Source organism: Roseinatronobacter monicus (genome assembly GCF_006716865.1).
Lineage (GTDB): Bacteria > Pseudomonadota > Alphaproteobacteria > Rhodobacterales > Rhodobacteraceae > Roseinatronobacter > Roseinatronobacter monicus.
This window is the reverse complement of record NZ_VFPT01000001.1, coordinates 2,205,828-2,430,626: the sequence shown is the minus strand read 5'-3', so window position 1 is coordinate 2,430,626 and position 224,799 is coordinate 2,205,828. Positions and strand designations below refer to the sequence as shown.

The 224,799-nt window shown below is 58.7% G+C and carries 223 protein-coding genes, 2 tRNA genes and 3 pseudogenes; 102 read left to right on the top strand and 126 right to left on the bottom strand.

All coding sequences use genetic code 11. The features are described 5' to 3' along the window. Window positions 1–35 precede the first annotated feature (35 nt). Together BD293_RS11625 and BD293_RS11620 are read left to right on the top strand one after the other, a co-directional pair. Window positions 36–554 carry a F0F1 ATP synthase subunit B' gene (locus BD293_RS11625; protein ID WP_142081920.1) on the top strand — a complete coding sequence of 173 codons (519 nt, stop codon included), beginning with the start codon at window positions 36–38 and terminating at the stop codon, window positions 552–554. Continuing rightward, window positions 551–1,114, top strand: a complete 564-nt coding sequence (locus BD293_RS11620; RefSeq protein WP_142081918.1) for a F0F1 ATP synthase subunit B family protein — start codon at window positions 551–553, stop codon at window positions 1,112–1,114. The genes BD293_RS11625 and BD293_RS11620 overlap by 4 nt, the downstream gene beginning before the upstream one ends. Window positions 1,115–1,177: 63 nt before the next feature. Here the strand turns inward: BD293_RS11620 and BD293_RS11615 are convergent, their stop codons facing one another. From BD293_RS11615 to BD293_RS11605, 3 genes are all read right to left on the bottom strand, one after another. Further along, the gene (locus BD293_RS11615; protein ID WP_142081916.1) at window positions 1,178–1,945 is read right to left on the bottom strand and encodes a FadR/GntR family transcriptional regulator; all 768 of its coding nucleotides are present in this window, start codon (window positions 1,943–1,945) and stop codon (window positions 1,178–1,180) included. A 147-nt stretch (window positions 1,946–2,092) separates the two neighbouring features. Next, the gene (locus tag BD293_RS11610) at window positions 2,093–2,740 is read right to left on the bottom strand and encodes a YiaD family glycine zipper/OmpA-like lipoprotein (RefSeq protein ID WP_142081914.1); all 648 of its coding nucleotides are present in this window, start codon (window positions 2,738–2,740) and stop codon (window positions 2,093–2,095) included. A gap of 104 nt (window positions 2,741–2,844) precedes the next feature. Next, the gene (locus BD293_RS11605; protein ID WP_246086278.1) at window positions 2,845–3,711 is read right to left on the bottom strand and encodes a methylated-DNA--[protein]-cysteine S-methyltransferase; all 867 of its coding nucleotides are present in this window, start codon (window positions 3,709–3,711) and stop codon (window positions 2,845–2,847) included. 141 nt (window positions 3,712–3,852) lie between these two features. Between BD293_RS11605 and BD293_RS11600 the strand changes: the two genes are divergently transcribed. From BD293_RS11600 to folD, 5 genes are all read left to right on the top strand, one after another. After that, entirely contained in the window at window positions 3,853–5,031 is a 1,179-nt protein-coding gene (locus BD293_RS11600) for an MFS transporter (protein ID WP_142081912.1), read from the top strand. Window positions 5,032–5,095: 64 nt separating this feature from the next. Beyond that, entirely contained in the window at window positions 5,096–6,118 is a 1,023-nt protein-coding gene (locus BD293_RS11595; protein ID WP_142081910.1) for an aspartate-semialdehyde dehydrogenase, read from the top strand. A 209-nt stretch (window positions 6,119–6,327) separates the two neighbouring features. Then, complete coding sequence (locus BD293_RS11590) at window positions 6,328–8,004, top strand: formate--tetrahydrofolate ligase (RefSeq protein WP_142081908.1); 1,677 nt, start codon at window positions 6,328–6,330, stop codon at window positions 8,002–8,004. 132 nt (window positions 8,005–8,136) lie between these two features. Next, the gene (locus BD293_RS11585; protein WP_142081906.1) at window positions 8,137–8,442 is read left to right on the top strand and encodes a chorismate mutase; all 306 of its coding nucleotides are present in this window, start codon (window positions 8,137–8,139) and stop codon (window positions 8,440–8,442) included. A 5-nt stretch (window positions 8,443–8,447) separates the two neighbouring features. Then, complete coding sequence (gene folD / locus BD293_RS11580) at window positions 8,448–9,338, top strand: bifunctional methylenetetrahydrofolate dehydrogenase/methenyltetrahydrofolate cyclohydrolase FolD (RefSeq protein WP_142081904.1); 891 nt, start codon at window positions 8,448–8,450, stop codon at window positions 9,336–9,338. A 40-nt stretch (window positions 9,339–9,378) separates the two neighbouring features. On the opposite strand, the gene BD293_RS11575 is transcribed toward folD, so the two are convergent. The 4 genes from BD293_RS11575 to cysD all read right to left on the bottom strand — a co-directional run bounded on the left by BD293_RS11575 (window position 9,379) and on the right by cysD (window position 15,848). Next, entirely contained in the window at window positions 9,379–12,042 is a 2,664-nt protein-coding gene (locus BD293_RS11575; protein ID WP_142081902.1) for a cation-translocating P-type ATPase, read from the bottom strand. Between the two features lie 18 nt (window positions 12,043–12,060). Beyond that, window positions 12,061–12,813, bottom strand: coding sequence for an SDR family NAD(P)-dependent oxidoreductase (locus BD293_RS11570; protein ID WP_142081900.1), 753 nt, complete (start codon window positions 12,811–12,813; stop codon window positions 12,061–12,063). A gap of 192 nt (window positions 12,814–13,005) precedes the next feature. Further along, entirely contained in the window at window positions 13,006–14,904 is a 1,899-nt protein-coding gene (gene cysN / locus BD293_RS11565; protein ID WP_142081898.1) for a sulfate adenylyltransferase subunit CysN, read from the bottom strand. Next, window positions 14,904–15,848 (bottom strand): sulfate adenylyltransferase subunit CysD, encoded by a 945-nt coding sequence (gene cysD, locus BD293_RS11560; RefSeq protein ID WP_281286653.1) that lies wholly within the window; start codon window positions 15,846–15,848, stop codon window positions 14,904–14,906. The genes cysN and cysD overlap by 1 nt, the downstream gene beginning before the upstream one ends. A 53-nt stretch (window positions 15,849–15,901) precedes the next feature. Here cysD and BD293_RS11555 point away from each other — a divergent pair, with 53 nt between their 5' ends. Further along, window positions 15,902–16,819, top strand: coding sequence for a helix-turn-helix transcriptional regulator (locus tag BD293_RS11555; protein WP_142081894.1), 918 nt, complete (start codon window positions 15,902–15,904; stop codon window positions 16,817–16,819). Window positions 16,820–16,882: 63 nt separating this feature from the next. Next, window positions 16,883–17,320 carry an NUDIX hydrolase gene (locus BD293_RS11550; RefSeq protein ID WP_142081892.1) on the top strand — a complete coding sequence of 146 codons (438 nt, stop codon included), beginning with the start codon at window positions 16,883–16,885 and terminating at the stop codon, window positions 17,318–17,320. A 40-nt stretch (window positions 17,321–17,360) separates the two neighbouring features. Here BD293_RS11550 and plsY read toward each other — a convergent pair whose 3' ends face one another. From plsY to BD293_RS11530, 4 genes are read right to left on the bottom strand one after another with little or no spacing between them, the layout of a single operon-like run. Continuing rightward, on the bottom strand, window positions 17,361–17,972 hold the full coding sequence (plsY, locus tag BD293_RS11545) for a glycerol-3-phosphate 1-O-acyltransferase PlsY (RefSeq protein ID WP_142081890.1): 612 nt from the start codon (window positions 17,970–17,972) through the stop codon (window positions 17,361–17,363). A 3-nt stretch (window positions 17,973–17,975) separates the two neighbouring features. Then, window positions 17,976–19,286 carry a dihydroorotase gene (pyrC, locus tag BD293_RS11540; RefSeq protein ID WP_142081887.1) on the bottom strand — a complete coding sequence of 437 codons (1,311 nt, stop codon included), beginning with the start codon at window positions 19,284–19,286 and terminating at the stop codon, window positions 17,976–17,978. Continuing rightward, entirely contained in the window at window positions 19,286–19,756 is a 471-nt protein-coding gene (locus BD293_RS11535) for a hypothetical protein (RefSeq protein ID WP_142081885.1), read from the bottom strand. The genes pyrC and BD293_RS11535 overlap by 1 nt, the downstream gene beginning before the upstream one ends. Then, window positions 19,749–20,717, bottom strand: coding sequence for an aspartate carbamoyltransferase catalytic subunit (locus tag BD293_RS11530; RefSeq protein WP_142081883.1), 969 nt, complete (start codon window positions 20,715–20,717; stop codon window positions 19,749–19,751). Before BD293_RS11530 ends, BD293_RS11535 begins: the two co-directional genes overlap by 8 nt. A 98-nt stretch (window positions 20,718–20,815) precedes the next feature. On the opposite strand from BD293_RS11530, the gene BD293_RS11525 reads away from it, so the two are divergent. The 4 genes from BD293_RS11525 (at window position 20,816) to BD293_RS11510 (ending at window position 27,156) form a co-directional block, all read left to right on the top strand. Continuing rightward, complete coding sequence (locus BD293_RS11525; RefSeq protein WP_142081880.1) at window positions 20,816–21,628, top strand: uracil-DNA glycosylase; 813 nt, start codon at window positions 20,816–20,818, stop codon at window positions 21,626–21,628. Beyond that, window positions 21,625–22,167, top strand: a complete 543-nt coding sequence (moaB, locus tag BD293_RS11520) for a molybdenum cofactor biosynthesis protein B (RefSeq protein WP_142081878.1) — start codon at window positions 21,625–21,627, stop codon at window positions 22,165–22,167. Before BD293_RS11525 ends, moaB begins: the two co-directional genes overlap by 4 nt. An 87-nt stretch (window positions 22,168–22,254) precedes the next feature. Beyond that, entirely contained in the window at window positions 22,255–23,739 is a 1,485-nt protein-coding gene (locus BD293_RS11515) for an efflux RND transporter periplasmic adaptor subunit (protein WP_142081877.1), read from the top strand. A 3-nt stretch (window positions 23,740–23,742) separates the two neighbouring features. Further along, complete coding sequence (locus BD293_RS11510) at window positions 23,743–27,156, top strand: efflux RND transporter permease subunit (protein ID WP_142081875.1); 3,414 nt, start codon at window positions 23,743–23,745, stop codon at window positions 27,154–27,156. On the opposite strand, the gene BD293_RS11505 is transcribed toward BD293_RS11510, so the two are convergent. After that, window positions 27,148–27,948, bottom strand: a complete 801-nt coding sequence (locus BD293_RS11505; RefSeq protein ID WP_170207119.1) for a protein-disulfide reductase DsbD domain-containing protein — start codon at window positions 27,946–27,948, stop codon at window positions 27,148–27,150. The two genes, BD293_RS11510 and BD293_RS11505, sit on opposite strands and share 9 nt — an antisense overlap. A 163-nt stretch (window positions 27,949–28,111) precedes the next feature. Here BD293_RS11505 and BD293_RS11500 point away from each other — a divergent pair, with 163 nt between their 5' ends. After that, entirely contained in the window at window positions 28,112–28,690 is a 579-nt protein-coding gene (locus tag BD293_RS11500; protein ID WP_142081871.1) for a YqgE/AlgH family protein, read from the top strand. On the opposite strand, the gene ftsY is transcribed toward BD293_RS11500, so the two are convergent. After that, window positions 28,681–29,748, bottom strand: a complete 1,068-nt coding sequence (ftsY, locus tag BD293_RS11495; protein WP_142081868.1) for a signal recognition particle-docking protein FtsY — start codon at window positions 29,746–29,748, stop codon at window positions 28,681–28,683. The genes BD293_RS11500 and ftsY overlap by 10 nt on opposite strands. Before the next feature lie 153 nt (window positions 29,749–29,901). Between ftsY and BD293_RS11490 the strand changes: the two genes are divergently transcribed. Together BD293_RS11490 and BD293_RS11485 are read left to right on the top strand one after the other, a co-directional pair. Beyond that, complete coding sequence (locus BD293_RS11490; RefSeq protein ID WP_246086277.1) at window positions 29,902–30,936, top strand: alkane 1-monooxygenase; 1,035 nt, start codon at window positions 29,902–29,904, stop codon at window positions 30,934–30,936. Next, on the top strand, window positions 30,933–31,343 hold the full coding sequence (locus BD293_RS11485) for a hypothetical protein (RefSeq protein ID WP_246086276.1): 411 nt from the start codon (window positions 30,933–30,935) through the stop codon (window positions 31,341–31,343). The genes BD293_RS11490 and BD293_RS11485 overlap by 4 nt, the downstream gene beginning before the upstream one ends. Before the next feature lie 385 nt (window positions 31,344–31,728). Here the strand turns inward: BD293_RS11485 and purD are convergent, their stop codons facing one another. After that, entirely contained in the window at window positions 31,729–32,991 is a 1,263-nt protein-coding gene (purD, locus tag BD293_RS11480; protein ID WP_142081863.1) for a phosphoribosylamine--glycine ligase, read from the bottom strand. Between the two features lie 75 nt (window positions 32,992–33,066). Here purD and xseA point away from each other — a divergent pair, with 75 nt between their 5' ends. Beyond that, window positions 33,067–34,482 carry an exodeoxyribonuclease VII large subunit gene (gene xseA / locus BD293_RS11475; protein ID WP_142081852.1) on the top strand — a complete coding sequence of 472 codons (1,416 nt, stop codon included), beginning with the start codon at window positions 33,067–33,069 and terminating at the stop codon, window positions 34,480–34,482. A 55-nt stretch (window positions 34,483–34,537) separates the two neighbouring features. Here the strand turns inward: xseA and BD293_RS11470 are convergent, their stop codons facing one another. Genes BD293_RS11470 through sseA form a run of 3 tightly spaced genes read right to left on the bottom strand, consistent with a single transcriptional unit; the run spans window position 34,538 to window position 37,133 of the window. Next, the gene (locus BD293_RS11470) at window positions 34,538–35,719 is read right to left on the bottom strand and encodes an amino acid aminotransferase (protein ID WP_142081850.1); all 1,182 of its coding nucleotides are present in this window, start codon (window positions 35,717–35,719) and stop codon (window positions 34,538–34,540) included. 11 nt (window positions 35,720–35,730) lie between these two features. Continuing rightward, the gene (locus BD293_RS11465; protein WP_142081848.1) at window positions 35,731–36,291 is read right to left on the bottom strand and encodes a GNAT family N-acetyltransferase; all 561 of its coding nucleotides are present in this window, start codon (window positions 36,289–36,291) and stop codon (window positions 35,731–35,733) included. Continuing rightward, window positions 36,288–37,133 (bottom strand): 3-mercaptopyruvate sulfurtransferase, encoded by an 846-nt coding sequence (gene sseA, locus BD293_RS11460; protein WP_142081845.1) that lies wholly within the window; start codon window positions 37,131–37,133, stop codon window positions 36,288–36,290. The genes BD293_RS11465 and sseA overlap by 4 nt, the downstream gene beginning before the upstream one ends. Before the next feature lie 124 nt (window positions 37,134–37,257). On the opposite strand from sseA, the gene zapE reads away from it, so the two are divergent. Continuing rightward, window positions 37,258–38,343 carry a cell division protein ZapE gene (gene zapE / locus BD293_RS11455; RefSeq protein WP_142081842.1) on the top strand — a complete coding sequence of 362 codons (1,086 nt, stop codon included), beginning with the start codon at window positions 37,258–37,260 and terminating at the stop codon, window positions 38,341–38,343. 40 nt (window positions 38,344–38,383) lie between these two features. Here the strand turns inward: zapE and queG are convergent, their stop codons facing one another. The 8 genes from queG to fsa all read right to left on the bottom strand — a co-directional run bounded on the left by queG (window position 38,384) and on the right by fsa (window position 45,119). Then, window positions 38,384–39,460: a tRNA epoxyqueuosine(34) reductase QueG gene (gene queG / locus BD293_RS11450; protein ID WP_142081840.1), complete on the bottom strand. Its 1,077-nt coding sequence runs from the start codon at window positions 39,458–39,460 to the stop codon at window positions 38,384–38,386. A gap of 24 nt (window positions 39,461–39,484) precedes the next feature. Then, a complete protein-coding gene (fzlA, locus tag BD293_RS11445; RefSeq protein ID WP_142081838.1) occupies window positions 39,485–40,150 on the bottom strand; it encodes an FtsZ-binding protein FzlA in 666 nt (221 codons plus the stop codon). A gap of 61 nt (window positions 40,151–40,211) precedes the next feature. After that, window positions 40,212–40,964, bottom strand: a complete 753-nt coding sequence (mtgA, locus tag BD293_RS11440; protein ID WP_142081835.1) for a monofunctional biosynthetic peptidoglycan transglycosylase — start codon at window positions 40,962–40,964, stop codon at window positions 40,212–40,214. A gap of 90 nt (window positions 40,965–41,054) precedes the next feature. Beyond that, a complete protein-coding gene (locus BD293_RS11435) occupies window positions 41,055–41,930 on the bottom strand; it encodes a 3-hydroxybutyryl-CoA dehydrogenase (protein WP_142081833.1) in 876 nt (291 codons plus the stop codon). A gap of 72 nt (window positions 41,931–42,002) precedes the next feature. Then, window positions 42,003–42,695 (bottom strand): CDP-alcohol phosphatidyltransferase family protein, encoded by a 693-nt coding sequence (locus BD293_RS11430; protein ID WP_142081831.1) that lies wholly within the window; start codon window positions 42,693–42,695, stop codon window positions 42,003–42,005. Window positions 42,696–42,755: 60 nt separating this feature from the next. After that, window positions 42,756–43,694 carry a tyrosine recombinase XerC gene (locus BD293_RS11425; RefSeq protein ID WP_142081829.1) on the bottom strand — a complete coding sequence of 313 codons (939 nt, stop codon included), beginning with the start codon at window positions 43,692–43,694 and terminating at the stop codon, window positions 42,756–42,758. Then, window positions 43,691–44,407 carry a DUF484 family protein gene (locus BD293_RS11420; RefSeq protein ID WP_142081827.1) on the bottom strand — a complete coding sequence of 239 codons (717 nt, stop codon included), beginning with the start codon at window positions 44,405–44,407 and terminating at the stop codon, window positions 43,691–43,693. Before BD293_RS11420 ends, BD293_RS11425 begins: the two co-directional genes overlap by 4 nt. A gap of 58 nt (window positions 44,408–44,465) precedes the next feature. Next, entirely contained in the window at window positions 44,466–45,119 is a 654-nt protein-coding gene (gene fsa, locus BD293_RS11415) for a fructose-6-phosphate aldolase (protein ID WP_142081825.1), read from the bottom strand. A 79-nt stretch (window positions 45,120–45,198) separates the two neighbouring features. On the opposite strand from fsa, the gene BD293_RS11410 reads away from it, so the two are divergent. The 4 genes from BD293_RS11410 to BD293_RS11395 all read left to right on the top strand — a co-directional run bounded on the left by BD293_RS11410 (window position 45,199) and on the right by BD293_RS11395 (window position 49,614). Beyond that, a complete protein-coding gene (locus BD293_RS11410) occupies window positions 45,199–47,403 on the top strand; it encodes a primosomal protein N' (RefSeq protein ID WP_142084532.1) in 2,205 nt (734 codons plus the stop codon). Between the two features lie 59 nt (window positions 47,404–47,462). Beyond that, window positions 47,463–48,113, top strand: a complete 651-nt coding sequence (msrA, locus tag BD293_RS11405; protein WP_142081823.1) for a peptide-methionine (S)-S-oxide reductase MsrA — start codon at window positions 47,463–47,465, stop codon at window positions 48,111–48,113. Window positions 48,114–48,198: 85 nt separating this feature from the next. After that, the gene (locus BD293_RS11400; protein ID WP_142081821.1) at window positions 48,199–49,065 is read left to right on the top strand and encodes a 50S ribosomal protein L11 methyltransferase; all 867 of its coding nucleotides are present in this window, start codon (window positions 48,199–48,201) and stop codon (window positions 49,063–49,065) included. A gap of 126 nt (window positions 49,066–49,191) precedes the next feature. Next, window positions 49,192–49,614, top strand: coding sequence for a hypothetical protein (locus BD293_RS11395; RefSeq protein ID WP_142081817.1), 423 nt, complete (start codon window positions 49,192–49,194; stop codon window positions 49,612–49,614). A 96-nt stretch (window positions 49,615–49,710) separates the two neighbouring features. On the opposite strand, the gene BD293_RS11390 is transcribed toward BD293_RS11395, so the two are convergent. Next, window positions 49,711–49,920, bottom strand: coding sequence for a DUF1127 domain-containing protein (locus BD293_RS11390; protein ID WP_142081815.1), 210 nt, complete (start codon window positions 49,918–49,920; stop codon window positions 49,711–49,713). 233 nt (window positions 49,921–50,153) lie between these two features. Between BD293_RS11390 and ruvC the strand changes: the two genes are divergently transcribed. Genes ruvC through ruvB form a run of 3 tightly spaced genes read left to right on the top strand, consistent with a single transcriptional unit; the run spans window position 50,154 to window position 52,372 of the window. Beyond that, the gene (ruvC, locus tag BD293_RS11385; protein ID WP_142081813.1) at window positions 50,154–50,657 is read left to right on the top strand and encodes a crossover junction endodeoxyribonuclease RuvC; all 504 of its coding nucleotides are present in this window, start codon (window positions 50,154–50,156) and stop codon (window positions 50,655–50,657) included. Then, window positions 50,654–51,331: a Holliday junction branch migration protein RuvA gene (ruvA, locus tag BD293_RS11380; RefSeq protein ID WP_142081811.1), complete on the top strand. Its 678-nt coding sequence runs from the start codon at window positions 50,654–50,656 to the stop codon at window positions 51,329–51,331. The genes ruvC and ruvA overlap by 4 nt, the downstream gene beginning before the upstream one ends. 3 nt (window positions 51,332–51,334) lie before the next feature. Next, entirely contained in the window at window positions 51,335–52,372 is a 1,038-nt protein-coding gene (gene ruvB / locus BD293_RS11375; protein ID WP_142081809.1) for a Holliday junction branch migration DNA helicase RuvB, read from the top strand. Between the two features lie 15 nt (window positions 52,373–52,387). On the opposite strand, the gene BD293_RS11370 is transcribed toward ruvB, so the two are convergent. Further along, window positions 52,388–53,098, bottom strand: coding sequence for an alpha/beta hydrolase (locus tag BD293_RS11370; protein WP_342781401.1), 711 nt, complete (start codon window positions 53,096–53,098; stop codon window positions 52,388–52,390). A 64-nt stretch (window positions 53,099–53,162) separates the two neighbouring features. Here BD293_RS11370 and BD293_RS11365 point away from each other — a divergent pair, with 64 nt between their 5' ends. Further along, the gene (locus tag BD293_RS11365) at window positions 53,163–53,633 is read left to right on the top strand and encodes an NUDIX domain-containing protein (protein WP_170207118.1); all 471 of its coding nucleotides are present in this window, start codon (window positions 53,163–53,165) and stop codon (window positions 53,631–53,633) included. Here BD293_RS11365 and trxB read toward each other — a convergent pair. After that, complete coding sequence (gene trxB / locus BD293_RS11360) at window positions 53,630–54,571, bottom strand: thioredoxin-disulfide reductase (RefSeq protein ID WP_142081807.1); 942 nt, start codon at window positions 54,569–54,571, stop codon at window positions 53,630–53,632. The two genes, BD293_RS11365 and trxB, sit on opposite strands and share 4 nt — an antisense overlap. A gap of 170 nt (window positions 54,572–54,741) precedes the next feature. Here trxB and BD293_RS11355 point away from each other — a divergent pair, with 170 nt between their 5' ends. Beyond that, the gene (locus tag BD293_RS11355; protein ID WP_142081804.1) at window positions 54,742–55,242 is read left to right on the top strand and encodes an Lrp/AsnC family transcriptional regulator; all 501 of its coding nucleotides are present in this window, start codon (window positions 54,742–54,744) and stop codon (window positions 55,240–55,242) included. Window positions 55,243–55,245: 3 nt separating this feature from the next. Here BD293_RS11355 and BD293_RS11350 read toward each other — a convergent pair whose 3' ends face one another. From BD293_RS11350 to BD293_RS11325, 6 genes are all read right to left on the bottom strand, one after another. Continuing rightward, window positions 55,246–56,556, bottom strand: coding sequence for a P-loop NTPase family protein (locus BD293_RS11350; RefSeq protein WP_142081802.1), 1,311 nt, complete (start codon window positions 56,554–56,556; stop codon window positions 55,246–55,248). A 56-nt stretch (window positions 56,557–56,612) separates the two neighbouring features. Further along, window positions 56,613–57,116: a prepilin peptidase gene (locus BD293_RS11345; protein ID WP_142081800.1), complete on the bottom strand. Its 504-nt coding sequence runs from the start codon at window positions 57,114–57,116 to the stop codon at window positions 56,613–56,615. Continuing rightward, entirely contained in the window at window positions 57,116–57,973 is an 858-nt protein-coding gene (locus BD293_RS11340; protein WP_142081798.1) for a tetratricopeptide repeat protein, read from the bottom strand. Before BD293_RS11340 ends, BD293_RS11345 begins: the two co-directional genes overlap by 1 nt. Window positions 57,974–57,993: 20 nt before the next feature. After that, window positions 57,994–58,473 carry a tetratricopeptide repeat protein gene (locus tag BD293_RS11335; RefSeq protein ID WP_170207117.1) on the bottom strand — a complete coding sequence of 160 codons (480 nt, stop codon included), beginning with the start codon at window positions 58,471–58,473 and terminating at the stop codon, window positions 57,994–57,996. 107 nt (window positions 58,474–58,580) lie between these two features. After that, window positions 58,581–59,561, bottom strand: coding sequence for a type II secretion system F family protein (locus tag BD293_RS11330; RefSeq protein ID WP_246086275.1), 981 nt, complete (start codon window positions 59,559–59,561; stop codon window positions 58,581–58,583). A gap of 47 nt (window positions 59,562–59,608) precedes the next feature. Further along, window positions 59,609–60,577 (bottom strand): type II secretion system F family protein, encoded by a 969-nt coding sequence (locus BD293_RS11325; RefSeq protein WP_342781400.1) that lies wholly within the window; start codon window positions 60,575–60,577, stop codon window positions 59,609–59,611. 209 nt (window positions 60,578–60,786) lie between these two features. Here BD293_RS11325 and BD293_RS11320 point away from each other — a divergent pair. After that, a protein-coding gene (locus BD293_RS11320; RefSeq protein ID WP_142081793.1) for an IS630 family transposase occupies window positions 60,787–61,934 on the top strand; the annotation gives its coding sequence in 2 pieces (ribosomal slippage) (window positions 60,787–61,234 and window positions 61,234–61,934; 1,149 coding nt in all). Window positions 61,935–61,938: 4 nt separating this feature from the next. Here BD293_RS11320 and BD293_RS11315 read toward each other — a convergent pair. The 7 genes and pseudogenes from BD293_RS11315 to BD293_RS11285 all read right to left on the bottom strand — a co-directional run. Then, a pseudogene (locus BD293_RS11315) lies at window positions 61,939–63,270 on the bottom strand (TadA family conjugal transfer-associated ATPase); the annotation flags it as partial. A 100-nt stretch (window positions 63,271–63,370) separates the two neighbouring features. Next, a complete protein-coding gene (locus BD293_RS11310) occupies window positions 63,371–64,330 on the bottom strand; it encodes an IS1595 family transposase (RefSeq protein ID WP_142079320.1) in 960 nt (319 codons plus the stop codon). A 35-nt stretch (window positions 64,331–64,365) separates the two neighbouring features. After that, window positions 64,366–65,571, bottom strand: a complete 1,206-nt coding sequence (locus tag BD293_RS11305; protein WP_142081790.1) for a CpaE/TadZ family protein — start codon at window positions 65,569–65,571, stop codon at window positions 64,366–64,368. 303 nt (window positions 65,572–65,874) lie between these two features. Continuing rightward, entirely contained in the window at window positions 65,875–66,498 is a 624-nt protein-coding gene (locus BD293_RS11300) for an OmpA family protein (protein ID WP_142081788.1), read from the bottom strand. A gap of 36 nt (window positions 66,499–66,534) precedes the next feature. Further along, window positions 66,535–67,896: a type II and III secretion system protein family protein gene (locus BD293_RS11295; RefSeq protein WP_142081786.1), complete on the bottom strand. Its 1,362-nt coding sequence runs from the start codon at window positions 67,894–67,896 to the stop codon at window positions 66,535–66,537. Window positions 67,897–68,203: 307 nt separating this feature from the next. Then, a complete protein-coding gene (cpaB, locus tag BD293_RS11290) occupies window positions 68,204–69,037 on the bottom strand; it encodes a Flp pilus assembly protein CpaB (protein WP_142081784.1) in 834 nt (277 codons plus the stop codon). 289 nt (window positions 69,038–69,326) lie between these two features. After that, on the bottom strand, window positions 69,327–69,527 hold the full coding sequence (locus BD293_RS11285) for a Flp family type IVb pilin (protein WP_142081782.1): 201 nt from the start codon (window positions 69,525–69,527) through the stop codon (window positions 69,327–69,329). Between the two features lie 393 nt (window positions 69,528–69,920). Here BD293_RS11285 and BD293_RS11280 point away from each other — a divergent pair, with 393 nt between their 5' ends. Further along, window positions 69,921–70,739, top strand: a complete 819-nt coding sequence (locus BD293_RS11280; protein ID WP_142081780.1) for a lytic transglycosylase domain-containing protein — start codon at window positions 69,921–69,923, stop codon at window positions 70,737–70,739. 18 nt (window positions 70,740–70,757) lie between these two features. Here the strand turns inward: BD293_RS11280 and BD293_RS11275 are convergent, their stop codons facing one another. The 5 genes from BD293_RS11275 to tldD all read right to left on the bottom strand — a co-directional run bounded on the left by BD293_RS11275 (window position 70,758) and on the right by tldD (window position 77,635). Beyond that, complete coding sequence (locus tag BD293_RS11275; RefSeq protein WP_142081778.1) at window positions 70,758–71,387, bottom strand: CoA transferase subunit B; 630 nt, start codon at window positions 71,385–71,387, stop codon at window positions 70,758–70,760. 13 nt (window positions 71,388–71,400) lie between these two features. Continuing rightward, window positions 71,401–72,096 (bottom strand): CoA transferase subunit A, encoded by a 696-nt coding sequence (locus BD293_RS11270; RefSeq protein ID WP_142081777.1) that lies wholly within the window; start codon window positions 72,094–72,096, stop codon window positions 71,401–71,403. An 80-nt stretch (window positions 72,097–72,176) separates the two neighbouring features. Continuing rightward, the gene (gene topA, locus BD293_RS11265) at window positions 72,177–74,750 is read right to left on the bottom strand and encodes a type I DNA topoisomerase (protein ID WP_142081775.1); all 2,574 of its coding nucleotides are present in this window, start codon (window positions 74,748–74,750) and stop codon (window positions 72,177–72,179) included. A 168-nt stretch (window positions 74,751–74,918) separates the two neighbouring features. After that, window positions 74,919–76,058 (bottom strand): DNA-processing protein DprA, encoded by a 1,140-nt coding sequence (gene dprA / locus BD293_RS11260; RefSeq protein WP_142081773.1) that lies wholly within the window; start codon window positions 76,056–76,058, stop codon window positions 74,919–74,921. 155 nt (window positions 76,059–76,213) lie between these two features. After that, window positions 76,214–77,635: a metalloprotease TldD gene (gene tldD / locus BD293_RS11255; protein ID WP_142081771.1), complete on the bottom strand. Its 1,422-nt coding sequence runs from the start codon at window positions 77,633–77,635 to the stop codon at window positions 76,214–76,216. A gap of 228 nt (window positions 77,636–77,863) precedes the next feature. On the opposite strand from tldD, the gene coxB reads away from it, so the two are divergent. From coxB to BD293_RS11205, 10 genes are all read left to right on the top strand, one after another. Next, window positions 77,864–78,739: a cytochrome c oxidase subunit II gene (gene coxB, locus BD293_RS11250; protein WP_142081768.1), complete on the top strand. Its 876-nt coding sequence runs from the start codon at window positions 77,864–77,866 to the stop codon at window positions 78,737–78,739. Between the two features lie 45 nt (window positions 78,740–78,784). After that, the gene (gene cyoE, locus BD293_RS11245; RefSeq protein ID WP_142081765.1) at window positions 78,785–79,759 is read left to right on the top strand and encodes a heme o synthase; all 975 of its coding nucleotides are present in this window, start codon (window positions 78,785–78,787) and stop codon (window positions 79,757–79,759) included. Next, window positions 79,759–79,959: a hypothetical protein gene (locus BD293_RS11240; RefSeq protein ID WP_142081762.1), complete on the top strand. Its 201-nt coding sequence runs from the start codon at window positions 79,759–79,761 to the stop codon at window positions 79,957–79,959. The genes cyoE and BD293_RS11240 overlap by 1 nt, the downstream gene beginning before the upstream one ends. Continuing rightward, a complete protein-coding gene (locus BD293_RS11235) occupies window positions 79,956–80,537 on the top strand; it encodes a cytochrome c oxidase assembly protein (RefSeq protein ID WP_142081760.1) in 582 nt (193 codons plus the stop codon). The genes BD293_RS11240 and BD293_RS11235 overlap by 4 nt, the downstream gene beginning before the upstream one ends. Before the next feature lie 43 nt (window positions 80,538–80,580). Next, the gene (locus tag BD293_RS11230; protein WP_142081757.1) at window positions 80,581–81,384 is read left to right on the top strand and encodes a cytochrome c oxidase subunit 3; all 804 of its coding nucleotides are present in this window, start codon (window positions 80,581–80,583) and stop codon (window positions 81,382–81,384) included. A gap of 90 nt (window positions 81,385–81,474) precedes the next feature. Continuing rightward, a complete protein-coding gene (locus tag BD293_RS11225) occupies window positions 81,475–82,146 on the top strand; it encodes an SURF1 family protein (RefSeq protein ID WP_170207116.1) in 672 nt (223 codons plus the stop codon). Between the two features lie 14 nt (window positions 82,147–82,160). Then, window positions 82,161–83,549 (top strand): threonine synthase, encoded by a 1,389-nt coding sequence (gene thrC / locus BD293_RS11220; RefSeq protein WP_142081752.1) that lies wholly within the window; start codon window positions 82,161–82,163, stop codon window positions 83,547–83,549. Continuing rightward, window positions 83,546–84,808: a M16 family metallopeptidase gene (locus BD293_RS11215; RefSeq protein ID WP_142081750.1), complete on the top strand. Its 1,263-nt coding sequence runs from the start codon at window positions 83,546–83,548 to the stop codon at window positions 84,806–84,808. The genes thrC and BD293_RS11215 overlap by 4 nt, the downstream gene beginning before the upstream one ends. After that, entirely contained in the window at window positions 84,808–85,395 is a 588-nt protein-coding gene (locus BD293_RS11210; RefSeq protein ID WP_142081747.1) for a GNAT family N-acetyltransferase, read from the top strand. Before BD293_RS11215 ends, BD293_RS11210 begins: the two co-directional genes overlap by 1 nt. A 108-nt stretch (window positions 85,396–85,503) precedes the next feature. Continuing rightward, window positions 85,504–86,925: an FAD-binding oxidoreductase gene (locus tag BD293_RS11205; RefSeq protein WP_142081745.1), complete on the top strand. Its 1,422-nt coding sequence runs from the start codon at window positions 85,504–85,506 to the stop codon at window positions 86,923–86,925. Here the strand turns inward: BD293_RS11205 and BD293_RS11200 are convergent. From BD293_RS11200 to greA, 4 genes are all read right to left on the bottom strand, one after another. Continuing rightward, on the bottom strand, window positions 86,905–87,234 hold the full coding sequence (locus tag BD293_RS11200; RefSeq protein WP_142081742.1) for an AzlD domain-containing protein: 330 nt from the start codon (window positions 87,232–87,234) through the stop codon (window positions 86,905–86,907). The two genes, BD293_RS11205 and BD293_RS11200, sit on opposite strands and share 21 nt — an antisense overlap. Beyond that, on the bottom strand, window positions 87,231–87,935 hold the full coding sequence (locus tag BD293_RS11195) for an AzlC family ABC transporter permease (protein ID WP_142081740.1): 705 nt from the start codon (window positions 87,933–87,935) through the stop codon (window positions 87,231–87,233). Before BD293_RS11195 ends, BD293_RS11200 begins: the two co-directional genes overlap by 4 nt. 164 nt (window positions 87,936–88,099) lie before the next feature. Continuing rightward, entirely contained in the window at window positions 88,100–89,095 is a 996-nt protein-coding gene (locus BD293_RS11190; RefSeq protein ID WP_142081737.1) for a hypothetical protein, read from the bottom strand. A gap of 1 nt (window position 89,096) precedes the next feature. Then, complete coding sequence (greA, locus tag BD293_RS11185) at window positions 89,097–89,567, bottom strand: transcription elongation factor GreA (RefSeq protein ID WP_142081734.1); 471 nt, start codon at window positions 89,565–89,567, stop codon at window positions 89,097–89,099. A gap of 261 nt (window positions 89,568–89,828) precedes the next feature. Here greA and BD293_RS11180 point away from each other — a divergent pair, with 261 nt between their 5' ends. The 3 genes from BD293_RS11180 to BD293_RS11170 all read left to right on the top strand — a co-directional run bounded on the left by BD293_RS11180 (window position 89,829) and on the right by BD293_RS11170 (window position 94,150). Beyond that, on the top strand, window positions 89,829–91,475 hold the full coding sequence (locus BD293_RS11180; protein ID WP_142081732.1) for an electron transfer flavoprotein-ubiquinone oxidoreductase: 1,647 nt from the start codon (window positions 89,829–89,831) through the stop codon (window positions 91,473–91,475). Window positions 91,476–91,598: 123 nt separating this feature from the next. Further along, complete coding sequence (locus tag BD293_RS11175) at window positions 91,599–93,311, top strand: tetratricopeptide repeat protein (protein WP_142081729.1); 1,713 nt, start codon at window positions 91,599–91,601, stop codon at window positions 93,309–93,311. Next, window positions 93,308–94,150 carry a 4-(cytidine 5'-diphospho)-2-C-methyl-D-erythritol kinase gene (locus BD293_RS11170; RefSeq protein WP_142081726.1) on the top strand — a complete coding sequence of 281 codons (843 nt, stop codon included), beginning with the start codon at window positions 93,308–93,310 and terminating at the stop codon, window positions 94,148–94,150. Before BD293_RS11175 ends, BD293_RS11170 begins: the two co-directional genes overlap by 4 nt. Here the strand turns inward: BD293_RS11170 and BD293_RS11165 are convergent. After that, complete coding sequence (locus BD293_RS11165) at window positions 94,144–95,145, bottom strand: polyprenyl synthetase family protein (RefSeq protein ID WP_142081723.1); 1,002 nt, start codon at window positions 95,143–95,145, stop codon at window positions 94,144–94,146. The genes BD293_RS11170 and BD293_RS11165 overlap by 7 nt on opposite strands. Window positions 95,146–95,199: 54 nt before the next feature. Here BD293_RS11165 and BD293_RS11160 point away from each other — a divergent pair, with 54 nt between their 5' ends. The 6 genes from BD293_RS11160 (at window position 95,200) to htpX (ending at window position 99,461) form a co-directional block, all read left to right on the top strand. Continuing rightward, entirely contained in the window at window positions 95,200–95,415 is a 216-nt protein-coding gene (locus BD293_RS11160; protein ID WP_071481273.1) for a putative signal transducing protein, read from the top strand. Next, window positions 95,408–96,172 carry a tRNA1(Val) (adenine(37)-N6)-methyltransferase gene (locus tag BD293_RS11155; RefSeq protein WP_142081721.1) on the top strand — a complete coding sequence of 255 codons (765 nt, stop codon included), beginning with the start codon at window positions 95,408–95,410 and terminating at the stop codon, window positions 96,170–96,172. Before BD293_RS11160 ends, BD293_RS11155 begins: the two co-directional genes overlap by 8 nt. A gap of 39 nt (window positions 96,173–96,211) precedes the next feature. Further along, window positions 96,212–96,856: an endonuclease III gene (nth, locus tag BD293_RS11150; protein WP_142081718.1), complete on the top strand. Its 645-nt coding sequence runs from the start codon at window positions 96,212–96,214 to the stop codon at window positions 96,854–96,856. Continuing rightward, a complete protein-coding gene (locus BD293_RS11145) occupies window positions 96,853–97,839 on the top strand; it encodes an adenosine kinase (protein WP_142081715.1) in 987 nt (328 codons plus the stop codon). The genes nth and BD293_RS11145 overlap by 4 nt, the downstream gene beginning before the upstream one ends. Before the next feature lie 61 nt (window positions 97,840–97,900). Beyond that, on the top strand, window positions 97,901–98,458 hold the full coding sequence (locus tag BD293_RS11140) for a hypothetical protein (protein ID WP_142081713.1): 558 nt from the start codon (window positions 97,901–97,903) through the stop codon (window positions 98,456–98,458). A 115-nt stretch (window positions 98,459–98,573) separates the two neighbouring features. Then, a complete protein-coding gene (htpX, locus tag BD293_RS11135; protein WP_142081710.1) occupies window positions 98,574–99,461 on the top strand; it encodes a zinc metalloprotease HtpX in 888 nt (295 codons plus the stop codon). On the opposite strand, the gene BD293_RS11130 is transcribed toward htpX, so the two are convergent. The 3 genes from BD293_RS11130 to BD293_RS11120 all read right to left on the bottom strand — a co-directional run bounded on the left by BD293_RS11130 (window position 99,458) and on the right by BD293_RS11120 (window position 103,098). Beyond that, on the bottom strand, window positions 99,458–100,195 hold the full coding sequence (locus BD293_RS11130; RefSeq protein ID WP_142081707.1) for a metallophosphoesterase family protein: 738 nt from the start codon (window positions 100,193–100,195) through the stop codon (window positions 99,458–99,460). The two genes, htpX and BD293_RS11130, sit on opposite strands and share 4 nt — an antisense overlap. An 82-nt stretch (window positions 100,196–100,277) precedes the next feature. Further along, a complete protein-coding gene (gene serA, locus BD293_RS11125) occupies window positions 100,278–101,873 on the bottom strand; it encodes a phosphoglycerate dehydrogenase (protein ID WP_142081705.1) in 1,596 nt (531 codons plus the stop codon). Window positions 101,874–101,940: 67 nt separating this feature from the next. Further along, entirely contained in the window at window positions 101,941–103,098 is a 1,158-nt protein-coding gene (locus BD293_RS11120) for a phosphoserine transaminase (RefSeq protein ID WP_142081702.1), read from the bottom strand. Between the two features lie 363 nt (window positions 103,099–103,461). Between BD293_RS11120 and BD293_RS11115 the strand changes: the two genes are divergently transcribed. The 3 genes from BD293_RS11115 to BD293_RS11105 all read left to right on the top strand — a co-directional run bounded on the left by BD293_RS11115 (window position 103,462) and on the right by BD293_RS11105 (window position 106,703). After that, window positions 103,462–104,550, top strand: coding sequence for a helix-turn-helix domain-containing protein (locus BD293_RS11115; RefSeq protein WP_170207115.1), 1,089 nt, complete (start codon window positions 103,462–103,464; stop codon window positions 104,548–104,550). Window positions 104,551–104,679: 129 nt separating this feature from the next. Then, window positions 104,680–105,033 (top strand): plasmid mobilization relaxosome protein MobC, encoded by a 354-nt coding sequence (gene mobC / locus BD293_RS11110; RefSeq protein WP_142081697.1) that lies wholly within the window; start codon window positions 104,680–104,682, stop codon window positions 105,031–105,033. Next, the gene (locus BD293_RS11105; RefSeq protein ID WP_142081695.1) at window positions 105,030–106,703 is read left to right on the top strand and encodes a relaxase/mobilization nuclease domain-containing protein; all 1,674 of its coding nucleotides are present in this window, start codon (window positions 105,030–105,032) and stop codon (window positions 106,701–106,703) included. Before mobC ends, BD293_RS11105 begins: the two co-directional genes overlap by 4 nt. A gap of 47 nt (window positions 106,704–106,750) precedes the next feature. On the opposite strand, the gene BD293_RS22935 is transcribed toward BD293_RS11105, so the two are convergent. Next, a complete protein-coding gene (locus tag BD293_RS22935) occupies window positions 106,751–107,170 on the bottom strand; it encodes a Mu transposase C-terminal domain-containing protein (RefSeq protein ID WP_211841016.1) in 420 nt (139 codons plus the stop codon). Beyond that, entirely contained in the window at window positions 107,134–108,132 is a 999-nt protein-coding gene (locus BD293_RS11100) for a helix-turn-helix domain-containing protein (protein WP_211841015.1), read from the bottom strand. Before BD293_RS11100 ends, BD293_RS22935 begins: the two co-directional genes overlap by 37 nt. Before the next feature lie 196 nt (window positions 108,133–108,328). Between BD293_RS11100 and BD293_RS11095 the strand changes: the two genes are divergently transcribed. After that, window positions 108,329–108,928 (top strand): recombinase family protein, encoded by a 600-nt coding sequence (locus BD293_RS11095; RefSeq protein WP_142081692.1) that lies wholly within the window; start codon window positions 108,329–108,331, stop codon window positions 108,926–108,928. Between the two features lie 135 nt (window positions 108,929–109,063). Here BD293_RS11095 and BD293_RS11090 read toward each other — a convergent pair whose 3' ends face one another. After that, window positions 109,064–109,651: a hypothetical protein gene (locus BD293_RS11090; protein WP_142081690.1), complete on the bottom strand. Its 588-nt coding sequence runs from the start codon at window positions 109,649–109,651 to the stop codon at window positions 109,064–109,066. Window positions 109,652–110,132: 481 nt separating this feature from the next. On the opposite strand from BD293_RS11090, the gene BD293_RS11085 reads away from it, so the two are divergent. Beyond that, entirely contained in the window at window positions 110,133–111,173 is a 1,041-nt protein-coding gene (locus BD293_RS11085; protein WP_142081688.1) for an IS110 family RNA-guided transposase, read from the top strand. 327 nt (window positions 111,174–111,500) lie between these two features. Here the strand turns inward: BD293_RS11085 and BD293_RS11080 are convergent, their stop codons facing one another. From BD293_RS11080 to BD293_RS11070, 3 genes are all read right to left on the bottom strand, one after another. Beyond that, on the bottom strand, window positions 111,501–113,144 hold the full coding sequence (locus tag BD293_RS11080; RefSeq protein WP_142081685.1) for a hypothetical protein: 1,644 nt from the start codon (window positions 113,142–113,144) through the stop codon (window positions 111,501–111,503). 153 nt (window positions 113,145–113,297) lie between these two features. Next, the gene (locus tag BD293_RS11075; protein WP_142081683.1) at window positions 113,298–114,011 is read right to left on the bottom strand and encodes a hypothetical protein; all 714 of its coding nucleotides are present in this window, start codon (window positions 114,009–114,011) and stop codon (window positions 113,298–113,300) included. Between the two features lie 954 nt (window positions 114,012–114,965). Then, entirely contained in the window at window positions 114,966–116,222 is a 1,257-nt protein-coding gene (locus BD293_RS11070) for an ISL3 family transposase (RefSeq protein ID WP_142079999.1), read from the bottom strand. A gap of 323 nt (window positions 116,223–116,545) precedes the next feature. On the opposite strand from BD293_RS11070, the gene BD293_RS11065 reads away from it, so the two are divergent. Continuing rightward, window positions 116,546–116,806: a hypothetical protein gene (locus BD293_RS11065; protein WP_142081681.1), complete on the top strand. Its 261-nt coding sequence runs from the start codon at window positions 116,546–116,548 to the stop codon at window positions 116,804–116,806. 235 nt (window positions 116,807–117,041) lie between these two features. On the opposite strand, the gene BD293_RS11060 is transcribed toward BD293_RS11065, so the two are convergent. From BD293_RS11060 to BD293_RS11040, 5 genes are read right to left on the bottom strand one after another with little or no spacing between them, the layout of a single operon-like run. Beyond that, a complete protein-coding gene (locus tag BD293_RS11060) occupies window positions 117,042–120,143 on the bottom strand; it encodes a type I restriction endonuclease subunit R (protein WP_142081678.1) in 3,102 nt (1,033 codons plus the stop codon). Continuing rightward, window positions 120,136–121,305 carry an AAA family ATPase gene (locus tag BD293_RS11055; protein ID WP_142081676.1) on the bottom strand — a complete coding sequence of 390 codons (1,170 nt, stop codon included), beginning with the start codon at window positions 121,303–121,305 and terminating at the stop codon, window positions 120,136–120,138. Before BD293_RS11055 ends, BD293_RS11060 begins: the two co-directional genes overlap by 8 nt. Further along, window positions 121,302–122,444: a restriction endonuclease subunit S gene (locus BD293_RS11050; protein ID WP_142081673.1), complete on the bottom strand. Its 1,143-nt coding sequence runs from the start codon at window positions 122,442–122,444 to the stop codon at window positions 121,302–121,304. The genes BD293_RS11055 and BD293_RS11050 overlap by 4 nt, the downstream gene beginning before the upstream one ends. After that, window positions 122,441–123,985: a type I restriction-modification system subunit M gene (locus tag BD293_RS11045; protein WP_142081671.1), complete on the bottom strand. Its 1,545-nt coding sequence runs from the start codon at window positions 123,983–123,985 to the stop codon at window positions 122,441–122,443. Before BD293_RS11045 ends, BD293_RS11050 begins: the two co-directional genes overlap by 4 nt. After that, window positions 123,982–124,170, bottom strand: coding sequence for a helix-turn-helix domain-containing protein (locus BD293_RS11040; protein ID WP_074556260.1), 189 nt, complete (start codon window positions 124,168–124,170; stop codon window positions 123,982–123,984). Before BD293_RS11040 ends, BD293_RS11045 begins: the two co-directional genes overlap by 4 nt. Window positions 124,171–124,612: 442 nt before the next feature. Between BD293_RS11040 and BD293_RS11035 the strand changes: the two genes are divergently transcribed. Together BD293_RS11035 and BD293_RS11030 are read left to right on the top strand one after the other, a co-directional pair. After that, window positions 124,613–125,806, top strand: coding sequence for a hypothetical protein (locus BD293_RS11035; RefSeq protein ID WP_211841014.1), 1,194 nt, complete (start codon window positions 124,613–124,615; stop codon window positions 125,804–125,806). A gap of 206 nt (window positions 125,807–126,012) precedes the next feature. After that, entirely contained in the window at window positions 126,013–126,564 is a 552-nt protein-coding gene (locus tag BD293_RS11030; protein WP_170207114.1) for a TetR/AcrR family transcriptional regulator, read from the top strand. Window positions 126,565–126,568: 4 nt separating this feature from the next. On the opposite strand, the gene BD293_RS11025 is transcribed toward BD293_RS11030, so the two are convergent. Continuing rightward, window positions 126,569–126,820, bottom strand: a complete 252-nt coding sequence (locus BD293_RS11025) for a helix-turn-helix domain-containing protein (protein ID WP_142081665.1) — start codon at window positions 126,818–126,820, stop codon at window positions 126,569–126,571. Between the two features lie 110 nt (window positions 126,821–126,930). Here BD293_RS11025 and BD293_RS11020 point away from each other — a divergent pair, with 110 nt between their 5' ends. The 3 genes from BD293_RS11020 to BD293_RS11010 all read left to right on the top strand — a co-directional run bounded on the left by BD293_RS11020 (window position 126,931) and on the right by BD293_RS11010 (window position 128,980). Continuing rightward, window positions 126,931–127,716: a division plane positioning ATPase MipZ gene (locus tag BD293_RS11020; protein WP_142081663.1), complete on the top strand. Its 786-nt coding sequence runs from the start codon at window positions 126,931–126,933 to the stop codon at window positions 127,714–127,716. Continuing rightward, window positions 127,716–128,585: a hypothetical protein gene (locus tag BD293_RS11015; RefSeq protein ID WP_142081661.1), complete on the top strand. Its 870-nt coding sequence runs from the start codon at window positions 127,716–127,718 to the stop codon at window positions 128,583–128,585. The genes BD293_RS11020 and BD293_RS11015 overlap by 1 nt, the downstream gene beginning before the upstream one ends. A gap of 62 nt (window positions 128,586–128,647) precedes the next feature. Continuing rightward, window positions 128,648–128,980, top strand: a complete 333-nt coding sequence (locus BD293_RS11010) for a hypothetical protein (protein ID WP_142081660.1) — start codon at window positions 128,648–128,650, stop codon at window positions 128,978–128,980. Between the two features lie 91 nt (window positions 128,981–129,071). Here BD293_RS11010 and BD293_RS11005 read toward each other — a convergent pair whose 3' ends face one another. Beyond that, the gene (locus BD293_RS11005) at window positions 129,072–129,740 is read right to left on the bottom strand and encodes a helix-turn-helix domain-containing protein (RefSeq protein ID WP_142081658.1); all 669 of its coding nucleotides are present in this window, start codon (window positions 129,738–129,740) and stop codon (window positions 129,072–129,074) included. A 127-nt stretch (window positions 129,741–129,867) separates the two neighbouring features. Here BD293_RS11005 and BD293_RS11000 point away from each other — a divergent pair, with 127 nt between their 5' ends. The 4 genes from BD293_RS11000 (at window position 129,868) to BD293_RS10985 (ending at window position 133,594) form a co-directional block, all read left to right on the top strand. Further along, complete coding sequence (locus tag BD293_RS11000) at window positions 129,868–130,098, top strand: hypothetical protein (protein WP_142081657.1); 231 nt, start codon at window positions 129,868–129,870, stop codon at window positions 130,096–130,098. 162 nt (window positions 130,099–130,260) lie between these two features. Beyond that, entirely contained in the window at window positions 130,261–131,226 is a 966-nt protein-coding gene (locus BD293_RS10995; RefSeq protein WP_142081655.1) for a tyrosine-type recombinase/integrase, read from the top strand. Between the two features lie 213 nt (window positions 131,227–131,439). Then, window positions 131,440–132,315 carry a phosphoserine phosphatase SerB gene (gene serB / locus BD293_RS10990; protein ID WP_142081653.1) on the top strand — a complete coding sequence of 292 codons (876 nt, stop codon included), beginning with the start codon at window positions 131,440–131,442 and terminating at the stop codon, window positions 132,313–132,315. Between the two features lie 115 nt (window positions 132,316–132,430). Then, a complete protein-coding gene (locus BD293_RS10985; RefSeq protein ID WP_142081651.1) occupies window positions 132,431–133,594 on the top strand; it encodes a M20 aminoacylase family protein in 1,164 nt (387 codons plus the stop codon). Window positions 133,595–133,662: 68 nt separating this feature from the next. Here the strand turns inward: BD293_RS10985 and BD293_RS10980 are convergent, their stop codons facing one another. From BD293_RS10980 to BD293_RS10970, 3 genes are all read right to left on the bottom strand, one after another. Further along, a complete protein-coding gene (locus tag BD293_RS10980; RefSeq protein WP_142081648.1) occupies window positions 133,663–133,932 on the bottom strand; it encodes a glycine zipper 2TM domain-containing protein in 270 nt (89 codons plus the stop codon). Window positions 133,933–134,159: 227 nt separating this feature from the next. Continuing rightward, on the bottom strand, window positions 134,160–134,702 hold the full coding sequence (locus BD293_RS10975; RefSeq protein WP_142081646.1) for a histidine phosphotransferase family protein: 543 nt from the start codon (window positions 134,700–134,702) through the stop codon (window positions 134,160–134,162). A gap of 55 nt (window positions 134,703–134,757) precedes the next feature. Continuing rightward, a protein-coding gene (locus BD293_RS10970; RefSeq protein ID WP_142079576.1) for an IS630 family transposase occupies window positions 134,758–135,821 on the bottom strand; the annotation gives its coding sequence in 2 pieces (ribosomal slippage) (window positions 134,758–135,333 and window positions 135,336–135,821; 1,062 coding nt in all). Window positions 135,822–135,991: 170 nt separating this feature from the next. Here BD293_RS10970 and BD293_RS10965 point away from each other — a divergent pair. From BD293_RS10965 to olsA, 3 genes are all read left to right on the top strand, one after another. Then, the gene (locus BD293_RS10965) at window positions 135,992–136,174 is read left to right on the top strand and encodes a DUF3553 domain-containing protein (RefSeq protein WP_142081644.1); all 183 of its coding nucleotides are present in this window, start codon (window positions 135,992–135,994) and stop codon (window positions 136,172–136,174) included. A gap of 123 nt (window positions 136,175–136,297) precedes the next feature. Beyond that, window positions 136,298–137,101 carry an L-ornithine N(alpha)-acyltransferase gene (gene olsB / locus BD293_RS10960; RefSeq protein WP_246086274.1) on the top strand — a complete coding sequence of 268 codons (804 nt, stop codon included), beginning with the start codon at window positions 136,298–136,300 and terminating at the stop codon, window positions 137,099–137,101. Beyond that, window positions 137,098–137,916 (top strand): lyso-ornithine lipid O-acyltransferase, encoded by an 819-nt coding sequence (olsA, locus tag BD293_RS10955; RefSeq protein WP_142081643.1) that lies wholly within the window; start codon window positions 137,098–137,100, stop codon window positions 137,914–137,916. Before olsB ends, olsA begins: the two co-directional genes overlap by 4 nt. Here the strand turns inward: olsA and BD293_RS10950 are convergent. Beyond that, entirely contained in the window at window positions 137,913–138,530 is a 618-nt protein-coding gene (locus BD293_RS10950) for a thiamine phosphate synthase (RefSeq protein ID WP_142081640.1), read from the bottom strand. The genes olsA and BD293_RS10950 overlap by 4 nt on opposite strands. Window positions 138,531–138,657: 127 nt before the next feature. On the opposite strand from BD293_RS10950, the gene BD293_RS10945 reads away from it, so the two are divergent. The 3 genes from BD293_RS10945 (at window position 138,658) to BD293_RS10935 (ending at window position 142,131) form a co-directional block, all read left to right on the top strand. Next, window positions 138,658–139,419 carry an RNA methyltransferase gene (locus BD293_RS10945; protein WP_142081637.1) on the top strand — a complete coding sequence of 254 codons (762 nt, stop codon included), beginning with the start codon at window positions 138,658–138,660 and terminating at the stop codon, window positions 139,417–139,419. Window positions 139,420–139,510: 91 nt separating this feature from the next. Then, window positions 139,511–140,665, top strand: a complete 1,155-nt coding sequence (gene ctaA, locus BD293_RS10940; protein WP_142081635.1) for a heme A synthase — start codon at window positions 139,511–139,513, stop codon at window positions 140,663–140,665. After that, entirely contained in the window at window positions 140,662–142,131 is a 1,470-nt protein-coding gene (locus tag BD293_RS10935) for a carboxypeptidase M32 (RefSeq protein WP_142081632.1), read from the top strand. Before ctaA ends, BD293_RS10935 begins: the two co-directional genes overlap by 4 nt. On the opposite strand, the gene BD293_RS10930 is transcribed toward BD293_RS10935, so the two are convergent. From BD293_RS10930 to BD293_RS10900, 7 genes are all read right to left on the bottom strand, one after another. Next, window positions 142,119–143,459 carry an ATP-binding protein gene (locus tag BD293_RS10930; protein ID WP_170207113.1) on the bottom strand — a complete coding sequence of 447 codons (1,341 nt, stop codon included), beginning with the start codon at window positions 143,457–143,459 and terminating at the stop codon, window positions 142,119–142,121. The two genes, BD293_RS10935 and BD293_RS10930, sit on opposite strands and share 13 nt — an antisense overlap. Before the next feature lie 247 nt (window positions 143,460–143,706). Continuing rightward, a protein-coding gene (locus BD293_RS10925) for an IS630 family transposase (RefSeq protein WP_142084373.1) occupies window positions 143,707–144,854 on the bottom strand; the annotation gives its coding sequence in 2 pieces (ribosomal slippage) (window positions 143,707–144,407 and window positions 144,407–144,854; 1,149 coding nt in all). Window positions 144,855–145,044: 190 nt separating this feature from the next. Further along, window positions 145,045–147,384, bottom strand: coding sequence for a hypothetical protein (locus BD293_RS10920; RefSeq protein ID WP_142081628.1), 2,340 nt, complete (start codon window positions 147,382–147,384; stop codon window positions 145,045–145,047). Between the two features lie 3 nt (window positions 147,385–147,387). After that, window positions 147,388–148,257, bottom strand: coding sequence for a flagellar motor stator protein MotA (gene motA, locus BD293_RS10915; protein ID WP_142081625.1), 870 nt, complete (start codon window positions 148,255–148,257; stop codon window positions 147,388–147,390). A 124-nt stretch (window positions 148,258–148,381) separates the two neighbouring features. Further along, window positions 148,382–148,960: a MotE family protein gene (locus tag BD293_RS10910; RefSeq protein WP_142081623.1), complete on the bottom strand. Its 579-nt coding sequence runs from the start codon at window positions 148,958–148,960 to the stop codon at window positions 148,382–148,384. Further along, window positions 148,957–149,409, bottom strand: a complete 453-nt coding sequence (locus BD293_RS10905; protein ID WP_142081621.1) for a hypothetical protein — start codon at window positions 149,407–149,409, stop codon at window positions 148,957–148,959. The genes BD293_RS10910 and BD293_RS10905 overlap by 4 nt, the downstream gene beginning before the upstream one ends. A gap of 8 nt (window positions 149,410–149,417) precedes the next feature. After that, entirely contained in the window at window positions 149,418–149,894 is a 477-nt protein-coding gene (locus BD293_RS10900) for a flagellar basal body-associated FliL family protein (protein WP_142081619.1), read from the bottom strand. Between the two features lie 116 nt (window positions 149,895–150,010). Here BD293_RS10900 and BD293_RS10895 point away from each other — a divergent pair, with 116 nt between their 5' ends. The 11 genes from BD293_RS10895 to fliP all read left to right on the top strand — a co-directional run bounded on the left by BD293_RS10895 (window position 150,011) and on the right by fliP (window position 160,228). Continuing rightward, on the top strand, window positions 150,011–150,316 hold the full coding sequence (locus tag BD293_RS10895; protein WP_142081617.1) for a hypothetical protein: 306 nt from the start codon (window positions 150,011–150,013) through the stop codon (window positions 150,314–150,316). 66 nt (window positions 150,317–150,382) lie between these two features. Further along, window positions 150,383–150,841 carry an IS66-like element accessory protein TnpA gene (tnpA, locus tag BD293_RS10890; protein ID WP_142079748.1) on the top strand — a complete coding sequence of 153 codons (459 nt, stop codon included), beginning with the start codon at window positions 150,383–150,385 and terminating at the stop codon, window positions 150,839–150,841. Further along, a complete protein-coding gene (gene tnpB / locus BD293_RS10885) occupies window positions 150,838–151,191 on the top strand; it encodes an IS66 family insertion sequence element accessory protein TnpB (RefSeq protein WP_142079749.1) in 354 nt (117 codons plus the stop codon). The genes tnpA and tnpB overlap by 4 nt, the downstream gene beginning before the upstream one ends. A gap of 63 nt (window positions 151,192–151,254) precedes the next feature. Then, window positions 151,255–152,937 carry an IS66 family transposase gene (gene tnpC / locus BD293_RS10880; protein WP_142079750.1) on the top strand — a complete coding sequence of 561 codons (1,683 nt, stop codon included), beginning with the start codon at window positions 151,255–151,257 and terminating at the stop codon, window positions 152,935–152,937. Beyond that, window positions 152,897–154,354 (top strand): flagellar M-ring protein FliF C-terminal domain-containing protein, encoded by a 1,458-nt coding sequence (locus BD293_RS10875; protein ID WP_142081615.1) that lies wholly within the window; start codon window positions 152,897–152,899, stop codon window positions 154,352–154,354. The genes tnpC and BD293_RS10875 overlap by 41 nt, the downstream gene beginning before the upstream one ends. A 108-nt stretch (window positions 154,355–154,462) precedes the next feature. Further along, entirely contained in the window at window positions 154,463–155,503 is a 1,041-nt protein-coding gene (locus BD293_RS10870; protein WP_142081613.1) for an IS110 family RNA-guided transposase, read from the top strand. A gap of 462 nt (window positions 155,504–155,965) precedes the next feature. Further along, window positions 155,966–157,474, top strand: a complete 1,509-nt coding sequence (gene istA, locus BD293_RS10865; RefSeq protein ID WP_425467927.1) for an IS21 family transposase — start codon at window positions 155,966–155,968, stop codon at window positions 157,472–157,474. 35 nt (window positions 157,475–157,509) lie between these two features. Continuing rightward, the gene (istB, locus tag BD293_RS10860; RefSeq protein WP_246086342.1) at window positions 157,510–158,292 is read left to right on the top strand and encodes an IS21-like element helper ATPase IstB; all 783 of its coding nucleotides are present in this window, start codon (window positions 157,510–157,512) and stop codon (window positions 158,290–158,292) included. A gap of 326 nt (window positions 158,293–158,618) precedes the next feature. Continuing rightward, complete coding sequence (locus BD293_RS10855) at window positions 158,619–159,227, top strand: hypothetical protein (protein ID WP_142081611.1); 609 nt, start codon at window positions 158,619–158,621, stop codon at window positions 159,225–159,227. Continuing rightward, a complete protein-coding gene (locus tag BD293_RS10850) occupies window positions 159,214–159,486 on the top strand; it encodes a FliM/FliN family flagellar motor switch protein (RefSeq protein WP_142081609.1) in 273 nt (90 codons plus the stop codon). Before BD293_RS10855 ends, BD293_RS10850 begins: the two co-directional genes overlap by 14 nt. Before the next feature lie 16 nt (window positions 159,487–159,502). Next, entirely contained in the window at window positions 159,503–160,228 is a 726-nt protein-coding gene (fliP, locus tag BD293_RS10845; RefSeq protein ID WP_142081607.1) for a flagellar type III secretion system pore protein FliP, read from the top strand. Window positions 160,229–160,298: 70 nt separating this feature from the next. On the opposite strand, the gene BD293_RS10840 is transcribed toward fliP, so the two are convergent. Together BD293_RS10840 and BD293_RS10835 are read right to left on the bottom strand one after the other, a co-directional pair. Next, a complete protein-coding gene (locus BD293_RS10840; RefSeq protein WP_142081605.1) occupies window positions 160,299–163,742 on the bottom strand; it encodes a pyruvate carboxylase in 3,444 nt (1,147 codons plus the stop codon). 86 nt (window positions 163,743–163,828) lie between these two features. After that, on the bottom strand, window positions 163,829–164,989 hold the full coding sequence (locus BD293_RS10835; RefSeq protein ID WP_142081603.1) for an alpha-hydroxy acid oxidase: 1,161 nt from the start codon (window positions 164,987–164,989) through the stop codon (window positions 163,829–163,831). Window positions 164,990–165,103: 114 nt separating this feature from the next. Here BD293_RS10835 and BD293_RS10830 point away from each other — a divergent pair, with 114 nt between their 5' ends. Further along, window positions 165,104–167,485: an ATP-dependent helicase gene (locus BD293_RS10830; RefSeq protein WP_142081601.1), complete on the top strand. Its 2,382-nt coding sequence runs from the start codon at window positions 165,104–165,106 to the stop codon at window positions 167,483–167,485. A 334-nt stretch (window positions 167,486–167,819) separates the two neighbouring features. Here the strand turns inward: BD293_RS10830 and BD293_RS10825 are convergent, their stop codons facing one another. After that, window positions 167,820–168,032, bottom strand: coding sequence for a DUF1127 domain-containing protein (locus BD293_RS10825; RefSeq protein WP_142081599.1), 213 nt, complete (start codon window positions 168,030–168,032; stop codon window positions 167,820–167,822). A gap of 220 nt (window positions 168,033–168,252) precedes the next feature. Next, entirely contained in the window at window positions 168,253–168,780 is a 528-nt protein-coding gene (locus tag BD293_RS10820) for an HIT family protein (protein ID WP_246086272.1), read from the bottom strand. 32 nt (window positions 168,781–168,812) lie between these two features. On the opposite strand from BD293_RS10820, the gene BD293_RS10815 reads away from it, so the two are divergent. From BD293_RS10815 to BD293_RS10775, 9 genes are all read left to right on the top strand, one after another. After that, window positions 168,813–169,883, top strand: a complete 1,071-nt coding sequence (locus BD293_RS10815; protein WP_142081597.1) for an Mrp/NBP35 family ATP-binding protein — start codon at window positions 168,813–168,815, stop codon at window positions 169,881–169,883. A gap of 808 nt (window positions 169,884–170,691) precedes the next feature. Further along, window positions 170,692–171,162, top strand: coding sequence for a division/cell wall cluster transcriptional repressor MraZ (locus tag BD293_RS10810; protein ID WP_170207111.1), 471 nt, complete (start codon window positions 170,692–170,694; stop codon window positions 171,160–171,162). Further along, a complete protein-coding gene (gene rsmH, locus BD293_RS10805; protein WP_425467926.1) occupies window positions 171,162–172,151 on the top strand; it encodes a 16S rRNA (cytosine(1402)-N(4))-methyltransferase RsmH in 990 nt (329 codons plus the stop codon). Before BD293_RS10810 ends, rsmH begins: the two co-directional genes overlap by 1 nt. Window positions 172,152–172,158: 7 nt before the next feature. After that, window positions 172,159–172,533: a cell division protein FtsL gene (ftsL, locus tag BD293_RS10800; protein WP_142081589.1), complete on the top strand. Its 375-nt coding sequence runs from the start codon at window positions 172,159–172,161 to the stop codon at window positions 172,531–172,533. After that, window positions 172,530–174,311, top strand: coding sequence for a peptidoglycan D,D-transpeptidase FtsI family protein (locus BD293_RS10795; RefSeq protein WP_142081587.1), 1,782 nt, complete (start codon window positions 172,530–172,532; stop codon window positions 174,309–174,311). Before ftsL ends, BD293_RS10795 begins: the two co-directional genes overlap by 4 nt. A gap of 86 nt (window positions 174,312–174,397) precedes the next feature. Then, entirely contained in the window at window positions 174,398–175,873 is a 1,476-nt protein-coding gene (locus BD293_RS10790; RefSeq protein WP_142084518.1) for a UDP-N-acetylmuramoyl-L-alanyl-D-glutamate--2,6-diaminopimelate ligase, read from the top strand. After that, on the top strand, window positions 175,870–177,300 hold the full coding sequence (locus tag BD293_RS10785; protein ID WP_142081584.1) for a UDP-N-acetylmuramoyl-tripeptide--D-alanyl-D-alanine ligase: 1,431 nt from the start codon (window positions 175,870–175,872) through the stop codon (window positions 177,298–177,300). Before BD293_RS10790 ends, BD293_RS10785 begins: the two co-directional genes overlap by 4 nt. A 3-nt stretch (window positions 177,301–177,303) precedes the next feature. Beyond that, window positions 177,304–178,389: a phospho-N-acetylmuramoyl-pentapeptide-transferase gene (mraY, locus tag BD293_RS10780; RefSeq protein WP_142081582.1), complete on the top strand. Its 1,086-nt coding sequence runs from the start codon at window positions 177,304–177,306 to the stop codon at window positions 178,387–178,389. A gap of 163 nt (window positions 178,390–178,552) precedes the next feature. Beyond that, window positions 178,553–179,616, top strand: a protein-coding gene (locus BD293_RS10775) for an IS630 family transposase (protein ID WP_142079576.1) whose coding sequence is annotated in 2 segments (ribosomal slippage) — window positions 178,553–179,038 and window positions 179,041–179,616 — 1,062 coding nt in all. Because the reading frame shifts where the segments join, the coding sequence is not laid out codon by codon here. Between the two features lie 16 nt (window positions 179,617–179,632). Here BD293_RS10775 and BD293_RS10770 read toward each other — a convergent pair. Continuing rightward, window positions 179,633–180,835, bottom strand: coding sequence for a pyridoxal phosphate-dependent aminotransferase (locus BD293_RS10770; RefSeq protein ID WP_142081580.1), 1,203 nt, complete (start codon window positions 180,833–180,835; stop codon window positions 179,633–179,635). A gap of 90 nt (window positions 180,836–180,925) precedes the next feature. Between BD293_RS10770 and BD293_RS10765 the strand changes: the two genes are divergently transcribed. Both BD293_RS10765 and BD293_RS10760 read left to right on the top strand, forming a co-directional pair. Beyond that, window positions 180,926–181,345, top strand: a complete 420-nt coding sequence (locus BD293_RS10765) for a helix-turn-helix domain-containing protein (protein ID WP_142081577.1) — start codon at window positions 180,926–180,928, stop codon at window positions 181,343–181,345. A 2-nt stretch (window positions 181,346–181,347) separates the two neighbouring features. Next, window positions 181,348–181,614, top strand: coding sequence for an FAD assembly factor SdhE (locus BD293_RS10760; RefSeq protein ID WP_142081573.1), 267 nt, complete (start codon window positions 181,348–181,350; stop codon window positions 181,612–181,614). A gap of 24 nt (window positions 181,615–181,638) precedes the next feature. On the opposite strand, the gene BD293_RS10755 is transcribed toward BD293_RS10760, so the two are convergent. From BD293_RS10755 to BD293_RS10720, 8 genes and pseudogenes are all read right to left on the bottom strand, one after another. After that, on the bottom strand, window positions 181,639–182,442 hold the full coding sequence (locus tag BD293_RS10755) for an amino acid ABC transporter ATP-binding protein (RefSeq protein WP_142081571.1): 804 nt from the start codon (window positions 182,440–182,442) through the stop codon (window positions 181,639–181,641). A gap of 10 nt (window positions 182,443–182,452) precedes the next feature. Beyond that, window positions 182,453–183,751, bottom strand: a complete 1,299-nt coding sequence (locus BD293_RS10750) for an amino acid ABC transporter permease (protein ID WP_142081569.1) — start codon at window positions 183,749–183,751, stop codon at window positions 182,453–182,455. A 1-nt stretch (window position 183,752) separates the two neighbouring features. Further along, complete coding sequence (locus BD293_RS10745) at window positions 183,753–185,024, bottom strand: amino acid ABC transporter permease (RefSeq protein ID WP_246086271.1); 1,272 nt, start codon at window positions 185,022–185,024, stop codon at window positions 183,753–183,755. Between the two features lie 105 nt (window positions 185,025–185,129). Continuing rightward, complete coding sequence (locus BD293_RS10740; protein WP_142081567.1) at window positions 185,130–186,149, bottom strand: amino acid ABC transporter substrate-binding protein; 1,020 nt, start codon at window positions 186,147–186,149, stop codon at window positions 185,130–185,132. Between the two features lie 622 nt (window positions 186,150–186,771). After that, a pseudogene (locus BD293_RS23440) lies at window positions 186,772–187,038 on the bottom strand (MlrC C-terminal domain-containing protein). A 130-nt stretch (window positions 187,039–187,168) separates the two neighbouring features. After that, the gene (locus BD293_RS23355; RefSeq protein ID WP_142081565.1) at window positions 187,169–187,459 is read right to left on the bottom strand and encodes an ATP-binding cassette domain-containing protein; all 291 of its coding nucleotides are present in this window, start codon (window positions 187,457–187,459) and stop codon (window positions 187,169–187,171) included. Between the two features lie 104 nt (window positions 187,460–187,563). Further along, window positions 187,564–187,851, bottom strand: a complete 288-nt coding sequence (locus BD293_RS23350) for an ATP-binding cassette domain-containing protein (RefSeq protein ID WP_170207110.1) — start codon at window positions 187,849–187,851, stop codon at window positions 187,564–187,566. A 57-nt stretch (window positions 187,852–187,908) separates the two neighbouring features. Beyond that, a tRNA-Ile gene (locus BD293_RS10720) sits at window positions 187,909–187,985 on the bottom strand. A gap of 137 nt (window positions 187,986–188,122) precedes the next feature. Between BD293_RS10720 and purM the strand changes: the two genes are divergently transcribed. Together purM and purN are read left to right on the top strand one after the other, a co-directional pair. Beyond that, window positions 188,123–189,169, top strand: a complete 1,047-nt coding sequence (gene purM, locus BD293_RS10715; protein ID WP_142081561.1) for a phosphoribosylformylglycinamidine cyclo-ligase — start codon at window positions 188,123–188,125, stop codon at window positions 189,167–189,169. Continuing rightward, the gene (purN, locus tag BD293_RS10710) at window positions 189,166–189,759 is read left to right on the top strand and encodes a phosphoribosylglycinamide formyltransferase (RefSeq protein WP_142081559.1); all 594 of its coding nucleotides are present in this window, start codon (window positions 189,166–189,168) and stop codon (window positions 189,757–189,759) included. Before purM ends, purN begins: the two co-directional genes overlap by 4 nt. On the opposite strand, the gene BD293_RS10705 is transcribed toward purN, so the two are convergent. Genes BD293_RS10705 through rlmB form a run of 3 tightly spaced genes read right to left on the bottom strand, consistent with a single transcriptional unit; the run spans window position 189,743 to window position 192,098 of the window. Then, window positions 189,743–190,315 (bottom strand): DUF2799 domain-containing protein, encoded by a 573-nt coding sequence (locus tag BD293_RS10705; protein ID WP_142081557.1) that lies wholly within the window; start codon window positions 190,313–190,315, stop codon window positions 189,743–189,745. The genes purN and BD293_RS10705 overlap by 17 nt on opposite strands. After that, the gene (locus BD293_RS10700; RefSeq protein ID WP_142081555.1) at window positions 190,312–191,304 is read right to left on the bottom strand and encodes an aldose epimerase family protein; all 993 of its coding nucleotides are present in this window, start codon (window positions 191,302–191,304) and stop codon (window positions 190,312–190,314) included. Before BD293_RS10700 ends, BD293_RS10705 begins: the two co-directional genes overlap by 4 nt. 5 nt (window positions 191,305–191,309) lie before the next feature. After that, window positions 191,310–192,098 (bottom strand): 23S rRNA (guanosine(2251)-2'-O)-methyltransferase RlmB, encoded by a 789-nt coding sequence (rlmB, locus tag BD293_RS10695; protein WP_142081553.1) that lies wholly within the window; start codon window positions 192,096–192,098, stop codon window positions 191,310–191,312. Window positions 192,099–192,272: 174 nt separating this feature from the next. On the opposite strand from rlmB, the gene BD293_RS22695 reads away from it, so the two are divergent. Continuing rightward, window positions 192,273–192,356, top strand: a tRNA-Tyr gene (locus BD293_RS22695). Between the two features lie 367 nt (window positions 192,357–192,723). Next, complete coding sequence (locus BD293_RS10690; protein ID WP_142081551.1) at window positions 192,724–193,038, top strand: hypothetical protein; 315 nt, start codon at window positions 192,724–192,726, stop codon at window positions 193,036–193,038. 473 nt (window positions 193,039–193,511) lie between these two features. Here BD293_RS10690 and BD293_RS10685 read toward each other — a convergent pair whose 3' ends face one another. The 14 genes and pseudogenes from BD293_RS10685 to BD293_RS10625 all read right to left on the bottom strand — a co-directional run bounded on the left by BD293_RS10685 (window position 193,512) and on the right by BD293_RS10625 (window position 204,296). Beyond that, window positions 193,512–194,498, bottom strand: coding sequence for a major capsid protein (locus BD293_RS10685; RefSeq protein WP_142081549.1), 987 nt, complete (start codon window positions 194,496–194,498; stop codon window positions 193,512–193,514). 122 nt (window positions 194,499–194,620) lie between these two features. Beyond that, entirely contained in the window at window positions 194,621–195,103 is a 483-nt protein-coding gene (locus BD293_RS10680) for a hypothetical protein (protein ID WP_142081547.1), read from the bottom strand. 16 nt (window positions 195,104–195,119) lie between these two features. After that, window positions 195,120–196,514 (bottom strand): hypothetical protein, encoded by a 1,395-nt coding sequence (locus BD293_RS10675; RefSeq protein ID WP_142081545.1) that lies wholly within the window; start codon window positions 196,512–196,514, stop codon window positions 195,120–195,122. Beyond that, window positions 196,511–196,651, bottom strand: a complete 141-nt coding sequence (locus BD293_RS22690; RefSeq protein WP_170207109.1) for a hypothetical protein — start codon at window positions 196,649–196,651, stop codon at window positions 196,511–196,513. Before BD293_RS22690 ends, BD293_RS10675 begins: the two co-directional genes overlap by 4 nt. Further along, window positions 196,648–197,010, bottom strand: coding sequence for a hypothetical protein (locus BD293_RS10670; RefSeq protein ID WP_142081543.1), 363 nt, complete (start codon window positions 197,008–197,010; stop codon window positions 196,648–196,650). The genes BD293_RS22690 and BD293_RS10670 overlap by 4 nt, the downstream gene beginning before the upstream one ends. Window positions 197,011–197,282: 272 nt before the next feature. After that, window positions 197,283–198,437, bottom strand: a complete 1,155-nt coding sequence (locus BD293_RS10665) for a helicase RepA family protein (protein ID WP_142081540.1) — start codon at window positions 198,435–198,437, stop codon at window positions 197,283–197,285. Next, entirely contained in the window at window positions 198,434–199,318 is an 885-nt protein-coding gene (locus BD293_RS10660; RefSeq protein WP_142081538.1) for a DUF7146 domain-containing protein, read from the bottom strand. Before BD293_RS10660 ends, BD293_RS10665 begins: the two co-directional genes overlap by 4 nt. Before the next feature lie 110 nt (window positions 199,319–199,428). Beyond that, complete coding sequence (locus tag BD293_RS10655) at window positions 199,429–199,629, bottom strand: hypothetical protein (RefSeq protein WP_142081536.1); 201 nt, start codon at window positions 199,627–199,629, stop codon at window positions 199,429–199,431. Continuing rightward, a complete protein-coding gene (locus tag BD293_RS10650; protein ID WP_142081534.1) occupies window positions 199,626–199,841 on the bottom strand; it encodes a hypothetical protein in 216 nt (71 codons plus the stop codon). The genes BD293_RS10655 and BD293_RS10650 overlap by 4 nt, the downstream gene beginning before the upstream one ends. Then, window positions 199,841–200,080: a helix-turn-helix domain-containing protein gene (locus BD293_RS10645; RefSeq protein WP_211841013.1), complete on the bottom strand. Its 240-nt coding sequence runs from the start codon at window positions 200,078–200,080 to the stop codon at window positions 199,841–199,843. Before BD293_RS10645 ends, BD293_RS10650 begins: the two co-directional genes overlap by 1 nt. Window positions 200,081–200,162: 82 nt before the next feature. Beyond that, window positions 200,163–201,420, bottom strand: a pseudogene (locus BD293_RS10640) (ISL3 family transposase). Between the two features lie 33 nt (window positions 201,421–201,453). Further along, the gene (locus BD293_RS10635) at window positions 201,454–201,825 is read right to left on the bottom strand and encodes a hypothetical protein (protein WP_142081532.1); all 372 of its coding nucleotides are present in this window, start codon (window positions 201,823–201,825) and stop codon (window positions 201,454–201,456) included. After that, a complete protein-coding gene (locus BD293_RS10630) occupies window positions 201,822–203,102 on the bottom strand; it encodes a tyrosine-type recombinase/integrase (protein WP_142081530.1) in 1,281 nt (426 codons plus the stop codon). Before BD293_RS10630 ends, BD293_RS10635 begins: the two co-directional genes overlap by 4 nt. 648 nt (window positions 203,103–203,750) lie before the next feature. Beyond that, entirely contained in the window at window positions 203,751–204,296 is a 546-nt protein-coding gene (locus BD293_RS10625) for a hypothetical protein (protein ID WP_142081528.1), read from the bottom strand. 31 nt (window positions 204,297–204,327) lie between these two features. Between BD293_RS10625 and BD293_RS10620 the strand changes: the two genes are divergently transcribed. Further along, window positions 204,328–205,391, top strand: a protein-coding gene (locus tag BD293_RS10620; RefSeq protein ID WP_142079576.1) for an IS630 family transposase whose coding sequence is annotated in 2 segments (ribosomal slippage) — window positions 204,328–204,813 and window positions 204,816–205,391 — 1,062 coding nt in all. Because the reading frame shifts where the segments join, the coding sequence is not laid out codon by codon here. 203 nt (window positions 205,392–205,594) lie between these two features. Here the strand turns inward: BD293_RS10620 and lepA are convergent. The 13 genes from lepA to BD293_RS10555 form a co-directional block, all read right to left on the bottom strand. Next, window positions 205,595–207,394, bottom strand: a complete 1,800-nt coding sequence (gene lepA, locus BD293_RS10615) for a translation elongation factor 4 (protein WP_142081526.1) — start codon at window positions 207,392–207,394, stop codon at window positions 205,595–205,597. 54 nt (window positions 207,395–207,448) lie between these two features. Then, on the bottom strand, window positions 207,449–208,297 hold the full coding sequence (locus BD293_RS10610) for an urea carboxylase-associated family protein (RefSeq protein WP_142081524.1): 849 nt from the start codon (window positions 208,295–208,297) through the stop codon (window positions 207,449–207,451). Next, complete coding sequence (locus tag BD293_RS10605) at window positions 208,297–208,497, bottom strand: hypothetical protein (protein WP_170207108.1); 201 nt, start codon at window positions 208,495–208,497, stop codon at window positions 208,297–208,299. Before BD293_RS10605 ends, BD293_RS10610 begins: the two co-directional genes overlap by 1 nt. A 31-nt stretch (window positions 208,498–208,528) precedes the next feature. Further along, on the bottom strand, window positions 208,529–209,149 hold the full coding sequence (locus tag BD293_RS10600; protein ID WP_142081520.1) for a hypothetical protein: 621 nt from the start codon (window positions 209,147–209,149) through the stop codon (window positions 208,529–208,531). Between the two features lie 531 nt (window positions 209,150–209,680). After that, window positions 209,681–210,460, bottom strand: coding sequence for a succinate dehydrogenase iron-sulfur subunit (locus tag BD293_RS10595; RefSeq protein WP_142081519.1), 780 nt, complete (start codon window positions 210,458–210,460; stop codon window positions 209,681–209,683). Window positions 210,461–210,470: 10 nt separating this feature from the next. Further along, on the bottom strand, window positions 210,471–210,785 hold the full coding sequence (locus BD293_RS10590; protein ID WP_142081517.1) for a hypothetical protein: 315 nt from the start codon (window positions 210,783–210,785) through the stop codon (window positions 210,471–210,473). Further along, window positions 210,782–212,587: a succinate dehydrogenase flavoprotein subunit gene (gene sdhA, locus BD293_RS10585; RefSeq protein WP_142081515.1), complete on the bottom strand. Its 1,806-nt coding sequence runs from the start codon at window positions 212,585–212,587 to the stop codon at window positions 210,782–210,784. The genes BD293_RS10590 and sdhA overlap by 4 nt, the downstream gene beginning before the upstream one ends. 9 nt (window positions 212,588–212,596) lie before the next feature. Further along, window positions 212,597–212,977 carry a succinate dehydrogenase, hydrophobic membrane anchor protein gene (gene sdhD, locus BD293_RS10580; protein WP_142081513.1) on the bottom strand — a complete coding sequence of 127 codons (381 nt, stop codon included), beginning with the start codon at window positions 212,975–212,977 and terminating at the stop codon, window positions 212,597–212,599. A 13-nt stretch (window positions 212,978–212,990) separates the two neighbouring features. Further along, window positions 212,991–213,374, bottom strand: a complete 384-nt coding sequence (gene sdhC, locus BD293_RS10575) for a succinate dehydrogenase, cytochrome b556 subunit (RefSeq protein ID WP_142081511.1) — start codon at window positions 213,372–213,374, stop codon at window positions 212,991–212,993. Window positions 213,375–213,661: 287 nt separating this feature from the next. Continuing rightward, window positions 213,662–214,690, bottom strand: a complete 1,029-nt coding sequence (locus BD293_RS10570; RefSeq protein WP_142081509.1) for a MaoC family dehydratase — start codon at window positions 214,688–214,690, stop codon at window positions 213,662–213,664. An 84-nt stretch (window positions 214,691–214,774) separates the two neighbouring features. Further along, entirely contained in the window at window positions 214,775–214,981 is a 207-nt protein-coding gene (locus BD293_RS10565) for a DUF1737 domain-containing protein (protein ID WP_170207107.1), read from the bottom strand. Continuing rightward, window positions 214,978–215,535, bottom strand: a complete 558-nt coding sequence (locus BD293_RS10560; protein WP_142081506.1) for an NnrU family protein — start codon at window positions 215,533–215,535, stop codon at window positions 214,978–214,980. Before BD293_RS10560 ends, BD293_RS10565 begins: the two co-directional genes overlap by 4 nt. Window positions 215,536–215,540: 5 nt before the next feature. After that, window positions 215,541–216,407 (bottom strand): HpcH/HpaI aldolase/citrate lyase family protein, encoded by an 867-nt coding sequence (locus BD293_RS10555; protein ID WP_142081504.1) that lies wholly within the window; start codon window positions 216,405–216,407, stop codon window positions 215,541–215,543. 193 nt (window positions 216,408–216,600) lie between these two features. Between BD293_RS10555 and BD293_RS10550 the strand changes: the two genes are divergently transcribed. The 4 genes from BD293_RS10550 (at window position 216,601) to BD293_RS10535 (ending at window position 219,728) form a co-directional block, all read left to right on the top strand. Further along, a complete protein-coding gene (locus tag BD293_RS10550; protein WP_142081502.1) occupies window positions 216,601–216,900 on the top strand; it encodes a hypothetical protein in 300 nt (99 codons plus the stop codon). A gap of 73 nt (window positions 216,901–216,973) precedes the next feature. Beyond that, window positions 216,974–217,849 (top strand): MurR/RpiR family transcriptional regulator, encoded by an 876-nt coding sequence (locus BD293_RS10545; protein WP_142081501.1) that lies wholly within the window; start codon window positions 216,974–216,976, stop codon window positions 217,847–217,849. A gap of 2 nt (window positions 217,850–217,851) precedes the next feature. Further along, entirely contained in the window at window positions 217,852–219,177 is a 1,326-nt protein-coding gene (locus tag BD293_RS10540; RefSeq protein WP_142081499.1) for an aspartate aminotransferase family protein, read from the top strand. After that, window positions 219,174–219,728: a carboxymuconolactone decarboxylase family protein gene (locus BD293_RS10535; RefSeq protein ID WP_142081497.1), complete on the top strand. Its 555-nt coding sequence runs from the start codon at window positions 219,174–219,176 to the stop codon at window positions 219,726–219,728. The genes BD293_RS10540 and BD293_RS10535 overlap by 4 nt, the downstream gene beginning before the upstream one ends. Before the next feature lie 65 nt (window positions 219,729–219,793). On the opposite strand, the gene infC is transcribed toward BD293_RS10535, so the two are convergent. After that, window positions 219,794–220,357 (bottom strand): translation initiation factor IF-3, encoded by a 564-nt coding sequence (gene infC / locus BD293_RS10530; protein WP_246086269.1) that lies wholly within the window; start codon window positions 220,355–220,357, stop codon window positions 219,794–219,796. A 168-nt stretch (window positions 220,358–220,525) separates the two neighbouring features. Here infC and BD293_RS10525 point away from each other — a divergent pair, with 168 nt between their 5' ends. After that, the gene (locus BD293_RS10525) at window positions 220,526–221,167 is read left to right on the top strand and encodes a hypothetical protein (RefSeq protein WP_142081495.1); all 642 of its coding nucleotides are present in this window, start codon (window positions 220,526–220,528) and stop codon (window positions 221,165–221,167) included. A 77-nt stretch (window positions 221,168–221,244) separates the two neighbouring features. Here BD293_RS10525 and BD293_RS10520 read toward each other — a convergent pair whose 3' ends face one another. The 4 genes from BD293_RS10520 to BD293_RS10505 all read right to left on the bottom strand — a co-directional run bounded on the left by BD293_RS10520 (window position 221,245) and on the right by BD293_RS10505 (window position 224,782). Further along, complete coding sequence (locus tag BD293_RS10520) at window positions 221,245–223,284, bottom strand: ASKHA domain-containing protein (protein WP_142081493.1); 2,040 nt, start codon at window positions 223,282–223,284, stop codon at window positions 221,245–221,247. A gap of 85 nt (window positions 223,285–223,369) precedes the next feature. After that, a complete protein-coding gene (locus BD293_RS10515) occupies window positions 223,370–223,786 on the bottom strand; it encodes a universal stress protein (RefSeq protein WP_142081491.1) in 417 nt (138 codons plus the stop codon). A gap of 141 nt (window positions 223,787–223,927) precedes the next feature. Further along, entirely contained in the window at window positions 223,928–224,344 is a 417-nt protein-coding gene (locus BD293_RS10510; RefSeq protein WP_170207106.1) for a universal stress protein, read from the bottom strand. Between the two features lie 24 nt (window positions 224,345–224,368). Beyond that, the gene (locus BD293_RS10505) at window positions 224,369–224,782 is read right to left on the bottom strand and encodes a universal stress protein (RefSeq protein ID WP_142081487.1); all 414 of its coding nucleotides are present in this window, start codon (window positions 224,780–224,782) and stop codon (window positions 224,369–224,371) included. Between the last annotated feature and the right edge of the window lie 17 nt (window positions 224,783–224,799).

Here is a 224,799-nt window from a genome sequence, read left to right as displayed (position 1 = left end):
GCCCCTTCGGTGAATTCAGGGCTTAGGGGGACGACATGGCAGAGACTGCCGCTTCGGGGCCAGGTATGCCCCAACTAGACGTATACACCTTCTCGAACCAGATTTTCTGGCTTATCGTCACTTTGGTGGTTTTGTATTTCATTATGTCGCGCGTGGCCCTGCCACGTGTTGCGGCTGTGTTGGCTGATCGTCGCGGGACAATCACCAGCGACATCGCAGCGGCAGAAGAATACAAGTTGAAGGCGCAGCAAGCAGAAGAAGCCTATAACAAGGCTTTGGCTGATGCGCGCGCGGAAGCAGGTCGTATCGTAGATGCGGCCAAGGCCGAAATGCAGGCGGAACTTGATGTTCAACTTGCCAAGGCCGATGCCGAGATTGCTGCCAAAGCGGCAGAGTCAGAGCGCCGCATTCGCGAAATCCGCGACAGTGCGATGGATATGGTGTCTGATGTGTCGAAAGACGTGACCTCGGACATTCTGAATGTCTTTGGTGCTAAAGCGGATTCACGCAGTGTGACCGCTGCCGTAGATGCGCGCCTGAAAGGGGATGCATGATGTTGCGATTGTCTATTCTCGCGGCAACTATTGCCAGCCCCGCACTTGCGGCCCCAGCGGGAAAGCCTTTCTTCTCGCTGTATAACACCGACCTGATCGTCTTGATGGCGTTTGTCATTTTTGTCGGCATCCTGATTTACTTCAAGGTGCCCGCGAAGGTGACAGGTCTGCTGGATAGCCGCGCAGTTGGCATTCAGTCCGAACTGGACGAAGCCCGCCGCCTGCGTGAAGAAGCGCTGGCACTGCACGCGTCGTTCGAGCGCAGACATGCCGAGGTCAAGGGCGATGCCGCGCGCATTGTCGAAAAGGCCAAGGCAGATGCACAGATGGCAGCAGAGCAGGCCAAGGCAGATATCGAAGCCTCGATCATCCGCCGCCTGAGGGGTGCCGAGGATCAGATCGCCTCTGCTGAGGCGGCCGCGATCCGTGATGTGCGCAACAAGGCGGTTGCAGTTGCGATTGCCGCGGCTGGCGATGTGTTGGCAAAGCAGATGGATGCAGAGCGTAGCGATGCGTTGTTCCAGAAAGCGGTTTCTGCGGCGCAAGAACATTTGCACTAAGCGGCTTGTCACAAAGCATAGCAAGATTGAAAAACCCGGCATCTCGCCGGGTTTTTCTATGTGCTACATGGCCCGCGCATGTTCAAAGCGCAGCCGCGCGATTTCCTCGTTCTTTTCACTGCGCTGAAGGTCGCTCATCAGCTCTTTCACATAGTCCAGATGCGCTTGCGCCGCATCGCGTGCGCCTGTTGGGTCACGCTGTTGCAGGGCATTGTTGATTGCGCGGTGCTGGTTCAGCAACTCATCGCGCGTTCCGCGCTGCCGAAAGATCATCTGGCGATTATAGAACACACCCTGATGCAGCAGGTTGAACATGGCGCGCATCATGTGCAGCATGATGATGTTATGCGATGCCTCGACGATTGACAGGTGAAATTCAGCATCAAGCCGTGCTTCCTCGGTGGGATCGCGGCTGAGATGCGCTTCTTCCATTTTCTGAAAAATGGTGTCGATAACCTTCAAATCCATGCCCGACCCAAGGCGCGCAGCGCGTTCGGCAGACATCCCCTCCAGATCACGGCGAAAGCTGATATAATCGAACAGCGCGGCATCATGGCTCGCGAACAGACTGACCAGCGATTCCGAAAAGGCAGAATCCAGCAGCTCCGCCACATAAATTCCGGCCCCCGCCTTGGTTGTCAGCAGCCCACGCGCCTGCATTTCCGCAACCGCATCGCGCAACGAGGGGCGCGACACACCCATCTTCTCTGCAAGTTCGCGTTCTGACGGCAGGCGCTCGCCGGGCCGTAAAATGCCACGCAGGATCAACAACTCAATCTGCCGAACGACACTATGAGACAGTTTCTCGGGTTGAATACGCTGAAACGGCATTTGGGTTTGCGCCTTGGGACTGCATCGGACATTCGCGGTTTGCCCGAAAATTACACAGGTATTGGTAAAAAGATATGACCGCTTTGGCCGATTAGCAATAAAAAAAGGCCAGTCCTAAGACTGGCCTTTCGTATCATGTTCCCAAACTCAGGCGGGCTGATGTGGCCGGATGAAGATTTCAACACGGCGGTTCTGCGCTCTGCCAGCGGGTGTGTTGTTGTTGGCAACCGGTTGCGTCAGGCCCCGTCCTTGGGTCTGGATGCGGTTTGATGCAACGCCTTGGCTGCGCAAGACCTGCGCAACAGACCCTGCACGCCGCTCAGACAGGCTTTGGTTATATGCCGCAGAGCCGGTATTGTCTGTGTGGCCAACCACGATCACATCGCTGCGCGGGAAGTTCACAAGATTGGTCGAAATCGCACGCAGGTCATTTTGCAGATCGGGCCGCAGGGTCGCACTGTCTGTTGCGAACAGAAGGTCTTGCGGCAATGTCAGGATCAGTTCCTGTCCGGTATTGCGGATATCGACATTGTCGCCCAACTGACGACGAAGCTCGGCTGCTTGACGGTCAAGTTGCTGACCAATCAGTGCGCCGGCTGTCCCGCCGATGACGGCCCCAGCAGCAGCGCGGCGCGCGCTTCCGTCGCCTGTGGCTGCGCCAATTACACCGCCCACAGCCGCGCCCGTCAGAGCGCCGCCCATTGTACGGTTCTGCATGTTGTTCGGGTCTGGCTCGCACGCTGCCAACACCATCACAGCTGCACCAAGCGACATGGCTGCTACAGATACCTTCATCAAACTATCCTCCAAAAAGTTCAGAACTGCGTATACACGCTCATAACGCAAAAGGTCATGTCACGTTCCCTTTATTTCTTGTTTTTCTTTTTGACCTGCAAGGGTCACGCAACGATCGGGTGCGTCGTGTCGCGCCGCGCTGCCTCCCAAGCCAGCATCGCGCGCTTGCGTGGCAGCCCCCAGTGATACCCGCCAAGCCCGCCACCGCTGGCGCGCAGGCACCGATGGCAGGGCAGCAAAAACCCGATTGGGTTGCGCCCGACTGCAGTCCCAACCGCTCGGGCCGCACTGTCCGAGCCGATGGCCTTGCCGATATCGCCATAGGTGGTCACTTCGCCAGAGGGCACTTGCAGCAGCGCTTCCCACACCTTGATCTGAAAGGGGGTGCCGATAAGGTGCAGGTGCGCCTGACCAGATTGCGCGAAGGCCGCCATCACATGCGGTTCGGCGGCCTGAGTATCTTCAACATACTGCGCTTTGGGCCAGCGCTGCATCATGTCGGCCAAGATATCAGCTTGCTGGCCCGCATCGGCAAAGGCCAACCCACATAGACCCCGCGCCGCCGCCATGCCAAGGGCTTGGCCAAAGGGGGTCTCGAACCATCCATAGTGAATGCTCAACCCCGCGCCACGGCGGGCATACTCTCCCGGTGTCATGGCTTCCCAACGCAAAAACAGATCATGCAACCGCGCCTGACCTGACAGGCCCACCGAATGCGCCGCCTGCATCGTGGTCATGTGTTGCGACAGCAGTTTTCTTGCGTGGTCCAATGTCAGGTATTGTTGGTACCGCTTGGGCGAGACACCTGCCCATTGGCTGAAAACCCGCTGAAAATGCGCTGGACTCATGCCCATCTGCTGCGCAAGCTCGGCCAAGCTGCGCTGTGCGCCGCCCGGCGCGTCGATCAGTGCGATCGCGCGTTCGATCACGTGGTAATGATAACGGGCATCCTGCATGCTGGCGTCATCCATGGCGATCCTCCTGACAGCTTTAGGTTCAAGCTAAACCAGCAACGCCGCTTGCGCGACCCGAAAGCTGCGCAAACGTGCCATTGCAACCGCTTCACAAGTGAAATACGACTTTCCAAATTGCTGAAAATATGGGCGCGCGAGATGAAGCTGGGGCTATTCTTTTTGGTGATCGGCTATCTGCTGAGCCAGTTCTACCGCTCATTTCTGGCGGTGTTGTCAGGGCTTTTGCAGGTCGATATCGGTGTCAGCGCGGACGATATGGCGCTGTCCTCAGGGCTGTGGTTTCTGGTTTTTGCGGCCATGCAATTGCCGGTAGGCTGGGCGCTGGACCATTTCGGGCCACGGCGGACGACAGCGATCTTGCTGGGCTTTGGGGGCACTGCGGGGGCAATCCTGTTTGCCGCTGCACAGAATGCACTGCATCTGCATCTGGCGATGGCGTTGCTGGGGATTGGCTGCGCGCCTGTGCTGATGGCCTCTTACTACATTTTCGCGCGCAGCTTCCCGCCCGCGATATTTGCGACCCTTGCTGGGGCCGTCATCGGCTTTGGCTCTCTGGGCAATATTCTGGGGGCGCTTCCTATGGCATGGGCGGCCGAGATGTTCGGCTGGCGCACCTCGATCCTTGCGATTGCCGCTGTGACAGCGCTGGTCTCTGCGGTCTTGTGGGTGGTCATCCAAGACCCCCCCAAAGCCGAGACGCCACAGGGTGCTACCGGCAGTGTGTTCGACCTGCTGCGCATTCCCGCGCTTTGGTTTCTGATCCCGCTGCTGATTGTCAACTATGCCCCGGCTGCCGGGTTGCGTGGGCTTTGGGTCGGCCCATACTATGCCGATCTGCACGCGGCGAGTGCGACGGGTATCGGCAATGTCACCTTGCTGATGGCCTTGGCTATGATCGCGGGCAATTTCGCTTACGGCCCGCTTGACCGGTTGCTGGGCACGCGCAAGGGGGTGATCCTTGCGGGTAATTTGGCCGGTGCGGTTTGCCTTGGCCTGCTGTGGCTGTTTCCGCTGGCCGGATTCTGGCAAGCGGCAATTCTGTTTGCGGCGGTCGGGTTTTTCGGGGCATCTTTCCCGATGATGATGGCTCATGGCCGCAGCTTCATTCCAGCACATATGACTGGGCGGGGCGTGACGCTGCTGAATCTGTTCTCCATCGGTGGGGTCGGGGTCTTGCAGGTGATCAGCGGGCGCGTGCATGCGCTGGCCCCAGAACAGCCGCCAGAAGCTGCCTATCAGGCATTGTTCCTGTTCTTCGGACTGCTGCTGTTGATCGGGTGCATAATATACGCCTTCTCGACCGACCGAACCGATTAGCGCCCTTCACCTTTCGCTGTATTTGCGATATGCCGCCCGCGACGTGTGAAAAGGAGAAGCCAACATGGGCTACAAGATCGTCGTCGTAGGTGCCACAGGCAATGTGGGCCGCGAAATGCTGAATATCCTGGCCGAGCGGGAATTCCCGGTCGACGAGATCGCGGCGCTGGCGTCGCGCCGCTCGATGGGGACCGAGGTCAGCTTTGGCGACAAAACGCTTAAATGCCAGGATCTTGACCAGTTCGATTTTACCGGATGGGACATCGCCTTGTTCGCCATCGGGTCCGATGCGACCAAGAAATATGCCCCCATCGCGGCCAAGACAGGCTGTGTGGTGATCGACAATTCGTCGCTCTATCGCTATGACCCCGATGTGCCGCTGGTCGTGCCGGAAGTGAACGCCGAGGCTGTTGATGGCTACACCAAGAAAAACATCATCGCCAACCCGAATTGCTCGACCGCGCAAATGGTGGTGGCGCTCAAGCCCCTGCACGACCGCGCTAGGATCAAGCGGGTGGTGGTTAGCACTTATCAATCCGTGTCCGGCTCTGGCAAGGAAGCGATTGACGAGCTGTGGAACCAGACCAAAGGCATTTATGTGCCCGGTCAGGAAGTGGCCCCTTCGGTCTATCCCAAGCAGATTGCGTTCAACGTGATCCCGCATATCGACGTTTTCCTTGACGATGGATCGACCAAGGAAGAATGGAAGATGGTGGCGGAAACCAAGAAGATCATGGACAAGTCGATCAAAGTGACAGCGACTTGCGTGCGTGTTCCTGTTTTCGTGGGCCATTCGGAATCCATCAATATCGAGTTCGAGGATTTTCTGGACGAGGAAGAGGCCCGCGATATTCTGCGCGAAGCACCCGGTATTCTGGTGATCGACAAGCGCGAAGACGGTGGCTACATGACGCCGGTGGAATGCGTGGGCGAGTATGCGACTTATATCAGCCGCATCCGTCAGGATTCGACCATCGATAACGGTCTGAATATCTGGTGTGTCTCGGACAACCTGCGCAAGGGTGCCGCGCTGAATGCGGTCCAGATTGCTGAAGTGTTGGGGAATCGCTGCCTGAAGAAAGGCTGAGCCTCTCGGTCATGACACGAAGAAAGGCGCGGGCAATCAGCCCGCGCCTTTTGCGGTTTGAGGTCATCATGTCTCGAATTGGTGCTGGCGTTTCCGATCGGAAAACCGCGCGGCGCATCCGACGCGCGAAATGTCGCAATCGCAGCTGTCTGGTGGTTTGCAGCCAGATATAGCGGACTTGAGCGACACAAAGCCGCAGGGAATTAGACATGACATTCAAGACCGACATCGAAATCGCACGCGAAGCGACGAAACTGCCAATTCAGGAAATTGGCGCGAAACTGGGTATTCCAAGCGAACACCTGCTGCCCTTTGGCCATGACAAGGCCAAGGTCAGCCAAGAGTTCGTGGCTGATGCGCGCGAGCGCAAGCGCGGCAAGCTGATCCTTGTCACCGCGATAAACCCGACGCCTGCGGGCGAGGGCAAGACCACAACAACCGTGGGCTTGGGCGACGGGCTGAATGCCATTGGCAAGCGCGCGGCGATCTGTATTCGTGAAGCCTCTCTTGGTCCGAATTTCGGCATGAAGGGCGGCGCTGCGGGCGGGGGCTATTCGCAAGTGGTGCCGATGGAGGATATGAACCTTCATTTCACCGGTGACTTTCATGCGATCACTTCGGCGCATAATCTGCTGTCTGCCATGATCGACAACCACATCTATTGGGGCAACGAGCTGGAGATTGACGAGCGCCGCATCACATGGCGTCGTGTAATGGACATGAACGACCGCGCGCTGCGCGACATGGTTGTCTCGCTTGGGGGGGTGTCCAACGGGTTCGCGCGCCAGACAGGGTTCGACATTACGGTCGCATCCGAAGTCATGGCGATCTTGTGCCTTGCCGCCGATCTGGAAGACCTGCAACGCCGCCTTGGTGATATTGTGATCGCATACCGGCGCGACAAGACCCCGATCTATTGCCGTGATATTTCCGCAGAGGGTGCGATGACCGTGCTGCTGAAAGACGCGATGCAGCCCAATCTGGTGCAGACACTCGAAAACAACCCCGCCTTTGTGCATGGCGGCCCGTTTGCAAATATCGCGCATGGCTGCAATTCGGTTGTGGCAACACAGACTGCGCTTGGGCTGGCGGATTATGTGGTGACTGAGGCCGGTTTTGGCGCGGATCTTGGGGCCGAGAAGTTCTTCAACATCAAATGCCGCAAGGCTGGGCTGAAACCTGCGGTGGCGGTGATCGTGGCCACTGTGCGTGCGATGAAGATGAATGGTGACGTGGCAAAAGCCGACCTTGGTTCGGAAAATGTCAGTGCAGTGCAAAAAGGCTGCCCAAATCTGGGTCGCCATATTGAGAATGTGAAATCTTTTGGGGTGCCGGTGGTGGTGGCTATCAACCATTTCCACTCGGATACTGACGCCGAAGTTGAGGCGGTGAAAGACTATGTCGCTTCGCTTGGGTCAGAGGCGATCCTGTGTCGCCATTGGGCCGAAGGGTCCAAGGGGATCAGCGAGCTGGCAACCCGCGTGGCCGAGTTGGCCGATGGCGACTGGTCACAATTCGCGCCCCTGTATGGCGACGACATGCCGCTGTTCGAGAAGATCGAGACGGTCGCACGGCGCATTTACCGCGCAGACGAGGTTCTGGCGGACGCGAAGATCCGCAACCAGCTGAAGGAATGGGAGGCTGCGGGCTATGGGTCTTTGCCAGTGTGCATGGCCAAGACGCAATATTCCTTCTCGACTGATCCGAGCTTGCGCGGGGCGCCGACCAACCATTCGGTGCCTGTACGCGAAGTGCGGCTTGCGGCCGGGGCAGGGTTCATCGTGGTGATCTGCGGTGAAATCATGACCATGCCGGGCCTGCCGCGCAAGCCTGCTGCGCAAACGATCCGCTTTAACGAGGAAGGGCTGATTGAAGGGCTGTTCTGACAAGCCGGGATGGTAGACGGCGCTCGCGCGCTGAGCGCGCATCGCCCCGCCCACCATCCCGCAAAAGCGTCGCATTGCAACCCGAGCGGAGGGAAGTTAGGACGCAAGCACATAACAAGATATGGTGTGCTGATGCGTCCCCCTTCTGAATGCCGCAACATGGCTGAGCTTCGTGATCAGATCGACAGGTTGGATCGCAAGCTGGTTGGGCTTTTCTCCGAGCGTGCGGCGTATATTGACCGCGCAGCCGAGTTAAAACCGGCAGAGGGTTTGCCGGCGCGGATCAACGCGCGTGTGACCGAGGTGCGCAACAACGTTCGCGCAGAGGCACTTGCGCAGGGATGGGACCCGGAGTTGGCGGACAGTTTGTGGTCGCAGCTGATCGACTGGTCAATCGCGCGTGAAGAGAAAATTCTGGGACAAGATGAACAGGAATAGACACCATGACAGCTACTATACTTGACGGAAAAGAATTCGCTGCGCGCGTCCGCGCGAAAGTCGCAGATCATGTCACGCTGCTGAAAGAGAAACATTCTGTCACGCCGGGTCTGGCTGTTGTTCTGGTGGGCGAAGATCCGGCGAGTCAGGTCTATGTCCGCTCAAAGGGGAAGCTGACCGTCGAAGTCGGAATGGCATCTTTCGAACATAAGCTGGACGCAGACACATCCGAAGCGGATCTTCTGGCGTTGATCGCCAGATTGAATGCTGATCCTGAAGTTCATGGCATTCTGGTACAGTTGCCACTGCCCTCTCATCTGGATTCGGACCTTGTCATCAATTCGATTGACCCGTCCAAGGATGTTGACGGCTTTCACATTTCCAATGTCGGGCTGTTGGGGACAGGTCAGAAATCGATGGTGCCCTGCACGCCTTTGGGGTGCCTGATGCTGCTGCGCGATCATCATGGCAATTTGTCGGGGCTGAATGCTGTGGTGGTGGGCCGCTCGAATATCGTTGGCAAGCCAATGGCCCAGTTGTTGCTGGGGGACAGCTGCACTGTGACGATTGCGCATTCGCGCAGCAAGGATTTGCCCGCAATTTGCCAAGGGGCGGATATTCTAGTCGCCGCCGTGGGCCGCGCCGCGATGGTTCGGGGCGACTGGATCAAGCCCGGGGCCACTGTGATCGATGTGGGCATCAACCGGATTGAGCGCGATGGCAAGACCAAGCTGGTCGGGGACGTTCATTTTGACAGCGCAGCACAGGTTGCAGGGGCGATCACCCCGGTTCCGGGCGGGGTAGGGCCGATGACCATTGCCTGCCTGCTGGCCAATACGGTCACTGCCACCTGCCGCGCGCATGGACTGGCCGAGCCTGAGGGGCTGACCGTCTGACGAGACGATGCGCGACGCCTGAAGTCTGTGCAGCGCGGGGTCACTCCCGCGCTGATGTCATTTCTGACCCCAACCGCTTCCAAAGGTTGGCCGCATGTTTGTCGATCTCCAGCACCACCAGCAAGAGAACACCGGCGGCCGCACATTGCGCCACTTGCCAAACACTGAGCGCGACTGTGTCAAACAGGGTCTGCATGAAGGGCAGATAGGTGAAACCTGCTTGCAGCACGATCACAATGGCGATGGCGATCAGCACTGCGGGCGTGCCTTTCACGCCTTGCCAGCTGATCGACCACCCATGCCGGTAGCGCACGGAGAACAGGTAGAACACTTCCATCGCCACCAGCGTGTTCAATGCCATGGTGCGCGCCTCATCCAGACCTGCGCCTTGCATCTGTGCAAGGGCGAATTGGCCGAAAATTCCCATCGCAAACAGGATTGAAACCAGAAACACCCGCCACAGGATGAAGCGTGACAGGATTGGCGCATTGGCGCGGCGGGGGGGCTGGCGCATGATAGCGGCCTCGGGGCGCTCGAAGGCCAGCGACATGGCCAGCGCCACGGAACTGACCATATTGATCCAGAGAATCTGCAAGGGCGTGATCGGCAGCATCAACCCGAACAGAACCGCAATGATCAGTGAGATCGACTCGCCGCCATTTACCGGCAGCAGAAAGGTGATGACCTTTTTGAGGTTGGCATAGACTGTGCGGCCTTGTTTGACTGCCTCGGCGATGGAAGCGAAATTGTCATCGGCCAAGACGAAATCGGACGCCTCGCGCGCGGCCTCGGACCCTTTTAACCCCATTGCAATCCCAGCATCGGCGCGTTTGAGGGCAGGGGCGTCGTTGACCCCGTCGCCCGTCATGGCCACGACCTGCCCGCGTGCCTGCAACGCCTGCACCAGCCGCAGCTTATGTTCGGGCGAGGTGCGGGCAAAAACATCGGTGCGCCGGATTGCCGCTTCAAGCGCGGGGTCATCCATCTGGTCAATCTCAGCCCCGGTCAGGGGCTGGTCGGTCTGGTGCAACCCGATCTGGCGACCGATGGCAGCAGCCGTGCCCGCGTGATCGCCGGTGATCATCTTCACCGAAATCCCCGCGCTGTGGCACTCGGCGACCGCGGCGATCACCTCTTCTCGGGGTGGGTCGATCAGGCCGACAAGGCCCAACAGCGTCAGCCCGCCTGCGACAGTGTCATGGGTCAGGTCACTGCCCTCATGCGTCATCTGTGCAAGTGCCAGAACGCGCTGGCCGTCATTGGCGATCTGCGCGCTGGCGCTGTCCCAATAGGCCTTGTCCACCGGTTCTGGCCCGTCTGCGCCCAGTTGCGTGTCGCATTGCGCGAGCACGCGCTCTGGCGCGCCTTTCAGCAGCACAAGCCCGTCATGCAGGACCGCCATGTAGCGATAGCGCGCATCGAAGGGAATGCTGGCTTGCGCGCGGGGGCGTTTTGCAGGCTCGATACCCAGTTTGCCAGCAAAGGCCAGAAGCGCCCCTTCCATCGGGTCGCCTTCAACCCGCCAGCCCTTGTCGCTTTGTACGAGTGCGGCGGTGTTGCACAGGGCTGCGACCTGCGCCATGGACGAGAGGATGTTTTCGTCGCCGCCCGCGACCTCGCCTTCGGGGGCATAGCCTTGGCCAGACACTTTGACGACATCTTGGGCCGTGACCGCGCTGGCGACCATCATTTCGTTGCGCGTCAAGGTGCCTGTCTTGTCCGAGCAGATGGTCGAAACTGCGCCCAATGTCTCGATGATGGGCAGGCGGCGGATGATCGCATTGCGGCGCGCCATGGATTGCACGCCAATGGCCAAAGTCACTGTCAAAACGGCAGGCAACCCTTCGGGGATGGCCGCGACGAACAGGCCGACAACAATCATGAACGCCTCGGCAAAAGGCATGTCGCGCAGCACAAGCGTAAAGGCCAGAATCCCGGATGCCAACACAAGGATGAATCCGGTCAGGTATTTGGCGAAAACCTCCATCTGGCGGATCAGCGGTGTCTTGAGGGTCTGCACATTGGACATCATGGTGCTGATGCGCCCAATTTCGGTTTTGTCGCCTGTCGCTGTAACCACACCCATCCCTGTGCCTTCGGCGACCATTGTGCCGCTGAACGCCATGGGGGTGCGATCGCCCAAGTCGGCCTCTGCGGCGACTGGGGCAGTGGCTTTGCGCACCGGAACAGATTCGCCTGTCAGGATCGCTTCTTCCACTGTCATGCCTGATATTTCGATCAGGCGCAGGTCAGCGGGCACTTTGTCGCCTGCCTCTAACAAGACAATATCGCCGGGCACCAGATCGGCACCCGCAACCGACATGCGCTGCCCGGCGCGCAGTATATTGGCCTTGGGTGCGAGCATGTCGCGCAGGGCGTCCAGCGCCGCTTCGGCCTTGCCTTCTTGCACAAAGCCTATGACGGCATTGATGACGACCACAGCCAATATAACGCCTGTGTCGATCCAGTGGCCCAGAAGTGCTGTGATGACAGCCGCCCCGATCAGTACAAGGGTCAGCAGGTTGTTGAACTGGCGCGCAAGTCGCGCCAATGGGCCGGGGCGCGGTGCGTCGGGCAGCTTGTTCAGGCCATATTCCGCACGGCGTGCGCTGGCCTGTTCAGGGTCAAGCCCATCGGCACTTGTATCAAGATCGGCCAGAACTTTTTCGGCCGGAATCGTCCAGAAAGCAGTATTTTCCGTCATGAAGATTGTATTCCGTCTTTATGGCGCAGTGTATCCACCATCCACCAGATGGTAGCTGCCAGTGATAAAACTTGCACGTTCTGAGAGCAGGAAACAGGTCAGCGCTGAAACTTCTTCCGCGGTGCCGATGCGGCCCATCGGGTGAAGCCCGGCCAAGCCGTCCAGCATGTCCTTGCTCAGATTATCGGTCAAAAGTGGGGTCTGGATGAAGGCGGGGCCAACGGAATTGATGCGAATGCCCTTTTGCGCGTATTCCATCGCGGCGGTTTTGGTGAGGCCCAGCAGCGCGTGTTTGGACGCCACATAGCCCGAAGAATTCGCAAAGCCCACTGACCCAAGGATCGAGGCCATATTGACAATGGCACCGCCGCCCGCGCGCTCCATCGCCGGGATCTGGTAGCGCATCCCGTAGAACACGCCATTGAGGTTGACGTTAATCACCTGTTGCCACGCGTCAATCGGATATTCGCCTGTCGGGGCCTGAGCGCCGCCGATCCCTGCATTGTTTACGGCAAGGTGCAGGGCGCCGGTCTGCGCTTCGGCAAAAGCCACCAGCGCTTCCATCGCCTTCGGGTCCGAAACATCGGCGGCAAAAGGGGCTGCCTTTCCGCCCCGGTCAAGGATGGTTGCAACAGGGCGCGCGCAGCTTTCCTCGGTCAGGTCCGAGACGATGACAAAGGCACCGCTTGCTGCAAGTTCCAGCGCAATTGCCTCGCCTATGCCAGAAGCGGCCCCTGTGACAATGGCGGTTTTTCCAGTGAAATCATACATCTGTTCATCCCCTTGCTGCATGTGTTCTGGCCCGGTGGTTGGGCTTCGCGGCCTGCTGCGGGCAGGCGGCATCAACGACACTATGTCAGACGGGGGCGGGCCTGTCCTTGCGCTGGCGCAATCAGATGGCGGGTTGAACAAATTTTCTCAAAAAGCAGTGGTGCCTGCGATTTGCGCAGGCACCACGCGCGCTCAGGGGATCAGTCTGTCGATAATCAGATCGGCGGCCTGCTCGGCACTCATCATCGTCGTATCAATGCGGATTTGCGGGGCCTCGGGCGCCTCATAGGGCGAATCGATCCCTGTGAAGTTCTTGAGTTGACCCGCGCGCGCTTTGGCATACAGCCCTTTCACATCGCGCGCTTCGGCTTCCTCTAGTGGTGTGTCGATGAAAATCTCCATAAACTCGCCCGGTTGCATCATGCCGCGCACCATCTCGCGCTCTGACCGGAAGGGCGAGATGAAAGCGGTAATCACGATCAGCCCGGCATCGGTCATCAGCTTTGCCACCTCACCGACACGGCGGACATTCTCGACGCGGTCGGCATCGGTAAAGCCCAGATCCTTGTTCAGACCGTGGCGCACATTGTCGCCATCCAGAAGGAAGGTGTGGCGATTCATGCGCGCGAGCTTGCGCTCTACGATATTGGCGATTGTGGATTTGCCCGACCCCGAAAGCCCAGTCATCCAAAGCACCATTGGTTTTTGGTTCTTCAGGCTGGCGTGATGGGTGCGGCTGATATCTGTCGCTTGCCAATGGATATTCTGGGCCCGCCGCAATGCGAAATGGATCAACCCTGCGCCCACTGTGCGGTTCGTCATCTTGTCAATCAGGATGAAGCCCCCCAGATCGCGGCTTTCGCTGTAGGGGGTGAAGGGGATGTCGCGATCGGTGGTGATATTGGCCACGCCAATCGCATTCAGGTCCAGCGACTTGGCGGCCAGATGTTCCATCGTGTTGACATTGACCTGATACTTCGGCTGCGCCACGGTCGCGCTGACAGTTTGCGGGCCGATTTTCAGCCAATAGGCGCGCCCCGGCACCATTTCTTCCTCATCCATCCAGATCACAGTCGCCTCGAACTGGTCTGCCACTTCAACCGGGCTTTTCGCGGTGGTAATCACCTGTCCGCGTGAACAGTCGATTTCATCGGCAAAGCACAGGGTGACGGCTTGTCCGGCAACGGCCATGTCCAGATCGCCGCCCATGGTGACGATGCGCGAAATGGTCGATGTCTTGCCAGAGGGCAGGACGCGGATGTCATCGCCCTTACTCACCTGACCCGCAGCAATCGTGCCTGAAAAGCCGCGGAAATCCAGATTGGGGCGGTTGACCCATTGCACCGGCATACGAAAGGCATTGCGCTGGTTGGCACTCTGGTCCAACTCGACCGTTTCCAGATGATCCAACAGCACTGGGCCTTCAAACCAAGGTGTCTGATCGCTGCGGGTGGTGATATTGTCGCCCGCAAGGCCTGAAATCGGGATGGGTGTAAACTCGACAATCCCGATACTGTCGGCGAATGCGCGGTAGTCGGCCACGATCCGGTCAAACACCGCGCGGTCATAGCCGACAAGGTCCATCTTGTTTACGGCCAGCACAAGGTGCCGAATGCCGATCAGATGCGCCAGATAGCTGTGGCGCCGTGTCTGTGTCAGCACACCCTTGCGCGCATCAATCAGGATCACGGCCAGATCGGCGGTTGACGCGCCAGTGACCATGTTGCGGGTATATTGTTCATGTCCCGGTGTGTCAGCGACGATGAACTTGCGCTTTTCAGTCGCAAAGAAGCGGTAGGCCACATCAATGGTGATGCCCTGCTCGCGCTCGGCGGCCAGCCCGTCTACCAGCAATGCGAAATCAATCGCTTCGCCTTGGGTGCCGACGCGCTTCGAATCCGCTTCCAGCGTGGCAAGCTGGTCTTCAAAGATCATCTTGCTGTCATAGAGCAGACGCCCGATCAGGGTGGATTTTCCGTCATCGACGGACCCGCAGGTGATAAAGCGCAGCATGGTCTTGTGCTGGTGGGTTTCCAGATATGCGTCAATATCTTCCGCAATCAGTGCGTCGGTTTTGTAAATCTCGTTCATCAAAAATACCCTTCCTGCTTCTTCTTCTCCATGGACGCGGATTGATCATGGTCAATCGCGCGGCCCTGCCGTTCCGAAGTGGTGGTCAGCAGCATTTCCTGAATGATCTGGGGCAAGGTTTGCGCGTGGCTTTCCACTGCACCGGTAAGCGGGTAGCAGCCCAATGTGCGAAACCGGATCGAGCGCATGACAGGTTGCTCGCCATTCAATGGAAAGCGGTCATCATCGACCATCAGCATCAACCCGTCGCGGATGACGGTCGGGCGTTCAGCGGCATAGTAGAGCGGCACAATATCTATGCTTTCCAGATGGATATATTGCCAGATGTCCAGCTCGGTCCAGTTTGACAGGGGAAAGACGCGCATCGACTCGCCCTTGTTCTTGCGCGCATTGTAGGTGCGCCACAGCTCTGGTCGCTGGTTCTTGGGGTCCCAGCGGTGGCTGGCGGTGCGGAAGCTGAAAATGCGCTCTTTCGCGCGGCTCTTCTCTTCATCGCGGCGTGCGCCCCCGAAGGCGGCGTCAAAGCCGTGCAGGTCCAGCGCCTGTTTCAGCCCTTCGGTTTTCCACATGTCGGTGTGCAGCCCGCCATGATCGAACGGGTTGATCCCTTGGCGCACCGCGTCGGGGTTTTGATGGACCAACAACTGCATGCCCGCCTTGCGCGCGGCACGGTCGCGCATTTCATACATGGCGCGGAATTTCCACGTTGTGTCCACATGCAGCAGCGGAAAGGGCGGCGGTGCCGGGTAAAATGCTTTCTTCGCCAGATGCAGCATGACAGCGCTGTCCTTGCCGACGGAATACAGCATCACCGGCTTGTCCGCCTGCGTGACAACCTCGCGCATGATGTGGATCGCTTCGGCCTCAAGGCGCTGCAAATGGGTTAAAGTATGGATGGACATGTGAATGCTCGTCCCTTTCTTGAATGATGTTGGCAAGGGCATATCGCTGCTGTAATCTGCCCGCACCTCCCATATGGGAGGGGGTGGGGGTTCTGATGATAACAGCGCCAGAGTCTGCGATATTGCTGTCACTTCAGCAGGTCGGTGTATCGGCCGGAGGCTGGCCAGAGGTGTTGCGCCTATTGGCCAGTTATGTGCAGGCCGATCAGGTTCAGCTTTTCACCCCGTCGCGGGGGTGGGATCAAACCGGACCGCTGGCTGTGCCAATGCCCGCAATCCTGACAGGGTTGCGGTTGCGCCGCGTCTATACGGGCGAAGAGCTGATGGATCGCGCCCCGGCACTCGGGGGTGTCGCAGAGGCGGCAGATCACCGCGCCATTGGATTGCGTTTGTCTGACGGGGTCGGCTGGCTGATGGCCCTGCGCCAGCGCGGAATGTTTCGCGCGGTGGACAGTGCCATTCTAACAGCGCTGGTCCCGCATCTGGAACAGGCGTGGCAGATCGCGGCGCACATTGCGGATTTGTCCGACCAAGCGGCGCGCTCGGATGCTGTGGCGCGGCGGATTGGCGTAGGATATGTTGAGTTCGACGCGCGCGGCCTGCCTGTCGCGCGCGACGGCGTGGCGCGGGATTTACTGGCGCGGATGCATCAGGTTCCGGTCTTGCCACGCAAAATGGGGCAGACGGCGCTATTGTCCATTCCCCCCGATCTGGACATGCTGTGCCAACGCAGGCCGGATGGTCGCGTTGAGGGGGTTTTGCGCGCCAGCGCGCACGCCTTGCCCACAGCAGAGGCACTGGCCGAAGCACTGCACCTGACCGTATCAGAAGCGCGGCTGGTGCGCGCGCTGGCCCAAGGTGCCAGCCTGTCTGACGCCGCGCAAGCGCTGGGGCTGACACTGGAAACCGCGCGCTATTATTCCAAACAGGTCTATGCGAAGACGGGTTTGCGTGGCCAACCCGACCTGATGCGCCGCATTTGGACAAGCGCACTTGCCTTTGGCCGCGCATGAAACTGCCTTGCGCGCGCTCTGGCTCTCTTGCGGTTTACCTTGCGCATTTGCTATCACCGCCACATGCCGCATAATCCCCCATCCCCGCCTGTGCGCCCCATCGTGGCCGTTCTTGCTGTCGTCATTCACGACGGCAAACTGCTTTTGGTACAGCGTGCCAACCCGCCCGATGCCGGGCTTTGGGGGTTTCCGGGCGGCAAGGTCGAATTTGGCGAGACCCTGTTGGCCGCCGCCGAACGGGAATTATTCGAGGAAACGGGCATAACCGCTGTCGCAGAGCGGATCTTCACGGCAGTTGATGCGTATGACCGATCTGATGAGGGTCAGCTTCGGCAACATTTTGTGCTTGTTGCAGTCCGGTGCCAATGGCGCGCAGGCGCTCCAGTCGCCGCAGATGACGCGCTGGATGCGAAGTGGATCGCGTTGCAGGACTTGGAAACGTCCCGCGACTTGAGCCAAGATGTCGCAATGGTTGCACGGCAAGCCGCACAGACTGCATGACGCACTGGTTCAGGGCGCACCCACAGGGGTTTCTTTTGCCCTATGGGCGCTTACGCTCGAATTTTGGTTCGGTTCCGGCCAGAAAGCGGCGGATATTGCCGCTGTGTTTGTAAAATATCATCAAGGTCAGCGCCGCAAACAGCGCGGCCATGCTGCCATGACCAAAGGCCAACGCCAGTGCGGGGCTGAGGGCGCTTGCGATCAGCGCCGACAGCGAGGAATAGCGCGACAGTTTGAACACCACCGCCCAGATGGCGCAGATGGCCAGCGCCACAGGCCATGCCAGCGCAAATGCAGTGCCGATAAAGGTTGCAACCCCCTTGCCCCCCTTGAAGCCCAGATAGACCGGGTAAAGATGGCCCAGAAACGCGGCCAAAGCTGCCGCTTGCGCGGCGTCTTCACCAATAGCCACCCAAGCGATCAGGGCCGCAACCGCGCCCTTGCCCGCGTCGAGGGCCAATGTCAGCGCCCCCGCCAGCTTGTTGCCGGTTCGCATGACATTGGTTGCGCCGATATTGCCAGACCCGATGGCGCGCAGATCGCCAAGGCCCATCACCCGTGCGACCACCACCCCGAAAGGGACCGATCCAAGCATATAGGCCGCCAGCCCGACCAGACCCAAAAGCCAGAATGGTGTCAGCAATTCAGGCATGGTTTACCCCTTGTTGTCATAGACGCAGGTGCCTGCGACATAAGTGGCAAGAACCCGCCCTTCCATGCGTGCCCCGTCAAAGGGTGTGTTCTTGGATTTTGACCGCAGTGCGAAACGGTCCAGCACGAAAGGGGCGTCGGGGTCGAACAGCACCAGATCGGCAGGCGCACCAACCGACAGCCGCCCCCCGTCCAGTCCCAGAAGCTGTGCAGGGTTATAGGACAGTGCGCGCCAGATTTGCGACAGGCTCAGGCCTTCGGAATGATACAGCCGCATCGCCGCCGGAAGCAGGGTTTCCAGCCCGACAGCCCCCGATGCTGCTTCCTCGAATGGCAGGCGCTTGGACTCCTCATCCTGCGGCGTGTGCATCGAGCAGATCACGTCAATCAGTCCCTCGGCCACGGCGCGCACCATCGCATTGCGGTCGGTTTCGCTGCGCAGTGGCGGGGTGAATTTGAAAAAGGTGCGGTAATCGCCGACATCCAACTCGTTCAATGTCAGGTGATGGATGGAAATGCCCGCTGTTACCGGCAACCCGTTGCGCTTGGCGCGCTCCAAGGCGGGCAGGGTGCGTGCGCTGGTGATCTGGTCGGCGTGGTAGCGCACGCCCGTCATCTCGACCAGCCCCATATCGCGGTCAAAGCCCATCCGCTCGGCCATGGCAGACACAGCGGGCAGGCCACGCAGGGATGCGAATTTGCCGCTGGTGGCGCAGGCGCCGGTGGACAGGCCTGCATCTTGTGGGTGCCCTATAATCAGCGCGCCTAAACCTTTGGCATAGGTCATGCAGCGGGCCAGAACCTTGGTGTCGGTCAGAACCCTGTCCCCATCGGTGAACGCCACTGCGCCAGTGTCGAGCAGAAAGGCAATCTCGGACATCTCGCGCCCGTCGCGCGCGCGGGTCAGGGTGGCCATTGCACGGATATTTACGGGGGTGCGCGCCTCGGCGCGGCGGGTGACATATTCCAGCACTTCGGGCGTGTCGATGGCAGGCGTGGTGTCCGGGCGCATGATGATGGTTGTAACCCCGCCCTTGGCCGCTGCCAGACCGGCTGTGCGCAAGGATTCCTTATGTTGCGCGCCCGGCTCGCCGACCTGCACGCCCATATCCACAATGCCGGGGGCAAGGCATTTGCCATCGCAGTCCACATGCACAGCGCCATCAGGGCAGGGCGCGTCGATTTCGGTGATTGTGCCGCCCTGCACCAGCAGAGTGCCAATACGCTCTTCGCCGCGCTCGGGGTCGATCAGGCGGGCGTTGTGAAACCAGATCACGCGGTTTGCCTCCTCAGGGGTTGGGACATATTCGGCCATCAGCCACCCTTGCGCTTGGTGCGCTTTTCGCGCGCCGCTTCAATCTCGGCCACCAGCCCGTCGGACTGGCGGATGTGCTTGATCAGATGCTTGTCGCCCGATTTGGTGATTAACTGGATATCGCCGAAAAACCGCCGCGCGCGCTCAAGTTCCAGCAGATACACCTGCCGCCCCCCCGGACCGACAAGGCGCATATTGCTGAGCACCCAGCGAAATTTCATCTGCTCGGAATACAGCCACAGCCCGCGCACAGCCAGCGCAAGCACTGCGCCCAAGCTGCCGATCGCCACATGGTCCGAGCCGATAAGCGACAGCACCATGCCCACCACGCCCATGCCCAGCACTGCCATTACCCCGTGGTCGCGCCAGTAGGTCGCCTTGTCGGACCGGATCTCGCGCAGTATTTTCTCGCCGGGTTCGGGTTCGAACACCGTATCGCCAAGGCTGCTTTCGCGGATTTCCTCACCCATTTGCGGCCTCTCTCAGTCTTTCGCGCTCGCGTGCGCGGCGCAGGTTGCGCGCCAGCAGGTCCATCGCCGCCATGCGCACGGCGACCCCCATTTCAACCTGTTCCTGAATGACCGAGCGGTTGATGTCATCTGCAATCGCGCCGTCAATCTCGATCCCGCGGTTCATCGGGCCGGGATGCATGACAATCGCATCTTCCTTGGCATAGGCCAGTTTCTCGGCATCCAGCCCATAGCGGTGGAAATATTCGCGCTCTGACGGCACAAAGCCGCCATCCATGCGTTCCCGCTGTAGCCGCAGCATCATCACCACATCCGCCCCTTCCAGCCCCGCGCGCATGTCGTCGAACACTTCAACGCCGAACTCCTCAACGCCCTTGGGCATAAGTGTGGGCGGGCCGACAAGGCGCACGCGGTTTTCCATTTTGCCCAGCAGGATCAGGTTTGAGCGGGCGACGCGGCTATGGGCGATATCGCCGCAAATCGCGATGCTGAGCCGGTGCAACCGGCCTTTCTTGCGCCGTATCGTCAGCGCATCCAGCAGCGCTTGTGTGGGGTGTTCGTGTTTGCCGTCGCCCGCGTTGAGCACGGCGCAATTTACCTTTTCGGCCAGCAGGTTCACCGCCCCCGAACTGCCATGACGCACCACCAGCAAATCGGGGTGCATGGCGTTCAGCGTCAGCGCGGTGTCGATCAGTGTCTCGCCCTTTTTCAGGCTGGATTGCGCCATGGACATGTTCATGACATCCGCGCCCAAGCGTTTTCCCGCCAACTCAAAACTGGCCTGCGTGCGGGTGGACGCCTCGAAAAACATGTTGATTTGCGTCATGCCGGACAGGGCGGTGCCGTGTTTCTCGCTTGATCGGTTCAGCGCGACATATTCGTCAGCCAGATCAAGAATCGACGTAATCTCGGTGGGGTGCAGCGGTTCGATCCCCAGAAGGTGATTCTGTTTGAAAGTCATGCGTCCCCCGCCTTCAGCGCCTGCGCCGTTATAGAAACCGCGTCCCGCGACGACAAGGCCGCTTTACCCTTCGCCGCTGGCAGACTACCTATGACCCCATGAACGCACCGGCAACTTGGGAGACAGATTGGCACGTTGCACGTGCCTGCCTCGACTGGCAGGTCGAGATGGGTGTGGTTGAAGGCATTTGCGACGCGCCTGTCAACCGCTACGCCCTGGACCCCGCCCCTGTCGTGGCCCCGAAGGCCGAAGCGCCCAAATCTGCGAAACTCCCGCCTGCATCCCCGCCCGTCCAGAAGGCGGACCCGGTTGGCGAAGCGCAGGCCATGGCCGAGGCCGCGCCTGATCTGGAAGCGCTGCAAGCAGCCCTTGCCGATTTCCCGCATAGCGAGTTGAAGCGCGGCGCGCGCAATCTGGTGTTCTGCGATGGCCAGCCCGAGGCCCGTGTCATGATCGTGGGAGAGGCACCGGGCCGCGAGGAAGACAGGCAAGGCAAGCCATTCATCGGTGAGGCAGGGCAGTTGCTGGACCGAATGCTGGCCGCAATCAACATGCGCCGCGATCACCCCGACCCAGCGTCGTCAGTCTATATCACCAATATTCTGCCATGGCGCCCGCCGCAAAACCGCGACCCCAGCCCGGATGAACGCGCCATGTTCCGCCCCTTTGTTATGCGGCATATCGAATTGATTAACCCCGACATCCTGATCCTGATGGGGCGCATTTCGGCCATAACGCTGCTGCACAGCAACGAGGCAATTACCCGCATTCGTGGCCAGTGGCGCGAGGTTGCGGGGCGGCCCGCCCTGCCCATGCTGCACCCCGCCTATCTGCTGCGCAACCTCGCCGCCAAGCGCGAAGCATGGGCCGACCTGCTGGACCTGCAAGCCCGCTTAAGGACATTGCCATGAGCCGAATTGACGAAACCAAACCCTTTATGCCGGTGCGCTTCGCAGTGCTTACCGTGTCTGACACCCGCGATCCCGGCACCGACAAATCCGGTGACACTCTTGTCGCGCGGATCGAGGGGGCGGGCCATGTTCTGGCCGCGCGCGACATTGTGCGCGATGAACGCGCACAGATTGCAGCACAGTTGCGCGCATGGTGTGCAGACCCAGAAATTGACGCGATCCTGACCACCGGCGGCACCGGCTTGACCGGCCGCGACGTCACGGTCGAGGCGCACCGCGATGTGTACGAGAAAGAAATCGAGGCGTTTGGCACTGTGTTTACCATCGTCTCGATGCAGAAGATCGGCACATCGGCCGTGCAGTCGCGGGCCTGTGCGGGCGTGGCGCAGGGGACATATCTGTTTGCGCTGCCCGGCTCGCCCGGCGCATGCAAGGATGCGTGGGATGAAATTCTGTCATTTCAATTCGACTTTCGCCACCGGCCTTGCAATTTTGTAGAAATATTTCCCCGTCTCGATGAACATCTGCGACGGAAGTAACGCCTTGTTGCGTTGAAGTTTATTGAACTGATGCAGCTTTTGCGGCGTAGTTTCTTTTGTGTGCCGTCATCCTGAACTGGAATAGCCATGCGATTTCTGACCCGCAGCCTGCTTGGGCTTTTTCTTGCGACCATGTCCATCGCTGCGCTGGGCTATGCGGGCTATACGCTTGTCACCGCGATCCAAAGTCGCGCAGACGTTCCCGGTGGGCCGGGGCAGGGCGCGCGCGAGCGCGTGTTCACGGTCCGGGCATTGCCTGTCACAGCAAGCGAGGTGACGCCAACCCTCTCGGCCTTTGGCGAAGTGCGCACGCGCCGCTCATTGGAATTGCGCGCGCCTGTTGGCGGGCGTGTGCTGGAAGTGGCGCAGGGCTTTGAAGACGGGGCAGAGGTGCGCGAGGGGCAGTTGCTGTTCCGCATAGACCCCGCCGACGCCGAGGCTGCCCTGGCGTTGGAGCGCTCAGACCTTGCCCGCGCCGAGTCAGAGTTGCGTGACGCAACCCGCGCGCTGGACCTTGCTGGCGAAGATGTGGCCGCCGCGCAGGCGCAGTTTGACCTGCGTGTCCGCGCGCTGGACCGCCGTCAGGAATTGGCAGAACGCGGCGTCTCGACTGAAGCCGCGCTGGAGGAGGCAGAGCTTGCGCTGTCATCCGCACGACAGGCAACTGTCGGACGCAGGCAGGCCGAAGCACAAGCCATCGCCCGCCGCGATCAGGCCGAAAGCGCGCTGGAGCGTCAGCGCATCTCATTGGCCGAGGCCGAGCGCCGCCTGTCCGATACGCGGGTCTATGCAAATTTTGGCGGAACACTGGCCGATGTCAGCATCGTGCAAGGCGGGCTGGTAAGTTCGAATGAACAGCTTGGCCGCATCATCGACCCCGACTCGCTTGAGGTCGCAGTTCGCGTCTCGACGGCGCAATATTTGCGCCTGATTGATGATGACGGGCGCCTGCAAAGCAGCGAGGCCGAGGTCGCGCTGGAAGTCGCCGGGTTCGAGATTACCTCGCCCGCGCGGTTGGTCCGGGCCTCTGCCACTGTGGAGCAGGGGCAAAGCGGGCGGCAATTGTTTGTCGAACTGGTCGCGCCGCGCGGCTTTCGCCCCGGCGATTTCGTGACGGTACGCCTACAGGAACCTGCATTACAAGATGTGGCGCTTTTGCCTGCAACGGCAGTGAATGCCGCGGGCAATGTGCTGGTCATCAATGATGACAATCGCCTAAGCGCGCGGCCTGTCACAATCGTGCGGCGTCAGGGCGACAGCGTTCTGGTTGAAGCGGGCGCGCTTGCCGGACTGGAGATTGTTCGCGAGATCGGCCCAAGCCTTGGGACGGGCATTCTGGTGCGCCCGCAGCGCGAAACTGCCACGGGTGAAGTGGTGCTTGACGCGCCGGAAATGGTGACGCTCGACCCGGAACGCCGTGCCCGCCTGATTGCGCAGGTCGAAGGCAACACAGGTATGCCCGAAACGGTGCGTGCGCGCATGATTGCGCAACTGTCGGAAGATACGGTGCCAGCCAGTATGTTGGAACGGCTGGAAACTGACAATGCCGGTCGCCCGCAACGTGGGGGATAAGGCATGATCGTGCGCAGCACCAAGGACCGATTGGCCGTGCAGGCACTGGGCATATTCCGGTATTTCACGCGCCACAAAACTGCCGCCAACCTGTTGCTTGTCATCATGATCGTGTCGGGTCTGGCGGCTATTCCCCAGATGCGCGCCCAGTTCTTTCCGGATGTTGTTGTCGACACTGTCTCGGTCGATATTCGCTGGCCGGGGGCAGGGGCGGAAGATCTGGATCGCGGTGTCGCCCAACTGGTTGGGCCCGCGCTGCAAGCCGTGGACGGTGTGACCAGCGTTACCGCCCAATCGCGCGAGGGGCGCGCCAGCTTCAGTCTGGAATTTGAAACCGGTTGGGACATGTCGCGCGCCAATTCTGATGTGCAAGACGCGCTGGATGCGGTCGGAAATCTGCCTGAGGATGTGGAAGCCCCTGTCACCCGTCGTTCAAGCTGGGCGGATCGGGTGACAAATGTGGTTGTGACTGGCCCTGTCGCGGTGGAGCAACTGGCGCGCTTTGCCGATGAATTTGCGGCAAGGCTGTATAATGCAGGTATTACCCGCACCAGCATTCGGGGGGTGGCCAGCGCCGAAGTGCTGGTCGAGGTGCAGACGCGCAACCTGATCGAACAAGATCTGAGCATGGCCGACATTGCGCAGGCCATACGCAGCACTGTCAGCACAGACCCCTCAGGCGAGGTGTCGTCTGGCATGTCGCGTGTCCGCACAGGGGCAGAGCGCCGTACCGCCGAGCAGATGGCGGAAATCGCATTGCGCACCCGCGCCGATGGCACAGTGCTTCGGCTGGGCGATGTCGCGGTCCTGAGCGAGGGCGGCATCGACCGTGACCGCGCTTTCTGGGTCGATGACAACCCTGCAATCACCCTGCGCGTGGACCGATCAGAGCGTGGCGATGCTATTGATATTCAGGCGCGCGTGCAGGCAATGGCAGAAGTGATGAACCGCGATCTGCCCGAGGGCGTCAAGTTCGAGCTGGTCTCGACGCGGGCGGAATTCATCTCTGGCCGGATCATGATACTGGTCAAGAACGCGACGTTGGGCTTGGGCCTTGTGGTGGTCTTGTTGTTCTTGTTCCTGAATGCGCGCACGGCGTTTTGGGTGTCGGCAGGTATCCCGGCGGCGATGCTGGCCGCGATTGCGGTGATGTATCTGATGGGGCTAAGCTTCAACATGATCTCGCTGTTTGCGCTGATCATCACGCTGGGGATCGTGGTCGATGATGCGATTGTGGTGGGCGAACACGCCGACTACCGGGCGCGGGAACTGGGCGAGTCGCCCGCAGAAGCGGCCGAGAATGCGGCCACCCGTATGGCGCAGCCAGTCTTTGCGGCCACGATCACGACAGTTCTCGCCTTTGGCGCGCTTATTCTTGTGGGGGGGCGCTTTGGCAGTCTGATTGCCGATATTCCGCTGACCGTGATTGCGGTCTTGATTGCGTCACTGGTCGAGTGTTTTCTGATCCTGCCCAACCACATGTATCACGCGATTGCCAGCGGTCTGAAAGAGCGGTGGTATGACTGGCCCTCGCGGCAGGTCAATCGCGGTTTCAAATGGGTGCGTGAACGCGCGTTCCGGCCCTTTATGGCGTTTGTCATCGCGGCGCGCTATCCGGTTGTGGCGGGCCTGATCGCGCTGCTGACAATTCAGATGTCGCATCTGGTGCGGGGTGATTTGCCGTTCAGGTTCTTCAACCCGCCGGAGCAAGGCTCGATCTCCGGCAACATTGTTATGACGGACGGTGCGACCCGCGCCGATACGCTGGAAATGTTGCGCGAATTGCAGCGCGCAACTGCCGCACTCGCCGCCCGCACCGAGGAAGAGACCGGCACCAACCCCGTGCTGTTCGTCATGGCCGAGCTTGGTGGCCATGCGGGACGGGCGCTTGCCTCTGCTGAGAACAAAGAGGGTGACCTTCTTGGGGCCATCTCCATCGACCTTGTGGATGCGGATTTTCGCAGCATGTCTTCCGCAGCTTTTGCATCAGCCTTGCAAGATGAAGTCCAGCCCTTGCCCCGGCTTGAAGAATTCAGTTTCCGCTCATGGGGCACCGGGCCGGGAGGGGATTCAATCTCGGTCGATCTGAGCGGGGGGGATGCCGAGACGCTGAAAGCGGCCTCTGAGGCATTGCGCGCGGCACTTGTGCCCTTTCCCGAAATCACAGGGCTGGAAGACAATCTGCCCTATGACAAGCAAGAATTGCTGTTGCAACTGACCCCGCAAGGGCAGGCGCTGGGCTTCACCATTGAGGGGCTTTCGCGCGATCTGCGCAACCGGCTGTCGGGCATAGAGGCAGCGACCTTCCCCGATGGGTTGCGTACAGGTCGCATTCGCGTGGAAGTCCCACAATCCGAACGCGCGGCTGATTTTCTGGACAGCATGATGATGCGTGCCGAATCCGGCAGCCATGTGCCGCTGGGCGACATTGTTTCGGTGTCCGAGCGGCAGGGCTTTTCAACGGTGCGGCGCGAGAATGGTGTGCGTGTGGTCACTGTCTCGGGCGATCTGTCCGAGGATGATCCCGCCCGTGCGCGCGAGATCACGCGCCTGCTGACCGAGCGTATTCTCCCCGATCTGGAGTCCGATTTCGGCATCGTGACGCGGCTGTCGGGGCAAGCCGAGCAGGAACGCGAATTCCTGACCGATGCGGCTATCGGCATCGGGTTATGCCTGATCCTGATCTATCTGACGCTGGCTTGGGTGTTTTCCAGTTGGCTGCGTCCCTTGGTCGTGATGGCGGTTATTCCTTTTGGGCTGATCGGGGTGATTTACGGGCATCTGAGCTGGAACATGGCCATGTCCATGTTCTCGGTTGTCGGGGTCATGGGGATGGCAGGGATTATCATAAACGATTCCATTGTGTTGGTGACCACGGTCGATCAATACGCCCGCGACCGGGGGCTGATCCCGTCGATCATTGATGCAACCTGCGACCGCTTGCGCCCTGTGCTGCTGACGACACTGACCACTGTGCTGGGCCTGACGCCTTTGCTGTTCGAGAACTCGACTCAGGCGGCGTTCCTGAAGCCAACAGTCATTACGCTGGTATACGGGCTGGGGTTTGGCATGTTCATCGTGTTGCTGTTGGTGCCTGCGGTACTGGCCATTGGGCACGACATGCGCCGTCAGGTCATATCGCTGCGCCGGTCACTGACGCAGCCTGCGCGTGGCGTGGCGCTGGTGCCGATGATTGCAGCGCTGGTTTTGGGGGTCTGGTTTGCGGCAACGATGGGCAGTGTGATGGTGTCGGGCACGATGCCTTTGCCCCACTTCCTGACCGCACTGGCAGAGGCGCCGATGCGCGCGGCCATGATCCTGTTTATGGGCGGTGCGGCGCTGGGCTTGGCGGTGGCGTGGATATTGGGCGCTATGGGGCTGTGGATGGGGGCGCGCCGCAAGGTCGCGTCAGTCTGACAGCGCGCAGCCCTGATGCACAGTTGTTCCGTGTTCGCTGACCACGCTGATCCGCACGGCCGATCGGTCAATGGACCCGCCGGTCTTGGTGCGAAACAATGTCTGTCCGGTCAACGTGTCGCCCTGACGCTGCGTCGGCATTACCCGCGCCGGCATCGTCGTGCCCAGCATTTCAACCAATACAAATTCGTCAGTGCCTTGTGGCGGCATTTGCAGGCTGGCACTCAGCCGCAATCCGCGCTTGTCGGGGCTGATGGCGCAACTGATCCCGTTCAATCCTGCGGTGCTCGCATCGCGTGGGCGGTGGGTCAATGCGGCTGCGATCACACCGTCTGGCGCGCCTTTGCCATTTACCGCTGCATTCAGCGACAGATCGACCGGAATGCAAATGTCAGCGCAGACCCCGACAGACAGGGTGGCATTCAACTCTACCGGCAGGCTTGGGTCGATGGGGGTCAGCTCGATGGGCAGAACGATGTCATCGGCGTAGCCGATGCTGGCAAAGCCTGCCATTATAAACAGTCGGGGTTCCGGCCACAGAATGCGCGCGCCCGCCAGATTTCGGGATGCGGAAATATCCAGCTTGGGCGCGATCCCGCTTTCGCCCGGATGGCGCCAATAGGTGATCCAGTCTTGGGCCAGTTGCAAATGCAGCGCGGCCATATAGGTGCCCGCATCGGTTTTCCAACCGGGACGCATATTGGCCTCGATAATCTCGGAGGGATGCGGTGCCTGTGCATGGCCCGCAAACGGGGCCGCCAAAGCGCAAAGGGTAGCGAGGGTGCGAAACATATTCATCGTCTCCTAGATTCCCTGAGCAGGCCGGGAAGGGAAGTCACAAGGGCGCGACTTGGCACGGCTGTGACCATAAAAGCATGTCTGTCTGACATTTGCCCCCCTTGGCAAGGCGTGAGAACACATGCATGCTAACGTGCGTGCCACAACCCGGACAGATATGACACAACTTATCGGAAAACTGCTGATCGCCATGCCGTCAATGCCGGACCCCCGATTCGCGCATTCAGTGGTGTTTTTATGCGCCCATTCCGAGAGCGGCGCTATGGGCGTAATCATCAACAAACCGTTGCCAGATCTGAACCTGATCAAACTGATGGAACATCTGAACATTGAGGCCACCGAGGCAGGCAGAGGGCTTGGCTCGGATGCGGTTGATGGCCCTGTGCATTTCGGCGGTCCGGTCGAAACCTCGCGCGGGTTCGTGCTGCATTCGCCGGATTTCTTCAATGCAGAAGGCAGTTTGCAAGTGTCTGACGGAATCGTTCTGAGTACATCTGTGGAAGTGCTGGCCGAGATGGCGCGCGGGCAGGGGCCAGCGCAGTCGATCGTGGCCCTTGGCTATGCCGGATGGGGGCCTGAGCAACTGGACGGTGAAATTCAGGCAGGTGGCTGGCTGATTGCTGACGGTGTGCCAGATATGCTGTTTGGCACAGAGGATGCGGGCAAGTGGAGCGCCGCGCTTGGGCAGATCGGGGTTGATCCGCGGCTTTTATCCGGGGCGTCGGGTCACGCCTGAAGGTCGGTGCCGATCAGCGCGGCCGCAAATTCTTCGGGATCAAACGCCTGCAAATCGTCGATCTGCTCGCCCACACCGATGGCATGGATCGGCAGGCCGAACCGGTCTGCCAACGCCACCAGAACACCACCGCGCGCCGTGCCATCAAGCTTGGTCATGACCAGCCCTGTGACATCTGCCAGCTTGCGGAATATCTCGACCTGATTAAGGGCGTTCTGCCCTGTCGTCGCATCCAGCACCAGCAATGTGTTGTGGGGCGCATCTGGGTCCAGCTTGCGCAGCACGCGCAGGATTTTGGCCAGCTCCTCCATCAGATCGGCGCGGTTTTGCAGCCGTCCGGCGGTGTCAATCATCAGCAAATCCACGCCTTCCGCTTTGGCCCGCGCCAGCGCGTCATAGGCAAGGCTTGCCGGGTCTGATCCCTCTGGCGCGGTCATCACTGGCACACCAGCGCGGGTGCCCCAGATTTGCAACTGCTCGACTGCGGCGGCGCGGAATGTATCGCCTGCCGCGATCATCACCGATTTTCCGGCCTCGCGGAACTGGCTGGCCAATTTGCCGATTGTCGTAGTCTTGCCCGCGCCATTTACCCCCACCACCAGCACGACTTGCGGGCGCGCGGCATAGAGGGGCATGGGCTTGGCCACAGGGTCCATGATGCGGGTGATTTCATCAGCCAGCGCTGACTTGATCTCGTTCACCGACATTTTGCGCCCAAAGCGCCCCTCGGCCAGATTGGCACTGACGCGCATGGCGGTTTCCACACCCATGTCAGACTGGATCAGCAACTCTTCCAGCCGTTCCAGCATGTCGTCATCCAGCACCCGGCGCGGTGCATCATCGCGGCTGAGCATCCGGTCAATCAGTCCGGGTTTCGCGGGCTGGGGCTGTGCGGGGTCGGGTGCAGGTCGCGGCTCTGGCACGACATCGGGGTTGTCCGGGGCTTGCGGGGGCGGCGGCAGGTCTTCGCCCGTGTCGTCCACAAGCGCTTCCAGCCCCTCGTCGAGTTTCGAGGAGGAGCGGAACATCCGCTCTTTCAGCTTCTTGAAAAACGACATGCGCTGATCCTTGTCTTGCCTCGCTCAGAGCTACCTGATGAATGGCGCTTTGGAAAGCACCCGAAACCTGCAAACAGTGGCAAAATGCGCGGCTGTGCAGGACGTGTGTGCGTGCTATGGCTGTTTCACGTCGTGATTACCGGAAAAATGAATATGCCCCTTTTCCCTTTTGCGCTTGCTGCGCTTACCCCCGTCATTTTGCTGGGCCTTGGCGCGGTGCAGGGTGGCATATGGATATGGCTGGCACTGGGCTATATTTCAATCATGGCCTTTGCGCTGGATGAGATTGTTCATCTGCTCACCCCCCCATCTGACCCGGACGGCAGCGCAGCCTCGGCCAATGCGCTGTCCGTGGCGCTGGCGGTCAGCCATTTCGGGCTTCTGGCCTTGGGTGTGATGGCTGTAAGCGGCGCAACTGGACTGAGCATGGCCGAACGTATCGCTGCCTTTCTTGGCTTTGGCTTATTCTTCGGGCAGATCAGCATCGCCAATGCGCATGAGTTGATCCACCGCACCGGTCGCGGTTTGTTTAGCTTGGGCAAGTGGGTGTTCATTTCCATGCTCTACGGCCATGTCACCACCTCGCACCGGCTGTTGCACCATCCGCATGTCGCAACCCCAAAAGACCCGAATTTTCCGCCCAAGGGCACCAGTTTCTACCGCTACCTGCCCCGCAGCCTATGGCGCAATTTCACTGAGGGGTACCGCGTGGAACAGGTCCGCGCCGCGCGCTCCGGGCGGATGAACCCTTATGCGACATATCTGGGCGGGGCCTTTGCGGTGCTGGCGCTTGGCTGGCTTGCGCTGGGGTGGGCGGGTGTCGCGGCCTTGGTGGGGTTCGGGGGCTATGCGCAATTCCAGCACGCAATGGTCGATTACCTCCAGCATTATGGCCTTGCTCGCCGCGAATTGCCCGATGGCAGCTACGCGCCGCAGCAAACACATCACAGCTGGAACAGTCCGCATTGGTTTTCAGCGCTGATGACTGTCAATGTCACCCGCCACTCTGACCACCACGCACATCCGGGGCGAATCTATCCGGCCTTGCGTCTGACGCCGGATATGCCGATGCTGCCCTATAGCTTGCCCGCGATGGGTGTGATTGCGTTGCTGCCGTCGCTATGGTTCAAGATGATGGACCGGCGCGTTGACCGTGTTCTGGCCAAGGCACAAGGAGAGCTCGAATGAAGCAGATCAGGAATATCGCCATTCTGGCCCTGATGGCCTGTCTTGGCACCCCGCTTGTGGCACAGACCCCCATGAGCGCAGCTGAGTTTGAGGCCTATGTCACAGGCCGGACCCTGACCTTCGGATTGGATGGCGTGCCCTACGGAATAGAAGAATTCCGTCCGGGTCGGCGCACCACATGGGCCTTCATGGGCGATGAATGCCGCGAGGGGCATTGGTTCGACCGGGACGAGCAGATTTGCTTTGTCTATGATGACATGCCCCAGCAGGAACATTGCTGGATATTCTGGCGCGGCGATGAGGGGCTGAACGCCCGCTTCATCGGGGATGGCGAGCAAACCGAGCTATACGAGGTTCAGCGCAGCAGCCGCCCGCTGATCTGTCCGGGGCCAGAGGTCGGGGTTTAGCGCCACTGCACGCTTGCGCTTTGTCCTCGGCCATCTGTCGCGTAGATTTGAGCGCTTTGCGGACTGTCCCCAAGCGCGGAATCAAGGGCGTCAGCCCGCCGCGCATCGCCGGGCCGCCCACGGGCACGGCGATTTGGCTGCCACCAGCACAACGCTCTGATCTTGCTCGGATGTGGCTGGCATAAAGTGCTTTAACTTCAATTGCGGATCGCCGCACCGCGGCCCGACGCTGCGCGGCTTTGCACCCGGAAACGCAATGCCTGCAAAGTCCCGCAAAGCCGCCACCCAAACGCAGGCCATCGCTTTCGCTGAGGGCTATCAGGCCAACCGGCAGGGCGCATACATGCCCGGCGCAGTGCATATCACGCGTGTCACGCTCAGAGTGTTACAGCGCGCGCCAGCCGATATCGCGGCGACAAAACCCTTCGGGCCAGTCGATCTGATCCACCATGTCATAGGCGTGCGCATGTGCCTCGGCCAATGTGGACCCGCGCGCGGTTACATTCAGCACTCGCCCGCCATTGGCCACCACCCGCGCCCCGTCTGCCTGCGTGCCTGCGTGAAACACCATATGCGCGCTGTCTGACGGGCAATTTTCCAGCCCCCTGATCTCGCTGCCCTTGGCATAGGCACCCGGATAACCCTGTGCGGCCATAACCACCGTCAAGGCATGGTCATCCGCCCAGTTGACCGCAACCTCATCCAACCGCCCTTCGGCGCAGGCCAGCATCAGGTCCAGTGCCTGCGCGCCCAACCGCATCATCAGCACTTGCGCTTCTGGGTCGCCAAATCGCGCGTTATATTCCACCAGCCGCGGCTTGCCGTCTCTGATCATCAGACCTGCATAGAGCACACCCTGATACGGCGTGCCACGCCGCGCCATCTCGGCCATTGTGGGGCGGATGATCTGCTCGAGTGCAGCCTGCGCAATCGCATCACTCAGAACCGGAGCGGGGGAGTACGCCCCCATCCCGCCTGTATTTGGCCCGGTGTCGCCCTCGCCCACACGCTTGTGATCCTGCGCGGTGCCGATGGGCAGGCAGGTTTCACCATCCACCAGCACAAAGAAACTGGCCTCCTCGCCGTCCATGAATTCCTCGATCACCACTTCTGCCCCAGCGGCCCCGAACTCGCCGTCAAACATGGTGTCGACGGCGTCCAGTGCTTCGGCCTCAGTCATGGCAACGATCACGCCTTTGCCTGCGGCCAGACCATCGGCCTTGACAACAATCGGCGCGCCTTGCGCGCGGATATAGTCACGCGCGGGCGGGGCTTGGGTGAAATGGGCGTAACGCGCGGTCGGGGCCCCAACTGCGGCGCAAATCTCTTTGGTAAAGGCCTTTGAGGCTTCCAGTCGTGCGGCCGCCGACGAGGGGCCAAAGCGACTAAGACCCACGGCGCGCAACCGGTCGGCCACCCCTGCCGCCAAGGGCGCTTCCGGCCCGATGACAACAAAATCAATCGCGTTCTCTTCGCAGAACGTGATCACGGCGCTGCCATCGCAGATATCCAGATCAGCGCATTCCGCGATCATCGCCATGCCCGCATTGCCCGGCGCACAGATCAGCCGGTCACATTTGGGGTTTTGCAAAATGGCCCATGCCAGCGCATGTTCACGCCCGCCACTGCCCAGAACCAGAATATTCATGACCCGCCCTCTCTTGGCACCTTCGCGCTCGCGTTCTAGGGTGGCTTTGCGCCCGTGACAAGCAAAGGCCACAGAATGGATCTGATCGACGAACCCGTCAGCAACACCCCTGAATTTTCAGTCTCGGAAATATCCGGGGCGGTCAAGCGCGTGCTGGAGGGGGAATTCGGGCGCGTACGCGTGCGCGGCGAAGTCGGGCGCGTGGTCGTGGCGCGCACAGGGCATATGTATTTCGACCTCAAGGATGACCGCGCGGTGATCGCCAGTGTCAGCTGGAAGGGGCAGGTCGCGCGCATGACCGTCAAACCGGAAGAGGGGATGGAGGTTATCGCAACCGGTCGGCTGACCACCTTTGCCCCGCAATCAAAATACCAGCTTCAGGTCGAAAGCGTCGAGCCTGCGGGCGCAGGCGCGCTGATGGCTATGCTGGAAAAACGCAAGGCCGCATTGGCCGCCGAGGGGCTGTTCGCGCCCGAGCGGAAAAAACGCCTGCCCTATCTGCCGCGCGTGATCGGTGTTGTCACCTCGCCGCAGGGGGCGGTGATTCGGGACATTCTGCACCGGTTGCAGGACCGGTTTGGCGTGTATGTGCTGCTCTGGCCTGTTGCGGTGCAGGGGCAAGGTTGCGCCCCAGAGGTTGCGCGCGCAATTGCAGGTTTCAATGCATTGCCGCAAGGCGGGGACATCCTGCGCCCCGATGTGGTGATCGTCGCGCGCGGCGGTGGCTCGATCGAGGATCTCTGGGGGTTTAATGAGGAAATCGTCGTGCGCGCCGTTGCCGCAAGCGACATACCGCTAATTTCTGCGGTGGGCCATGAAACCGATACAACGCTGATTGACCATGCCGCAGATCAACGCGCCCCCACCCCGAGTGCTGCGGCGGAAATCGCGGTTCCGGTCCATGCTGATCTTCTGGCCCATGTCGCGGGCCTTGATGCGCGGCTGATCCGGGCGGCAGCCCAGTCCGTCAGCCAGCGTCGGCAGCGATTGTCAGATATGGCGCGCGCGCTGCCCCGCGCAGACACCCTTCTGGCGCCTGCAACCCAGCGCTTCGATCAATGGGCCGAGCGCTTTCCCGGCTCGCTGCGGGCGCTGATGGCAACCAAATCACAAGAGTTGCGCAGCACTGCCGCCGGTTTGCGGGCCACTACAATCCGGTTCCAGATCGACAAATCCCGCGAACAACTTGAAACCCGCAGCACCCGCGCAGCGCGCGCGATCACGGCGCAGCTTGACCAACAGTCCACCCGCCTTGCCGCACTCGAACGCCTGCGCCAGTCGCTGGGCTATCCGGCCACATTGCAGCGCGGCTATGCTGTGGTGCGCGACGCGCAAGGCACTGTGCTGACCAAGGCCGCCGACGCTGCCAAGGCGCAGATGCTTGAAATAGAGTTCGCCGATGCAAGCCTTGCTGCCATCCCCCAAAAGACCAGCAAGCCGCAGAAGCCGAAATCCACGCCACCACCGCCCCAGCAAGGCAGCTTGTTCTGATCATTTTCTTGCGCCAAATACTCCGGGGTGCGGGGCAGAGCCCCGCGTCATCCCCTCAACGCAGCACTTTGGCAATCGCCTGTGCGCATACCGGAATGCTGAAGTCATTCAGTCCGGCCAGATTCGCCCGCCCGTCCCCCAGCATATAGATCCCGTGTTCCGCGCGCAGCTGCGCCACCTGATCGCTCGAGAGTGGCAGCAGCGAGAACATCCCGCGTTGTGTTGCAACACTTGCAAACCGGTCCGAGTTTGTTTCCGCCTGCAAGGCTTGCGCCAGCGCCTGTCGGTTTTGCGCAACGCGCAGGCGCATCTCCTCCAGCTCGTTTTGCCAAAGGGTGCGCAGGGCCGTGTCGCCCAGAATTGTGCTCACAACCCGCCCGCCGTGATCGGGTGGAAAGGCAAAAACCTTGCGGTTCAATCCGGCCAGCGCACCGGCCAGATTGGCCCGTACGGCTTCGGGCACGATCGCCATCGCAAGGCCGACCCGTTCGCGGTAAAGCCCGAAATTCTTGGAACAACTGGCGGCGACCAGCACTTCGGGCAGGCGCGCGGCCAGATGGCGCAATCCGCCTGCATCTGCGTCCAGCCCCTCGCCGAACCCCTGATAGGCCATGTCGATGAAGGGTACCGCCCCGCGCCGCTCCAGCAGGGCCGCAATTTCCGCCCAATCCTGCGCACTCAGATCGACGCCCGTGGGGTTATGGCAGCAGCCATGCAGCAACACGACATCGCCCGCTGCGACCTGTTCAAGATCGGCAAACAGGCCCATATGATCCAGCCCGCCCTTGTCACTGTCCAGATAGCGGTAGGGGCGCATCTCCAGCCCCGACGCCGCAATCAGGGGCGCATGGTTGGGCCATGTCTGGGCGCTGACCCAGACAACCGCCTCGGGTCGCGCGCTGCGGATCAACTCGCAAATCTGGCGCACGGCCGATGTCCCGCCGGGCGTGCCCACAGCGGCGACGCGCGCAGAGGGGACCGCCCCGCCCAGAAGCAGGGTTTCCATCGTGTCCAGAAACGCCTGATCGCCTGCCAGTGACAGATAGCTTTTGCTCTCCTGCGTCTCGACGCATCGACGCTCGGCTGCCTTGACCGCTTGCAGCACCGGCGTGCGGCCTGCCTCGTCGCGGTAAACGCCCACGCCAAGGTCAATCTTGCCCATGCGCGGGTCTTCGGCAAAGGCCTGCATCATGGCGATGATTCCATCCAGTTTGGGCTGGGGGAGTGTCTCAAACATTGCGCCTGCTTTCAGCTTGGTTTGGGTGTCCATTCGCGGGTCAGGCGGCGTTCCCGCTCTTCCTGCCTGACAGGTGTGAACCCGTGTTTCTGGTATTGGATCAATGCGCGGGGGTGGTCCAATGTGCAGGTATTGACGGTTAGCAGATTGACCCCGTCGCGCGCCCAAGCTGTCAGAATCGCAGTGCGCAGCATCCAACCGCCCAAGCCCCGCCCAACAGATGTCGGCACCAGCCCGAAATAGGACAATTCGCACGTGCCCGCCTGCCGCCAGTCGAGCAGGAAAAACCCCTGCGGCCAACCGTGATCTATCAGCGAATAAAGCGCGACATCAGGGTCGGCCAGCCAGATGGCGATCTCGTCATCCTCGCTGGTATGCAGATCGGTCCACGCATAGTCGCGCCCGACAGCATCATAAAGTGCACGAAAATACCAGACTGGCGGCTTCTCGGCCTTTAACAAGGCGCCCGTCATGCCGTTGGGGGTGTGCGGCCAGTCATAGCGGGGCCGCTCGGTCATTTCCAGAAAGGTGACAGTGTAGGAAACTGTTTCGCCTGCGTGTCGTGTCGTCATCCGGTTTCGACCTTCAGATCAGGGAACTGGCCCCATTCCGACCATGACCCGTCATAAAGCGCATGTGCGCGGTGCCCGAGCATTTCCAGCCCAAGACTCAGGACGGCGGCTGTCACGCCGGAACCGCAGGTGGTAATGACCTGACGCTCCAGATCAACGCCCGCACTTTCGAATGCCGCGCGCAACGCATCGCCGCGTTTCATGGTGCTATCGGGGTTCAGCAGGGCTGTGAACGGCAGGTTCAGCGCACCGGGCATATGGCCTGCGCGCAGGCCCTCGCGCGGCTCTGGCGCATCGCCACGAAAACGCTCTGGGGCGCGGGCGTCCAGGATCTGCCAGTCGCGCAGTTTTACCGCTGCGGCAACCTGACTGACATCCTTCACCATATGCGCCTGTCGCTGCACCGTGATGTGGCGGTCGCGCAGCATGGGGGCCATGTCTTCGGTCGGGCGCCCCTCGGACTGCCATTTGGGCAGGCCGCCATCCAGCACTGCCACATCGGTCTTGCCCATCAGGCGAAACAGCCACCAGACGCGCGCGGCGGAAAACAGGCCCATCCCATCATAGACCACGATCTGGTGGCCATCGCCCACGCCCATCGCGCGCATGCGCGACATGAACTTCTCGACCGGCGGGGCCATATGCGGCAGGCTGGAACGGTGGTCACTGATGTCATCTATGTCAAAGAACCGCGCGCCCGGAATATGCCCAGTCTCGTATTCCGCGCGGGCATCCCGGCCCATCTGCGGCAGATACCAACTGGCATCGAGTATGCGCAGATCCGGGTCATTCAGATGCGCGGCCAACCATTCGGTTGAAACCAGTGTTTTCGGATCATCCATCTCAGGCTCCCATATGACACGTACGTCCTGCAACTTTCCTATACCCCTAACGGCGCAAGGTGAAGCTGGCAAGATCACAGCTAAGGCTTTCCCCTGTCGCAGCTTTGGCGTATCGATCTGCGCCATGACAGATATGCTGACACAAATTTATGACCAGTTGGTCGAAACAGGCGAGATCAGGCCAGATGCGGCCCAGCGCGCGGCCTTGCCGCTTTTTGCACCGATCATGGCTCATCTGGCCCGGCCTACGCCCAAAACCGGCGGGTTGCGCGCGCTTTTGGGGCGCGGCACTCCCGCACCTGCGCCGGGGCTGTATTTATGGGGCGGGGTCGGGCGTGGAAAATCTATGCTGATGGACCTGTTTTACGCACATGCGGGCGACATACCTAAGCGGCGCGTGCATTTTCATGCCTTCATGCAGGAAATTCACGCAGGGCTGCATATAGAGCGCAAGCGCGGCGTGAGTGACGCTTTGGCACCTGTGGCAGATGGCGTGGCCGCACAGGTGCGGCTGCTGGCCTTTGACGAGATGCAGATCACGGATATCACGGACGCAATGATCGTGGGGCGGTTGTTCGAGCGGTTGATGGCCGCAGGCGTGGCGATTGTGACCACCTCGAACCGGGTGCCGGATGATCTGTACAAGGACGGGCTGAACCGCGCGCTGTTTTTGCCTTTCATCGAATTGATCAAGACGCGCATGGTGGTGCATGAACTGGTGTCGGAAACCGATTACCGCCAGCACCGTCTGGCAGGTGCAGACGTCTATTTCAGCCCTGCAGACGCTGCATCGCGGGCCGAAATGGCGCGGATCTGGGACGAGTTGACAGGCCATGATCCGGGAGCGCCCCTGCGCTTGCAGTTGAAAGGGCGCGAGGTGGTGGTTCCCAAGGCACATAATGGCGTAGGCCGTGCGGGGTTTTGGGACTTATGCGGCAAACCGCTTGGCCCTGCGGATTTTCTGGCAATCGCACAAGCTTTGCGGGTGCTGATGCTGGAGGATATTCCGTATCTTTCGGCCACGAATTACAATGAGGCCAAGCGCTTCGTGACCCTGATTGATGCGCTGTATGAAGCCAAGGTGCGGCTGATCGCTTCTGCGGCGGCGGTGCCGGAGCAGCTTTATACCGAAGGCGCAGGGACATTCGAGTTCGAGCGCACGGCCAGCCGGTTGCGCGAGATGCAGGGCGCGGAATGGGGGCAAGGCTAGGGCGGTGGAGGGGGCACGATCCTTCCCCCCATCGAGGGGGTCAGGATCGTGGGCGCGCAGGCGCGCCCGGCCCGGCCTCGGGCGTGGCATCAAGCCTTTGGACGGCCCAGGATGCGGCCTCGGCCACGGTCGGGTCAGGGTCATCGGTCAGCCCGCGTGCTACGGGCAGCAGCCGTGTGGCCCCTGAATTTCCAATCGCGTACAGCACATTGCGCACGAAGCGGTTGCGCCCGATGCGTTTGACCGGAGAGCCTGAGAAGCGGGCTCGAAAACCCGCATCATCCAATGTGGCCAGCTCGGCCAGATCGGGTGCCACCATGCCGTCGCGCGCGGCATATTTCACCTCGGAGGCGTCGCGTGCAAATTTGTTCCAGGGGCACACGGCAAGACAATCATCGCAGCCATAAATGCGGTTGCCCATCTTCGCGCGCAACTCCAGCGGCACTGGCCCGTGATGCTCGATTGTCAGATATGAGATGCAGCGCCGCGCATCCAGCTGGAACGGCGCTGGAAAGGCATCAGTTGGGCAGATGTCGAGGCACGCAGTACAGGAGCCGCAGTTTTCTTGCGCGGGGGCATCGGGGGGCAGGTCCAGCGTGGTGAAGATGGAGCCAAGAAACATCCAGTTCCCCAAATCGCGCGACAGAAGATTGGTGTGCTTTCCTTGCCAGCCAAGCCCCGCCGCCGCCGCCAGCGGCTTTTCCATCACCGGAGCGGTATCGACAAAGACCTTGATCTCGCCGCCCGCATGGTCGATCAGCCAGCGCCCCAGCCGTTTGAGGCGCTTCTTGACCACATCGTGATAATCGCGCCCCAGCGCATAGGCCGAAATCACGCCATTCTCGCGCTGTGCGAGCAGATCAAGCGGGTTGTAATCGGGGGTGTAGCTTTCGGCCAACATGATGATGCTGCGTGCCTGAGGCCAAAGCGCGGCGGGGTTGGCGCGCCAATGCATCCGCTCGGCCATCCAGCCCATCTGACCATGCCGCCCCTGATCGACAAAGGCGCGCAGCCGTTCGGGCGCCTGCGCAATGGCATCGGGGCGCGTGATGGCACAGGCGTCAAACCCCATCTCGCGCGCTTGGCGAATAAGTTCTGATTTCAGATCAGCGGTCATGCCCTTCACATGGGCCAAAGCGCGCTAGAAATCCAGATCAGTGTAATGGGCGGGCGGCGGCAGGCCCGGCAACTGGTCGGCCAGCAGGGTGCGGAATGCAGGGCGCGATTTGATCTTGGAATACCATTCATGCACCAGCGCAGAGCGCGTCCAGTCGACATCATTGATATAATCCAGACAGGACAGATGCGCGGCAGCTGTAAAATCTGCAAGGGTCATGTCGTTGCCCGCCAGCCACCGGCGCTGCCCCAGCAACCAATCCATGTAATCCAGATGAAACTTGATGCGCGCGGACCCCATCTTGATACGTCCCGAATCAGGGTAGCCGGCATTCATGATCTTTTTGTTCACACGCTCGTAAAGCAGGTTTGAGGTCACCTCGACATGGAATTTATCATCAAACCATGTGCAGATGCGGCGCATTTCATAGCGGGCGTCAGGGGATTTCGGCACCAGTGGCGGGGTGGGGATGGTTTCGTCCAGATACTCGCAAATGGCCTGACTCTCGCTCAGCATCTTGCCGTCATGGCGCAGTACCGGCACTTTACCGGCCGGGTTGCGGCGCATGAAATCCTGACTGGGTTCCCAGTATTTTTCTTCCAGAAGTTCTACCTCGATGCGTTTTTCGGCAAGCGTCAGGCGAACCTTGCGGCAGAAGGGCGAGAGGGGGACATGATAAAGACGGGCCATGACTGCGACAGAACTTTCATTTACAACAGGTGCCCCCTCTTGCCGTGCAGCGGACAAAAGTTCAACCGCCGATACAATCGGCCCGTCCGTCGCGGGCAATGGTCGCCGCACCATCCATGATCGAGGATGTCCGGTTGCGCAAAAACTGCGTCGGGTTGGCTGCATCGCGGCTTTTGGGGGCGGGCAATACCGCCGCCAGCCGGGCGGCCTGCAAAGCGGTTAGATCGGCCGCCGACACGCGGAAATAGCGCTGCGCTGCGGCCTCGACACCAAAGACACCATCGTCAAATTCGGCAATATTGAGATAGACTTCTAATATGCGCCGCTTGGGCCAAAATGCCTCTATCATCAGGGTGAAACCGGATTCCAGCACTTTGCGAGTCCAGTCGCGGCCATGCCACAGATATACGTTTTTCACTGTCTGCTGGCTGAGGGTCGAGGCACCGCGCGCGCTGCCTGTCTCGATGACCTTGCGGATTTCGGTCATGTCAAACCCCCAGTGCAGGCAGAAATTTGCGTCTTCCGCAGCAATGACCGACCGGGCCATAACCGGGGCGATCTGGTCCATCGGTACCCATTGGCGCTGAATTTCGCCGATGCGCCGGTATTCCTGTAGCATATAAATGCCACCCGGCGGAGCGACAAAGCGATACAGCAAAACCCATGCCAGCAGCACCAGAAAGATAACCGCCAGCACACGCCAGAACTTGCGCCGCAACCAGCGAAAGCCGTCGGCAACACGCTCCAGCACATTCTTGCGCCGGGAAGCTTTGGCGCTTTTGCTCGATTTCTTCTTTGTGGACGCGCGGCTCATGGCGTGCTCATAGCGATTGCGGCTCTCAAGTCTACACGCGATGCTGAGTGGCGCGGGGGAACTGGCGCAAACTCTGGCGCGCGTGTGGGATTATCTTGTCGGCACGGGTTCTTCGCCCCGATAGTCATAGAAGCCGCGATCCGTCTTGCGGCCCAGCCAGCCGGCTTCGACATATTTGGTCAGCAGCGGGCAGGGGCGATACTTTGTGTCGGCAAGCCCGTCATGCAGCACATTCATGATGGCCAGACAGGTGTCCAGCCCGATGAAATCTGCCAACTCCAGCGGCCCCATCGGGTGATTTGCGCCCAGTTTCAACGATTCGTCGATGGATTTGACCGACCCAACCCCTTCGTACAGGGTATAAACCGCCTCATTAATCATCGGCATCAGGATACGGTTGACGATGAAGGCGGGGAAATCCTCGGCGCTGGCGGCAGTCTTGCCCAGTTTTTTGACCACTTTATGCAGCGCGGTATAGGTCGGCTCGTCCGTGGCGATGCCGCGGATCAATTCGACCAGTTGCATGACCGGCACAGGGTTCATGAAATGAAACCCCATGAAGCGTTCGGGCCGGTCGGTGCGGCTGGCCAACCGCGTGATCGAGATGGAGGAGGTGTTGGATGTCAGGATCGTGTGCGGCTGGATATGCGGCAACAAATCCTCGAAGATTGCCTGTTTTACAGTCTCGCGCTCGGTCGCGGCTTCGATAATCAGGTCCGAGGGGCCCAGATCGGACAGTTTCGTTGTGGTGCGGATGCGGGCCATAGCGGCGGCCTTATCCTCGGCGGGCACTTTGCCTTTTGAGACCTGCCGCTCGATATTGCGGTCGATCAGGTCAATTCCCTTGTTCAGCGCATCTTCTGAAATGTCATTGAGCAAGACCTCATAGCCCGCCAGCGCAAAGACATGGGCAATGCCGGTGCCCATCTGGCCCGCACCCACAACACCGACAGTCTTGATGTCCATGATCCCGCTCTCCTGTCCTGTTATCGGCTGACCATAAGTCCGGGCACAGCCTATGCGCAAGGGCGAAAGCCCTTAGCGCTTCATTGGGATGATCTGCTGCGCAAGTCCCACAGCAATAAGATAGATGCTGGTTACGATCAGGCCCAGCGTGACGATCTGGGGCTGGTCGAAATTCAGCCATGCGGCCCATCCGGCAAGCCCTGTCCAGAGCAAGGCAATGGGCAAGGACAGGCTGCGCCAGCGCTCGGTCCTGACGGGGTGAATGAACTTTAAGGGTGTGAACATGGCAATCGCCAGAAAGGCCACGATCGCCAGGATCAACCAGAAATCGGGCTGCGTGGCGAATATGACGACCGCCGCCATATTCCAGCAGGCCGGAAAGCCCTGAAACGAATTATCTGCGGTTTTCATGCGGCTGTCTGCGAAATACAGCACGCTGGTGAATGTGATGACGATAATCGCAATCCAACCGGTCCAGCCCGGCAACAGCCCGCTTTGGAACAACGCGAAAGCGGGGATAAATACATAGGTCAGATAGTCGATAATCAGGTCCAGCAGCACTCCATCAATGGTTTTCGCGTTCTGCTTCACGTTGTAGCGGCGTGCCAATGGCCCGTCGATGCCATCGACGATAAAGGCCACGACCAGCCACAAAAACATCATGGCCCAATCGCCCTTTGCAGCATCGAGCAGGGCCAGCATGGCGAAGACCGCACCCGTGGCCGTGAAAAGATGAACCGAATAGGCTTTCAGACTGGGGGACACGCACGCTTTCCTTTCTGGCAGTTCCACGCTCTCTTTCGCAAAGCAGCGCGCGGGTTTCAATCACCCATGCGCGCGCGGGTGCGATGCGTGATAAATCTCCATCAGTCGTCCGGCATCGACCGCAGTGTAGACTTGTGTGGATTGCAACGACGCATGGCCAAGCAATTCCTGAATGGCCCGCAAATCACCGCCTGCACCCAAAAGATGCGTTGCGAAGGAATGGCGCAGCGCATGTGGGGTGGCCGTGGCGGGCAGGCCAAGTTGCATCCGTGCCTGTTCCATCACCTTGGCAATATGGCGGCGGTTCAACGCCCCCCCCCTGCTGCCGCGAAACAAGGGCGCGTCCGGGGTCTGGGGGTGTGGGCAGGCTCGGACATAGGCCGACACGGCCTGTTGCGCGACAGGCAGGACAGGCACCAGCCGTTCTTTGCCGCCCTTGCCCTGAATGCGTAACGCCTCGCGCAGCGGCGCGTCACGGCCCGTCAGCCCAAGCGCTTCGGACACACGCAAGCCACATCCGTAAAGAAGTGTCAGAACGGCTGTATCGCGCAACCCTGTCCAGTCTTCGCCGGTTTGCAGGCCAACAATATCCAGCACATCGCGCGCCGCCCCTTTGCTGAGGGGGCGGGGCAGTTTGCGGCTGTAGCGCGGCGCTCGGCTGGCCAGAATGGCCGAAATGTCGAAGGCCTCTCGCTCGGCCAGCCAGCGCGCGAAGCTCTTGATGCTGGACAATTTGCGCGCAAGGCTGCGACTGCCAAGCCCAGCCGCGCGTTCCCACGCCATCCATGCGCGCATGTCGGACTGGGTTACATCGGCCAATTGTCGGACACCTGCGCTGCCCCCCAAATGGCCTGCCAGAAAGCCCAGAAACTGCCCGACATCATGGCCATAAGCGGCGACAGTATGGTCCGACGCGCCATCTAGCGCGTGCAATCCCGTCAGCCACAGGTGCAGCGCGTCGCGCTGGCCAGCACTCAGGTGCAGGCTGACGTCTGTCATGCCAGCCAGCGCCGCATTGACCTTTCAAAAATACCAGTGAAAAATGCCAGCAAATCGGTGCCTTGACCGGGTTTGAACATATGCGGGTTCTCTGTCGCCATAACCAACATGCCCCCCATGCGCTGTGCGCCCAGATCCAGCCGCATACAGGCCTCGGACCGCAGATCGGGTGCTTTTGCGCCATATAAGGTATCGGTTTGCGGAATCGACTGGCGCAACAGAACCTGCCGTGTGGTGGGGCCGCGATCCGAACTCATATACGTCTCGATAAAGCCGACCGGCACCACGCACAGAACATCCGAGATCCGCTCAAGTGCTGGATCGGGGCCAGCCTCGGGGCTTTCCAGCACCAGCTTGATCGCATCGACATTCAGGATTTGCGCCACATCGCTGCCCAGATTGCGCAGAAACTCCTCAAACTGGTCGGGGTCCAGCATGCGAAGAATCGCACGATGAATCTGGTTCGCCCCGGACAAGTTCTCATAGGCGGCGGCAATCACGGCGCGGTGGGTTTCTTCCAGCCTGTCAAGGCGGGCTTCCAGCCGTTCCATAGCCAAACCGCGCAAATCAACGATATTGTCGCCCATGCCGCGCTCGCTGGCCGAAACCAGCGTGCGCATAAGATCCTTGTCATCCAGAATTAGCGACGGATCTGCGATGATCCGGTCGCGGATATTCTCAACCGCTTCGGGCCTGAGAGCTGTGCCTGTCATATGCTTGCCTGTCCGTTAACTGCTTTTATTGGTGTTGTTGGGCGGACTATAGCAAAGGTTACAGGATTTTCTGACCTGTTTTTTCCCAATCCTTCATGAATTGTGCCAGTCCTGCATCGGTCAGCGGGTGAGATGCCAGTTTGCGGATCACTTCGGGCGGTGCAGTCATGACATCCGCGCCGATGCGCGCCACGTCCAGAACATGGTTCACAGAGCGGATAGACGCCGCAAGAATTTGCGTCTCAAACCCGTAATTGTCATAGATCGTGCGGATATCTGCAATCACTTCGCAGCCATCCAGTGCAATATCATCCAGACGACCAATGAAAGGCGAGATGAAGGTTGCACCAGCCTTGGCGGCCAGAAGTGCCTGATTGGCGCTGAAGCACAGCGTCACATTGACCATCTTCCCTTCGCCCGACAGGACTTTGCAGGCTTTCAGCCCGTCCCATGTCAGTGGCAGCTTCACGGTGATGTTCGGCGCGATCTCGGCCAGCTTGCGGCCTTCGGCGATCATGGCATCTGCTTCCAGTGCGACGACTTCGGCGGAAACAGGCCCGTCCACAATCGCGCAAATCTCGCGCGTGACTTCGATAATGTCGCGGCCTGATTTCAGGATCAGCGAGGGGTTGGTGGTGACGCCATCCACCATGCCCAAATCATTCAGTTCGCGGATTGCGTCTACATCTGCGGTATCGACAAAGAATTTCATGTCATGCCCCTTCGGGTTGCAGCCAGAGTTCGCCCGCGTCATACCTGATGAGACGCCCAGCCGGAACCCCCCTTTGCCCATGCAAGACACCCAAGCCCCCGAATTCTTCGACGAAGGCACGCCTTGCGGGGTGCTGACGGCTGAACCATTGGGGCGCGTGCTGGACTATCTGGCACCCGAGGGCGGCGCGTGGATCGGCGCTTTTGTCGAGGTGCCACTGGGCCCGCGCCGCGTTGTGGGGGTGATTTGGGGCGCGTCCGAAGGCAGCTTTCCGATTGTAAAATTACGCGCCATCATCCGCGTGCTGGATGCTGTGCCAATGGGCGCGGAATTGCGCGCCTTTCTGGCGCGGGTGGCAGAGTATACGCTCACCCCTCTGCCGGCGATGTTGCGGCTGGCCACGCGCGTGCCGGATTTGGGCAGCGGCCCTGCCACGCGCAAGCTGTTGTTTCGCAGCGACACGCCGCCCGCGCGCATGACCGAGGCGCGCGAAAAAGTGCTGGCTGTGTTTGACGGATTTGGCGGCGCAGGGCTGACACCGGGCGAAGTGGCGCAGGCAGCGGGGGTCAGTTCGGGTGTGGTGCGCGCGCTGGTGAAATCCGGCGCGCTGCTGGAGCGCGAGGCATTGCGCGATCAGCCCTACCCACGGCTGGACCCGGCGCGCGAGGGGCCAAACCTGACGCCGGATCAGGCGCGCGCAGCGGCGGTGTTGGCGACCGGGGTGCAATCGGGCGCATATGGCACCACCCTGCTGAAGGGGGTGACAGGCTCTGGCAAGACCGAAGTGTATCTGGAAGCCATCGCCGCCTGTCTGACGCAGGGGCGGCAAGCACTGGTGCTGTTGCCGGAAATCGCGCTTACTTCGGAATTTCTGACACGGGTCGAGGAACGCTTTGGCGCGCGGCCTGCGGAATGGCATTCAGGCGTCACTCTCAGCGAGCGGCGGCGCTGCTGGCATATGGTGGGGCAGGGCGAAGCACAGCTTGTGGTTGGCGCGCGCTCTGCACTGTTCTTGCCGTTCCGCGATCTTGGCCTGATCGTCGTGGATGAAGAGCATGACAGTTCCTACAAGCAAGAAGAGGGCGTTTTGTATAATGCGCGCGACATGGCGGTGCTGCGCGCGGCGATGTCGGGCGCGCAAGTGATTCTGGCCTCTGCCACCCCGTCACTGGAAACATGGGCCAATGCGCGCGCAGGCAAATACGCGCGGCTTGATCTGACAGCGCGCTTTGGCCCTAATACCCTGCCCGAAATGCGCGCGATTGATCTGCGCGCCGAAGAACTGCCCTCGGGGCGCTGGGTGTCGCCCACGTTGCAAAGGGCGGTCACTGCGCGGCTGGCGGCGGGAGAGCAGGCGCTTTTGTTCCTGAACCGGCGCGGCTATGCGCCGCTCACGATCTGCCGCGCCTGCGGGCATCAGGTGGAATGCAGCGATTGTGATGCGCGCATGGTCGAGCATCGTTTCCTCAAGCGGCTTGTGTGCCATCAATGCGGGGCCACAGCGCCCATCCCCGCGACCTGTCCCGCCTGTGGGGCCGAGGACCGTCTTGCCCCTGTTGGCCCTGGGGTCGAGCGGCTGGAGGAGGAGGCCCGCGCGCTGTGGCCGGATGCGCGCGTGGCGGTGCTGTCCTCGGACCTGTTCGGCTCTGCCCGCGCGCTGAAAGATCAGATTGCTGTGATCGCGGGCGGCGAGGCTGATATCATCATCGGCACGCAGATCGTGGCAAAGGGCCATAACTTTCCCAACCTGACACTGGTGGGCGTGATCGACGCCGATCTGGGGCTTTCGGGGTCCGATCTGCGCGCGGCAGAGCGGGTGTTTCAACTGGTGCGGCAGGTGTCTGGTCGGGCAGGGCGGGCCGATAAGCCGGGGCGCGCGCTGGTCCAGACCTGCCAGCCCGAACACCCTGTGATCCGCGCCATTCTGTCGGGCGAGGAAGAGGCGTTCTGGCAAAGCGAATCCGCCCAGCGAGAAGCGCTGCGTATGCCCCCGCATGGGCGCTTGGCAGGGATTGTGATTGCCGCGCCAACTTTGGAACCTGCGTTTGAATTGGGCACGCGGCTTGCGCGGGCGGATGCACCCTTGCGCGCGATTGGCGCACAGGTTTTCGGCCCCGCCCCCGCGCCGATTGCCCGGATTCGGGGTATGCACAGGGTGCGGTTGTTGGTGAAAGCCCCCAAGGGCGCGCCCCTGCAAGGCGCGATCAAGACTTGGTTAAAGCCGCATAAATTGCCGCGCGGTCTGCGGCTGAGTGTCGATATCGACCCCCAAAGCTTTTACTGAGCCGTTGCAAAACAGCAATTTGAGGCTATCTGCCCCATATACAAAAACGGAGTGCAGAGATGTTCGGATTTGGCCTTGAGAAAACACGCATGATCACACCGGAGCAAGCCTTGCCCGGTCGCGCGACCCCGATTGCAACTGCCGACACACATGCGATCACAGGCCGCCCGCTAAAGGCATCTGTGCCCGAAGGGATGCAAGAAGCGCTGTTCGGCATGGGGTGTTTCTGGGGCGTGGAGCGGATTTTCTGGCAGACCCCCGGAGTGTGGCAGACGATGGTCGGCTATGCGGGCGGATATACCCCCAACCCCACCTATGAGGAGGTTTGCTCAGGCAAAACCGGCCACAATGAAGTTGTGCGCGTTATCTTTGATCCGACGCAAATCAGCTATGAGGGTTTGTTGCAGCGCTTCTGGGAAGGGCACAACCCAACCCAAGGCATGCAGCAAGGCAATGATCGTGGCACACAATACCGATCCGGCATCTACACCTATTCGGACGCGCAAAAATCCGCAGCCGAGGCAAGTCGCAAAGTATATGCCGACCGGCTTCTGGCCGCTGGGCACGACGCTGTCACAACTGAAGTTCTTGACGCGCCCGAGTTCTATTTTGCCGAGGATTATCATCAGCAATATCTGCACAAAAACCCCGCTGGTTATTGCGGGATTGGCGGAACGGGTGTGACCTGTCCCATCGGTCTGACGGCCTGAAGGCGTTTGCGCCGGGGTTTCGCTTGACCGGGACAGGGCAGGCCGGTATCGCGGCGCGTGTTCTCTGTTCAACAAAGGCTGCCCCATGCCCACTTTCACTGCCATCACCAAACTGACCTCGTCCGAGGCGGCCTATTCCCTGTCCGAGGCGATGGAAAATATGACGCCCGAACCGACAGGTGTCGGGGTGTTCGAGATGGAAGACGGGTCCAACATGTGGGAAGTGGGTGGTTATTTCACCGAAAGCCCCGATGACATCGAATTGACGCTCTTGGCGCAAGCCTTTGGCGCGACACCTTTTCTGGTGTCGGAATTGCCTGAAATAGATTGGGTTGCCAAAGTGCGCCGCGACTTGTCACCGGTCGAGGCGGGGCGGTTCTTTGTCTATGGCAGCCACGATGCCGAGAAGCTGCCAGAAGGCCGCGTTGGGTTGCTGATAGAGGCGTCTATGGCCTTTGGCACGGGCCATCACGGCACGACTCTCGGATGCCTGCGCGCCCTTGACCGGCTTGATCTGGCTGGGTTTCGGGGCCGGAATGTCGTTGATATTGGCTGTGGCACGGCCGTTCTGGCAATGGCGGCGGCAAAGATCTGGCCCGAGCCTGTTCTGGCCAGCGATATCGACGCCATCGCGGTTGAGGTCGCACAAGTGAATATGGACGCAAACGGACTCACCGAGCGTGTGCGCTGTTTGGAAGCGACGGGCTTTGACCATCCGGAATTGCAGGCAGCGGCCCCCTTTGATCTGGTCTTCGCCAATATCCTGATGGGTCCGCTGATTGATCTGGCCCCCGAGATGGGCCGTGTCACAGGCAGTGGTGGCTATGCAATCTTGTCAGGCTTGTTGGTAGAGCAGGCAGAGCAGGTGCTTGCAGCTTATGTTGACGCTGGGTTCGTGTTACATCACCGCGAAGATATTGGCGAATGGGCAACCCTGACGCTGCGGCGCTGATCGAAGGCTAACTCGGCCCGAAATCCCCCTGAATGTGCCCCAGTTTTGCCGGATTTTCTGTGTATCACATAAGGACATAAGTGAGTTTATGCGCTTGTGCCAGCAAATGTGTTCCGGGGCGAGATCATGACGAGTGAGCAAAAAATAGAATTTGAACAACGTCGGCTTGCTGTGATGCGCGCCCATGTCCAGAGTGATCCTGCGCTGCGCCGCTTCCGCCGCAAGCGCAGACTATCGGTCGCGCGTTCGGTTCTGGGCAGTTTCATCGTCTTTGGCGTGGCGCTGCTGTTGATAAAAAGCTTTATAATTGCCTTCGAGGGGCCAGAGGCTTACGCATCTATGGTGTCCCCTCTGCTCGAAGGGCAGGCGAACGATGCCGTGCTTACGCGCGCACTCGGGCCAGACCCGCTCTCGACAGGGATCGCCGCTGCTGTCAGCCCACTTTTCCCGGATAGACCCGTCGCGGGTGCAACGCAGGCTGTGCAGGTTCCGTTGACCTTGTCGCTGCCTGATGAGGAGCCCGCGTTGCAAAGCCTGACCCGGCCCTGAAATCTCGGCGCAATAGCTTTGAAATGACAAAAGCCGCCCTCTTCGGACGGCTTTGATCTATGACTGGCGATTGGCGTTTAAACCGGCGCAGGTGCGTCAGCGAAAGCCGCGTGCAACGCTGTCAATATCAGCGCGCGACAGGCCGACATCGGCCAGCTCACGATCTGAAAGCGCGTTAAGTTCGCGCCGTGTGATGCGTTCGTCGTTCCAGGTCTTGAGGGTGGCGAATAATGTGCCAAGCGACAGGCCCTGGAAACCAGCAAGCACTTGTTCCGTGTGAATACGGCTTTGTGCATAATAGGCCATTTTGGTCTCCATAGGGTAAGGTTTATTAACCGCACAGCGTTTATGCGGATACCAGCCACTTATGCTCAAACACTGGGCGCGACTAGAATGGAAAATCGCAACCCTATTATGCAAAGGAAGCATGGCTGGTGGGCGTTTGTCCGGATCATCTGTCATGAAAGCCTTGGCAGATGTTCGCCTTTCGTGCTATCTCTGCCCCAGAGCAGGACAGAACAAGAAAACAAGAGGCCGCGATGCGTGTGATCGGCATTGACCCAGGGCTGCGCAACCTCGGCTGGGGTGTTATTGATGTAGACGGGGTCCATCTGCGGCATGTGGCGAACGGTGTCTGCCGGTCTGATCCGACAGGAACGCTGGCGGCACGTCTGCTGGACCTGTATCAGCAACTGACAGTTGTGATGGTGCGCTACGCACCGGCTGCGGCTGCGGTTGAGCAGACATTCGTCAACAAGGATGCAGTGGCAACACTGAAACTTGGCAGCGCGCGGGGCATTGCGTTGCTGGTGCCTGCCCAAGCCGGGCTGGATGTCGGGGAGTACGCCCCCAACGCCGTCAAGAAGGCAGTGGTCGGGGTTGGCAAGGCCGCGAAGGAGCAGGTCGCGCATATGGTGCGCATGCAACTGCCCGGTGTGCAGATTGACGGGCCGGACGCCGCCGATGCTTTGGCCATTGCCATCTGCCATGCATTCCATGCCCAATCGGCGCGCGCGCTGTCAATCGCGGAGCGGGTGCGATGATCGGAAAACTGACAGGCGTCATTGACCAGCGCGGCGCAGATCACGTGCTGTTGGACGTGCGGGGGGTGGGCTATATCGTATATGTGTCAGACCGCACATTGATGGCCCTTCCGGGCCGGGGCGAGGTTGCGGCGCTTTATACCGAACTGGTGGTCCGCGAAGACCTGATGCAGCTTTTCGGCTTTCCAACCCTGCTGGAGAAAGAATGGCACCGTGTGCTGACTTCGGTGCAGGGCGTGGGGGCGAAGGCGTCACTTGCAATTCTGGGGGCGTTGGGCCCAGAGGGGGTGTCGCGTGCAATTGCGCTGGGCGACAGCTCTGCGCTGCGCAAAGCCCCCGGTGTGGGGCCAAAACTGGCCCTGCGTATCGCCAATGAATTGAAAGACAAGGCACCGGCGTTGATGGCAGTGCTGGAAGACAGCTCTGCGGTACCCCTGCGCGTAGATGCGGCGGATATTGATCCCGCCCCGCTGCCGACAGCCCCTGCGGCTGCGGCTGCGGCACCCGCGCCGCGTATGAATGCGGTGTCTGAGGCCATGTCGGCGTTGGGCAATCTGGGCTATGGTCCGGCCGATGCCGCGCGTGCTGTGGCCGAAGCGCAGGCCAACGCGCCCGACGCCGACACGCCCACCCTGATCCACGCAGCGCTGCGCCTGCTTGCTCCGAAAGGCTGATGCATGACCACGCCTGACCCCAGCCTGCGCGGCGCGGACCTGCCTGAAGATGCCCCCGAACTCGACAAGGCGTTGCGCCCGCAATCGCTGGATGAATTCATTGGCCAGCGCGAGGCGCGTGCCAATCTGAAAGTGTTTATCCAATCCGCCCGGATGCGCGGTGAGGCGATGGATCACACCTTGTTCTATGGCCCGCCCGGTCTGGGCAAAACCACGCTGGCGCAGATCATGGCGCGAGAATTGGGCGTGGGGTTTCGCATGACGTCCGGGCCTGTGCTGGCCAAGGCGGGCGATCTGGCCGCGATCCTGACCAATCTGGAAAAGCGCGATGTTTTGTTTATTGACGAAATCCACCGCCTGAACCCGGCCGTGGAAGAGGTGCTGTATCCCGCGCTGGAGGATTTCCAGCTTGATCTGGTCATTGGCGAAGGGCCAGCCGCGCGCACTGTCCGCATTGAATTGCAGCCCTTTACGCTGGTGGGGGCGACCACGCGACTGGGGTTGTTGACCACCCCGCTGCGCGACCGGTTCGGGATTCCGACACGGCTGCAATTCTACACCGAAGACGAGTTGTGCCTGATCGTTGCGCGCGGGGCGCGATTGCTGGGCGTTCCGGCAGAAGATGCGGGCGTGCGCGAAGTGGCGCGCCGCGCGCGCGGCACACCGCGCATTGCGGGCCGGTTGTTGCGGCGGGTGGTCGATTTCGCACTGGTCGAGGGGGATGGGCGTCTGACACAAGCGCTGGCGGACAATGCGCTGACGCGGCTGGGGGTGGATCATCTGGGCCTTGATGGCGCAGACCGGCGGTACCTGACATTGCTGGCCGAGAATTATGGCGGCGGCCCCGTGGGCGTTGAAACAATCGCCGCCGCATTGTCAGAATCGCGCGATGCCATCGAGGAAGTGATTGAGCCATTCTTGTTGCAGCAGGGGCTGATCGCGCGCACGCCGCGTGGCCGGATGCTGGCGGCCAAAGCATGGTCGCATCTGGGGCTGGCAGCGCCCGCACCCACCCCGCAAGGGCGGCTGTTTGAAGAATGACGCAGGGTCACACGATCAGGGGTTGGCCAGCTTGCGCAGGGCGTTCCCGAAACTGATGCCATGATCGAAGGCCCCATTGCGCAGAAATTCAAGCGTTTCGGCAATGACCATCGGGTTGTTCATCATGAATGTATGCGTCACCGGCAATGTGATGTGATCTGCCATGCCCGCCAGCTTCGTGCTTTCGACCGAGACCTTGCCATCATCATCGCCGTCAATCAGCGCCGAGGTCAGCGGGTTCAGTGAAACATCACCAGCGATAATGCCGAGTTGGTAATCTGGAAATTCGGGCAAGGTATTTGGCGCCGCTTCCTGATGGGTGCCAAGCTCTAGCCCGGCGGGGCCATTCATCCATGAGAACGCCTCGATATCAGAAAAGAAGTCGACCAATTCCGAGCCATGGTTGGGCGGTGCCATCATGACGACGCGCCCCATGCTTTCAGGCCGGTTTCGTGCCAGCCATCCGCGCGCCAGAATGCCGCCCATGGAATGGGTCACGAAATGAACAGTAGAGTCGCCGCAATTTCCGACTGCGATGCCGACATGCTCCATCAACTCTGAAATCGGGCCTGCGCGCGACGGGTATCCGTGGTTAACCACTTGATAGCCATGAAGCACCAACGACTCCTCCATGACGCGCATGGAGTGCTCGGATCGGGCTAGGCCGTGCAAAAGCACGACACAATCAGCGATTGCGGGGGCCGGTGCCAAAATAAGTGCTGTCAACAATACTCTCATAGCGCAAATATAGGATGTGATCGAATAATGCACCAGTGCTACGCTACGAGACATGACGACTCCAGAGATAACAAAACCACGATTGGCCGTTCGCGCAATAATGTTGCATCAAAACCGCTTATTGTTGGTTAATGCATGGCCCGATGGGGTCAGCGATCTGTGGTGTGCGCCCGGCGGCGGGGTCGAGCGTGGGCAATCCTTGCCGGACAATTTGCACCGCGAAGTGCATGAGGAATGCGGCTTGCAGATTGCGATTGGCGCACCCTGTCTGATTAATGAATTTCACGACCCGCAAAGCCGGTTTCATCAGGTCGATATCTATTTTCGGGCGGTGATTATTGGGGGCAGCATTGACCCTGCATGGATCGATCCGGCAGGTGTGGTCACGACCCGCCGGTTTGTATCGGAAACCGAATTGCGGGGCTTGCGCTACAAGCCCGACAGCTTGCCAGAAGTTGCATGGGGCGCACCCGCGTGGGACGGGCGCGCCCTGTATGACGCCTTGGAGCCGATTGTGCGTTAACCCTGTTCGGCCAAGAACTTTTCGGCATCCAGCGCCGCCATGCAGCCCATTCCCGCGCTGGTCACGGCCTGCCGATAGGTGTGATCGGTCAGATCACCTGCTGCGAACACTCCGGGAATAGATGTGCGCGTACTGCCCGGATCAACCCATACATACCCGCCCTCTTGCATTTTTAACTGGTCTTTGACCAATTCGCTGGCCGGGCTGTGACCGATGGCGATGAAAACCCCTGCACATTCAATGTCTTTCGTGCTTCCATTCTCGACATGGCGCAGGCGCACGGCCTCGACGCCGGGGGCGGCACCGTCGCCAAGAACCTGATCCAGCGTATGATCCCACAGCACTTCGACCTTGGGGTGGTTGAACAGGCGGTGTTGCAGGATCTTCTCGGCCCTCAGGCTGTCACGACGGTGAACAAGCGTGACCTTGGAGGCGAAATTGGTCAGAAACAGCGCCTCTTCGACTGCGGTATTGCCGCCGCCAATGACCACGACATCCTTGCCGCGATAGAAGAACCCGTCGCAGGTGGCACAGGCCGACACGCCCATGCCCTTGTATTTCTCTTCCGAAGGCAGGCCCAACCAGCGCGCCTGTGCACCGGTGGCCAGCACAATGGCATCGGCTGTATATGTCGCGCCTGTATCGCCCTTGGCGGTGAAGGGGCGCTGTGACAGGTCAAGCGTGGAAATATGGTCCGAGATGATCTCGGTGCCCATTTCCTTGGCGTGGGCCTCCATGCGCACCATCAATTCCGGCCCCGTGACCATAGTGTCCCCCGGCCAGTTTTCGACCTCGGTGGTGATGGTCAGCTGCCCGCCCGGCTGAATGCCTTGCACCAGAACCGGCTGCAACATGGCGCGGGCGCCATAAACGGCGGCAGTGTACCCGGCAGGCCCGGAACCGATGATCAGGAGCCGTGTGTGGCGCGAGTCAGTCATACGTGTATTTCCTCAAATCAGTGTGCGAGGCGCAATCTAAGCCCTGTAGCGCCCAGCACAAGGGGGCGGCGTTGTCGCAGCGCCGGATTAAAATTATTGCGCAACATTGAAATATTATTGCGCAATCTTCGTATGATGCGTAAAGAAGTGCAAAATATGGGAGTGAAAGCATGTCAGGCGGAAAGCTCGATCCGATTGACCGGAAGATCTTGGCAGAGTTGCAGGCAGATGGACGAATGACCAATGTGGAATTGGCCAAACGTGTGGGAATATCCGCGCCCCCTTGTCTTCGCCGTGTGCGCGCGTTGGAAGAACAGGGCTTTATTCGCGGGTATCACGCGCAGGTCAATGCGCGCGATCTTGGGTTTGAGGTGCAGGTCTTTGCAATGGTCGGGCTGAATTCGCAGGCCGAAGCGGATCTGGCACGGTTCGAGCAGCGCTGCCGTGAATGGCCGCTTGTGCGCGAGTGTCATATGCTGAACGGCGAGATTGATTTCATCCTCAAATGCGTCACCCCGGACTTGTCGAGCTTCCAGAGCTTTCTGACCGAGGAATTGCTGGCCGCCGAGAATGTGATCACGGTCAAAACATCGCTTGTGATCCGCTGCGCCAAGGCCGAACCGGGGGTGCCCTTCGATGTGCTAGAGGCGCGCGCTGCTGATATCGACTGACGCTTAGCGCACAATCGTTTCAGACTGCACGAACATGTTTTTCCATGCCCGCTCGATCAGGGCAGGGGACATGTGGCGCGGCTGCCCCTCAAAGTCGCAAATGGCGATCATCTGATCGATCAGGAAAACAGGCTGATAATTGGCATAGATATTGTCGATTGTCGGGTACTTCTTCTGGATCAGGTAAATGATCGTCTCTTCATCCAGCGGAATCTGGCGCTTCTGCGCAACCATCGCAAAGATTTTCAGAAAGTCGGATTGGTTGGGGCCATCAATCTTGATCTTGTAGAAAATACGCCGCAATGCCGCCTGATCGAAAATGTCATTGGGGTGGAAGTTGGTTGAGAAAATGACCAGCGTGTCAAAGGGCACGATGAATTTCTCGCCTGATTGCAGTGCGAGAATGTCATAGTTCATTTCCAGCGGAACGATCCAGCGGTTGACGATGGATTGCGGCGGCTCTTCCTGTCGGCCAAGATCGTCGATGATGAAAACGCCGCCTGTCGCCTTGAATTGCAAGGGTGCCTGATAGGTGCGCGACACCGGATTAAACTTGAGGTCCAGCATTTCCAGCGTCAATTCGCCACCGGTGATGACCGTCGGGCGTTCGCAGCAGACATAGCGATTGTCGAAACGATTGCCTGTCTGGCGCAGCATCGAGGGGTTGTCGTCAGAGCTTTCGACAAGCGTGTGCACGATCGGGTCATAGACGTTGATGACCTGTCCTGCATGAACAACTGCGCGCGGCACATAGATCCTGTCGCCCATCGCCGCGCGGATACCGTTCGAGATAGAAGATTTGCCGTTGCCCGGTGGGCCATACATCAGGATTGACCGACCAGAGCTGACTGCTGGGCCAAGGTCGTCAATCAAACCGGGTGGCAAGATCAGATCACCCATGGCAATCTTGATCTGGCGTCGTGTGATCTGGATGTCGCGGATGGATTGGCGCTTCATCTGTTTTTCATACTGCGCAAGCGGTATGGGCATCGCCCCGTAATATTCAGATTGGGTAAGCGCATCCAAGGCGCGGCCCTTGCCTGCCTCTGTCAGCTGAAACCGCGCCTCGGAAGAGGTGCTGGTTGCGGCCGAAGCAACTGCTTCGATCAACTGCTCGGAGCGGGCGATATCAATCAACTCGATTGTCTGCGGAATGGGCAGGCACAGCGCTTTCGAGATTTTGGTGACATTCGACAAGGACATCCTGAACATCGTCTTGAGCAGGATATCTCGCATCAACACATCGTCCAGCCCCGTCGCCTCGAGGCTGCGGATCGCGGGTGGCGCCATAATATGACTGTGCTGTATATTCATGATCGCGTAATTACCAAATTGGTCTTTCGAAACGTACAATGTTTTTGGAAACAGCGTTAAAGCGTGCCATTCCCAAAAATCGTTGCCAGACACAGATAGAATAACAGGCTTGGCCCCAAAGCCAGCCCCATCGGAAATTCAGAGCGGTGCAAACTCTCCCACCCTGGCACCAAGTCTTGGACAAGGCTGGTGCGCCGCGCCACACGATGTGCCACAAAGCTGACCAGCGTCACACATGCCAGCAGCATCAGAAACAGGCTAAGATCACCCAAGGCGATGAAGGGGGCCATCGCGGCTGCGAATTTTGCGTCCCCCGCCCCGACCAGCCCGACAGAGCTGAGCGCGAAGCCGACAATCAAAACGACAAGCAGGCTTGCCCAACCCCAAGCCCAAGAGGTGATCGGCAAGGCAATAAGCCCGACTATCAGATAAACAGCCACCAAAGCGAGGACAGCGTAGTTATGGATTTTCATCCATTTCATGTCGCTCCATGCGACCCAAAGCGCGATTGGCGCGACGAACGGCAAAAACCAAAGTGCTGTCTGTGCACTCAGCAGCATCAGCCGGCCCCTCCGCCTTCCAGCGCGCGCATGGCGCGCACGGCTTCGTCATAGTGTTGGGGGTGGGTGTCAATCGCTTCTTGCAGCAATGTCCGGCCGATGGTGACATCGCCTTTGCGAATGGCGGCAATCGACATTGTATATAGCAGCATCGCACGTTCTTGCTGGGTCATGCGCACAATCGGCAAGTTGTAATTTCCCTGCCCTGCACGCGCCAGCGCGAGGTTGTTCTTGGCGGTGAACAGGTCTGGGTCATGTTGCAGCGCTTGGGTGAACAACCCTTCCGCTTCACGCGCATTGCCGCGCGTCAGTTTGGAAAACCCCCAATTGTTGAATACCCCGGATGGGCGGGTGGTCAGACCGGCGGCTGTCTCGTAAAAATGGTCTGCGCGCGCCCATTGCTGATTGGAATCAGCGATCATGGCTTCAAGTCGATACCGATCAAAGGTCTCGTGTGTGGGGGGCACAAAATTCAACGTCTGCTCGGCGCGTTCCCAGTCATTTGCACGGATGAACGTGTCGGCCAGCATCACGCGGTCGTCATTCGTGGCTTCTGGATGTGCTATGACGTTCTGCCAGACGGGCACGGCCTCTGCTGTGCGGCCAGCGCGCACCTTGGATCTGGCAAGGCCGCGAATGTTGCGTATGTTTGAAGGGTCTGCTTCAACCTGCCCGGAGAAATAGGCAACAGCCTCGTTCGCATCGCCCGCCGCGAGCATCAGGTCTGCCATATTTTCCTGATCAATCGCGTTTACACTGTCGATTGCGCGCGAAACGCTGGATTTTTTGCTGTCCTCGCACGCGACAAGCACAAGGGCACTGCTCGCCAGCAGCGCAAGTAACATAGGGTGGCGCATTTTTGCGTCCTCACTGCTCGTTATAGTGGCGTAGACAGCAACAGATACCTGCCACTCCCCCGCCGCATCAGCAAAAGCTGAAATGCCTCATCTGCATCATAGCCTGTTTGTTGTGAGTTTTCGATGGCTAAACGCAAATTGTCACGAATTTCGCCCGAGCGCCCCGAATCATAGGCGAAAGCGTTGCGAAAATGTAAGCTGGCCTCGCCCCATTTGCCTTGTTCGGCCAGTGTCACACCCAGATTGTTGTGCGCAGGGACGAATGTTTCGTCTTTCTCCAAGGCGCGGCGCAGGTCTTGCTCGGCCTGTTGCAAGCGGCCAAGGCGCAGGTTGGCCGACCCGATTGCAGACAGAACATCGACAGTCGCGCCTTCAGTCGCGGCTGCGCGGTGATAGGCGCGCAACGCGATCTCATACTCGCCTGCGGCCATGGCCCTGTGGCCGACAATCAGGCCATCGACCGCCTCCACGACGTCTGTACGCCCCGAAGCTGGCGCCATTTGATCGGGACCAGCGCCTGACGTTGCTGCATCGAACCGGTCTTGCGGGGCGGAGGTGCAGCCAGCCGCCAGACATATTCCAAGAAGAAGACCACCAAATCGCAAGTTTACATTCCAGTCGCCAAGCCACCGCCGGCAAGGTCGCTCATGATCCCGATTACCGAAGGGCCAACCAGAATGATCAGCAGCGGCGGGACAGTGAACATCATTGTGCCCAAAGTCATCTTGGTGGGCAAGGTGTTTGCTTTCTCTTCGGCCCGCATGATGCGTTTGTCGCGCATCTCGGCGGCGAAAACCCGCAGCGCATCGGTGATCGACGTGCCATATGTTGAAGCCTGCACCATCACGCCGACGAAAGACGTAATATCGGTGACATCGCAACGCTTCGCCATGTCGCGCAAAACTTCGCTGCGCTCGCGCCCGGCCTTGACCTGCTCGCCCACCGCAGTCAGTTCTTCGCCCAAAGCAGGATAGGCAAACTCGATCTCCTTCGAGACGCGCCGAATGCTTTGGTCCAGCGATTGGCCCGCTTCAACGCAGATCAGCATCATGTCCAATGCATCGGGGAACCCTGACAGGATTTCTTCTTTTCGGGCCTCTACCCGCCGCTCCAGCCAGCGGCGGGGGCCGAAATAGCCAATGATCATGGGCGTAATCAACGCTACGGCCATCATGACGGGGGTGTCAAAGCTGTCGGGGGCAATGACGAACACCAACAACAGCGATGCAATCATGCCTGTGATGGCCAGAATGAACTGCAAGGCCGCAAAGTCGCGCACAGCGGTCTTGCTTAGATAGCCGGCGCGGATCATTTTTTGCCGGGCATCCGAAAGCTCGTTTTCGTTCTCTGGTTCCAGAAATCGTGCATACTTTTCTAGCGACTTGAACTCGCGTCCCACCTTGCGGCGCAATTTCGCAGCTTCGGGGGCAGAGTGCTTTTCTTTCGAATTGGCTTGTTCGGAAAACCGCTTCATAGGGTCCGCGCGCCCACCTGCCATCATGACCATCACGGCCAGAACCAACAGCAGCGTGCCGCCCACCCCCGTCAGCGCGATCAGTCCCAACGGGCTATTGAAGATTTCAAACATTGTTGACAGGCCTTTCATCGAAAATCACAAGCTGCGCGCGTTTTGGGCTACACCTTGATGTCGGTCATCTTGCGCATGTACAGCACGTTCACCACCAGAAAGACGCAAACCACAACGGCCAGCGGCAAGTACAAAGGCGTTTCTTTGACGTCATCATAATAGTCGGGTTGGTTCGTCTGGATCATGATCATCGCCGCAAGTGGGAACCCCGACAGGAACATGCCCGACCATTTTGCCTCGGCGGTAATTGCGCGGACACGCCGAAACAGTTTGAACCGAGAGCGCACGACCTTGGACAGTCCGTCCAGAATCTCTGCAAGGTTGCCGCCAGATTTCTGTTGGATCGCCACGGCGACCGCGAAGAAGCGAATATCTTGCAAGTCGACGCGCGTCCCGAATTCCGTCAAGGCTTCGCCTGCGTCACGGCCATAAGAAATCTCGTCTGAGATCAGCCCCAATTCACTTCCCAGCGGGTCGGCCACTTCGGTGGCTGCCATGGCAAGTGCGGCCCCGAACGGGTGGCCCACACGCAAGCTGCGGACGATCAGATCAATTGCTTCTGGCAACTGCTCTTCAATCGCGCTGACCCGTTTCTTGGCCTTGCTGGAGACCCAGAAAAACACGCCGCCAAACCCCATGAACAGTGCCAGTCCGGACCTCATGGCGATCTCTGTATCGGTCGCCACGGACAGCAGCACAAAGCTGAACACGCTCAGTCCGATCATCAGCAGTAGCAGCATTTTGGCGGAAAACGCGATATTCCCTTTGCGCGCCAGATCTTCGATCAGCCCATATATCGGGATGGAATACTTTTTGGAATGCCCAGAGCGTTCCCGGCGCAACTGCTCCATGACATCTTTCTTACCACGACCCTTTTCAATCAGGTCCAGACGCCGGTTGAGCTTTGAGCTGTGCTCGATGCTTTTGCCGAATGCAAACAGATAGATACCTTGGATCAACAGCAGAACGGCACCAAAAATCGCAAGGTAAATCAGGGGGCTGATCGTCATTTCCATTGCTTATCTCCGCGCCGTGACTTCGTCATATATGCTGCTTGGTAGGTCATATCCCCAGCGCTTGAACCGATCTGCAAAAGCAGAGCGCAATCCAGTGCCGGTGAAATGACCAAGGATCGTTCCGTCTGGCTCTAGTCCCATGTGTCACGGTATTTGACTTCGTTGAGGTTTTCTGAATCACTCTGGGATAACTTTCAGAGGAGGCTGAAATGGGCAAATGTGGACCCGCTGTGAAATATGTTGTTCGTCTGGATGCTGAAGAGCGCCAACAACTGGAAGGTATAATCCGCACGGGTCGTGGCGCGGCGTATCGGCTGCTCAAGGCGCGAATATTGTTGAAGGCGGATGTGTCCACGGAAAATTGCGGCTGGGATGACGCGCAGATATCTGAGGCGTTGGAGACCAGCCTTTCGACCGTCTATCGCACCCGTCGTCAACTTGTGGAAGAAGGGCTTGAGGCTGCTCTTGCACGCAAGACACAGTCAACACCGCCACCGAGGATCTTTGATGGGGAGAAAGAAGCAAAGCTGATCGCTCTGGCTTGCTCCGAACCTCCCAAAGGCTATGCGCGCTGGTCGTTGCGGCTCTTGGAAAAGCGCGTGGTTGAGTTGGGTATCGTAGATCAGGCCAGTGACAGCACGATCGGGCGCACGCTCAAAAAAACGCTCTCAAACCGCACAAGAGCCGCTATTGGGTGATCCCCCCCAAAGCCAGCGCTGCTTTTGTCGCGGCCATGGAAGATGTGCTCACCGTCTACACACGCCCATACGACCCTGCGCGTCCGCTGGTCTGCCTGGACGAGACTTCCAAACAATTGACCAAAGAAACCCGCGCCCCCATCCCGATGCGACCGGGTCAGCCCGCGCGGTCTGACTATGAATACGAACGCAACGGCGTCGCCAGCTTGTTCATGGTATTCGCTCCGCATGAGGGCTGGCGCCATGTCGCCGTTCGGGCCAGACGCACCGCCGTCGACTATGCTCATGTTCTCAAAGAGCTGGCTGACATCCACTTTGCGAAGGCTGACAAGATTGATCTGGTTCAAGACAACTTGAACACCCATAGGCGCGCGTCTCTTTACGAAGCCTTTCCCCCGGCCGAAGCTAAACGCATCGCTGATCGCTTCGACTGGCATTACACGCCCAAACACGGGTCTTGGTTAAACATCGCGGAGTGCGAACTTAGTGTTCTGGCGCGCCAATGCCTCGATCGGCGCATTCCAGATCACGCTACTCTGGAAACAGAGGTTGCTGCTTGGACCCAAAATCGGAACAACGCACAAGCCAAAACCAACTGGCACTTCACCACCAAAGACGCCAGAACCAAACTCCTTTACCTTTACCCGCAAATCGCCTGAATCAGGGGACTAGGCCAGTGCGCTCGAACCGGAAAATTTCCTGCATTGTTATAATTTCGCCTTCCATGCCGGTAATCTCGGTGATCGACATCATCCGGCGAGAGCCGTCTTGCAGGCGCGACACCTGAACAATCAGGTTAACAGCCGAGCCGATCTGGCTGCGCACGGCCCGCAGCGGCATGTCGATGCCCGCCATTGCGACCATGTTTTCCAACCGGCTGACGCCATCGCGCGCACTGTTGGCGTGGATCGTGGTCATTGACCCGTCATGACCCGTATTCATGGCTTGCAGCATGTCGATAACTTCTTCGCCGCGCGTTTCGCCGACGATGATACGGTCAGGCCGCATCCGCAACGCATTGCGAAGGCAGTCGCGTTGGGTGACAGCGCCTTTGCCTTCCATGTTGGCCGGACGGCTTTCCATGCGTCCGACATGAATCTGCTGCAATTGCAATTCTGCCGTATCTTCGATCGTCAGAACACGCTCCTCATCGCCAATAAAGCTGGACAATGCGTTCAGCGTCGTGGTCTTGCCCGAGCCGGTTCCGCCAGAAACAATGATGTTCAGGCGTGTTGATACTGCCGCTTCGAGATAGAGCGCCATTTCCTGAGAGAAGGCACCGAAATTTGCCAATTCCTGAATGCTGAGCTTTTCTTTTTTGAACTTCCGGATCGACACGAGCGAGCCATCCACAGCGACCGGCGAAACCATCGCGTTGAAGCGTGACCCATCGGCAAGCCGCGCATCCACATAAGGCGTGGATTCGTCCACCCGACGCCCGACAGCCGAGACAATCTTGTCGATGATGCGCAGAAGATGGCGTTCATCACGAAACGTGACATCGCTGAGTTCCAGCTTGCCGTTACGCTCGATGAAAACCTGTTTCGGGCCGTTGACCAGAATGTCATTTATGCTGTCATCTTGCAGCAAGGGTTCCAACGGGCCAAGGCCCATGACCTCATAATACAATTCCCGGTTCAGCGTCGCGCGCTCTTCGCTGGTGAGCACGACCTCCATTTCGCCAAGTGTTTCTGCAACGATTGTGCTGATTTCAGAACGAAGCTCGGCCTCGCTTGCATGCTCCAGCGCGGCAAGGTTCAGGTTCTCCAACAACCGTTTGTGCATGTCGGACTTGATGCCGTTCATGCGCTGTTTGCGCTGCTCGGCGCGGTCCGTTGCGATTGTCCTGCCTTGGGGGGCGGGTGCCTTTTGCGGTTGCTTCTGGGGTGCGCGTTCGGGCACGGATTTCGCCACATTGGGCTTGTTCCGGTCTGGTGCCGCTTCGACCGATTTGATCGGCTGTGATCCCGTTGTCTTGCGATATCGTGCAAACATTTTGGTTTACCTGTTCATTCTGCTGCGATTGCGGCTGTCTCAGACGCTTCGAACAGCGCGCGCGCGAATTTGTTGATTTCTTTGGCTCAATTGGCGTTAATTATGCGTGCCTTGAGATAGGCAGGATTCCTGCGGCGGCGGCGAGTATCGCGCGGGGAGTTTGGTGTTTTGGAATGACTGCAAGTTGAAACCAGCGCAGGTAGCTGTCCAAGTACTTGGTTGCGATGCCGCGATGGCGCCGCAGGAATGTCTTGAGCCGCTCATGTCGACTGTTCACGGTTTGAATGTGCAACTCCCCGCGAACACGTTGTCCTGCAGTCTGGTTGAGGCTTTCATGGCTGATGCCCATTGCTGCTGCGCAAGGCGGGTAACTGGTGCAGCCATCAGTGACCAAGAGCGCATCAGGATCGAGAAGCGGCTGCAAAACCGCCTGCAGATGTGCGGCCGTCACTGCTGGCAAGACAGCACTTATGGTGGTGCCGGATCGGTCGGCTGCGACCAAGACCGGAACCTGCTCCTCCGACAAGCCGCGTTTGGCGGCCTTGCCGCCACGTTTACGGGCCTTACGATCAAGGTTTCGTTCACCTTTTCGGCTGCTCAGAAAGAAGGTCTCGTCGGCTTCGACGATGCCGCGCAACTTGATCGCCCCAGCCGTCACCGCCCGAAGAAAACGATGACGCCAACGAAAAGCGGTCGTGCGCGCCACCATGCAACGCTCAGCGGATACCTTTACCGTTTCGCCGTCACGTAACGAAGCAGCGAACTCTGCCCAACGGCCCTTGTGGCGCAGGCGCGCCAGCGGAGTACCGGTCAACGCGTTGAAGGTTTTGCCGCAGCCTTTGCAAAAGAACCGGGAAAGGCCACTTGCATGACCCCTGATGATAGCTCCTTCTGAAGCGCAGTGCGGGCAGATACGGTCCTCACGAACCTTTGCCTCAAGGAGATCGACCACCGCCTGCAATGACGGAGACCCAGAAAGGATCCGACTCGCCTCGGCGCGCTGGTCCGGCGAGAGGTTATCCGTCTCATTGAGCCAAACCAGAAAGATGTCGTGGTCCATATATACCCCTCCACACAGTATGTTCACTATATGTTCTATCGCACATGGGCACGCATAACAAACGCTAATTGAGCCATTTCTTTATACAGTGGGTTCTTGGCCGCATATTCAGACAGGGGCAGGCCGTGGTCATTGGCATCACGAATCTGCGTGCCCCCGTCGGGCAGGTTCACTGCAAAGCTGATCCCAAGGCTTTCGCCCATCCGCTTTGCGCGTGCCTTGCCAGAAAGATCGGTGAATTTAGGCGCGCGGCTAAGGATGAAGCGATATTTCTCCATCGAGATACCGTCAGCTTTCATTGCCCGGATCATGCGCAAGGCGTTCTGCGCCGACCGAAGGTCAAGTTCGAGCATGGCAAAATACAGATCTGCCATGTTCAGGACCGTTTCTGTCCAATGAACAACGGTGCGCGGCATATCGATTATGACAAAATCAAACTGGTCACGGGCCATTGCAATGACGCGCTCAATCTCATCCGGGGTCAGCAAATCCAGCGGCAGCATGTCAGAAGGGGCTGTCAGAACATGCAGTTTGTCCCTGAATTTCTGTAGGGCTGCGAAAAATGCGTCCTCATCCATATTGCTGGTCTGTGACAGCAATTCATACACTTTTTCGGTGCGTGCCAGATCGAGATAGGTCGAGACTGCGCCACACTGGAAATCAAAATCCAGAATGCACACTGTCTTCTTTGTGGCCTCGGCCAATCCGCACAGTTCCCACGCCAGATTGACCGCGAAATTGGTGCCACCCACACCGCCTGCAAGCGCATGAACCGCAAAAACCGTGCCCTGTTTTCCGCTTGGGGTTTGAGAAGGCACCGCAATTTCTGGCGCAGCATCCGTTTTCTGAAGCTTGATCACAGCGTCCTGAAGTGCCGCTTCAGGCAGGGGGTAGGGCACAAAGTCATCCGCCCCCGAGCGCAGAAGCTGGTGTAACAGGATTGGTGACAATGCCTCGGCAATCAGAATCATGCGAATGTCGCGTGCACTGGCTTTCTCAATGACAGTGCGGATCAGTGCCAGGTTCGATTCGGCCGTGTCGTCCAGAGCGATCGCAAGAAATTCCAAAGACTTGGACTCTTCCGAGTCAAGAAAAGTGGCGGCTTCGTGAAATGTCAGATTGCCCCAGCTTTCATGGAAGATGGCATCCATATCCTCGATCAAAAGATCGAAGTTGTGGATTTCTCGGGCGATTGTGCAGGCGTAGATTTCCTGTGGCTCATCTTCACCGATACTGGACATTTCGCATTCCTCAAGAAAGATATGTAACGTTGGTGGCGCGCTGTGATTTTCTGAAAGATCAAACTTTCACAGCACAACACCCGAGTATGAGGAATGATTGTTCATAAATCTGGCAAGATTTGGGCCAAATTGCTCTCTTTGTGCAGAGCTTCTGCCTTGTTTGGCATTTTCGACGCAAAATGTCAGGATAGTGATGTGGGCCAAGCCGGTCGCGCGAAATGCGTGGGCTGGAACAGAAAACCCGGCACGTGGTAAATGCCGGGTTTTCCAGAGTAAGTTGACCGAAACATTGCCGTTTCTGGGTCACTCAGGTCGGTGCTGCTCGGTCGCGCTGGCAACATATTCCCGGTGGATGATCCGCGCATATTGCCCGTCCATCAGGGTTTGCCGCCGCACCAGCCCTGAAATTTCGGTAACAGTTCTGCGGTTCGCGGGCTCATAGCCTGAGCTTGCAATCAAGGGCTGTGTCTCGCCGCGCGAAACCACTGCAATAATGCTGCTGCGCGGGACTTTCTGGGTCACCAGATAACTCATGACCGCATTCGCGCGCCGTTGCCCAAGGCCGACATTATAGGCGGCACTGCCAACCGCGTCGGTATGCCCGTAAATTGTGTAGCGCAATTCGGGGAACTGCCGCATCCAATGGGCTTGCATCCGTAGAATGGACCGCGCCTCTTGATCCAGTCTTGCGCTGTCGAATGCGAAATTTACCATCGAGGGAACTTCCGCATGGAAGCGGTGGGTCATCACCTCTGCAAGGCTGATCTGCCCCGATTGCAGCATGGTGTTGTGCATGGTGGCGTTGCCAAAGCTGCCCCCGTCAATGCCGATGCCCGCTTCGCGGTTGAATTGATGATTTGGATCGCTGCACGCTGTCAGCCCAAGACTGGCAGCACCCATCAGGAAAAAACGTCTGTCAAATGCCATAATCGGCTCCTGTGTTAAGCGCCTGAACTGATCGAGTCAGTCCAGAACATAGCCGTAAGAGCCGCCAAAATCCTGACGCGCGATTTCACCCACGGCACCCGAACCCGGCGCGGCCAATCTGCCACTCAGGAACAGGTCACGCTCGCTTGGGGGGCGGACACGATCTGTTGGCAACATCAGCGCTTCACCCCGTGTGGGCGAGACAAGATGCGCTGTAATGACGATCACCAGTTCCGTCTGGTCGCGCTGGTAGTTCGCACTGCGGAACAACGCACCAAGAACAGGAAGTTCAGACAACCATGGAACACTGCGCGAGCTTGCGCGGAAGTCATCTTCCAATAGGCCCGCAATGGCGAAGCTTTCCCCATCGCGCAACTCTACAGTGGTCTGAGTCTCGCGGCGGCGGAAGGCGACAGACCCTTCGGGCAAAGTTGCCCCCGATACACTGGAGTCGATCGAGCTGACAGCCGCATCCAGGCGCAAGTTGATTACATTGTCATCCAGCACACGCGGCGTGAACGAGAGTTCTACGCCGAAGGGGCGATACTCAATTGTGACATCGCCGTCAGACCGGACCGGCACAGGATATTCCCCACCGGCCAGAAATGAAGCTTGCTGACCGGACAAGGCCGTCAGGTTCGGTTCTGCGAGCGTGCGCGAAAGCCCTTGCGTTTCAAGTGCTTCAAGCAACACTTGCGTGGTCAGCCTGCCCCCGCCAATGCGAAGTGCAAGCGCCCCAGCGTTGTCAGCCGAGCCACCGATCGTTCCGGTATCGCCCGTTGAAAAGGAATTGCTGGAGCCAGCATTTACCGACAACGTGGACCCCAAGCTTTTGCCAACTCCGCGCTGCATTTCAGCAAAGCGCACCTTCAGCATCACCTGCTGGGTGCCCCCGACGCTCATCAGGTTCGAGATCCGGTCGGGCGCATAACGCTGTGCCAGTTCCATCGCCGCATCCAGCCGCGCAGCGGTTGAAACGATTCCCGACAGGACAATCCCGTCATTGGCGGTGCGGACTTCGATTTTCTCATTGGGCAGAATCTGCCGCAGTCTTTCGCGGAATTCGGCGATGTCTGGTGTGACCTGAACCTCGATATTTGACACCAGTCGTCCGTCAGTTCCCAAAATCGTCAGTGTGGTGCGCCCCGGCGTTTTGCCGAGCACATAAATTGACCTGTCGGACAGGGTGGAAATGTCTGCAATGCCTGGGTTGGCAATGGATAGTTCTGCAAAAGGGTTGTCTGTCTCGACCACGACCGCGCGATTCATGGAAACGCGCAGGGTCGATTCTGCGGTGCCATTGGCCACACGAAACGTATCGGCGCGCGCGTTCGGGGCGACAGTTGCGACCAGACTTGCTGATAACAGCACGGCTGCCGCCATTTGAATAATTTTCATACTTGCCTGCCTTCTGAAACTGCTCTGCATCTTATTTGTCCGGCGGCTGAAACTGCGTTAAGGACATCTTTGAATGCGGGTTATCCTCCCGCTTTTGCCAGAACTATGCGCTAAACGAGATTTATTTTCAATAATCTTGTGCTTAGCTGGCGAAGTTGATGTGCTTTTCGCAACAAATGCCACAGGCGCTGCTACATTTGGGCACGAAATCCTTTGCAACCACGCTATCTAGAAACGCGCAACGGTGGATACGCGCCGCCCAAGCGGCACGATACGCCATAGGACGGCCCAGCCTTGGCCGTCATGCTCAGTTTGTGCAGGGAATTTCGATCAACACCATGTCATTGCCGCGACGGGTGCGGATGTGACATTTTTCAGCCGCTTCCACGCGCTGCTCTTCGCGGACAATACCCAGCAGGCGGTCTTGGGTCATTTCGATGGCGCCAGAAGCGACAGTGTCCTCTGCGCCGACCAGCGCAAGCGACAATCGCCCGGAATTCTGTGCCTGCGCCAGTGCGGCGACTTGCTCGCCTGTGGCTTCGACCGTGACCGTGCGCGTCTCTGTCGTGGCCGAGGCGCGATCCATGTCGGCGCTTTGGTTGACTGCGATGATACGGACCTGTGTATCGATCAGCTGCGTGATTTCGCCAGAGTTGCTGGTGCGACCAGTCCAGAAAATATCGACATTATCCCCCGGCCGCAGGAACCCTGCAACACCGCTTGTCTGGTTGACGGCAATGGTAAAGGCACGCTTGCCGGGGCCGAGATGCGAGGTGATGCCCGCCTCTTTTCCTGGTTCTGTTAGTTTGGAAACGAGAATAGGTTCTTTCGGATCCATAGTTCGTAAAACGATCCGATGCGTTGCGCCGTTCGGGAAGAGTTGCTCAACCTCTGAATAGCTGCCCTCGGGCACGGCATATCGCGGAAAGGGTGCGACTAGCAGATCTTCGCGTGACAACCGTTCTCCGTGACGCATGGCGCGACCTGCCACGAACACATCAACCATTTCCACCGTGTTCGCATTGGCGCGGGCATGTGCCAACTCACTTTGCATGGTGCTGACATATTTGTGGGTCTGCATGGCCGCGAAGCCAGCAAGGCCAAGGCCGACAAGAAGAACTAGGGCAAAGACGCTACGCATGACGGGTTCCTTTTCGTGCTGCGCGTGGCGCGCAGAAACAATTCATATGGTGTCGCATAGATAGCAGTGGATAAGGGCAACAAGAGGCTGTCATTGTGGCGCGATTGTGGCGGGTGTAACTTGACGCCGATGCTCTCAATAAATCCAGAGCTCAGCATTCGGTTACTTTCTTGACAATTGTTCCTTTAGAAATTCCAAACAATCACTTCCAAGTAGCGGTGTGGCAGCAAAAAAGGAAAGGCCGCAAACTTGCGGCCTTTCCTGTATCTGAATTCTGGTTCTGTGCTCGTTAATCGATAGTAAGCGGAGTAATTACGACGTCTTCCATAGATTGTTGAATTTGTTCGGCCATGTTTTCAACACCCCCGCGCACAGATACCACAACCGCAATGCCCAGACCAACGATTGCGGCGGTCAGAACAACCCAGTCAACGGTCACAGCACCAGATTCGTCTGCGGCGAAGTTTTTGATGTTTGCAATAAAAGTCATTTGTATTCTCCAGTTTTGAACGTTTCTACTCAGCCTCGGGCTACTCGGTTACAGTGTTGTTCACCGCTTGGCTGATACCGATATAGCCCTTGAACAATGTTCAGAATGGGGCGGGATTCGGACGAAACTGGGATTTGTTTTCGCCCAATTCGGGGCATTGTTTCAGTTTGGGGGGAAGTGGGCGGTATGCGGCGCACTGTTTCGTCAACCGTTGCAATCCACCAAATTGCGGGGGCGCAACACCATGACGCTGTTTACCAAGCTGATGCGCGAAACTTGTAGTCAGACCTGCTTCAACCCTGCATACTGCCGCAAAAGAATAAACGAGTAGTGAATTCAATGTCGTTATTGTGGCTCTGTCGCACGCTTTTTGTGCCATGCTTGGCTTTGGGCATGGTTGTCACCAGTGCCCCGCCGGTCTGGGCCGAAAGCCCTGCGCCTGCAACGCGCGGCGCGACAAATGATTTCTCGTTTCGGCGCGTGCCTGTTGCGCCCGCGCAGACGGGGCCCCGGATAACTGTGCAGATCGACCCGGAAGAGCAGGCCAGATTACTGGCCGTCACCCCAAGGGTCGCACCGATCATCACCCCCAGAGCGCCGGGCCAGCAGGCGCCTGCGTCAGGCTATGCGTGGTTCTGGGACAAGGTCTCGCCCAAGCTGGAAGATTCGTCGGGTCGTTTTCTGTCAGCCGTCGCGGCGCTGAACTCTCCGGTGGAGGGGCGCAGCGTGCGCGTCCCGCGCATGCAGTTTTTGCAAGACATCGCCAGCGCGCATGGCGCACATATTCTGCGGGCCTCGGTCGGGACAAATGTGTCGCCTGCCTTGGCGCTGGCGGTGATTGCGGTCGAATCGGCAGGGCAGGTCAGCGCGGTCAGTTCGGCGGGCGCACAAGGCCTGATGCAGCTTATCCCCGCCACGGCAGAGCGATTCGGTGTCTCGGATGCATTTGACACAAGCCAGAATATTCGCGGCGGCATCCAGTATCTGGACTGGTTGCTGAAGCATTTTGACAATGATGTGGTGTTAGCGCTTGCGGGCTATAACGCGGGCGAAGGGGCTGTGCGGCGCAATAACGGCGTGCCGCCTTTCGCGGAAACACGCGATTATGTGCCCAAGGTGCTGGCCGCGTGGCTGGTTGCGCGGGGGCTGTGCGCAACGGTGCCCGAATTGCCGACAGATGGCTGTGTGTTCAAGATCGGGCAGGCGGGCTGAGCGCCCGCCCTACCGGTTTCAGTTCACAATCGCAGCCTCGGTCGCGGCGCGAATCTCGTCTTCGGTGACGCCCTCGGCAGTCTCGATGATCTTCAGACCACCCTCGACCACATCCAGCACGCCCAGATTGGTGATGATGCGTTTGACCACGCCTTGTGCCGTCAGCGGCAGGGTACAGGCTTTGAGCAGCTTTGATTCGCCTGCCTTGTTGGTGTGGTCCATCACCACGATCACGCGCTTGACGCCCGCGACCAGATCCATCGCGCCGCCCATGCCCTTGACCAGCTTGCCGGGGATCATCCAGTTGGCGATATCGCCATTCTCGGCCACTTCCATCGCGCCCAAGATCGCCATGTTGATCTTGCCGCCGCGAATCATCGCAAAGCTCTCGGCGCTGTCAAAATAGGCGGTGTGCGCCAGTTCGGTGACGGTCTGCTTGCCTGCGTTGATCAGATCGGCATCGACCTCATTCTCGGTGGGGAAGGGGCCAATGCCCAGCATCCCGTTTTCCGATTGCAGCGTGACCTGCACGCCTTCGGGAATGTAATTGGCCACCAGCGTCGGAATCCCGATGCCAAGGTTCACATACATCCCGTCCTGCAATTCCTGCGCCGCCCGTGCGGCCATCTGGTTGCGGTCCCAAGCCATGTGTCGTTCCCCCTTAAGCCGTGCGCACAGTGCGCTGTTCGATGCGTTTCTCGTGCTGCCCTTGGATCAGCCGGTTCACATAGATGCCGGGCAGATGGATGTTGTCGGGGTCCAGCGTGCCGGGTTCGACGATTTCCTCAACTTCCAGAACACAAACCTTGCCGCATTTGGCAGCAGGCGGGTTGAAGTTGCGCGCGGTCTTGCGGAAGATTGCATTTCCGGTGGTGTCGGCCTTCCATGCCTTGACGATAGACAGGTCCGCAAAGATGCCGCGTTCCAGAATAAATGTCTCGCCGCCGAATTCCTTGTGTTCCTTGCCATCGGCAATGACAGTGCCCACGCCGGTACGGGTGTAGAACCCTGCAATTCCAGCACCCCCAGCGCGCATACGTTCGGCCAGCGTGCCTTGCGGGTTGAATTCCAGCTCCAACTCGCCACTCAGATACTGGCGCATGAATTCGCCATTCTCGCCCACATAAGAGGACATCATCTTCTTGATCTGGCGCGTTTTCAGCAGCACACCCAGCCCGAAATCATCCACCCCGCAATTGTTCGAGGCGATGGTGATGTCTTTCGTGCCCGCCGCGCGGATCGCGTCGATCAGCAGTTCGGGTATGCCGCACAGGCCAAACCCGCCCGCAGCAATCGTCATCCCGTCGAATAACAGCCCGTCAAGGGCCTCATTCGCAGAGCCGTAGACCTTTTTCATCGCGCAACTCCCTCATGTCACATGGTTGCGAAATAAGTGACGCGGCGTTGCAGCGAAGTCAACCTGTCGCCTGCATCCGCTTATTTTGCAGCCTTTGTTGCCGGTTTCTTTTTGGCTGCGGGCTTTTTTGCCGCAGGCTTTTTTGCAGCCGGTTTCTTGGCCGCTGCCTTCTTCTTTGGCTTGGCACCAGCCTTGGCATTCACCAGTTCAATCGCTTGCTCTAGTGTCAGATCTTCGGGTGCCACGTCCTTGGGAAGGGTCGCGTTAACCTTTTCCCACTTCACATACGGACCATAGCGCCCCTTCATAACCGCCAGCGCGCCGCCATCGGGGTGATCGCCCAGTGTTTTGATCGGCTCTGCGGCGGCAGCGCGGCCGCGTTCGGGTTTTGATGCCAGCACCTCCACGGCGCGGTTCATGCCGATGGTGAAGACTTCGTCCACCTCGGGCAAATTGGCATATTTCTTGCCGTGTTTGACAAACGGGCCGTAGCGCCCGATGCCTGCCTCAATCAACTCGCCATCATCGGGATGGGGGCCGACAGGGCGGGGCAGCGCCAGCAGCATCAGCGCGCGTTCCAGATCAATGCTGTCAACCTCCCACCCTTTAGGGAGTGAGGCGCGCGGGGGCTTGGGTTCTTCCTTGGTCGCTTCACCGCGCTGCACATACGGGCCGAACCGGCCAGTGCGCAGGCTGATCGGATCGCCGTTGTCATGGCCCAGCAATTTGCCATCGCCAGACAATTCCGCATTGCCTTCGTCCTCGCCGGCAAGCGGGCGGGTATAGCGGCAGTCGGGGTAATTGTTGCACCCGATAAAGGCCCCGCCAGAGCGTGCCGTCTTCAGGTTCAGCCGCCCTTCGCCGCATTTGGGGCAAATGCGCGGGTCGGTGCCATCTTCGCGCGGCGGATAGAGATGCGGGGCCAGAACCTCGTCGATCTTCTCCAGCACTTCGGTGATGCGCAATTCGGATGTTTCGGCAATCGCCGCAGAGAAATCGCGCCAGAACCGGGCCAGCACATCCTTGTAGTCACGGTCGCCCGCCGAAACGTCATCGAGTTGCGCTTCAAGGTCGGCGGTGAAATCGTATTCCAGATAGCGACGGAAGTAATTGACCAGAAAGATCGTGACCAACCGCCCCTTATCCTGCGCGATCAGGCGGTTTTTGTCCTTGGTGACATAGCCGCGATCCTGAATGGTGGTGACGATGCTGGCATAGGTGGACGGGCGCCCAATGCCCAGTTCTTCCATGCGCTTGACCAGCGTGGCCTCGGTATAGCGGGGTGGGGGCTGGGTGAAATGCTGTTCCGGCGTGACCCCATGTTTGGTCATCGCGTCGCCTTGCGCCATCTGTGGCAGGCGCTTGTCATCGTCGTCGATGACATCGTCGCGCCCTTCTTCATAGACTTTCAGGAACCCGTCAAACAGCACCACCTGACCCGTGGCGCGCAATCCGACTTGACCGTCTTTGCTGCCGATCTCGACGGTTGTGCGTTCCAGTCGCGCCGCCTCCATCTGGCCTGCGATGGTACGTTTCCAGATCAGGTCATATAGTTTGCGTTGGTCACTATCCGCGATTTTCAGCTTGTCCGGGCTGACCGCCATATCTGTGGGCCGGATACATTCATGCGCTTCCTGCGCATTCTTGGCCTTGTTTTTATACATGCGCGGACTTTTGGGCACATAGTCTGCGCCGTAGCGGTCCTTGATGACATCGCGCGCGGCCATCACCGCCTCCGGCGCCATATCAATACCATCTGTCCGCATGTACGTAATATAGCCTGCTTCGTACAAGCGCTGCGCTGTGGACATGCAATGTTTCGCACCCATGCCGAATTTGCGGCTGGCCTCTTGTTGCAGGGTCGAGGTCATGAAGGGCGCGGAAGGGTTGCGATTTGCGGGATTTGCTTCGACCGAGGTGACGGTCAGATCGCGCGAGGTGACAGCCTGCACGGCCAGCTCCGCAGCTTCTCCGGTGGCAATGTCGAATTTATCCAGCTTTTTGCCTGCAAGACTGACCAGTTTGGCCGTGACATCCTGTCCGCGTGGGGTGGCCAATGCGGCGCTCACGCTCCAGTATTCTTGTGCGCGAAAAGCCTCAATTTCCATTTCGCGCTCGACAATCAAGCGCAGGCAGACGGATTGCACGCGCCCCGCCGATTTTGAACCGGGCAGTTTGCGCCACAACACGGGGCTAAGGTTAAACCCCACCAGATAGTCCAGCGCGCGGCGCGCGAGATACGCATGAACCAACGGCATATTCACATCGCGCGGGTTTTTCATCGCTTCTGTGACCGCGGATTTTGTGATCGCGTTGAACACCACGCGTTTGACGGGCGTGTCTTTCTTCAGTGCGCGTGATTTGGCAAGTGCCTCGGTCAGGTGCCACGAGATCGCCTCGCCCTCCCGGTCAGGATCGGTTGCGAGGATCAGTTCATTGTCCGCTTTCAAGGCGTCGGAAATCGCCTTGAGGTGCTTGCGCGAGTCGCTTGCGACTTCCCACAGCATCTCGAATTCATGCTCGGTATCGACCGAGCCGTCCTTGGGGGGCAGATCGCGCACATGGCCGTAAGAGGCCAGAACTGTGTAACCAGGACCAAGATATTTATTGATTGTCTTGGCCTTGGCGGGCGATTCGACGACGACAACTGCCATGAAATTCCTCTGGTAAATGCAGGCTGTTCCAGCCCGTTCAACTGGCCTTACATGTGTGAGGCAGGGGTCGAATGTCAATGCGCTGCTTTTTTACCGCGCCATATGGGCGCTGTTTCGACAAGCGATTTGCGTGCTCTGTCCCGCGTTGGCGCGTGGCAGGTGTCGCACCTAGCTGCGGCTGACCAGCCCGCCGGGATGGCGGCGCACAATGCCCTGCATCTCCATCATCACCAAAGCGGGTGAGATTGCAGCAGCAGACAGGGACAGGTCGCGGATAAGCTGGTCTTCGGCGACCGGACTGGGGCCAAGCAGGTCCAGAATGCGCTGGTGCAATTGCGGCGCGTCGGGCGCAACTTGCGGGGCAGGGCGCGCGTCATCCGGGCCGGGCTTGTCAGGGTGTTTCTGTTCTGCCTGCAATCTGCGGAGCACTTCAAGGACATCTTCGACATGGCGCACGAGGGTCGCACCTTCGCGGATCAGCCGGTTGCAACCGCCTGCGCGCCCATCGACGGGGTGGCCCGGCACGGCCATAATCTCGCGCCCCTGATCGAGTGCATCGCGTACGGTTATCAGCGTGCCCGATTTCTCGGCGGCCTCGACCACCACGACGGCCAGAGCAAGCCCTGCTATGATTCGGTTGCGCGGCGGGAAATGGCGGGCTTGCGGGTGCAGGCTCATGGGTTGTTCGGACAGGCGCAGCCCCTGATCGGCGATGGCTGCGGCGAGAACACTGTTCTCGGTCGGATAAATGACATCGACACCGCCGCCCATCACCGCGATTGTTCCGGTTTTCAGGCTGGCATGATGCGCTGCTGCATCGACCCCGCGCGCAAGGCCGGAAACGATGGTATACCCTTCGTGCCCCAGCCCTTCGGCCAGCGCGCGCGCCATCCTTGTACCAAGGCTAGAGGCGTTGCGCGCTCCGACAAGTGCAACCATCGGGCGCAGGATGGGCGCGCGTTTGCCGATGCACCACAACACCGGGGGCGCATCGGAAATACTGGCGAGGGTGTGCGGATAGGCGTCGGTTCCCAGACACAACATGCGCGCACCCTTGGCACGGGCAAGGTCAATCTCGGCTTCCGCCGCGGCGTGCGAACAGCGCTGATAGGTGTCGACGCCTGCGGATTTGGCGAGCGTCGGCAACACCTCCAGTGCTGTGGCGGCGCACCCATGTTCCGTCATCAACCTATGAAAGGTTGCAGGCCCCACACGGGGGGAGCGAATGAGGCGAAGCCAGGATAGCCTGTCTTCTTCCGACGTGGGTGGGGTGAAGGGTGGGTGAGAAGAAAACAAATCTTTCGCCATTCCATCAACCTCGCCTCATTCTTCCGCCAAATTGCCCCATGATAGTTAAGACGAAGTAAATTTTCCCAGCGCACCGGAATTAATTTGCGTCCCGCTGGCTTCTTCCACCGCGCGCGCGGAAGCTGCCCCCCCCCCGCACTTGCGCGATTACTCCCTCAGGTCGCACTGCCCCCAACCGTCAGCCCGCCGATCATAAGTGTCGGCTGACCGACCCCGACAGGCACCCATTGTCCGGCCTTGCCGCAGGTGCCCATGCCCGGATCAAGCGCCATGTCATTGCCAAGCGCGCGGATTTTCGTCAGCGCTGTTGCCCCATCACCGATCAGCGTGGCCCCTTTGACCGGTGCGACGATCTTGCCGTTCCGGACACGGTAAGCCTCGGTGCAGGAAAAGACGAACTTGCCATTGGTGATATCAACCTGCCCCCCCCCAAAGCCTACGGCGTGAATGCCATCCTTCAGGTCTGCCACAATCGCTTCGGGGGCCGTGTCGCCGCCCAACATATAAGTGTTGGTCATACGTGGCATGGGCGCATGAGCATAGGATTCGCGCCGCCCGTTGCCTGTCGCCGCAACCCCCATCAGGCGCGCGTTCTGGCGGTCCTGCATATATCCAGTCAGCACGCCGTCCTCGATCAGCACATTGCGTGCCGAGGGCGTGCCTTCGTCATCGATACTGATAGATCCGCGCCGGTCAGGAATGGTGCCATCATCCAGCACTGTCACACCTTTTGATGCGACCTGCTTGCCCAGAAGCCCCGCAAAGGCAGAGCTGCCCTTGCGGTTGAAATCCCCCTCCAGCCCGTGGCCGACCGCTTCGTGCAGCAAAATGCCCGGCCAGCCGGGGCCAAGCACCACATCCATGATCCCCGCAGGGGCAGGTTCTGCCTCCAGATTGACAAGGGCGATGCGCAGCGCCTCTCGGGCCATGCCCTGCCATGCGTCGCGCGCCATCACCCCTTCAAGCCCGGTGCGCCCGCCACCGCCAGCGGAACCTGATTCGCGCCGGCCATTATGTTCGGCAATCACCGAGATGTTCAGCCTGCTCATCGGGCGGTTGTCCCGCAGGTGCAGGCCTTCGGGGCGCAGGATTTCGATCTGTTGCACCGAGGCTGCCATCGACACGGACACCTGCACGACTCGTGGGTCCAGCGCGCGCAGAAAATCGTCAATCTCGCGCATCAGGTCCAGCTTGATCGCAAACGCCGCCCCCGCAATCGGATCAACGTCCGTATAGAGGCGCTGATTCGTGCGCATCGGGGCCTCGGCCAATGTGCCGCCCCCGTCGGCGACCGCCAGCCGCGCGGTTTCTGCCGCGCGCCGCAAGGCATTGATATTCATATGTGTCGAATGGGCATAGCCAGTGACCTCGCCACGCACCGCGCGCACGCCAAACCCCTCCGAGGCGTTGTAACTTGCGGATTCGATGCGCTGGTCATCCAGCAGAATGGATTCCGAGACGCGCTTCTCGGCAAATATCTCGCCATCATCTGCGCCATCCGTGGCGGCACGCAGAACGGCGAGGGCATCATCCTTGTCGAAGGCTGTCTCAAAGGGTCGAAAATCGCTGTCGCTCATGTCTGTGGCCTTTTCTGGTTTTGCTGCGCTGCGGCGCGTTTGGATATGCCTGTCATTGATCCACATCAACAAATGGCAATCTGTCGCATCGGTTTTGCTTGTTCTGACACTTCTAATATGGTTTTACGAATACAAAGCTCAACGGGATTCCATTGCATGCCGCAGCAGAGGTGGAATCGCGCTGCAATTCGCGGCCTTGTGCTGCAGTAAAAAGAACGGGAACCGAAGATGCGACTTTCAAAAGCCCTTTCGTCACTGGCGGCAACCGCCACGGTTGGTCTGACTGCGTTTCAGGCGGCTGCAGACGACATGTTGCCGGAACTGCCTGTACTGGGCGCGCCTGTGCCGGATGGTACGTCCTTGCAGACGCCCTACACGGCGCTCGCACGCGAGGTTGTGTTTCTCGACAGCCTGTTGAACTGGATAATCATACCAATCACGATCTTTGTGACGGCCCTGCTGATCTGGGTGATCGTGTTCCACAATCGCCGTGCCAATCCCGAACCGTCGAAGTTCACGCATAACACGTCCATCGAAGTGGCGTGGACAGTCGTGCCTGCGCTGATCTTGCTGTTCATCGCGCTGTTCACATTTCCCGCACTGCGCCACCAGCAGATCATGCCAGAGGCTGACGTGACCATCAAGGTGACAGGCCTGCAATGGTATTGGGATTACGAGTATGTCGATCATGATGTGCAATTCTCACAGTTCATGCTGGAGCGGGATGAACTGGCTGACTACGGCTACACAGATGACCTCTATCTTCTGGCGACAGACACCGCGATGGTTGTTCCTGTCGGCAAGAATGTCGTGTTGCAAGTCACAGCGGGTGACGTGATCCATTCATGGACAATCCCGGCCTTCGGCGTCAAGCAGGACGGCGTACCGGGGCGTCTGGCCGAATTGTGGTTCAATGCTGATGAAGAAGGGATTTTCTTCGGGCAGTGTTCAGAACTGTGCGGCATCAACCACGCCTATATGCCCATCACGGTCAAAGTGGTCAGCGAAGCTGAATACATTGCGTGGCTGGAGCGTCAGGGCGCGGAATTTGCGGGCGCACCTGCATGGATGGAGCGGCATATCGAGGTTGCCGCGTCGAACTGAGCAGGGGATCTTCCCTTACCAAGCTACTCCTGACTGGATCGCTAAATGTCCGATATCCGAACTGACATAACCTATGTGTCGACAGGCGACGCAGAATTTGGCGACTATATCGCCCTTCTGAAGCCGCGTGTTATGTCCTTGGTTGTGTTCACAGCCCTTGTTGGCTTGCTGGTCGCTCCGGGCGGGCTGCACCCGATCGAGGGTTTGGCCGCAATCATCTTCATCGCGCTGGGGGCTGGTGCCTCTGGTGCGCTGAACATGTGGTGGGACGCTGATATCGACCGGGTCATGCAGCGCACCGCCAAGCGCCCTATTCCGGCGGGCAAAGTTGGCGCGCAGGAAGCGATGTCACTGGGCGTCGCGCTGTCGGGCATATCGGTGATCATGCTGTGGCTGGCAACGAATGCGCTGGCAGGGTTCCTGCTGGCGTTCACGATCTTTTTCTACGCTGTGATCTATTCGATGTGGCTCAAGCGGGCCACGCCACAGAATATCGTGATCGGTGGTGCGGCGGGTGCGTTCCCCCCCATGATTGGCTGGGTCGCGGTGACAGGCAGCATCAGCCTTGAAGCCTGCCTAATGTTCATGCTGATCTTTATGTGGACCCCTCCGCATTTCTGGGCTTTGGCGCTGTTCATGAAAAGCGACTACCACAAGGCCAAGGTTCCCATGCTAACCGTCACGCATGGGCGCAAGGCCACGCGCACGCATATTCTGATCTATACCATCGCCTTGATACCCTTTGCCTTGGCGGCGGGGTTTACCTCGATTGGCGGGCCAGTCTATCTGGCGCTTGCGCTGGGCTTGAACCTGATGTTCCTGCATGGGGCGTGGTCGATCTGGCGTCGGGACGAGGGAACAGCTGAAGCAGACGGATACAAAGTTGAAAAGCGCGTATTCCGGTTCTCGCTCTACTATCTCTTCGTGCATTTCGGTGCGATTCTGGCAGAGACAGCGCTCGCGCGGCTGCCGATCTACGCCGAATTTGCGATGCAATTCAAATTTCTGGAGGTGTTCTGATGGCGATTACCCGCGAACACGACCTGCACAAACGGCGCTCAGGGCGTAACATCGGGCTGGCTGTTGTGCTGCTTGCCTTCATTGCGCTGGTCTTTGGGCTGACAATCGCCAAAGTGTCGGGCGGCAATACGCTACAGGCCTTTGACCATTCCTACCGCCCTGTTCTCGATCCTGACAATGTGAGGTTTCAGCAAAGATGATCGCAACCTGGAACAAATTGACCGGTATCCAAAAAACCACAGTGCAAACCGTGAGTGTTGTGCTGTTCATGGGGGCAATGGGTTGGGCGGCAGTGCCACTTTATGATCTGTTTTGCCGCGTGACAGGCTATGGCGGGACCACCAACACCGCCAGCGCCTCGTCCGGTGTGGTGCTGGACCAGACCATGCGCATCCGCTTCGACGCCTCTGTCGCACGTGACTTTCCGTGGTCGTTCAAACCAGTCGACCGCGTAACCGAGATCAAGATCGGTGAGGTTGGTCTGTCTTTCTATGAAGCTCATAACCCCACGGATGAGCCGATTGCCGGCACCGCCAGCTACAATGTCTCGCCTTATGAGGCTGGGCGCTTTTTCACCAAGATCGACTGTTTCTGCTTCGAGTTGCAGGTTCTGCAACCCGGCGAAACTGTGCTGATGCCGGTCACCTATTTTGTTGATCCGGATATTCTGGACGACCGCGATGGGGGCGGCACTCACACGATCACGCTGTCCTACACTTTCCATCCCACGGATATTCCTGCGGACTATGTCGCGCCGGAATCCGCAATGACAAACTGAACTCGGGCATTACAGACCTGAGCGAATCGAGGGAATACCTTCCATGGCGCAAGCAAAGAACCACGATTACCACGTTCTCCCGCCTTCTATCTGGCCCTTCGTGGCTGCTGTTTCTGCGTTTGTCATGCTGTTTGGCGCAGTATTGTGGATGCATGACAGCGGACCATGGATGTTCCTGATCGGTCTGACCGGTGTTCTGTATGTGATGTTCGAGTGGTGGAAGGATGTGATCGTTGAATCCCACGCGGGGGATCACACGCCTGTGGTCGTGCTTGGGCTTCGCTATGGCTTCATCCTGTTCATCATGTCCGAAGTCATGTTCTTCGCAGCTTGGTTCTGGAGCTTTTTCAAGCACGCCATGTATCCGATGTATACTTACGCCGGAACAGAATACGTGCAGCCAGCCATCTACGCGGTGAACGCGTTTGAACTGCCCATCATCAACACGCTGGTGTTGCTGCTGTCGGGCTGTGCCGTCACATGGGCGCACCACGAGTTGGTGCATAATGGCAGCCGCAAGAATGTCGAATACGGGCTATTGCTCGGGGTGCTGCTGGGCATCGCCTTCACCTTCCTGCAAGGCTATGAGTATATCTATCTGATCACAGAGCGCGGCTACAGTTTCGGCGGTGACGTGTTTTTTGCAAACTTCTTCATGGCAACAGGCTTCCACGGGGTGCATGTGATCATCGGCACAATCTTTCTGGCTGTGTGCTATTTCCGCGTGCGGGCAGGGCATTTTACGGCAGAACGCCATGTCGGGTTTGAAGCCGCTGCATGGTATTGGCACTTTGTCGATGTTGTGTGGTTGTTCCTGTTCTTCGCGGTCTATATCTGGGGCATGTAACCCCGTTTGATCGCCCAAGACAGAAAGGCGCGCACCAACGGGTGCGCGTTTTTTCATTCGAGGGATGAAAGGAAGCTGATGCTGCGCCGGATGATAATTCCAGCCCTGTTCGGATTGGTCGGCACGGCTATGCTCGTCGCCTTGGGCCTGTGGCAACTGGACCGCGCCGATCAGAAAGCCGCGCTGATCGCAGAGTTGGAAACCCGCATATTCGATTCCCCGGTAGACCTGCCGCAGCAGCTTGACCCGGACCAGCACCGCTATCTGCCAGTCGAGGTGGAGGGCAGGTTCTTGCCGCAGCATGTGTTCGTGCTGTCGGCACAAAAAGCCGCTGGCCCCGGCTTTCATCTGGTGCAGGCTTTTGAAACGGCAGAGGGGCGGCGCATTCTGGTGGAACGCGGCTATCTGCCCGAAAGCGCGCGCGCGGGTCTGAGCATCCCATCAGATGACACCACACGCCTTGCGGGCAATCTGCACTGGCCCCGCGACATAAATCAGCACACACCCGACTATGACGCAGGGCGCAATCTGTTGTTCGGGCGGGACGTGGCCGAGATGGCTTCTTTGCTGGACACGGAAGAAGTGCATCTGGTGCTGCGCGCGGCCCAGCCCTCGGACCCTGCCATTACCCCTGTCCCTGTCTATGATGTCACCATCCCCGACCCGCATCTGGGTTACGCAGTGCAATGGTTTTTGATGGCAGTTGCATGGGTGGGGATGACAGTTTTCTTTCTGTGGCGTATCAGAACGCAACGCGACTGAGGATCAGGCCAAAGATGCAATATATATCGACGCGGGGCGCGGCCCCTGTTCTGGAATTTGAAGCGACCATGCTGACAGGTCTGGCCCGCGATGGCGGGCTGTATCTGCCCGAGCATGTGCCGCCCATGACGCAGGTAGAGATCGCGGCGCTGGCAGGGCTGACCTATGAAGAGCAGGCCTATCTGGTGATGCGCCCCTTCATCGGCGACACGTTTAGCGATGATGAATTTCGGGACCTGATCGCCAAGGCCTATGCCGGGTTCGGCCAGCCTGCGCGCGCGCCGCTCAAGCAACTGGCACCCAATCATTTCCTGCTGGAGTTGTTTCACGGCCCGACACTGGCCTTCAAGGACTTCGCCATGCAACTGATCGGCCAGTTGTTTCAGGCCGCGCTGACACGCTCGGGCGAGCGGGTGACGATTGTGGGGGCCACATCGGGCGACACCGGCTCTGCCGCGATTGAGGCGTTTCGCGGGCTGGAAAATGTCGATGTATTTATCATGTATCCGCATGGCCGTGTGTCCGAAGTGCAGCGCCGCCAGATGACAACACCTGCCGATGCCAATGTTCATGCACTGGCGATTGACGGGGATTTCGACACCTGTCAGGCGCTGGTCAAGGACATGTTCAACGATTTCGCCTTTCGTGACGGGGTCCGGCTGGCAGGGGTCAATTCCATCAACTGGGCGCGGGTGCTCGCACAGGTGGTCTATTACTTCTCGGCGGCGGTCAGTCTTGGTGCGCCACACCGTCCTGTCAGCTTTACTGTGCCGACCGGCAATTTCGGCGACATCTTCGCAGGCTATATCGCCCGCGCGATGGGGCTGCCGATTGAGCGGCTGATCGTGGCCACCAACCACAACGACATTCTGCACCGCGCGCTGACATCTGGTGGCTATGTGACCGATGGGGTCAAACCCTCGATCAGCCCTTCGATGGATATTCAGGTCAGTTCCAATTTCGAGCGTGCGTTGTTCGACGCTTACGGCCGCGACGGGGCAGCAGTTGCGCAGTTGATGGATGAGTTAAAGGCGACGGGCGGGTTTCACATCTCTCAGGGCGCTTTGGAATTTCTGCGCGAGGCGTTCTCCTCTGGTCGCGCATCAGAGGATGAGACCACCGCCACCATCACTCGCATTGCGCAGGAAACCGGCGAAGTTCTTTGTCCGCATTCGGCAGTGGGCGTGCATGTTGCTGAGCAAAACCTGTCGGCAACCCCGATGGTCACACTGGCCACAGCCCACCCCGCCAAATTCCCCGATGCGGTCGAGGCCGCGACCGGCCAGCGCCCGGCCTTGCCCGCGCGCATGGCCGATCTGTTTGACCGCCCCGAGCGTGTGACCCGTCTGCCCAATGATCTGGGCGCGGTGCAGGCCTTTATTCGAGAACGGATCAGCGCATGAGTGTTCAGATCACGACCCTGCCCAACGGGTTTCGCATCGTCACCGAGTTCATGCCGGGGTTGGAATCTGCGGCTGTCGGCCTGTGGATCGAGGCGGGCGCGCGCCATGAATTGGCCGAGCAGAACGGTGTTGCGCATTTTCTGGAGCATATGGCCTTCAAGGGCACAGCCCGGCGCAGCGCGTTGCAGATTGCCGAGGAAATCGAAGATGTCGGCGGCTATATCAACGCCTATACCTCGCGCGAGATGACAGCCTATTATGCGCGCATCCTCAAGGCGGATGTGCCCCTTGCTGTCGATGTGCTGGCCGATATCGTACTGAACCCTGCATTCGAGGCCCGCGAGATCGAGGTGGAACGCGGTGTGATCTTGCAAGAAATCGGGCAGGCACTGGACACGCCCGATGACATCATCTTCGACTGGTTGCAGGAAACGGCCTATCCCAGCCAGCCCATCGGCCGCTCGATCCTTGGGCCAAGCGCGCAAGTCTCGGGCTTTTCCGAAGGCGATCTGCGCCGCTTTGTGGCCGATCACTACGGGCCGGGGCAGATGATCCTGTCTGCGGCGGGCGCTGTCGATCACGACGCCTTGGTGCGTCTGGCAGAGCCGCTTTTCGGGCACATGACCCCAAAGCCACCGCAGCAAGCCGCACCTGCAAAGTTTCACAGTGGCGAGCGCCGCGAGACGCGGACGCTTGAGCAGGCGCATTTTGCGCTGGCAATCGAGGCACCGGATTACCGCTCTGAGGCATTCTATACCTCGCAGGTGTTCACGGGCGCATTGGGGGGGGGCATGTCCTCGCGCCTGTTCCAGCGCCTGCGCGAGGATCGGGGGCTGTGCTACACGGTTTTTGCGCAATCGGGGGCCTATTTCGACACAGGAATGGTCACGATCTACGCAGGCACCGGCGCGTCAGAGATTGGCGAATTGGCAGAACTTACCATCGACGAGATCAAGCGCGCCGCCCAAGACATGACCGAGGCCGAGGTGGCGCGCGCACGTGCACAGATGAAAGCGGGGCTGTTGATGGGGCTGGAAAGCCCGTCTGCGCGCGCAGAACGCTTGGCGAAACTCTTGTCGATTTGGGGGCGTGTGCCCGATATTTCCGAAGCGATTGCCCGCATTGACGCGGTCACGATGCAGGGCACACGGATGCACGCGCAGGAGTTGCTGAACCGCAGCGGCATGGCCCTTGCCCTTTATGGCCCGATCGAGCGCGCGCCGCGCCTGTATGAACTGAGTGAGAGGCTGGCCGCCTGATGTTGGGTCTGCGCGGCAAGCTGCGTATCGAGACAGAACGGCTGGTCTTGCGCTTGCCAGCGCATGGCGATTTCCGGCAATGGTCCGAATTGCGCCGCCAGTCCGAGGGGTTTCTGACCCCGTGGGAACCGACATGGTCGGACGACCATCTGACGCGGCGCGCCTTCAGCTACCGTGTTGCATGGGCGCAGCGCTGTTCCAAGGCGGACACCGCCTTGCCGTTGTTTCTGGTGCGCCGCGATGATGACAGCCTGCTGGGCGCGATTACGCTGGACAATATCCGGCGCGGGCCAGCGCAGGCGGGCACATTGGGGTATTGGGTGGGCGCGCCGTTCCTGCGCCAAGGCTATATGCGCGAAGCCATCGCCGCAGTCGTGCATCATGCGTTCAAGGTCATGGACCTGTCGCGCATTGAGGCGGCCTGCCTGCCAGAGAACACCGCCTCGCGTGGGGTGCTGGAGCGGGCGGGGTTCAAATATGAAGGTGTGGCGCAAAGCTATTTGCAGATCAATGGACGTTGGCGCAATCATGTCCTTTATGCCAATCTGCGCCATGACCGGCGCGGGCGCACGGATGCTGGGCTGTGACAGGCGCAGTCAGAGCGCCCACCCACCCACCCCCGGCGCTGTGGCTTGCGCCACAGCCCCTCGCGCTCTGACTGCGCCTGTCACAGCCCTGCTGAGAAGGGAGTACCCATGTTGACCTCTTGTGATGCCGGATTCCTGTCGCAGCTCTCCGGGCTGTTGCCGCCGGGTACGCTGGCCGCACCCGAGCCGCGCTATCTGGAAGAGCCGCGCGGGCGGCTTGCGGGGCAGGCGGGGGCCGTGGCCCTGCCACGCAATGTGGACGAGGTGTCGGTGATCCTGCGGGCCTGTCACGCGGCGCATGTGCCGGTGGTGCCTTACGGTGGTGGGACGGGGCTGGTCGGGGGGCAGGTGGCCACGACGGGGGCCGTGCCGCTGGTGCTATCGCTGGAACGGATGCAGGCGATACGCGACATCTACCCGTCAGAAAATGTGCTGATTGCCGAAGCGGGTGCGGTATTGGCCGATGTACAGAACGCTGCTGCCTCTGCTGCGCGGTTGTTTCCGTTGTCGCTGGCCTCGGAAGGGTCGGCGCGCATTGGCGGGCTGCTGGCCTGTAATGCGGGCGGGGTAAATGTGCTGCGCTACGGCAATGCGCGCGATCTGGTGCTGGGGCTGGAGGTGGTTCTGGCGGATGGGCGTATCTGGAACGGGCTGAAGCGGTTGCGCAAGGACAACACCGGCTATGACCTGCGCCATCTGATGATCGGCTCTGAGGGGACACTTGGGGTGATCACTGCGGCCAGCCTGCGCCTGTCGCCGCGCCCTGCCAAGCAAGGTGCCGCGCTGATGGTGGTGACGGGGCCGGACGCCGCGCTTGAGTTGCTGGCTTTGGCGCAGGACAGGATCGGCGGGGGTATTTCGGCCTTTGAGCTGATCGCGGGGATGGGCCTGTCGTTTCTGGCCGAGACGATGCCACAGGTGCGCCAGCCCTTTGCACAAGCGCCCGACTGGATGGTGCTGATTGATCTGGGATTGCCTGAAGCGCTGGACCCGACAGACGCCTTGGAGGGGCTGTTCTCAGAAGCCCATGAGAAGGGGCTGGTCAGCGATGGTGTCATCGCTGCAAGCCTTGCACAGCGCAAGGATTTCTGGAATTTGCGCGAATCCATTCCCGAGGCCAACCGCCATATCGGCGCGATTTCCAGTCACGACATTTCGCTGCCACTGTCCGAAATCAGCACCTTTATCAGCCGGGCCGGGCCGGAACTGGCGCGGATCAATACCTACCGGATCAATTGTTTCGGGCATTTGGGCGATGGCAATCTGCATTACAATATCTTTCCGGTAGCGGGCGTTGATCGCCGTGCGCATGAGCAGGAACGCGCGTGTATCAAGACATGCGTGCATGATCTGGTGCATGAGATGGGCGGCTCGGTCAGTGCCGAGCATGGTATCGGCCGCCTGAAAGCCCGCGATCTGGTGACCTATGGCGACCCGGTCAAACTTGCGGCCATGCGCGCGATCAAGCACGCACTGGACCCGCACGGGATTATGAACCCCGGCGCTGTGCTAGTGGATGGCGAAATGTAGCGCGAACAGCACCGCAGCGCCCCCGAAGATCGTCAGTGTCGCATTGCGCGTCAGGAAGCTGATGGCAATGGTCGCCGCAGCGGCCCCCAGCCGTACAGGATCAAGCGTGCCATCTGTGGCTTGTGGAAACAGGATCAGTGGCGTGATCATGCCCGGCATAACCGCGACCGCTGTGTAGCGCAGATGCCGCAAGACCCATTCGGGCAGATCACGATTGCCGATGATGCCCAAGAACGACAGGCGCAACAGGTATGACCCCAGCCCAAGGCCTATGATGATCGTCCAGATCTGTGCGGTGGAAAAACTCATGCCTGCCTCCGCAAGGCGAGGCGTCGTTCAACCTCGGCCCCGGCCATCATGGCCAGAAGCGCCGCCAGCAACAGGCCCAGATTGAAAGGCAGGAACGCAAAGACCAGAACCCCCAAAATCGAGGCCATCGCCGCAGCGACATGGGCCAGTGTGCGCAGCATGGGCACGATCAGCGCAAGAAAGGTGATCGGCACCGCAAAATCAATGGGCAGGCCCGCAGGCACAGCGGTCCCAAGCGCGGCACCCGCCCAGGTGGCCAGATACCAGACAGGGCAGATCGGGGTGATGACGCCAAAATAATAGGACATTTTGCGCTGCGGCGTCATGTCGGGTGTTTGTTCATATTTCAGGATCGAGGCGGCATAGGCCTGATCCACCATGAAATAGGACACAACCCCGCGTTGCCACCATGATATTTTGCCAAGATGGGGCGCAAGCGAGGCAGAATACATCGCCATGCGCAGGTTTACGGCCAGCGAGGCGGCAAGAACGATCAGCACAGGCGCGTTGTCGACCATCATTTGCACGGCCACGAATTGGGCCGCACCCGCGATGACCAGCACGGAAAACCCCATGACCTGTGCAACATTAAGCCCGGCTTCGGTGGCAACAACCCCGAACACCGCCCCAAAGGGCAGGATTACCAGAATAAACGGAGTGCCGTCGCGCACGCCTTGCCAGAAGTCCTTGGAAAAAGCCATGCCTGCCCTTCTCTGTGTGGCCCCTTGCCCTTTTGGAGTTTCCCTGCCCTTCATGTGGCGCTGCGGTCAAGGATTTGAGTATTTAGAGCAAGAAAATGCCGAAGATTTACTTCATCTGTTCAGCATGTCTACTTCCGCAACATGGGGGCTGCAAGCAGGTGTTTTCAGCGCGAAAACACACCTGTAACGCGCCCCACAAGCATGAAGGCGCGGGCTGAGCGGGTCTCGGCGATGGCGGTGATCTGGCTGTCATCTGCCCCTTGGCTGAAGATCGAGAATACCCGGTCGAATTCACGCAAGAACAGATGGGCGCTGGCGCGGAATTCTGGGTCCGAGCGCATCCGGCCCGAGGTTATGGCAAGGCAAGAGCGGTCGCGGATGCCGCCCAGTGGGGCGATCATGGCCCCGCGTGTGCCTTGTGCGAAGGCGCGCCAGAATTCGGGGCGGGCGCGATCCGGGTTGAGGTCATCCATATAGATGCCTTCTTGTGCCAGCCGTGTCAGCACGTCTTGTGCCGCGCGGATCAGGGGCGCGACACGCGGATCGGACAGCGCAAGGCGCAAGGAGTGAAACCCGTCGGCATCATCCTCGTTTTCAGGGAAGTTCAAGGCGCGGATCAGGTCTGCGGGTGGGAGTGGCGCATCAGTGAGCGGCGCATCTGTCCCCAGCGAGAATGTGGCCTGCTGCTCATGCGTGGGGGGCATATCCGACTGGGGCACGTGCGCAAGGGCGGGATTGCGCGCGCGTTGCGAGAAAAACATCGTCAAGCGGGTGTCGGTTTCTGCCTGCGCGGAGGTGAGGTCTTCAAGCCGACTTTGCGCTACAGGTGACAGTGCACCCGCGTCCGCCTCGCGTTGCAGAACAGCACGGCGGAGTTCATCGACAGCCCCTTGAAGATGATGGGTCTCTCGGCTGAGGGACCATGCCGCTGCCGCCACCAGCAGGCCGAAAGAGATGATTGTCGCTGGCATAAAGGCCGCAAGCGCCACGGCGCCAAGGGTCAAGGGGTCCATCTGGCCAAAATCGGCCATCAGAAGAAACCCTGCACCCGCAACCAGCCAGACCGCCACCGAAAGGTTGCGCGCTAGGCGTGGGTCCAGCCCATGCGCCTTGCCTGTTCCTTTGGGGTGTTGTGCGGGGTCTGGCCGGTCGGCGCTCATGTCATTTGTATACGATGGACAAAATCTCGTAGTTGCGCGCGCCACCGGGGCTGCGCACTTCCACGCTATCGCCTTCTTCCTTGCCGATAAATGCGCGCGCGAGAGGGGATTTGATGTTCAACAGACCCTTCTCCAGATCGGCCTCTGCCTCGCCGACGATTTGATAGGTGCGTCGCTCGTCGGTGTCCTCATCCACGAAGGTCACGGTCGCGCCGAATTTGACAGAGCCGGTGAATTTCGCCGGATCAATGACTTCGGCACGCGCAAGGATGGACTCGAGTTCCTTGATCCGGCCTTCGGTGAAGCTTTGTTTTTCGCGCGCGGCGTGGTACTCGGCATTCTCGGACAGGTCGCCATGTTCGCGCGCCTCTGCAATGGCGCGGATGATCGCGGGCCGGTCTTCGGACTTGAGCTTTCGCAACTCTGCGTCAAGCATTTGCTGACCTGCGCGGGTCAGGGGCAGTTTTTCCATCGTGTGTCCCCTCATATTATAAAAAAGACCGCCCGCAGCATGGCCGGGGCTGTCCTCTCAAGTTGTCATATCTGAGCGCACCCGTGGTCAGATTGCAAGAGGAATGCGCATGCAGGTGCAGTCGGTGGCGATTGCGGCGCGATGTCGCGCGTGATTGCTGCGACGCCGCGTTTGCATTGACCAGGGTTGTGGCTGTGCGCTAGTGGTGGCGCGAAAGATTATGTCCAGCAAACCCTGCCACGCGCAAGAACAGGAGTCCCCATGTCCGGCATTGAACGCGAAGCGATGGAATATGATGTTGTTATCGTGGGGGCGGGGCCTGCGGGTTTGTCAGCCGCGATCCGGCTGAAACAGCTTGATGCCGATCTGTCGGTTGTGGTTCTGGAAAAAGGCTCGGAAGTGGGCGCGCATATCCTGTCAGGTGCTGTGCTGGACCCGTGCGGGCTGGATGCGCTGATGCCCGACTGGAAAGAGCGGGGCGCGCCGATCAAGGTGCCGGTGCGCAAGGATAATTTCTACATGCTGGGGCAGGCGGGACAAATCCGTGTGCCTAACTGGCCGATGCCGCCCCTGATGAACAATCATGGCAATTACATCGTCTCGATGGCCAATGTCTGTCGCTGGATGGCCGAACAGGCCGAAGCGCTAGGGGTCGAGATTTTCCCCGGCATGGCGTGCTCGGAACTGGTTTACGACGGTGACCGCGTCAAGGGCGTGGTGGCGGGCGAGTTTGGCAAGAATGCCGATGGCACACCGGGGGACGGATACGAGCCGGGCATGGAGTTGCATGGCAAATATGTGTTCCTGTCAGAAGGCGTGCGCGGGTCGCTGTCCAAGGAAGTGATCGCAAAATACGAGCTGTCGAAAGGCAAGGAGCCGCAGAAATACGGCCTTGGGATGAAAGAAATCTGGGAAATCGACCCGGAGAAGCACCGCGAGGGCACTGTCACCCATACGATGGGCTGGCCATTGGGCAAGAATGCGGGCGGCGGCAGCTTCATTTACCATATCGACAACAATCAGGTTTATGTCGGGTTTGTGGTCCATCTGAATTACGAAAACCCCTATCTGGCACCTTATCAGGAATTCCAGCGCTTCAAGCATCATCCGATGGTGGCAGAGTTGCTCAGGGGCGGCAAGCGGGTGGCATATGGGGCGCGCGCAATTTCGGAAGGGGGCTATCAGTCGATCCCGAAACTGACATTCCCCGGTGGCGCGCTGCTGGGTTGTTCGGCCGGGTTGGTGAATGTGCCGCGCATCAAGGGCAATCACAACGCCATGCTGTCGGGCAAGGCCGCAGCAGAGGCCGCGCATGAAGCGATCAAGGCCGGACGGATGGGCGATGAGCTGGACGCCTATGAGGCGGATGTGCGGACAGGTGCCATTGGCAAAGACTTGCGAAAAGTGCGCAACGTCAAGCCGATGTGGTCAAAATGGGGGCTTGTGCCGTCGCTTGGCCTTGGCGGTCTGGATATGTGGACAAATACGCTCGGGTTCTCGCTGTTTGGCACGATGGGGCATGGCAAAACAGATGCCGCTGCGACGGGCGAGGCGAAGAACCATCAGCCGTTGGAGTATACCAAGCCCGATGGGGTGCTGTCCTTTGACCGGCTGACGAATGTGGCCTATTCCTTCACCAATCATGAAGAAAGCCAGCCCGCGCATCTGACCCTGAAAGACCCGTCTGTGCCTATATCCGTCAACCTGCCCAAATATGCAGAGCCTGCGCAGCGCTATTGCCCTGCCGGTGTGTATGAAGTGGTCGAGGAAGAGGGCAAAGACCCGCGCTTTGTCATCAATTTTCAGAACTGCGTGCATTGCAAGACCTGCGATATCAAAGACCCCAGCCAGAATATCCACTGGGTGACACCACAGGGCGGTGACGGGCCGAACTACCCCAATATGTGATACGCAACGTGACGATTCAGTGAGATTGCGCGATTGGGCAATGTTTCGTGGCCATAGCGATTGCCTATGAGCAGTGTGCGGCCTAGTGTTAAGCGCAACCCTTTATGACGGAGCTGCCGCCTCGTGAACCTCCCAATCCCATTCGTCCGTATAGCTGCCATCGCCGCGATGTGCCTTCCGACATTCCTGCAACCGGTCGCAGCGCAGGAAGGCTCGCTTATCCAGCCGGGCTTTGCGTCGGCTTTTCTGACAGGGCGGATCGCTGTTGCAAGCGATGATTTTGCGCGCATGGCCCAAAGCTATGATGCCGCGTTGGAAGCTGATCCGGGGAACGAGACATTTCGTGAATTGGCGATGCAGGGCTGGGTTCTGAGCGGCGAGTTCGAGCGCGCAGCAGCATTGGCCGCCGAGGCCGCCGCACAAGGCGAGATGACGCAGATCGCCGCGGTTATCCTTCAAGCCGATGAATTTAAGCGCGACGCCTATGCCTCGGTCATCGCAGGCTTGCAGGAGGGGCGTCTGTCTGGCCCCCTGACAGATGCAATGGGTGTGGCTTGGGCTGAACTTGGCAAGGGCAGCATGTCCGACGCGATTGCGGCGTTTGAAGCAGCAATATCGGAACGGGTCGAGCTGGCACCCTTCGCGCTGTACCACCAAGCTTTGGCGCATGCGTTCGTCGGAGATATGGAGCGCGCTGCCGACATTCTGGCTGGCGAGAGTGACACTACGGTCAATCTGTCGCGGCGCGGCGTGCTGACGCATATGACGATCCTGTCGCAGCTTGGCCGCTTTGATGAGGCATTGGAGCTGGGCGAAACCATCTTCGGCGGCACCCCTGATGATGATGCCGCACTGCTGATGGATGCGCTGCGCGAGGAACAACCCGTTCCATTCACAACCGTGACCTCTGCCCGCGACGGGATGGCCGAGGTCTATTTTTCATTGGCTGGCGCGCTTATCGGGGAACCCGGCGATTGGTTGCCCATCATCTATGGTCAACTGACACTTGCGCTGCGTCCCGATCATGGCGATGCAATCCTGTTGACAGGGCAATTGCTGGAACGCGTCGAGCAATATGATCTTGCCGACCAGATCTATGGCATGATGCCGCAGGACAACCCGCAATATCTGGGCGCGCAGCTTGGGCGAGCGAATGCGCTGTATCAGTCGGGGCAGGTAGAGGATGCTGTCGAAAGCTTGGTATCGTTAAGCGAGCTGCGCCCGGATTCCGTTCTGGTTTTCAGTTCGCTTGGGGACATGCTGCGCCGCGAAGAACGCTATGAAGAGGCCGCAGAGGCCTATACCAGCGCCATCGATCTGATCGACGAGATCGAGGCGCGGCATTGGGTTTTGCTCTATACGCGCGCAATTTCCTACGAGCGCATGGGTGAATGGGAACTGGCCGAGCCTGAGTTCCGCCGCACGCTGGAATTTGTCCCGGACGAGCCGCAAGTGCTGAATTATCTCGGCTACTCGCTGATCGAAAAGCGGACCAATCTGGACGAAGCCCTCGACATGATCGAGCGCGCCGTCGAAGGGGAACCCGATAGCGGCTATATCACCGACTCGCTCGGGTGGGCCTATTACCGGCTAGGTCGATATGAAGAAGCCGTGCCGGTGATGGAGCGCGCGGTTGAACTGTTGCCGCGCGATCCGATCCTGAACGACCATCTGGGCGATGTGTATTGGGCTGTCGGGCGCACGCGCGAGGCGCGCTTTCAGTGGCGGCGGGCATTGTCCTTTGCGCCACACCCCGATCTGGATGTCGATCTGGTGCGCCGCAAACTGGAAATCGGCAAAGAGCCCGCACTTGAAGAGTTTGACGCGGAGCCATGACTGCCGCGGAACTTGCCCCGGCCAAGATAAATCTGACGCTTCACGTCACGGGCCAGCGGGCCGATGGCTACCATTTACTTGATTCGCTTGTGGTCTTTGCCGAGGTTGGCGATTTGATCACGGCGCGTCGGCTAAGGGGGCTGTCTTTGTCGATCACCGGGCCGGAGGCGGCGGGCCTTGGCGCTGGCGCAGATAATCTGGTGTTGCGCGCCGCACGGTTGATGGGCGCGCGCGACCTTGCGCTGACTTTGCACAAAGCTTTGCCCCTATCCTCTGGCATTGGTGGCGGGTCGTCAGATGCGGCTGCCTGCCTGCGGCTTGTCGCGCGCCTTGAGGGCACGACCCTGCCCTCCATGCGCGCCGCCCTTGGGTTGGGGGCGGATGTGCCTGTCTGCCTGACACCACGCACCAGCCGGATGCAAGGCATAGGAGAGGCGATTACCCCGCTAGCGCCGCTGCCAGCATTCTGGATGGTGCTCGCCAACCCGCGTGTCGAAGTCCCAACCCCGCAAGTGTTCCGTGCCTTGGAACAGCGCGAGAATGCCCCAATGCCCGCATCCTTGCCCTTGTGGGGCGACGCGGCTGCGCTGTTTGCGTTTCTGGCAGATCAGCGCAACGACCTGCAAGCTGCGGCTTGTCAGATCGCCCCTGAAATCGGTCAGGTTCTGACTGCGTTGGGCGCAACACCGGGCTGCGCGCTGGCGCGCATGTCAGGATCGGGCGCGACGTGTTTCGGACTGTATGCAAGTCAGGATGACGCAGAGCGCGCAGCGCGCGAGTTGCAAGCCGCGCATCCCGAATGGTGGGTTGTCACGACTGGTTTGCTGGCGCATCAATAAAGCCGCGCCACCACGTAATCGGCCAGATCAGACAGCATATCGCGGATGTCATGCTCTGGCAGCTTGGCGATTGACGATTTTGCGCGCTGCGCCCAGTCCAGCGCTTCGAGACGCGTGCTTTCCAATGTGCCATGCTGCGTCATCAGGGCGCGCGCATGCTCGAAATCGCCGTCATTCTGCGCACCAACACCGATCACGCGCGTCCAGAACGCCCGCTCTTCGCTGTCAGCTTTTGCGATGGCGCGGATGACGGGCAGGGTGACTTTGCGCTCTCGGAAATCATCGCCGATATTTTTGCCGATGCCGTCGCCCGCACCGCCATAATCCAGATAATCATCAACAATCTGAAAGCTGATGCCCAGTGCATCGCCATAGTCGAACAAGGCCTGAACATGGTCTTCGGGCGCGTCCGCCAGAACCGCACCCGCCTCGGTTGCGGCGGAGAAAAGCGCCGCCGTCTTGCCCCGGATGACGCGCAGATACTGGTCTTCTGTGGTTGCAGTGTTTTGCGCCGTACTCAGTTGCAGAACCTCGCCTTCGGCAATCGTTGCCGAGGCATTGGACAAAATGTCCAACACCCGAAGCGAGCCACATTCCACCATCAACTGAAACGCACGCGCGAACAGGTAATCGCCAACCAGCACAGATGATTTGTTGTCCCAAAGCAGATTTGCGGTGGCCCGCCCGCGCCGCTGATGGCTTTCATCGACCACATCATCATGCAGCAGGGTCGCGGTATGGATGAACTCTACCGTGGCGGCCAGATGGTGGTGGCGCGCGCCCTTATAGTTGCACAGATGCGTTGCCGCCAGCACCAGCATCGGACGAATGCGCTTGCCACCGGCCTCGATCAGATGGGCGGTCACTTCGGGGATGCGCGGCGCGTTCTCGGACGCCATGCGCGCGCGGATCAGGGCATTGACCTGCACCAGATCATCGCGCAAGAACGCTGCAAGGCGATCATGGGGCGCTTGGGTCAATTGCTGTGTGTCCATGTTGTGTTGCGTCCTGTCTCGACAAACCATTCCATGACGACATAGGGTGAGTGCATGAAAGAACTACTCCGCACAACCGACCCGACAATCATCCCTTTCGCCACGGCCATTCTTCAAGGCGAGGGTATAGAGGTGTTTGATATAGACGTCCATATGCACACACTCGAGTCCACCTTGGGCATGATGCCGCGGCGCTTGCTGGTGCGGCGCGAAGATCACTTCATGGCCGTCTCGATCCTGCGCGACAATGGCATCCCTTTGCATGACTGAACCAGAGCTGACGCGCGATGCCTTCCTCGATGGCAGGGTTCTCGCGTGGCAGCCGCGCCATGGCTACCGGGCCGCGACTGATCCGGTGTTTCTGGCGGCATCTGTGCCTGCGCAAGCGGGCCAGAACGTTCTGGAACTGGGCTGCGGGGTGGGGGTGGCGTCGTTATGTCTGGCCGCGCGTGTGCCCGGTCTGGTGCTGACGGGGATAGAGTTGCAGGCTGATTATGCCGCACTCGCGCGCCGCAATGGCGCTGAAAATGGCGTCGCCTTCGATGTGGTCGAGGGCGATCTGCAAGCCTTGCCACCGGCACTGCGGGCGCGACGATTTGACCATGTCATCGCCAACCCGCCCTATTACGCCCCCCAAGGCCCAGCCGCGCAAAATGCGGGCCGCGACCGTGCATTGCGCGAAGACACGCCCTTGGCAATCTGGATCGACACTGCCTTGCGCCGCACGCGCGACGGGGGCTACATCACCCTGATCCATCTGGCCGAGCGGTTGCCTGATCTGCTGGCGGGCTTTGCGGGTCGTGCCTCTTGTTATGTGCTGCCATTGGCGGCGCGGGCGCATCGTCCAGCACGGCGGGTCATTGTTCAGGCCCGCAAGGGCGCACGCGCGCCGTTCAAGCTGCTGCCGCCCTTGGTCATTCACCAAGGCGAAGCGCATCTTGGCGATGGGGATTTCTTTACCGACACCGCACGTGCGCTGCTGCGTGATGGCGCGGCACTGGACCTGCGCGAAATGGCGCAGGCATAGGCTCTTGCCCCTGATTGATCTGCATTGCATAGAAAGCGCATGGCCCAGCAACTCGATTATTCCACGATCCGCGAGATATTCCGCCGCTTTCACGCGGCCGATCCGGCCCCGGAGGGCGAGCTGGAGCATGTCAATGTCTACACTTTGGTCGTGGCTGTGGCCCTCTCGGCGCAGGCGACCGATGTGGGGGTGAACAAAGCCACGCGCGCGTTGTTCCAGATTGCAGATACGCCCGAGAAAATGCTGGCCCTTGGCGAAGAGGGGCTGATCGAACATATCAAGACAATCGGCCTGTTTCGCAACAAGGCCAAGAATGTCATCAAACTCAGCCGGATTCTGGTGGAACAATATGGCGGCGAGGTTCCGTCGAGCCGCGCCGCGCTGCAATCGCTGCCCGGTGTGGGGCGCAAAACGGCCAATGTCGTGCTGAACATGTGGTGGCGTATGCCCGCGCAGGCTGTCGACACGCATATCTTTCGCGTGGGCAACCGCACCGGCATTTGTCCGGGGCGCGATGTGAATGCGGTTGAGCGCGCGATCGAAGACCACATTCCCGCCGAATACCAGCTTCATGCCCATCACTGGCTGATCCTGCATGGCCGCTATATCTGCAAGGCGCGCAAGCCGCTATGCAGTGCCTGCCTGATCCGCGACCTATGCCAATTCGAGGAAAAAACCCTATGAAAACCTATGATATCGCAGGTATCGGCAATGCGATTGTCGACGTAATCACAACCGTGGATGACCGGTTTCTGGACCGGATGGACATACACAAGGGCATCATGCAGCTTGTCGAGCGCGAGCGCGCGGAGGCGCTGTATGGCGCGATGAAGGACCGCGCGCAGGCGTCGGGCGGATCAGTTGCCAACACTCTGGCAGGCGTGGGCAAACTGGGGCTGAAAGCGGCCTTTGTGGGCCGCGTCAATGATGATGCGCTGGGTCAGTTCTATGCCGCTGATACGGGCGCGGATTTTGTCAATCCGCCGGTACAGGGCGGCGAATTGCCCACCTCGCGCAGTATGATCTTTGTCACCCCGGATGGGGAGCGCTCGATGAACACCTATCTTGGCATTTCCGCAGAGGTCGGCCCGGATGATGTGGACGAGGGCGTGATGGCCGATAGCAAGATTGTCTTTCTTGAGGGGTATTTGTTCGACAAGGACAAGGGCAAGGACGCGTTTCTGAAAGCGGCGCGCGCCTGTCGCGGGGCCGGGGGCAAGGTCGGGATCGCGCTGTCCGACCCGTTTTGCGTCGACCGTCACCGCGCTGACTTTCGTGATCTGGTTGCCAATCACATGGATTACGTCATTGGCAATGAACAGGAATGGGTGTCGCTGTATCAGGCCAATGATTTGGACGATGCCTTGGCGCAAGCGGTGCAGGACTGCGCGCTGGTAATCTGCACCCGCTCGGGCGATCCGGTCTGGATATTCGAGCAGGGCCGCAAGCTGGAAGTTCCGGTCACGCGCACTGTCCCTGTCGATGCAACGGGTGCGGGCGACCAGTTTGCCGCCGGGTTCCTCTATGGGCTTGCCACGGCGCGTGATCTGGAAACGGCGGGGCGCATGGGCGTGATCGCGGCGTCCGAGGTGATCAGCCATATCGGCGCACGCCCGAAAACCGATCTGCGCGTGGCTTTTGAGAGAGCGGGGCTGACAGTCGCATAAATTTCTTGTGCGATTGCGCGGAGTGCGGCAGGCTTGCGTCATCATTGCCGGAGGTAGGACCATGACCAAGATATTTCCCGCTATTGCTGCTGCGTTTCTGATGACCGCACCCGCCCATGCCGACCCGTTCATCGAGGCTATGGAAACCGCCCTTGAGGCGTATCAGGACGGCGACCTTCAGTTTGCCGAGGACGAACTGGCGCAGGCACAGCGCGTGCTGGCAGATATGAAGGCCCAAGGGCTGGCGAATTTTCTGCCCCCCGCGCCAGAGGGCTGGACGCGCGAAATTGACACAGAAGGCGGCCAGATGATGGGCTTTATGGGCGGTGGCACCATGGCCAAGGCCGTTTATTCGGGTGATGCGGGCCGGTTTGAGTTAAGCCTGATGGCCGATAATCCGATGGTCGCGCAGCTTGGAATGATGCTGGGCAATTCGGCGATGATCGCCCAGATGGGCGGGCAGGTCGAGCGGATCAACCGCGTACGCTTTCTGCGCGAGGATCAAAGCCTGAAAGCCATTGTCGCCAACCGTATACTGGTTCAGGCCGAGGGCGCGGACACCGATGTCATGATCCCGCTGCTGGAACAGATTGATTTTCGCGCGATGGAAAATTTCTGAGGCGTCAGCCGTTATGTGTTGTGCTGCGATGTTCGCGGTCAAACGCTTGCAATAGGTGGCTTGGCCGCCCATATCTGCCACGAAACCGCGCAACAATACCGGATGGAGAGCCTTGATGGGGTATATGAAGACAGCCATGCTGATGGCCGCAATGACCGCCTTATTTATGGGGGTCGGCTACTTGCTGGGCGGTGGCGCAGGGCTGTTGATCGCCTTTGTGGTGGCGGCAGGTATGAATGTCTATGCCTATTGGAATTCTGACAAGGCCGTGCTGCGTATGCATAACGCACAGGAATGCAACAGTCAGGTTCATCCGGATTTGCAGCGCATGGTGCACCAATTGGCCGATGATGCAGGCATGCCGCATCCGCGCGTCTATGTCATCGATCAGGACCAGCCCAATGCCTTTGCCACTGGCGGCAACCCCGAGAATGCTGCCGTTGCCGCCACGACCGGCCTGTTGCGCCGCATGTCGCGCGAAGAGGTTGCTGCCGTGATGGCGCATGAACTGGCGCATATCCGCAATTATGACACGCTGATCATGACGATCACGGCGACATTTGCCGGTGCCATCTCGATGCTGGCGAATTTCGCCTTCTTCTTTCGTGGGGGCCGTAATCAAGGGGCGGGCGGCGTGATTGCAATGCTTGCGGTGATGATTCTGGCCCCATTGGCGGCGGCTGTGGTGCAGATGGCGATTTCACGCTCGCGCGAGTATGAGGCGGACCGCGTGGGCGCCGAGATTTGCGGCAACCCGATGTGGCTGGCCTCGGCGTTGGAAAAGATACAGGGTTTCGCCTCGCGCATTGATTATGACAAGGCCGAAGAGAACCCGCAAACCGCGCATATGTTCATCATCAACCCGCTGCATGTGCACAAGCGTGACAAGCTGTTCTCGACCCACCCGAACACGCAAAACCGCATTGCGGCACTGACCAGAATGGCACAAGAAAGCGGTATCAGCGCGCCTGCACCCCAGCGGGCACAGAACCCTTGGGGTTAACGCGGCTCTAGGGGGATACGGCCAGTCTCGGTCAAGACCGAGATCTGCCTGTCTTCGACAACAATCGCAGTCAGGGGCCCGCCATACCCGGCCCGGCTGTCGATATTCACCCGGTTGCGGTAATGTGTCGGGGTGGGAATGACCGTGTGCCCATGGATGATGAGCGGCCCATGATCGCGCGTATCTGTCAGGAACGGCTCGCGTATCCAGATCTGATCTTCTTCGGTTTGCTCTGGCAGCGGCACACCGGGGCGAATGCCCGCATGCACGTGTAAAACCTGAGCGTATTCATATCTCAGGGGCAGGGCGCTTAAGAAGTCGATATCTTCGGGGGCGATGGCCTCCAGAACCTGCGCACGTGCACGGCTGATATGATACGATGTTGGCCGGAACAAACCATATGACATCAGCGTTTCCGCGCCGCCCACGACCGGGTGCAGATAGCTGACATCCTTGCGCATATGGGGGTCGCGCCAGCCCGGATCGGTCAGGAATTTTTCGAACATGCGGTCGTGATTGCCCTTGAGCACGACCCAAGGCGCGCCGCCCTCTTGCCCTTCGCGCAAATGCCGGATCACGCCGGCGCTGTCCGGGCCACGGTCAACCAGATCGCCAAGATGAACCACCGGTGCATCAGGGTCACGACAGCGTTTGCGATCCGCCTCGATCCAAGCGTGAGCCTGGCGCAAAAGGGCAAGCTGCCCGTGAATATCGCCAATGGCGTAGCTGCGCATAATATTCCTATTTTCACTTTGCGCAAAGCAAAGCAGCCAGCGCGCCTCGGGTCAACCCCGAGGCGCGCGTGGTGTGTCTGTCTCAGGCGACATCAAATACCAGCGGGCGCACCTGCTGGAACATGCCGGTGGCGCGCAGCTTCTCCAGCACAGGATCAGGCGCAGGCGCATCCAGATACAAAAGCGCAATCGCATTCTTGCCAGCTTCGGAGCGACCAAGCGTAAAGTTGGCGATATTGACGCCGTTCTCGCCCATCGTGTTGCCCAAGGTGCCGATAATGCCGGGCACATCCTCATTGGTGGTATAGAGCATGTGATTGCCGACCTCTGCGTCAAGCGTGATGCCCTTGATCTGGATGAAGCGCGGCTTGCCATCCGAGAAGACCGTGCCCGCAATCGAGCGTTCGCGCGTATCGGTCACAACGGTCAGTTTGATATAGGCATCAAACACGCCCGATTTCGCCTGTGTCGTGGTCGAAATCTTGATGCCGCGTTCCTTGGCGACCACGGGGGCAGAAACCATATTCACGTCTGGATTGGTGGCCTTCATGATGCCTGCGATCACGCCGCAGCCCAATGCGTCAAGGTTCATTTCCGAAACCTTACCATCATAAAGGATGTTGATCGCCTTGATCGGCTCGTCTGTCATCTGTCCTGCGAATGCGCCCAGATGTGCCGCCAGTTTCAGCCATGGCCCCATAATCCGCGCTTCTTCTGCCGTGACGGAAGGCATGTTCAGCGCGTTCTGCACCGCCCCTGACAGCAGGTAATCGGACATCTGCTCTGCCACTTGCAGGGCGACATTTTCCTGCGCTTCTGTGGTCGATGCGCCCAGATGCGGGGTGACAACCACATTGGGCATCCCAAACAGCGGGCTTTCGGTGGCAGGTTCCACCGCGAACACATCCAGTGCCGCACCCGCCACGTGGCCGGATTTCAGCGCTGCGGCCAAAGCGTCCTCGTCGATCAACCCGCCCCGCGCACAGTTGACGATGCGCACACCTTTTTTCGTCTTGGCGATATTCTCGGCGGACAGGATGTTGCGGGTTTTGTCGGTCAGCGGCACATGCAGGGTGATGAAATCCGCCCGCGCCAGCAGCGTGTCCAGATCCACCTTGGTGACACCCAGTTTGGTCGCACGCTCCTCGGACAGGAAGGGGTCATAGGCCACAACCTTCATCTTCAGCCCCAGTGCGCGGTCGCACACGATGCCGCCGATATTGCCTGCCCCGATCACACCCAGCGTCTTGGCGGTCAGCTCAACCCCCATAAAGCGCGACTTTTCCCATTTTCCGGCATGGGTCGAGGCGTTGGCTTCGGGGATCTGGCGCGCCACGGCCATCATCAGCGAAATGGCATGTTCCGCAGTCGTGACCGAGTTGCCAAAAGGCGTGTTCATCACGATCACCCCTTTTTTCGAGGCGGCGGGAATATCGACATTGTCCACGCCAATGCCCGCACGGCCCACAACTTTCAGGTTGGTGGCCGCCTCCAGCAGCTTTTCCGTAACCTTGGTGGCCGAACGGATGGCAAGCCCGTCATACTGGTTGATGACGTCGAGCAGCTTTTCTTTGTCCTTGCCCAGATCGGGCAGGTAATCCACGTCGATCCCGCGATCGCGGAAAATCTGGACGGCGGTTTCAGAGAGTTTGTCGGATACGAGAACTTTGGGTGCCATTGATGTGGCTCCTTGAATGAAGGGATAGGGGAAAAAGGGGCGGGGCAGGCCCGCCGCTATGCTCTGTTCAGGCAGCGTCAGCCAATGCGGCGCGCTCTGCGTGATAGGCCCAGTCCAGCCAAGGCATCAGCGCCGCGATATCCGCCGTCTCGACCGTGGCCCCGCACCAGATGCGCAGGCCCGCAGGCGCGTCACGATAGGCACCAATGTCCAGTGCCACGCCTTCTTTCTCCAGCCGTTTTGCAACGGCCTTGGCGAAAGCGGCACCATCGGCAATGCCGGGGTCTGTGAATTTCAGGCAAACACTGGTGGTCGATGCTGTAGCGGGGTCATCGGCCAGATTGGCAATCCAGTCATGTGTCGCGCAGAACTGCGCGATCACATCTGCATTTGCATCGCAACGCGCGATCAATGCAGGCAGGCCGCCAATCTCGCGCGCCCAATCCAGCGCAACCAGATAATCCTCGACCGCCAGCATGGACGGTGTGTTGATCGTCTCACCCTTGAAGATGCCTTCAATCAGCTTGCCGCCCTTGGTCATGCGGAAAATCTTGGGCATGGGCCAAGGCGGGGTGTAGCTTTCCAGCCGCTCAACCGCGCGGGGCGACAGGATCAGCATGCCATGCGCGGCCTCGCCGCCCATGACCTTCTGCCAAGAGAAGGTCACGACATCCAGCTTGTCCCACGGCAGGTCCATCGCAAAGGCTGCCGATGTGGCATCGCAAATGGTCAGCCCTGCGCGGTCGGCCGGGATCATGTCGCCATGCGGCATACGCACGCCGGATGTGGTGCCATTCCATGTGAAAACAACATCGGTGTCATAATCAATGCTGGCCATATCGACGATCTGCCCATAATCGGCGGTCTTGACCTCGCCCTCCAGCTTCAGTTGTTTGACAGCATCTGTGACCCAGCCCGCGCCGAAGCTTTCCCATGCAACCATTGTGGTCTTGCGCGCGCCCAAAAGTGACCACATCGCCATTTCCACGGCACCCGTGTCGGATGCCGGAACGATGCCGATGCGGCAATCATCGGGCACGCCCAGAATTTCGCGCGTGCCGTCAATCGCGGCTTTCAGCTTGTCCTTGCCGACACTTGCACGGTGCGAGCGGCCCAAAGGCGCGTCAGCAAGCTTGTCGAGCGAGAATGTGGGGATCTTGGCACAAGGGCCAGAAGAAAAGCGCGAATTAGCCGGGCGCTTTGCCGGTTGAACAGGTATAGACATGGTATCCTTCCAGATATTTGCCCTTCGTTGGGGAAGGGTGTCCCACCGCCGGACATACGTATCCCCAGTAAAATCAGCAATAGGAAAAGGTGTCTGCTCTGCAGGTAAATGCAGCCTTTTGCAGAACGATGCGGGAACGCATGTTTCCGATAGGCACAAATCTGACACAAGGAAGTCCTGCTTTGTTCCGCGTTGTCGACCAAGCGAAACGAGCGGTCGGTCTCGGGTGAACTGCTCATATGGGGATGTCGATCAAAGAAAAACCGTTGAGAGAGCTGGCACTCACCTCAACGGCCTATTCGAAAAGTCTTCTGCAGTCGGACAATACTCATGCGGCCCATCTCTGGCAAGTCAGGTGGTGTCATGAGTGCAACTTTAACCCATCGAGGACTGCCGACTGACATCACGCCCTACCGGCTGAAACACTTGCTGCAGCAAGCAAGGACCGCGCTTGGCCTATCGACTGGTGCGGTCCGATACCTCGCATTCGCAATTGAGAACTGCCAGCCAGCCGACTTCCAGAACGGCAGAATCTGCGCCATCTGGCATTCGCTGGAGCGGCTTGCAAATATCTTTGGCATGTCGAGACGCCAGATCGGACGGATCGAGGCTGAGCTTGTTGATGCTGGCCTGATCAGTCGCACTTACCCCGAACGCAAAAGTCGCTCTGGTGACCGATCTGACGGTGTGATTAAGCGCGCTGCAGGTATCAATCTTGCACCACTAATCGAGCAGGCGGAATATATTCGTTTGCTGGTCAGTCGCCAGATCCGGGCAGATGAAGATCAAAAGCGGCTGCGTGAGCACATCCAAAGTCTCTTTCGACAGATACGTGCGCTCGAAAACGATGTCGCGGATGAGGCAGCGACCAGCATCTTGCCCCGCCGTCGCCCCCTCGAGTTGACCGATATCAAAAAAATGCAGGAGGTCGCTGAGGCACTGGAAGCCGTGCTCACTGATTTTTCGACAGTCGTCAGTCAGCCAGAAATGTCCGTCCGGTCAGACGAAAATGTCCGACTCATTACGAACAAAGAAAAGAAACACAAAACCTGTATGGCTGAGAAGCCGAAAGAAGTGGGCAGGCTGAATGCCAGCCCAGCCCACGCGCGACTTTTGGCTGGAACACAGTTAGGCGAGTACATTGATCTGTATGCGTGTGGGGCACCACCAGATTGGAAGTCGATCACCCGGGCAGCCCATGATCGAGCACACGAGTTGGGTATTTCCAGCAGCTTGTGGCGAGATAGGTGCATCCAGATCGGGGAACAGCGAACTGCGCTTTGCCTAATCGTAGCGGACAGGAATACGCAGCGAAAATCGGCCTATGCCGTCAAAAACCCTGCTGCCGCTTTCGCTGGGTTGGCCTCCAAAGAAGCCAGAGAAGTCGCCGTTCTGGATCGTCTGATCGGTGAACTTACCAGCGCGCTTATCAAAACCGGAGGTACAGGATGACCGCTGCAACGAGGCCGAGAGAGGAAGATAGCAAGGTTACGCTTGTGCCTACGGCAACGCACCTTGTGGGGGAAGGGGCATGCCCCTTCCCCTCAACCCCAACCCCAAGAGACAGTCGTGGAGGCTTAGGTGGTTTCACTGATTTCTACTGAAAAGCTTGATGCCGTGTTGCGCGTGAGGTGCACGGTCTCACATTTGAAGCGCTGGGGTGATCTCGCGGACGAATATGACGAAAGCCTGTCCGCAATGGTACGTCGGCTGCTGGATCAATTGCCGCCACAACCGCGCCGACCCTTGGCCACCGTCAACCCTGTGCTGTTGCGGCAGTTGGCCCTCGCAGGCAACAACCTTTCGCAGATCGCGCGGGTAGTGAACGCCAACAGCGGGGCAGGTTCGCGCCTTCAAGCGGTTGGCATTTTGACGCAACTCACGGTGATCGAGCGGCAACTTGGGCAGCTTCTGCGAGAAGGAAGCGAGCAATGATGATCCGCTTCTTTCCACATGGCCAAGGTGGTGGCGGACCAGCGATTAATTACCTGCTTGCGAAGGCAGTACCTGCTTACGATAGCGAGCGTCGGCGCATTCCCGGTGAGGTCGAAATTCGGGACCCGCATCCCTTAGTTTTACGAGGCGACGCTGCACGTACGGTTCAATTGATCGACAGCATTCACCGCAAATGGCGTTACAGCAGTGGTGTCATCGCTTTCGCATCAGAAGATCGGCCATCGCAAACCGAACTGGACGCAGTCATCGATGGCTTCGAGCGCGCGGCATTCGCTGGCCTCGAAGCTGATCAATACGACTGCTTGTGGGTGCAGCACTTGCACAAGGGCAACATTGAACTGCATTTCGTAGTGCCGCGCACAGAACTCTACGATGGCGCAGCCTTCAATATTGCTCCACCCCGGTCCGAGAGCTATTTCAACGCCTTTCGCGACTATTGGAATTCGTTGAAGGGATGGGCCAGCCCGGACGATCCCGACCGGCGGCGCACGTTAAGGCATGTCTTCGAGAGCAAAGACCGAACAGCAGTTCGCGATGCGGTTCGGGCACATGTGATTACCAAGATCGAGTTAGGCAAGGTCCGTAATCATGCTGATGTTCTTGCCGCCTTGGCTGAGCTTGAGGCGGATGGCCTTGAGATCAAGCCACCTCGGCCCGCTAAGAAAGCGGCGACAAAACCTGCAACGAAAGTTGTCATGCGACGCGTCGGATCGACTGGCACGTCAGAAACCTACCGCCTGACTGACAGGCTGTTTCATTCAGATTGGAGCGTCGATGAATTCCTTGTTGCAAAAAATTCAAGAGAGGACCGAGAGAGAGATTCGCGAATCCGAAGCGATGATCAGCGAAGAGTTGAGGAACTTCGACGAAGCCTTCAAGCGGCAGTTAATCGGCGTTCAGGTATTGTCCGAGAAAGATATGAAAGAAGCCGCCGATCGCACGCGCTACGTCTTGCGGATGCTTCAGAAGGAGGTCCTCGCGCAGGCGGAAGAGGTCCAGAAAACGATGCGCGAGATGGAAGACAGGCACAAGCTTTGGCGGAGCAAGGGGGATTGGCGCTTTACAGTGATGCCGATGGGGATCGGGGCAGTGTTGGTGGTGGTAACAGCGATCCTTGTATTCGCGATCATGCCTCGACCGGTTCAGACACGGGTCGAGATCCGGCCTCCCCAGAACGGACTGGAGCAATCAGTGAGGGTGGTGGCGTTGGGCGGAGCGGGGACGGTACTGGTACTGCCGGATGGAGTGACACAACAACCTTGCCCACTGATGACGCCACGGGATCGTCTTTGCGTCAGGACACCAAGAACGGAGAATTGAGCTATGGAAATGACCCCTATGGAGCGCGAATTGCTGAGATCCGTCAATCGGTTGACCGAGCAATCCAACGAATCCGCGATAGCCATCAGGCATTCAGCCGAGAGGATCGAGAGGGCGACAAAGCGCGACATAGAAGCTTTGGCCTTATGCGTGAAGTCTTTGGCCGAGTGTCAGCTGCGATTGGTCGACTGGTGCAGAGCATCAGCAGCGGAAGCGGCAGTCGGTGGTTCCGCAACGAAGGCATTGGTGCAAGTCCAGCAACAACTGGTGAGCAGGTTGAGCGCGCTCGATTGACGAAAAAACCCAGTTATGGTCCGTCTGGACCGTAGTGTGGGCGTCAGCATCCATGTGGTTCCCGTGCGATGTCCCGCCATGGTCATTCTTCCGTCCAATAGGTGCGGAGTTTCGACGTCCGCCGCTGACGCAAATCAGGTTCGGTTTTTTCACGGTGGGACACGCTGGGTAGATACTCCGCGACCACTTTCACCCGTTCGTTGATCTGCTGGCGCAAAGCACGTCGATGGGCAGATCGGGCCGTCTGGATGTCCTTGAGCGTGACTGTCTCATGGGCGTGTTCAGGGCTAATGGCCCGACACAGAAAGCGGTTCTTGTGGAACACCCGGACCTCGCCGAGATCGCGCGGGTCATAGCGCACTGTCACGTTCTCACCGACATAAGGAGCCAGCGTCGGACTCATGTAACGCAGACCCTGAAAGTGAACGCCATCGCGCCGCACCATGCGTGGCTTTGCGACCATGATCAGCAGCTCGTCAAGACTTTCGAGACTGTCTGGCATCTGTGGCAGCCAGCCATCTGCGCGCCAAGAAATGATAGGCGAAACTCCCGTCTCGGTGTGACGGCGGGCATTGTAGGTGCCAGTGATCCAAATGCCGAGGGCGGCGTCGTTGGTCTGCCATTCACCAGATTTCCGGGTAAGTCCGGCAGTAGCTCCGTGTTTACGGTTCCGAAAAAACGTTCGATTTTTCCGCGCCCCTGCGGTCTGGCGACAGCTGAATATACCAGCTGAAACCGCAGGGCGGCAGATGCCTGGTCGAGATGTTCGGAGGTGAAATCGCTTCCATGATCGACATAAAGCACATCTGGTATGCCACAGACCGGCCAGTCCGGGTTTTGCTTGCGCCAGATGGCTTGCCGGAGTGCCAGAGAGGTCTGTAGCGCTGAGGGGGCGCCCAGAAAGACAAAGTAACCGGCGATGGCGCGGGAATGGTCATCCATGATGGCGGTGAGCCAGGGCCGCGCGGCCTTGCCATTGGCATCAAGGATCACGGTGTCGAGCATCGTGTGATCGGCCTGCCAGATCGCATTCGGCGTGCTTGCCCGATGGCGGTAGATCAGCTCGTATCGGTCACGGTAGGCTGCCGTTCCCTCTTGTGCGAGAGTGACCATCGCCGGATCGAGTGCCCGGGTGATCGAATGGACCGTACCGTAGGATGGAATGGGCCAGCCTCGCGATTTGGCCACCGCTGCGATCCGCCGGTGGATCGCAGCGCAGGACAGCCGGGGTTTGCGCAAAGCCAGCCCTTCGATCAAGCGTACCAGTTCATCAGGCAGCTTGCGCTTGTTCCCGTCGGACCGCATCCGCCGTCTCAATCCATCAAGGCCTTGTGCTCTGTAACGTGACAGCCATCTTTGGGCTGTCCTGATCGGCACGTCGGCCGCTCGGGCGGCGGCCACCAGCGCTATACCATCCTCGATATGAGGACGGAGAACAATAAAGCGACGCATTGCTTCATCCATGTCCTGCCTCCCGCAGATGTCCGTAAGAGGATCGGTGAACGGACGCCGGAATATCAACGAACTGCTCCCAGTGTTTGCAACGGAAAACGATTCTCATTTGACTGGTCCGGTTATAATATCATTGGAGGGGCCTTTTGCGTTACATACGATCACTACCAAAATGAAGCTCGGCCAATTCTGGCCCAAGGATGCATCCATGACTAAAACTCGTATCGGCTATGCCCGTTGTTCAACTGACAAACAGGACCTCGCCGCACAAAGGTCTGCGCTCCTCGATCTCGATGTGGCGGAAGACCGGATTTACACCGATCATGGCCTAACTGGCACGAACCGGGAGCGGCCAGGTCTGGCCCAGGCACTGGCAGAAGTCCGTGAAGGGGACACGCTTGTCGTGCCGAAGCTGGACCGACTGGCGCGGTCGGTCCCAGACGCCCGGGCCATCGCGGATGAACTGGAGAAGCGTGGGGTTAAACTGGCATTGGGCGCATCGGTCCATGACCCGACCGATCCGATGGGCAAGATGTTCTTCAACATCCTCGCCACCTTTGCTGAGTTCGAGGCTGATCTGGTCAGGATGCGCACCAAGGAAGGCATGGCCATTGCCCGTGCCAAGGGACGGTTGAAGGGCAAAAAACCAAAGCTATCGGATCGCCGTCAGACGGAATTGCGCCGCATGTATGACACGGGTGATTACTCGATCAGCGATCTGGCAGAGCGGTTCGACGTATCGAGGCCGACCGTCTATCGGGTCTTGCAACGGACACCGAGCGCCGATGCGTCTTCGGCTGCGGTATAGCTGTCGTTCGCTGCACGGCACATGAACTCACACAATGCGGGACGGAGGGTGCATTCACTGCGGCTGCGCCAATGTCCGCTTTGGGCAGGTCAGCAAACGGTGATTTTTGTACCGGTCTCAAATCCTTGAAGGAAACTACAAGTTTTCAAATGCAGCATAAGCTGTGCATCTGCTCAGGGCTTGCCAAAAAGCCAAGGTTTCATTGCTCACCGTATGCTCGACCAGAGGTTCGTTTCTGTCTGCGCCTTTCCTTGCCCAGTAAACCAATGATGAGCTGTCTTTGGAGTAGGTCCAATTTGAATGGGCAATAGCGTTGCGGAACGCTCTGATCGGATTATCAGTCAGGTACTTCGCGCATTTCCTGAGGGTCGTTCCTGCTTTGGAAGCCTTCTTGAGTTCATTGAAACAGGCATCGCTAAGGTAAACAAAGCAGATGTAGTTTTGGATTATGACTTGAGCGCGAACAACCTGCGGTGCTTTATCCCCTCCGGACATGTGCATGCTGTCCATAAAATATTGGAAAGACTTGAGCTCATCCAGTCTTGCGGAAAGCTTGATCGGGGTAGCTTCGCGTATCGCGCGCTTGGTATCTGGCTGAAAAAATCGCACCTCGCTCGCGATTGTCGTTGCGAGACGGTCTGCCATCAACGGACTCACTTTCACCAATGATGTCAGGTCACTATGGTAGTTTTTCATCTGATTGTCGAGCTTTGACCAACTCATAGTACATTCGCTTATCAACAAGGAGTAAGTTGCGCCGTAATTGAACCGAACCATACAAGGCCCAATATGGCAAGACGCCTCGTCGGCTCCCAAAAGCAGTAGCATTGGTCATAGGTGCGTCCAGCAGCAAAACCACTTTTTCTGCAACCCTTGGCAAACGCAGGTTTCTTCCGTCACGTTTTTTTTGGCCGCTGTCACAGAACCGGGCATTCGCTGTTCCGCAGCAATCCTTCACAATGGGCTCAGACCAAACTTTCGCGGCATCACGTTCGAACGTCCGCTCTGCTTTTCTGTCAGATCTCGCCCTCAGCACGCCACTTACCGCTGAAGAAATAGCGCCAGATAGCGGTGAAGGTCACAACTGGACAGAGTAGTGTATCGGGCCAGAAACGACATGGTGTGATTGCGGCGGTCGCTCTCCAGCGGCGAACGAGGTCCGGTATATTGGCCTCATGGATATAAGCCGTGAGGAGAACGACCTATGGAACATTATGCTGGTTTGGATGTGTCACTGAAAGAAATTTCGATCTGCGTTGTAGATCATGATGGCAAGGCCATCGCGCGCGGGACTTGTCCTGCGGACCCGGAAGGCGTGGCAGGTTGGTTTCGCAACAGATCGCTAACTCCGCATCGGATCGTGCATGAGAGCGGGATGCTTTCGATCTGGCTGCAGCGCGGGATGATGAGGCTTGGTCTTCCAGCGACATGCATCGATGCCCGGAAGGCGCACAAGGCTCTGTCAGCCCGGCTCAACAAGTCCGATGCTGCCGATGCCGAAGGCTTGGCGCAGCTCGCGCGCACCAACTGGTTTACCCCGGTCCATATCCGTAGCGAAGAAGCCGATCGGCTCCGCAGCCTGATTGGCGCGCGCGAGCGTCTGATCCGTTTGCGCAAGGACTTGGAGGGACACATTCGGGGCGTCCTAAAAACCTTTGGCATCCGCATGATCAGTATTGGTCAGGGTCGACAGAGACAGGCGTTCCGCGATCAGCTTGCCGCAGCTGGCGAAACTGACCCGGTATTGCGCGCCATTGCGGACGGCTTCATCACCGCCCACGCCACGCTGTGCCAAGCAGCTGATGATCTCGACAAAGTCGTGAAAACAAAAGCCAAGGCGCACCCCGTCGCGCGCCGTTTGATGACCATTCCGGGCGTCGGGCCTGTGAACGCGCTCAGTTTCATTGCCTTGGTCGACGATCCCACCCGATTCAATCGGACATCTGATGTTGGCGCGTTCCTCGGACTCACACCAAAGAGGCACCAGTCTGGCGAAATGGATTGGTCGGGACGGGTGTCGAAGTGCGGAGACGGGACGATGCGCGGACTGCTGTTCGAGGCAGCGTCCTGCTTGATCCGCCAGGTGAAGCGTTTCTCGCCACTGAAGAGCTGGGCTGTGCGACTGGCCGGACGACGCGGGTTCCGAAAAGCCGCAGTCGCAACAGCGCGCAAGATCGCAGTCCTGATGCTGACGATCTGGAAATCTGGCGCGGACTATCACTGGACAAAGGAGGCCACTGCCTGATTTGAATTTCCGCCGCTGAGAAGGCGGGAAGCCAAGTCCCGACGGGACGGAGGTAGATCGATCTCGTAAAAACGGTTGGGGCGCAGGCTTGCCTGCCCACCCCGCAAACGACATTGGAGACGATCCACCACCGAAAACCATCATGAGGCGCAATGCGCGACCTCGGAGAGAACCATGACCCCGAACGGACAGATCGCCATCCCGCTTGACAAAGCCGCAATCAGAGAACCGTTTTTGTCCTACCATTTTTGACCAAGGGTTTTTGTCCTGGCTGACTGGCAGCAATGCGGACCTTGCGGACGGTCGCGCAAAAATCGTTTATACCCTTCAAATCGCGCCGATCCAGCGCGACAGCCCTTCCAGTGCGTCCAGATAGATCAGCCCCGCCGCGCCCGCCGCCGGGCCGATGAACTGCCACAGAACCCAGCCAGACACCGCCAGCGTGACCAGCGGCAGCCACCAGATCATCGTCTGACCAAAAAACCCGCCCACCGCCGCCGGGTGGCTGGTGGGGGCGGCGGCGATCCAACCCGCCACGGCGCGGCGGGGGCGCTGGAACACGAACCAGCCCTGCACCGCCAACGCGGCAATCATCAGATGTAGCGCGGTGGGGGCGAGGGTGGAAAACAGGATCAGATAGAGCCACCAGTAGTCGCCGGGGCTGGCGCGCAGCCCGGCGAACAGTGCGGCCAGATCATAGAGCGGCGCGGTGCCGATGGCGTTAAGTGTGGCGATCACGGCGACTATGGTCGCGCCAAGGGCGAGGAACAGCACCGCCCCCAGCGCAAGGTCGATCAGACCCCAGACCGGCGCCCAGCGGGTGGCCAACCCCTTGCGCGACAGGGCGAGGGTGATGGCATAGGACAGCGCGTCAAAAAGGCCGTTGATCAGGGGCAGGACGGCGAGGAAGATGAAGAGGGCCTTTCGGTCCGCCCGCAACGTCGAAGGATCGAGGAACAGCACGATGGCCAGCAACCCCAGCGCCCAAGCGCCCCCCAGCAATACCATCCTCGCCCCCCGCCGCCCGCGCGACCACAACCCGTCGACTGCGAATGCGACTACGACTACGAATGCGAATGCGCCTGCGGCTGCGAATGCGGCTGCGAATGCGAATGCGAATGCGAATGTGGCTGCGAATGCGCCTGCGACTGCGACTGCGACTGCGAATGCGAATGCGACTGCGCCTGCGCCTGGGACTACGAATGCGAATGCGAATGCGAATGTGCCTACGACTGCGCGTGCGACTGCGCCTGCGAATGCGAATGCGACTGCGACTGCGACTACGAATGCGCCTGCGAATGCGCCTGCGAATCCGACTGCGAATGCGAATGTGCCTGCGACTACGAATACGAATGCGAATGCGAATGCGACTGCGATCAGGGGCAGCCAGCCCGCGACACTTTGCCAGAACTGTCGCGGGCTGGCTGATGACAGCTTCTGACCCACGAAACCTGCAGTCAAGATGGCGAATTGCCCCAGCACCAGCGCCCGCTCGGGCCAAAACTCCGCCGCCGGAAATACCACCACCCCCGCCCCCAGCACCGCATCTCCGCCCAGAAGCCAGGGCAGGATCAGAGCGATCACCGGATAGGCCACGGCGATCAGCAGCGCGCGGTCCAGCAGACGCCAGGTCAGCGCGGCGCGCAGCAGGGGCCAGATGGCGGTCGTCTCAGGCGGCGGGGCCACGGTCCCGTCCGGCAACCGCTGCATCCGCCCCACCCGCCGCCAGACCCAGTCGTTCAGCCGCCGGGCGACGAAAAGATAGACCTGTGTGTAGTTGGCCGTTTCCAGCTCACACTTCAGATAGTCGCGCCCGCGCGGGCTGGTCTGGGCCAACAGCGCGATCATCGCCAGCCCCAGCCACAGCGCCCCGGCAATCCAGACCCAGAGCGGGGCCTCCGCATAGGCTTTCACGCCGATAAAGGCCCCGACCAGCGTGGCCCAGATCACAAGGGTCGTATTCAGGGTCACGCTACGCGGCTCATCCATAGCCATATGGGTAAAGGCTGGGCCTGAAACCACAAGTCTGAAATTCGGTGTGAGTCCGCTTTGGGCTCCGACCTGCCTTGCGGCGCTGCAGCATCCGAAACGCGGTCCGACCGGCAGTTATGCGGGACCTTGCGGTCATTCGCGAAAGGAGTCACCTGCTCGAATTTCGCCCAACAACGAAACAACAGCTTCTGCCCCGCCGTGGTGGCCAAGCCAATCAATCACCTGACAGGCTGAAGCCGTATAAATCGCCTCCGCCTCGGTAGCGCCAAGGCGTCGGAACGTTCGCTGATCGGAAGGTGGTTGCGGCCAATCTCCGGCTGTGCAGCCCGTGACTACGCCATCTTCTACGTCCAGATAGCGGGTATCTTGTGAGATATAGACGGCGAGGCCCTCGTCAAACCATGTTGGAACAGCTTGTGAGAAGAACCGCCGATTGCTGCCGACCCTTTCGTGCAATTCCGTATGCGCAAGCTCATGCGCCAAGATCGTCGGGGTGGCCCCGTCAGGGTATACAAATACGAACAGGTTCATGTAGAACATTGCAAGCGGGCGCGGCAGGCTGCGCATTCCGCACTCACCCGACAGGCAAAGCAGCCAGACCGGATCTGACATGCGCTCTGGGTAGAAATCCAGAACCATCCCTTCTGCAGCCGCAAGATCCTGCAATGCGGCGTCAATTTGCGCGTCAGTCGCCTGCTGATCGACATATATCTGCGGCGCAACCTGTCGAAACCCGGAACATGCCGGGCACAGATACGCCCTGACATGCGGTTCGGAATGCAGCAACCATGCCAGCGCAATGCTGAGCAATACGAAAACAAGTGCAGTAAGGCGGCGCAGTGTCATTGATGGCACATCAGGCTTTGTCCTTCCTGCGTTGGTTCCTGCGCCAGATCAAAATCGGAATTCCGATGACCGACACGAAAAGCAAAACATCCACAGCAAAAGACAAAATTTTCACAAGATGAGCCCGACAAAAAATTACAGCAAGGGTTGACCCGCCTGCCATATATAAGAACTTCAATCTGTTTTCTCAACGTCCAGCGCGGATGACCGCTCAGGGCTCCTTGCGTCGGCGGCAAGGGTCATAACTCAGGCGTTTCTGTCCCAGTCAGAATCCACCGTTTCTGGCCATGCAGTTCTGACCAGAGATTTTTGTCCATAGTGACCGGCAGAGATCGGGACGGAGCGGACGCTTGCGGTGAATGTTTTTTGTGTCAGCAAGAACTGAACTATTGCGCCTACGAAAAATGTATTTCAAGCTGTTATTTGAAGCCATGTTTCTTGAGCTTGTGACACTGACGCGCCTCTGATCTTAAATAAAAAAATGCAACCCGACTGGACTCTAAATAGATGCCTGTACGATTGAAAAATTCAATATCAAATTTCGCAATCAAAAATGCAATCAAGCGCCCTGCGCCAGCTATCATTCCACTGTCAGGCTTGCAGCGCATGCGAGAACGCAACTATTATACAATACGCCTTTTCTGCAAATCCACGAATGACCGATTTATCGTTAAACGTATGAATAATAATGGCCTAGAAGGATATTGGTTTTCCGAGAGCGATAATGGAGGCGGTAGGGATGCGTCTGTTCCACACAGGAGCATCCCGTTATTTGATGTCGAAATAAAACACTACGCACAAGAGCTTGAAATAATTTATAAAAGTTATTTTAAGTTCCTGTTAGGATTGTTGACGTTCAAAGCTAACAGGGATATCTGGAGTTATCGCTTTCGTGTCTGGGTCTACTCAAATAAAAGGCTATTTCGCGGTTTGTGTGGGTGGCTTGGTTTCCGTTCATTTGCCTGTGGCACAAGATGTTGTGCGGTAGGGTGACGCTGGTAAGTGGGTGAGATTGCCTGCGATGAGGTATGACATGTTGATGAGGTTGCGGGTTTTGCGATACCCGCGCGCCCGAGCCTTTGCGGCCTGAATGAGGCCGTTGATGGCTTCGACAGCGCCGTTGCTCAGATCGCTGTCAAAACCGTTAAGTATACCATCCCAGTGCGCCTTGAGTGTCAGAGCGAGTTTCTTGAATGCTGGCAGCCTGCTGCGGCGCGCCCATTGAAACCAGGCGGTAAGCCGTTCTTCGGCCTCTGCCTTGGACTCGGCTTCAGCAAAGATGTCGCGCAAAGCCTCTTTCAAGCGAAACGCGCGTCCTGTTTTCAGGTGCATCCGAGATAGATCATGATGCTGTGTGATCTGCCGCTTCGTCCATCTCTTCTTGTCCTTGAGCCACATCCAGCGGCTGTGTTTCAACTCAGGTCTGCTGCGTACTTCGGCGCGGCGAACCTCTTCAAGCGCCACATTGGCCAGTTGGATGACATGGAATGGGTCGAAGGTAACATCCGCGTTCGGCAGATGCTTTGCGACGCCAGAAATGTAGGCCCTACTCATATCGATACAGGCAGCGGAGATGGCATCGGGATCACCGCCATGGGCGCGCAGATCTTCACCGAAAGCCGCCACAGTCTTTGCATCACGTCCTTCACAGGCAAAGAGAAGCCTGCCGGCCAGAAGGTCGTGAAATAGGGTGATGTAATTATGCCCGCGGCGCGCAGCTGTCTCGTCAATCCCAAGGGCGGTCACGGCGCTGAAGTCTTCGCGATCTCGCGCTGACGACACGTAATGGTCAAGAACCCGCCAGAGGCGATCGTCACCAACATCAAGCATATCAGCAACAGCCTTCACCGGCATCTGTCGCACCAGCGCAATCACAAAGGCTTCAAACAACTGACTGAAACCGCTGCCACTGCGCGCCCAGGGGACCGGAACCTGTCCGGTCTTGCTACATTGGCTGCAAGCAACACGTGGCACATCGGCATGGATGAAAGCCTTGTGCTCGAAAAAACGCAGGTGTTCCCAGATCCTGGATCGCGTGTCATGGACGGGCTGATCGGGCGCGCCACAGGAGGGACAAGCAAATCGACTTCCCGCCTTGAAGCGGACGTCAAAGTGGATCTCTTTGAGTTTGGCGTCAAAACGTACGTCCGTGACACTCCACGGAGCCTGCAGGCCAAGAGCTGTCGTGAACAAACTTGTCTCGGGACCCATGAATACCTCCTCATCCGCTGGTTTCAGGAAGCTTCACCCTATCCAAAAAAACTGCCGCAGCTCAACAGGCTCGGCGCGTCTGACGCTGCGATATTTGAGGTCTCCGCGACAGACGCGCCTTATGTTGTGACCACAATATCTGGTAGAAGATTCAATCCGCCGCCCACCAGCAACCCACACAAATCGCGAAGGGACCAAATAAAAGGCTTCCAAGACAAGATCGACTAGAGGTCTTGACATGGGCCTACGAGTGGAATCTTGAACACGGCCATTCTGATTTTTCTACATTAAGTTTTCTAATACACAGACATGGCCAACTAATCATGAAGCATCCTGAGTTTAAGCAACAAATGAGATACTATCGGCTGGTTCTCGATTCTCTTGTCGCATCCGGCGATTTGGAGGAGCTGAAAAAAGGGCAATTTTCCCTTTCACCCAAAGCTCTAGCTACACTAGATTACTATGAGGAAGCAGACAGGCGTCATCAAGACAACTTACGTCAGCAGCGCAGACTTGGTTGGTTAACCTTCGCCTTGGTCTTGGTTGGCGCCACTCAGATTGCTGCGCCCTTCTTCACTGAGTAACCAGACGGGTAGAATTGACGGCTAACCGTCCGCTGTGGGCTCCGACCTGCCTTGCGGCGCTGCAGCATCCGAAACGCGGTCCGACCGGCAGTTATGCGGACCTTGCGGTCGGTCGCTGCGCCTGCGCAGAAATCCTTCGCGCTTGCGTTATGACCGACATGGAGGGCGGGGAGCTGTCACTCGGTCCATGTGGGATGAACGGCGGCGATGTTCATCATTTTTCAGACCGCCGCACTCACATCTCACCGCCGACACCCTTGAACTTATTGACAAAATCGGAGATCCTCTCAAATACCTTCGCCTTCTTGCTCCGAAACTTTGGGTTCAGCGGGCTCATTTCGGGCAATATGGCATTCAGGTCGGCCCCATTTTCAGACGCGAACTCCCGCTTGACCGAAACCTCGATGTAACGTTTTGCCGCCTCGGGATTCAGATCTTCTGATGTGATGATCTCGTCCACTTCGCGACGTTGCTCTTCCCGTGCAAAGGCGAAGAACGCGTCGATCAGGCTTGCCTTGTCGTCGAGGCGATCAAGGTCTGTCTGGTTGATGAAGTCGACGATTAGGCTCTCTTTCGCCCGGTTGCCGAGGCTGCCACGAATGGCGCGGCGGGCCTCATCGATCAGACCTGCCTTGTCTTTCAACTTCTTGTTCTTCTCAAAGATCAGCTCGAGGATATATTCGAGGTTGATCTCCTGCGATTTGAGGAGATCAACCTCAAACACCACGTCATCCCAGTCGATGCCAGATTTATCGCTGTCAGCCGCGCTCTTCTCTTGGCGCAACCAGTCTCGGATGTCGTTGTAGGTGGACCTGTAATCCTGGGTTTTGCGCTCAGACGGCAGATGGATCTTCTGCATTTCATGAAGCACGTCATCATTCAGATAGTGCTTCGCCTTGAAGGCTTCTATGGCCTCTGGATTACATGCATCCACGTCCTGTAGAGCTTTCAGTGCCGCGAATTCATCGTAGTTTCGCAGGATGTTTTCGGCTCTAAGATACTCGCCGAACAGTTTTACAAAGGCCTTTTTTTCGGATTCTTTGTCGATCGCTGAAGGGTTCGGAAACCGGCTTTCAAGTTCGCTCACGATATCGATGAGGCCGCGTGGGGTGTTCCCGTGTTCCTCATCCCGAGAGCCATTCATATATTCGTCGTAGCTTTTCTCCAAGACAACATTCTTGGTGTTCTTGTCCCCGAAAAGCGTGATCGCGTCGACAGTCGCCTGTTCGAGATTACGGAAGGCGATGATATTGCCAAAGGTCTTGGTCGCGTCGTAAATCCGGTTCGTTCTGGAAAATGCCTGTATCAATCCATGGAAGCGAAGGTTCTTGTCGACGAACAAGGTGTTCAGAGCCGGGGCGTCGAAACCGGTCAGGAACATGCCGACAACGATCAGCAGATCGACTTCTCTGGATTTGACGCGCTTCGCCAAGTCTCGGTAATAGTTTTGAAAACTCTGCCCGTCGACGCCGAAACTTGTTTTGAAATACGCGTTGTAGTCCCGGATCGCCGCATTCAGAAATTCTTTGGCGCTGCTGTTCATCGCCGAAACGTCAAAACTCTCGTCCTGGATGTCCCCGACGGCGTCTTGTTCTTCGTTTGCGGCGAAGGAGAAGATCGTCGCGATCTTCAGGGGCTTGTCGCTGCTGGCCTGCAGCGCGTTCAGCGTTTCGTAATACAGTTTGGCAGCATCCACGCTGCTGACCGCGAACATGGCGTTGAAGCCGCTGCTTCCCGCGTGTAGCCGGTGCGTCTTCTGGCGAAAATTGTTAAGGATGTACTGCGAAACTTCCTTGATCCGTTCGGGATGCTGCAGGGCCTGCTTGTTCTCTGCGGCGCTTAGTTTTTTCTCGTCTTGCTCGCTCTCGATGGCTTTGAACTGCGGCCGGACGTCGTTGTAGTCGACCTTGAACTTCAATACCTTCTCGTCGCGGATGGCATCCGTAATAACGTAGGAATGCAGCTCGCGCCCGAACACACTGGCGGTGGTTTCTGCGCCCGCGGCATTCTCCGGAAAAATCGGCGTGCCGGTGAAGCCGAACTGGTAGAACCTTTTGAATTTCTTCCTCAGGTTCTTCTGTGCTTCACCGAATTGACTGCGATGGCACTCGTCGAAGATGAAGACCACTTGCTTGCCATAAATCGGAAGATCAGCTTCGGCCTTCATCAGATTGTTTAGCTTCTGGATTGTGGTGACGATGATCTTGTTATCATCCTTGTCCAGGTTACGCTTCAACCCCGCGGTGCTGTCAGAACCGTTAACGCTGTCGGGCGAAAACCGCTGATATTCTTTCATCGTCTGGTAATCGAGATCCTTCCGGTCGACGACGAAGAACACCTTGTCGATGAAGTCGAGTTCGGTTGCCAGCCTGGCAGCCTTGAAGCTCGTCAGAGTCTTACCGGACCCTGTCGTGTGCCAAATGAAGCCACCGCTTTCGGGTTTGCCCCAGGTTTTGGCCAGATAAGAACTGCGGATTTTCCAAAGGATGCGCTCCGTCGCCGCAATCTGGTACGGTCGCATTATCAACAGGGTGTCGCTGACATCGAAAACGGAATATTGCAACAAGACATCCAACAGCGTGCGCTTCTGCAGGAAGGTCGCGGTAAAGTCTTTCAGATCCTTGATCAATCCGTTGTCGGACTGTGCCCAGTTCATCGTGAAGTCGAAGCTGTTTTTGTTGCGCTTCGTGGTGTTGGCGAAATAACGAGTGTCGGTGCCGTTCGAGATAATAAACATCTGCAGGAACCGAAAAAGCGAACTCTCGCTGTTAAAGCTCTCCTTGCTGTAACGATGGATCTGATTAAAGGCCTCGCGGATGGCAACGCCGCGCCGCTTCAGCTCGATCTGCACCATCGGCAGACCATTCACCAAAATCGTCACATCATAACGGTTGGCATGAGAGCCGGTTTGCTCAAACTGCTTGATCACCTGCAGCTTGTTGCGGGCCTTGTTGCGTTTGTCGACCAAATGGATGTTCTGAATGCGGCCATCTTCAAAGACAAAATCATGGATGTGATCGTCATGGATCTTGCGCGTCTTGTCGATGATGCCTTCGCTGGGCCTGTCCAGATAGGTTTCGACGAAGCGCGACCATTCGGCATCTGAAAAGACAACACGGTTCAGCTCCTGCAACTGAACGCGAATGTTGGCGAGCATTTCCTTGGAAGAGGTGATGTCGGGACGGAATTCATAGCCCTGATCGACCAGATCCCGCACCAGTTCACGTTCCAGATCGTCTTCGCTTTGGTAGCCTTTGGACGTCTCGTTGATCCGGTCGTATTTGTCGAGAACAATGAAATTTTTCGTTTCCGCGATGGTTTTCGTCTGCTCAACCATTTTTTGCCCCTTCCTTTCTGAGCATCCGATATCGATCTGCGAACTCGTATTTCTTGTTGGCTGTCTCACTGAGAAGGTATCCGAGAACCCGCTTATCATCTTTTGAAAGGTGCGGCTGTTCGTCTCCAGCGTGCTTTGAATGGCTCGAAATATCTACAATTCGTTTCAAATAGGCGTCGTTTGTCCCATCTGTCGTTCGAGGCAGCAGGTCTGCCCAGTCCTCGTACCCCATGAAGGTCGATGTCTTCTCCAAAACGTTTCGCAGAAGGTTGTAATGATACTTCTCAAAGCCATCAGCAACTGATGCGGCCTTAAGTTTCTCGATCAAATGCAGATGGTATGAAAACGGGCTGTCGGTGTTCCAACGATCCAGAGAGAACGTTCCGTCGTCATTCTGAGACAACTGATACTTTAGGCCATTTTTGAGCGCGTTAAAGAGAACATTGAAAAACAGTGGATTATGGGTCGTAATAATGAATTTTGGTCCTTCCTGTGGCGCGTCCTTGATGAGCGTCGCCAGGGTCTGCGCCAGTTCTATAAGATGGTTGTCGTCCAGCGAGCTCACTGGATCATCAATGAAAATATACTCGAGTGTGTCGAACCGGTTGGTGCTTCGGTCCCCAACTTCAGGAACGCTAAGGACCGAAACAACCTCTTCAATCAACGTAAAAAAGATACTCCAGATGAAGTTGCTTTCTTCGCCTTTTGAAATTTTGATGCCTGTCGTGGCCTCGTCATCACCCGTGGCTATGGAGAACGTGACCGAAGGGTAGGTCTTTTCGCCAGGTTTCTTTCCGTCCTTCTCCATGAAGACTGGTGTCAGATTTTTGTTGGTGTAGTGCTGAAAGTTCGCAATGACGTCATTGCCCTTGCCTTGCTCTCCCAAAATCCAGTCAGTGAAAGTATTCGACTGGATCATTAACTTGGGTTCGCCTTCATCCGCTAGGTCATTATCCCAGTAGAACAGGTCTTCGGTGAAGGCGCTGTAGTAGAGGATCTTGTTACGGGCGGGGGTGTCGTCGCCTTCGATCTTGGGGGCAATCAGAGTCTTCATCGCGCGGGACAGGCGGGTTTTGCCGGTGCCGTTGAAGGCATAGATCAGTTGGAGCTTTTTATTCGCATCGCGCAGTTGCTTGGCTATCTCATCAAGGGTTTTGGTCATGCCTGATCCCCCTTGGGAAAGCTCAGCAGCAGACTGCGGTAGTATTCATACTGCTTTTGCCGCAGCGCGATTTCGCGCGGCAGGCCCTCGGTGAGCGAGGTGGTCAGCGTGTCGAACTTGTCGACAATAGCGACGATGCGGGCTTGTTCGGCGAGGGACGGGACTGGGACTGCAAACCGTTCCAACATTGGCATTGTTATATAAGGCACGGAGCCCTTTTTCGAGTGCTGCATAATGTAGGGTCTAAGGAATGCTTTCAGGTAGGTGAGCAGAAAACTAATGGTCATTTCTTGAATGCAATCGGCCAAAATGTAAGTTCGCTGATATGCGTTGAACTTGCCGTTGTAATAATTGATGTGACCAACTTGGCTACCATTGCCTGACACGATGATAGCCTCAGTGTCGAAAGCAAAGGTGTCAATCTTGAACGGCTTGGAGTCGCAGGTAAAAAACGGATATTTGCCGTTTTCAACCATCGCATTGGCGTTCAGTTTGCCAGTTTTTATTGTGCCGACTATTTCCCCCAGCGTCTTCCACTCCACCTCTGTGCTGTCAAAGTTCAGCAGTTGGTTGCAGTAGTGGTTGTATTGGGTTTTGCGGGCGGTAAGCTCTGCGGTAAGCTCTGCGGTAAGCGCGGTGAAAGCGTCCAATATCCGCACAATCTCGGCCTGAATCGCCAGAGACTTCTGCGGGTTTTCTGGGCAGGGGATGGGGATGGGTATTTCAACGAGTTGCCCCTTCGTCAATTTGGCCCTGCCGCCTCCAGTCAAATAGGGTTGAAAGTTGACGGTGCGCAGCAAGTGAAAAAGAAAACAGGTGTTAACTGCGTCAGTGCCCCGAACAACATGAACATGGTTATTCGCCCAAAATCTACCAACGGCGTATTGAACCGAGTAGTTTTCTAAGCTGGCAGAGCCATCTTCCGCGATCAAAACATACTCGCCATCGTGTGTGAAGCCATCGACATAGTCTTGAATGTTATTTGCACCATAGTAAGGAGTTGCCCCTGTTTCACGAAGAGATGCCTTAACAGGTCGCCGCGCATTGTTTGCAACTTCAAAAAAGGTGTCGCTCCCCAACGGCACCCATTCCACTGCCGCCCCGTCCAACAGACGCTCCAGATACCCCGAACCGCTCACGCCTCGATCTCCGCCACGATCGCGTCGATCTGCGCGCGCAGATCGTTGATCCGCGCCACCGTTGTCACAATATCGGCGTTCAGCTTGACGATATTCGTCACCTCACGGGTATCCTTCGGCTCCACATAGGCGCTGACCGACAGGTTGTAGTCATTGTCCATGATCGTTTGCTGCGGAATGTTCTGCGCCACATGGGGCACCGCCTCTTTGCTGGCAAACAGGCGCAGCACCTCGGCGATATGGGGATCGTCCATCAGGTTGGTGTTGGTGCTTTTGCGGAAGAAGGCCTCTCCGCTGGCATCAATGAATTGCACATCCGTGCCGGTCTTGTTCTTGGCCAGCACAAGGATCGTCACCGCGATGGTGGTTCCGAAAAACAGGTTCGGCGCCAGCGCGATGACGGTTTCGACATAGTTGTTGTCGACCAGATACTGGCGGATCTTCTGCTCCGCCCCGCCGCGATAGAAGATGCCCGGGAAGCAGACAATCGCCGCCCGGCCACGGCCCGACAGGTAATGCAGCGCGTGCAGCACAAAGGCAAAGTCGGCCTTGGATTTCGGGGCCAAGACGCCCGCGGGGGCAAAGCGTTCATCATTGATCAGGGTGGGATCGTCCGAGCCCTTCCATTTGACCGAATAGGGCGGGTTTGAGACGATGGCGTCAAAGGGCACATCATCGAGGAAATGCGGGTCTTCCAGCGTGTTGCCGTGCTGGATGTTGAACTTGTCGTAGTTCACATTGTGCAAGAACATGTTCATGCGGGCGAGGTTGTAGGTGGTGTAATTGATTTCCTGGCCGAAGAAGCCGCCTTCGATGATGTGGTCGTCGAAGTGCTTTTTGGCCTGCAAGAGCAATGAGCCAGAGCCACAGGCGGGGTCGTAGATCTTGTTGACGCGGGTTTGGCCGTGCATGGCGAGTTGCGCGATCAGCTTGGACACGTGCTGCGGGGTGAAGAACTCGCCGCCCGATTTGCCCGCGTTGGCGGCATAGTTGGAGATCAGGAATTCATAGGCATCGCCGAAGGGGTCGCCCTGCGCATCCGCAAAGTCGAGCTTGAGCCCCTCGACGCCTTTGAGAACCTTAGCAAGGCGGTCGTTCTTTTGGGCGACGGTGTTGCCAAGGCGGTTGCTGGTGGTGTCGAAATCGGAGAACAGGCCTTTGATGTCTTGCTCGGACGGGTAGCCATTGGCCGAGCCTTCGATGGCCTTGAAGACGGCGGCGAGGTCCGTGTTCAGGCTTTCGTTTGTGTTGGCGGATTTGGCCACGTTCGTGAACAGCTGCGACGGGTAGATGAAATAGCCCTTGGTCTTCACCGCGTCGTCGACGGCCTCGGCGGGGATGTCAGCGTCACGCATGGCGGCGTAGTTGACGCTCGGGTCGCCGCCTTCGATGTAGGTGGTGAAGTTTTCACTGATAAAGCGGTAGAAGAGAGCGCCCAAGACGAATTGCTTGAAGTCCCAGCCATCGACGGCCCCACGCACATCGTTTGCGATGGCCCAGATCTGGCGGTGAAGTTCGTCGCGCTGTTGTTGCCCAGTCATTTCTGTTTACCCTCTTGTTCCTGCTGGGCGATCCAGCGATCGATCTCGCCCTTGCGAAATCGCCATGCACTGCCAACCTTGAACCCCGGAACCTTGCCTTCGGAAGCAAACCGATAGGCCGTCTTCTCCGCGATTCTGAGATAATCGGCGAGTTCCTTAGTGGTCATGATGTCATCGTTGGGCATTCGGAAATGTCCTTTCAGATGGATCTGGATTGAAAATAGAGGAACCTGAGGACGACGGCAAGCTCGGCAATCAGAACGTCTGCGCGTGGCGCTTGGCACGAAAGTCCTCAATGGGCTGGCACCGGTCGAGAGTGTCCGACCGTCCCCTTTGGGCCGAGCACGATGCTGCACGTGCGAAGGCTTCTTCCATGCTGCGGCCTGCCTGAATGTCGCTGATGGGCTCTTTCGCGACAGTTGCTCTGGACAAAACCCAAGCGTTTCTGTCCAAAGCGGAATCGACCGTTTTTGGCGCATCGGGGTCAGTACTGCGAGCGTCGGTCGCGCGGCGATCTAGGGCACTATCCATGATCATTGTGGCCGGGCTATACTCTCAATCAGACTGAGCGTAACAAAAATGGAACAAGGGATGTACAGGCAGAGCGGCGAAACAAAGCTAATGTTCATGAGTGGTGATGGCGACGCTGTTATGCGGAATCAGATCGAACAGGCACGGCAAGAAGCATCCCAGCTCCCAGAGCGACGCATTCTGAATACTGATGAAGGCACCTTACTTGATTATTTAGTTCAGAAGTACAGCGCTGAGGTACCTCAGCTAGACGAAGCAAATATTAGCGCCGAGCATCATGAACGCCAAGTCGCAGTTCGGGACTTCTTAGATGGCACAGTAAATGTCCCTGGGGAGTCGTTTGAAGTAGAGATCCCATTTAACGGCGATTCTGCTTTTTTCGATCTGAGGCCTAACCAATGGGACTCGATGCCGCCGCGCGGTACCGTACACGGCAATGCACTGCATCTATCGATTGCTGGGCGAACGCTGCAGGCTGGAGATGTCAAACAAACGATCGATAAGTTCGTCGCAACGGTCAACCAATATCTAAATTGGCATCGCAATCAGTGGGAAAATTTCGAAAGCTCTCTGCGGCGAGAAGTTGGTCAGGAGATTGCTCATAGGCGTGAACGCCTCTTAGCGCAGAAGGGTTCAGCGGCTCAACTCGCAACTCTCGGCATTAAACTAAAGGAAAAGCCTGGTGACACGCGAACATTTGTTCCTCCTGTAGTAAAGCAGAAGGTCACTCCACAATTACCGCCTATGCGTGCCTCCGCTCCGCCAGATCCAACATTGGACCAAGCACAATATGAAATGATCCTCGGCTTAATTCGTGGGGCAGGGCGGAGTATAGAGCAAAGTTCCTCCCGCACCCGTCAGCTCGACGAGGAAGCGCTACGGGACATGTTTCTTGTTCCTTTGAATGCACATTTCGGCACTGCTACCGGGGAAGCATTCAATTACAGCGGCAAAACTGACATCGCCATCAGGCATGAAGGCAGCAACCTATTCGTTGCAGAGTTCAAAATCTGGGGCGGTGCAAAACTCTTCTTAGACACCATCAGTCAGCTACTCAGCTACTTGACTTGGCGCGATACGAAAGCGGCCGTAGTCATGTTCAATCGGAATATCGGATTTTCCGGCGTGGTAAGCACGATGCGAGAGGCCACCAAACAGCACCCGCATTTCATTTCTGGTCCGACGAGACTTGATGAAACGAGTGACCAGTATGTGTTCTCGCTCGCACAAGACGCGGAACGCAAGGTGACTGTCTCGATACTAGCCTTTGATTTGGGACCGTCCGCATGAAGGAAGACGGGGCTCTGTGCAGCATGCGTATTCCGGAGCATCCGGCCACTCATTCCGACAACATCCGGCCACTGATTCCGGGGTATCCGGCCACCTGTGACGCGTTGCCGTGAGGCAGCGTGTTTTGGTTATCAGTCCTGAGGGGTTTCGTCATCCATTTTGGTGATGGTCTTGCGCATGGACTGGAAGTAATGTCAGAGGCGCATATGCGGAAAAAAGCCCCTGAAGCAGTGCGTCGGTCATTGCTGGATCATGCTGCCAGCATAGCTGCCGAACAAGGCATCAATGCCGTCACCACTCAAGCTGTTGCCGCAGGTGCTGGCGTCACTAAAGGCGGACTGTTTCACCATTTCTCAAGCAAGGACGCGCTTCTGGACGAGATGGTTATGGATATTATGCGACAGCTCGACAAAGCGATCGACGCTGCCATTGCTGCAGACCCGGAACCTTATGGTTCATTCACACGTGCCTATGTTGCATGCGCGCTGGGGCCGGAACATCACGATCTGGGGCGTGCATGGAAAACGCTGGGTGTGTCGCTTGCGGCCGAGGAACGGCTGCACAGCCTATGGTCCTCATGGCTCCGTAAGCGGCTTGCTGCCCATGCTGTAACTGACGGTGACCTTGTGCACGAGATTGTCCGCCTTGCGGCAGATGGTGCATGGCTCGCGCAAGGCAAAGATGATGAGCGCGATCCAGAAACTGCGCAGCGGCTACGCATCGGTCTTGACGAACTTACACGCACAGGTCTGAAGTGAAACATCAAAGGTGATCCGGCAGGTCAACCTGCCCAAACTCAGACAGGTCTCCGATATCTCGGCGCAGCACCTTCAGGACGACCATGAACTCGATCACATCGAGTCTGCGCTCACCAAGTTCGTATTTCCCGACGAAAGATGCAGGCTTCCCAAGCATTTTCGCAAGCTGCGCCTGTGATAAGCCGGCAGCACATCGCGCCTCGACCAAGGCCCTGAGTAACTTTTTATAAGCCTCGGTGTGAACTGTTCCAGCCAATGATCGATCCGCCAAATGATTTGACAGATCGCTACCCCCATTTCGGGTTTACCCCCAAAGTGGGGGTGATATGGTGAGCCAGAAACCGTCCACCATTCTGGAGACCGATCATGCACACTATCACATTCTTTGCCCCGAAGGGCGGCTCGGGCCGGACCACAGTGGTCATGGCGACAGCATCGGCGTTTATCGAGGCGGGCCATCGGGTAGGTGTTATCGACACGACGGAAGAGGCACGTCGGTGGCCGCCAAGTGGTCAGTCCTTCATCAGACAATGGCAGACCAGTATGTTGACCTCAGGTATCGGACCGGACCAGTTGGTGACGGCCTCGGCTTGGGACTTCGACAGCTTTTACAGCGCGAAGAAGGAACTCCTCACTGCGGGCTGCACACACATTCTGATCGACACGCCGAAAGCGCCAAACAAGTTGATCGAGTACGTGCTGCTTGAATGTGACCTGATTGTCATGCCGTTTTCCGGCTACTTCGAAGCGACATGGATCAGCAGCTGGGTCACATCAAATCTTTGCCCGGTTCGGAAAATGTTCGGTTTGGCGACCGGACTGATGGGTACTGAAGAACATCAAGCGATCCATCGGCAAGCGCTTTATGGATCACCAATGCTGAAAAGCAGCCTGCCGCGCAGTTATGTGTTCGCTAATCAGCTAATTGACGGCAGCTTCTACAAGCTGGAAGCAGGGTCCGACACCTTTGGATACACTGACGCCGATCTGCTTCACGCTAGATCGGCCGCGACCAAACTGATCAAAGAGCTGAACAGGCTGGTCAAAACCCGGAGCTTCAGCCGGTACCAGTGTGGCGAGCAGCTCGCTACGGGCCACCCGCTCGCACACCTGCAAGCACTACATGCGCAAGCGCCGGAGGCATTCTGCTGATGTTCACCCTCACACCCACCCGCGCTTTCATGGCGACAACCTGCCTCGCTATCCTGCCGACATTCGTTGCCGCACAGAACGTCCTGACACCGATTGATCCGCCCGCAGAGCGGCCCTATCCCTATGCTATCCTCGGCATTCAACCCGGTGACAGTCTTGATGATGTGATGGCAGTTTTCGCCAGCCGTTCCGATGAAGAGCCGACAGGTGAAAGCGACATGCTGACCGTGCAATCTCCTGACGGCCGATCCTTCGAGTTCACCTTCGAGCGCTACCGCGAAATCGGCGGTCAGACCATGAACGAGCGTGTGGCGCGGATATTCAAGCCGGAGCGCGTCAGGGCCGTGCTGACCTCCGATGTGATGGAGCAGCGCCCGATGACGCTCACACGGTCCCTGAACCAGCCCTCCGCCGATCTGCCGACCGCGCAGGCCCTGCAAGCCCAGATGGAAGAGACCTACGGCCCACCGTCCCTTGTCGAGACCCGCAGCGGCGGCGTGACGCTCACCTATGCGTGGGGCACCGAAGGGTTCATCCCCGATCTGGACGGCCAGACGCCGCGCGAGATCACCTTCCTGCGCAGCGGGTTCGAGACGACAGACAGCTACGTGCCCTGTCGGCGCAGCGGCGGTGATGCTTTCGACACGACCACCGACTACAACTTCGCTTATCCGCGCGTCCGCGAGCTGTTCCCCGATTGTGTCGCGATCTTCACCATCAGCTACGGCACCCGATCTGGCAATACAGGGATCACGTTCCGCCTCGATGACTTCGATCTGGCCCGCCAGCACCGCGATGCACTCGACAGCCAGATCATCGAAGCCCTGACAGGCGAACAGACCGTCGAACCGTCCAACCTCGATCTTTGACCGGACCGGGTGCGGGCGTTACCAGTTCACAGTGTAGACGCCACGAGACCGGAAACGACAGCATGACCACCGCACCCCGCCCCCGGATGACGACCTTGCAAGCCTACGCCTCCCACGGGTCGACCAGCTACGGTGAAATCAGCCCGGGGCGTTTTGCAGAAATCGTCAAAGGCGACACACCGACAGCCGGCGAAAAGGTCAGCGTCTGTCAGGGCCTGACAGAGATGCCGACCACTTCGATCAACCGGGACGTCGCGGGCGAACTGGCGGTCGAAGTTGGCGTGACCCGCGCCGCGCTGGACGCCCGCTGTCAGCAACTTTGCGGGGGGGCGTTGGGGGCATATGCATTCCCCGCAGTCCTGCCCCTGCCACCGAAACTGACCCCTGGTAGCTGATTTTACTTAGTCCGAAAGCAAAAATTTAGCTTTGAATATCTTGGTATTGTTTCGTGTATTGTTCTCGCCGCGAACAATACATGAAAGACACTCAACGTGAACTATCATTGGTTGGGTGTTCTTCTTGCATAGGACCCAAGTCTTCATCGACCATCGCCTGCCAAATCGCCTCATCTTCCTGATAGCGTTCCGTGTCTTCGCCATAATGCTCCGGGTCCGGAGGAGCAGGAAGGTCTTCAGGATGAAAGCGATATCGGGTGACCATCTTTACCGCATCGCGAATCATGTCGGGGTGTAGGCGTGGCCAACCTTGCCAATCGAAGCTGACTGAAAACCGGGCGACTTCCAGCTTGTCCGTCATATCCATTTTTGGGTACTCGCGCGTCAGATATTTCATGATGTGAAACATGTCATCAATCGCGGATTGAACCAGCTGGGGATTGGCTGAGGCTGAACGACCCAGCAACAGCTTATTCAGGTCGACGCCCGTTCTGACAGCAAGCCGCACTAGTGTGGTTGATGGTATAGGTCGCGCACCCTCCTCATAAGTGTAATAGGTTCGCGGAGTAATTTCGAGTAGGTCGGCCATTTCTTGCTTCTTGAGTTTCATGCGCATTCTGAGGTGCCGAAGGTTTTCATGGAGTGGCGATACGGGGGCGTTCTCGATGTCCTTTTGTTCAACCTCAAAGCGAAGCTGCTCTCTAGCCTCCAATCGGGACCAATCTTCTTCAGTTCCGGTTTTTAACTTATAGCCAGTCATAAGCTTTACTCCAATTTCGAATTAGGAACGTATGTTCCGGTAATGAATTATTTTACCGGAACGGATATACATGCTGCGCGTACCGTGTCAATACTTGCAACAGATTACATTCTATGCGGAGAGCGCAATGTCCGAACTGCTCACAAAAGGCCAAACACCCGAGGCGTGGAGCGAAGCTTTGCAGGAACACGGTGTTCATGTTTCGCCTCGTTTAATCAGATCAAGGGCGCACCAGAGCGGAAACTTCTACAAAATAGGCAGACTTATGCTGCTGACACCAGATCAGATGGAAGCACTGATCAAGTCTTCTGCCAGTTCAACAGTCACCGACAATACCCAAGAAAAAATCGATGGCTGATATCGTTCCAATCCACACCACGCCAAAAGAACTAGCGGCGAAACTTGGCGCTTCACCTCGCTTTGTATGTGACACTGTCCGAGAGCTTGGCGTCTTTTGCAAAGTTGGACAGAAAGTCATTATGTTAGACCATCACGTGGTCGCGTTTATGGAGGCGATGGAATGCCGCTCAAGGTCATCAAGCGCAACAAAACCTGGCACTACCAAGGGACAGTTGCCGGAGGGCGACTTCGAGGCACTACAGGCGCTACGGACAAAAGGATTGCGGAAAGGATCGCAGCAGAAGTCGAGAACAAAGCGTGGCAACGTCATCTCGATGGGCCAGGCGCAACGTTGACGTTTGCGCAGGCGGCGATTGCTTATCGGCAAGCGGGGCGAGACCCCCGATTTCTGGAACGCATCGAAGACTTTTGGAAAGACACGCTTGTCCCCAAAATCACTGGTGAAGCCATTCGTCAGATGGCGCGAAAGCTATATCCGGCCGCAGCAAACGCAACCCTGAACCGTCAGGGCATCGTGCCCGCGCAAGCTATCATAAACTACGCTGCAGAACTGGATTGGTGTGCCTCGATTAAGGTGAAGCGTTTTAAAGTAAATGCCAAAAGAAAGACTCCAGTCACGAGGGCTTGGGTGGAAGCCTTCGCTATGCAAGCAACGCAGGATGGCTTGCCCCATTTGGCCGCCCTCTGCCTGTTTATGTTCGGTACCGGCGCGCGCCGTGGCGAAGCATGCGCTCTTAAATGGAGCGACGTTGAGTTGTTTCAGAGGAAAGCGCTGATCAATCAAACAAAGATTGACGAACAGCGGGAAGCACACCTGTCGTCGCCAGTCATTGCTGCGTTGGCTAACATTCCTTCAAACCGCAACCCTGATGATCTGGTGTTTCAGTATGCCTCTGGTGAAAGTGTTGGTCAGGTCTGGAACAACGTATCAGAACGTGCTGGCATCAAGAAGCTTTCACCACACTGCTGCCGCCATGGGTTTGCGACTTCAATGCTACAAGCGGGAATAGATGCGAAGACTGTCGCTGTTCGAGGTGGCTGGAAAGACGTTGCCACAGTGATGAAATACTACGCCCATGCACTGGACGATCCGACTATCACGGATGTACTTTTTGGCACAAATTAGACACAAGATAAACGGCAGATCAAACTAACAAACTGTAAATAAAAGGAAATACAACAATGACTTATACCCTTCGTTGGGGAAGGGTGTCCCACTGCTGCCTCTACGGCGCAATCCGGGCTGGCACAAGATAGAAAATTGCACTAGAGCGCCGCTTGAGCGTGCAAAAACGACGCAGGCTGTTCACCATCGGAAACTTGCCCCGGACCTTTGCCCATGTATGTCGCCACTTTACTGACCAATCCTGCCACCCCGAAGCTGGACGCCGCCACTGTTGAGGCCTTGCGCAATGCGTGGGGCGGGGGCGCGGCGGTGTGGCTGAACCCTGGTGTTGCCGCTGAATTTTCGCTTGCGGTGATGCCCGACAATCTTTGGCAGGTCTGGCAGGATTTGCAGCCATTGGGCATTGATCTGGCCGTGCAAGCCGCCGAAGGGCGGCGCAAGCGGATGCTTCTGGCCGATATGGACAGCACCATGATCAGGCAGGAATGCATTGATGAATTGGCCGATGAGGCGGGCGTAGGTGCCTATGTCGCAGGCATTACCGCACGCGCCATGAATGGCGAGTTGGAATTTGAGGAGGCGCTGCGCGAACGTGTGGCGTTGCTGAAAGGGCTGGATGAAAGCGTGATCGCCAAAGTCATGGCCGCGCGGATCACCTTTACCCCCGGCGGGCGCGAGCTGATTGCCACAATGAAGGGCAATGGGAGCTATGCGGCGCTTGTTTCGGGCGGGTTCACGGCCTTTACAACCCATGTGGCGCAGGCGCTGGGCTTTGACGAGCATCGCGCCAATACGCTGCAAATTAAAGATGGCAAGCTGACAGGCACTGTGGCGGACCCCATTCTGGGCCGCGAGGCAAAGGTGGCAGCACTGGATGAGATCAGCGCGCGGTTGGGCATTTCGCCTGCCGAGGTGATGGCTGTGGGCGATGGGGCCAATGATCTGGGCATGCTGGGGCGTGCGGGTGCCGGGGTTGCACTGCACGCAAAACCCAGTGTTGCCGCGCAATGCACCTTGCGCATCAATCATGGCGATCTGAGCGCGCTGCTCTATCTGCAAGGGTATCATTTGGGCGAGTTTCATGCTTAAAGCGTGAACATGTGAAGTTTTTTGCGCGTCCTTCTAGCCCTGCGCCTTTGACTATGGCACTCTGCCAGCAGAAATGGTGCACAAGCACCGGATTACGCACGACAGAGGAAGATACATGCCAATCAAAAACCGATTTTCCGAAATGCTGCCGGAAATTACTGCCTGGCGGCAAGACTTCCATGCCCACCCCGAAATTCTGTTCGACTGTCACCGCACTGCCGGGATCGTGGCCGAAAAGCTGCGTGAATTCGGGTGCGACGAGGTGGTCGAGGGAATCGGGCGCACGGGCGTTGTGGGTGTGATCCGGGGCAAAAGCTCTGGCTCTGGTCGTGTGGTGGGCTTGCGCGCCGATATGGATGCGCTGCCGATCCATGAGGCGACAGGTGTGGACTATGCCTCAAAGGAAGCGGGCAAGATGCATGCCTGCGGCCATGACGGACATACTGCCATGCTGATGGGCGCGGCCAAATATCTGGCCGAGACGCGCAATTTCGACGGCACAGTGGTCGTGATCTTTCAGCCCGCCGAAGAAGGTGGCGGCGGCGGTGACGAGATGTGCCGCGACGGTATGATGGAGCGCTTCGGCATTCAGGAAGTTTACGGAATGCATAACTGGCCGGGCAATCCTGCCGGTGAATTTGCAATCCGACCGGGCGCGTTTTTCGCCGCAACCGACCAGTTCGAAATCTCGGTCGAGGGGCGCGGGGGCCATGCCGCCAAACCGCATCAATGTGTCGACACCACCGTGGTCGCCGCGCATCTGGTTGTGGCGATGCAGACCATCGTCAGCCGCAATGCTGATCCCACGATGGAAGCTGTGGTTTCGGTCACCTCTTTCGTGACCGAATCGCAGGCGTTCAATGTCATCCCCCAGCATGTGACCCTGCGCGGCACAGTGCGCACCCTGAGCACCGAGACGCGCGAGCTGGCAGAGACGCGGATCAAGGCACTGGCAGAACACACTGCCGCCGCTTTTGGCGCACAGGCGCATGTCGATTACCGCCGCGGCTATCCGGTTATGGTGAATTCCGAGACGGAAACCGAATACGCTGCCGCTGCTGCGCGCGCGGTGTCAGGCGATTGTGCCGCAGCCCCTCTGGTGATGGGCGGCGAGGATTTCGCCTATATGCTGGAAGAACGCCCCGGTGCCTATATCCTTGTCGGCAATGGTGACACGGCTGATGTGCACAATCCGGCGTATAACTTTAACGATTCGGTTATTCCCGCCGGGTGCAGTTTCTGGGTGGAACTGGCCGAACAGCGCATGCCTGCGGCCTGATCTCGCATGTGTGCCCAGTAAAAAGCCCCGGTGAAAACCGGGGCTTTTTTCAATCTATCTGACCGAAATCAGGGGCAGGCTGCCTCGTAATAAGTGCCGTCACCGCGTGCATAGGCGCATCTGCCAGTGTTCTGATTCTGTGCCAAAAGGGTACCTGCTGCTGCACCGGCAACAGTTGTCAGGATGGTCCAGTTGGTATTTGCGCCAAGCAAGTTGCCCACGGCCAAGCCGCCAGCCGCACCTGCGACACCGCCAACGACACTACGCTCTGTCTGTGTCATCTGGCACCCTGCCAGTGTCAGCGCTGCTGCGAGAATGGTAATTGGGATCAGTCTCATGGTATTCTCTCCTTTCGGGCATAACCCTGTCTCTATAACGCCACCTTAACACATTCTGCGCCGCTGTCACATCTTGATATATCAATGGGCAGAAACCCACCGATTTCAGCCTATTGGACGGAATAACCCTTGTCAGGATCATACAGTAAAATCAGCGTATCGCTGGGGCGAAGTGGTCATCTGGTCGAGATGTGTGCGACATAACCATAATGGGAACTATACTGCGGTCATGATCCAAGCATAACATCGAGCACATAGGCATTTCCATGCTCCGCCATGACCACGGGACACCCCTGCGTCACGATTTCGGTGCCAGCCAAGGCAAATTGTATGGTTGCCGATGTCAAATCTTCTACCAAGCCGCCCGCGTGCAAAGCGGCCCAAAGCCTGTCATCAATCCTCAGCCGATCCGAACGTGCAACAAGCTGCACCCCGGTTTGGACTGAATTGATTTCGATGTCGCCACCCCATGGAATTGCAGTTTCCATACACATCAGCAGCAAGAACATCAGCTTGATCTGTTGGCGGGTCAGGTTGGTCTGACAGTTCCAGATGACCCTGTGCTTCTGATGCGCCTGCAAGGCGTTCAGAACAGACAAGACTTCGGGGTGCGATATCAACTGCCCCGCCGAGACGATGCCGAAGGCGATGCGATAGAAGCGCAGGCGTGCCGTTGCGCTGTCTGTACTTTCAGCGATAAGCGACAACTCTGCCGAGGGTGTCGACGTAACCAGTTGCATCAATTCGACCCCATTTCCGATTGCGCCCATAGGGCTGACCAGATCGTGGCAGATGCGAGATGCGACTAATACCAATCAGCATTGATCAGAACTCTTGAGCCCAGTCGCGGGTTCCAATGGAGGTGATTGTGTCGGGCATGCTGACCAATTTGTTCCAAGCCTTGCAGCAATGATCTACGATGTCTTCATAGGTTTCGAAGATGAGGTTTGATAGCCAGTTGTCTCGCATGAATTGCCAGATGTTTTCGACTGGATTGAGTTCTGGGCATTTTGCGGGGATCGGGATGATGGTGATGTTGTCCGGAATGACCAGCTTGTCAGTCATGTGCCATGCGGCTTGATCCACGAGCACAGCCCCATGTGCTTTGGGTGCGACAGTTTGGGAGATTTCAGCAAGATGCAGGGCCATCGCTTCGGTATTGCACGCTGGCAGCACAAGACCTGCAGCTTTCCCGAGGGCTGGGCAAATCGCTCCAAAGATGTAGCTTGAACTCGTGCGCTGATCATGTGGGGCGGAAGGTCGCGTACCGCGCTTCGCCCATCGGCGCGTGATCTTGTTTTTCTGGCCGACACGCGCTTCATCTTGGAACCAGACTTCGATCACAGTGCCTTGCAGGAGCCGTGCGCGGAGCTTTGCTACTGCGGCTGCAAACCCTTTTTTTTAAAGTCCTCCAGTGCGGCTGTATCTTGCGCGTGATGGCGCGGGCGTGCTGTGAGTTTGACATAACCAAGCGCCCTGAGTTCCCGGCTTATCGACGTCTCGTGAAGTGAAATCCCAAATGTGTCTGCAATCCATTTCCTCAGATCACTCAGGCGCCAGCGGACGACCCCATGGACCGATAAGGTCGGACCGCTCTCAACAATTGCAGCAAGCGCCCTGCGCTGCTCATCGTTAAGCTTAGACTGCTGACCAGGAGCTTTGCCGTTGATCAAGCCGTCAGGCCCGCGGGCATTAAACCGCTCCACCCAGTCACGGACAATTTGTAGGCCAACACCACCAATCCGAGCAGCATCGCTGCGCCGACCGCCATCATAGATCTCCGCCAGCGCCAAAAGCCTGCGGGCTTGGTTGGCATCCTTTGTCTTTCGCGCAAGTTCTCTCAACTTCATGCCGTCGTAGTCTGTCCGTAACGCGAGCGCTGCGCCCATAGAGAGGCCCTCCCCAGAAAATCTGACGCCATTGAGTCAGATCTTCATAGATTTGGGAATCCCAAAACCCTCAGAAGAGTCAGATTTCGCGAGACTTGGTATAAGGCAGATAATTCCTGCGGCGCGTTTCTAATTTGCCCTGCGTGATGCGCAGCGCTATGAATGGCATTATGAGCCATCTTATTCTTGCCCCCGGAATGTTCGTTCGTCACCCACAATACCCGGAATGGGGTATCGGACAGGTTCAATCACGTATTGGCGAAATGGTCACAGTCAGTTTCGTTGAAGCGGGTAAACAGGTAATTAATGGGTCAAAAGTTGCTTTAATTCTCGTTTCAGAAACAGAGATTTGAGCGTCTCACAGCCAAGACGTGCAATCAAGCCTGTTTCGTGAAAAATATTTTTGATGAGCGCGCGCGGGACTTTGTGATAGCGCGGTGACACAAGTGCCAAGAAACACGGGAGCAGCGACACAGATGAGCATGGCAGGACCGGGATGTGCGCAGGCCCATCAACTGACTGTGCGCCTTGCCGCCAATGAGAACGATCTGCGCGCGGCCCAGCGGTTGCGCTACCGTGTCTTCATCGAGGAAATGGGCGGCACGGGTGATCTGGTCGATCATGCCGCGCGGTTGGAGCGCGACCGGTTCGACGCGATCTTTGACCATCTTTTGCTGATCGATGAAACACGCGACCCCGCAGCCTCGGACCATGTTGTCGGTGCGTATCGCCTGCTGCCGGACACGCGCGTGACCCCGCCGGGACAGTTCTATTGCGATGACGAATTCGACCTGACACCGCTGCGCCATTCTGGCCGACGTTTGCTGGAACTTGGCCGATCATGCATGGATCGCAGTCATCGTGGCGGCATTGGTATGCTTCAGTTGTGGCAAGGTCTGGCGCAATATGTGCTCGATCATGACATCGATATCCTGTTTGGCGCGGCCAGTTTTCACGGTGCTGACCCGCAGCGTTGGGCGCAATCGCTCGGTTGGCTGCATCACCACCATCTTGCCCCCCAAGAACTGCGCGTGCGCGCACGCCAAACCAACAGCTTTGCCCCGCTTACGCGCGATGTGCTTGACCGGCGGGTGGCACTGGCGCAGATGCCGTCATTGATCCGTGCCTATTTGCGACTGGGCGGGGTTGTGGGCGAAGGGGTCTATGTGGACCCGGCATTCCGCACCACGGATGTCTGCATTATTCTGGATACCGCCGCGATGTCTGCGCAGGCGCGCGCGTTCACGTTGCGTGGCACAGCCGAGAGTGGGCAGGCATGACCTGGACTTCCGATGTGCCGCCCCCAAAGGCATCAATAACCATCCTAGACTGGCCGCGTATCCTGTGGCGTGCGGTTCTGCTGGCGGGGGTGGTCTTTGGCGGGCTGATCATAAAGATGGCGCTTCGCTTGGTAGAGCGGCCCCTATTTGGTGTCCGCCGCCCGATGACACCGTTCATTACCCAAGCGGTGTGTCGCATCGCGTTGAAAATACTGCGGCTGCGATTGACTGTGCAGGGCCAGCCTATGGCAATGCGCGGCGCGATGGTGGCCAATCATGCGTCTTGGCTGGATATCTTTGTGCTGAACGCCGCAGACAGGGTGTTTTTCGTGTCCAAGGCCGAAGTGGCGCAATGGCCCGGCATCGGCTGGCTGGCCCGCGCAACCGGAACCGTATTCATCCGCCGCGACCGCCGCGAGGCACCACAGCAAAAGCTGCTATTCGAGGCGCGCTTGCGGGCAGGGCACAGGCTTTTGTTCTTCCCCGAAGGCACCAGTTCCGACAGCCAGCGCGTTTTGCCCTTCAAATCAACGCTTTTCGCCGCGTTCTTTGCGCCGGAATTGCGCGATCTGCTGCATATTCAGCCTGTAAGCGTGAAATACATCGCACCAGATGGTGCTGATCCGCGGTTTTATGGCTGGTGGGGTGATATGGATTTTGGGCATCACTTGCTGCGCATACTGGCCGCGCCACGGCAGGGCCGGGTAGAGGTGCTGTTTCACCCGCCCATTGCTGTGACCGATATGCCCGACCGAAAGGCCATGACCTTGGCTTGTGAGTCCGCTGTGCGCGCAGGCTTTGAGGCAGAGCGCTAGCGCAGGGTCGCGGTCAAATCCGACAGGGTCAGCGCGGGGTCATCTGTTGACCAGATTTCTTCCCCAAACGCGAAGAAATCGGTGATCGGCGCAATGGCTTCGACCACGTCACGGCTCAGCGCGCCTTCGGCGACCACCGGCAGTTCGATCACCTCGGACCACCATTCAAACACGTCGCGCTCGACCAGTTGGCCATCGCCAAGCGCTGTGTGGCCGACCGGCCCGAAGCTGACATAATCCGCCCCCGCTTCGCCCGCGTTCAGGCCGTCATGACGAGAGGTTCCGCAATATGCGCCGATGATCGCGTCTGCGCCCAATTCTTCGCGCAGTTTGCGGATGCGCAGATTGCCCTCGCTCAGATGTACGCCGTCCAGCCCCAAGCGTTCGACCATCAGGACATGATCTGAAATCACCAATGGAATATCGCGTGCATGTGCCAGTTCGCGCAACGCGTCCCCTGCGCGCAGGATTGCATCCTCGTCGCGGGTTGCCAGCGACAGGCGCAGGCAGGCCACGTCATGCGCATCCAGCACCCGTGCTAGGATGTTCGGGAACAGCTCCAGATCGATGGCCGGTGGGGTTATCAGATAAAGCTGTGGTGTCTCTGGGCTCATGGCGCGCCTCGTGTGCATAACTTGCGCCCTCATAGCCCGCGTATCGGGCGGAAACAAGCACGCGCCTGCTTGAAGCAGCGACAGCAGGGCGCTAAGGCACATCTCACACCCCCGATCCAGAGGCCCCATGACCCCGCTTGATGATCAGTTGTTCGATGCACCAACCCCGTTCATGGTTCTGGTGCGCCCCCAGATGGGCGAGAATATCGGTGCCGCCGCGCGCGCGATGCTGAATTTCGGCTGTGCCCGTATGCGGTTGGTTGCCCCGCGCGACGGCTGGCCCAATCCGAAAGCCTCGGCCATGTCCTCGGGGGCGTATAAAGTGCTGGACCGTGCAGGGGTGTTTGACGATCTGTCCGCCGCGATTGGCGATTGCGACTATGTGTATGCCACCACGGCGCGGGGGCGCGAATTGACCAAGCCCGTGCTGACGCCCGAACGCGCCATGATCGAGGCCCGCGCCATGGCCGCAGCGGGCAAGCGCGTGGCGGTCTTGTTCGGCCCGGAACGCGCGGGACTGGAAAACGAAGATGTGGCCCGCGCCAATGCAATAATCACAGTGCCGGTGAACCCTGCCTTTTATTCACTTAATCTGGCGCAATGTGTGTTGTTGATTGCCTATGAACATGCTCGGCTCGGGCTGGAATCCCCGGCCGAGGTTATGGCGATGGCCGGCACGGATTTCGCCACATCCATCGAGCGCGAGAAACTTGGTGACCATTTCGAAGAGCGGCTTCAATCCGCCGGGTTTTTCTTTCCGCCCGACAAGGCCGAGCATATGAAACTGAACCTGCGCAACATGTGGGCGCGGCTGGCATTGACGCGCGCGGATGTACAAAGTCTGCATGGTATGTTGCGCAAACTTGTGGGCGCGCGCGGGCAGCGCTAGGCGCTGGTTCAGGCTGTCGCAGGCGCTGTTCTGCGCTTGAACCCCTTGCACGCACACACTAGCTTCCGCGAGAACGAGACAGGAGCGCCAGATGGCCCGGAAACGCGCGATTTTTGAAGATGTGAGCGAGGCGAAGACCGCCCGCACCGCCCCTCAGACCGGCGGCATAGACCGGCACCCAAAGGGCGCGCGCGGGGCTATCAGGCTTTGGCTGCTGTCACTGTTCGCGCTGGTCTGTGTGATGATCGTGGTGGGCGGTATGACCCGGCTGACCGATAGCGGCTTGTCGATCACCGAATGGCGGCCTGTGACCGGGGCCATTCCCCCGCTGAGTGCCGAGATGTGGCAAGAGGAATTCGACAAATACCGTCAGATCGACCAATACCAGTTGCTCAACCGTGGCATGACGATGGAGGAATTCAAGGTCATCTATTGGTGGGAATGGGGGCACCGCCAGCTTGGCCGCGTGATCGGGCTGGTCTGGGGCGTGGGCTTTTTGTTCTTCTGGCTGACCAAGCGCATTCCCACAGGCTGGACGCCGCGCTTGCTGGCGCTTGGCGCGCTGGGCGGCGTGCAAGGGGCGATTGGCTGGTGGATGGTTGCCTCTGGCCTGAATGAGGGGATGACGGCTGTCGCCTCTTACCGGCTGGCGGTGCATTTGGGGCTGGCCTTTGTGATACTGGGGATGATCGCGTGGTACAGTTTCCTTCTGAACCGCCCCGAGGCAGAGTTGATCGCGGCACGCCGTGCGCGCGAAGGCAAATTATTTTCCATGTCCACAGGGCTGATGCATTTTGCATTTCTGCAAATCATCCTTGGCGCATTGGTCGCGGGCATTGACGCGGGTCGCGGCTATACGGATTGGCCGTTGATGAATGGTGTCTTTATCCCGCCAGAACTGCTGGCGATGCAGCCGCTATGGACGAATTTCTTTGAAAATCCCGCCACGACGCAATTCATCCACCGCAAGGCCGGGTATCTGCTGGCGATCTTTGCGCTTGTTGTCTGGCTGCGGGGCCGCAAATCCAGCCATTCCGCCACGCGCACAGCGTTTCATGTCATGTTTGCGGTGATGGCCGCGCAGATCGTCTTGGGGGTCGTGACGGTGCTGCATGGCGCGCCATGGCAATTGGGCATTGCGCATCAGGCAACGGCGGTGTTGCTGTGGGTTGTCATCATTCGCGCCCGCCATCTGGCGCAATTCCCGCGCTTTGACAATTTGCGCGGGCAAGGGGTAAAAACATGACTGCATATCAAGACCTGATGGCCTTTGCCCGTCAGACCGAAGCTTTGGCGCAGATTTCCGGTCGTTTGGGCTGGGATCAGCAAACCATGATGCCGCGCGGGGCGAATGCGCAGCGCTCTGATGAAATGGCAGCATTGGAAGATGTCTTGCACGCCCGCCGGACGGACCCGCGCCTTGGGGACTGGCTGGAACAGGCACAAGCCCCCGATGAAGTCGGTGCCGCCAATCTGCGCGAATTGCGCCGCGACTATGCCCGCAACACCAAAGTGCCTGCGCGCCTTGCCTCGGAACTGGCGCGCGTGACACCGCTTGCGCAAACCGCATGGGAAGAGGCGCGTCTGGCAGGGGATGTGGCGGCGTTCCTGCCATGGCTGAAACAGATGATCGCCTTGCGCATTGAAGAAGGGCAGGCCATCGCGGGCGGCGGCGACCCCTATGACGCATTGATGGAAGACTATGAACCCGAAACGGATTCCGACACCGTTGCGGCAACCTTCGCCCGTATGCGCCCGCGACTTGTTGCATTGCGCGAGGCGATACTTGGTGCAGACACGCCCCCTGCCTTGACCGGGCATTTTGCGCAAGATGGGCAAATGCGTGTGTCGCGCAGGCTGGCCGAACATTTCGGCTATGATTTCACCCGTGGTCGCATTGATCTGGCTGTCCACCCATTTTCCTCCGGGTCTGGCCACGATGTGCGCATCACCACCCGTGTCGCTCTGGAAGACCCGTTCAATTGCTTTTACTCCACCATCCACGAAGTCGGCCATGCCGCCTATGAACAGGGCGTCGACCCCGCCCATGCCCTGACGCCCATCGGGCGCGGAGTGTCCATGGGTGTGCATGAAAGCCAAAGTCGTATCTATGAAAACCAGTTGGGTCGCTCGCGGGCGTTTTGTGGCTGGTTGCATGGCGCGATGGAGCAGGAATTCGGGCCGCTCTCCATCACCGATACGGACGCGTTCTATGCCGCCGTGAACCGCGTGAACAAAGGCTATATTCGCACCGAGGCTGATGAGGTGCAGTATAACCTGCATATCATGCTGCGCTTCGATCTGGAGCGCGCGCTGATCCGGGGAAGCCTGAGTGCGGATGATCTGGAAGAGGCATGGAACACCCGCTTTGAGGCTGATTTCGGCTATCCTGTCGACAAGCCTGCCAATGGCGTGTTGCAGGATGTTCATTGGTCGGTGGGGCTGTTTGGGTATTTCCCGACCTATGCCTTGGGCAATCTCTATGCGGGGTGCCTGCACAAGACATTGCGCGCCGATCTGCCCGATCTGGATACGCAGTTGGCGGCGGGCGATACCCGTGCTGCGACCGAATGGCTGAACACACGCTTGCAGCAGTTTGGCGCTTTGCGCGGCCCCACCGAGACAATCTCACAGGCTTGCGGATTCACCCCCGATGAAGAGCCCTTGATGGCCTATCTGGAAGCCAAATTCACTGAACTTTACAGGCTGTGACGCGCCGGTAGCCGCATTACGGCACGCAACCCGCCCAAGTCCGGGCTGTCCTCCAGCACCAGCGTGCCGCCATGGTCGCGCGCGGATTCTGCGGCAATGGCCAGTCCAAGGCCCATGCCGCCACTGTCGGAATTGCGCGCCTCGTCCAGCCTGACAAACGGGTCGCATGCCCGCGCGCGGTCTTCTGGCAAAATGCCCGGACCGTCATCATCAATGCAATATTCCAGCCAGCCATCCTGCATGGAAACACTGACGACCACCCGGCTGGCATGGCGCAAGGCGTTGCTGATAAGATTATCAAGCGCCCGTGTCATGCTGCCCGGATGCAGGATGATTGGCTTTGGCCGCTTGGGCAATTTCGCCAGCGTGATGCTATGGCCCGCCGCGCGATACCGCTCTACCAGATTAGTGACCAGCGCAAGCGGGTCGGTTAATTGCTGTTCATCCTGCACTTGCCCGCGCGTGTAATCCAGAAACCCGTCAAGCCGCGCCTCCAAGTCCGAGATTTCGGTCTCAAGTGCCGTGCGATCCTCGTCATCTTGCATCATGGACAGGATCAGGCGCATGCGCGTCAGCGGTGTGCGCATGTCATGGCTGACCCCTGAAAGCATGATTTTTTGCTGCGCGCGCTGGCGTTCGATCCGGTTGCGCATATCCATGAACGCATGCGCCGCCGCTCTGATCTCGCGCGCGCCAGAGGGCCGCAGCGCCACCCGTTCCCCCCGGCCATAGGCTTCGGCTGCCGCACCCAATCTGCGAATAGGCCGAATTTGCAGCCGCAGAAATTGAAAGGCGATCAGGGTCATCAGTCCAGAGGCCAGAAAGACAATCACCAGCAATTGATGCGGGTTCGGGGTTGTCACCAGCCTGCGCGGCAGCAGAATTTCCACCACGCCATGACGGCTGTCCAGCCAAAGCCGCACAGTCCCCGACTCGCGCAACAGATCGGCCATGCGAAAGGATGACAACTCGGATCTGAGCACACGGATGATTTCCTTGCCAGCAAGGTCGAACCGCGCAACCTGATCCTCGGCAGGCATGGGCGCTGCGTCCGAGGGAAGCCGGATTTCGATCTGCAAGATTTCCACCAGATCCGACAGGGACAGCATTACGGCTTGCGGCTCCGGACTTGCGTCCAGCCGTCCGGTCAGAAACCTGATGTCGCGCAAAATGTTGGTCGTCATCTGTGCTGTCACGCGCTCGTAATGGCGCTGGATAAACACGACGGACAGAACGATCTGAATCACGATGATCGGAATGATGAGAATCAGAATTGCGCGCCCGTAGAAACTGGCGGGAAGAAAATGATGAAGGATTCCGCGCGACATGCAGCCACCATAAGCAAAGGCAATCCCCCTCACAAGAGAGGGCGTGCAGTGCAAAGCAGTGCGTGGGCGGCGCATGTCTTTTGCCTTCTGCACGGCCGCTATCTTGCGCGTGTTGCGCCCCTGAACTTGAGCTTGGGGGAATGAACGCGAAGCATAGGCGAGGCTCTTAGGGTTTGTCGTTGGAACCCGCCCCGGCGCGGCCAGAAGAGGCCGGGCAATATTTAGTGCGCGGCGCTAGTCCTGCGATTCACTCGATTTGCGGATAAAGCCGGATAAGCTTTGTGCGCGCGTCTTGAGTTGTGAACTGCCAGTTGGTTTTGGCGCGTTGGGAGTTGCGATTTGTTGTCCATGCATCGACTTCGGCCTTCAGCATAGTTTTGTCCGGGATGCGCCGGGCCAGACATTGGCGAGCGAGGACGCTGAGTTCACATTCAGCGATGTTGAGCCAAGACCCATGTTTTGGCGTGTAGTGCCATTCGAACCGTTGTGCGATGCGGCGCGCTTGGGCAGGCGGGAAAGCCTCGTACAGCGATGCAGGGTTGTGGGTGTTCAGATTATCCTGCACGAGATCGATCTTTTCGGCATAGGGAAAGTGGAGATCAGCCAGATCGCGCAGGATATGGGCATAATCGATGGCAGTGCGTCGATCGCGTATCTCGACGTGGCGCCAGCCCTCCAGAGGAGCGAATAACATGAACAGGCTGGCGACACCTGCGCGTTCATATTCGTAGTCATGGCGCGCCTCGCGCCCTGGCTGCATGGGAATGGGTGTGCGGGTCTCACGGGTCAATTGTTTGCTGGTCTCGTCCAGACAAACCAGCGGACGGTTTTGATCGTGTGGACGGGTGTAGACGTCCAGCACATTCTCCATGGCCGCCACGAAACCAGCGTTGGCTTTGGGTGGGATTACCCAGTACCGGTTCCGGTGCGGTTTGAGCGCGTTTTTTTAAGCGTGCGTTGGATTGTGGTATCACTGGCCTGCTCAACAATGCCCAGTTCGACAACCCGCTTTTCCAACAACCTGAGTGTCCAGTGCGTATATTCTTCGGGTGGTTCGGAACAGGCAAGCGCGATCAGCTTGGCCTCGGCTTGCCCATCGAAGATCCGAGGTTGTGAAAGCGACGCTGGAACTTTGCGCGCTAAAGTCGCCTCAAGCCCTTCCTCCACAAGTTGGCGCCGGGTGCGGAAAACAGTCGAGAGACTGGTCTCTAATGCCTCGGCAATGCGCGCATCTTCCCATCCCGGGCCATCAGAGGACACATCCGCCTTCAGCAAAATCCGCGCCTTCAGCAGTCTGTAGGCGGCTTGCCGACCCGTTCTGATCATCCCTTCAAGGTGTTCACGCTCCTCTGTCGTCAGTCGAACTACATACTTCGGCTTGCACCCTCTTGTCATCATCTCACCCCCAGAAAGCTGCTACGCTCCACAGAGATTCAGAAAAAATCAAAGCTGTCAAATACCCCGAAGCGAGGCACTAGGTTCGGGTTGCAGGTCGCAGAAAGACCTCCGCCGGGCCGGTCTTTTGGGGTCAGAGCATATGACTTTCGTTCAGATGGAGCGAAGTCCCCCCGATTTCATAGGGCGGTTAGCGCTCAATGCTCTCATCAAGCAGGCTTTGAAGGCGTGCGCGCAGTTCAGCACTTTGCCCAAGGGCGTCTCGGCTCTGCGTCAGGATCGCCATGCCGGTTTCCGGCCCGGCATCCGTCACTTCTGTGCCGCGTGTGTCTGGGTTGGCGTTCTGATTGCGCTGGTTTGGTTCGCTCATTGCCTGAAACTCAGCATCTGGCGCCCCCGTCAATGTGGCCAGTGGTTCAGGCGTGGGCGCAGTTGGTGCTGTGTTATTCCGTTCACGCTGCGCCTGAGTTTGGGCCGCGCGGGCGCGGCGAATATCAGCCTCATCCAAGGATATGTCTGGCGCGCGCGATATTGAGGTCGGAACCTGTGGGGGCAGGGCATTTGTGTGCCCTTGCTGCGTACTGTCTTGTGCGGTTGGTATATCCGCGTTCCGAGCACTTGTTGGGCCAGTTATCGTCAGGCGTGACGGCACAGCACTGCGTGCGCCTTGCCATTCTTCATTTTCTGCGGGCCGCTCCATCAATCGAGCCTGCCTGTCGAAGCCCAAACCGCGCAAACGTGCGGAAAGCTGTGCAACAAGCGCCTGGGGCAGATAGGTCATATCCCAAGGGCGCTGTTCGAACATCACGGTTATAAAGCCAGTGTCTTCGGCCTGCGTGAGCAAGCCTGTCAGCAACTCAATCCGCAAAGGTCTGATGGCGTTTTCTGCAAAAGCCGCATCGCGGCTATCCAACATTTGGAAAGCTTGTTGAAAGTCACCGGACCGGCCCGCAGCGCGAACGAGAAGACGTGCGATTTCTTGTCCTGCCAGCGTCCCCCGCAGCGCAAAAAGGCGTGTTGTTGCAGCATCGAGAAGGCTGGCTTCCAAAGGGTTTCCTTGCGCTTCGCGGCGCGACAGCAAGAAAATCAGGTCATCATCCGAGGTGGTCGGGGAAAGCGCGCCTTCTAGTATATGCGCCTTGTCGGATCGGGCATCTGCCAAATCCAGGGTCGCCCTTGCCAGATTTAACTGGGCAGACTCTGCGTGCGCGACGCGCTCTAATGAGGTGAGAATGACTTGCGCTTCTTCCCGTCGCCCCAGCGCGGCCAGTCGCTGCACGGCCTCTGGCCCAAGATGCAGGCGCAGATGCGGCGGCAGGGTTTGCAAGGCCTGAACCAGATTGTCGATGAAAGTTCCCGCCGGGAGCGCCGTGTCACGGCTGGCAAGAAACGCCCACAGACTGCCCATGGGACCACAGGAGTCCAGCGGCGCGAAATCGATTGGTGCAGGCAATGGCGACATATCGACCAGATAGCTGATGCCCCTCAGCGTTTCTGCCGCCGCATCTGGCTGGGGGAGCAGTGACAGGACCATCCGCGCCTCTGCGCCAAATCCGAGTAGAATGAAATGCTGTGCCGATTTGAGTATATGGTCTGGGTCTGCCTGATCGAAGTCATTGAACAGATTTCCGAGGTTCTGCGAAACCTTGGCAGGATCAGTTTGCGCGAACCAGTCTGAGGGATCAATGAATGACGCATCGGGGCAGTGCAGCGCAGGCGATACAGTGGTTTCTGGCCGCGTCCGAGCTTGCGCCTGAATGGAGAAATGTGCATCCAGATCACCCTCGATGCGGTGCGTATCGCCGTCGTGATTGTGTTCGGGATCAGTGGGTGCGGTGAAATCTGTGGTCGCCTGAAGCTTGCCAGAAGATACCGCACTGGCCAGCACATGTCCGAGTTCGATTGCGACGGCTGCGCGGTGTGACGTCTCGATTGTGGCGGCGTTGTTCATTGGCTGTTCAGGTCTCATGGGTGCGGTGCCAATGACGCCACTGAGTGTCAGGGCATGTGGCAGCACCCTATCCGATGTCCCGCGTCGCAACGCTTGCGCCAGTTGCGTACCTGCACGTCGCGGATCAGCAGCCCCGCCGTTCCTGTCTGCCCTCAACCGGGCAGGGCGCTTTGGTGGGCGTGGGGCTGTCATCGGCGCAAAACTGGCATGAGTGCCACGCCCGATGATGTCGATAATCAGGAATTGTGGAATATCCTCGCGGGCCTGAATGTCACACGCGCATGCGATGTAAAGATCGAGGCCACCTTGTGATGCCCGCAATTCGCGCAGTCTTGTGCGTGGAATGCGTGCGAATGTTTGTGTCAGATCGAATTCGAGAGGGGGCCCTTCGATATCAAGCCGCGCCGAGCTTGTGCCCTTGCCCAATTGCCATTGGTTTTGTTCAGGAAGCTCGAGGATGAGTCTGGTATACTCCTGATGCTCGCCCGCGCGCACCAAAACCGGTGTCGCCTGTGCGTGCGCATGGGCGCTGAGACATATTGCAACGCAAGCCAGTAGCACTGTGAGGATATGGCGCATGTTTCAAGCAGCGCTTTTTTTCAGGTCACGCAATGCGGCCTCAAGATCGTTGAATTCGGGGCGATGATGGTGCGGTGTGTTCTGGCGCCCGACCTCGATACAGATATTGGCAGGATGCGCGTGCAAATTTGCGACCATAACTTCGCGAATCAGTTGGTAGAAATGATCATCCTCTTCTGTGATCATGCGCATGCGCCCTGCAATCGGCCCAACGAAGCCGTAGGCCAGAAACACACCAAGGAACGTGCCGGTCAGCGCCCCCCCGATCATCGCACCTAGAATCGCGGGCGGTTCGTCAATGGCCCCCATTGTCTTGATAATCCCAAGAACAGCCGCGACGATTCCCAAGGCTGGCAACGCATCCGCGACGATCTGGACAGCGTGGCTTGAATGAAGCGCATGGTGCTTGCGCGCCTCAAGCCGTTTTTCCAACACCTCTTCGACCTGATGGGGGTCATCATAGTTCATTGATGCGGCGCGCAGCGTATCGCAGATAAGATCCAGCACCTCGGCATCCGATTGGATTTTGGGGTAGCGTGAAAAGATCGACGATTCGCCGGGTGCTTCGATATGTTCCTCGACGGCGACAGGGTTTTGTCGGGACAGCCAGATCAATTCGAACATCAGGCACAGCAGATCGCGGTAATCGTCAGGGGTCCATTTTGCCCCTTTGAAAATACGAATCATGTCGCGGCCAGATGCCTTGACCGTGCCGATGTCGTTCCCAAGAATGAAGCCGCCCGCCGCAGCGCCCCCAATCATGACCATTTCGAATGGCAGGGCCTTTAGAATAATGCCCATGGTTCCGCCAGAGCCAAGATAGCCACCAAAGACCATGACGAGGACAACAATGATTCCAATTAACGCAAACACGATAAACCTATCATTTGGAAGGAGGGCAGCCCGAAAGGGCGGATAAAACTGATGCTCGCTTTCCATCAGATTTGCACAGAAACCTTAAGAAGCGCTTACAGCGGGGGGTGATGGGCGCGATGGCCTATTGACGCGGGGTTCTGGCGTGGCGCCCAGCCAGAACCGCACTGATGCCATAAGCGATCAGCGGGTCGAGTGCTGACATGACCTCGCCCGCGAAATCCGGGCGCAGCCGCGAGACAAAGCCTGCGGCGAATTCAGTGTCCATCTGTGAGAAAAGCTCAGCCGCCTGAGGCGGTTTCATACTCTCGAAAACACTGGTCAGATGTGCAAGATCGTTTTCGGCGGCGGTTTCGGTCATCCGCAAGGTTGCCGCAAGCCGTGTTTCGGCGGACACGAGTTGGTCCATATTGCGTTGCAGTTCGACCTCGGCGTCGCGCAAGGTTTGTGCGCGGCTCTCGAGCGCTGCCTCAAACTCGTCGAGCTGGGCTTTGCGGGATTGCAGGGCGGTGAGCAGGTCGCCGGGGTCATCGAGCTGCGGCAGGCTGGGGCTATGTGTTTCAGCCGCATCAGCGCGCGATTCGTCCGCGATCACTTCGGCCACCCCAAGCCCCAGACGCGACAGACCCGCAACAAAAAACATACTTGCCAGCAGGATCAAAACATAGGATCGGCCAGTCTGGTAGTTGGACGACCCTTTCATCTATTGCCCCCGATCTGCTCGCGCGTGCGCATGACCCGTCTGCGCGTGTCAGAGTCGGGGCGTGGCGTGGATTGGCGCAGAGGTGTGAAAGCGTCAAGATCAAGCTGCGGGGCGAACCCTCCCGTTGGTTCTGTCGGCATTGGCCGATCACGCGCTGCGGGGGCCGCTTGGCCACTTTGCGCCGCTGCCATCAACAGTTCCAGCCGCCGGGCAGTTGCCGTGGCCTGCGTGATTTGCTGGTCAAGCGCGGCCCCGGCCGATGTATTCGATTGCTGTGCCGCCCGAAGCGCCTTGGTCAGGTCATCCACCTGTTTCGAGAGCACGGCAATGGCCTTGCCCACATCGCCATCCAGACGCGTCAAGGCCCGCAAGCGGCGCGACAACAGCAAGCAATAGGCGGCGGCCATGATGGCCCCGAATGCAATCGTCAAATCGATCAAAATTTCCATATCGCCCTCTAATCAAGGATAAATTCAGTTATCAGGAAGTCCCTTATGTGCCCTTCCCCTGCGATCATCTGAAGCCGGCGCAACACCTGAGCGCGCAGCCGGATCAGGGCCGCTGGTTGCCGCAGATCGTCAATATCGACTGCGTGCAGATAGGTGTTGATCAGGTCTATGAAGCGCGGCTGCATACGCATCATGTCGGAATGCGATGTCTCGGCAACTTCGATCTGGCCCGCGAATCGTAGAAATCTGGCCCCGCTTTGGGGTGGAAGCGAAATGGTAATGACTTCGATCGGGACAAAGTCGAAATCCTGCGGGCTGTATTCGGCACGTTGGACCTTGGGGTTGGGGGACAGAACCAGCCCGGAGTAGACGGCATAAAACGCACCGCCCCCCAATAGGGCCGCGCCGACCAGCCCCAACAACAAAGGCAACATTCTCCCCTTCTTGGGGCCGGGGGCGTCTGGGGCATCGGCAATCTCGGACATGGTATCATCTCAAAAACTTCGGACAGGTTCGTTTTGACAGAATGTAACTAACCGAATGTTAAGCGATGCCTGCGAAAACGACCTTCAAGGCAGAAGCCGTTTGAAGGAGAATCGCTGTGGAGCAGCTTCAGTCTGTGTGGAATGCGTTGGATGGAAAGCGCCGTATCCTGGCAATAGGGGCCAGCGCTGCCATGTTCGCGGCGATCATGATGCTCACCAAAATTGCCACAGCACCGGGCATGTCCCTGCTTTATGCAGGGCTGGAAGAGGCAGCGGCAGGCGAGGTCATTCAGTCGCTGGAGGCGCGCGGAATCGCCTATGATGTGCGCGCGGGGGCGATTTATGTGCCGTCTCGCGTGCGCGATGAAACGCGGCTGATGATGGCGGCAAACGGACTGTATGCGCCGTCTGCGTCCCATTGATTTGAGGTCTTTCGCCATTTCTGTCTCGGGCCGATAAATCTCTGACTGATATTGTTGGAGGATGCTATGGCGGATGGAAGTGGATTCGATGGACGGCTGGGGCTCGTTGAGCCTGTTCGGGGCAACCGTCGTTGGCCAGATGATGTGAAAGCGCAGATTGTGGCAGAGAGTTTTCAACCTGGTGCGCGCGTTGTGGACGTTGCGAAACGCTATGACATTGTCCCACATCAGTTGTCAGATTGGCGGCGGATGGCGCGTGATGGCAAATTGGTTCTGCCTGCGGATGTCATGACAGCAGTCAGTGATGCAACCCTGTCAGCCGATAAGTCTGAGCCTGCATTTGTGCCATTGGAAGTTGCAATGACACGACAGGGCGCTGGCAGCATGTCAGGGTACGGTGAACGCGACGAGACGTGTGATGAGATAACGGTGACGATTGGATCTGATGTCATTATCCGCGTTCCGGCCAGTGCTGCTGTGGCGCGCGCGGCTGAATTGATCCGTTTGGTGCGGGGGGTGTCGTGATTGTTGCAGGGCAGCGACTGCCGATTGTGATTGCGACAAAACCAGTGGACTTCCGTCGGGGACATGACGGTCTGGCCGCTACAGTGCAAAACGAACTGGGGTTGGATCCGCATTCTGGCCTGACGGTGGTGTTCCGCTCCAAGCGTGGTGACAGGTTGAAAATCCTGCTCTGGGATGGCACCGGACTGGTGCTGATTTACAAGCGGTTGGAGATTTCCAACTTCGTCTGGCCCAAAATCCAGGACGGCGTCATGCAGCTGTCTCGGGCTCAGTACGAGGCTCTGTTCGAAGGTCTGGATTGGCGACAAATGGTGCCCAAACGGGTTGCTCCGCCGACTGCGGCAGGATAACTAATACACTGATTATAGTGTTATTTTGCTGGCCATTTCTGACGTTTCTTGGTAGAAATGGTCATGTCAAAACTACTCGATCTCAGCCGATTTCCTGACTTGCCGTCCGAGGTCATCAAGGCCCTCGAGACGCAGCAAGCAGCGCTCGAAAAGGCCCAGTTCGAGGTCACTGTTGAGCGTGCAGCACGTCTGCATCATCAGGCGGAAGCCGAAGAAAAAGGTGCGCTGGTTGTCACGTTGACCGCGCTGGTCGAGAAGCTGGAAAGTCAGGTGGCCGACTACCGGCGCACAAAATTCGGACCCAAATCCGAAAAGCTGACCCCTGATCAGCTGGAGCTGGCACTCGAAGATCAAGAGACCGCCATCGCCGAGACGCAGGCGGAAATCGAGGCTGTTCAGGCCGCGCTCGAGAAAAAATCCCAAAACAAGAGCAAGGCTCCGCGCAAACCACGCAAGCCTCGCGCCCTTCCAGAGGGCTTGCCCCGGGTCGAGCGCGTGATTGAACCCGACAGCATCGCGTGTCCATGTGGTTGCGGCGATATGGTCAAGATCGGAGAGGATCGCTCGGAGCGGCTGGATATCATTCCCGCCCAGTACCAAGTCATCGTCACCGTGCGTCCAAAGTATGCCTGCCCGAAAGGCCGCACGGGCGTGACCCAAGCCAAAGCTCCTGCGCATCTATTGGAAAACAGCTGGCCGACCGAAGCCTTGCTGGCCCATATCAGTGTAGCCAAATTCTGTGACTTCAACCCTTTGAACCGGCAATCCGTAGCAATGGCCCGCAATGGCGCCCCAATTGATCGCGCCGTCCTGTCAGATTGGATGGGACGCACAGGGGCACTGCTTGCCCCTGTGGTCGATCACATGGCGATGGTTCTGCTTAAGGGCAGCACGCGGCTTTACGTCGATGAAACAACAGCGCCAGTACTTGATCCTGGTCGCGGCCAAACCAAGACGGGATATTTCTGGGCCGTGCTGCGAGATGATCGTGGTTGGAGCGGATCATCCCCACCTGGTGTCGTGTTCCACTATCGACCCGGGCGAAAGGGGGAATACGCGGCAGAAATCCTCAACGGCTTCAACGGCACAATCCAGGTTGATGCCTATGGCGGGTATAGCGCATTGGCGACGCCCAAGCGGGTGGGTGGCAAGCCCTTGAAACTGGCCTATTGCTGGTCGCATGGGCGAAGAGCCTTGATTAAAGCCCAGCCGAAAGCGGGATCGCCCATCGTTGATGAGGCTCTGGTGCGAATTGCAGCCCTATATAAGATTGAGGCCGAAATCCGAGGGGCGCCACCCGAGCAGCGTAGGGCCGTCCGGCAGGATCAATCCCGTCCACTGGTCGATAAATTCTTTGCCTGGCTCAATGCCCAAGCCGGCCGGGTGTCGCGCAAGTCCGAACTGGGCAAGGCTCTGGCCTATATGCTCAGCCGACAGGATGGCTTTTGCCTCTTTCTCGAGGACGGTCATGTGGACATGGATTCCAACCTGGTCGAAAACGCGATCAGAACCCCCGCAATGACAAGGCGCAACACACTTTTTGCAGGTCACGATGACGGTGCCCGTTCTTGGGCGCGCTTCGCGAGCCTGATCGGAACTTGTCGCATGAATGGCGTCGAGCCATACGCCTATCTACATGACCTATACACAAAGCTGGCCAATGGGCATCTCGAAAAAGATATCGATGCTTTGATGCCATGGGCCTATGCTGCCGCCTCACAAAGGAGCTCGCCCGGGACTCCCTGACGAGCTCAAAAACGCGCCAACCCAAAGCATGTCAACCCGCGCGCATCGAAAAAAACAATGGGTCAGAAACGGCGCATACAACGGACTGCCTGCAAACGCGCATTCAGGTTATGAGGTGCTCGACTCCCTCACAGGGTTTGGCACGACCTCGCAGATGTTTGACGCCGCCTACTGGCGGGCAAAAGAAGGTGAGTTGGCGCGCACAATTGCTGCCGGTCCCCATGTTCGCGCTGCACGTGTGCATATCGCTCAGGCCAGTTCGATCGGCTTCCGGCGCGGCACGCAGCCGACCGCTTCGGTCACGGTCACCACGACAACTGCGGCGCTAACTGTCCCTCAGGCAAGAGCGATTCGGTTTCTGGTGGCATCTGCCGTGGCCGGCATGACCCCGGAAGATGTGTCGGTCATTGACGGTGCAGGGGGGCTTGTCCATGGGCCGGAATCTGACACCGGACTGTCAGGTCCGGGGAGCGACCGGACGCAAGAGCTGCGCCGCAATGTCGAACGTATCCTTGAAGCGCATGTCGGCCATGGCCGCGCAGTGGTTGAACTGAGCATTGAAACCCCGACCGACCGCGAGGTCATACACGAACGCCGTCTGGACCCCGAGTCCCGCGTGGCCATCAGCAGCGAGGTGGAGGAGAACAACACCAACAACACCGATACCCGCCAACAGGGCGTCACCGTGGCCAGCAATCTGCCTGACGGTGATGCAGCGGCCACAGATGGCAGTGCCCAGTCGCGCGAAACCCAATCGCGCCAGCGTACAAATTTCGAAGTGTCGGAAACCCGCCGCGAGGTTGAACGCAACCCCGGTGCTGTCCGGCGCATGACGGTTGCAGTGCTGATTGACGGGGTGCGCGCCCTTGGGGATGATGGCACGCCTGTCTGGGCACCCCGCCCGGCCGAAGAACTAGAGGCCTTGCGCGAACTGGTCGCCTCGGCGGTCGGGTTTGATGAGGCGCGCGGGGATGTCATCACGCTTCGATCTTTGCCGTTCGAGCCGGTATCAGCAATCGGCACCGAGGCAAGCTCTGGCATATTCTCTTTGACGACACTTGACGTTATGTCCTTAATCAAATGGGCATTTTTGCTGATCGCCGTGCTGGTGATTGCCCTGTTCGTTCTCCGGCCCATTCTGCGCGCGGGGTCCGGGGCGGGGCGAGCAAGGCCGTCGCAAGAACCGGTTGATGGGTATTCGCCGGCGCTGTTGGATGCGACAAGCTCCGATTCGGGCGTCACCGAAACCATGCGGGCATCCGACTATGACGCGCCAAGTGAAGATCCGATAGAGCGCATGCGCCAATTGATAGAGGCGCGCGAGGACGATTCGGTTCAGGTGTTGCGGCACTGGATGGATGAACGCAAGGAGATACCGTATTGGGGCTCGGCGCGAATCACGACCGTTGTGAATTGAAATCCGAGGTTGATTGATGTGTCGTTGCCCTTGGCACGCTGGGCTGCGTGTCAACGGGGTCGTGCTGTGAAGCGCGCCCCAAGATATCCAATACGAAAGGGCAACGACATGGATTTGTATATCGGTTTAGACGTCTCCCTTGCAAGCACCGCGATTTGCGTGGTGTCCGCGCAGGGCAAGGTGGTGAAAGAAACGGCCGCGCCGAGCGAACCCGAAGATCTGGTGAGGGTCTTGCGTGGCCTGCCCGGGCGCGTCGTTGGGGTAGGGCTTGAAGCTGGGCCATTGTCGCAATGGCTGTATCAGCATTTGACCGAGGCTGGCTTTGCCACCGTTTTGATGGAAACTCGGCAGGTGAAGGGTGCGCTGAAGGCGATGCCGATCAAAACAGACCGGCGCGACGCCGAAGGGATTGCGCGGCTCTTGCAGATGGGGTGGTTCCGATCGGTTCATTGCAAATCCCTGTCGGCACAGGAAATGCGCGCGCTGCTGTCTTCGCGCAAGGCAATCCAGAAAGCGACCCTCTCGCTTGAGCTGTCGATCCGTGGAGTGCTGCGCAACTTCGGACTGAAGATGGGACAGGTGGCCAAGGGGCGGTTTGAACAGCGGGTGCTGGAGCTGGCCGAGGGCAATCCTATGCTGGAAGCTGCCGCGACCCCGATCCTGAGTGCGCGCCGTGCCCTGCGTCAGGAGCTGGCAGGGATGGAGAAGTTGCTGCGTGATCATGCCAAATCGGATCGCGTCTGCCGTCAGTTGATGACCATGCCAGGCGTTGGTTACCGCGTGGCTCTGACGGTCAAGGCAGCGATTGATGACCCTGAACGATTTCGATCTTCCAGAGACGTTGGTCCCTGGGTTGGCCTGACGCCACGCCGCGAGCAATCCGGTGAACGCGATATCATTGGCGAGATCTCACGGGCGGGCGATGCGGGGCTGCGCACGGCGCTTTATCAAGCGGCAACGGTGATGTTGCATAGCGGGCGCCCCAATTGGCTGAGTGCCTGGGCTTGGAATGTCGCCAAACGGCGCGGAAAGAAGCGCGCGACAGTTGCGCTGGCGCGTCGGATCGGGGTGGTTCTGCACCGCATGTGGCGAGACAACGCTGAATTTCGCTACACCCGCTCTGATGCTGTGGCGGCCACCACAGCATAGGCTGTGAAAAACCGCACCCCCATTCACATCAGAGTTCTGAAGCAAAAGGAGAGATAGGCCGCGCCTGACGGCGATGGCTCACCGAGGTCCCCAAGCCGGGACGCGGTTCCCGATGATGCCGACTGTGGGCTAGTCACCAGATAACCATCTGAGTGCGCCTAGGAGATAGGCACGCGGGAACCGTTCTTGGACTGGGTATAATGTAGCGGCCACAGCGCTGACTACGGATGGAAGCACATTCCGGTGCGGGATATTTCGGTGATGCTGATGCGCGCAAAACAAGGCTGTTGAGCGACAACCACCTTGGCCGGTAGCGACAACCATCTTGGCCGGTGGCGCTGATCGGAGGGCGGGCTTGCCCGCCTGGAGGTCAGCGCCACCGGCCAAGATGATTTTGGGTTAGGTGCTGGTCGCTGCGGGTTGATAAGCCGGAAGCCTCTACGTTCCAACGGAGGACCCCGGTTGGCCTATCAATCCATCACCGACCAGCAATTGAGATTATACATGACCGACCTCAAAAATCACAGCCAATGCACATCAGCCGCCCGTGCCGGGTTCAGCGAAAGAACCGCTCGGCGATTTGATGCAGATCCAACGCCCCCTTCACAGCGCAAGATTGTTCACGGGCGTACAGTATCCGATCCTCTTGAAGGGTATTGGGAGAATGACATCCTTCCTGTTCTGGAGAACGACAATGCCCTGCAGGCCGTGACGTTGTTGCGTCACCTCCAGGGTCTACATCCTTTGGCTTTTCCAGATGATCGCATCCGCCGAACCCTGGAGCGAAGGGTCCGGCAGTGGCGCGCGCTTAAAGGCCCGGAGCGCGACATCATTTTTCGCCAGACACCAGAGCCAGGCTATATGGCACAGTCCGACTTCACCCATGCAGCCGAGCTGGAAGTGACCATTGCAGGCGCACTATTCCCGCACCTGCTTTATCATTTCGCAATGGTCTATAGCCGCTGGGAACATGTTGGTGTTGTCTTGGGCGGGGAGAGCTTTACGGCCTTGGCCGAGAACCTCCAGCAGGCGTTGTGGGCCTTGGGGGGTGTTCCACAAAACCATCGTACGGATAGTCTTTCAGCCGCATTTCGAAATCTGACGCGTGACGAGTGTGAGGATATTACCAAGCGCTATGAAGCGTTCGTCGGTCATTATGGTATGGATGCCAGTCGCAACAACCGTGGTGAAGCCCATGAGAATGGCGCCGTGGAATCGCAGAACCGTCACTTGAAGAAGGCCATCGCACAGGCACTGATCCTGCGCGGCAGCCGTGATTTTGCATCTGTGGCCGAGTATCGTCGTTTCATTGATATGCTGGTGGCGCGGCGCAATCGACAGCGTATGGAAGCGGTTGAGGTAGAACAGCTGCATCTTAAACCTTTGCCGCCGCGGCGCACCACAGACTATACGGAAGTTATCGTGCCGGTCACAAGAATGGGCGGCTTCAGGGTCAAAAGCATCTTTTACAGCGCGCCGTCACAGCTCATCGGGCAGCGTTTGCGCATCCATCTATATGATGACCGCCTCGACGCATTCTTGGGCAGCACCCTTGTCGCAACGCATCCCCGTGGCCGAGGCCGTAACGATGGCCATCGTGTCCATGTCATCAATTACCACCACGTTATCCATGCCTTGAAGCGCAAACCACAGGCTCTTTGGAGCTCGATCTACCGCGATGGCCTCTTCCCCCGCACCGAATACGCGCAGGCCTGGGAAGTGCTACAGCACAGCCTGCCGCGACGCGACGCCTGCCGCCGCATGGTCGCTCTGCTCTTTATTGCCCACGATCAAGCCTGCGAAGCGGAATTGGCACGTCTTCTTGCTGACGATCTCGGCTCTGGTTTGATACCGGACCCAAAGACGCTCGCGACACAGCTCACCCCTAAACACGCGGTGCTGCCAAAGGATGTTGTGGTTTCTCATCCGTCGCTGGACAGCTTCGATGCGCTGCTGGAGGTACGCGCATGACCTCCCGGGAGATCGACATCCACACGCTGCCCAGCATGCTGAGCGCCCTGCGCTTACCCAGCTTCCACAAGCTATGGCAGGAAATCGCCACACGAGCCGATACCGAAGGCTGGCCGGCTGCGCGCTTCCTGGCCGTGCTGGCCGAATACGAACTCGCCGAGCGGGACATGCGCCGCATGCGCCGTCATCTGAATGAATCCCAGCTCCCAGCTGGAAAGACTTTGGCAACCTTCGATTTCAAAGCTCTGCCTACCTTACCACGCGCCCGGGTCGAAGCTCTGGCTGCGGGAGATTGGTTGGACGGCGGCGCAAACCTGATCGCCATTGGCAACTCCGGCACGGGCAAGACCCACATTCTCTGTGCCATTGGCCATGCCCTGATCGAAGCAGGCCATAGGGTCTTCTATACCCGGACCAGCGATCTTGTCCAAAGACTGCAAGCCGCACGTCGGGATCTGGTGCTCGAAGCAGCTTTGGCCAAGCTCGACAAATTTGACCTGATCATCCTTGATGACATTACCTATGCCCACAAGGATCAGGCCGAAACCGGGGTGCTCTTCGAACTGATTGCCCGGCGATACGAATATCGCAGCATCGCCATCGCGGCCAATCAGCCGTTCAGTGGATGGGATCAAATCTTTCCCGACAAAGCCATGACCGTCGCGGCCATCGACCGACTTGTCCACCATGCCAGCATTCTTGAGATGAATGCGCAAAGCTTTCGCCAAAGAAGCGCTGCGGCCAACATGAAAATGCAAAACGAAGCCTCAGCGACAACCAAAAACGACAACCAAGAAGAAGGAAAAAACCTGACCTAAAGACAGTAAAAAACACAACCCCGGCGGCCGCTATAACCGGCCAAGGTGGTTGTCGGCACCGGACAAGGTGGTTGACGCGCTACACAAGGCCAAACACACAGCTTCTTCAAACTACAGGGGCGCCGCGGCTCCTATCCCCGGGGCGTTCACCGCTGCGATAGATGGATGTCTTCGCGCTGAACGCCCCTCGCCGTGGTTCTCCTGCAATGATCCCGATCCGCAGGATCGGCCAATCGATGACACCCTCGCAGCCAACAGCTCAGCCGGGGGCGAGACTTTTTGTGAAAATATCTCTTGATAACACCCGCCCCAATATGGAAGCCCTCATGAGGCAGGGAGCGTTGAAGCTTGAAGTGTTCGAGGTGGCGCAACCGGATGAACAGGCACCCCTGCTTGATGCCCTTCAGGCCGAGAAAATGCGCGAGACGGCCTTTGAACAGGGCTATGCCGCAGGTTGGCAAGACGCATTGGAGCATATGCGCAATGAAAATGACCTGCGCCACATTGCGGCGCAAGAGGCGCTGCAAGCCATTGGGTTTAGCTATAACGAAGCCCATCAAGCACTGTCGGCCTCGTTCCTTGCGCTGACGCAGGCCCTTCTGGACAGCGTCCTGCCAGAGGCTGCGCGACTGGCCTTGCCGCTGTGTCTGAAGGCAGAGTTGGACACATTGATCCAACAGCATACGCGGCCTTCGGTGCAGATACTTTGCTCCGCGAATGTTCTTGGCACCTTGGGCACATGGATCGCGTCCTGCACACAGGCCGAGATTGAACTGGTTGCAGAGCCCAGCTTTTCAGAGGCGCAGATATCCTTGCGCATCGGCAGTCAGGAACGGGTGATTGATCTTGATGACGTGCTTGCCCGCGTGCGCGAGGCCTTCGCTCAACACCAGAATTGGCAAACCAGACAGGAACAAACATATGGACGACCGTGATTTGACCAGCGGCATACTTAATCAGGTTCCCATCGAGATTGCGATATCCGTGGGGCGCGCGCGTCCCATCGTGCGCGATCTGCTGAAATTGCGGCGCGATTCCGTACTGGTTCTTGACCGGCGGGTGGATGATCCGGTCGAACTTTATATCGGTGACAAACTCGTCGCGCGCGGAATATTGCAGGAACTCGAGGGCGAGCAGACGGGTTATCTGGGCGTCCGATTGACGGAAATCATTGATCTGCGCGAAGCGCTGTAAGGCTGTGGCGCATCATTTGCAGACCCTCGCCCTCTATGCCGTTGTGTTTCTGATCGCTGGCAGCGTTGCTGGGCAGGCCCAAGACGTCAGTCTGAGTTTTGGCGATGAGGGTGCGTTGAGCGTGCGCGTTGTGCAACTGCTTGTTGTGCTGACATTGCTGAGCCTCGCGCCCGGCATTCTGGTGATGGTGACCTGCTTTCCCTTCATCGTTACAGTGCTTGCGATTTTGCGTCAGGCTTTGGGGTTGATGCAATCGCCGCCCAATATGCTGATCGTGTCACTGGCGCTGTTTCTGACCTATTTCGTGATGGAGCCGGTCTTCGTCGCGGCGTGGCAGGGCGGCATCGTGCCGTTGAACGACGGCGTGCTCACCCCGGAAGAGGCCTTTGTTCAGGTGGTAGAGCCGTTTCGCCACTTCATGTTGGCGCGGACGGACGATGCAACCTTTGAAAGTCTGGCCAGCCTGCGGCCCGATATAGACGCCGTGCTTTCAGTGGATGCGCCGCTTTCGGTGCTGGTTCCGTCCTTCATGCTCAGCGAGGTTGCGCGCGCCTTTCAGATCGGCTTTCTGATCTTTCTGCCATTCCTGATCATTGATCTGGTGGTGGCGGCGGTGCTGATGTCGATGGGCATGATGATGGTTCCGCCCGCCATCGTCTCCTTGCCGTTCAAGCTGTCGTTCTTCGTGATCGCGGATGGCTGGCGGCTGGTGTCAGAGGCGTTGGTACGCAGCTATTTTTGAGCAGGTCTTGCAACCAATGGGCGGCAGCGCGCGTGCAGGGGGCTCGATGCCCCCTGCGCGCGCATCTGGTTCACTCCTCCAGCTCGATCAGCAGGTCCTTGGCCTCGATCTGGGTGCCCGGCTGCACATGCACGGCCTTGATGGTCGCATCGCGGTCAGCATGCAGGCCTGTCTCCATCTTCATGGCCTCGATTGTCAGGAGCAGATCGCCCGCCTTGACCTTTGTGCCGACGCTGGCTGTCACCGAGGCCACAGACCCCGGCATTGGCGCGCCGACATGGTTGGCATTTGCCGGATCGGCCTTCATGCGCTGCGCGGTCTTGGCTTTGACCTCTCGATTGGGCACACGAATGGTGCGCGGCTGCCCGTTAAGTTCGAAAAACACCTTTGCGTCGCCGTCATCGGTGGTTTCGCCCAAAGTGATCAGCCGGATTTCAAGCGTTTTGCCCGGATCGATCTCGGCTGAAATCTCTTCACCCGGCTCCATCCCATAGAAGAATGTCCGTGTCGGCAGCGTGCGCACTGGGCCATAGCTACGATGGCGTCCCATATAGTCGAGAAAGACCTTCGGATACATCAGATAGCCGTTCAGATCTTCATCATCGATCTTCAGCCCCTCTAGCTCCGCGCTTAGTTTGATGCGCTCGGCTTCCAGATCGACTGGTTCCAGATGTTTGCCGGGCCTCTCGGACACCGGGGCCTCGTCTTTTAGTACCTTGCGCAAAATCTTGTCGGGCCATCCACCTGGGGGCTGGCCCAGATTGCCCCGCATCATGTCGATGACGGAATCGGGGAAGCTTACATCCTTGTCAGGATTCTCGACATCGGCGCGGTTCAGCCCCTGACTGACCATCATCAGCGCCATGTCCCCTACCACTTTGGACGACGGCGTCACTTTGACGATATCGCCGAACATCATGTTCACATCGGCATAGGTGCGCGCGATTTCGGGCCAGCGTTCTTCCAGCCCCATAGAGCGCGCTTGCGCCTTGAGGTTGGTGAATTGCCCCCCCGGCATCTCATGCAGATACACTTCGGAAGAGGGGGCCTGCTGCGCCGATTCAAAGGCCGCGTAATGGGTGCGGACTTCTTCCCAGTAATCCGAAATCTTGCGGATCGCATTCATGTCAAGGCCAGTGTCGTGGTCGGTATAGCGCAAAGCTTCGACGATTGATCCCAATGTGGGCTGCGAGGTGTTGCCCGACAGCGCGTCCATCGCGGCATCGGCGGCGTCCACGCCTGCCTCGGCTGCGGCCAGAATGGTGGCACCGGCAATGCCGCCTGTGTCATGGGTGTGGAAATGGATGGGCAGGCCCACTTCTTCCTTCAACGCCTTGACGAGAATGCGGGCAGAGGCAGGTTTCAACAGCCCCGCCATATCCTTCAGCCCCAGCACATGCGCGCCTGCTTCGCGCAGATCCTTTCCCATCGCCACATAGTATTTCAGGTCATATTTCGCGCGGTCGGGGTTCAGAATGTCGCCCGTATAGCAGATTGTGCCTTCGCAGACTTTGTTTGCTTCCAGCACAGCATCCATCGCCACGCGCATATTCTCGACCCAGTTCAGGCTGTCGAACACGCGAAAGACATCCACGCCGGTTTCGGCAGCCTGACGCACAAAGAACTGCACCACATTGTCGGGGTAATTTGTGTACCCCACCCCGTTCGAGGCGCGCAGCAGCATTTGCGTCATCAGGTTGGGCATGCGTTCGCGCAGATCGCGCAGGCGCTGCCAAGGGCATTCCTGCAAGAACCGGTACGCCACGTCAAACGTTGCCCCCCCCCAGCATTCCACACTGAACAGTTGCGGCAGTGTATGGGCATAGGCGGGTGCCACGCGGATCATGTCGATGGAGCGCATGCGCGTTGCCAGAAGCGACTGGTGCGCATCGCGCATGGTCGTGTCGGTCAACAGCAGTTGCTTTTGTGCCGCCATCCAGTCGGCCACGGCCTGTGGCCCCTGTTCGTCCAGGATCTGCTTGGTCCCGCGCGGGGGTGTGCCGGTGACGCTTGGCGCAACAGGGGTTTTGATCCCGGCGGGCGGCAGCGCGCGACCTGCGGTTTCGGGGTGCCCGTTAACCGTAATATCCGCGATATAGGTCAGGATTTTCGTCGCCCGGTCGCGGCGCTTGCGGAAATTGAACAGATCATCGGCAGTGTCGATGAACTTGGTGGTGTAGCTCATATCGATGAATGTCGGGTGCTTGAGCAGGTTCTCGACAAAGGCGATATTGGTGCTGACGCCACGAATGCGGAATTCGCGCAACGCGCGGTCCATACGGGCGATGGCCTCAGTCGGGGTGGGGGCCCAAGCGGTCACCTTGACCAGAAGCGAGTCGTAATAACGGGTGATGACGCCGCCCGCATAGGCAGTGCCGCCATCGAGGCGAATGCCCATGCCTGTGGCACTGCGATATGCGGTCAGACGCCCGTAATCGGGGATAAAATTGTTCATCGGGTCTTCGGTTGTGACCCGGCATTGCAGCGCGTGTCCCGACAGTGTCACATCGCCTTGACTTGGTGTGCCTGTCGCTTCGGACAGGGTTTCACCTTCGGCAATGCGGATTTGCGCCTTGACGATGTCAATGCCGGTGACTTCCTCGGTCACGGTATGTTCGACCTGCACCCGCGGGTTCACTTCGATGAAATAGAACTGCTCGGTGTCCATATCCATCAGGAACTCAACAGTGCCTGCGTTCTGATACCCCACCGCGCGGCCAATCTTCAGGCCCAATTCGCAGATTTCGGCGCGCTGCGTTTCACTCAGATAGGGGGCGGGGGCACGTTCAACCACTTTCTGGTTGCGGCGCTGCACAGTGCAGTCGCGTTCATACAGATGATACAGATTGCCATGCGTGTCGCCCAGGAGCTGCACCTCGACATGGCGCGCGCGGATGATCATCTTTTCAAGATAGCCTTCGCCATTGCCAAAGGCGGCCTCTGCTTCGCGGCGGCCTTCGCGGACCTTGGCTTCCAACTCTTCCGGGCCGTTGACCGCGCGCATACCGCGCCCGCCACCGCCGTGGCTGGCCTTGAGCATCAGTGGATAGCCGACTTTCTCGGCCATTGCGCGGACCTCGTCCATGTCGTCGCCCAGCAATTCGGTTGCCGGAATGACGGGCACACCTGCCTCAATCGCCACCCGCCGCGCACTGGCCTTGTCGCCAAGCGCGCGCATGGTTTCTGCCCTGGGGCCGATAAAGGTGATGCCATTGGCAACACAGGCTTCGACCAGATCAGGGTTTTCAGACAACAGCCCGTAGCCCGGATGGATAGCATCTGCGCCAGAATTCTTGGCGACCCGAATAATCTCGTCAATCGACAGATAGGCGGCAACCGGCCCCAGCCCGTCGCCAATGCGGTAGGCTTCATCCGCTTTGAAGCGGTGCAGTCCGAGTTTATCCTCTTCGGCATAGACAGCGACAGTGCGCTTGCCCAGTTCATTGGCGGCCCGCATGATGCGGATGGCGATTTCACCCCGATTGGCGATGAGGATTTTCTTGAACGCGGCCATATGTGTCCCTTTGACAAAAAAGCGCTGGTATTGGTCAGGTTTCTAGACCGATTTCTGGGCAATCGTAAAGCTTTTGCAAGAATTCGTTAGATTTCAGGTGCTGGGCCGTGCGTCCATAGCTGTAAATGCGCCTTTTTCGGCTGGGTTAGTCCCATCTGGATCATGTTGCTGGCAAGGTCGTCGCGCAGAATCTGTGCCAGATGCTGGGCACCTTGCGGCCCCAATGCGCCAAGGGCGTAGTGCCAGCCACGCCCCAGCATGGTGAAATCTGCCCCCAAGGCCAGTGCGCGCAGCACATCCAGCCCTGATTCAACGCCGCCATCGAAGATCAGGGGCATGTCCGGGCCAATGGCTGCGCGAATGCGGGGCAGGGCGTGCAATGCGGCGGGTGCGCCGTCGAATTGCCGTCCCCCATGATTGGACACCCAGATCGCATCTGCGCCCGTATCGCGCAGGCGCAGGGCATCTTGCGGCTCGATCACGCCTTTTATCACCAACGGCCCATCCCAGAGCGCGCGCACCGCCTGCACATAGTCCCAATCAGGGGCCGCGCGCAGCAGATAGCCGGGATGCGCGGTTGAGGGGGCGTTGCCGTCAAGCTTCAAATACGCCTCCATCAGGCGCAAGCGGGGTTGGCCGTGGCGCAGTGTACCAAGCGCCCATGACGGGCATTGCGCGATTTGCCACAGCATTGACGGGGTCAGTTTGGGGGGGATCGCAAGCTGCGCGCGCAACTGCCGCTCGCGCCGCGAGGGGCCGGGCAGATCGACTGTCAGCACCAATGTGCGAAAACCGGCATTTCGGGCGCGGGTCAGAATATCGGCGCGAATCTTCGGGTCTTTGGGCGGATAAAGCTGAAACCAGCCCATATCACCTGCGATAGGCCCAATCTCTTCGGGCAGGCGTGTGGCAACGGTGCTGAGGCAATAGGGCAGGCGGGTGGTCTGCGCCATCTGGGCCAGTGCCGCCTCTGCCCCCGGCCAGATCAGACCGGACATGCCAATCGGGGCAATGCCGACGGGCATGGCATAGTCTTGCCCCAGAAACTGCGTCTGCAAGTCGGGCGTTATCGCACCGCGCAACACGGCGGGTTGGAACAACACCGCGTCCAGCGCGGCCCGGTTGCGCGGTTTGACCGATTCCGTGCCTGTGGCGCTGTCCAGATACTCCCACACAAACCACGGCACCCGCCGTTTGCAGGCGGCTTTCAGGTCGGACAGGGCGGGATAGCGCAGATCAAGGCTCATGAGGTGCGACTATATCCGGCGCGGCGCGCTTGCCAATGGCTGCGCGCAAATTCTTTTGGAACACTTGCAGAACACCGCTTCCCCTGCGCCGCCGCCCGCGTTAGTGTTGCACCCATGTCAGATTTCAACTCCGATCTCCCGCTTTCCGCCCGCGCTATGGCTGCGCGGCCCGCACCCTATCTGGACGGGCTGAACCCTGCGCAACGGCAGGCCGTCGACACATTGGACGGCCCCGTGCTGATGCTGGCAGGGGCCGGCACAGGCAAAACGAAGGCGCTGACCGCCCGGATTGCGCATTTGCTGAACTCTGGCCGCGCCTATCCGTCCGGCATTCTGGCCGTGACCTTTACCAACAAGGCCGCGCGCGAAATGAAGCTGCGCGTCGGCGGCTATCTGGGCGAGGCGGTCGAGGGGATGCCGTGGCTGGGCACCTTTCATTCGATCAGTGCGAAACTGCTGCGGCGTCATGCCGAACTTGTCGGTTTGAAATCGAATTTCACAATTCTGGACAGTGACGACCAGTTGCGACTGCTCAAACAACTTCTTGTTGCGGCCAATATCGACGACAAGCGTTGGCCCGCGCGGCTGCTGGCCTCGATTATCGACCAGTGGAAAAACCGTGCATGGCGGCCTGACCAAGTGCCAAGTTCCGAGGCCAGTGCCTTCAACAATCGCGGGACAGAGTTTTACGCCGCCTATCAGGACCGGCTGAAAACCCTGAATGCCTGCGATTTTGGCGATCTGTTGCTGCATTGCGTGACGATCTTTCAGGCGCATCCTGACGTGCTGCAAAGCTATCAGCAACGTTTTCGCTATATTCTGGTGGACGAGTATCAGGACACCAATGTGGCGCAATATCTGTGGCTGCGGCTGCTGGCCGAGGGGCACAAGAATATCTGCTGCGTGGGCGACGACGATCAGTCGATCTATGGCTGGCGCGGTGCTGAAGTGGGTAATATTTTGCGGTTCGAGCGTGATTTTCCCGGTGCGGTCGTGGTGCGGCTGGAACAGAACTACCGCTCAACGCCGCATATTCTGGCCGCTGCATCCCAAGTGATTGCAGGCAATGAAGACCGGCTGGGCAAAACCTTGTGGACCGAAGCGCGGGCGGGCGAAAAAGTGCGCCTGATCGGCCATTGGGACGGCGAGGAAGAGGCGCGCTGGATCGGCGAACAGGTCGAAGACCTTAGCCAAGGCACGCGCGGGCTAAACCCGTTCAGCCTGAACCAGATGGCCATACTTGTGCGCGCCAGCCACCAGATGCGCGCCTTCGAGGATCGGTTTCTGACCATTGGCATGCCCTACCGTGTGATCGGCGGGCCGCGATTCTATGAACGTATGGAGATCCGCGACGCGATGGCCTATTTTCGTCTGGCGGTCAGCCCTGGCGATGATCTGGCCTTTGAGCGGATCGTTAACACCCCTAAACGGGGCTTGGGCGACAAGGCGCAGCAGACAATCCAGCGCATTGCGCGCGCAAACGCTGTGCCGCTGGTGCAGGGCGCGGCACTTGCGATTGAGGCGGGCGAGATCAAGGGCAGGGGGGCAGCGCAGTTGCGCGCGCTGATCGAGAATATTGCGCGTTGGCACAGCGCCGTCGGCACCACGGGCATGGTGGAAGCCGAAGATGATCTGGTCGAGGTCATTCGCCCTGAGGGGGATGCGCAAAATCATATCGAACTGGCCGAGCAGATTCTGGAGGAGTCGGGCTATACCGAGATGTGGCTAAACGACAAGACGCCCGAAGGGCCGGGGCGGTTGGAGAATTTGAAAGAACTGATCAAGGCGCTCGAATCCTTCGAAAACCTGCAAGGATTTCTAGAGCACATCTCGCTTATCATGGAGAATGACAGTGATGATACCGAGGCCAAGGTCAGTATCATGACGCTGCATGGCTCCAAAGGGTTGGAATTTCCGGTCGTGTTTCTGCCCGGCTGGGAAGACGGGTTGTTTCCCTCGCAACGCTCGATGGACGAATCGGGCCTCAAGGGGTTGGAGGAAGAACGTAGGCTGGCCTATGTCGGGATCACCCGTGCCGAGCAGTTATGCACCATCAGTTTTGCCGCCAACAGGCGCGTCTATGGGCAGTGGCAGTCACAGATGCCATCGCGCTTCGTCGATGAACTGCCTGCCGCACATGTCGAAGTTCTGACCCCGCCTGGCCTGTATGGGGGTGGCATAGCACCTGTTGCCAGCACGATTGAAGAGCGCGCCCAGCGGGCCGATGTCTATAATTCGCCCGGTTGGCGGCGGCTGCAAACAGCGACAGAGCGCCCGGTCAGCCAGCCACGCGAGGCGCGCAATATGGTGATTGACGGGACATCTGCGCCTGCCTTCGAGGTCGGCGCGCGGGTCTTTCATCAGAAATTCGGCTATGGCCGCGTCACATTGGTCGAAGGCGACAAGCTATTCATCGAATTTGAAAAGTCCGGCCCGCGCCATGTTGTGGCGAAGTTCATCGTGCCTGCGGAACAGGCCGACGACGTCCCGTTCTGATAAATTTCCAGACTTTAAAAATGAGAAAGGCGACAGTCCCAGGGAGGAGGAGGGGACTGTCGCCTAATTTGCAAGGTCCTAGGGAGGAGGAAAGAACCTTAACAATGTGTTCGATCCGAAGACCGATTTATCTCAGAACGATATGGCTAGGGAGGAGGAGGGCCAGATCGTTCCTACGTGCGCCCCAAGGGAGGAGGAGTGAGGCGACGTCTCGTCTCCGGTTGCAGGCGTTTCAGCCTTGGCCGGAATTTGTGGCGGCGACCCCAAGGGAGGAGGAGTGGTCGCCGTCTCAATCGGACCCCTCAGGGAGGAGGAGGAAGGGTCCGAAACTGTTTTAGCGTCCGTACGCTGCCTCATAGGCGAGGCGTGAAATCATGGACCGCGAAATCCCAAGATCGTCGAGTTCCCGCGTGCTCAGTTGGCTGAGCTCTGCATGGGTTCTGTTATACACGCGGCGTTGCTTGAAACTCGCGCCGATACGCTCGATCATTGAACGAAAGCCGGTATTGCCCAGCGAAACGCCTAGATTTTCAACAATGTGCGCCATGGTTACGCTACCTTTTTATCCGTGCGGTCGTCTTTCCCGCTGTTGGATTATAGATAGCACCTCGCTGCGGGTGCACAATGTAGAATGCTGCAATGCGGCTATGCGCTGACAGCATGTTAACGCTAGGTAATTTCAGAAATGATTACCAAATGGTCAATTTCGCGGTCGAAGGCTCAAACCGCTTGCGGAAAATGAATATCATGAATGTATCAAGCCAGTTTCAGAAGCTTTCCCGCAATTTCGCGGCAATCGCCGACATTTCGTCGGCGGGTAATTGCGGCGGCGCGCTAAAGGAATCAGGCCCGTCGCGCAGATAGGCTGCTGAGGTGACATCATGCACATGATGCATGGGGACAACATGCGCATGGGCGTGCGGCACATGAATACCTGTATAGAACAGGGCCACGCGTTCCACATGGTACATCTGCTTCATCGTGCGGGCGATGTGCTGGGCACAGGTGGTGATTTGTGTCGCAAGTGCCTGTGGCAGATCCTCGAACCAGATATGGTGCGCTTTCGGAATGACCAGCGCATGGCCCTCGCGGATGGGGTGCAGGTCCAGAAAGGCCAGAATCTCTGTATCTTCATATATCTTGTGGGCGGGCAACGCGCCTGATGCAATCTTGCAGAAAAGACAGTTTTCCAAGGGGTTCTCCATATGTTTGAAGAATATTGGCACAGGGTGGAAGCGCGCGCAATCGGGCCACGTGGCGCTTTGCGGGCTTGCCGTTACTGTAAAAATAGCCATGTTCCCCCCGAAAAGACATGAGGGAGCAAGCTATGACACTGACGCGTGAACAGGTTCTATCGGCGCTGGAGGCGATTGATCTGCCTGATGGCGGCACACTGACCTCTCGGGATCTTGTCCGCGCGCTTGTGATCGAGGATGGGGCCGTTCGATTTGTCATTGAGGCAGAAAACCCCGAAGCCGCGCAAAAGCTAGCGCCCGTGCGTCAGGCCGCCGAGGCGGCCGTCTCTGCCCTCGATGGGGTCTCGCGGGTTTCGGTCGCACTGACAGCACATGGTCCGGCGGCCAAATCCAAAGGCGCGCCGCCTGCACTGAAGTTGGGGCGCCACCCGACAGAACAGCCGGGCAAGCAATCGGTGCCGGGTGTCAAAAACATTATCGCAATCGGGTCTGGCAAGGGCGGGGTCGGGAAATCTACGGTTGCTTCTAATCTGGCGGTGGCGCTTGCGCGGCATGGGCTGCGCGTGGGGCTGCTGGATGCAGATATCTATGGACCAAGCCAGCCGCGCATGATGGGTGTCGACCGCCGCCCCGCGTCGCCCGATGGGAAAACCATTATCCCGTTGCAGGCGCATGGGGTGACCATGATCTCGATCGGCCTGATGTTGAAAGAAGACGATGCCGTCATCTGGCGCGGTCCAATGCTGATGGGCGCGTTGCAGCAGTTGTTGACGCAGGTGGAATGGGGCAATCTGGATGTGCTGATTGTCGATATGCCGCCGGGCACAGGGGATATTCAACTGACGCTGTGTTCCAAATTCGATGTGCGTGGCGCGATTGTCGTGTCGACCCCGCAAGATGTGGCGCTGCTAGATGCGCGCAAGGCGCTGCGTGCCTTCCAAACGCTTAACACGCCGGTTTTGGGGCTGATTGAAAACATGTCGACCTTCATCTGCCCGAAATGCGGCCATGAAGAACATATCTTCGGTGAAGGCGGTGTGCGCGCCGAGGCGAAGAAGCAAAAGCTACCGTTTCTGGGCGAATTACCCCTAAGCGTCGAGGTGCGACTGGCAGGGGATGGCGGCGTACCTGTGGCTGCGACAGACAGTCTTGTTGCCAAAGCTTATGAACGCATGGCCGCACGGTTGATCGAAGTTCTGTAAGGCGCAGGGCGTCAGATGCCGCCAGTGCCATGGGATTTCATGGCACTGGCCCTCGGACCACGCATGGAATCCTATGGCACCGAGGGTGAAGTGGCGATCAGCCGCGTTGGATTCCACCAATTTCAGCGATCACGAGCCGCTCCCCGCCGAATCACTGTGCCGTGATTCGCGGTGATTCAGCGTTCACAGGTCCGTTTCGCGTGATTCCGGTCAGAAAATAGCCGCGTGTTGCAGTCAAAAGCGTGGCTGAAGTGCAACACGGCCTATGGTTGTGCAAAAACTCCGGGATTTTATGGTCTAATTTGTCACGACCGCCCGCGCGCCTTGTGCTTCGCCTATTTCGCTAGGTTCTGAAATTGTTCTCACCACATGTGGTAAACTAATCTGCAAACCTGCATTATGTTGTGGCAGATATCTGCGATAATCAGGCGCGTCCAGAGTTTTTGCGCGATCTTTTTTCTTGATGGCCATAAAGTTCCATGTCATTCCAGTGAGCAAGATAGACGGGCAGCACGGGGCACCAAGACCCCAACCGAGGCAGACAATTCATACAGGCACCCGCTTTATCTGAGAAGAAAATAGATCCGGCGCGCTCGCGAGCAGCATCCCCCTCCTTCCCCCAAAGGAGCGAGCGCCAACCGGGCACCCAGCGATGGGACAGTCGGCGGATCGAGCAGTGGCAGCAGCTCGATCCGCCGTTTTCATTTGCGTAGACCCGATCATGGGTCGGCATAAGACAAAGGACCGCCGGGCAGTGGCACGCAGGTTCAGAAGCACGTTTCACCAGAAGGTGGATGGAAAGGGCCGCGTGTCGGTTCCAGCCTCCTTCAGGCGTGTTATTGAACAAGGTGACCCTGACTGGAAAGAAGGTCTGCGCCCCAATTTCATTATCGTTGCAGGGCTGGACTACCAAAAGCGCCTTGACTGCTTCACCATCACAGCCATGGAAGAAATCGAGGATCGTATCGACATGATGCAGCCCGGTTCCTCCGAGCGCAGCCTGATGGAACTGACCTATCACGCCAATTCCATCGAAGCGCAGATTGACGAAGACGGACGTATTATCCTGCCCAACTACCTGCGTGAAAAGCTGGAACTGGACGCAGATGAAAAAGCCCGCTTCATGGGCCGCAATGACCATTTCCAGATCTGGAAAGAGGCCACGTTCGACGCGACCTACACATCGCAGACCGAAACCCTGATGACGGGCAAAGGGGCGGATTATGACCCGCGCATCCTGCTGCCCAACCCGTCACGCGGCCCGCGCCTTGAGCCATGATGCCCAGCAGTTCTGACAGTCCGCATATTCCGGTTTTGCTACGCCCCATTCTCGCGCATCTGGCGCCGATCAAGGGGGTTTGGCTGGACGGAACATTGGGGGCCGGCGGATATGCGCGCGCTTTGCTGGACGCGGGCGCGGAACAGGTGATCGGGCTGGATCGTGACCCGCTGGCGCTGGAAATGGCGCAAGACTGGGCGGCAGAATACGGGAACAGGCTGCGGCTTGTTGCGGGTAATTTCGCACAGTTGGATGAACATGCGGGCGATCTCGTTGATGGGGTGGTGCTGGATCTGGGTGTCTCGTCCATGCAACTGGATCAGGCCGAACGCGGGTTTTCCTTTGCCAAGGATGGCCCGCTCGATATGCGCATGTCCCAAAGTGGGCCGTCCGCGCGTGATCTCGTCAATGAGGCCGATGAGGGCGTGCTGGCCGATATCCTGTATCATTTCGGCGAAGAGCGCGCATCGCGCCGCATTGCCCGCACCATAGTGCGCGAACGCCAAGTCGCACCGATAGAGACGACTTTGCATTTGGCTGGCATTGTCAGCGGCTGTCTGCCGCGCCCCAAGCCAGGCCAAAGCCATCCGGCCACGCGCAGTTTTCAGGCCTTGCGCATCGCGGTCAACGCAGAGTTCGACGCGCTGGTTGCAGGGCTGGAAGCGGCAGAGCGCGCGCTTAAACCGGGGGGCAAGCTGGCGGTGGTCAGCTTTCATTCCATGGAAGACCGTGTGGTCAAACGCTTTTTGACAGCCCGCGCGGGGCAGGGCGGGCGCGCCAACCGCTTTGCACCGGAAGCCCCGGAGGAAACGCCGCGCTTTCGCCTGATTGAGCGGCGCGGCGTCAGTGCGGATGACGAGGAACTGGCGCTAAACCCGCGTGCGCGCTCGGCGCGGTTGCGCATGGCGGAACGTCTGGACGGCCCGGCGGAACCGGTGGATCGCCAAGGACTGGGGCTGCCCCGGCTGGCACTGGAAAAACCAAGGTGAGGTGAGGATGCGAAGTCTGTTGTATCTGTGCACGGCGCTTGCGGTGATTGCTCTGGCCGCTTGGGCCTATCGGGAAAACCATTTGACCCAGCAGGCCATGAACGAGCGGCGCGCGCTGGAGCGTGAGATCGCCGCGCTGAACGAGTCGCTGAGCGTCCAGCGCGCGGAATGGGCCTATCTGAACCGCCCCGACCGCCTGCGCGAGCTTGTCGATATCAATTTCTCACGGCTGCGGCTGGTGCCGATCACATCCATGCATTTTGGTGAAATAGGTCAGGTTGCCTATCCGATGCCCGTCGCCCGCACACAGGTATTCGATACGATCGAACTGTCTGGCGAGATTGAACAACTATCCGCCACCACCGAGGAGGCGCAGCCATGATCCGAACACCCCTGCGCCCGCTTGCACGCGTCCTGCGGGCGCGCGAAACCGGCGAGAACCCCGACCTGATCGAGCGCGAAAACCGCCGCTTGCGGCAGGAAGCCGCGCGCGATCAGGCCCGTGGCCGCGCCGAGACGCGGCTGTTGGCGGTTGCGCTGTTGTTCATATGCGCTTTCGTCGTCTTGGGCGCGCGGATGGGCCTGCTGGCAGCGACCGCACCGATGGAGTTGGCGCGCGGCCTTCAGGAAGATATCTCCAGTGCGCGGGCAGATATTCTGGACCGCGAGGGACGTGTGCTGGCAACCAATCTGAGCACGCACGCGCTTTATGCTGAAACCCACCGCATGGTTGACCCGGAAGGGGCAGCGCAAGAACTTGCGCGCATTTTCCCCGAGATTGATGCGCAGCGCATGGCCGCGCGCTTCACCGACCCCAACCGACGGTTCACATGGATCAGAACACGGCTTTCGCCGGAACAGATGCAAGCCGTACATGATATAGGCGAGCCGGGCCTGCTGTTCGCCCCGCGCGAGATGCGGCTATATCCGAACGGGCGCATGGCGGCGCATGTTCTTGGGGGCGCGAGTTTCGGCCAGCAGGGCGTGCGCGCCGCCGAGGTGATTGGTGTGGCCGGGACCGAGTTGTTCTTTGATGAGCGACTGCGCGACGCGACCAAAACCGATCAGCCGTTGCACCTGTCGCTGGATCTGACAGTGCAAGCGACAGTCACCGAAGTGCTGGAGGGCGGCAAGCAGATGCTGAACGCGCGCGGCGCGACTGCCGTGCTGATGGATGTTTTCACAGGCGAGGTGATCAGCCTTGTCTCGTTGCCCGATTTCGACCCGAACAACCGCCCCCCCCCACCAACCGAAGGGGAGCCGGCGGACAGCCCGTTGTTCAACCGTGCCGTGCAGGGGTATTACGAGTTGGGCTCGGTCATGAAGGCTTTTGCGGTGGCGCAGGGGCTGGATGAAGGCACTGTGACGCCCGAGACCATTATCGACACACGCGGCCCATTGACATGGGGGCGCTTTCGCATCCGTGATTTCCGCAACTATGGCCCAGAGCTTTCGGTGAAGGAAGTTATGGTCAAATCCTCGAACATTGGTACTGCGCGGATCATGCAGCCCATCGGGGCCGAACGTCAGCAAGAATTTCTGCGCAAGTTCGGGCTTCTGGACACGATGCCGCTGGAAGTGGCCGAAGCCGCGCGCGCCCGGCCCCTTTTGCCTGACCGCTGGTCCGATCTGTCGGTCATGACCGTTTCTTACGGGCACGGCATGTCAACCAGCCCGCTGGCATTGGCCGCAGGCTATGCCGCGCTGGTCAATGGCGGGCGCAAGGTAACGCCAACGTTGGTCAAGCAAGACCGCGTGCAAGCAGGCCCACAGATCATATCCGAGCGCACATCACAGCAAAAGCGCCTGATGCTGCATCAGGTCGTGCAGGAAGGCACGGCGTCTTTCGCGCGGATTGCAGGCTATCCGGTGGGGGGCAAGACAGGATCGGCAGACAAGCCCAACCCGCGCGGGGGCGGCTACAAGAAGGATGCGGTTTTCGCAACTTTCGCCAGCGTCTTTCCTGCGCATGAGCCGCGTTATGTGCTTGTCGTCACGCTGGATGAACCTACCGACACAACCGGGCCAGAGCCACGCCGCACGGCGGGCTGGACAGCGGTGCCTGTCTCTGCCGAGATCACGCGCCGTGTGGCCCCGTTGCTGGGCCTGCGCCCCGTTTCGCTGGATGAGGCAAATGCCACATTCGCCTTGGGGCAATAGTCACAGGGCCATTGAACACGAGGTCCAAACTGGGGTAACAGACGCCACCCGGTGTCATTGGCAAGGAGAGCCAGCGCGTGACTGATCTGCCCCCCCGTCCGCTCTCGGCTCTGGGCCTCAGCCCTAGTCGGGGCGGCAATGCTGTCGTCACTGGTCTGGCCATTGACAGCCGCCAGATCCGCGAAGGTGCTTTGTTTGCAGCGCTGCCCGGCAGTCGTGTGCATGGCGCAGAGTTTATCACCTATGCCCTGCGCATGGGCGCTTGTGCAATTCTGACCGACAGGGCGGGCGCGGAAATCGCCCATGATGTGCTTGACGGGTCCGATGTCGCGTTGGTTCTGGCCGAAGACCCGCGCGCCGCCCTTGCCGGTGCCGCAGCCCTCTGGTTCGGATCGCAACCTGATACGATGGTCGCTGTCACCGGAACCAATGGCAAAACGTCCGTCGCCAGTTTTACCCGCCAACTTTGGACTCATCTGGGCCATGAGGCGGCGAATATCGGCACGACCGGTGTCGAGGGCGCATTCAGCGCACCACTTGCCCATACCACCCCAGACCCGATTACCTTGCATCGCCTGCTGGCAGAGATGGCACAATCGGGCGTGACCCACGCTGCAATGGAAGCCTCGTCGCACGGACTGGACCAGCGCAGACTTGACGGCGTGCATTTGCGGGCGGCCGCATTCACGAATTTGACCCAAGACCATCTGGATTATCACGCCACCATGTCGGCCTATATGGCCGCCAAGGCGCAGTTGTTCGGGCGCGTGCTGCCCGATGATGGAATCGCCGTCATCAATATGGACAGCCTTCATGGGCCAGAGTTTCTTGCAATTGCCGAGGCAGGCGGGCAGGGCACCCTGACTATTGGCCATAATGAAGACGCCGATATCCGCATTCTGGGGCAACGCTATGATGTCGCAGGGCAAATCGTGCGGTTCTCCTATGACGGGCGGGTCTATCAGGAAAGCCTGCCTTTGATCGGCGGGTTTCAGGCCGAGAATGTGCTGGCCGCTGTCGGGCTGGTGTTGGCCTGCGGGGCCGAGATGCGCGAAGTTGCCATGCGGCTGTCGCGGCTGGAAGGGGTGCGCGGGCGCATGCAACTTGCAGGCACGCGCGCAAATGGGGCCGCAGTCTTTGTCGATTTTGCCCATACGCCCGGCGCGCTGGAAGTGGCGCTGCAAGCCCTGCGTCCGCATGTCATGGGCCGCTTGATTGTTGTCTTTGGTGCAGGGGGCGACCGCGACCGTACCAAGCGCCCGCTGATGGGCAAGGCAGCGGCCGAAAATGCCGACATCGTCTATGTGACCGACGATAATCCCCGCTCGGAAGACCCGGCAGTCATTCGCAACGAGATTATGCTGGCCTGCCCCGAAGCAAACGAGGTCGGCGACCGGGCCGAGGCAATCTTGCGTGCGGTGGATGCGCTGGCACCGGGGGATGCGCTTTTGATTGCCGGAAAGGGCCATGAGACAGGGCAGATCGTGGGCGATGCCGTCTATCCCTTTGATGATGTCGAACAGGCGTCGGTTGCAATTGCTGCGCTAGAGGCACGCACATGAGTTTGTGGCGCGCGCAGGACGCGGCAGCGGCGACGGGTGGTCTGGCAACAAGCGACTGGCAGGCCAGCGGCATTTCCATTGACACGCGCAACCTGCAACCGGGTGATCTGTTCATTGCGCTGACCGCCACGCGCGATGGTCATGACTTCGTGGCCCAAGCGCTTGCGAAAGGGGCTGCTGCGGCGCTGGTGACGCACCGGCCTGATGGTGTGCCCGAAGATGCACCGCTGCTGATCGTGCCTGATGTAATGGCGGCACTGACCGCATTGGGTGCCGCAGGACGCGCGCGCGCGAAGGCACGTGTGATCGCGGTCACGGGATCGGCTGGCAAAACCTCGACCAAGGAAATGCTGCGCGAAATGCTGTCGGATTTCGGCCAAACCCACGCGGCCGAGGCAAGTTTCAACAACCATTGGGGGGTGCCAGTGACGCTGGCGCGGCTGGACCCAAAGGCAGATTTCGCTGTGATCGAGATTGGCATGAACCACCCCGGCGAGATTGAACCGCTCGCACGCCTGACCCGCCCGCATATCGCCATGATCACCACAATCGCCGCAGCGCATCTCGAAGCGTTCGAGAGTATCGAGGGGATTGCCTATGAGAAGGCAAGTATCTTCAAGGGGCTGTTGCCGGGCGGCCATGCGGTTTACCCTTGTGATCTGCCAACCAGCCCAATCCTTGAAACCGAAGCAACGGCCGCGCAGGCACAACTTCTGCCCTTTGGCGCGCAGTCTGACTGCGTGCAGATGCTTGATATGATGCAGACCGACACAGCCCTCGTGATGCGCGCGCAATTGGACCAGATGCGTCTGGCCATCCGGCTGAGCAATGCGGGCGCACATTTCGGGATGAATGCGCTGGGCTGTCTGGGTGTGGCGCAGGCACTTGGCCTTGATCTGGTACGCGCGACCATGGCTCTGGGGCGCTGGCAGCCGCCCTCCGGGCGTGGTTTGCGCGAAGAAGTGATGCTCGATGCGGTCGAAGAGTTACAGTTCACCCTGATTGATGATGCGTTCAACGCCAACCCGGCTTCGGTCGAGGCAGCGTTGCAATTGCTGGCCGACCTGACCCCGGCACGCGGACAATCCGGGCGAGCGGGGCGCCGGGTGGCGATTCTGGGCGATATGCTGGAACTTGGGCCGCAAGAAACCGCGCTGCACGAAGCCATCGCTTGCCTGCCCGCAATGAACAGCATTGATCTGGTGCATTGTGTGGGGCCGCGCATGGGCGCGCTTCATGCAAAGCTTCCCTTGCGCAAGCGCGGGCGGCATGTCGCGAAGGCAGATGACCTGGCCGTGATCGCGCATCTATTGGTGGCTCCGGGGGATATTGTTCTGGTCAAAGGGTCCAAATCCAGCTTTGTGTCGCGGGTTGTGGACGGGCTGCGCCATCTCGATGTGACGATGCGCACTGCAAGAGGAAAGTAACGTATGTTTTTCTGGTTAACCGAGTTTGCCGATACTGTTCCGGGCTTCAACCTGTTCCGGTACATCACCTTTCGGGCGGGTGCTGCATTTCTGACCGCGCTGGTGTTCGGCTTCATCTTTGGCAGGCCTCTGATCAACATGCTGCGCCGCCGCCAGACCAATGGCCAGCCGATCCGCGAGGATGGTCCCGAAAGCCATCTTCTGACCAAAACCGGCACACCCACCATGGGCGGTCTGCTGATCCTGTCGGCGCTGACGCTCTCTACCCTGCTCTGGGCGCGGCTGGACAATGGCTATGTGTGGATCGTGCTTCTGGTCACTGTGGGCTTTGGTTTGATCGGGTTCGCCGATGATCTGGCCAAGGTCTCGAAAGGCAATGTGAAAGGTGTTCCGGGCAGAGTGCGGCTGGCAATGGGGGCTGTGATCGGGGTCGCGGCGGGTGTCGCGGCGCTGTATCTGCACCCAAGTGAATTGCAGGGGCAACTTGCCGTGCCGGTCTTCAAGGAAGTTCTGGTCAATATGGGCTGGTTCTTCGTGCCTTTCGCAGCGTTCGTCATCCTTGGCGCGGCCAATGCGGTCAACCTGACCGATGGTCTGGACGGTTTGGCTATTATGCCGGTGATGATCGCAGCAGGCACTTTGGGCGTGATCGCCTATGCGGTGGGGCGGGTCGATTTCACGTCCTATCTGGATGTGCATTATGTGCCGGGCGTGGGCGAGTTGCTGATCTTTGTCGCGGCGCTCTGTGGCGGGGGCTTGGGTTTTTTGTGGTATAATGCCCCACCTGCGGCTGTGTTCATGGGCGATACTGGATCACTCGCGCTGGGTGGCGCACTGGGCGCAATTGCCGTCGTCATCAAGCATGAGATCGTTTTGGCTATTGTTGGCGGTATTTTCGTGGTCGAGACGTTGTCGGTCATCATTCAGGTGCTTTACTTCAAACGCACCGGCAAACGGGTCTTTCTGATGGCCCCGATCCACCACCATTTCGAGAAAAAGGGCTGGGCAGAGCCGCAGATCGTGATCCGGTTCTGGATCATCGCACTGGTCTTGGCGCTCATCGGGCTGGCCACCCTGAAAATCCGCTAAGCGCATTTTCTTGCTGAAAATACTCAAAAAAAGGGGCGCAGCGCGCCCCCTTTTCTGTCTCATACCAAGTCTCGCGAAATCTGACTCTTCTGAGGGTTTTGGGATTCCCAAATCTATGAAGATCTGACTCAATGGCGTCAGATTTTCTGGGGAGGGCCTCTCTATGGGCGCAGCGCTCGCGTTACGGACAGACTACGACGGCATGAAGTTGAGAGAACTTGCGCGAAAGACAAAGGATGCCAACCAAGCCCGCAGGCTTTTGGCGCTGGCGGAGATCTATGATGGCGGTCGGCGCAGCGATGCTGCTCGGATTGGTGGTGTTGGCCTACAAATTGTCCGTGACTGGGTGGAGCGGTTTAATGCCCGCGGGCCTGACGGCTTGATCAACGGCAAAGCTCCTGGTCAGCAGTCTAAGCTTAACGATGAGCAGCGCAGGGCGCTTGCTGCAATTGTTGAGAGCGGTCCGACCTTATCGGTCCATGGGGTCGTCCGCTGGCGCCTGAGTGATCTGAGGAAATGGATTGCAGACACATTTGGGATTTCACTTCACGAGACGTCGATAAGCCGGGAACTCAGGGCGCTTGGTTATGTCAAACTCACAGCACGCCCGCGCCATCACGCGCAAGATACAGCCGCACTGGAGGACTTTAAAAAAAAGGGTTTGCAGCCGCAGTAGCAAAGCTCCGCGCACGGCTCCTGCAAGGCACTGTGATCGAAGTCTGGTTCCAAGATGAAGCGCGTGTCGGCCAGAAAAACAAGATCACGCGCCGATGGGCGAAGCGCGGTACGCGACCTTCCGCCCCACATGATCAGCGCACGAGTTCAAGCTACATCTTTGGAGCGATTTGCCCAGCCCTCGGGAAAGCTGCAGGTCTTGTGCTGCCAGCGTGCAATACCGAAGCGATGGCCCTGCATCTTGCTGAAATCTCCCAAACTGTCGCACCCAAAGCACATGGGGCTGTGCTCGTGGATCAAGCCGCATGGCACATGACTGACAAGCTGGTCATTCCGGACAACATCACCATCATCCCGATCCCCGCAAAATGCCCAGAACTCAATCCAGTCGAAAACATCTGGCAATTCATGCGAGACAACTGGCTATCAAACCTCATCTTCGAAACCTATGAAGACATCGTAGATCATTGCTGCAAGGCTTGGAACAAATTGGTCAGCATGCCCGACACAATCACCTCCATTGGAACCCGCGACTGGGCTCAAGAGTTCTGATCAATGCTGATTGGTATTACTTCAATCCGGCGCAGAATTTCTGTATCCGTGAACACGCTTCGCGCAAGGCCTCATCCGAGGTCGCATAGCTCACGCGGAAACAGGGCGAGGTGCCAAAGGCCGCACCAAACACCACAGCCACACCGGTTTCTTCCAGCAGCGCCGTTGCAAAAGCCTCATCATCGGTGATCTTCGCGCCCCCTTCCGAGGTTTTCCCAATACAGCCCTTGATCGTCGGATAGACGTAGAACGCCCCCTCTGGCACAGGGCATTCCAGCCCTTCAGCCGCATTCAGCATCTCGACCACCAGATCGCGGCGGCGCTGAAATGTCTTGTTGTTTTCGGCGATATAGTCTTGTGGGCCGGTCAGCGCCTCGACCGCCGCCCATTGGCTGATAGAGCAGGGGTTAGAGGTCGATTGCGACTGGATCTTGCCCATCGCTTTGATGATCTCGACCGGGCCTGCGGCATAGCCGATGCGCCAGCCGGTCATCGCATAGGCCTTGGACACGCCATTCACGGTCAATGTGCGCTCATACAAGGTGGGTTCAACCTGTGCCGGCGTGCAGAAGGTGAAATCATCATAAACCAGATGCTCGTACATATCATCCGACATGACCCAGACATGGGGGTGGCGCATCAGCACGTCGGTCAGGGCCCTCAACTCGTCCCATGTGTAGCCCGCGCCCGTGGGGTTGGACGGTGAGTTGAAGATCAGCCATTTGGTGCGCGGCGTGATCGCCGCTTCCAAGGCTTCGGGCGTCAGCTTATAGGCCGTCTCGGCAGTGGCTTCGGCAATCACCGGCTCGCCGCCCGCAAGCAGCACCATATCGGGGTAGCTGACCCAATAGGGCGCAGGGATGACCACTTCGTCACCCGCATTCAGCGTGGCCATCAGCGCGTTATACAGCACTTGCTTGCCGCCAGTGCCGATTGTGACCTGCGCAGGCGTATACTCCAGACCGTTATCGCGCTTAAACTTGGCGCAGATGGCCTTTTTCAACTCTGGAATACCATCGACTGCGGTATATTTCGTTTTTCCAGCATCAATCGCCGCTTTTGCGGCGTCCTTGATGTTCTGCGGTGTGTCAAAATCAGGCTCACCAGCGCCGAGTCCGATCACATCGCGGCCTTCGGCTTTCAGTTCGGCTGCCTTGGTTGTGACAGCGATGGTCGGCGAGGGCTTCACGCGGGATAGTGTGTCAGACAGGAAGGCCATGAGGGAAACTCCAGTTTGTAACTCGGGCGTGCATTTCATATGGTGCGTAGTGCACCCATTCAAGCATAATAAAATCGGGAAGGATGCGATATGACAGATACAACCCAGACTCCGGAAGGTGCAGAGACGGCAGATTGGTATTCTGGCGATCATGCGACCTTTGGGGACCGTCTGACGGCCGCGCGCGATGCGCAGGGGCTTAGTCAGGCACAACTTGCCCGCCGCCTTGGGGTGAAACTGAAAACCGTGCAAGGCTGGGAAAACGATTCGTCAGAGCCGCGCGCGAACAAGTTGCAAATGGTGGCGGGGTTGCTGAATGTCTCGATCCGCTGGCTGCTGACCGGTGAGGGCGATGGAGTGCCAGAACCCGCATCAAGTGCAGAGCTGGCCGAAGGGGCGCAAGAATTGCTTAAGGACGTGCAGCAAATGCGCACGCAAATGACCCAACTGGCCACCCGCATGGGCAAGGCTGAAAAACAACTGCGATTGATTTTGAAAGAGGCATTCTAAGCATGAACATCTCTCCCGCTGAGGCGCGCCTGAAGAAACTGCGCATGCGCTCTTGGCGCCGCGGCATGAAGGAAATGGACCTGATCCTTGGCCCCTATGCCGATGCGCATATCGCGGAGCTCAGCGCAGCTGATCTTGACAGCTATGAGCAGCTTCTTGATGAGAACGATCAGGATTTGTATCTGTGGGTTACAGGTGCCAAGGATTGCCCAGAGCGCTTGTCGCTAATGCTTGATCAGATCGCGCGCGCAAGCGGGGTAGGCCGCTAGCTCCCCGCTTTGGCATGGTTGGCCCTAATGCCCCAGAATCTGGCTGAGAAACAGCTTTGTGCGCTCTGATTTGGGGTTGTTGAAGAACTCGCGCGGCTCGTTCTGCTCCACGATCTGGCCCTGATCCATAAAGATCACGCGGTTTGCCACCGCTTGGGCAAAGCCCATTTCATGCGTCACGCACAGCATGGTCATGCCCTCTTCAGCCAGCGCGATCATGGTATCGAGCACTTCCTTGATCATCTCGGGGTCCAGCGCCGAGGTGGGTTCGTCAAACAGCATGATACGCGGCTTCATGCACAGCGACCGTGCGATGGCGACGCGCTGTTGCTGCCCGCCGGACAACTGGCCGGGATATTTCAACGCCTGTTCGGGAATTTTCACCTTTTCCAGAAAATGCATCGCCGTTTCTTCGGCTTCGCGTTTGGGCACCTTGCGCACCCAGATGGGCGCGAGGGTGCAGTTTTCCAGAATGGTCAGATGCGGGAACAGGTTGAAATGCTGAAACACCATCCCGACCTCTGAGCGCACCTTGTCGATGTTCTTCAAATCACCCGTCAATTCAGTGCCGTCGACAATGATCTGCCCTGACTGATGTTCTTCCAGACGGTTGATACAGCGGATCAGTGTCGATTTCCCCGAACCCGAAGGGCCGCAAACCACGATCCGTTCACCGCGATTGACCGTAATGTCGATGTCGCGCAGCACATGGAACGAGCCATACCATTTGTTCATGCCGGTGATCTGAATCGCAACCTCGTCGGTCACTTTCATCGCGCTGGTGTTGATCTCGCGGTCTATGCCGGGGTCAAGCTGTAACTCAGTCATGACAGTCTCCTTACTTGTGATCAGTTTTCAGCTTGCGCTCCAGATACATGGAATAGCGCGACATGCCGAAACAGAAGATGAAAAACAGTGCTGCGATGAAAATGAACAATTCCCAATAGATGCCATTCCAGTTGGTATCTGCGCGGATCGCGTTGGACAGCCCGATTGGGTCCAGCAGGCCAATGAAGACGACAAGCGTCGTGTCCTTGAACAACCCGATAAAGGTGTTCACGATGCCGGGGATCGAGATTTTCAGCGCTTGCGGCATGATGATTAGGCGTTGCGCTTTCCAGTAATTCAGCCCCAACGCATCGGCGGCTTCGTATTGGCCCTTGGGCAGCGCGGCCAGCCCGCCGCGGATCACCTCGGCCATATAGGCCGATGCGAAGAGTGTGACCATGATGATCACGCGCAAGATCAGGTCAAACGTGGTGCCGGGGGGCAGGAAGTAGTTGAGCAGCAAGGACGCTGTGAACAAAAGCGTAATCAGTGGCACGCCGCGAATGAACTCGATCACGATCACGCAGACAGATTTAATGAACACCATGTCCGACTGCCGCCCCAAGGCAAGCACGATCCCGATGGGAAGTGACAGCGAAATCCCCGAAATTCCGATGATAAGCGAGATCAGAAACCCGCCAAACCTGTCGGAACGCACAAATTCCAGCCCAAAGGGCATAACGGAACTCAGCGCCTGATCGAAGGGACCGGCTGCGAAAAGCCACCAGAACACGGGCGCTAGGATGGCGGCGAACACTGCGACCAAGGTGCTGACGCGGGCAAGGATGACATAAGCCAGATAGCCCGCCACAAACCCAAGGGCCGCCGAGACCGGCAGCCACACAGACCCGCCCCATAGCAGATGATAGGCCAGAAACGGATAAGTCGCGCTGAAGATCATCATCTTGCGCGGCAGCGCGGGAAACAAGACAGGCGCAAGTGCCGCAAACAGCAGCGCCAAGGTCAGCACCGGGCGCCAGTAATGTTGCGGCGGGTAGAAGCCGAACAAAAGCTGGTGCCAGCGATCCGTAATCACGGAAAAGCACGCTCCGCTTGTCCCATCCAGAATTGCACGACACTCCGCCAAAGACCCGGCAGACCAGACAGAATTCAGCAGCCACGGTCCGATTGCCGCCAGCGCGTACCAGATGATGGCGAGCGCCGCGAGCGTCAGGGCCGTGTTCAACGCCCCTGAGAACAGGTTTTCGCGCAGCCATTTGACGGCCCCCGACTCTCTCAATGGGGGGTCAGCGGGGGGCAGCATTTCGTTGCGCACATAGGCGACGGTTTGGGCATGGGTATCGCTCATCTCACCGTTCCTTCAGCTTGACGCGGGAATTATAGACATTCATCAGCCCCGAAATGGTCAGGCTGATCGCCAGATAGACGGCCATGAGCAGCAACATCCCTTCCAACTCGCGCCCGGTCTGGTTGATGGTGATACCGCCCAGCGTCGAGCGCAGGTCCATATAGCCCACCGCAAGCCCCAACGAGGTATTCTTGGTCAGGTTCAGATATTGCGAGATCAGTGGTGGAATGATGACCCGCAACGCCTGCGGCAGGATGACCAGACGCATTGTTTTGCCCGGTTGCAGGCCAAGCGCAAAGGCCGCTTCGGTCTGGCCCTTGGATATGGCCAGAATGCCGCCGCGCACAATCTCGGCGATGAAGGCACCGGTATAAATTCCAAGCCCCAGCCACATCGCCAGCAAGGAGTTGCGCAAATGCGTGCCGCCGACGAAGTTGAAGCCGCGCAACTCCGGGTATTCCAGATGCGCCCCAAGCGCGAGAAATATCAGGATCACTGGCCCGAACAGAACCAGCAGGGATTTCCACCATGTCTTGGGCCGTATACCCGTTGCGTTTTGCACGCGCGTGGCATGGTCGATCAGGACTTTATTGGCGAAGATCCCGGCCACCAGAACGGCCAGCACCAGCACCCAGTTCAGCGATGGGGATACAGGGCCAAGTGGCAACACGCCAAGTTCGGTCGTGAACAGGATCGCGGGCACATAGACGCCGCGATTTGTAATGGCGATGGCATCGAAAATCATGCTTGAGGCCGGATCATCGCCCCGAAAGGCGGAAGGTGCGGGCATGCTTTCGGCCATGACAGCGCCAAAAATCAAAATCCAGATCAGGGTAGGGATATTGCGAAAAACTTCAACATAGACAGTGACAAGCCGCGACACGATCCAGTTCTTTGACAGGCGCAGCACACCCGCCAGAACACCAAGGATCGTGGCCAGCGCGCAGCCCATCACCGCCAGAATGACTGTGTTCAGAAAACCCACCAGTGCTGCACGGCCATGCGTCATCTGACTGTTATACTCGATGGGGCGCTGGTTGATGTCATAGCCTGCCGATTGCGACAGGAAATTGAAGCTGAACGTCCGGCCAAGCAGGCGCAGGTTATTGATGACGTTGTCGATCAACCATGCCGCCCCCAGCATCAGCAGGAACAAGGCGAAAATCTGAATTGTGATCGAACGATAGCGCTGGTCATAGAGCAGCATGCTAGGATGAAAGGCACGCTTGGGTGGTGCCGATTCCGCTGCGCGCGGATCAGTTGTGCTGGACATGAAACACCCCACTCATCGGCTCGGATAGAACCGTGCCTGATGCAGCTGCTATAATGTGACGTTGTAAAATGCGCACCCCGATGACGGGGTGCGCCTGTAATCAGATCAACGGAATGGTGGTGCGTAAAGCAGACCGCCCTGTGTCCATTGAGCATTCAGTCCACGGGCCAGACCGATTGGGGTCTGGTCGCCAATGGTGCTGGAGAACAGCTCGCCATAGTTGCCAACAGCGGCAATGGCGCGCGCGGCCCAGTCATTGTCCAGCCCCAGCATTTCGCCAAAGCCACCCTCAACACCCAGCAGGCGATTGATTTCGGGGTTGTTGCCGCCCGCCTTCAGCTCTTCCATATTGGCCGAGGTGACGCCGAGTTCTTCAGCCGCAATCAGTGCGAACAATGTCCACTGAACAATATCGGCCCACTGGTCGTCGCCATGGCGCACGACCGGACCCAGAGGCTCTTTCGAGATGACCTCAGGCAGGATCGCGTGATCGCCGGGTTCAGCGAAGGCCGCGCGGCTGGACGCAAGTGCAGATACGTCTGTGGTATAGACGTCGCAGGCACCGGCCAGATACTGCTGCTGCGCTTCTGCTGCGGTATCAACAGGTACGGGCTCGTAGCTCATGTTGTTGACACGGAAGTAATCCGCAAGGTTCAATTCTGTGGTGGTGCCGGTTTCGATGCAGACAGTCGCACCGTCCAGTTCCAGCGCAGAGCTGACGCCCAACTCACGCGTGACCATGAAGCCCTGACCATCGTAATAGTTTGTCCCGACGAATGTCAGGTTCAGGTCCACGTCGCGCACGAACGTCCAAGTGGTGTTGCGCGCAAGCACGTCAACTTCACCAGAAGCCAGCGCCGAAAAGCGGGTCTGGCTGGTCAGTGGCACGAAGGTCACTGCGTTCGGGTCATTGAGGACCGCAGCCCCCAGTGCACGGCAAAAGCCAACGTCGAAGCCCTGCCAGACGCCATTTGAATCAGGTGCGCCAAAACCGGCCTGACCAGTGTTGGACCCGCAGATAAGTTCGCCACGATTCTGAATTGTTTCCAAAGTGGTTTGTGCGTGCACCATGCCAGCACCAAACGTCGCGGCGGTTAGCGCGCCGACGAATACGGTTTTCTTCATTTCGACCTCTCTGTTGTCGCCGCCTTGGCGGCGGTCTGCCCCGGTTTTCCGGGAGTTCACGGCAAGCATTTTTTCGGTGCGTTGCACAGCTAACGATTTGTCCCGATTCCGCCAAGCAGGTCAAGTCAAGAATTGTCATTGCTCCGTAAAATAAGGCGTTCGCCGCAATGTTGTGCGAATACAAGTCCTTTGACCTGCGTGCTGCATAATTGCAGTGAATAACACTTTTTGCGTGCGCGTAGTGCCTGTTGGACCGATCTGTAAACTGCCACCCTATGAGCGATGCGAAGGTCTGCCCCGGACCCTGCCATGTCACTTTTGAAGTATGGGTTCAATTAGGTCAGGTGCCAATCGACCCTGACGGGAGTCCTTGCGGCCCACTTGCGGTGCTTCCCGGCTCTCTGTGGGTTCATCCGGGTAGATGTCCCAGCAGTTTTCCACATGGAAGCTGTTGCGGTCAGCGGAGCACGCTTCCTGAAGGGCGAAGCATTCGGCGGCCTATCCGAATTGTTGTTCAGGATTGGTCCTATGCGAGAAGGGTGGGAGGGCTTTTATTGTCACCGCATGGTGCTTGCAGAACCCGAAACAAGCGGGGGGTCCACAATTTGTGGCCTATCCCAACTCAATCCAGTGGAAAGACGGGCCTTGGCACTTTGTGATATGTCAGCTTGCGCAGGTCGGGAGAGCAGAGCGCGCCGCTGTCACAGACGATGATCCGGTCCGCAATGGGCGCGAAGGCGGCCCGGAAATGCTGTTGCTATTTGAGAGCCACGATACGGTGTTGCGCCGGATCAATGCCAAAGGCGCGGAATTGCTGCAAGTCCAGCATTTTGCCGGGGTTGGACACGATCAGCACATCGACCCCCGCCACATGCGGAACCGCCGTCACCCCCACGCGGTTTGTAGGCCAAGAATGATCCCGCCCAATGGTTAGGCGCGGACTGCCGCGAGGTTTCAAACGCCTGTCGCGTAACAATGCCCGAGCGAAAGGCCGACGCGCAGTTGGCGTGGCGGGCCTTTCAGCCGTGCAGTCGCGCGACATTCATGAACCCGCCAAGGTCGGTATTGGCATCGCTGCGCTGCGCAAAGGCACTGCCGGGCGGCAGGTTAAAGGGGCTGGGAATCTCGCCCTTCCGGATCTGCGCCTCAATCGACACATTGAGCGAGGCGGTCGGCTTAACCTGCACCAGAAACGAGGGGTTCAGCACCAGCGTGCGGGCAATGCCAACCCGTTGCTTCTGCCCGCCCGAAAGCTGGTGCGGATAGGCGCCGTGCGATGTCTCAGCATTTGGGATGCGCAACTGCTGCATCAGATCTATGTTGTGCGCCTTGGCCGCCAGTTTTCACAGACCCAGGCGCAGGCGCGACACCTGATCAATCTGTGCGCCGATCCGCACGATCGGATCAAGCGAGGTCATGAGTTCTGACTTATCAGCGAAATCCGCTTTCCGCGCAGGCGCCGGTAGCTGCTGTCACGCAGCCCGACCAGTTCCTTCCCGTCAAACAAGATCGACCCGAGCTGACGCCCCCCCCCCATCCGCCCCAGCAGGTCCATGACCGCCATCGCCGTCAGCGACTTGCTTGCCCCGGATTCGCCGACTAGCCCAAGGATTTCCCCTTTGCGCGCCTCGAAGGACACATCGTCCAGCGGTGCTAAAGTGCCGATGGTCATGCCAGGCCCGCGTACTGTCAGCAGCGCCATGTCACACATCCCTCAGGCGGCTGCGGATATTCAGTGCGTCAATCAAGTGCCGAGGAATGGTAGGCCCGGAGGGACTCGAACCCCCAACCAAAGCGTTATGAGCGCTCTGCTCTAACCAATTGAGCTACAGGCCCGGCGGTGGCTAGCTAAGCGGATTGCAAGACAGGGTCAAGCAGGCAGTTTGCCCGATCACGTCTGCCTGTGGTTGCCCTGACCTGAGCAATCGGCTATCGCGCGGGTCAAAGGGCATCGGCTGCAAGGGGCTGCGATCATGCAAGATGGCAAAGACGGGTTGAGTTATGCGCAGGCTGGCGTCGATATCGACGCAGGCAATGCGCTTGTGGAGGCGATCAAACCTGCCGCCAAGGCGACCATGCGTCCGGGGGTGATGGCGGGGCTGGGCGGCTTTGGTGCCTTGTTCGACCTCAAGGGGGCAGGTTATCACGACCCGATTCTGGTTGCCGCCACCGATGGCGTGGGCACTAAGCTGCGGATTGCGATTGATACCGACACGCTCGACACAATCGGAATTGATCTGGTGGCGATGTGCGTCAATGATCTGGTCTGTCAGGGCGCAGAGCCGCTGTTCTTCCTCGACTATTTTGCAACCGGCAAGCTGGATGTGGCAGCGGCCACGCGCATCATCTCTGGCATTGCCGAAGGGTGCCGCCTGTCTGGCTGCGCGTTGATCGGCGGGGAAACCGCCGAGATGCCGGGCATGTACGAGGCCAAGGATTTCGACCTTGCCGGTTTTTCTGTCGGCGCGATGGAGCGGGGGGCCGAGATGCCCGCCGGTGTCCAGCCCGGCGATGTGCTGCTTGGATTGGCGTCTGACGGGGTGCATTCCAATGGCTATAGCCTTGTGCGCAAGGTGGTCGAGCGGGCAGGGCTGGGGTGGGACGCGCCTGCACCATTCGCTGATGCAAGCCTTGGCGCAGCATTGCTTGCGCCTACGCGCCTGTATGTCAAACCAGCGCTGGCCGCGATCCGTGCCGGTGGGGTTCATGCGCTGGCCCATATCACGGGCGGCGGGCTGACTGAAAACCTGCCACGTGTCTTGCCCGAAGGGCTTGGCGCGGATATTGACCTTGGGGCGTGGCGTCTGCCACCGGTCTTTCGCTGGCTGGCCAGCGAAGGGGGGCTGGATCAGGCCGAATTGCTGAAAACCTTTAATGCGGGCATCGGTATGGTGCTGGTCGTCGCCCCTGACCGCGCCGAGGCATTGACTGCCGTGCTGCGTGATGCAGGCGAGCAGGTATACCTGCTGGGCCATGTCAGCGAAGGTGCCGGTCTGCGCTATTCGGGCACATTGGCATGACGCAGCGTGTCGCGATCCTGATTTCAGGATCGGGGTCAAATATGGTGGCGCTGGCGCAGTCCATGCAGGGTGACCACCCCGCGCGCCCCTGCCTTGTGTTGTCGAATGACCCGCAGGCAGGCGGGCTTGCCAAAGCGCAGGCCATGGGCATCCCGACGGCTGTGGTCGATCATCGCGCTTTCAAGGGGGATCGGGCGGGTTTCGAGGCCGAGTTGCTAAAGCCATTGCGGGATGCGCAGCCGGACCTGATTGCTTTGGCAGGGTTCATGCGGGTTTTGAGTGCCGACTTCGTGCGCCGGTTTGAAGGGCGGATGCTAAACATTCATCCTTCGCTTTTGCCGAAATACAAGGGTCTGAACACCTATGCCCGCGCAATTGAAGCTGGCGATGCTGAGGCCGGGTGTACAGTGCATGAAGTGACCGCCGAACTGGATGATGGCCCAATTCTGGGGCAGGCGCGCGTGCCGGTGCTGAGCGGCGACACGCCTGCGACACTGGCTGCGCGCATTTTGCCACTGGAACACCAGCTCTACCCGCTGGTGTTGCGCCGTGTGGTCTCTGGGCAGCGCGACTTCATAACGCTGCCCTGAAAGCGCGTATCTCACGCTCGATCCGCAAGAGTTGCGCGCGGGCCATGCTCTCGTCCAGACGGAGCATCAATATCTCACTCTGGCTTGCCTGCCTTGCCCGCCGCGCCGCACCCTCTGACTGGGGATCGTCGGATCGTACCGGCGAGAAGCGCTGCAACTGCGCAATCTCGCGCCTGATTTCCTCGATGCGTGCGCGTTGGCGATATGCGCTCAGGCCCAGATCATGCCCCAGCAGGAAACCGGCTTCATCCGCACCGGGGCACACATTGCGATAGGGGCGGCCTGCCTCGCCTTCGCGCAGGCCAGTTTGCGGTGTACAATAAGAGCGCAGCCCTGTCGCATAACCCTGTTCCCATGCCGCGCGATCCGGGGTGATGTCGACCTTGGCGCAGGCGCTCACATGGCGGCCAAATTGTGTGTCGGCGACGCGCCCGTCTGCACCATCACGTTCCCCAATCGCCGCCCAGTCGCCCACCTGACACTCTTCGCGCGAGATGGAGGCGCACCCCGACAGCAAGGCCAGCCCAAGCACCGCAAACGCCAGCAACCGCATCATTCTGCATCACCTCTCGGTATGAGATCGAGCGTCCAGCAGGTGCTTTGGCACAGCGCGCCATCCTCTGGTCGCAACATAATAGACGGGAACGCGTCGTGATGCGGCGCATCCGGCCAGCACTGGCTTTCCAATGCCACGCCGAAGAAGGGCCGGGTCGGGTGCCGCCTGCCATCATAGACCTGCAAGCCGGGTTCGGTCGTGGCCATTTTCAGCGCCGGGGCATGCGGCAAATCGGGCAGATCAAGCCACGCGACAGGGCGCATGGGCTGGCGCGCCTGCGACAGGCAAAAGCACTCGTCATAGCCCGGCAATGCGCCAAGCGGTTGCCCGTTGCGCAGATCAAGATGCCGGGCGACAGGGGCAGGGCCCGCGACGGGGTATAGTTCTGGCCCGACAGGCAGAACATGATCCGCGGCAACGCGCAGCCGATGCCCCGCAAGCGTATCGCCCCCGCCAAGGTTCCAGAACGCATGGGGGGCCAGATTGGCAAGCGTTGGCCGGTCGGTTCGGGTTATGAGGTCCAGCGAAAGGCTGTGACCTGCAACACGGTAGCGCGCCTCAAACCGGCGCAGACCGGGAAAGCCGCCTTCGCAATGGGCCAGATCCAGCGCAAGGGTCACATGGTCCTCGCCCAGCTCTGCGATCTGCCACAGACGCTGATGTACGCCCTCTGCGCCGCTGTGCAGCAACTGCTGCCCCTCATTGGGATCAAACCGCCAAAGCTGATCGCCGATCATCGCCTCTGCACCGCGCAACCTGCCAGCGACCGGGCCGACAATTGCGCCGCAATACATATTGGCCCCGCCATACGCTTGGGCGCTGTCGAACCCCACCACGACCGAAGGGCGCAGCCCCGCAAGCCGCACCGCTTGCAAAATGGCCCCCAAGGTCAGCACACTGACCTCCAACCCGTCCGAGCGCAGTGTGATGCGTTGAACGGGCTGCCCGCTGGCGCTGTGTCCGAAATCGGTAATCTGATCGCTGAGCATGTACGCTACCCGTCTCCCTGTGCCATCCGCGCGGCATAGAGCGCGACCGCCGCTGCGTTCGACACATTGAGCGAGCCGAAATCCCCTGTCGCCGGTATCCGCACGATCAGATCACAGGTGTCGCGCGTCTTGTCGCGCAGGCCCGGCCCTTCGGCACCCAAAACAACTGCAATCGGGCCGGGGGGGAACTGGGCCAAGCCATCGGCCAGCAACACCTCGCCTGTGCCATCCAGCCCCAGAACCACATAGCCCAAGGATTTCAGCACCTCCATTTCCTCGGCCAGATTGCGCACGCGCAAATAAGGCTGACGCTCCAGCGCGCCGCTGGCGGTTTTGGCCAAAGCGCCGGTTTCAGGGGCGGCATGGCGCTGGGTCGCAATAACGGCCTGCGCGCCGAACACTTCGGCCGAGCGCAGGATCGCGCCGACATTATGCGGGTCGCTCACACGGTCCAGCATGACCACCAGCCCGCGTGCCCCTTCCGGGGCGCAGCAGTCACTGACACTGCCCCAATCGAGCGGGCGCACCTCCAATGCGGCCCCCTGATGCACAGCGGCGGCATCAAGCGGGGCTGCGAATTTGCGCGGGTCGCTGATCTCAGCCTCCATCCCCGAGGCGGCGACCGCCTCTGCCAGCTTGTCGGCGGCATTGCGCGTCAGGATCAGGCGCAGCTTGGCCCGCTTTGGGTTTTTCAGCGCGTCTTCCACGGCATGCAGGCCAAACAGCCACAGCGTGGTGGCGCTGCTGGCGCGCTTGGCGCGTTCCTTGTCGATCACCCAATCGGGTTTCTTCATGTCACTTGCTTTCATCATCTTGCAGGGCGCGGGTATCCGCGCGGTGTCAGGTTCAGCATGCGCAGGCAGGGCGCGGGGTGCAAGGGGGGAATCGGGGTGAGGCAAGAAGTTCGGGCAGGGGCGCTTTTGTGCCCTTGACGCCTGCGGGCCGCTTCGATAATTGAGCGGCACTAAGGGCGACGGGCTGCAAGGTGCGGCAGCGGACTGTAACTCCGCCGGGGAGACCCACGCCTGGTTCGATTCCAGGGTCGCCCACCATCTTCAAAATCAACAACTTAGCGGGTTTTGGGGTGGTGGTGCTTACAGGCGGAAAAGCTGAAAAGTAAGCATTTTGTAAGCAAGTCAGCGAGTAAGCATGAGAAGCGGTAACGGCTTCGTGATCTACGCCGCGCGCCTGCCTTGCTGTGGTAATCCGGCGCGATATGCGCGCATCACGCCCGCATGATCCATGCCCTGCTAGTGTTCGCCACCTGACACAAGATACCCGATGACGGCTTGGAGGTGAAAATTGTCCGAAGGCTTACCCATAATAAAAGTCGTAAGGTTGCCCCCCAAGCCCCTCAGGGGGTTCAAGGAGGGCTCTCCTTTCAGCAGCGCGCCCATGTTCGCTTGGGTTAGAATTGCGATGTCGCTATTCCCGCATGATGTCGCAGGGTTACACCAGTCGTTGGCAGTTCAATGCGCCTTTGTCCGTGCCGCTGCACGCAGACGCAAAAGATTTGGCGGTCGTTTCTATAATTGGATCACTGGCGAAAACGCCGATTATGTTTCATTGTCGGGCACCCATCTCAGGCAGGTCTTGGGCGTTTTGGGGTATGAGCCTCCAGAATTTGTTGTCGGCGGCGGCGAATATCAACTTCGGATGGATTATGCACAACAGGCCATAGATGCGCTTGCCGGTCGGCTGGCGTCAGACGGCCAAAGCATCCCGCGCATGTGATTGGCCCTCCTCTGGACGGCGTTGTTGCACGGACGCTACCGTTTCTGTTAGCCGGTGGCTTTCCTGATCGATTGGATAGCGTTGATGCCGCATCGATTCTACGATGCCCGACGGCACAAGGTTGATCATGAAGCCGGATGGGACAATTACATTGATCGGGCATTCGCCATCCATCGCCCAGTCGGAGATGTCATGTTACAATAATGGTGAACGACGGCAAGGTCCGCATAGCAGCCCGTCACTACCGTATCGCCAAGGCCAGCACCATGCGCCACAAGTGTAACTCTGGGTTCTGTGCCATCGCTTCCCCTCTTGTGAAAAAGGGCAGGCCCGAAAGCCCGCCCCATATGACGCCACGCGGGCGAAAGGTAATCAGCGCCCACCGCGCCTGTCAGGGTTTTCGCACTCACTGACTAACCGGGTTGCTTCGTGGCGCTACCCTCGAAACCACGGGCGCAACCTGCCCCAACTCATCACAACTTGGACTTGAGAAACGCCAGACCAACCGCCTTGCGCTCGACAACGCGCCGCCAGTTTGCCGCAAGCGCCAGTTCGGCAATCGTCGGGCTTTCATCCGCAACCGTATCTTCTGCCCATGCGAAACCGGACGGGTGCACGGAAAGATTAACGCGGCTGTGCAAAATCTGTTGCCCGCCGCCGTTGCCTGCACCCGGCTTGTTTTCGATCTCGGTGCCATCGGCAATGTTTGGCGCGGTAATGCCCCAACCCACGGCCCCCGGCGCGAATAGCGCGGTGGTGTAGTCATCGCCAACTTTGGGCATAAGGTCATCCATGACAACGGCCATCCCGCGATAGGTCGCAAACATGCGGCCAGTGCTGTCAGGGATGAATTCCACAAGATCAAGTTTCAGCATCTTGCGGTAAATGTCGGAATGCACCGCAATGCCTGCAACATTGCCCATCTGGTCGCCAAGCGTTCCCGCCGCATCAATTACCGCTTCCGCGCCAAATGACGAAGACGGGGCGGTCAGCGCGGTAACGTCCAGCACCATGTCGCCCGAATCGGTTGCAATGTTATCGGCCAGGATGCCGTTCAAGCTGGCAATCAAGCGCCGCTGTGTCTGGCGTGACCAGTATGCAGACGCTCGATCCTGAATGCGGGTCAGCGCATCTGCGCCCGCAAGTTCGCTGGCCAAGTTCATTGCAGACCATGAATTGTGCAGAAACGATTTCCGCACGATCTGCTTTTCCGCTGTCAGTTTGCGCGGCGTTGCAATCACGTCCGGGTCATCATTGGCAATATTGGCTTCATCATCGGCCAGATCATTCCAGAACGGCACAGTGAACGAATCCGCTCCTGCGGTAAGCTGGCCTTCAATCGCAGCATTGCGCGTGACAATGCCAGACTGCACCAGCGCGTTTGCCTCCATCGTGTTTTGCACGGTGTAAGCGGTGAATTCTTCGGGCACGATAACATCGCCCAAGCGTGTAACAGCCATAGCGGCCTCCATTCAATTTTCAGGGATTGAACGTCAGACCCACAAGGCCAGAACGGTGTCGCACAGCGACAAGATGCCCAACACACAACCACCACAAGCGGCCTGCATCGCGCGGTATCATATTACCGTATCCCGAACGGGCTGGCAACCTTCGGCTTGGGTTCGGGCTTTTCCTCGCTGCGCACCACGCGGCCCGCATTGTTGCCCCCAGACGCGCCGCCGCCGCTTGGCGGTCGCAACATCGCGGCCAAGTCTGGAATGGTCTGGACGTGCTGCATCAGGCCATCCAGCGCCACAACCTCGCCCGATAGCGTCTTGATCTCGGACACGCCATCAGCGCCCATGTCGAAAGTGAAATGCTCATCCAGCAATGGCCGGACAACGCGCCAAGGTGCCACAAAACAGCCCCCCAAAGCGCCCTCTAGCGGCGTCTCAAGCGTGACCTTGCGCACGGTGGCCTGTGCATCACTTACCGCCTGTAGCGCCGCCGCTTCCGCGCCCTGCGCATCTGCCAGCTTGGCCTTTAGCTCCTTCACTTCGTTTAGCAATTCCGCGTTTTTGCGCAACAGCCCTTCAACGTCATATTCTTCGGGTTTTTCGGTCATTGTATATACCTCATTTTTAACACCCCGGAATCTCAAGAATTCTGATCGATCCCTGCCGCCGCTTGGCGTGAACCACCAGCCCCGCAATCGAGTTTGCCCGGTCGTCATGGCTTCCCGGCGCATGGTCGATCGTATCGCGCCCGCTGCGACTGGTGCGGCGTTCAAGCCCGATAAGCTGGCGCTGCAATCTGTCACAAGGTGGCAATTCAACCGACCCCGAATTCAACCGCGCCAAAAGTTCCAAATACAGGCCAGAACGATCCAAGTCTGAAGTCTGATATTTGATCCCCCAGCGCATGAATTCATCGCGCGGCCATCGGCCCGCGTATCGGTCGCCGTGAATCGTGCCAATGTCAAAGCGCCGCAACACATCGGCATATTCCTTGACGATCTCGGCAGGGCTTCCATGCCGCCCACGCACAAGATCGACCACAACCGTGTCGCCTTCACGATGACCGATTGCCAGGGTGAATTCATCCGCGCCCCCGCCCGCTGGATCGCAGAACGCAAAATAACGATGACGCGATGACGGCATAAGCTCCAACGGCTTGCGCCGGGTCGCGCGCTCGATCTGATCCGTGTCAAGAAAGCTGGATATGTCACTGCGGAATTGCGCTTCATATTCAGCACGCGCCGCTTCCAGATCATCGCGCTTTGCCCGCTCAACTATGGCCGGATCAAGTGTCGGGTTCATAGTCAGCGTAGGTGCCTGCGCGACCAGAACGCGCGTATCAGCATCATCGCCAAAACTGCGCTTGTATGTTCGCCAAAGTTCGCCCCTTTTTGCGTAGGGCGATGACAATGCAATCAAGCGCCCGTCGAGGGTAGCAAGGGCCGGTCGTAACGCTTGAATGATTTCGCGGTCAGGCGATGCACCGTCACTGTGCCAAAAGGCGATTTCGTCAGCGATGACTGCGGATAATGTATAGCCCCGGACACTTCGGAAAGATGCCGTTCCTATCTCGATCGAGCTTCGGTTGCTGAATTCGATTGTCGTTTCGTTCTGGCGTTTGACCATCGGGCGGATCATCGGGTGCTCGCATAAGCCCGCGATGTAGCGCATGGCAGATCGTGCCTGCGGTCGATCGGCGGCTAATACCAACGTGGTGGCGATTTCGCCGGGCGATAGCTTGTCGCGGTGATCCTGAAACACGGCCTGAAACAATGCCAGCAAAGCCGCTGCATGGGACTTTCCGCCGCGCCTGCCCACCACCAGCCATAGTTCCGAGAATGGCCCCTGTGGGGCTTCTGTGCGCGCTGTGAGGCTCTTGAAGGTAGCGGCCTCATCATCGGACAAGTGCAGGCCATAAAACCCGGACAATAGCGCCCGCCATGCCGCGAAACTATCGGCCCCGAATACATCTCCAAATAGCTGCGGGTCGCACATCGCATCGCGGATCGTGACCGTCATGACGCCCCCCTGATCGCTGTCGCAAGATCGGCCAGCAGGGCAAGCGCCGCTGTGCTGGATAGCGTCACCTGCGCAACCTCGATCCCGTCACGCCAGATATGCAGAACAGGGCCGGGTCTGACTGTCACCAGCATCATGACGCGGCCCGCCCGGCGATGTAGCTTTGCAGGCTGGTCACGTCCTTCTGTCTGCGCTCCAAGCCCAGCTTAACGAGGATGCCTTGAAGGGCATTGACGGCTTGCGTCCAGCGTCCGGCGTCAAAGCTGGCATGGTCGCCATCGGCAAGGGCTTGCTCTTGAATGTGTAGCCAATGCTCTAACCATAACGCGCGCTCGACCAGACTGCGTTGCGCATAGGACAACTGGTCAGCACCACCGAGGTCATCGGTCATCGCCTGCCAACGCGCGCGCATATCAACTGCGACCCTGCTACGCCCGTCCAGGCGGTCAAGGTATCCCGCTGCAAACTTGTCTGGAATGGTGTCTAGTTTGGGCATATATCCGGCGCATCTGCTTACTGATTGCTTACACGTTAGACGATCATCAAAGCAAAGTCATTTTCTAACAGTTACTTATGTGACCTTAACGGCGGATTTATGATCCGATGATGACCAGAAAGTGCGAATTTTGCAAAGCGGTCGAGGGTAGCGGCCCGAAAAAGTGCGATTTCTGCGGCTGGATATGCCCCCCCCCAAATTCTGCAATGTCCCGCATGTCCCGCTCTTTTCATCAAATTTGCCCCCAGTCGGGACGGGACACGGGACATGCCTTAGGCATTTGTCCCGCATGTCCCGCTCTTTCCCGCTTCTGCACCGGGACATTTTTCATTTTGTCCCGCTGTGTCCCGCATGTCCCGCTGCATCATGATCGCCATGTGAAGCCCTGCATCGCGGATCAGATAAACGTCATCGGTGGCCGTCATGAATTGAGCATCGACCAGATCACGCCGGACGCGCTGAAATGCTTTGCGCTTCGCATCTGCGCTATCGCCGGTGTGCCTTGAATAGAATGCATCTCGCCATTTATCGACATGCACGCCACGAAAGCCCCCATCATCCCAAACGCCATTTTGCGCCGCTGCGGTGACGTATGTTTCCTGTGCCAGCCTTTGGGCGGGTGTCAGCTTGTGTTGCCGCTCTGGTGCCTCGGTGGCTTCCAGAACCGCGCTCTTGGCTATCCCGTCAAGGTCAACTTGCTTGAAGCTGAAATAAACGTCCTGCGGTGGCTCTGCGTCTTTCATCTTGGTATTGACCAGCTTCATGGCGTGACCTTCTTTTTCCACTCGATATTCGCAATCAAGCGCCCCCTTCAGTGCCATCGCGCCGCGCGCCCTTTGCTTTTCTGCATGTCCAGAATGGTGCACGATCAGAACAGAACAGCCCGGAAAGCGTGCTTTCAGGTCATCAACTGCCACGACAAATTCGCTCATGTCGCTGGTGTTGTTTTCGTCACCTGCCCCAAAGTTTCTTGCCAGCGTGTCGATGATTATCAGGGCGGGTGATCCGTGCTGCGCGGTCAATCCTGCTACCGCATCGGCAACGGCCTTTGCGCTTGCACCGTCAAGGAATTGTGCGGCCCGTTCCGACTTGAACAAAGGCACACCATGCAAAGGCACGCCGCGCGCTTGGCTCCAAGCTGCAAAGCGCCGTGCAAGCCCGTTATGGCCTTCACCAGCTATGAAAAACACTGATCCTTGCCTAGTGTCGCGGCCATGAAACGGGGTGCCTGTGGCAACTGACAAGGCAATGTCCACTGCCAGAAAAGACTTTCCGCAACCCGGATCGCCAAACATCAAGCCTAGGGTGTCAGTCTCGATCAGTTCGCCGATGATGTATTCAGGCGCGCGATATTTCAGATCGGCAACGGGCACGAATTGAAACGCCGCTGCGGGTTTATACTCTTGTGCATGTGCGTCAATGTTCATGCCGCGACACTCCGTTTCATCAAAATATCATTCCAATCGCGGCCCTGCGGCGCGGGCAAAATGCTGCACTTCCAGCCCAGACCATGCGCGCGTTGTGCGAGTTCGTGACCAGCAGCATGGCCCGCGTCATCGCCATCGGTGGCAATCGTGATCCGGCCCGGTGACGAGGGAAGGCGCAAGGCGCGCATCCCGCTGGTGGACAATGCCGCCCATATGGTCGCGGGCGCGCGTAGCAGGCCGCTGGCAAGGCTTAGGCCCGTCTCGATCCCCTCGCTTACGACAAGCGGCCCTTGCGCCAGTGTGAGCCTTACAGCGCCGCCGCGCGTGCATCCCAACATCATCTTGTCCGGGTCGATTTTTGCTTTCCCGTATCCGTCCGGGTCAAGAAATGTGCGATGCACGGAGTAGCCCGCGCCCCCTCCCACAAGTGCGACCATTGCAGGATATCGCCGCGCGGTCGGCCCATGCCAGCAGTCACCATGAAAGCGAAGGCTGTCAGGCATGGTGCAACTGATCCCGCGCCCGCGTAGGTATCGCTCGGCAAGCGTTCCGCTGATCGGTGAAGCCTCATCCCATAGCGCGCGCGCCTGTTGTGACCTCTTGTTGATTTCGGCCCTGCGCTCGGCTTCCCGTTGCGCTATGGTCGCCGGGTCAGGCGGTGCATAGCTGCCCGGTGCAATGCCCGCCGCTGCAAGTATATCGCGAAAGCTGCAACCGTTCTTTTTGCAATGCAGCAGCAAGCGCCCATCGGTGCCATCTGTGAGGGTTAGCGCGGTCTGATCGCGCCGCCGTTCGGGCTGACAACAAGGGCAAGCTGCGCTGCCATATGCGCCATGCCATCGACCAGCCAGGTCGAGTGTGATCTTCTGTGCATCTGCCATCTTATGCCTCGGAATTATTGCCCAAGGCGCGCAACGGTGCTATGATACCCCATGATCTGCCCAGACCGTTTTAGTATCTTTCCCCGCTCGCGCGCCAATCGCGGGCGGGTTTATTTTTGAATGATCGCGGGTTCTGGCGTTCCGGTCATATCCAGATCGCAAGCCCGTTGCAGATCATCCAGACCGGCCAGCAGGTGCCTTGCCAGATCGGGGTGATCCTCGGCGCGGTCGCAAAGCAACTGCACCAGCGCGGCGCTATGGCCTGTGCAACGTCCCATCAATGGGCGGGTGAATTCGCGTTGCCAGTTCATGACGCGCGCCCCCGCTTGAACGGGCGTTTCTGGATTTCGGCAATCCTGCGCGCTTCTGTTTCTGCGGTAATCGGATCGCCCGCGCGACCTATTACCGTGCGAAGTGTTTTCGATCCTGCGGGCGTTGCCATGACAATATCAAAGCCATGACGCGACTTGCGCACAGTGAAATAGGTTTCGGACGCGGTTGGCAGTCTGGTGACACTATCCATCACGCCACCTCGATCGAATTGGCCTCAACATAGGCGACAACATCAGCAGCGCGGTAACGGACGCCACGTCCGACTTTGATGTAGGGAATAGTCGCGCCTATCCATCGGTCGCGTTCTAACCATTTATGCGAGACGCCAAGATATTCGGCGGTCTGCTTCTGATCCCACAAGACAGGGACGGTGGTGGTCGTTTGGGTGATTTCTGCGGTCGAGTTCAGCAAGTTTGCATGTGTGTGCATGTTAAGCCCTCATTGGTTAGCCATGAGAGCAAGTTAGGGAATGTGGCTATTTCGCGGTTTGTGTGGGTGGCTTGGTTTCCGTTCATTTGCCTGTGGCACAAGATGTTGTGCGGTAGGGTGACGCTGGTAAGTGGGTGAGATTGCCTGCGATGAGGTATGACATGTTGATGAGGTTGCGGGTTTTGCGATACCCGCGCGCCCGAGCCTTTGCGGCCTGAATGAGGCCGTTGATGGCTTCGACAGCGCCGTTGCTCAGATCGCTGTCAAAACCGTTAAGTATACCATCCCAGTGCGCCTTGAGTGTCAGAGCGAGTTTCTTGAATGCTGGCAGCCTGCTGCGGCGCGCCCATTGAAACCAGGCGGTAAGCCGTTCTTCGGCCTCTGCCTTGGACTCGGCTTCAGCAAAGATGTCGCGCAAAGCCTCTTTCAAGCGAAACGCGCGTCCTGTTTTCAGGTGCATCCGAGATAGATCATGATGCTGTGTGATCTGCCGCTTCGTCCATCTCTTCTTGTCCTTGAGCCACATCCAGCGGCTGTGTTTCAACTCAGGTCTGCTGCGTACTTCGGCGCGGCGAACCTCTTCAAGCGCCACATTGGCCAGTTGGATGACATGGAATGGGTCGAAGGTAACATCCGCGTTCGGCAGATGCTTTGCGACGCCAGAAATGTAGGCCCTACTCATATCGATACAGGCAGCGGAGATGGCATCGGGATCACCGCCATGGGCGCGCAGATCTTCACCGAAAGCCGCCACAGTCTTTGCATCACGTCCTTCACAGGCAAAGAGAAGCCTGCCGGCCAGAAGGTCGTGAAATAGGGTGATGTAATTATGCCCGCGGCGCGCAGCTGTCTCGTCAATCCCAAGGGCGGTCACGGCGCTGAAGTCTTCGCGATCTCGCGCTGACGACACGTAATGGTCAAGAACCCGCCAGAGGCGATCGTCACCAACATCAAGCATATCAGCAACAGCCTTCACCGGCATCTGTCGCACCAGCGCAATCACAAAGGCTTCAAACAACTGACTGAAACCGCTGCCACTGCGCGCCCAGGGGACCGGAACCTGTCCGGTCTTGCTACATTGGCTGCAAGCAACACGTGGCACATCGGCATGGATGAAAGCCTTGTGCTCGAAAAAAACGCAGGTGTTCCCAGATCCTGGATCGCGTGTCATGGACGGGCTGATCGGGCGCGCCACAGGAGGGACAAGCAAATCGACTTCCCGCCTTGAAGCGGACGTCAAAGTGGATCTCTTTGAGTTTGGCGTCAAAACGTACGTCCGTGACACTCCACGGAGCCTGCAGGCCAAGAGCTGTCGTGAACAAACTTGTCTCGGGACCCATGAATGCCTCCTCATCCGCTGGTTTCAGGAAGCTTCACCCTATCCAAAAAAACTGCCGCAGCTCAACAGGCTCGGCGCGTCTGACGCTGCGATATTTGAGGTCTCCGCGACAGACGCGCCTTATGTTGTGACCACAATATCTGGTAGAAGATTCAATCCGCCGCCCACCAGCAACCCACACAAATCGCGAAGGGACCTGATTTTTTCTAGCGTAACTTGCCAAAAATCCTTCGATTTCCGCATCCATCGCAAAAATTCCATCATTGTCTTTTATTTTGCATACTTTCCAAAAAAGAAAAGAATCGAACCCCGGTTTGTATTCATCGTTGGAAAAAATAGTATTAAGCTCCTCGCTCTCGAAAAGGGTCTCTAGCAATTCGATTGCAGTATCTTCCGATATCATCACGCCCGCGCCCCTTCCAGCTTCACCACGTTGTCGATCGGCACGATCCGGGCAGGTGACAAAATGAAGTCTGCAACGGCCTGCGCGGCCTGTCTGATATCGGTCTCCTCGATCTGGACATATCCGGCGGTCACATCGCCCCCGCTGATATGATTGACCAGCGCCTTCAACACATATGCGTTGCAGCACTTGCTGGCCGCTGTGGTGTAGGATCGTCTCAGATCATGCGATGTAACGCGAAACCCCATCGCCTTTTCAAGACGCGCATATGCGCTGCGGATATCCTCGACCACATCGCCCTTGGCATTGCCGAAAACATAGCGCCGCTTGCCGCTGATCTTTTTGCGCTGGCGTAGCAGTTCGACCACCTGTCGAGACAGATGCACGGTGAAGGGCTGGCGGTTTTTCGGCTCAGGGAAAAACACGGTCGCGGCGTCCAGATCAACCTGCGACCACTTCAACGGCTCATAGCCTGATTTGCCATCGCCCATGACTTCGGCATGACGCGCGCCCGTCAGCAGCATGAACAGGATCGCGTCACGGTGTTCGTGCTCATGACGCAAGCCCACCAGCCCTGTCTGCACGGCCTGCACGAAGTCTGCGAGACGGTCAGCAGGAACATGGCCCTTTGCGGCTTCCACATTGGCCCATGTGTTCGTTCGATTAAGACGGTCAACAGGGTTATGGGTCAGCGCCGGATTGCGCGGGTCGCTGTCGGCAATGGCAAAATTGAGACAGGCGCGAAGGTAACGAAACGCCAGATTCGCCTGCGCGGGTGAGACCTCGGCAATCTTCTTGTGACGCGCCTTCACCATATCTTCGGTAATGTCTTTAATTGGCAGTTCCAGCCAATCCTTGAAACGCATCATCTGCAAACGGATATCCCGGACAGTGCGCGGCTTGCGCGCCTTGCCTCTGGACGCCCCCTGTTTCTGCACTGGCGCTGCGATGTAGTTTTCAAACGCTGCGCCTAGGGTCAGGGCTTGAACGGCTTGGCGCTCTTGTTCCTGCACAGGGTCGATCCCGTCCACGATCTGCGCGACCAGCTTGGCGGCTTCCTTGCGCGCCTTGTCCAGCGTCATGTCGCCTGCGCGACCAATGGTCATGCGCCGCTCTTTCTTCCCGATACGGCGTTGCAGGATGTATGACTTGGCCCCGCCACTTGAGACGCGAAGCCCGAAACCGCGCGTTTCAGTATCCCATATGATGATCGTCTTACCCTCGATCGGCGTGATATCCGCCACGCTGGTCTTGGTCAGTTTTTTCCGATTGTCGCCCATGATATCCGCCCGTTTGTAAGCAATTTGTAAGCAAATAAGCAAGAAAAGCCTAGAAGCCACGGCGGATATATAGGACTAAATATCGTTGTTTTGCAAGGGTTTTGAGTGCTTACAAGGGGGTGTTAGAAGCCCATCCCATCGGACTGTAACTCCGCCGGGGAGACCCACGCCAGGTTCGATTCCTGGGTCGCCCACCACTTTCCTTTACATTTGAGTGTGCTGGGGCCGTTCGGGTGGCGTGATTTGCGCGTTTCCCCTGCCTCTCTGTCGGTGCGCCTTATGGCGCATGCTGGTTTTGCGGTCAGTTGAAACAAAGGGGCGCGGAGTCAAGGCGCGACGCGCCGCCGCGCATCGCCGGGCCGTCCCCCGGCACGGCGATTTGGCTGCCGCGTGTGCGAAGCTCTGATCTTTCGCGGATGTGTCTGGCATAAAGCGCCACAGCTTCAAGCGCGGATCGCCGCACCACGGCCGGGTGGCGCACGGTTTTCACAAAGCCTTACAAGGACCTACGCACCCTATTTCTTCTGTGGCTTTTGGGCCGGAGTGGGGCTACCGTTATCGTCCTTGTTGACACCTCTAATCGTCGTTCTTCCTGCGGAAGGGACTGGTGTAGCTGGTTTCGTTTCTTTCTCGCTCACGCGATGCCTCCTAAATAGCTGATACGATATAAAACAACCAAGCGGGGATTTGTGCAAACGCAAAAAGTAAAGCGTAGACAAGTCTGCTTCTTGTGCGACCAATGATGACTTCGTTGGCATCGAAGAATAGCGAACCATTTTCCGCGAGATGTTGCAGTGTTTCTTCGAGACCCTTCTTCCCCTTGACCTGATGAAGTATATAATCAGTGTTCAAGTCAAACGTGCCCTTCTCAAATGCAATAATGATAAGGATAGTGTGTATCAGTGATCCGGAAATAAGAAACAAAACAAACCACAATGAAACTGGGAGGGAGAGAAAACTTCCTATGTAAGAAACTTTCCAGTCAAGTTGGGATAAAAAACTAGAAAATATGCTTGCAATTAAGGTGTTAATTGCAGCGCAAAATGCAGCTTGGTTTCTAAAATTCCGCAAATCCTCTTTCTGTCTCGCCAACTGGGTGTCGAGAAGGGAAACAGAAAGCCTGATACCAAGTCTCGCGAAATCTGACTCTTCTGAGGGTTTTGGGATTCCCAAATCTATGAAGATCTGACTCAATGGCGTCAGATTTTCTGGGGAGGGCCTCTCTATGGGCGCAGCGCTCGCGTTACGGACAGACTACGACGGCATGAAGTTGAGAGAACTTGCGCGAAAGACAAAGGATGCCAACCAAGCCCGCAGGCTTTTGGCGCTGGCGGAGATCTATGATGGCGGTCGGCGCAGCGATGCTGCTCGGATTGGTGGTGTTGGCCTACAAATTGTCCGTGACTGGGTGGAGCGGTTTAATGCCCGCGGGCCTGACGGCTTGATCAACGGCAAAGCTCCTGGTCAGCAGTCTAAGCTTAACGATGAGCAGCGCAGGGCGCTTGCTGCAATTGTTGAGAGCGGTCCGACCTTATCGGTCCATGGGGTCGTCCGCTGGCGCCTGAGTGATCTGAGGAAATGGATTGCAGACACATTTGGGATTTCACTTCACGAGACGTCGATAAGCCGGGAACTCAGGGCGCTTGGTTATGTCAAACTCACAGCACGCCCGCGCCATCACGCGCAAGATACAGCCGCACTGGAGGACTTTAAAAAAAAGGGTTTGCAGCCGCAGTAGCAAAGCTCCGCGCACGGCTCCTGCAAGGCACTGTGATCGAAGTCTGGTTCCAAGATGAAGCGCGTGTCGGCCAGAAAAACAAGATCACGCGCCGATGGGCGAAGCGCGGTACGCGACCTTCCGCCCCACATGATCAGCGCACGAGTTCAAGCTACATCTTTGGAGCGATTTGCCCAGCCCTCGGGAAAGCTGCAGGTCTTGTGCTGCCAGCGTGCAATACCGAAGCGATGGCCCTGCATCTTGCTGAAATCTCCCAAACTGTCGCACCCAAAGCACATGGGGCTGTGCTCGTGGATCAAGCCGCATGGCACATGACTGACAAGCTGGTCATTCCGGACAACATCACCATCATCCCGATCCCCGCAAAATGCCCAGAACTCAATCCAGTCGAAAACATCTGGCAATTCATGCGAGACAACTGGCTATCAAACCTCATCTTCGAAACCTATGAAGACATCGTAGATCATTGCTGCAAGGCTTGGAACAAATTGGTCAGCATGCCCGACACAATCACCTCCATTGGAACCCGCGACTGGGCTCAAGAGTTCTGATCAATGCTGATTGGTATGAGTAGCTCTCTTCGTTCGCGCTCTAAGCTCAATCAATCATCCTTGATCAATAACATTAGTAAACGTAAGAAATAGTAGAGGAAAGTATGGCATCGTGCCAGCCCTCCGCTTGCGCTCCGGGCGTTCGGACCTCAAAACGCTCCCCCGGAGCGTTTTCTCCCTCGGCCAAGGCCGAGGGCCGGTCCTCACCCATCCATCTTCAGCGCGCTTATAAACGCCTGCTGCGGAATCTCCACCTTCCCGAACTGGCGCATCTTCTTCTTACCGGCCTTTTGCTTGTCCAGCAGCTTGCGCTTGCGCGACACGTCGCCGCCGTAGCATTTCGCCGTCACATCCTTGCGTAACGCCGCCAATGTCTCACGCGCGATGACCTTGCCGCCGATGGCCGCCTGAATCGGGATTTTGAACATGTGCCGCGGGATCAGCTCTTTCAGCTTTTCGCACATCAAGCGCCCGCGCCCTTCGGCACGGTCGCGGTGCACCATCATCGACAGCGCATCCACAGGTTCGTCATTCACAAGCACCTGCATCTTGACCAGATTGTCCTGCCGGTAGCCGGTGATTTCATAATCGAACGACGCATAGCCCTTGGTGATGGATTTCAGGCGGTCGTAGAAGTCGAACACCACCTCGTTCAGCGGCAGGTCATAGACCACCATCGCACGGCTGCCCGCATAGGTCAGTTCCTGCTGGATGCCGCGCCGGTCCTGACACAGTTTCAGCACATCGCCCAAGTAGTCATCCGGCACAAGGATCGTGGCCTTGATGCGCGGTTCCTGTACATGGTCGACATGGGTCAGGTCGGGCAGATCGGCAGGGTTGTGCAATTCCGTCACCGAGCCGTCGCGCATATGGATATGATACACAACTGACGGGGCGGTGGTGATCAGGTCGATGCCATATTCACGCTCCAACCGGTCGCGGATCACTTCCAGATGCAGCAGCCCCAAAAAGCCGCAGCGGAACCCGAAACCAAGCGCGGCCGAGCTTTCCATCTCATAGGTGAAGGACGCGTCATTCAGCGCCAGTTTTTCAATGGCGTTGCGCATGTCGTCAAATTCGGCGCTATCCACAGGGAACAGGCCACAGAACACCACCGGCACCGAAGGTTTGAACCCCGGTAGCGGCGTTTCGCAGCCCTTCTTCTCATGCGTGATCGTGTCGCCCACGCGGGTGTCGCGCACCTGTTTGATGGACGCAGTGAACACGCCAATCTCGCCCGGACCAAGTTCCGCCACATCCACCATCGCCGGTTTCAGCACCGACAGCTTGTCGACCCCGTATTTCGCGCCGGTCTGCATCATCTTGATGTTGTCACCCTTGCGGATGACCCCGTCCATGACGCGGATCAGCACGACCACGCCCAGATAGGCGTCATACCAACTGTCGACCAGCATTGCCTTCAGGGGCGCGTTACGCTCGCCCACAGGCGGGGGCAGGCGGTGGACAATGGCTTCCAGCACGTCTGGAATGCCAAGGCCGGATTTGGCAGAGATCAGCACAGCGTCGGACGCGTCCAGCCCGATCACATCCTCGATCTGCTGGCGCACCTGTTCCGGCTCGGCTGCGGGCAGGTCGATCTTGTTGAGGACCGGCACGATTTCGTGATTGGCATCGAGCGCGGTGTAGACATTGGCCAAGGTCTGCGCCTCAACCCCTTGGGAGGCGTCGACCACCAGAAGCGAGCCTTCGACCGCCCGCATCGAGCGCGAGACTTCATAGGCGAAATCCACATGGCCCGGCGTGTCGATCAGGTTCAGCACATAGGCTTGCCCGTTATTCGCAACATAGTCGATGCGCACGGTATTGGCCTTGATGGTGATCCCACGCTCGCGCTCAATATCCATCGCGTCGAGCATCTGCTCTTTCATATCGCGGTCGGACACTGTGCCGGTTGATTGGATCAACCGGTCAGCAAGGGTGGATTTACCGTGGTCGATATGCGCCACGATCGAGAAATTGCGGATGTTTGCGAGCTCTGTCATGCTGCTCGTATGTAGCGGAAACTCCGGCTGGTCAATATGTCTTGCGCGCGCGGGTCAGTTCGGCGCATGCCTGCGCGAATACCGGTTGTTCGACGGGCTGTACCAGCCATCGAGCGAGCCTGCGGGGGGCGCATGGATTGTCACCTCCAACGGGTGGCATTGTGCGCTGTCCGACGAATGCTCGGCCCCGCAATCGCCCCCCGGACAGGCGGACAGCACACCCAGCAGGTCAATCTCGGCGAAGAATTCGATATAATCGCCTTTGCGTGCAGGGCTGGCCTTCATGAAATACTGGCCGGTATCATGTGTAAAGCCTGTGCACATGAAGACATTGAGCACATCATGCACCAAGGCTTCGGCCTCATGCAGGGGTTTGTTCAGTTCTTCGGCCAAAGCGCGGGTCAGGTTGGAATGGCAGGTGTGGTGGTAATCCTGTCCGCTCAGCAAATGGTGGGTGTAGGGGTCACAGCGCGTGCCGATCACATCATGCACGCGGCCGCCATGCTCATCCACGCCATACCAGTCAAGGGTGTCGTCCAGCACGGTGGCCATGGGGCGCAGATAGGGCAGGCAGGACCACAGCCTGTTGCCGGTGCGAATATGGCTGCCATGCAGGGCGCGGGTTTTGCCCGAATAGAAATGTTCCTCATGATTGCGCGCCTCGAACAGATTGAGGTCGCCGACTTGCGGCCCCTCTGGGCAAGAGATACGAAAGAAACTGCCTGCGGTGACATAGAAACAGCGCGCATCGCGCGGCGGGATGACAACGCGTCCTGTCTCGGTCGCGCCAAGACGCGCGGCGCGGTATTGCTCCATCGGGGGGCGGCGCAGGGTGTCACTCGGGTAGCAGATCACGGGCGAAACCGCGCGACGCGCCTCGGCATCCTTCGGGGGTTTGGACATCAGTTCTCTCCGGCAAGGCAGTGTTTAGGCTCGCGCCCTTTGGGCAGGGCCAATTCCGCACCACAAGCAACACAGGTGAACAGCACGCGCCCATCAGCCAGTTTGCGTGCATCCTGCCGCCAGCGGCAATCACGACGTTTCCATGGTTGCGCGACGAGGATCAGCGCGAAAACGATCAAAAGGCCAAGTACCAAGATCATATTATAGTAGTGGGGTGTGAGGGGCGCGAGGTCAAGGTATTGTCACCATCCCCGCCGCGCGCAGCTCGGCATGATCGGGATACCACATTGGTACTTGGGGCAGTGTCGCCAATCGCAGGACAAACTGCTCGTCAATCGACTGTGCGCGGTAAATCGCCAGATCGCGCTGCATTTCAACTTCAGGGTCGATCATACCGAAATGTTGTTCTCGCAGCAGTGCATAGCCGTGCAGCCCGATGCGCCCCTCTGGTGCGATAGAGCGGGCGGTGCCGCCCGCGAAGATCAGCGCGCAGGCCGATGCGCAATGCCCGTCAACATGCGTCGAAATCTCATGTGCGCGCAGCACTGTGACGACGCCCCGCGCTTCAGCAATGTAGCCACCTGCACTGTCCAGAATCATGTGTTTGATCTGCGGATGTGCCGCGACCAGCCCGCGCAAAGCTTCGGTCAGGCCAAAATCCACCTGACCACTGAAGACGAAGGCCTGTTCATCGGCGCTGAGGGACAGTTCAAACTTCGGAGGTGGGGGAATGCGGTACGGCTTTGGCAACGCCTCGGTTCGCGCCATTCCGACCCCTACGAGCGCTAGCCCTGTAATGGCAAACGCCAACAGGACACGCAGAGCATAAATATCGACAGGCCGTTCGCGCATGTCCCTAACATGCATCAAAAGGGGTGCTTTTCCAGTCACGATTTGTCGCATGGCAAGTGTCGGCTTGTGGCAATTGCCAAAATGCCTGCTCACAACTGTGTCGCGCGCCTAAACCTCTGACAGGTAACCGGGGGAGTGGCGTTTTGAGAAAAGGCATCAACACTGCATTCAAGGCAGATGAACCGGACGACGCTTGTCTTTCGCCTGCCCGGTGCGCGTTTCCAACGACAACCAGCGCGCCTCGTAACCATATGGGGCTTCGAAGGTTTGCGCCGTGGCGAGAGCAGGTTTCTCAATGACCGTAACAGTATTATGGCGACCAACGTCAACGCGCCGGGATGCATATGGTGCAAGTCCAGAAAATCAGCCCAGTTAACCTCGAAAAACGAGGTGTATGTGTCGTTTTGGGGCCGTGCGGCAGGCGCAGGGTCCACTCGAATAAAACGCGGATTGAAATCGGTATGATCTGACATGCCCCAAAACTTGCTTGGCACCCTGACAAAATCAGGGCGCCAATGGAGCAAGCTGGGGTCAGAGCACCCGTTCGACCATCTTTTTCTTGATTTCGGCGATGGCCTTGGCAGGGTTCAGACCCTTTGGACAGGTCTTGGTGCAGTTCATGATCGTGTGGCAGCGATACAGCTTGAACGGGTCATGCAGATCGTCCAGGCGCTCGCCTGTTGCCTCGTCGCGGGAATCGATGATCCAGCGATAAGCGTGCAGCAGCGCTGCGGGGCCGAGGTAGCGATCCCCATTCCACCAGTAGCTGGGGCAAGCAGTCGAGCAGCAGGCGCACATCACGCATTCATACAGCCCGTCGAGTTTCTCGCGGTCCTCGATCGACTGGCGCCATTCCTTGGCGGGCGTGTTCGATTCTGTTTCAAGCCACGGCTTGATGCTGGCGTGCTGCGCATAGAAATGCGTCAGGTCCGGCACCAGATCCTTGACCACGGGCATATGGGGCAGGGGGTAGATTTTGACATCGCCCTTGACCTCATCCATGCCAAAAATACAGGCCAGCTTGTTGCCGCCGTCGATATTCATGGCGCATGACCCGCAAATCCCCTCGCGGCAAGAGCGGCGGAAGGTCAGCGTCGGGTCAATCTCGCTCTTGATCTTGATCAGCGCGTCCAGAACCATCGGGCCGCATGTGTCCATGTCGACAAAATATGTGTCAACGCGGGGGTTTTCCCCGTCATCCGGGCTCCAGCGGTAGATCTGGAACTTGCGCAGGTTCTTGGCCCCTTCGGGCTTCGGCCAGGTCTTGCCTGTACGCATCTGGCTGTTCTTGGGCAGGGTCAGTTGGACCATGAGTGCCTCCTTAAAGCAGGAACGGGGCGAGCCCGTCTGTGGCTAGACATCTAATCGTTTCGGGTCGCGTGGCGATTTCGACCACCAGCGCATTGGTCTGGGGGCTGACATTGGGTTGCCCCGCCGCCAGCGCAAGCCGCGTCAATTCGCTTGCGCTGGCGTTGTTGATCACGCAATCGCTGGCAGCTTCCAGCGGCACGCCGGGAAAGTTCTCCGCAAGGGCAGGGCGCACGGCACTGCGTGCCGCGTCGCGGGCCAACTGGTCTTGCACATCAGCGCAAGAGGCCAGCGCCAGCAGCGCCCCGATTGCGGCAAACCGGATCAATAGACGCGCGCCTTTGGGGCGATCTTTTTCATGTCGATCCCGCCATCTGCCTCGGCGGTCAGCGGGGTTGTGACGACAGGCCTGAAATCCAGCCGCACCTCTGCACCTGTCGCCCAGGCCAATGAGTGCTTGCGCCAGTTTACGTCATCGCGGTCTGGGTAATCTTCATGCGCATGCGCGCCGCGGCTTTCCTTGCGCGCCTCTGCACTGACCACAGTTGTCAGCGCGCAGGGCATCAGGTTGTCCAACTCCAGGGTTTCCATCAGGTCGGTGTTCCAGATCAGCGACCGGTCCGTGACCTTAACATCCGCCATCTTGCCCGCGACAGCCTTCATCTTGGCGCAGCCTTCGGCCAATGTCTTGTCCGTGCGGAACACAGCGGCATCATCCTGCATCGTTTTTTGCATTTCAAGGCGCAGCTCGGCAGTTGGGATTGCACCATTGAGGTTGCGGAAATGCTCGAACCGCTCCAGCGCCTTGTCCACGCTTGCTTTGTTCAGTGTTGGGTTGGCCGCTTTCGGGTCAACCACTTGCCCCGCACGAATGGCGGCTGCACGTCCAAACACCACAAGGTCGATCAGGCTGTTAGACCCAAGCCGGTTCGCCCCATGCACCGAGGCACAGGCCGCCTCGCCCACAGCCATCAGGCCGGGCGCGATACGGTCGGGGTTCTTGCTATCTGCATTCAGCACCTCGCCCCAATAGTTGGTCGGGATGCCGCCCATGTTGTAATGCACAGTTGGCAGAACCGGGATCGGTTCCTTGTTCACGTCAACACCTGCAAACACCCGCGCCGATTCCGAGATGCCCGGCAGGCGCAGATGCAGCGTCTCAGGCGGCAGGTGGTTCAGGTGCAGGTGGATATGGTCCTTGTTTGGCCCCACGCCGCGCCCCTCGCGGATTTCCATCGTCATGCACCGCGACACGACATCTCGGCTGGCCAGATCCTTATAAGTGGGCGCGTAGCGTTCCATGAAACGCTCGCCCTCTGAATTGGTCAGATAGCCACCTTCGCCACGCGCCCCTTCGGTAATCAGGCAACCTGCGCCATAAATGCCAGTGGGGTGGAATTGCACGAATTCCATATCCTGCAACGGTAGGCCTGCGCGTGCCGCCATGCCATTGCCATCGCCGGTGCATGTATGCGCCGATGTCGCGCTGAAATAGGCGCGGCCATAGCCGCCCGTTGCCAGCACCACCATCTTGGCGCTGAACAGATGCAGCGTGCCGTCATCCAGTTTCCATGCCAAAACGCCCTGACACACGCCATCTTCCGACATGATCAGATCTGTGGCGAAATACTCGATGTAGAACTCGGCCTTTTGCTTGACCGACTGGCCATAAAGCGTGTGCAACATCGCGTGACCGGTGCGGTCAGCGGCGGCACAGGTGCGCTGTACGGGCGGGCCTTCGCCATATTCAGTGGTGTGCCCGCCAAAGGGCCGTTGGTAGATTTTGCCCTCTTCGGTGCGCGAGAAGGGCACGCCGTAATGTTCCAGCTCATACACCGCCTTGGGCGCTTCGCGGGCCAGATACTCCATCGCATCCGTGTCGCCCAGCCAGTCAGAGCCTTTGACCGTATCGTACATATGCCACTGCCAGCTGTCCGGCCCCATATTCCCAAGGCTGGCAGCAATGCCCCCCTGTGCCGCCACAGTGTGCGAGCGGGTCGGGAAAACTTTGGTTACACAGGCGGTCTTCAGCCCTTGCTCGGCCATGCCGAGGGTCGCGCGCAAGCCAGCACCACCCGCGCCGACAACGACAACGTCATAAGTATGTTCTTCAATCTTGTATGCAGACATTTCTTTTCCTCAAGCGCTGAACAGCACAGTTGCAACCGAGAGAACACCCGCCACTCCGAGCGCCCATGACAGCAGCGTATTCGCCAAAAGGGCGGCTGTGCGCGACGCCTTGTTGGGGACGTAGTCTTCGATCACCGTTTGCAAACCCTGTTGCAGGTGCGAAAATGCCGCAATGATAAACAATATTGCAACAAGTGCATGCCACAGGTTGGAATAGGTGGCGACAAACGCCTCATGCCCGCCGCCCAAGGCGCGACCAAACGGAAAGATGAACAGCAGCGTCAGCGGAATCAGGGCAACCGAAGTTACACGCTGTGACCACCAGTGGTGCGAACCTTCGCCTGCTGCGCCAGATCCGTGCACGCGGGCGTAATCAGTCTTGTATCCCATGGGTTCTGCCTCCTCAGACGATGATAATGGTCAAAAGCGTCAGCACCGCTGTGCCTGCGAACACCACATAGCTGGATTTCTCGACACTCTCGATATCCATCATCCTGCCTGTGTCCCAGATCAGGTGACGCATGGAGTTGAGCATATGATACCACAACGCGGCCAGTGACCCGATCAGGATCAGATGCCCCAGAATGGATGTCAGCAGCCCGTCCACAAACTCGAAATACGCAGCGCTGAACGCACCCGCCGCAAACCACCACACAATCAGGATCGCGGCCAGCGTCATTCCGACGCCCGTGATGCGGTTCAGGATCGAAGTGATCCCCGCCAAGGGCAAGCGGTAAATCTGCAGATGCGGGGATAACGGGCGATTGCCCCGGTTCACGTCGGCCATGCAAGGCTTCCTTTGCTCTGACAAGGCTGCGGAATGGCAGCCAATCTCTATCTGTGTTTCACATACTGGTTTTCACGCAAATGTCACGCGCTCAGGTGGGAAACACCCGGATGTTTGCGCAGGTCGGTAACAAATTCGAGTCATTTTTGCAATTTGTGATCACACGTTTGAATTAAGTGATCACAAAAGCCCAAGTTACCGCCGCGGGCCCGAAACCCTTGCGCCTTGGATCATCGACGGGGGAATCGGTCAAGGCAGGTCTAACCTGAACCTGCTTGCCCGCCCGCCTAGATCGGCATCAAGACCCAGTAATCCAGATCCAGCAACACATCGGGGTGATACTTGCCGTCATCTGTTTTCAGCACATCGCACGCGCCCTTGCTGGCCACCAGCCGCAAGCGCAGCGCGCCCACCCCCGGCGCACGGGTCTCGGCGCGGTCGAGCACTTCAGACCAGGCCCGGATCGTATCGCCAGAGAAACACGGATTGGCATGGCTGCCTGCGTTGATCGCCGAGATCATATGGGCATTGGCCAACCCGTTGAACGACAAGGCCCGCGCCATCGAGATCACATGCCCCCCGTAAATCAGGCGCTTGCCATCCGCGCGCCGGGTGCCATCGAAATGGACTTTCGATGTATTCTGCCACAGCCGCGTGGCCAGCATATGCTCGGCCTCTTCCACTGTCACGCCATCGACATGGTCGATCCGCTCGCCAATGGCATAATCACCCCAGCGATGCGGCTCGCCTGACAGCGCGAAATCATGATCTGAGAAATTCAGGCCTTGGGGCACCACCAGCGTGTCCGGCGCCACCACAGCTGCCAAATCGGGCACAACCGTTTCGGGTGCCGTTGCATCAGGGTCACGCTTGCGCACCATCACCCAGCGCACATAGTCCAGAACCCGCGCGCCGCGTTGGTTCTCGCCGCGGGTGCGCACCCAGACAACCCCGGATTTGCCATTGGAATTTTGCTTCAACCCGATCACTTCCGAGTGGCTGCGCAAACTGTCGCCCGGATAGACCGGCGCATGAAAACGCCCCTCGGCATAGCCCAGATTGGCCACTGCATTCAGACTGATATCAGGCACGGTCTTGCCAAAGACGATATGAAACCCGATCAGATCATCCACCGGGCTTTGTGGCAACCCGCACGCGCGCGCAAAGTCGTCCGAGGAATAAAGCGCCGTGCGCGCCGGATAGAGCGCATGATACAGCGCGCGCTCCCCCCCCGAAACTGTGCGCGGCACAGCATGCACGATTTGTTGCCCGATATGGTAATCCTCGAAAAACCGCCCCGCTGTCGTCTTGCTCATGTCCAGCCTCATTTTCTTGTCAAAAATACTCGCGGGGGAACCAGCCCCCTCTTTGGGGCTGGTGGGGGCGGCAGCCCCCTGACTCTATAGGCTTCCGAGCTTCAGCTCGGGCGAATAGGCTACATCTGTATCCTTCACCACGGCTTGCGCGCAGCGCATCTGCCCGCTGATCGGGTCATGCGCATAAGCAGGTCCGCCATACAGCTCCCAGCCATTCGCAAGCGCCTCTGTCACCTTGTGGCAAAAGCCCGATGTATCCTCGGCGGTCAAAAGACGATACGCGCGCATCATGCTCCTCCAAAGGGCCAGGGGCCGATCCAGCCATGTATCTGCCCGACAACCAGCATCAAAAACAGCGCCCCGACAACGGCCACGCCTTCTTTCCACATCGGCGCTTCGGGGGGGCGTGCCCAGTCGCGGTTGGCGCGGTTGATCACGATCACCGAGACCACCGCCCACGCCAGCAACCCGCCAAACAGGATCAACCCCTGGACTGTGCCGACCACCAGCAAATGGCCCACCGCCCATGCCTTGAAACCCGACAGTTGCGGGTGGCGGATGCGGCGGTGCAGATTGGTTTTCAGACCCGATACGGCAAAGAGGTAGAACGCAATAAACAACAGCAGATTGTTGACATGCACCATCCAGAACGGGGCGATCCACAGCCAGACCGGCTCTGCCATCCGGTAGCCGATCACCATCAGCACGATCGAGATCAGCAGCGCTATGGCAACTGCGCCCTTGCCCGCCTCGCCTATCTCGGCCCGCTTTTCAGGGGCCAGTCGTTTGAAAAAATGCGCCCCCGCCCATAGTGCGACCCCGAGGATCAGAAGACTCGTTCCCATTGTGGCTACTCCGTCAGGTCTGCAATGGCCTGTGCCTTTGCAAGGATTTGCTGTGCAGTCACAATATGCAGATTTTCAACGATCTTGCCATCCACAACCGCAACGCCTTCGCCACGCTGTGTGGCTGCGTCAAAAGCCTCGATCTGGCGGCGCGCCAGATCAATATCCTGCTCTGACGGGGCAAAGACCTCGTTCGTCACAGCCAGTTGCGCAGGGTGGATCAGCGTCTTGCCATCAAAGCCCATATCGCGGCCCTGTTCGCATTCCAGACGCAAACCCGCATCGTCCTTGAACGCATTATAGACCCCGTCAATCGCCACAATTCCTACGGCCTTTGCGGCAAGCAGCGGCAATTGCAGCGAGATCATCAGGGGCAGGCGGTCGGGCCGAAAGCGGCAGCCCATGTCTTTGGCCAGATCATTCGTGCCCATGATGAACCCCGCCATTCTTGGCGCGCAGGCGATTGCATGGGCGTTTAAAACCCCAAGCGGCGATTCCATCATGGCCCAGATGCGGGTGTCTGCGGTTTCGGGCCGCGCATCCAATAGGCGCGCCAGTGCTTCGATATGCGCGGCGGTATCGACCTTGGGCAGCAAGATTGCCTCTGGCCGGGCGGCGGCGATCACGTCCAGATCATCATGTCCCCAATCGGATGACAGCGCATTGATCCGCACGAGTTTTGCGCGTGTGCCATAGTCATGGCTTTGCAGCGTTTCGGCCAGCAAGCCCCGCGCGCGTGCTTTCTCGTCAATGGCGACAGCATCTTCCAGATCGAAGATGATCGCATCAGCGGCCAGTCCCGTTGCCTTTTCCAAAGCGCGCTCCTTAGAGCCGGGAATGTAGAGAACCGAACGAAACGGGCGCGTATCCATGGGGCAATCCTCGCAACTTTATGTCGGGTGTGCATCATTTCCGGTCACAAATGGCAAGAGCTGATCCGCTGCATTGCAGCAATTTCTTGCATTGTTGCGCGCTAACATGGGCCGCGCGCTGTGTTTACTGTGTTTTTGCCTGTGTGCGTCAGACTGGTCGGACAGCCCGCCCTCAGCCAATAGGTTTCAAGCCATGCGCAAATCCTGCTCTGCTCTCGCCCTTATCCTCGCCACCTGCGCGCCGCCTCTTTCTGCGCAAACGCTACAATGCGGGGCGCGCGATACAGTGCTGGATATGCTGACCGCGCAGGACCAAACCCGCCGCGCCATAGGTCTTGCGGGCCGCGCCGTAATGGAAGTGTTCGCAGCAAACGACAGTGCGCGCTGGACAATCACAGTGACCATGCCCGACGGACGCATGTGCCTGCTGGCCAATGGTGTCGCCTTTGACGCGCTGGACGAGGTGTTGCCGATGCGGGGAACGGCATTGTAGCCTACGCAACATATGTATCGCAGATAGATTCAAATGTTGCAAAATTCAACCGGCAGTGCTACGCATTGGCCGCATGACAGAAACCTTTTCCAGGATCCTCGCCGCGCGCTTTGATGACCTGCCTGCCCGGATGCAGCAGGCGGCGCGCTGGATTGCGGCTCATCCGCGTGATGTCGCGCTGGTGTCGATGCGCGAGCAGGCGCGCAAGGCCGGGGTGCAGCCTGCAACCATGACGCGGCTGGCGCAGGCGCTGGGCTATAACGGGTATGATGCCCTGCGCGCCGAACACGCGACCGCCCTGCGCCATGCCCCTTCCGGACTTGCGCAGCAGGCCGATGGCCGTTTGCCGCTTCATACCGACAACCCGGACAGCGCGGCACAGGCGCTGCTGATGCACGCGCAGGCACAGATCGCAGGCATGACCTCGACCGAGATGCAGGGTGCGCTGTGTCAGGCCGCTGACGCCATGACCCGCGCGCGCCGTATCTATGTGCTGGGTCTTCGCTCCAGTCATGCCGTCGCGTGGCATCTGCATTACGCCTTGTCGCTGATCACGGATCGCGCGCATTTGCTGGACGGGGTCGGCGGCACCGGGCTGGATGCCTTGTGGCATGCGGGCAGCGATGATGTGCTGTTTGTCTGCGGAGTCGCCCCCTATACCCGCGCTGTGGTTGAGGCGACGTTGCAGGCGCAAGCGCGCAACGTACAGATTATCGCTGTGACCGATTCGCGCTTGTCGCCCCTTGTTGCGGCGCAAGGGATCGCGCTGATCGTGCCCACCGGCAGTGCCAGTTTTCTACATGCCATGACCCCGGCATTCCTGATTGCCGACACGCTTGCCGCCCTTGTCGCGTGGGCAGACGACCCCGGAACACTGGCGCGGCTGCAAGGGCTGGATCGCCAGCTTGCCGCGCTCAACACTTTCATTTCCCATCCACGTGAGGCTTGATCATGACGCGCCTTCTGCACCGCTCTATCCACACGCCACCACGCCACGCGGTTTCCGCCCAAGGGCTGCGCTTTACCGATTCCGAAGGGCATCAGTATATCGACGCGTCTGGCGGCGCGGCGGTGTCCTGTCTGGGCCATGCCCACCCCGATGTCATCGCGGCATTGCACGACCAGCTTGACCGGCTGGCCTATGCCCATACAGGGTTCTTCACCACGGATGTGGCCGAGGAATTGGCCGAGACCCTGATCGCAGATGCACCTGACGGGCTGAGCCATGTCTATCTGCTGTCTGGCGGGTCCGAGGCGATTGAGGCAGCGTTGAAAATGGCGCGGCAGTATTTCACCGAAACCGGCCAGCCGCAGCGCCGCCACATCATCGCGCGCCGCCAAAGCTATCATGGTAACACTTTGGGCGCGCTTGCGACTGGGGGCAATGAATGGCGTCGCGCGCAATTCAAACCGCTGTTGATGGAAGCGCATCATATCGCGCCGTGTTTCGCCTACCGCGAACAGCATGAGGGGGAAACTGACACCGACTACGCCGCCCGCGCGGCAGGCGAGTTAGAGGCGAAGATACTGGAGCTTGGCGCGGACACTGTCGCGGCTTTTGTCGCGGAACCTGTTGTCGGGGCAACAGCGGGCGCGGTGCCTGCTGTGGGCGACTATTTCAAACGCATCCGCGCAATCTGCGACAAATACGGCGTGTTGCTGATTCTGGACGAGGTCATGTGCGGCATGGGCCGGACCGGCAGCTTGTATGCCTGCGAACAGGACGGCATTTCGCCCGATCTGCTGACCATCGCCAAAGGTCTGGGCGGGGGCTATCAGCCCATCGGCGCGACCTTGCTGAGCGCGAAAATCTACGAGGCCTTTGCGCAAGGCAGCGGGTTCTTTCAGCATGGTCACACCTATATGGGCCATCCCATGGCCGCTGCCGCAGGGCTGGCAGTGCAAAAGGTGATCCGGCGCGACAACCTTCTGGCCAATGTACAGGCTATGGGTGCAGAGTTGCGCACGCAGTTGCACGCCGCATTCGGCCAACATGCGCATGTCGGCGATATTCGGGGCAAGGGGCTGTTTCAGGCGATCGAACTGGTCGCGGACCGTCAGACCAAAGCGCCCTTCGATCCCGCCCACAAACTGCATGCGCGCATCAAATCAGAGGCGTTGGCGCGCGGGCTGATGGTGTATCCGATGGGCGGCACAATCGACGGGGTGCGCGGCGATCATGTGCTGCTGGCCCCGCCCTTTATCGTCACGCCATCGGATGTGACCGAGATCGTCGGGCGCCTGTCCGAGGCAGTGGACGCAGCATTGCAGTCATGACGCGTCCTTTCTTACCGATCCCCGATTCGGATTGGCCCGCCGAAATTGATGACATGCGCGAAGGTTTTGCGGGGCAATTGAACGTTTACCGCGTGATGGCCCATCATCCCGATCTACTGCGTGCATGGTCGGGGTTGCGCGCGCATATTGTGCACGCGTCGGCCTTGGGCCGCGCGCGGGCAGAGGTTGTGATACTGCGCCTCGCGCATAGGGTGTCGTCCAGCTACGAGTGGAACCAGCATGTGGCGCGCGGGTTAAGTGCTGGCTTGTCCAAGCCCCGAATTGCCAGCCTGCGCGGCCCGCTGGCGGGGATGGGGCAAGACGACGCGATACTGGCAGGGGCGGTGGATCACCTGCTCGATCATTCCAAACTGCCGCCCGCACAAATGGCGCAGCTTGAAGACCTGATCGGGCGGCCTGCGGTGCTGGACCTTATGGCCACATTGGGCATGTATCTGACGCTGGGGTTCTTGCTCAACAGCACCAATTGCCCGCTGGATGCGGATATCGCGACCGAACTGGCACAAAATGCCCCTGAATTGAGGGTCTGAGCCGCATATGAAAAAACCCGCAATCTGCATTGCGGGTTTATCGTGTCAGTGCCTGTTATGGGGGCTTAGCGCGGCGCGATCATCATGATCATCTGCCGCCCTTCCATCTTGGGCATATTCTCGACCTTGCCGATTTCACCGACATCGACAGCCACGCGCTGCAACAAATCTGCCCCGATATTCTGGTGCGCCATTTCGCGGCCACGGAAACGCAGCGTTACCTTGACCTTGTCGCCACCTTCAAGAAACCGCATCACGTTGCGCATCTTGACTTCATAATCATGCGTGTCTGTGTTCGGACGGAATTTGACTTCCTTGATCTCGATGATGTGCTGTTTCTTGCGTGCTTCGGCCTCGCGCTTCTGCACTTCGTATTTATATTTCCCGAAATCCATGATCTTGCAGACCGGTGGTTCTGCATTGGGTGAGATTTCGACAAGATCAAGACCGGCCTCTTCGGCCAGCGTCATCGCCTGAGAGGGTGTGACCACCCCCAGATTTTCACCTTCGGCCCCGATCAGGCGGATTTCTTGCGCGCGAATGCGGTCATTTACGCGTGGTCCGGTGTCACGTTGCGGCGGGGCATTATGCGGTCTGCGGGCTATGGTGTCGTTCCTTGTTCTGTTCAATTTGGTGAGCTACAGTAATTCTGACCCATACGCAATTCAAGCGTGAAGATTACCAGAATCGCGCGATAACGTGCTTGTTTTTGCATGTGCAGCAAAGTTCTGTTTGCATCCTGCACTATTTCTGGCATATCGCGCGACCATAACTCGTATGTTCAGAAGGATATAGCCATGAACAAACCCCTTCTTATCGCAATTGCGGCCGCCGCAGCGGCCATTGGTATTTGGTTCGGAATTCAATCACGTCAGGCCCCTGAAGTTGTCGAACCAGTGGTCGAAACGGCGCCTGCGCCCGAAGTGACAGAGCCTGAAGTCGAAGAGCCGGTTGATGCCCCGGAAGAGGTCGAGCCAGAAGCAGAGCCCATCGTTGAAGAAGACGCTGTCGAAGAAGAAGAGCCTACAGTCGACGAATTGATGGATGAAGTTGCAGATGATGCAGCCGAAACCGTTGAAGACGCGGTTGATGGTGAAGTCGAGACAACCACCGATACCGTCGAGTCTATGGTTGATGACATCGTCACTGACGAAGCTGAAGCCGCTGATGAAGCTGCGGTTGAGGACACTGTTCAAGAGGCAGAAGAAAACCTGTCACCAGATGCCGCGGAAGAGACGGCAGACGCCATCGACGAAGCGATTGAGCTGCAAGACCTTGGCCTTGACCTGTCGCTCGACTCGATCCGAGCGCAGATTGACGCGGCCAACCTGAGCTTGGCAGACCGCGCAATCGTCGAAAACCTGTTGCAAGCTGCCGGTGAAAACCCTGAACTTCTGGAACAGGTTGCCGAACGCCTGCGTCAGATGACTGGCAACTGATATTTGCCCAAGGCTAAATGAAAAGCCCGGATACCTGCTGGTATCCGGGCTTTTTTCATCTGGCGGGTAGCGCTGGCTTAGCCCCTGCGTCGTCTGCGCCGCCCCCCATCCGAATCGCCGCCCCCTGTGTTGAAGCTGACATTCGGCAAGGTGACGATCTTGCTTAATTCCGGAAACGTATCGACCGCGTGGGGCAGGGCGTTGGCATTGACGAAATGTTCCTGAAAGCGCGGTTCAATTGCCGTTTCGACCTTGTGAATGCGCCGGACAGTGCCCTCGATCGCGCTGCGTGCGCCGATATTGCACAGCGCAATGCGCGCGCCCGTCCCGGCGGCGTTGCCCGCGCTGGTGACATTTGCCAGCAGCGCATCGGGGATCATGCCCAGAACCATCGCATGTTTAGGGCTGATATGTGCCCCGAATGCGCCCGCCAGAACCACGCGGTCCACATGGTCTGTGCCGATTTCATCCATCAGCAACCGCGCGCCTGCATAGAGCGCCGATTTTGCCAGTTGGATCGCGCGGATATCGCCTTGTGTCACTGTGATTCGCGGCCCGCCTGTGGCTGTCGCATCATGGATCAGATAGGCATGGGTCCGCCCCTCTGGCTGGTTGCGCCATGTGCCGGTCTGCGCGGCTGATCCGATCAGGCCAGACGGGTCGACCAGCCCCGCCATGCGCATTTCGGCCACCGCCTCGATAATGCCTGAACCGCAGATACCGGTGATGCCGGTCTGGGCGGTGGCCGCGTCAAAGCCCGGCTCGTCTGACCACAGATCACAGCCAATCACCCGAAAGCGCGGCTCTTTGGTGGTGGGGTCAATCTCGATTTTTTCAATCGCACCGGGGGCCGCGCGCTGACCAGAGGAAATTTGCGCCCCTTCAAAGGCCGGACCCGTGGGCGAAGAACAGGCCAGAACCCGCCGCTTGTCGCCCAACAGGATTTCGGCATTGGTGCCCACATCCACCACCAACACCAGATCATCCGATGTCTCGGGGCTTTCGGACAAGGCCACAGCGGCGGCATCCGCACCGACATGGCCCGCGATGCAAGGCAGCAGATAGGCGCGTGCGGCGGGGTTCAGGGCCTTCATGCCCAGTTCCCGAATATCCAGCGAGATGGCGTCCGAGGTGGCCAATGCAAACGGGGCTTGCCCCAGTTCCACCGGATCTATGCCCAGAAACAGATGATGCATGACCGGATTGCAGACGATCACGGCTTCCATGATCTCGCGGGCGCTAACTTGCGCTTCCTCAGCAATCGCCAAGATCAGCGCGTCCATCCCTTCACGCACAGCGCGCGTCATTTCAACATCGCCACCTGGGTTCATCATGACATAGCTGACGCGGCTCATCAGGTCTTCGCCAAAGCGGATCTGCGGGTTCATGATCCCGGAGGAGGTGACAACTTCGCCCGTGCGCAGATCACACAGATGCGCGGCAATAGTGGTGGACCCCAGATCAATGGCCAACCCGTATAGCCCGCCTTCGTACAGGCCGGGCCAGATGTCGAGAACGCGGTGCGGGCCGATCTGGTGATCTTTGTGCAGGGCGACAGTGACCTGCCATTTCCCTTCGCGCAACACAGGTTGCAGCTTGCGCAGCACATCCAGCCCGGCGGTGATATCTGGTATGTCCCATTCCGCGCGCAATGCCGCACCCAGCCGCTCGAAATCGCCCGAGGGTTCGTGCATGTCGGGTTCCTGCACCTCGACGAAATAAAGCCGTGTGGCGGGGTCCATCGTCATGACCCGCGCAGTCGCGGCCTTGCGCACGACTTGCCGGTGCACCTGACTTTCGGGCGGCACGTCGATGACGATATCGCCCATGACCTTGGCCTGACAGCCCAGCCGCCGCCCCGCGATCAGCCCGCGCTTGTCGTGATAGCGCTGCTCGACCGAGTTCCACTCGGACAGCGCGTCGGGGGCGACAGTGACGCCATGTTTGGAATATTCGCCCGATCCCGGCGTGATCTGACATTTCGAGCAAATGCCGCGCCCGCCACAGACAGAATCAAGGTCCACCCCCAACTGCCGCGCAGCGGTCAAAACCGGGGTGCCTAACGCAAAGCGGCCCCGCTTGCCTGATGGTGTGAAAATAACCAGAGCGTCTGACATGCCGTCCCTCCTGAAGTCATGCCTCAGATAACCGTCTGAGCGGCAGAGGAAAGGCCGGATCGCGGCACAACATGCCGAAAACCCGTCAGCGTGACACAAGCACCGATATCTGGGAGTGGCGCACAACCCGCGACGCGGTGGAGCCGATGAAATAATCGCTCATCCCCGGCTTGTGGCTGGCGACCATAATCAGGTCTGCATTGCAATCTTGCGCGCAGGCCAGAATATTCTCTGACGGGCGCCCGCCGCGAATGTCGATATCGACGGTCTTTGCCTTGGCGACAGAGGCCAGTGAATCAAGCTGCTCGCGGATGGCTTTGCGATGCTCCAGCAATTGTTCGCGCGCAACCGCAGCGGCCAGATAGGCGGGAACTTCGTCCAGCACATGCACAAGTGTGATGCTGCCGCCCGCATCGAGCAGCTTGTTGGCTTTCTGGATCAGGGCGCGACTGGTCGCACCTTTGTTGAACAGGGCCACCGCGACGACGATAGATTTATACATTTTGTGTTCCTTCAGTTCTGTGCGGGCTTGGTCCTGATACTGATGCCCCCCAAAGCGATTTGGGGGGCAGAATTGCACAGGTGTTCATTCAAGGCAACAAATCTGCCGGGCGGTGTGACCACACCGCCCAATACCTTTGCCTTAGCGCGTGACCAAGACCGAAACAGGGGCGTGGCGCACGATCCGCGCGGCGGTCGAGCCGATGAAATAGTCGCTCAACCCCGGTTTGTGGCTGGCGATCATGATCAGGTCTGCACCGGCTTCTTTTGCAGCACCCAGAATCGACGCCGAAGGCTGGCCCTCGCGGATAACAGTTTTCACATTCATCCCTTGCGCACTTTTCGCAATTTGCGCCAACTGGTCTTCAACCTCGCGTCTGCGCGCGCTCAGATGCTCTTTCGGGATCGACGCTGCGACATAGCCCGGAACCTCGTCAATCACGTGCACAAGGGTAATTGTGCCGCCATCATCCAGCAGGGTTTGCGCTTTTGTCAGTGCCGCACGCGTGGTGGCCCCTTCGTTGAAAAGGGCGGCAGCGATCACGATGGATTTATACATGGTAGGTTCTCCTGTTTGTGTCATTCAGCGTTCTACAAGAACCGAGCATTTCGCATGACGTATCACGCGTGCAGCGGTAGAGCCAATAAAATAGTCCCGCAGGCCCGGCTTGTGGCTTGCGATCATGATCAGGTCAGCGCCGGAATCTTCGGCTGCCTGAATGATCTGCCCGGAAGCGGCCCCGTGGCGCACCTCATGTGCCACGCGCAGATCGTCTTGCGGGTCAATCATCGCGCGCAGTTCTACTGCGGCTTCGGCGCGGCGGCGATCCGATATGTCGCTGGGAAGTTCTGCCGCAATATATCCCGGCACTTCTTCAAGCACATGCAGCAGCCTGATTTCACCGCCCGCATCCAGCAAGGATGCCGCGCGGGTCAACAGGGCGCGCCCTTGTTCGATCTGTTCCAGATCAACCGCGACGATAATTCTGCTATACATCTGGGATGTCCTTTCCT

Excerpts from the sequence above, each read along its gene's own strand:
- BD293_RS11625 (WP_142081920.1), top strand. The coding sequence starts at position 36 with ATGGCAGAGACTGCCGCTTCGGGGCCAGGTATGCCCCAACTAGACGTA.
- BD293_RS11620 (WP_142081918.1), top strand. The coding sequence starts at position 551 with ATGATGTTGCGATTGTCTATTCTCGCGGCAACTATTGCCAGCCCCGCA.
- BD293_RS11615 (WP_142081916.1), bottom strand. The coding sequence starts at position 1,945 with ATGCCGTTTCAGCGTATTCAACCCGAGAAACTGTCTCATAGTGTCGTT.
- BD293_RS11610 (WP_142081914.1), bottom strand. The coding sequence starts at position 2,740 with ATGAAGGTATCTGTAGCAGCCATGTCGCTTGGTGCAGCTGTGATGGTG.
- BD293_RS11605 (WP_246086278.1), bottom strand. The coding sequence starts at position 3,711 with ATGGATGACGCCAGCATGCAGGATGCCCGTTATCATTACCACGTGATC.
- BD293_RS11600 (WP_142081912.1), top strand. The coding sequence starts at position 3,853 with ATGAAGCTGGGGCTATTCTTTTTGGTGATCGGCTATCTGCTGAGCCAG.
- BD293_RS11595 (WP_142081910.1), top strand. The coding sequence starts at position 5,096 with ATGGGCTACAAGATCGTCGTCGTAGGTGCCACAGGCAATGTGGGCCGC.
- BD293_RS11590 (WP_142081908.1), top strand. The coding sequence starts at position 6,328 with ATGACATTCAAGACCGACATCGAAATCGCACGCGAAGCGACGAAACTG.
- BD293_RS11585 (WP_142081906.1), top strand. The coding sequence starts at position 8,137 with ATGCGTCCCCCTTCTGAATGCCGCAACATGGCTGAGCTTCGTGATCAG.
- folD (WP_142081904.1), top strand. The coding sequence starts at position 8,448 with ATGACAGCTACTATACTTGACGGAAAAGAATTCGCTGCGCGCGTCCGC.
- BD293_RS11575 (WP_142081902.1), bottom strand. The coding sequence starts at position 12,042 with ATGACGGAAAATACTGCTTTCTGGACGATTCCGGCCGAAAAAGTTCTG.
- BD293_RS11570 (WP_142081900.1), bottom strand. The coding sequence starts at position 12,813 with ATGTATGATTTCACTGGAAAAACCGCCATTGTCACAGGGGCCGCTTCT.
- cysN (WP_142081898.1), bottom strand. The coding sequence starts at position 14,904 with ATGAACGAGATTTACAAAACCGACGCACTGATTGCGGAAGATATTGAC.
- cysD (WP_281286653.1), bottom strand. The coding sequence starts at position 15,848 with ATGCCCTTGCCAACATCATTCAAGAAAGGGACGAGCATTCACATGTCC.
- BD293_RS11555 (WP_142081894.1), top strand. The coding sequence starts at position 15,902 with ATGATAACAGCGCCAGAGTCTGCGATATTGCTGTCACTTCAGCAGGTC.
- BD293_RS11550 (WP_142081892.1), top strand. The coding sequence starts at position 16,883 with ATGCCGCATAATCCCCCATCCCCGCCTGTGCGCCCCATCGTGGCCGTT.
- plsY (WP_142081890.1), bottom strand. The coding sequence starts at position 17,972 with ATGCCTGAATTGCTGACACCATTCTGGCTTTTGGGTCTGGTCGGGCTG.
- pyrC (WP_142081887.1), bottom strand. The coding sequence starts at position 19,286 with ATGGCCGAATATGTCCCAACCCCTGAGGAGGCAAACCGCGTGATCTGG.
- BD293_RS11535 (WP_142081885.1), bottom strand. The coding sequence starts at position 19,756 with ATGGGTGAGGAAATCCGCGAAAGCAGCCTTGGCGATACGGTGTTCGAA.
- BD293_RS11530 (WP_142081883.1), bottom strand. The coding sequence starts at position 20,717 with ATGACTTTCAAACAGAATCACCTTCTGGGGATCGAACCGCTGCACCCC.
- BD293_RS11525 (WP_142081880.1), top strand. The coding sequence starts at position 20,816 with ATGAACGCACCGGCAACTTGGGAGACAGATTGGCACGTTGCACGTGCC.
- moaB (WP_142081878.1), top strand. The coding sequence starts at position 21,625 with ATGAGCCGAATTGACGAAACCAAACCCTTTATGCCGGTGCGCTTCGCA.
- BD293_RS11515 (WP_142081877.1), top strand. The coding sequence starts at position 22,255 with ATGCGATTTCTGACCCGCAGCCTGCTTGGGCTTTTTCTTGCGACCATG.
- BD293_RS11510 (WP_142081875.1), top strand. The coding sequence starts at position 23,743 with ATGATCGTGCGCAGCACCAAGGACCGATTGGCCGTGCAGGCACTGGGC.
- BD293_RS11505 (WP_170207119.1), bottom strand. The coding sequence starts at position 27,948 with ATGTTTCGCACCCTCGCTACCCTTTGCGCTTTGGCGGCCCCGTTTGCG.
- BD293_RS11500 (WP_142081871.1), top strand. The coding sequence starts at position 28,112 with ATGACACAACTTATCGGAAAACTGCTGATCGCCATGCCGTCAATGCCG.
- ftsY (WP_142081868.1), bottom strand. The coding sequence starts at position 29,748 with ATGTCGTTTTTCAAGAAGCTGAAAGAGCGGATGTTCCGCTCCTCCTCG.
- BD293_RS11490 (WP_246086277.1), top strand. The coding sequence starts at position 29,902 with ATGCCCCTTTTCCCTTTTGCGCTTGCTGCGCTTACCCCCGTCATTTTG.
- BD293_RS11485 (WP_246086276.1), top strand. The coding sequence starts at position 30,933 with ATGAAGCAGATCAGGAATATCGCCATTCTGGCCCTGATGGCCTGTCTT.
- purD (WP_142081863.1), bottom strand. The coding sequence starts at position 32,991 with ATGAATATTCTGGTTCTGGGCAGTGGCGGGCGTGAACATGCGCTGGCA.
- xseA (WP_142081852.1), top strand. The coding sequence starts at position 33,067 with ATGGATCTGATCGACGAACCCGTCAGCAACACCCCTGAATTTTCAGTC.
- BD293_RS11470 (WP_142081850.1), bottom strand. The coding sequence starts at position 35,719 with ATGTTTGAGACACTCCCCCAGCCCAAACTGGATGGAATCATCGCCATG.
- BD293_RS11465 (WP_142081848.1), bottom strand. The coding sequence starts at position 36,291 with ATGACGACACGACACGCAGGCGAAACAGTTTCCTACACTGTCACCTTT.
- sseA (WP_142081845.1), bottom strand. The coding sequence starts at position 37,133 with ATGGATGATCCGAAAACACTGGTTTCAACCGAATGGTTGGCCGCGCAT.
- zapE (WP_142081842.1), top strand. The coding sequence starts at position 37,258 with ATGACAGATATGCTGACACAAATTTATGACCAGTTGGTCGAAACAGGC.
- queG (WP_142081840.1), bottom strand. The coding sequence starts at position 39,460 with ATGACCGCTGATCTGAAATCAGAACTTATTCGCCAAGCGCGCGAGATG.
- fzlA (WP_142081838.1), bottom strand. The coding sequence starts at position 40,150 with ATGGCCCGTCTTTATCATGTCCCCCTCTCGCCCTTCTGCCGCAAGGTT.
- mtgA (WP_142081835.1), bottom strand. The coding sequence starts at position 40,964 with ATGAGCCGCGCGTCCACAAAGAAGAAATCGAGCAAAAGCGCCAAAGCT.
- BD293_RS11435 (WP_142081833.1), bottom strand. The coding sequence starts at position 41,930 with ATGGACATCAAGACTGTCGGTGTTGTGGGTGCGGGCCAGATGGGCACC.
- BD293_RS11425 (WP_142081829.1), bottom strand. The coding sequence starts at position 43,694 with ATGACAGACGTCAGCCTGCACCTGAGTGCTGGCCAGCGCGACGCGCTG.
- BD293_RS11420 (WP_142081827.1), bottom strand. The coding sequence starts at position 44,407 with ATGACAGGCACAGCTCTCAGGCCCGAAGCGGTTGAGAATATCCGCGAC.
- fsa (WP_142081825.1), bottom strand. The coding sequence starts at position 45,119 with ATGAAATTCTTTGTCGATACCGCAGATGTAGACGCAATCCGCGAACTG.
- BD293_RS11410 (WP_142084532.1), top strand. The coding sequence starts at position 45,199 with ATGCAAGACACCCAAGCCCCCGAATTCTTCGACGAAGGCACGCCTTGC.
- msrA (WP_142081823.1), top strand. The coding sequence starts at position 47,463 with ATGTTCGGATTTGGCCTTGAGAAAACACGCATGATCACACCGGAGCAA.
- BD293_RS11400 (WP_142081821.1), top strand. The coding sequence starts at position 48,199 with ATGCCCACTTTCACTGCCATCACCAAACTGACCTCGTCCGAGGCGGCC.
- BD293_RS11395 (WP_142081817.1), top strand. The coding sequence starts at position 49,192 with ATGACGAGTGAGCAAAAAATAGAATTTGAACAACGTCGGCTTGCTGTG.
- BD293_RS11390 (WP_142081815.1), bottom strand. The coding sequence starts at position 49,920 with ATGGCCTATTATGCACAAAGCCGTATTCACACGGAACAAGTGCTTGCT.
- ruvC (WP_142081813.1), top strand. The coding sequence starts at position 50,154 with ATGCGTGTGATCGGCATTGACCCAGGGCTGCGCAACCTCGGCTGGGGT.
- ruvA (WP_142081811.1), top strand. The coding sequence starts at position 50,654 with ATGATCGGAAAACTGACAGGCGTCATTGACCAGCGCGGCGCAGATCAC.
- ruvB (WP_142081809.1), top strand. The coding sequence starts at position 51,335 with ATGACCACGCCTGACCCCAGCCTGCGCGGCGCGGACCTGCCTGAAGAT.
- BD293_RS11365 (WP_170207118.1), top strand. The coding sequence starts at position 53,163 with ATGACGACTCCAGAGATAACAAAACCACGATTGGCCGTTCGCGCAATA.
- trxB (WP_142081807.1), bottom strand. The coding sequence starts at position 54,571 with ATGACTGACTCGCGCCACACACGGCTCCTGATCATCGGTTCCGGGCCT.
- BD293_RS11355 (WP_142081804.1), top strand. The coding sequence starts at position 54,742 with ATGTCAGGCGGAAAGCTCGATCCGATTGACCGGAAGATCTTGGCAGAG.
- BD293_RS11350 (WP_142081802.1), bottom strand. The coding sequence starts at position 56,556 with ATGAATATACAGCACAGTCATATTATGGCGCCACCCGCGATCCGCAGC.
- BD293_RS11345 (WP_142081800.1), bottom strand. The coding sequence starts at position 57,116 with ATGCTGCTGAGTGCACAGACAGCACTTTGGTTTTTGCCGTTCGTCGCG.
- BD293_RS11340 (WP_142081798.1), bottom strand. The coding sequence starts at position 57,973 with ATGCGCCACCCTATGTTACTTGCGCTGCTGGCGAGCAGTGCCCTTGTG.
- BD293_RS11335 (WP_170207117.1), bottom strand. The coding sequence starts at position 58,473 with ATGGCGCCAGCTTCGGGGCGTACAGACGTCGTGGAGGCGGTCGATGGC.
- BD293_RS11330 (WP_246086275.1), bottom strand. The coding sequence starts at position 59,561 with ATGTTTGAAATCTTCAATAGCCCGTTGGGACTGATCGCGCTGACGGGG.
- BD293_RS11325 (WP_342781400.1), bottom strand. The coding sequence starts at position 60,577 with ATGGAAATGACGATCAGCCCCCTGATTTACCTTGCGATTTTTGGTGCC.
- BD293_RS11310 (WP_142079320.1), bottom strand. The coding sequence starts at position 64,330 with ATGGACCACGACATCTTTCTGGTTTGGCTCAATGAGACGGATAACCTC.
- BD293_RS11305 (WP_142081790.1), bottom strand. The coding sequence starts at position 65,571 with ATGTCCAGTATCGGTGAAGATGAGCCACAGGAAATCTACGCCTGCACA.
- BD293_RS11300 (WP_142081788.1), bottom strand. The coding sequence starts at position 66,498 with ATGGCATTTGACAGACGTTTTTTCCTGATGGGTGCTGCCAGTCTTGGG.
- BD293_RS11295 (WP_142081786.1), bottom strand. The coding sequence starts at position 67,896 with ATGAAAATTATTCAAATGGCGGCAGCCGTGCTGTTATCAGCAAGTCTG.
- cpaB (WP_142081784.1), bottom strand. The coding sequence starts at position 69,037 with ATGCGTAGCGTCTTTGCCCTAGTTCTTCTTGTCGGCCTTGGCCTTGCT.
- BD293_RS11285 (WP_142081782.1), bottom strand. The coding sequence starts at position 69,527 with ATGACTTTTATTGCAAACATCAAAAACTTCGCCGCAGACGAATCTGGT.
- BD293_RS11280 (WP_142081780.1), top strand. The coding sequence starts at position 69,921 with ATGGTTGTCACCAGTGCCCCGCCGGTCTGGGCCGAAAGCCCTGCGCCT.
- BD293_RS11275 (WP_142081778.1), bottom strand. The coding sequence starts at position 71,387 with ATGGCTTGGGACCGCAACCAGATGGCCGCACGGGCGGCGCAGGAATTG.
- BD293_RS11270 (WP_142081777.1), bottom strand. The coding sequence starts at position 72,096 with ATGAAAAAGGTCTACGGCTCTGCGAATGAGGCCCTTGACGGGCTGTTA.
- topA (WP_142081775.1), bottom strand. The coding sequence starts at position 74,750 with ATGGCAGTTGTCGTCGTCGAATCGCCCGCCAAGGCCAAGACAATCAAT.
- dprA (WP_142081773.1), bottom strand. The coding sequence starts at position 76,058 with ATGGCGAAAGATTTGTTTTCTTCTCACCCACCCTTCACCCCACCCACG.
- tldD (WP_142081771.1), bottom strand. The coding sequence starts at position 77,635 with ATGAGCGACAGCGATTTTCGACCCTTTGAGACAGCCTTCGACAAGGAT.
- coxB (WP_142081768.1), top strand. The coding sequence starts at position 77,864 with ATGCGACTTTCAAAAGCCCTTTCGTCACTGGCGGCAACCGCCACGGTT.
- cyoE (WP_142081765.1), top strand. The coding sequence starts at position 78,785 with ATGTCCGATATCCGAACTGACATAACCTATGTGTCGACAGGCGACGCA.
- BD293_RS11240 (WP_142081762.1), top strand. The coding sequence starts at position 79,759 with ATGGCGATTACCCGCGAACACGACCTGCACAAACGGCGCTCAGGGCGT.
- BD293_RS11235 (WP_142081760.1), top strand. The coding sequence starts at position 79,956 with ATGATCGCAACCTGGAACAAATTGACCGGTATCCAAAAAACCACAGTG.
- BD293_RS11230 (WP_142081757.1), top strand. The coding sequence starts at position 80,581 with ATGGCGCAAGCAAAGAACCACGATTACCACGTTCTCCCGCCTTCTATC.
- BD293_RS11225 (WP_170207116.1), top strand. The coding sequence starts at position 81,475 with ATGATAATTCCAGCCCTGTTCGGATTGGTCGGCACGGCTATGCTCGTC.
- thrC (WP_142081752.1), top strand. The coding sequence starts at position 82,161 with ATGCAATATATATCGACGCGGGGCGCGGCCCCTGTTCTGGAATTTGAA.
- BD293_RS11215 (WP_142081750.1), top strand. The coding sequence starts at position 83,546 with ATGAGTGTTCAGATCACGACCCTGCCCAACGGGTTTCGCATCGTCACC.
- BD293_RS11210 (WP_142081747.1), top strand. The coding sequence starts at position 84,808 with ATGTTGGGTCTGCGCGGCAAGCTGCGTATCGAGACAGAACGGCTGGTC.
- BD293_RS11205 (WP_142081745.1), top strand. The coding sequence starts at position 85,504 with ATGTTGACCTCTTGTGATGCCGGATTCCTGTCGCAGCTCTCCGGGCTG.
- BD293_RS11200 (WP_142081742.1), bottom strand. The coding sequence starts at position 87,234 with ATGAGTTTTTCCACCGCACAGATCTGGACGATCATCATAGGCCTTGGG.
- BD293_RS11195 (WP_142081740.1), bottom strand. The coding sequence starts at position 87,935 with ATGGCTTTTTCCAAGGACTTCTGGCAAGGCGTGCGCGACGGCACTCCG.
- BD293_RS11190 (WP_142081737.1), bottom strand. The coding sequence starts at position 89,095 with ATGAGCGCCGACCGGCCAGACCCCGCACAACACCCCAAAGGAACAGGC.
- greA (WP_142081734.1), bottom strand. The coding sequence starts at position 89,567 with ATGGAAAAACTGCCCCTGACCCGCGCAGGTCAGCAAATGCTTGACGCA.
- BD293_RS11180 (WP_142081732.1), top strand. The coding sequence starts at position 89,829 with ATGTCCGGCATTGAACGCGAAGCGATGGAATATGATGTTGTTATCGTG.
- BD293_RS11170 (WP_142081726.1), top strand. The coding sequence starts at position 93,308 with ATGACTGCCGCGGAACTTGCCCCGGCCAAGATAAATCTGACGCTTCAC.
- BD293_RS11165 (WP_142081723.1), bottom strand. The coding sequence starts at position 95,145 with ATGGACACACAGCAATTGACCCAAGCGCCCCATGATCGCCTTGCAGCG.
- BD293_RS11160 (WP_071481273.1), top strand. The coding sequence starts at position 95,200 with ATGAAAGAACTACTCCGCACAACCGACCCGACAATCATCCCTTTCGCC.
- BD293_RS11155 (WP_142081721.1), top strand. The coding sequence starts at position 95,408 with ATGACTGAACCAGAGCTGACGCGCGATGCCTTCCTCGATGGCAGGGTT.
- nth (WP_142081718.1), top strand. The coding sequence starts at position 96,212 with ATGGCCCAGCAACTCGATTATTCCACGATCCGCGAGATATTCCGCCGC.
- BD293_RS11145 (WP_142081715.1), top strand. The coding sequence starts at position 96,853 with ATGAAAACCTATGATATCGCAGGTATCGGCAATGCGATTGTCGACGTA.
- BD293_RS11140 (WP_142081713.1), top strand. The coding sequence starts at position 97,901 with ATGACCAAGATATTTCCCGCTATTGCTGCTGCGTTTCTGATGACCGCA.
- htpX (WP_142081710.1), top strand. The coding sequence starts at position 98,574 with ATGGGGTATATGAAGACAGCCATGCTGATGGCCGCAATGACCGCCTTA.
- BD293_RS11130 (WP_142081707.1), bottom strand. The coding sequence starts at position 100,195 with ATGCGCAGCTACGCCATTGGCGATATTCACGGGCAGCTTGCCCTTTTG.
- serA (WP_142081705.1), bottom strand. The coding sequence starts at position 101,873 with ATGGCACCCAAAGTTCTCGTATCCGACAAACTCTCTGAAACCGCCGTC.
- BD293_RS11120 (WP_142081702.1), bottom strand. The coding sequence starts at position 103,098 with ATGTCTATACCTGTTCAACCGGCAAAGCGCCCGGCTAATTCGCGCTTT.
- BD293_RS11115 (WP_170207115.1), top strand. The coding sequence starts at position 103,462 with ATGAGTGCAACTTTAACCCATCGAGGACTGCCGACTGACATCACGCCC.
- BD293_RS11105 (WP_142081695.1), top strand. The coding sequence starts at position 105,030 with ATGATGATCCGCTTCTTTCCACATGGCCAAGGTGGTGGCGGACCAGCG.
- BD293_RS22935 (WP_211841016.1), bottom strand. The coding sequence starts at position 107,170 with ATGCCAGACAGTCTCGAAAGTCTTGACGAGCTGCTGATCATGGTCGCA.
- BD293_RS11100 (WP_211841015.1), bottom strand. The coding sequence starts at position 108,132 with ATGGATGAAGCAATGCGTCGCTTTATTGTTCTCCGTCCTCATATCGAG.
- BD293_RS11095 (WP_142081692.1), top strand. The coding sequence starts at position 108,329 with ATGACTAAAACTCGTATCGGCTATGCCCGTTGTTCAACTGACAAACAG.
- BD293_RS11090 (WP_142081690.1), bottom strand. The coding sequence starts at position 109,651 with ATGAGTTGGTCAAAGCTCGACAATCAGATGAAAAACTACCATAGTGAC.
- BD293_RS11085 (WP_142081688.1), top strand. The coding sequence starts at position 110,133 with ATGGAACATTATGCTGGTTTGGATGTGTCACTGAAAGAAATTTCGATC.
- BD293_RS11075 (WP_142081683.1), bottom strand. The coding sequence starts at position 114,011 with ATGACACTGCGCCGCCTTACTGCACTTGTTTTCGTATTGCTCAGCATT.
- BD293_RS11070 (WP_142079999.1), bottom strand. The coding sequence starts at position 116,222 with ATGGGTCCCGAGACAAGTTTGTTCACGACAGCTCTTGGCCTGCAGGCT.
- BD293_RS11065 (WP_142081681.1), top strand. The coding sequence starts at position 116,546 with ATGAAGCATCCTGAGTTTAAGCAACAAATGAGATACTATCGGCTGGTT.
- BD293_RS11060 (WP_142081678.1), bottom strand. The coding sequence starts at position 120,143 with ATGGTTGAGCAGACGAAAACCATCGCGGAAACGAAAAATTTCATTGTT.
- BD293_RS11055 (WP_142081676.1), bottom strand. The coding sequence starts at position 121,305 with ATGACCAAAACCCTTGATGAGATAGCCAAGCAACTGCGCGATGCGAAT.
- BD293_RS11045 (WP_142081671.1), bottom strand. The coding sequence starts at position 123,985 with ATGACTGGGCAACAACAGCGCGACGAACTTCACCGCCAGATCTGGGCC.
- BD293_RS11040 (WP_074556260.1), bottom strand. The coding sequence starts at position 124,170 with ATGCCCAACGATGACATCATGACCACTAAGGAACTCGCCGATTATCTC.
- BD293_RS11035 (WP_211841014.1), top strand. The coding sequence starts at position 124,613 with ATGAGTGGTGATGGCGACGCTGTTATGCGGAATCAGATCGAACAGGCA.
- BD293_RS11030 (WP_170207114.1), top strand. The coding sequence starts at position 126,013 with ATGCGGAAAAAAGCCCCTGAAGCAGTGCGTCGGTCATTGCTGGATCAT.
- BD293_RS11020 (WP_142081663.1), top strand. The coding sequence starts at position 126,931 with ATGCACACTATCACATTCTTTGCCCCGAAGGGCGGCTCGGGCCGGACC.
- BD293_RS11015 (WP_142081661.1), top strand. The coding sequence starts at position 127,716 with ATGTTCACCCTCACACCCACCCGCGCTTTCATGGCGACAACCTGCCTC.
- BD293_RS11010 (WP_142081660.1), top strand. The coding sequence starts at position 128,648 with ATGACCACCGCACCCCGCCCCCGGATGACGACCTTGCAAGCCTACGCC.
- BD293_RS11005 (WP_142081658.1), bottom strand. The coding sequence starts at position 129,740 with ATGACTGGCTATAAGTTAAAAACCGGAACTGAAGAAGATTGGTCCCGA.
- BD293_RS11000 (WP_142081657.1), top strand. The coding sequence starts at position 129,868 with ATGTCCGAACTGCTCACAAAAGGCCAAACACCCGAGGCGTGGAGCGAA.
- BD293_RS10995 (WP_142081655.1), top strand. The coding sequence starts at position 130,261 with ATGCCGCTCAAGGTCATCAAGCGCAACAAAACCTGGCACTACCAAGGG.
- serB (WP_142081653.1), top strand. The coding sequence starts at position 131,440 with ATGTATGTCGCCACTTTACTGACCAATCCTGCCACCCCGAAGCTGGAC.
- BD293_RS10985 (WP_142081651.1), top strand. The coding sequence starts at position 132,431 with ATGCCAATCAAAAACCGATTTTCCGAAATGCTGCCGGAAATTACTGCC.
- BD293_RS10980 (WP_142081648.1), bottom strand. The coding sequence starts at position 133,932 with ATGAGACTGATCCCAATTACCATTCTCGCAGCAGCGCTGACACTGGCA.
- BD293_RS10975 (WP_142081646.1), bottom strand. The coding sequence starts at position 134,702 with ATGGGCGCAATCGGAAATGGGGTCGAATTGATGCAACTGGTTACGTCG.
- BD293_RS10965 (WP_142081644.1), top strand. The coding sequence starts at position 135,992 with ATGAGCCATCTTATTCTTGCCCCCGGAATGTTCGTTCGTCACCCACAA.
- olsB (WP_246086274.1), top strand. The coding sequence starts at position 136,298 with ATGAGCATGGCAGGACCGGGATGTGCGCAGGCCCATCAACTGACTGTG.
- olsA (WP_142081643.1), top strand. The coding sequence starts at position 137,098 with ATGACCTGGACTTCCGATGTGCCGCCCCCAAAGGCATCAATAACCATC.
- BD293_RS10950 (WP_142081640.1), bottom strand. The coding sequence starts at position 138,530 with ATGAGCCCAGAGACACCACAGCTTTATCTGATAACCCCACCGGCCATC.
- BD293_RS10945 (WP_142081637.1), top strand. The coding sequence starts at position 138,658 with ATGACCCCGCTTGATGATCAGTTGTTCGATGCACCAACCCCGTTCATG.
- ctaA (WP_142081635.1), top strand. The coding sequence starts at position 139,511 with ATGGCCCGGAAACGCGCGATTTTTGAAGATGTGAGCGAGGCGAAGACC.
- BD293_RS10935 (WP_142081632.1), top strand. The coding sequence starts at position 140,662 with ATGACTGCATATCAAGACCTGATGGCCTTTGCCCGTCAGACCGAAGCT.
- BD293_RS10930 (WP_170207113.1), bottom strand. The coding sequence starts at position 143,459 with ATGTCGCGCGGAATCCTTCATCATTTTCTTCCCGCCAGTTTCTACGGG.
- BD293_RS10920 (WP_142081628.1), bottom strand. The coding sequence starts at position 147,384 with ATGCGCCATATCCTCACAGTGCTACTGGCTTGCGTTGCAATATGTCTC.
- BD293_RS10910 (WP_142081623.1), bottom strand. The coding sequence starts at position 148,960 with ATGAAAGGGTCGTCCAACTACCAGACTGGCCGATCCTATGTTTTGATC.
- BD293_RS10905 (WP_142081621.1), bottom strand. The coding sequence starts at position 149,409 with ATGGAAATTTTGATCGATTTGACGATTGCATTCGGGGCCATCATGGCC.
- BD293_RS10900 (WP_142081619.1), bottom strand. The coding sequence starts at position 149,894 with ATGTCCGAGATTGCCGATGCCCCAGACGCCCCCGGCCCCAAGAAGGGG.
- tnpA (WP_142079748.1), top strand. The coding sequence starts at position 150,383 with ATGGCGGATGGAAGTGGATTCGATGGACGGCTGGGGCTCGTTGAGCCT.
- tnpC (WP_142079750.1), top strand. The coding sequence starts at position 151,255 with ATGTCAAAACTACTCGATCTCAGCCGATTTCCTGACTTGCCGTCCGAG.
- BD293_RS10875 (WP_142081615.1), top strand. The coding sequence starts at position 152,897 with ATGCTGCCGCCTCACAAAGGAGCTCGCCCGGGACTCCCTGACGAGCTC.
- BD293_RS10870 (WP_142081613.1), top strand. The coding sequence starts at position 154,463 with ATGGATTTGTATATCGGTTTAGACGTCTCCCTTGCAAGCACCGCGATT.
- istB (WP_246086342.1), top strand. The coding sequence starts at position 157,510 with ATGCTGAGCGCCCTGCGCTTACCCAGCTTCCACAAGCTATGGCAGGAA.
- BD293_RS10855 (WP_142081611.1), top strand. The coding sequence starts at position 158,619 with ATGAGGCAGGGAGCGTTGAAGCTTGAAGTGTTCGAGGTGGCGCAACCG.
- BD293_RS10850 (WP_142081609.1), top strand. The coding sequence starts at position 159,214 with ATGGACGACCGTGATTTGACCAGCGGCATACTTAATCAGGTTCCCATC.
- BD293_RS10840 (WP_142081605.1), bottom strand. The coding sequence starts at position 163,742 with ATGGCCGCGTTCAAGAAAATCCTCATCGCCAATCGGGGTGAAATCGCC.
- BD293_RS10835 (WP_142081603.1), bottom strand. The coding sequence starts at position 164,989 with ATGAGCCTTGATCTGCGCTATCCCGCCCTGTCCGACCTGAAAGCCGCC.
- BD293_RS10830 (WP_142081601.1), top strand. The coding sequence starts at position 165,104 with ATGTCAGATTTCAACTCCGATCTCCCGCTTTCCGCCCGCGCTATGGCT.
- BD293_RS10825 (WP_142081599.1), bottom strand. The coding sequence starts at position 168,032 with ATGGCGCACATTGTTGAAAATCTAGGCGTTTCGCTGGGCAATACCGGC.
- BD293_RS10820 (WP_246086272.1), bottom strand. The coding sequence starts at position 168,780 with ATGGCTATTTTTACAGTAACGGCAAGCCCGCAAAGCGCCACGTGGCCC.
- BD293_RS10815 (WP_142081597.1), top strand. The coding sequence starts at position 168,813 with ATGACACTGACGCGTGAACAGGTTCTATCGGCGCTGGAGGCGATTGAT.
- rsmH (WP_425467926.1), top strand. The coding sequence starts at position 171,162 with ATGCCCAGCAGTTCTGACAGTCCGCATATTCCGGTTTTGCTACGCCCC.
- ftsL (WP_142081589.1), top strand. The coding sequence starts at position 172,159 with ATGCGAAGTCTGTTGTATCTGTGCACGGCGCTTGCGGTGATTGCTCTG.
- BD293_RS10795 (WP_142081587.1), top strand. The coding sequence starts at position 172,530 with ATGATCCGAACACCCCTGCGCCCGCTTGCACGCGTCCTGCGGGCGCGC.
- BD293_RS10785 (WP_142081584.1), top strand. The coding sequence starts at position 175,870 with ATGAGTTTGTGGCGCGCGCAGGACGCGGCAGCGGCGACGGGTGGTCTG.
- mraY (WP_142081582.1), top strand. The coding sequence starts at position 177,304 with ATGTTTTTCTGGTTAACCGAGTTTGCCGATACTGTTCCGGGCTTCAAC.
- BD293_RS10770 (WP_142081580.1), bottom strand. The coding sequence starts at position 180,835 with ATGGCCTTCCTGTCTGACACACTATCCCGCGTGAAGCCCTCGCCGACC.
- BD293_RS10765 (WP_142081577.1), top strand. The coding sequence starts at position 180,926 with ATGACAGATACAACCCAGACTCCGGAAGGTGCAGAGACGGCAGATTGG.
- BD293_RS10760 (WP_142081573.1), top strand. The coding sequence starts at position 181,348 with ATGAACATCTCTCCCGCTGAGGCGCGCCTGAAGAAACTGCGCATGCGC.
- BD293_RS10755 (WP_142081571.1), bottom strand. The coding sequence starts at position 182,442 with ATGACTGAGTTACAGCTTGACCCCGGCATAGACCGCGAGATCAACACC.
- BD293_RS10750 (WP_142081569.1), bottom strand. The coding sequence starts at position 183,751 with ATGAGCGATACCCATGCCCAAACCGTCGCCTATGTGCGCAACGAAATG.
- BD293_RS10745 (WP_246086271.1), bottom strand. The coding sequence starts at position 185,024 with ATGTCCAGCACAACTGATCCGCGCGCAGCGGAATCGGCACCACCCAAG.
- BD293_RS10740 (WP_142081567.1), bottom strand. The coding sequence starts at position 186,149 with ATGAAGAAAACCGTATTCGTCGGCGCGCTAACCGCCGCGACGTTTGGT.
- BD293_RS23355 (WP_142081565.1), bottom strand. The coding sequence starts at position 187,459 with ATGCAGCAGTTGCGCATCCCAAATGCTGAGACATCGCACGGCGCCTAT.
- BD293_RS23350 (WP_170207110.1), bottom strand. The coding sequence starts at position 187,851 with ATGGCGCTGCTGACAGTACGCGGGCCTGGCATGACCATCGGCACTTTA.
- purM (WP_142081561.1), top strand. The coding sequence starts at position 188,123 with ATGCAAGATGGCAAAGACGGGTTGAGTTATGCGCAGGCTGGCGTCGAT.
- purN (WP_142081559.1), top strand. The coding sequence starts at position 189,166 with ATGACGCAGCGTGTCGCGATCCTGATTTCAGGATCGGGGTCAAATATG.
- BD293_RS10705 (WP_142081557.1), bottom strand. The coding sequence starts at position 190,315 with ATGATGCGGTTGCTGGCGTTTGCGGTGCTTGGGCTGGCCTTGCTGTCG.
- BD293_RS10700 (WP_142081555.1), bottom strand. The coding sequence starts at position 191,304 with ATGCTCAGCGATCAGATTACCGATTTCGGACACAGCGCCAGCGGGCAG.
- rlmB (WP_142081553.1), bottom strand. The coding sequence starts at position 192,098 with ATGAAGAAACCCGATTGGGTGATCGACAAGGAACGCGCCAAGCGCGCC.
- BD293_RS10690 (WP_142081551.1), top strand. The coding sequence starts at position 192,724 with ATGTCGCTATTCCCGCATGATGTCGCAGGGTTACACCAGTCGTTGGCA.
- BD293_RS10685 (WP_142081549.1), bottom strand. The coding sequence starts at position 194,498 with ATGGCTGTTACACGCTTGGGCGATGTTATCGTGCCCGAAGAATTCACC.
- BD293_RS10680 (WP_142081547.1), bottom strand. The coding sequence starts at position 195,103 with ATGACCGAAAAACCCGAAGAATATGACGTTGAAGGGCTGTTGCGCAAA.
- BD293_RS10675 (WP_142081545.1), bottom strand. The coding sequence starts at position 196,514 with ATGACGGTCACGATCCGCGATGCGATGTGCGACCCGCAGCTATTTGGA.
- BD293_RS22690 (WP_170207109.1), bottom strand. The coding sequence starts at position 196,651 with ATGATGCTGGTGACAGTCAGACCCGGCCCTGTTCTGCATATCTGGCGT.
- BD293_RS10670 (WP_142081543.1), bottom strand. The coding sequence starts at position 197,010 with ATGCCCAAACTAGACACCATTCCAGACAAGTTTGCAGCGGGATACCTT.
- BD293_RS10665 (WP_142081540.1), bottom strand. The coding sequence starts at position 198,437 with ATGAACATTGACGCACATGCACAAGAGTATAAACCCGCAGCGGCGTTT.
- BD293_RS10660 (WP_142081538.1), bottom strand. The coding sequence starts at position 199,318 with ATGGCAGATGCACAGAAGATCACACTCGACCTGGCTGGTCGATGGCAT.
- BD293_RS10655 (WP_142081536.1), bottom strand. The coding sequence starts at position 199,629 with ATGAACTGGCAACGCGAATTCACCCGCCCATTGATGGGACGTTGCACA.
- BD293_RS10650 (WP_142081534.1), bottom strand. The coding sequence starts at position 199,841 with ATGGATAGTGTCACCAGACTGCCAACCGCGTCCGAAACCTATTTCACT.
- BD293_RS10645 (WP_211841013.1), bottom strand. The coding sequence starts at position 200,080 with ATGCACACACATGCAAACTTGCTGAACTCGACCGCAGAAATCACCCAA.
- BD293_RS10630 (WP_142081530.1), bottom strand. The coding sequence starts at position 203,102 with ATGGGCGACAATCGGAAAAAACTGACCAAGACCAGCGTGGCGGATATC.
- lepA (WP_142081526.1), bottom strand. The coding sequence starts at position 207,394 with ATGACAGAGCTCGCAAACATCCGCAATTTCTCGATCGTGGCGCATATC.
- BD293_RS10610 (WP_142081524.1), bottom strand. The coding sequence starts at position 208,297 with ATGTCCAAACCCCCGAAGGATGCCGAGGCGCGTCGCGCGGTTTCGCCC.
- BD293_RS10605 (WP_170207108.1), bottom strand. The coding sequence starts at position 208,497 with ATGATCTTGGTACTTGGCCTTTTGATCGTTTTCGCGCTGATCCTCGTC.
- BD293_RS10600 (WP_142081520.1), bottom strand. The coding sequence starts at position 209,149 with ATGCGCGAACGGCCTGTCGATATTTATGCTCTGCGTGTCCTGTTGGCG.
- BD293_RS10595 (WP_142081519.1), bottom strand. The coding sequence starts at position 210,460 with ATGGTCCAACTGACCCTGCCCAAGAACAGCCAGATGCGTACAGGCAAG.
- sdhA (WP_142081515.1), bottom strand. The coding sequence starts at position 212,587 with ATGTCTGCATACAAGATTGAAGAACATACTTATGACGTTGTCGTTGTC.
- sdhD (WP_142081513.1), bottom strand. The coding sequence starts at position 212,977 with ATGGGATACAAGACTGATTACGCCCGCGTGCACGGATCTGGCGCAGCA.
- sdhC (WP_142081511.1), bottom strand. The coding sequence starts at position 213,374 with ATGGCCGACGTGAACCGGGGCAATCGCCCGTTATCCCCGCATCTGCAG.
- BD293_RS10570 (WP_142081509.1), bottom strand. The coding sequence starts at position 214,690 with ATGAGCAAGACGACAGCGGGGCGGTTTTTCGAGGATTACCATATCGGG.
- BD293_RS10565 (WP_170207107.1), bottom strand. The coding sequence starts at position 214,981 with ATGATGCGCGCGTATCGTCTTTTGACCGCCGAGGATACATCGGGCTTT.
- BD293_RS10560 (WP_142081506.1), bottom strand. The coding sequence starts at position 215,535 with ATGGGAACGAGTCTTCTGATCCTCGGGGTCGCACTATGGGCGGGGGCG.
- BD293_RS10555 (WP_142081504.1), bottom strand. The coding sequence starts at position 216,407 with ATGGATACGCGCCCGTTTCGTTCGGTTCTCTACATTCCCGGCTCTAAG.
- BD293_RS10550 (WP_142081502.1), top strand. The coding sequence starts at position 216,601 with ATGCGCAAATCCTGCTCTGCTCTCGCCCTTATCCTCGCCACCTGCGCG.
- BD293_RS10545 (WP_142081501.1), top strand. The coding sequence starts at position 216,974 with ATGACAGAAACCTTTTCCAGGATCCTCGCCGCGCGCTTTGATGACCTG.
- BD293_RS10540 (WP_142081499.1), top strand. The coding sequence starts at position 217,852 with ATGACGCGCCTTCTGCACCGCTCTATCCACACGCCACCACGCCACGCG.
- BD293_RS10535 (WP_142081497.1), top strand. The coding sequence starts at position 219,174 with ATGACGCGTCCTTTCTTACCGATCCCCGATTCGGATTGGCCCGCCGAA.
- BD293_RS10525 (WP_142081495.1), top strand. The coding sequence starts at position 220,526 with ATGAACAAACCCCTTCTTATCGCAATTGCGGCCGCCGCAGCGGCCATT.
- BD293_RS10520 (WP_142081493.1), bottom strand. The coding sequence starts at position 223,284 with ATGTCAGACGCTCTGGTTATTTTCACACCATCAGGCAAGCGGGGCCGC.
- BD293_RS10515 (WP_142081491.1), bottom strand. The coding sequence starts at position 223,786 with ATGTATAAATCTATCGTCGTCGCGGTGGCCCTGTTCAACAAAGGTGCG.
- BD293_RS10510 (WP_170207106.1), bottom strand. The coding sequence starts at position 224,344 with ATGTATAAATCCATCGTGATCGCTGCCGCCCTTTTCAACGAAGGGGCC.
- BD293_RS10505 (WP_142081487.1), bottom strand. The coding sequence starts at position 224,782 with ATGTATAGCAGAATTATCGTCGCGGTTGATCTGGAACAGATCGAACAA.